This is a genomic window from Oceanobacillus profundus, from assembly GCF_003515705.1.
Lineage (GTDB): Bacteria > Bacillota > Bacilli > Bacillales > Amphibacillaceae > Oceanobacillus > Oceanobacillus profundus.
This window is the reverse complement of the sequence record NZ_QWEH01000005.1, coordinates 1-230,686: the sequence shown is the minus strand read 5'-3', so window position 1 is coordinate 230,686 and position 230,686 is coordinate 1. Positions and strand designations below refer to the sequence as shown.

Sequence of the window (230,686 nt, the reverse complement as noted above, 5' to 3'; positions counted from 1 at the left end):
AACCAACACCGTACCATGCACTTGAAATACTGTTTCAGCAATATGAGGTGAGTGAACAAGATCATTTTGTGGATTATGGGTGTGGGAAAGGGAGGTTGAACTTCTATATCCATCATTTTTATCGTGCATCTGTGAAGGGGATTGAAATGGATGAAAATTTCTATCAGGAATCGATTGTCAACCTAAGAAAGTATTTGCAGCATACGAATAATAGGAAGGATACAATTGAGTTTATTTGCTGCTTGGCAGAAGAATATATTATCGATCCCATGGATAATCGATTTTACTTTTTTAATCCATTTTCCGTTCAAATATTTCAGAAGGTGATTAATCGGATTTTACGTTCAATTGAAGAATCGAATCGAGAGGTAGAGTTAATTCTATACTATGCGCATGAAGATTATGTGTATTTTCTAGAGGATAAGACAATATTTGAATTGAAACAAGAAATCCAGTTGCCTGGACTATATGAAGCGAATCCATATGAACGTTTTCTCATTTATCGAGCTGGCAATTAAGTTGGAAAAAGAGCTAAGAATCTCCTTAGCTCTTTTTGGTGAGCAGCGTTTTCGAATAGTTAACGTTAAAGCTCGGTTAATTTCAGCTGCTGATCCTCTAGGACATAGACTGTATCAGCAACGCGCTCTGTAAACGTACGGTCATGTGAGACGAGGATAACCGTTCCTTCATATGCCTTTAAAAATCGCTCTAGTGCTTCGATACAAAAAATATCAAGAAAATTAGTTGGCTCATCTAAAATGAGTATATTGTATCTTCCTAAGAAAAGCTGGCATAATACCAGTCGAATGGCTTCACCACCACTTAACGCAGAAGTTTTCTTTTTCAGATCATTGCCTGTAAAATTCATGGCATGAAGCACTGCACGAATCTTGCTTTCATTGTAGTCACTTTTATCCTTCATATAGGCGAGGACTGTTTCAGCCTTTTCGAATTGGTAGCTCATTTGGTGATAAGCCCCAATCACAGCTTTAGGAGAAAGGCTTATTCCTTCGCCATGCTGTATAATATGTTGGAGTAAAGTTGTTTTTCCTGAGCCGTTCTTTCCAGTAATTGCGATTGTACTGCCTAATGGGAATTGAAAGCTCGCCTCTTTAAGAATCCTGTTATTTCCAACTTCCAATGTTAATCGATCTGCCATAATCGGAAACTTGTTATGAAGCTTGAGTGCGGCTGTTTGATGGAAATGTAGGGAGCGTTCCTTTTCTGGAGCGTCCACCGCTTCAAGCTGTTCCACACGTTGTTCGATACCTTTCGCTGCCCGTTGAACCGCTTTTTGACTGGTTCCTTTTGATTTTGTCTCGAACATTCGATTTGCCATTGCCTTTGTATCCTTTTTTGCCATCCGCTTATTAGCATCTGTTATTTTTTCTGCCTTCTTCATCTTTTCTTCAGCAGCTTTTAAGAGACGATTTTTCTCTTTTACATATTTTTCGTGCTGTTCTTGCTGCTGTTTATGCTGGAGCTCCTTTTGCGCTACATAATCTGAAAAATTTCCTGTATACTCGGTTACTTTTCCGTCTTCAATTTCCCAGATTTTTGTTACAAGCTTATCTAAGACAAAGCGGTCATGGCTTACAAGTACAAGTGCTCCGTAATAATACGTTAACTCATCGATAAAGAAAGTTGTTCCAGTTGTGTCGAGATGCGTAGTCGGCTCGTCAATTAATAGTCCTTCATGATACGTGGAGAACAGCTGGGCAAGTTTCATACGAGTCTGTTCTCCACCGCTTAGATAACGAATATCAGTTGAAGGGACGGCTAGTTTCCCTAATAGTTCATAGTCCGTCTCCTTTTCAACTGGTTCCGCCAACTGGTCGAAATAGCCAAAATCGGAAAAGCGATGCACATCTCCTCTGTCCGGTTGAATTTGTCCGTGAAGGAGCTTTAATAATGTACTTTTTCCAGCTCCGTTTTTACCAACGATGCCAATTCGATCAAATTGGTGTACTGCTAGTCTTGGTATATCCAAGATGACTTTATCAAAAAAGGTGAGTTCTATATTTTCTAGTTCCAAACATACTTTTTCCATTATGCTTTACCCCCTATATAATTTCTGGTTGATGCATTTGTGCCGATTAATATTTCTAAGTCAATTGTGATTGCAGCTGCATCCTGCCTATAAAATTGCTTGATTTGTGCTTGATTGGAAGTCCAAGTTAGTGGCGTCATACGGACCAAATCTACAATCGCTGTTTGATGAAGCTCTCTTGTATCCTGTACACGGATGACTTCTAATAAGTCAAAATGCCTTTTAAATAAATCTACTGTTTCTGTATTGTGATGCTTTGTTTTTTGGGAAAGCATCTCTCGTAATTCACGGAGATAGTTAGGTCCAGGAACTACTTTGATAACGAGTCCGCCAGGCGATAAAATTCGTTTGAATTCTCGATAATTAGCTGGCGACAGGATATTTAAAATAAAGGAACATGCTTTGTCGGCAAGTGGCGATTTGGCCAAATCCGCGACAAGCCATGTAGGTGTATCATGTTTTTTTGCTGCCATAATAATTCCTTCTTTTGAAATATCAATACCAACACCAGTAACTTTAGGCTGCATACACTTATCTAAAATTGCTTGTAAATGAGATCCTTCTCCACAACCTAGATCTGCTACCATCAGAGAAGCAGCTGATGTGCATGGTTGTTGATTAATTACATGTGCGATAGTGTCATGCAGCATAGTGTATAAGCTGCTATTTGTAATAATTCTTTGTCTTGCTTCAAACAATTCCTTGCCATACGGACTAGTAACTTGATGTGTCAGCATATTGATATAACCTTGTTTGGCAAAATCAAATGTGTGGTTTTTGGAACATACGAAGCTCTTCGGGTCGATAACTTCCATAGCGCTTTGACAAATTGGACACTGGAATGCAGTGTTATATTGATGGACGCGTTTTGCGGTTTTCATTTTTTTAGTCATGTTTTACCTCATCCTTTCCAATAAAAAAATCACAGGCAGTCTGCCTGTGATTTAGAGTAAAGGGAAGAAGCCCCGTCCTTATTCAGTTAGGAGTTAAGCTAAGATAGCTGTCCACGAAATGACTCTTTCTATTATGGAAAGAAATTATCAGAAGGAAACTTGCTTGCCACATAGGTGCCAAATAGGCATTAACAAATGTGAATGACAAATTTACAGATGCGTATCTGATACCGAATTTTCCATTGAAAGAGCACAAAAATAAAGAAAGGCAGAATAAACCCACCTTTCTACATCCTATCTATATATTATACAAAATGAAGATGATTAAAAAAGGACAGACTAATCCCTTTACCCTGTCTATACAAACAGAGTCTTTGAACGTATTAAATTACTTAGTTCAAAGTTAGGGAACGTAATCTGATTGAATGCATTTTTTAACCATCCTCCTTAAATTAGTTGTTATCGTATCATATTAATTATAGAACTTCTAGGAGTAAATGTCAAAAAGAGGGGGAGCGGCTTTTCCTTAGAAGTGCGAGTTCAAAAAGCAAGTCAACGAGCTTCATAGGATGTGGTGACTTCAACGTGTGCAACAGGACGTGTTGGAAGAGTTAGTCAATGGTCCTCTGTTCTCGATATGTCATTTTCACCGACTTTTTGAACATCCTCTATAAGGTGATTTCCCAGAATTCCCGATCCTCTATAATAAGATCATCGGGCTTCTTGATATCTTTCCAGTGTTTCTTACGCTTTACAGAAATCGGCAGATGCTCTTCTCCATTTATACTGGTGAAATATTCAACGACATATGCAGTTCCAACAGCTTTCTCCAAATACGAATAGAGCAATGCTAAGCATTTCCTTTCAAACTCTTTTCTATTCCATTGTTTGGTCGAGATCCACTCGTGCTTTAATGGTAGCGAGTTATTCGTAGTTGTTACTTGGTGTTTGAAAGAAAAGTGAGGGCTGTAGGAAAAACGTTCCTTACTTTCACTGTCATAATTATTTTCAAAATGTAAATGTGTAAAATCCAACTCACTTGCGAATACGTTTGGTTGTTCTGGTGAGATTGGGTTTAAACCGAACGTACCAACAGGTAATCTCATGGGTGAAGCGATATAAATGTACTGTGTCATGCTTGGATGCTCCTTTTCCAAAATGGATAGCAACTAATCAAACGTTTGATTAGTTGCTATTACTACAATTATCAGTAGTTATTTTATGCTTGCCATATCCTCAATGATTAGGATCAACTGATAAAGCTGGTCGTTAATTGGCGTTGGAATGCCATACTTTCTACCAAGCTCACACACTTTTCCAGCGAAATACTCCACTTCGGTTTTACGTTCTTCTACAATATCCTGAAGCATAGAGGTTTGCCCATCTGGTGATAGCTTCATTAAAATTGGTCGATAGCTATGGACATCTGCTTCTGTCAGATTCACACCCACCTTTTGCGAGATGGCAACAACCTCGTACATCGCCTGTTCCATCCACTCGTGGAGTGAAGGTACCTCCTGAAAATATTTATAAGGTGCACGTAATACGGCAGAAACTTGGTTAATACCAACGTTAAACATGAATTTTGCCCAAATTGTATGCCAGATGTCTTCTGGTATCTCATAAGGAATACCGGCGCGTTCAAACAAATCTTTTGCGGCAAGAACATCCTTCGAGAGGCTTCGATCCTTTTCTCCGAAGCAGATTTTTCCGATACTAGAAAAGCGAATACGATTATCTCTTCTTACTGCATCGATACCAACACACATGCTGTATAAGATATGGTTATTTAGTTTACGATTATAGATTTCCTCTTCACTAGATATTCCGTTTAAGAGTGATAGAATAATTGTATCTGGGCCAATATAGTATTTCATATCAGTAAGAGCCTGTTCGAGCTGGTCATTTTTCACAGCAAAAATAACGAGGTCTACAGGATCAGCATTTGTCTCGGGCGTTTTATAATTAAAATGAAACATCGTGTTATCTACATCTAGTCCGTTAGCTGTGTAGCGGTTAATTCTATCCTTGCTTGCGACAACTGTAAAATCGCTGTCTAATAATGTATGTAATTTGCTACCGTAAGCAGCGCCAATTGCACCTAAACCTATTAAAGCAACAGATTGGATTTTTTTCATCTTATTCCCCGCTTTTCAATGTTTTCAATTATAATTAGTATAGCATAAATATTCATAATTCAAAAAAAGAGGGTGAAACCGTGATTTTTGAAAAAGGGAATATAATGGTTCGTCCATTACAAACAAATGATAATCATTTGTTGGTTAGATGGCTTTCAAACGTTACTGTTCTTGAATTTTATGAAGGAAGGGACAATCCTTTTGATCTAAAGAAAGTCAATAATGATTTTTATAATCTGGATGACGGTGTTGTTAAATGCATTGTTGTATATAAAGCAAAAGCTATCGGCTACATACAATTTTATCAAGTAAATAATAAAACAAGTACAATACATGATTATAGTCAGGAAGAAATTACTTATGGAATGGATCAGTTCATTGGTGAACCCGAATATTGGAATAAAGGAATTGGAACATTACTTGTTCGTTCAATGGTAGACTATTTACTTGAGAAAAAGCGAGCTGATAGAGTTATAATGGACCCTCAACGAACAAATTCACGAGCTATAAGATGTTATGAAAAATGCGGATTTAAAAAAGTTAGAATCTTACCTAAGCATGAATTTCATGAAGGTGAGCTACGAGATTGCTGGTTAATAGAATTTAACCGGTCCATTTAGCTTATTATACGGTCGAGAATTAGTAATAACTTTAAGGTAGCTTTGTCTTCAAGCTACCTAAGAAAATATTTAAAACTATTTTAGCTTAAGGACTCATCTAAAAATGCTAGTATTTTAGGCCAAGAGTCTTTAGCAGCTTGAGCATTAGCATTTGCACTCCCGCCAAATGTTAGGGTAAACGGTCCATTTGAAAGCAAAACCTCTGGTGGCATAGAAGGAAAAGTAAACGGAAAGCATAGAAAATGGCCTGCGTCTTTATAGTGCAGATGGACATTTGGGTACGGGTGATTTTTCTCTGTGAGGCGTTCCATAATCATGTTGGAAAATAGAGAGGAAGGCCATAATTGATCATCTCCCCCCGATATTAGCATGATAGGTGCTTGGATTCTTTCAACTGGAATGCGTGCTGCATCAATCTGTCCTTTATTTTTTAAGGTGTTATGAAATACAGAGAGGTTGGATATTGGTTTACGAGTCAACAACTTTGAAAAATAGCTAAAAAAAGAAGAAACACTATTCTTCGGCTGTAAATAGATTAATGGCTTATTTTCATAGGTCCAAGCAGGGTCAGGTACTCCCATAAAGTTTCGTAAACCAGCATAGCGAACTCCGCTTGGTGAACCAGCAACAACTGCTTTAATTTCAGGAAACATTGTCCCTAATTGTAGTGCAAGCTCTCCACCTCGTGAGAAGCCGACCACAGCAATTTGATTTGCATGGACTTGAGGCTGCTGTTGTAACCAGTGTATAGCTGTTTCGAAGTATTCAAGCGGAATGTTAACCAAGTCTTCTGGAACATCCTCTATACCAAAATACGCTAATGAAAAAGCAGCATAACCATGGGAAGCAAGTAGGGCCGCAGCGCTTTCCCGCATACCGCCATCCGACCCACCTAGTATAAGTACTCCCGGATGAGAATCAGGACCAGTTGGTTGATAAAGTGATCCAATCATTCCTTGCTCGTCAACCTGGGTTTTCGATACGTGAGGTGCTGCAAACGCCCGAATAACATCCACACTTGCAATGGTATCCCCATTTAATTCAGCGGTGATTGTCACCGTGATAGGGGTAGATTTAGACTTTGTGAATAATGCATGTTTTTTTGGATCATCCAATTTCATGGACCACAATAGTCCCATGGAATCGATTGTCTCGTATGTACCGCTTATAGGCTTTTGTTTACTTAGGTCAATAACACCTTGTTCATCTGTTTGAAAAAATCCATAGGATTCAAATGGATTACGATTCCCGTCTGTACTTCTTGCCTGTATCTTGACAGTTTGCTTTGGGTTACAGCCTGATAAACGGATTTGTAAGGGTTCATCTACAAGAGCAATCTGTGGAGTGATAATAAATTGAGGTGCTTTGGTGGCTAATTTAGTCATTTATATTTCCCTTTCATATCTAAATTTTAAATTATCATTCAATTCAGTAATTATTCTATCCTAAACGCTTTCTTATCTCAAGCATATTCAAGAAGAGATTATTAAAGTCCATTTGCTTTATAAACATATGTAAAAAGTATTTGACATATATTTGAAAAGTTTTATAATTATAAATGTCAAATACTTTTTACATTCAATGAATCAAGGTGGCGATTATAATGGATTGGTTTATTTTAATTATCTTCTTTGGCTTTTTGTTATTGATGGTTTTGCTTATTGGTATGCTACTCTATTCGTTAGCGAAGCAAGGGGACGAACGGAAAAATTTTATCAAAGCAAAAGCTATGTCGTATACATTCGCGATTATAGTAGGAGTTTTACTAATAGAAATTGGTATGTCTATATACATGGTTAGTGTAAAAGGGCAGACCGTAGAAGGAATGAGTCCTTTTATATTTCTTGTAATCATTTCTATCGTATACCTTGTAACACTACTATATAACAAAAGGAAATATGGGAATTAATATGGAAAATAACATTCGGCAACTAAGAAAAGCAAAAAAGCTATCTCAAGAGGAAATAGCTAAACTATGTAAGGTTTCTAGACAAACGATTAATGCGATTGAAAACAATAAATATGATCCCAGTTTACAATTAGCATTTGATATTGCAAAACAGTTAGAGGTTACCGTAGATGAATTATTTATACCTAGTAAATGAGGTGAAGGGATATGGATAGAACAAAGAAGTTTATGCTTTTTGTTAGTATCTCCGTTTTTTGTATATTCGCAGGATTTATTGTATATAACTGGGTGCGTTTTGAAGCCCTAGATGCAGGCCAGATATTTTTTACGTTCATTGCATTATCATTCATTTTTAACATTCTAACGTGGGGAAATCATGAAGGAGCCGGAGAAAAAGATGAAATGGATTTGCATATAATGGCACAAAGTGCAAGAATAGGATATTTTGTATTAATGGTTCTTGCATGTCTCATTTTATTCATTTCAGAGGGGACTGGCAATTTCAATCAGATTACGAATTATCCACTTCTCATTTTAGTCGGTCTCACATTTGTTATATTGCCAATAACTGAATTTATCTATAAGAAAAAATTCAAGTGATGTATTTAAAGGAGGAAATAATATGTTATCACCAAAAGTACGAGACACTTATGAGAAATTAGTGGCAGATGAAAGAGTAAACCGAACATATAAATTCATAGAATCGGATCATGAAAATACGGTTTTTGAGCAAATTCAGCTTACAGAAATCCCAGCACCGCCATTTCAAGAAGAGATTCGGGCTCAAGATTTCAAGAAACGCCTACAAAGGCTTGGTCTGAAAGATGTCAAAATGGATAAAGAAGGGAATGTATTTGGGGTCCGGCCTGGAATTGGAAATGGACCGAAGTTGTTTGTTTCGGCCCATTTAGATACTGTCTTTCCAGAAGGTACAGATACAACGGTAACAGATAAAGGTGGGAAATTATATGCACCAGGAATTGGAGACGATACGAGGGGATTGGCAGAGGTATTGGCAATCATTCGTGCACTTAATGCGTCATCGATTTCTACAATTGGAGATATTATCATAGGTGGAACGGTTGGAGAGGAAGGCGCTGGTGATCTCCGCGGTGTAAAAGCATTTTTTCAAGAAAACATGGTAGACGGATATATATCCATTGATGGACCGAATATGAATGTTATTACGTATTTAGGTACTGGAAGCTACCGTTATCAAATTACATACAAAGGTTCTGGCGGTCATAGTTTCGCAGATTTTGGCTCTCCCAGTGCAACACATGGATTGGGCAGAGCTATTGCAGCGATAGCTCAATTGGAAACGAAAGCAAATCCCAAAACAACCTTTACAGTTGGCGAGGTTCGTGGAGGGACATCGGTAAATGCAATTGCTCAGGAAGCTAGTATGCTTGTTGATTTGCGCTCAAATGATCAGCAGGAACTCGACAAATTAGATAAAGCGTTTTTAGAGATTGTAAGAAATGCGTGTGACGAAGAGAATAAGCGATGGAAAAGTGAAGATCTTACAGTAGAAATGGAGCGGTTCGGTAACCGGCCGCCTGCAAGTCAACCATCTGATGCTGTTATTGTGCAAGCGGCTTGGGCTGCAATCGAATCAGTAGATGGTGACCCACGACTTGGACAGCCAAGTAGTACGGATGCGAATTATCCGATGAGCCTGGAGATCCCCGCTATTACCACTGGGACTGGTGGAAATGCTGGAGGAGCACATACACTGGAAGAGTGGTATGATCCAACAGATGGTCACCGCGCAATTCAAAAAAGCTTTACATTGATTTTAGGTTTGGTAGGCGTAAAGGATGTTTGTGAGCCTTTACTTCCTGTTATAGCGAAAAACGATTAAGAGTCTTTGTTATAGAGTGAAAATGGCTTTTAGGGATATGAATCACTATGGATTTCATATCCCTATTTTATATGCATTCCCTCATTTGTTTTCTAATTCCCAATTTGATACGATAACCTCAGAAATAGGAAAGGAACACGTATATGAAAGTATATTGGATATGGCTATTGTTTAATATTAGTCCATGGATATTTGCTTTAGCATTCTTCTCTGTAAGTATGGTTGAATTACTATGGCGCTTACTCGGTGTTGCAATCTATTTTGTCATTTTTTTTGTTATGCCATTGGTAACAAACAAACCGGTACTTACAATGATTCTGCTCAGCCTGAATACATGTATTGCGGTAATTACTTTATTCCCGTCACAGGGGGACGGATTTAATCCTTTTCTTATCCTGATTCTTTCTCTGCTTATTGGTGAAGCCTGTTACTACTTGAATTTCCGACAAGTTAGCGTTGTTGTAATGGTCGGTATGGCAGGGATTATTGCTTTGCTTTTATCTGCAGAACTCTCTATCTTTACAACAGGTTTTATCGTGATATACGTTGTATTTTTATTAACTGCAAGCTTTAAGTATAAGCAAACAAAGTATCAAAATGATGACCTACGTGCTCGATATGACGCTTTGCTCAGTGAATATCGAAGTGTGAAGAGACGTCTTTCATCGGATGAAGAATTAGCAAGGCAGGAAGAGCGTGTTCTAATTGGTCATGAAATCCATGATTCTGTCGGTCACAAGCTTACAGCCCTTCTTATGCAGCTTGAAGTATTTCGATTACAAGCAGCAGAAGATGATAAATCGCAAATTGAATCGTTGAAGGAGCTTGCGAATCAAAGTCTGGAAGAAACACGAAATGCAGTAAAAATGTTAAAAAGTAAAGATGTCGGCGGTCTACCGGGAGTTTTACGTTTGATTCGTAAATTGGAAACAGAAAGCTTTATTCGTATTCATTTTTCAGTAAAGCATGGAGCGTTTGCAGCGCCTCTCACGGGAGAACAGTCATTTGTCATCTATCGTTCGGTACAGGAAGCATTGACGAATATAATGAAGCATAGTAATGCAAGAGAGGCAGAAGTTATGTTTGAAGCTCCTGGCGGGAGTATTTTTCGTTTTGAAATTAACAACCCTGTAAAAAATGATAATCGATTTCAGGAAGGGTTTGGTCTTGCTTCCATGCGGGAGCGGATTGAAAAAATTGGTGGCGAGCTACATGTGCAGAAAACAGATGGACAATTTATTGTCCGTGGTTTATTAAAAATAGCTGACCTGGGGGAAGTGTATGATTCGAATACTACTGGCTGAAGACCAAGTGATGGTAAGGCAAGGATTAAAAATGATGATAGAGACAGATGAGGAAATAAGAGTAACAGGGGAAGCAAGCAATGGAAAGGAAGCGATTCAGCTTTGTGAGCAGCAGTCATTTGATGTGGTTATTTTAGACATTCGTATGCCTGTTATGGATGGTATCGAAGCTGCAAGGATAATCCAGAGCCGCTGGCCAAAGTCCAGGATTTTAATATTAACGACATTTGATAATAATCAGTATGTCATGGACGCACTAAAGATTGGGGTTAGTGGTTATATTCTAAAAAATGCTGATACAGATTCGTTGATTCGATCAATTCGCAGTGCCCTGCAAGGTGGATTAGCTGTAGAGGACCAGGTTGCAGCGAAGGTTATGCCGCTATTACTTAACAAGCAAGTGGAGAAAACGGTCGATCCCTCCTTAACACCCCGAGAACGTGCCATTTTAACGTGCATTGGTGAGGGGCTTAATAATAGTGAAATTGCGGAACGATTGGGATTATCGGTAGGAACAGTGAAAAATAATACAAGCCAAATTTTGAATAAATTAGAGTTAAGGGATCGTACGCAGTTAGCTATTTATGCCATACGACATAATCTTGTATGAATAACAACGTGTCATTAGCAAAATAAAATGACTAAAGTAATTCCTGATTAACTTGGTAATGACTAAAGACAGTAGTGATGCTGTCTTTATTTTTGTATGCTTTAAATACAACCAATTGAGGGAGTGTGTCCATATGATCGAAACAATAAAGTTAAGTAAAACATATAAGGGCAAGAAAGCCGTAGATGAAATTAACATTTATTTAGATGAAGGAGAATCAGTCGGGTTGCTTGGTCCAAATGGAGCTGGAAAATCAACTACAATTTCTATGATATCCTCCTTGCTGAAACCAACATCAGGTGATGTGAAGTTAGATGGTAAAAGTACAATAAAAAATCCAGCTGAAATTAGAAAGGTGCTTGGTGTGGTACCGCAGGAAATTGCATTATATGAGGAACTTTCGGCTTATGAGAACTTGAAGTTTTTCGGAGAAATTTACAAGGTTAAAAAGAATGTACTTGAACAGCGGATTCAGGATGTACTGGATATGGTTGGATTAAAGGAGCGGCAAAAAGAGCTTGTGAAAACATTCTCTGGCGGGATGAAAAGGAGAGTGAATATTGCAGCTGCATTGTTACACAATCCGAAAATCCTTGTATTGGATGAGCCAACTGTTGGAATTGATCCACAATCGAGAAACCATATTCTTGAAACGGTTCGCAAATTGAATGAAGAAAATGGTACAACGGTACTTTATACGAGTCATTACATGGAAGAGGTAGAGCAGCTATGTAAACGGGTCTATATTATGGACCATGGCAAAGTCGTGGCGTCTGGAAGTAAAGCAGAATTATTAAGTATTTTATCGAGTGAAGACACAATCCGCGTCAATTTAAGTGAAACAAGTGATGAGCTAATTAAGAAGATCAAGTCTTTAGAATATATCCGTCTTGTTGATGAAACAAGTGAGGGAATCCGAATTATTTGCAAAAAAGGTGCTAATATTCTTGGTGACCTGGTGCGTGCAGCGGAAAGTGAAAGGATCCAATTAACGAATTATCAAATGGAGACACCGAGCCTTGAAGATGTCTTCTTGCATTTAACCGGTAGAACATTAAGAGATTAGGAGGAGGTAACGGAGGATGCGTTCATTTTTAAGAAAAGATTTACTTGTCTTTTGGAGAGATCGTAAAGAAGTGCTCATTTCTTTGCTAGCACCAATTTTATTGATTGTTGTTTTGAATTTTGCCTTCTCTGATTTGTTTGGTGAGGATGCAGAAGGGTTGGATATTGACTTAGGAATCGTTTTAGAGGACGATGAGTCTCTTGGATTTGAGCAGTTTACGGAAACAGTTTTAGGAATGGATTTATCGGAAGAAGAAAAGGAAGCGATGATAGCACAGGCATCATCGATTTCACCCGGCGGTTTAATGACTTCCTTTTTTAGTGATCCAGAATTAAGTGGATGGATTACGACAAGGGAATTAAGTGAGGTAGATGCAAAGGAAAAAGTAGCGAATGGGGACTTAGATGCGTTCGTTAAGATTCCAGATGGTTTTACGTATGATGTTCTTAGCCAGCTTATGCTTGATCAGCCTGCAGAAAACGCTCTAACCATCCAAATCGAAGAGCAATCTACCGAGTCGGATACAATTCACAACATCATCTCGAATTATCTCGATACGCTTAACTTTCAATTTGCCCTTCAAGGTGTAACGGATGGGGAATTACAGGATCCGATATTACCCCAAGGAGGAAGGGAAGTTATTGAAGGAGTCGAGTCGTTTGGTATTTCGCAGTATTTTACAGTTGCAATGAGTTTTTTGTTTGCGCTATTTATAGCTTCTACCGTTGCAATGAAGACTACCACGGAAAAAAGAGAACGTGTATTTAATCGGATTATTTTAACGAACAGTAACCCGATTTCCTTTTTAATGGGAAAGACAATTTCTACCTTTTGCTTCGTGTGGCTACAGTTAATGATTGTGTTTACAGTTAGTCATTTGCTGCTTGATGTGTTTGAAGGAAAAGCAATGGCATTTTGGTTTGGGGCAATCATCATTATTACGTGCTTCTCTTTAGCAGTAGCTGGACTATCCGCAGTGTTTACAACAATTACATTAATTATAAACAATACAGATGCGGCCAATGGAGCATTTAATTTAGTCATCATGCTGTTTGCAGCAGTTGGAGGGAACTTTTTTCCAACTCAAGGGTTACCAGAATGGCTGCAAAAAATAGGTGAATGGACACCGAATGGGCTAAGCTTGTCTGTCTTTATGCAGTGGACACAGTTTGGCGATTTTCAGACTTTAATTATTCCAATGGTTAAGTTATTTGTATTTTTTGTTGGCTGTCTTCTCATTGGAATAGTTCTATTTCCTAGAAGGGGGAGAGCATAATGTTCCCAGTATTTAAGTCGCAATGGAGGAAGGATAAACGCAAGCCATTGATGGTTATTCTTTTTCTGGTAGGAAGCATTGCATTAACACTTATTTTTACGAGTAGTAATATGGTGCCACAAACGACCGTAGCGATATTTAGTAGTGAAACGAATTCTAGTGAAATCATGGATAAATGGGAGCCGTTACTAAATCGTAATGAGTCATTTAACTTTGTGATAGCAGATGAAGAAACTGCACGTACAGATGTAGCAGAAGGAAGAAGGGACATAGCAATTAACTTAAAGGAACATGATTATCGATTCATTACAGCCTATGATATCCCGACCTTACCACTGATTGATCAATACGTTCAAAAGGTATTTGTAGAGGAAGCACAAATTGAAGCAGCAGCAGGTTCACAGGGTATAGACCAGATTCGAAATGATGTGGAGAGTTATTTGGAAAATCCGCCATTCCAAATTCAAACCGAATCACTGAATGGTGGAGAAGTATCCAATTATGATATGGGAATTCAGTTACTATTTGGATTTACGCTTTTTATGGCTATGTTCACAATTGGGTTTAAAGTGAACGGTGTCTTGTCAGATAAGGTGAGTGGAGTTTGGAATCGAATGATTTTATCACCTGTGAGCAAGACAGGAATGTATACGGGACACCTGCTCTATAGTTTCGTAATCGGTTTTGTTCAAATCGCTGTTGTGCTTGTTATTTTTCAGTATGTGATGAATTATGATTTAGGTAATAATTTCTTTATACTCCTTGTAATAGCTGCGATTTATGCACTGAGTATTGTTAGTATGGCGATGTTAATAACTGGGTTTGTGAAGACACCAGAGCAGTTCTATATGATCTATCCTTCTGTTGTACCGATTATTCCAGTTATCAGTGGGGTTTATATGCCACCAGGAACAATAAGTAATGCGGTTCTTTTGTTTATCGCTGATTTATTCCCGTTAACACATGCGATGGAAGCGATGATAAATGTTGCATTTTATCATGAAGGCTGGAATGAGATTGCTTTACCATTAGTTCTAATGCTTTTAATTGGAGTCATTTGTATGGGGGTAGGGATTAATTTAGTTGAACGAAGAAAAGGTTAAAAACTTAGTGCTAGGAAGCCATAGGGAAAGCTCATGATTGTCGATCTTTTACTATGGCTACTTTTTTACGCTCCTATGTAAATCCTTACTTATTCTACAAAATTAACACATTTTTAATATTTACATGCTTCATCATTAAGATATAATTATAGTTACTGCAGATTTGGAGTTAAGCAAAAAATGCTGGATTCGCGTTAAGTACGCAGTCTTATAGCAAGTATATTTGCAGATTATCAAATTACAATTACGCTCAGCTAATCTATTAACTAGCTGGCAAGGAGCATATTGATGTATAGGAGAATAAAGTAATGGAAAACTGGATTACAAGTATAATGGAGCAATTTGGCTACATCGGAATTTTTTTATTAATTATGGTAGAGAATCTTTTTCCTCCAATTCCATCTGAGGTAATTTTAACATTTGGCGGATTTATGACGACCCATTCGAATTTAACCATTCTAGGAGTAGTAATTGCAGCTACTATTGGTTCCGTTGTAGGAGCGATTGTTCTTTATGGAGTAGGATTTGTCATTAACGTGGATCGAATTGAAAAAATAGTGGACAGGTGGGGACATATTCTCAGACTTACCCGAGAGGATATTCATAAAGCAAACGCTTGGTTTGAGAAGTATGGTGTATGGACGGTATTCTTCTGCCGCTTTATCCCTTTAATTAGAAGTTTAATTTCTCTGCCTGCAGGAATGGCTCGTATGAACTTTTGGGTGTTTCTAGCATTAACTACGGTAGGGACATTTATTTGGAATGTTGTTCTCGTTAATATTGGTGCTGCAGTTGGCGATTCTTGGGAAACAATTGTTGGTTATATGGATATCTATTCCAATATTGTTTATGCAGTACTCGCAGTTCTATTCATTGTATTGGTTTGGTTATTTATTAAGAAGCGATTTAAAAAATAATTGATTAAAATGTATTTGAAGGTGGGCGATTAGGAGAAATCGCCCACCTTCTGTTTGCAAGCAGCTAATTAAAGCCCAAATGCCTTTGCTAATAATTGAATTGCCTTCTTTCGATTTGCAGCTCCTGGAAGGTTTGGAACAATTGTGACCTCGTCTGCTTGATAAAATTCCGCTAATTTCAAAATTTCTTCTTTGACATGATGGGCATTTCCGACAATCGCTCCTTTCCGTATCTGAGTGATCTTTTGTTTTTCAAAAGAGCTATAACGTCGCTTTTGTGCTGTTTGAACCGAGGGGAAGTAGGGTGGGTTCTTTGCAGTTTCAAGCGATGCCATCCAAAGTTCAAAAGCTCCTGCAAAGCTTTGAGCTTCCTCTTTTGTTTCACCAATAATGGTAAAAACAGCAATAGAAACAGTTGGCTTTTCATGAAAGGGAGAAGGTTTAAAGTTCTTACGATAGGTAGAAATAATCTCCTTACCGACCTCTGAGGGCTTGAAAAAATGGGCATAGGTATAAGCTGTACCTTGTTCTGTGGCGATTTTCGTACTTTTGCCGCCAGATCCGAGCATCCAAATTTCAGGTAAGGTATCGGTAACTGGAGTTGCAACTAATTGGTGAAAACGATGTTCAGGATCAGAATCATCGGTTAAGTATTTTTGTATATCTATTACTTGTTGCTCATAGGTTAGACGTTCATCTTTCTCCTCATTCAAGGCATGGTTTACAAGTCTGCCACCAGAGCTATTGCCAATCCCGAGATCAATTCTCCCTGGATGAACTGCTTCGAGTGTTCGAAATGTTTCTGCGATTTTGTACGGACTATAATGTGGAAGCATCACTCCAGCAGCACCAATTCGAATGTTAGTAGTAGAGGTTGCTAAGTGCATCATAAGCATTTCTGGTACACTGCTAGCGATGGAGAGTGCCTGATGCTGCTCTGGTACTAAGTAACGCTTATAGCCGAGGTTATCTGCAAGTTGTGCGAGCTCTGTTGTATGTTTTAATGCTTCATTTGCATTTGTACCTTCATCAATAAGTGCATAATCGAGTATGTTTAACGGAATCATAGATTGGCCTTCCTTTCTAATTCAAATTTAGAAAGAAGCTGAGACATAACAAAAAATGTTAAAGACGAACGATGCATAAGCTTGGTGTAGGAAATATACGTAGACTCCAGCCGCCTCTGGATGCGCGAAGTATATTTCCAGAGCGAGTTATTTGCACCAATCATGTTCGGTTTTTATTTCATAAAAACACTTTTGTCTCAGCCTCAATGTCTTGGAAAAATAAGCTTGAAAACATTAATTGCCAGGTAATACAACTGCTACTTCATTTGTTGCTCTATTTCGTGTCTTTTGAAAAACAATAATTTCATAAGCATGGATACCTGTAAATTCGCCAATGATGTCTTCCTTTTCAGAAACGCTATTGGATACCGCTCTTTTCCATTTTCCAGAAGAGGGAAGATGGAGGTCGAATTCTTCCTTCGTTGGATTAATATAAATAGAGAAGTCATCCGTATCTCCTAATAAGGTGAAGCCAAAAACAGGGTATGGCGTTTCAAGCACATGGAATCGTTGCTGAATTTCTTTTTGTGAAGTCATTCGAAAAACAGTATATTTTTTTCTTAAAGCTATCAAAGCCTTCACAAATGCAATGTTTTCCTTTTCCTGCTCTCTTTTCTTCCAATCCAGCATATTAATCGAATCACCAGAAAGGTAACTATTTTCGTCCCCTTGTTTACTGCGAAACCATTCTTGACCTGCATGTAGAAATGGAACGCCTTGACTTAATAGTGTAATGCCTGTAGCCAATTGATGCATTTTTTTACGGTCATGATCATGAAGGTCTGGATGTGTTAAACATAAGCGGTCCCATAGTGTATGGTTATCATGGCATTCTACATAGTTAATAGTTTGGTTAACATTTATAGAAGCATGATTGTTTGGATCTAATGCAGCACCGGAGAGCAAATGAGGCATTCTTTCTAAGAAACGCCCAGCACCATTGATATAGCCAGTATCTTGCTGTTCGAATAAGTTTCCTTTCATTGAATCTCGGAAATAATCATTGAAAAAACGAATCTCGCTTAATTGGCTTGCATTATAACTTGTTGCTTTTAAGCTGCTATCAAGTGCGGTTGGCAAATCCCATCCTTCACCGAGTAGCATAATTGGAGCTTCTTCTTTCTGACATCGTTTTTCAATTTGTTGCATTGTCTCTATATCCATTGCTCCCATTAGATCAAAGCGAAAGCCGTCCACGTGATATTCTGAAAGCATGAAATCAATTGTATCCAAGATAAACTTACGTACCATTCTTCTTTCCGAGGCGATATCATTTCCCACTCCAGTTCCATTACTTAAGGTTCCGTCTGGATGATAGCGGAAGTAGTAGCCAGGAACAAGCTGTTCAAATGGCGACTCTTCCATGACAAAAACATGGTTAAATACGACATCTAGAATAACAGCGATTCCTTCGTTGTGGAATGCTTGAATCATTGCTTTTAGTTCATTAATTCGTGCGATTGGTCTGTCAGGCAATACGGAATAACTTCCCTCAGGCGTTTGGAAAAACAGGGGGTCATATCCCCAATTATATGCATCATTTGGATGAAACTCATCAACACGTGCGAAATCATTAATGGGTAATAGCTGTACATGCGTACAACCTAACTCTTTTAGATAGGATAGCCCCGTAGAAAATCCATTTTTCGTAGTTGTTCCTGTTTCGGCTAAGCCTAAAAATTTTCCTCGATTTTGAACACCACTTTCTTGATCGATGGTTGCATCTCTAACATGTAGCTCATAAATAATCGCATCTTGTAACTGTTGGATAAATGGGCGCTTTTGATTTATACTGAATTGTTCTGTTCTTGTAAAGTCGACGACAACTGCTTTTTGACTATTGGCAAGCAATGCTTTGGCATATGGATCATTGACTCGCTTATTACTCCCATTTACAGTTACTTCATATTCGTATGATTGACCATGCCAGTTACCTTTTAGTTCCAGCTTCCAAACCCCTTTTTCAAGCTTGTTTAATAGATAACTGTTTTCATTTAAAATGACTTTGACGGAAGTAGCGGTAGGAGCCCAGACAGAAAATATAGTGGCGTTTGGACTGCAAATTGCTCCTAATGATTGATCAATGGCAGCATAACGCTTGTCAAACCAGTCTGTTCGTACAATCCCTCGGGGATAGACAGGTATCTCTGTGTCACCACAATGAAGAAATAGGTCCTCACCAAGGGGAATTTCCTCAGCAACCTCTAATTCTAAAGTAGTATCATTAATTTTTTTGATTTGCTTTATTGGTAAAACTTTATTTTCCGCCTTCCAAAACAAGTAAGGCAACTTGTTGTCGGTATTAATTAATGATTGTATATGATGATCGCTGTAAGTCAGCGTTCGAATGTTATCAATCCAAGCAACTTGTTTTTCCACAAAAAGCATCTCCTCTTCCAATGCATTTCACTTCTTTTAGTATATGTTATATCCACTTTTTCGGGAATTTCTCGCTTGTCAATAAAATAATATAAATATTTAATATGAATAAACCGATTGCTCCAGCTTTTGCACTGTAATTCTAAAGAATTCTTTACTAACTTTACCACAATTATACATAAACATACGTAGGCAGACATATTCAAGATACTTCGACAGGATGTGACATTTTTATTAGGAAAGTGTCGAAGGAATTTTCTGATAACTATCTTGAAATATCATAGGATTGTATCTATAATGATGATTATTGTTAGAAAAAACTGGTTTATCATGAGACATGTGAATACCAAGTTGCCTAAGAAGGAGGCCCTTTTTTGAACTACAATATTTCAGAACAGGATATCTATTTATTCCACCAAGGAACCAACTATGAAAGTTACAAAATGATGGGCTGCCATTTCATCGAATGGGAAGGAGTAAAGGGATACCGTTTTGCCGTATGGGCACCAAATGCGAAACAAATTAATATCGTTGGTGACTTTAATCAATGGGATGGAAAAAGCCATCCATTGGAGCGACTGACGGAGCAAGGGGTTTGGGCGGGCTTTTTTACGGACGTTACAGGCAGCTTACCTTATAAATATGAAATTATTACTCCAGAAAATCAAATCTTGTTAAAATCAGATCCCTATGCATTTCAATCAGAGCTTCGACCAAATACAGCTTCATTAACTCCAAAAAAAGATTCTACGTATACATGGAATGATCATGCTTGGAAGCAAAGTAAGAAATCCTTTGATGCTTATTCATCACCTATTTCGATATATGAAGTTCATCTTGGTTCGTGGAAAAAGCAAGATTCTGGTGAGTTTTATACGTACATAGAGCTAGCGGAGGAATTGATTCCCTACGTGAAGTCGATGGGCTATACCCATATTGAATTATTACCACTTGCAGAGCATCCATTCGATTTGTCTTGGGGCTATCAAATTACAGGCTATTATGCGGTTACTTCACGTTATGGACCCCGTCATGAATTTAAACACTTCGTGGATCAATGTCATCAAAATCAGATTGGCGTAATTATGGATTGGGTTCCGGGGCATTTTTGTAAGGATGATTTTGCTTTACGGCGGTTTGATGGAGAACCGTTATACGAGTACGCGGATCCATTGAAGGCTGATAAAAGAACCTGGGGAACATTAGCATTCGACTTTGGAAGGCCGGAGGTTCAAAGTTTTCTCGTTTCCAATGCATTATTTTGGTTACAGGAATATCATATTGATGGTATTCGTGTTGATGCTGTTGCAAGTATGCTGTATTTAAATTTTGACCGACAGGATGGAGAGGAAAGAATAAAAAATTCGTATGGAGGAGAAGAGAACTTAGAAGCTTATGCCTTTATTCGTAAACTGAATGAAGTTATTTTTTCCTATGAGCCACAAACACTCATGATGGCTGAAGACAGTTCGGACTTGCCTCTCGTTACATCCCCAACCTATTCAGGTGGGCTCGGTTTTAACTTTAAGTGGAATATGGGTTGGATGAATGACATGCTGACTTTTATGAAAAAGGTTCCGATTCATCGGAAATGGCATCATAACTTGCTTACCTTTTCTTTTATGTACACACATTCGGAGAACTTCCTATTACCTCTTTCACACGATGAGGTTGTGCATGGGAAGAAATCATTATTGGATAAAATGCCAGGAGATATGTGGCAGCAATTTGCAAACTTGAGGCTGTTATATGGTTATATGATGACCCATCCAGGAAAGAAACTTCTCTTTATGGGAGGAGAGTTAGCCCAATATGCGGAATGGAAGGACAAAGAAGAACTAGACTGGCATTTATTAGATTATCCATTCCATCAAGGGATTTTCCAATATGTAAAAGCATTAAACCTGTTTTATACAAGCAACCCTGAGCTTTATGATCTGGATCATGATCCAGCTGGATTTGAATGGATTGATCCACATAACATAGATCAAAGCATTATTGCTTTTAGACGCAAGGGGAAGAAACAGGATCAAGAACTAATTATCGTTTGCAATTTTACGCCTGAAATTCGCTATGACTATAAAATTGGTGTTCCAATTCCAGGAACCTATCAGGAAGTGTTTAATTCTGATCAAGAGAAGTTTGGCGGTTCTAATCAGCTAAATAGTAATAATCATTTTAGTTTCCAAGAAAAGTGGCATGGATTACAACAGCATATTAAGATAAAAATTCCGCCATTAGCTATCGCAATATTCAAATATAAAAAAGATGTCGAGGAGGCGTTGTAATGAAGGAATGTGTTGGTATGTTATTAGCTGGAGGGGAAGGAAAACGTTTAGGGGAATTAACGCATCATCTTGCTAAACCTGCTGTCCCTTTTGGAGGGAAATATCGAATCATTGATTTCACCTTAAGTAATTGTACCAATTCAGGCATTTCAACCTTAGGCGTGCTAACACAGTATTCGCCACTCGAGCTGAATAAGCATATTGGGAATGGGAAACCGTGGGATATGGATAAACAAAGTGGCGTAACCGTACTTTCTCCATATACAGCAAAAACAGGTGGTGACTGGTATTCAGGAACTGCGGATGCAATCTATCAAAATATGCATTTTATTAATCAATTTAATCCGGAGTATGTACTTGTTATATCCGGTGATCATATTTATCAAATGGATTACCAGAAAATGCTTGAACAGCATAAGGAAACAAATGCAGATGCGACCATTTCTGTTATTGAGGTTCCATGGGACGATGCATCACGTTTTGGGATTTTAAATGCATCAGATAATCTAAGGATTTTTGAATTTGAAGAAAAGCCAAAGAATCCACAGAGTAATCTAGCGTCGATGGGGATTTATATATTTACTTGGAATAAATTGAAGGCCTACTTACTTGAGGATGCACAAAATAAAGCATCCAGCCATGACTTTGGCAAGGATATTATTCCTGCTATGCTTGATGATACGCAGCGCCTATTTGCATATCGATTCCATGGCTACTGGAAGGATGTAGGAACAATACAAAGCTATTGGGAAGCAAATATGGACCTGCTTGATGAAAATCTTGGCCTTATTTCCAATCATAAAGCGTGGAGAATTTACACACATGATTCGAATTTGCCTCCACAATATATAAGTCAAACGGCAACTGTAAACAATTCGCTAATTAATTCTGGTTGCTTTATACATGGGACTATTGAAAACTCCATTTTGTTTGAAAATGTACGAGTGGAGCAAACGAGCACTGTCCGTCAATCGATTATCCATCCGGGAGTGAGAATTGGTGAAAATTGCAGGTTGAATCGTGTCATTATTATGGAAAATACGGTAATTCCAGCAGGAACAACAATTGAAATAGATGAATTTCAAGAACCATTTGTTATTAACCAGGAAACTTTAGGTGGCATGCTGACACCAGCCGGGGGAGAAAGTAAATGAAAAAAATGATGGGACTAATCAATTTAGATCATGAATACCATGTGTTTAATGAGCTGACATATTTTCGCAATAGTGCATCGATTCCTTTCGGTGGGCGCTATCGAATGATTGATTTTACATTATCCAATATGGTGAATTCGAATATTAATGAGGTTGCAATTTTTGCTCGCAACAAATACCGCTCTTTATTAGACCATTTAGGAACTGGGGAAAATTGGGATTTAGATCGAAGGAACGGAGGATTGTTTATTCTTCCGCCAGATTGGAATGATCCTTCCGACAGATCACAAGGCGATTTGCGTTTTTTTCATAATAACCGTGATTATTTCCATCGAAGCCAATCTGAATATGTATTAATCAGCGGCAGTCAATTTGTATCAAATTCCGACTATAAAGATGCATTTACATACCATTTGGAACAAGAGGCAGATATAACATTAATTTCGACAAATGTCAAAGAACTATTTCCTGAGCACTACCCTTATTTCCGCATTGAAGCAGATGAAAATGGGTGGGTAACCGAGATTACAAACGATCAAACAAATGCAGAGTTATTTACAGGCGTCTATATTATAAACAAGAATCTGTTAATGAGATTGGTAGATGAATGTATTGCTTATCATAAAGATAACTTTTTTATATGCGGTGTTAAGGATAAGCTTGCTGACTTAAAGGTACAACGATTTGAACACACAGGGTACAGTGCATTTATTAATTCAATTGAAAGTTATTTCAGACAAAATATGAACTTACTAGATGCGGATAGTTATCATGATTTATTTTTAAGCAACCATTTCATTCGAACAAAAATATCCAGCAATCCACCAGTAAAATATCGTAAAGGTTCGGAGGTAAAACATTCTTTGTTAGCCAACGGATGTGTAGTTGATGGAAGAGTGGAGGAAAGTATTCTATTTCGTGACGTTTCCATTCAGACAGGAGCTACTGTGAAAAACTCTATTATTATGCAACGCTGCACCATTGAAGAAGGTGTTCATCTGGAGAATGTCATTCTTGATAAGGATGTCCATGTAACCAAAGGCCAGAAAATAATCGGCTCAAAAGAAAAGCCATATGTAGTTGCCAAAAGACAGGTTATTTAATAGACAAAAGCGGAAGCGCCGCTAGTGACGATATCTGCTGGGCATATGAATTGTCTTGTAGATATCGGATTTATTGTTGTAGGAGAGAGGGCAATTTTTTCGTAATGAATTTTTTAAAAATAAAAGGAAGGTGAGAAGACATGAGCAATATGTTATTTGTTGCATCTGAATGCACCCCATTTATTAAAACAGGTGGGTTAGCGGATGTAGTAGGATCACTTCCACAAGCACTGCAGAAAGAGGAAAAGCTGGAAGTCCGCGTAATATTACCATTGTACGATGAAATCGATGATGTATGGAAAAATCAAATGGAATATCTCACGGCCTTTGACGTGCAATTAGGCTGGCGGAAACAAGAAGCACAATTATTTATGCTCGTACATGATCAAATTACGTACTATTTTATTGCTAATGACTATTATTTTACGAGGAAAGGGATTTACGGCTATTACGATGATGGGGAACGTTTTGTGTTCTTCAGTCATGCTGTTATGGAATCATTAAGGCATCTTGATTATCGTCCCCAAGTGCTTCATGCGCATGATTGGCAAGCTGGAATAACGGTGGCACTTGCGAACATTATGAAGCCGATTGAAGAGATGAAGACAATCTTTACGATTCACAATCTCAAATATCAAGGTGTTATGCCACTACATATATTTGATGATTTCTTCAATCTTGGGAAAGAACATATTGCTGGGATGGAATGGGATGGAATGTTCAATTGTCTTAAAAGTGCCTTATTCCATGCGGATAAAATTACGACTGTGAGTCCAACCTATGCAGAGGAAATTAAGAACCCTTATTATGGTGAAGGGATACACGGTATGCTGCAAGAGAGGTCAGATGACCTTCTTGGTGTACTCAATGGAATTGATACAAAGGAATATAATCCATCATCTGATCCAAATCTATTTGTAAATTATCGAACAGCACGATTGAAGAAAAGACAAAATCGAATCAAACTCCATGAAGAAATCAACCTTCCTTATAAAGAAGGAACCCCATTGTATATTATTATAACGAGACTAGTAGAACAGAAGGGTCTTTATCTTGTCCAGCATATTTTAGATGAATTTCTTGAGGAAGATGTTCAGTTTATCATACTAGGAACTGGAGACCCTGAATTTGAAAACTACTTTGCGGATTTAGCGAGTCGTTACCCGGATAAAGCACAAGCGATTCTATCGTTTGATGAAGGGCTTGCTCGAAGGCTTTATGCAAGCGCGGATTTCTTTTTGATGCCATCCAAATTTGAACCGTGTGGGTTATCTCAGTTGATTGCTTTGCAGTATAAGACGGTTCCGGTTGTTCGAGAGACTGGCGGATTAAAAGACACAGTCATATCTTATAATGAGTTGACGGGCGAGGGAAACGGTTTTAGCTTTGCGAATTATAATGCACACGACCTATTAAATGTTTTACGTTACACAATAAAAATATATGCAAATACAACTGAATGGCAGAGCCTATTGAAAAACGTAAATAAAAGTCAATTCAGCTGGAAGAATTCAGCACAGCAATATGCTGAAATTTACACAAAACTTATACCGGAATCAATTATCGGATAGGGGGAATTTTTCCTTGGCACACGTAACGGTAGATACATTGAAACAGGAGATTTTAAGAAGGCTTATTTCCGATAAAGGAAGAGAAGTGAAGGAAGCGACATCCAAGGACATCTATTATGTGCTTGCATCGATTGCCAATGAAGAGATAAAACAGCAGTGGTTTCAAACTCGCAAAAGCTATCGGGATGGCAAGCATAAAGAAGTCTATTATTTATCGATGGAATTTTTAATCGGCAGAATGCTTGCAAGTAATCTTTTAAATTGTGGCATGCTCGATACAGCGAAGGAAGCTTTGCAAGAGCTTGGTCTTGATCCAGAAGATGTTTTTGCTGAAGAGCATGATGCTGCGTTAGGAAATGGTGGTTTAGGACGTCTTGCAGCATGCTTCTTAGATTCCTTGGCATCGTTAAAATTTCCTGGTCATGGATACGGGATTCGCTATCGTTATGGGTTATTTGAGCAGCGTATTATCCACGGCAACCAGGTTGAATTGCCGGATTACTGGCTGAAAAATCCATATCCGTGGGAAACGAGAAATGAGGAAGAAGCAGTCGTTATTCAATTCCATGGTGATGTACATATGTTTAAGAAAAATGATGGCTCACTTGAATTTGAATACCGGAATACAGATAAGGTAATGGCAGTTCCGTATGATATTCCGATTGTCGGTTATAAGAACGATACAGTAAATACGTTACGTTTGTGGAGTGCTGAAGTAATTCATCAAAATAATGGGGATGGCTTGCTGGAAGAAAATAAGGAATATTATCATGACCTTGATCATCAGCATTCCATTGAACAAATATCAGGATTTTTATATCCTGATGATTCTAGTTATGAGGGAAAAGAGCTGCGTTTAAAGCAACAATATTTTTTAGTGTCTTCAAGTATTCAGAATATCTTAAAGCATTTTAAACGAAATCATCACTTACCACTTAGTCGTTTGGCAGAAAAAGTAGTTATTCAAATTAATGATACACATCCAAGTTTGGCCATTCCAGAATTGATGCGGATTCTAATGGATGATGAAGGCTTTAGTTGGGATAATGCTTGGGCAGTAACGACGAAAGTAATTGCTTATACGAATCATACTACATTGAGTGAGGCTTTAGAGACGTGGACGGAGGAGATGATACAAAATCTTTTACCGAGAATTTATATGATTATTGATGAAATCAACGAAAGGTTTTGTAAAGGCATCTGGTTTGATCATGAGGAGTTAAGGGATTCCATACCCGATTTAGCGATAATTGCACATGGTCGCGTCCATATGGCAAGACTGGCAATTGTTGGAAGCTTTAGTGTCAATGGAGTAGCACGAATTCATACAGAAATCCTGAAGAAAAAAGAAATGAAAAACTTTTACACCTTGTATCCAGAGAAATTTAATAATAAGACAAATGGAATTACCCATCGTCGTTGGTTATTGCAGGCGAACCCAAAGCTTGCTAGTTTGATAACAGACATAATTGGACCGCAGTGGGTGAAGCGGCCAAAGCAGCTGATTAGTTTGTTAAAGTACTCGAATGATAATGCTTTGTTGGAGAAATTCGACCATGTAAAGCACGAGAATAAAAAAGTGTTAGCGAATTATATTCATCAGCATTTAGGAATCACGGTGGATGAGCGATCGATCTTCGATGTGCAAATCAAACGGCTGCATGAATATAAGCGTCAGCTGTTAAATATTTTTCATGTGATTTATTTATATAACGAGCTGAAGGATAATCCGAACCAGAATATTACACCACGAACATTTATTTTTGGGGCTAAAGCAGCTCCAAGCTATCATTTAGCGAAGGAAGTTATTAAATTAATTAATACGGTAGCTTCTATTGTAAATTATGATCCGGATGTAAGGGATCGATTAAAGGTCATTTTCCTGGAGAACTATAATGTGAGCCTTGCAGAAAAGATTATTCCGGCTGCTGACATTAGTGAACAGATTTCAACCGCGAGTAAAGAAGCATCTGGAACGGGCAACATGAAGATGATGATGAATGGGGCTCTGACATTAGGTACAATGGACGGAGCGAACATTGAAATTCATGATTTAGTCGGTGATCAGAATATGTTTATTTTTGGACTGACAGCGGATGAAGTGTTGGATTATTATCAGCACGGTGGCTATCATGCTCGAGATCTATATAATACAGATGATCGAATCAAGCGAATTTTAGATCAGTTGAATCAAGGGGAGTTCGGTGTGCATAATATCGAATTTAAGGATATTTATTACAATATTCTATACCACAATGATCCGTATTTTGTACTTAAGGATTTTGAACCGTACTTGGAGGCACATGAGCTTATTGAACGGGCTTACCGGAATCGAAATACGTGGTTGAATATGAGTGTTACAAATATAGCTTACTCGGGAAAATTCTCAAGTGATCAGACGATTCAGGAGTATGCAACGGAGATATGGAAAATTAAAAAGGTATAGTAAAACCGGGCTGAGTTGCCCGGTTTCTCTATTGACGTGACTTTACATTGCTCACTTACGAACTTGTATCCGATTTAAGTTGAAATCTGGAAGTCCAATCTAGAGAGAATACGATCCGATTTGGGAAAAATACGGTCCAATTCAGGAAGAATACAAGCTAAAATACGATCTAATTATTGAAATTTACGATCTAAGCCTCTACTTTGCTTGGTCTGTTATTCAGAACAGCATCATCAGTCAATTGCTCAACAGCTTCAGGTGTATATCCAAGCTCTGTTAAAACTTCTTTATTATGCTGTCCAAGGAGTGGGGCAGGCTTCACAAGTTGTCCAGGTGTTTCGGAAAATTTAGCTGGGAATCCAAGCGTTTTCATGGAACCGACAACCGGATGTTCATAATCCAAAATCATGTCACGTGACTTAATCTGTTCGTTATTTAATGTTTGATCATAGGATAAGATTGGGCCAGATGGAATTCCATGCGTATCTAATAGATCGAGCCAGTAGTCACTGGATTCAGTTGTTAGAACTTGTTCCATTACCGCTTCAAGTTCTGCTGCATTTTCTGCCCGTATACTGTTTGTTAAAAAACGTTGTTCTTCTATCCATTCCGGTTTTTTCAAAACATGACGACATAAATTTTCCCATAACTTTTGGTTTCCTGCTCCGATTAGAATAAAGCCATCTTTCGTCTTAAAGCCTTGATAAGGTGCAGATACACGGTGTGCAGTGCCGTTCCGGCGTGCAACCTCACCTTTACCAAAGTAAGCAGCAGCTTCCCAAACCGTCCAGGCTAGTCCAGAGTCGACGAGTGAAATGTCGATATACTGGCCTTTTCCCCCTTTTAGTCGGTGGATATAGGCAGTAAGTATCGATTGAATAGCTGTTTCTGCTGCAGCAATATCATGAATGGCGATCCCAACTTTAGCAGGGTTTCCTGACCTTTCGCCGGTCATATCGATTAAACCAGAAAGGCCTTGCGCCATAATATCAAATCCGCCCTTATTGCTGTATGGTCCGGTTTGTCCATAACCAGAGATGGAGCAATAGATAAGATTTGGGTTAATTTCTTTTAACGTGTCATAATCAATGCCTAGCTTCTTTGTTACACCTGGACGATAGTTTTCTACAAAGACATCCGCGTCTTTGATAAGATCATATAAAACTTGTAAACCTGCTTCATTTTTCAAGTTGACACACATGCCTCTTTTATTCCGGTTGACCATCATATACATATAGCTTTCTTCATTGATATATGGTCCCATTGTGCGTGTATCATCGCCAATTGGATATTTCTCTACTTTAATGACATCGGCACCCATGTCACCTAATACCATCGTACAGTAGGGTCCTGCTAAAACCTGAGATAGATCAACCACTTTCATGCCTTTTAATGCTTGTTCCATTGGATGCCCACTCCTTAAGATTGTTATGCTATCGTTGCTAGTTTTTTACAACATGTATATGACGAGCTTGCTTCACATTAGCTGCTCCAGAAAGTGCGAGTGAAACTTTTGTCTCTTGAATGAAGTTTTCGAGTACTTTTTCGACACCGGTTTGTCCAGCGATTGCTAGCCCATATACGTAAGGTCTTCCATATAATACCGCATCAGCACCTAGTGCGAGAGCTTTGACAACATCTGCTCCGCGACGAATTCCACTATCAAGTAAAACAGGGAGTTCTCCACTTACTTCTTTTGCAACCGCTGGAAGTGCATCAATACTAGAAATAACTCCATCCAGCTGACGGCCACCATGATTGGAAACAATAATGCCGTCGACACCACTTTCGATTGCAAGTCTTGCATCAGATGGGTGTAAGATACCCTTCAATAAAATTGGTAGGGATGTACGCTTTTTCAGCTCAGCTACATGTTTCCAATTGAGTGTAGGATGATAAATATTTTGCAATATCTCTTGAATCACAGAGTCGTGATCATCATGTACCAGAGTAGATAAGAAGACATTATCCGTAATGTAATTTGCCTTTCCATAACCTTCTCTTAGAGGAGAGAAACGATTTCGCATATCTTCTTCCCGCCAGCCAAACATAAATGTATCAATCGTCAAAACAATTGCTTCATAACCAGCTTCTTCCGCTCGTTTTACCATACTGTACGAAATATTTTCGTTATTGGACCAATAGAGCTGGAACCATTTTGGACTTTTGGCAGATGCAGCAGCTACTTCCTCAATGGAGTAGCTGGACACCGTACTTTGAATATATGGCACATGGTATTTTGCAGCTGCCTTTGCTACTGCGATCTCTGCATCCTCATGTGTTATTTTTAACATTCCGACAGGTGCAAGCAGAAATGGATGTGCGTAAGTACGGCCAAATAGTTCAATGCTCGTATCAGCGACAGACACATCGTTTAAATATTTAGGAACAATTGAATACTTTTCAAAGCTAGCGATGTTTTTTCTTAATGTTTCTTCACCACCAGCACCAGATCGGGTGTAACCAAATGCAGCTGTATCGATTTTACCTTTAGCCGCTGCTTCTAATTCCTCTGCGCTAAAAGGGAATACTTCGGATGAAACGATGCTTTCGATAAATGAGTCATTTTTCTGTACGGTTGTCATTCGTGTCACACCTTTATAAGAAGTTTGGTTTTCGTTTCTCTAAGAAAGCTTGTATGCCTTCCACATAATCATCCGAGCTGTAGGATTCCAGAATGAGATTTGAAATAGCATCGGTTTCTGTATTATCTCCATCTATAATAGCTTGAATGACTTGTTTAATACCTGCGTTTGCTACTGGGGATTTCTTAAGGATTTGTTTAGCGAAATTAGAAACGTCTTCCTCAATTTCCTCAGGAGCACATACATAGTCAATTAAGCCAATGTCCTTACCTTCTTCTGCGGTGATCAGCTTTGCTGTATAAAGCAATTCTTTTGTTTTAGAAGGACCAATTAAATTAAATAGTCGTTTTGTACTTGTCAGATTATACACAATACCGATGTTTGCAGAAGTAATCCCGAGCTTACTCCCTGACGTTGCAAATCGGAAATCACATGCATTAGCAAGCTCCAGACCTCCGCCGATAGCCAGCGTTTGAATCATGGCAATTGTTGGTCTTGGAAATCGATATAGCTTTTCAATTGCCCCTAGTGCAAAGTCATTATACGCTTTTGCCTTTTCTGCATGTAAACGAACTTCTAGAAATTCTGTAATATCTGCGCCTGCAGAGAAAGCTGTTTCATCAACACCACGGACAATGAGGAGATTTATGGCGTTATCTTGTTTGAGTTCATCTAGTAATACTTCTAATTTTTGGAACATAGCGAGTGAAAAACAGTTCTTCTTTTCAGGGCGATTAATAGTAATCGTTGCAATCGCACCATGTTTTTCAATATAAAGATCATTTGACATGCAAAAAACCTCCAAGTAGTGTGTGTTCAAAAAGGAGGATGAGAAGGTCCGAAATCGGCTAAGGTCGCAATGTACTGGGGCTGTGATTACTAGCCCATCGAAAAGCTTTGCTGCGACACCGACATTAGGACGTCCTGTGCGTCGAAGTTCCTTGTTCTCGATGCATCATTCTCACCGGACCTTTTGAACCTGCTATACTAATCTTTTTTCAAACGTGCTGCGAGTCTATTACCAAGCGATTGAATTCCTTGAACGAGAATAATAAGAATAAAGACAGTCGCATACATAACATCAACTTCATATCGTAAATGGCCGAATCGATATGCCAGATCCCCAAGTCCACCTGCACCAACAAGACCAGCCATTGCAGTAGCCCCGATTAGGCTGACGGTTGCAATTGTTAATCCTAAAATAATGGAAGGGCGTGCTTCACGGAGCATCACATTCCAAATAATTTGCCTTGTTTTAATACCCATCGCTTTGTATGCTTCGATTATACCGTTATCTACTTCCAACAAGGATGTTTCTAATAACCTTGCTATATATGGCGCTGTGTAGATAACAAGCGGAACAATTACCCCTTGTACACCAATCGTTGTTCCTACTAGGAATTTTGTGAATGGTAAAATAAAGAACAATAGAATAATAAATGGGATCGAACGAACAACATTTATGAATAAGTTGAGCAGCTGATAGATAAATCTATTTGCTAATGCTTGACCAGGGCGTGTAAGGACTACGAGAATTCCTAATGGAACTCCAATTAATATTGCAAAAAACAATGAAATAATGACCATCTGGAAAGTCTCAATGACAGACTGCCCGATAATTGGCAGCCATTCTTGGATGAATGCTTCCATGTTATTCTCCCTCCACTTCTTCTGTTGCGACACCTTGTTCGTTTAGGAATTGCAAGGATGCATTGATTTGTTCTGGTTCACCAACAAGGTGAATGACTAAGTTTCCAACGATGCCATTCTTTAGTTCCATAATGTTTGCCGTTAGAATATTTGGTTCCACATTAAATTTTTGACTTACCTGTGAAAGTAGAGGCTGTCCTGTGTTTTCACCGATAAATGTAAGTCTTGTAACAGTGCCATTCAGCTTCAATTGAGAAATAAGTGATGCTGATAATTTACGTTGGGAAATGGTATCTAAGAATTTCTTCGTCGTATGCTTACGTGGGTTGGTGAACAGTTCTATGCTTGAGCTCTGTTCGATGACTTCACCTTTTTCAAGCACGTACACATAATCGCATATTTTTTGGATAACATTCATTTCATGGGTAATAAGTAAAATCGTTATTCCGAGATCTTCATTAATTTTTAGAAGTAAGTCGAGAATCGAGTTTGTTGTTTCTGGGTCAAGAGCGCTTGTTGCTTCATCACTGAGAAGTATTTCTGGTTCTTGTGATAATGCTCTAGCAATAGCGACCCGTTGCTTTTGCCCACCAGATAGTTGAGAAGGATAGCTGTTTTGCTTTTCTGCTAAATCAACAATCTTCAAGTATTTTTCAACACGCTTCTTCACTTCCTGTTTATCATAGCCAAGAAGTTTTAATGGAGTTGCGATATTGTCATAAACTGTTGCAGTTTTTAATAGATTGAAGTGCTGAAAAATCATTCCAACCTTCTGCCGCGTCTTTCGCAGTTTTTCTGGTGGCAGGGAGGTCAATTCGGTTCCGTTGATTGAGACACTTCCGTTCGTAGGCTTTTCAAGTAAATTGACAAGCCTAATTAATGTACTTTTCCCCGCACCACTATAACCAATTACGCCGTGGATTTCTCCTTTTTTTACATGAAGGTTAACATTATTTACAGCTGTTACGTCCCCATTTTTAGATGGGAAAACTTTCGTGATGTTTTCTAATTTGATCATCTAACCTACATTCCTTTCGAAAAAGAATGCTGCTCCAGTAGTCGCAACATTCTTTTGTTAAAATACTGAAGTATAAAATTTGGCTGAATTATTTCTACGCCTAACATCGGCATACGCCTAAAGGGGCATGTTTCCTTTTAGATGAACTTGACTTCGGCCCGTAGAAGAGAAAGTCATAGATCATCTTATACTTTGGAGTGAATCTCCTCCCTAAGAATGTTCGACAGGCAGAACCATCCCAAAGTTCGGGGCACAGTCGGTATGTCGATAACCGGGTGCTTCCGCTTTTATTTACTTATTCATCCCAGCTTGGAATTACAGAGCCTTGAAATTCTTCTTCAATAAATGCTTTCACTTCATCAGATTGATATGCTTCAACGAATTTTTTAACGACTGGGTCATTTTCATTTTCAGCACGTACAACGATATAGTTTATATATGGAGAATTGGTGGATTCTAATAGAATTGAATCTTCTTTTGGACTAATACCTGCTCCTAAAGCGAAATTCGTATTAATTGCAGCTGCATCGACTTCGCTAAGTTGATTTGGAATTTGTGCTGCATCTAATTCAATGAATTCCAGGTTTTTCGGATTATCTACAACATCATGAATGGAAGCTGTCTCTTTCTTGTCTTCTTCCAACGTAATAATCCCGGATTCTTCCAAAATAAATAGTGCGCGACCACCGTTTGTTGGGTCATTTGGAAGGCCAAATGTTGCACCATTCGGAATATCATCGATGCTCTCATATGTTTCAGAGTAAACACCCATTGGGTTTAAAATAGTTTTACCAACCGGCACTAAACTTGTCCCATGATCCTCATTAAATTGATCTAAGAATGGCTCATGCTGATAACTGTTCACATCTAAGTCGCCTTCAGATAATGCGGTATTCGGTAGGACATAGTCAGAGAATACTTTTAGTTCCACCTCAAGTCCGTTTTCAGCAGCAACATCAGCAGCAGCTTCTACAATTTGTTCATGCGGACCAGCAGTAACACCAACCACTATTTTATCCTCATTTAGTGCGTCGGTGCTGCCAGAGGCGTCATTACCACAAGCAGCTAGTACTCCAGCTAATAAAATAATTGATAACACAATTCCAAATTTTTTCATTTTGTTACCCCCTGTAATATAGTAAACTTGCTGATAATTAAATAGCCTCTCTTTAAAAGAAAGAGAGGCTTGTATATATACAGAGGTCCTCTCTCATCTTTCAAAACGTTATGTTTTGCAGGATTTAGCACCTTTCTATGCTGTAACATAAAAGGTTGCCGAGCTTCATCGGGCCAGTCCCTCAGCTACTCTTGATAAGAGATGTAGTCTATTCAATTCTATTTATTTAAATTAACGTATAATTCTAATTCAGTCAATACTTATTTTATTTATTCTTGCATTTCTTTTGGGACTCCCCTTATTATTGAGATAATTAGAATTTTCAGTTTCGGGAGTGGGAGAGATGAATTGTGTCATTGTGTCGTGCACATTTTGCAAAAGGGAAAGCAGGAACAGTTCTTGCGGCTAGGTTATTAGCAGAAACGGATCTTCTAACCGGAATTGAGCGGCTATGTCAAGAAAATGATATTGAATCAGCTGTAATCAGCAGCTGTTTTGGCAGCTTTAAGAAAGCCGGTTATTTATATTTAATAGCAAATAGTGAATCAAAAGTTGGTGCTGGCTATGGAGATTTGCAGGTAAGACAAGGACCAATTGAGTTTTTACAAGGGACTGGGGTTGTATGTCAGCGTGATGGTGACTATGATATTCACTTTCACGGTACGATGTGTGATCAAGAAGGAAATGTTTTCGGCGGTCATCTTGTAAAAGGGGAAAACCCCGTTATTACAGTAGACCTTGTACTTACGGCTATTGAAGGGATGAGCTTCAACCGAAAGTACGATGAAGAGACAGGCGGGAATCAGTTTTATCCTGTAGAGCATGGAAAGAACGTGACGTATAACCTATCGAAAAATTGAGGCTGGGACATACAGAAGTGTTTAATGTTAAAGACGAACGATGCATAAGCTTAGCGCAGGAATTATACGTAGACTCCAGCGGGAGGTAAGGCATAGGTGAGACACCGTAGTGCGATAGCGCAGGGGGGGGTCACCAGCCACCACTGGATGCGCGAATTATATTTCCGGAGCGAGTTATTTGCACCAATCATGTTCGGTTTTTATTTCATAAAAATACTTTTGTCCCAGCCTCAGTGGCCGAACAAGAATGAACCATAAAAGGGGATCTTAATCGAGCTATAACTTTACGATCACCTTTTATGAGTTGGTTATTTAGGGAAAATATTAAGTTTTTCAATACGCTGAATAGCTTCCTTGATACGCTGCTCTTCAACGAGCAAGCCAATTCGGATATACCCCTCACCAAATGATCCGAAGCCATTTCCGGCAGCTACTGCCACATCTGCTTTTTCTAGCAGAAAATCAGCGAATGTTTCACTTGTAAAACCATCCGGAACTGGCAGCCAGGCAAAGAAGGATCCTTTTGGAGCCTCGACTTCCCAGCCGATTCGTTGACATTCAGCTATTAATGTATTTCTGCGACCTTCGTAAAGTGCAACTAACGCTTCAACACATGCTTGGTCATCTGATAACGCGACAGCTGCAGCATGCTGGACAGCTGGGAAAATACTAACAAATAAATGATCCTGTAATAGATTAATTGCCTCTATCATTTCCTTGTTGCCTACTGCAAATCCGACACGCCAGCCGGCCATATTATACGTTTTCGAAAGCGTATAAAGTTCAATTCCAACATCCTTTGCACCTTCTGCCTCCAAAAAGCTAATTGGTTTATTCCCGTCAAAACCAATTGCTCCATAAGCAAAATCATGTACGATTCCAATGGAGTGCTCTTCGCCCAGCTTCACCGTTTTTTCAAAAAAGGCTTTCGAAGCAGTTGCACCTGTAGGGTTATTTGGATAATTTAAATAAAGAAGTTTTGCTTTATCTAAATGGCTAGAACTAAGACTATCATAATCTGGTAAAAAATTATTCTCTCGTAGTAATGGCATTGTTTCATGACGCACATTTGCCAATCCGACGCCTGATAGATAATCTGGATAGCCAGGGTCAGGCAGCAAAAGCAATTCACCGTCATTCATTAAAGCAAGCGGTAATTCTACTAATCCAATTTTTGTTCCAAATAAAATAGCAACCTCTGTTTCCGGATCCAAGTCAACGTTGTATTCTTTTTTATAGAAATCAGCTGCTGCCTGTTTTAATTCGGTTGTTCCGCGGAATGGGGAATATTTATGTGTAATCGGCTCTTGGGCAGATTGTTGCAATGCTTTAACGATGTGAGCAGGGGTTGGTTGATCGGGATTTCCCTGTCCTAGATTAATAACATCGCGACCTTCTGCATATGCTGCTGTAACTTTTTGAACGAGTGTTGCAAAAAATTGCGCAGGCAATCCTTTTAAACGATTCGAAAATTCCATTTGATATGACCTTCTTTACTAATAAGATGAATTGTTGAGTAAATTCTATAATCTTTTAATGGTTCTGTCTAGCAATGAAAAATTGTCGTATAAAAAATTATAGTGGCTAATCTGTTTGGATATTTTGAAAAATATCAAAAAATATTCTGTAATATATTGCATTTTTGTTAGGAAAATAGTATGATTATCAACATCAATCAATAGAACATGGCTCGAGTAAATTGTCGAAAAATTTTAATTAAATAGACGAGCTTAATTAGCGACGAGGGGGAACATTCGATGAATAATAAAATAACCTTTTCATCATATCTAGCAATCGGTTTTATGCTGTTTGCATTATTTTTTGGGGCTGGTAATTTAATTTTCCCAGCACAGTTAGGACAATATGCAGGGTCAAACATTTGGCCAGCAATTATTGGATTCTTAGTAACAGGTGTTGGATTGCCGTTACTTGGGATTCTGGCAATGGGCTTTTCAGGTAGTAGGAACCTTCAAGAATTATCTAGCAGAGTTCACCCTGTGTATGGTATTTTCTTCACGGCATTGCTCTATTTAACGATTGGCCCATTCTTTGCAGCTCCAAGAACAGGGACGGTGGCATATGAGGTTGGAATCGCGCCATTTATTAGCGAAGGTGCACAACAGACAGGTTTACTCGTTTTCACGATTCTATTCTTCGCGGTAGCACTTTTATTCTCATTATATCCAGGGAAAATAGTCAACAATGTAGGGAAAATATTGGCTCCAGCATTAGTTGTATTGCTTGTTATTCTGTTGTTGGTTGCTATATTCAATCCAATGGGTGCGATGCAGAACCCGCAAGAAGCCTATCAAGGTGGTGCATTTGTGACAGGTTTCCTGGAAGGCTATAATACAATGGATGCTTTAGCGTCACTTGTGTTCGGGATAATCGTAATTAACGCAATTCGTGCATTGGGTATTACCTCAAAAAGTGGAATTCTTTCTGCGACAGCAAGAACAGGGGTTATTGCAATTACGCTACTTGGGATTATTTATGTAGGAATTGCAATACTAGGAGCTACGAGTACAGAAACACTAGGTTTATTTGATACTGGTGGTCCAGTATTGAGTGGTGCTGCATCACATTATTTTGGAACGTTTGGATCTATTATGCTTGCAATCATGATCATCCTTGCTTGTTTAACAACAGCAATCGGGTTGATAACAGCCAATGCAGAGTATTTTAATACATTATTTCCAAAGCTTAGCTATAAGGTATTGGTTGTTTTCTTTAGTGTGTTAACATTTGTTGTTGCAAACTTTGGGCTCGCGAATATTATTACCTTCTCGATTCCGGTTTTAATGTTCCTTTATCCATTGGCAATTGTATTAATGCTTTTGACATTTGTATCTCCACTATTTAACCATGCTCGTATGGTTTATGTAGCAGCGATTGCAGTTACATTCTTAATTAGTATATTTGATGGTTTAGTGGCACTTTGTGATTCGCTAGGAATAGATAATTTCAGCTGGATGAACCCGGTATTAAACTTTTATGAATCAGTTCTGCCATTCTATAATCAAGGGCTGGGCTGGTTGCTCCCCGCAGCGATTGTTATTATTATTACAGGTATTATTGCTAAAGTAGTTAATGTAGGATCAACACAGGAAGTCTAATAATGAAATGAAAACCCGAATCCCCTAAAAATGGAATTCGGGTTTTTGTATGTAGAGCTGGTTTTGGACAGATGGCCAGAGCGGGCAGTAGAGAGAAGTGCACACCTATGCTCCGAATCAAGTGCGAATTTGTATTACAATTGAGTCTGATTATTAAACCAAAAGCGAATCACCATAGCTGTGAGTAGCGATGAAGCCAGATCGAAATCGTCTGGTATAATTAAAAAGCATCCAGTGTACGAAGCCAATTTTCATTCATGACAGCAGAGAGAGTTTCGGTATCCCTCTTTTCCATTAACTCAATAATTTTCCAGTGGTCATCAATCGAATTGTTAGTCAGTACAATGGAATTGTGGAAAAAGAGCCTTCGTACATGTGCTTGTAAGGAATCAAGTATTGCTTGTATATATGTATTGCCTGCTGTATCAACAATAATTTTGTGAAATTGCTCGTCAACCTTCAAGGCAGAATAGTAATTTTCTGACTGAATCGCGTCGGAAAATTGCTGATTTGTCTTTTTAAGTAATTCCAACGTTTCCTGAGTCAAATTTGTAACAGCTAACTCTGCAGATAATGCCTGTAATGCAGCTAGGGGTGGAAGAATGTCATTAATGGACTCCTTTTCTATCTCTGTAACCTGTGTTGCCTTACCAGGATACATTTTTACAAAGCCTTGGAATTCCAGCAATTGCAAGGATTCGCGAATGGGCGTCCTACTGACACCTAACGCTTTAGCAAGCTCCGTGTCATTTAATTTTTCACCTGGAAGTAAGGTTCCGTCAATAATCCACTGTTGAAGCTGGTTGAATGCGTTTTTCTTTGCAGATAAGCGAACAGGTTTTAAGTGATTCGTTGGTATTGGCAATGCAGTTCACACCCTCCAGAAGAAATTTAAAAGCTTTAATCAATAGTATACATGAAAATTCCTCATTTTGGAATATGCAATATATCGCAGGAGAAAAAATCCTGAATCAACCGCCATAACTATAAATAAGTGAGCAGACAATTTAATGCAGCCTGCTCACTTATTTTTATTCAGTATGCTCTTTACGAAAGTTGTCCAATCAACTACCCTTGGAATATCTTGCAAGTGGCGGTTATAGCTTTGGTCTTTTACATAGACCTTGGTAGTGCTGTTTCGCAATGTTTCAAGTACGACTGGTTTATCATCTATATAATAATCTAGTTCAAGCTGGTTGATGATATCCAGCTTTTCTTCATCTTGCATACCATAGAAAAATCGACTATCATCAACAGGGAAGCCTTGCTGTTGCATCCAGGCTTTCGTTCGTTCGCCATGTTCCTTTGGTCTAGCGGTAATATAGTAAACCTCGTGACCAGCCCGGGTAAGTGTATGTAATGCTTCTACAGCACCCGGGAAAATCGGGCATGATGTATAATAGATTTCTTCCAAGGAGCTGTTCCACATTTCTTTTCCTTCGTCGTCCGATATTCCAAATGCTTCATGGATTTCTACACTTGAAATGTTTTGAAAGACATCGATGCCGACCGTTTGCTTCAATTTTTTATTATAGAGATGGAAGGCATGCTCCCGTAAATTAATGAGTGTATCATCAATATCAAAACCAAATTTCACCTTATCATTCCTTAGTTATTCATTATCGTAGTTCGGGTAACCGATAAATTTAAAATCCTGACCAATCCGCTGAATATCGGTATTAATTAAATTCACGGCATCGGTCATTTGATCGATACCCGTTCCTTCTAAAAAGGTTGGTGCATTTTTGCCGCCAATTAGCTTCGGTGCAAAATAGAGGATAACTTTGTCGACAAGCTTATTCTCCAGAAACGTGGCATTTATATTGCCGCCACCCTCAATAAATAGAGAAGAGATCCCTTGTTCACCAAGCGTCGTTACAACTTCAAGTGGATTTACATGTTCGATGCCACTTGTTTCTGCAACAATTACATTTAAATCCTCTAACATTTTCCGTTTCTCTTTGTCATAGCGCTGACTAGTAAAAATAATTGTTTTTGCTTGTTTGTCCGTAATAACCTGAGCTTCCAGGGGAATTTTTAGGCTGGAATCCATAATGACACGAATGGGGTTTCTGCCATTTTGAATTCGTGCAGTTAGTGCAGGATCATCCTTGAGCACGGTATTAATACCAACAAGGATAGCCATATTTTCGCTTCGCAGCTGATGAACATCCTGCCTTGATTCCTCAGAAGTTATCCATTTGCTGCTAAACGTATGGGAAGCTACTTTTCCGTCTAAGGTGATTCCGGCCTTTAAAGTGACAAATGGTTTTCTCGTCACAATGTATTTATTGAAAACCTCATTCATCTTACGTGCTTCGTCTTCCATCACACCGGTAATTACTTCGATCCCTGCATCTTCTAAAATTTTTACACCATTCCCGGCAACAATCGGATTTGGATCGAGTGTTGCAATGACAACCTTTTTAATTCCAGCTTCAGCGATTGCGACTGCACATGGACCAGTTCTCCCATGATGGGAACAAGGTTCAAGTGTTACATAAATAGTACCGCCCTTTGCCTTATCGCCAGCCATTCGCAAAGCGTTTATTTCAGCATGGGCTTCGCCTGCCTTAAGATGTGCTCCCACACCAACGATACGATTATCATTAACGATGACAGAACCAACAAGGGGATTGGGGTCTGTTTGTCCTTTCATGGCTTGGGCATTTTTTAAAGCGAGATCCATATAAAATGCATCGTTAGTCATTCAAGCAAGTCCTTTCTTCTTTGAGATGACCGGATTTTGTAATCTTCGTTTGCAAGTATTTTTCGTTGTACTCCGAAACATCTCCCCAAAGCGGTGTGCGCCCAGATACATGCATGCCAGCATTCTCCAATGCTTCCAGCTTTAATGGATTATTTGTAATTAACGTTACTGGTTTTGTGCGTAAAGTTTTTAGAACACGAATAGCATCATCATAGTTTCTTGAGTCATTCACGAATCCAAGCTGTTCATTAGCTTCTACTGTATCATAGCCGTTTTCCTGCAGCACATAAGCCATTGCTTTGCTAAATAGACCAATACCTCTTCCTTCATGATTCGCTAAATAGAATAATGCACCAGTCCCGTGCTCTTTAATTTTCTTCAAGGATTCCTTTAATTGGAAGCCGCAGTCACAACGCTTACTGCCAAAAATATCCCCAGTGTGGCAAATGGAGTGCATACGGATTAGCGCATCGTCTCCATTCTTAAAGTCTCCATAAACGAGGACGCTGGATTGCTGAAATTCTGCCAGGTTTGCGGTAGATAGTTTATCTATTATCTTTTGGTAATCCTCCGTAATTTCCTCGCAATTCAACCAACAGTACCACTGAAAGACAACAGTCTCTCCATATAAGTTCACCGGAAGCTGGATTGGTCCTACTAAATATATAGCTCGATCCTCAGATCGTATTAATTCAATTTTATCTTTTAAAATAGAAAAAGCTTTTGATTCTAGGTTTATTTGTCCCATTGTAAAATCTCCTTTCACTCTCATTTAGTATAATTAAAAAAGGCTCTAGCTTCAATTTTATTTCCTTGGATTATATTTATTTAATACTTTTCACTTCCTTGTGAAATTGGATTGTATCGATTAGTATATGCAAACTCTGTAATAGATGTCATTTACTTTGCCTTTTTTCTTTAACTGAATTCATACGATGCTTATACAGTATTTTTAAATAAATGGACAAGTATAAAGTTTTCGTAAGTAGTTGGTCATGATGTTTCATATGTCGAAAAATGGGGATATTATAGGAATAGTAAGACAAATATTTAGGAGGAGATAAAATGGTAGAATTACGAGATTCTAAGTATGGAAAAGAAGTATTTATAGAAGAAAACCCATTATCTAGGTGGTTATTTTCCAATACAAAGTCCGCTTGGATTTGGCTTATATTACGTGTTTATATTGGCTATACATGGGTTACTTCTGGATTTGGTAAAGTAACGGACGATGCTTGGACAGGATCTAATGCCGGAGTTGCCCTTGAAGGCTACATGACGGGTGTAATGTCACTTGCTGAAGAAGGTGGAGTAGCGGGGTGGTATGCTTGGTTCTTGGATTCGGTTATCATTCCGAATGCAAGCATATTTTCTTACATCGTTGCTTGGGGAGAATTGTTAGTTGGAATTGGATTAATTGTCGGTTTCTTAACTGGAATTGCTGCTTTTTTTGGTGCACTTATGAATATTTCATTTTTACTTGCAGGTACAGTTAGCTCAAATCCAGTAATGCTCCTAATTGCAATGCTATTGGTGTTAGCATGGAAGGTTGCTGGCTGGTATGGTGTTGATCGCTGGGCATTGCCAAAGCTTGGAACTCCATGGAGTATAAGGCGCAAATAACGAATAGCTTTTTAAACAATCAAACGGTTAGGTCAAATTGGCTTAGCCGTTTTTTTTCTATCAATAGAGTTATTTGGATTTAGAAAAGTGTTTTTCAGCTTAATAAGAATGATTATGATAAATGGAACTATTTCCTTCTGCATAACGTATAACTACATATAATAATGCAAGAGGATGATTTAATAATGAAAGATTATGAAATGAAAGCATATGAAGAGGTCCAGGCTTGGCGATTAAAGATTATGAAGCGGTCTGGGATGTTCAATAAGTTATCTAAACAGGCACAAAATAAAATAAATAGTTGGATTCCAGAGAAAGTACATGGGATTGTTACAGATAGTATTAAACATATGGTTAAGGCAACGTTGGTCGGCTCAAATTGGACGACGAAAAAACAGCTCGCAATAACTGGCGGTCTTGCTGAACGGGACGAGCTGCTAAGAGAAAAACATACCTCGTATCGCAAAACAGCAGTAATAGAAGGTGCGGGAACCGGAGCTGGCGGCATTTTGCTTGGAGCTGCGGATTTTCCATTGCTGTTGACCATTAAAATGAAATTCCTTTTTGAAGCAGCAGCAGTTTATGGGTTTGACACGAGCAAGTATGAAGAACGTTTATTTCTTCTTCATATTTTTCAGCTTGCGTTCTCTAGTGAAGACAAGCGAAGAGAGACATTGTTTATTGTTGAGAACTGGGAGAATCAAAAGGATAAGCTTGTCGACATGGACTGGCGCGTATTCCAACAAGAATACCGGGATCATATTGACTTAATCAAGATGTTCCAATTAATTCCCGGCTTTGGGGCAATTGTCGGTGCCTATGCCAACTATAATTTAATGGATCAGCTTGCAGAAACGGCGATGAATGCGTATCGAATGCGGGTTTTAGAGTCGGGTGGCCCGTTGGATTATTAGATAAGTGGAGTTCATGTTATATAAAATAGTAATAATGGAAGATGGGGGAAGGGTTATGGAGCAGACACAGTATCCGATTTATACACCACCAAAGCATATTGTTTCAGCAGCAACAATAGTAATAAACGATCAACGTGAAATTTTATTAATTAAAGGACCTAGAAGAGGCTGGGAAATGCCTGGTGGACAAGTTGAGGAAGGGGAGCCTGTAAGAGAGGCTGCAATTCGAGAAACAAAGGAAGAATCCGGAATTGAAATAGAAATAATAAAGTTCTGTGGGATTTTTCAAAATGTAACAAAGTCAATTTGCAATACACTTTTTTTAGCTAAGCCAATCGGAGGCAAGTTAACGACCTCTCCAGAAAGCCTGGAAGTAGGATTCTTCCCAATAGAACAAGCTCTAGATAAGGTGACTTGGGATAACTTCAGACAACGGATTGAATATTGTTTGGATGAAAACATCCAACCATTTCTTATTGAATTTTAAAAGCTCAAGGTGCATGCCTTGAGCTTTTGTTCTGTGTCTTTTACGATTGTTTTTCCTTCTTGCCAACAATCCCATAAAAGAATAGCTTTGTAAGATCCTCTGATAAAGGAAGTAATGTATGAACAACATCATCACGCTGCATATATTCCTGAAACATTTGTAAATAAAATAATATGGCTTCATTTGATAACGATGGATCAATAAATCCTTGATTCTTTCCATCGTTTACAAACTCAATGAGTAATGGCAAGCCTTCCTTTAGATAAACCTCCTCCACATAGCTTTGCCCTGTTGCATAATCCTTTAGGAGATCTTGAAAAAATTTATTATTCATCGAATGGTTGGCCATATTTCTTTCAAAGGAAATCATCTGTTTTATTTTATCTTCATAGGGAAGATTACTTGCAAGCAATACTTTCATTTCATCCCAGATCTGATCAACATAAAATTTAAAAACGAGATGGATTAAATTATTTTTGCTGTCAAAATAATTATATATTGTAACCTGTGACACGTTTGCCTCTTTCGCAATCTCTGCTATCGAAACCTTCTGAACACCATATTTCATAAATAATTCAAGTGCGGCTTCTAAAATGTCCTTTTTCTTTAATTCCCTGCGACGTTCAAATCCGTCCATATTGTTCACCTCATATGTAGTTTAATAAAAAATATGTAATAAAACAATAAACATCTTTCATAAATTGGTTGCATAAAGCATTTGTTTTGTATATTATGAACTATATAAGTTAAAATATTTCATAACTAAAAGAGGAGAATGAAATATGCCAATTTTAAAAGCGACAGGCTTAACGAAGCGATTTGGGAAATTTACTGCTTTGGATGGAGTAGATTTGGAATTAAATAAAGGTGAGGTATATGGGTTTATAGGACCAAATGGTGCAGGGAAATCAACGACAATCCGGATTTTACTCGGAATGTTAAAGGCAACTGCAGGGGAAGCACACATTTTTGGAAAAGACGTATGGAAAGATGCTGTTGAACTGCATAAAAAAATTGCATACGTTCCTGGAGATGTGAATCTATGGCCCAATTTAACAGGTGGTGAAGTAATTGATCTGTTTATGAAAATGCGAGGTGCTAAAAATCAAGGTAAAAAAGAGGCATTGATGGAACGGTTTAAATTTGATCCAACGAAAAAAAGTCGAACTTATTCGAAAGGGAACAGGCAGAAAGTTGCATTAATTGCTGCTTTTGCATCGAATGCGGATTTGTATATTTTAGATGAGCCAACATCAGGGCTCGATCCATTAATGGAGCGGATATTTCAAGAATGTGTGCAGGAAGCGAAAGATGCGGGGAAAAGTGTGCTGCTTTCAAGTCATATTTTATCAGAGGTAGAAAGGTTATGTGATCGAGTTGGGATTATTCGAGAAGGCAAAATTATAGAACGAGGGACATTAGATGAATTGCGACATCTCACTCGGACAAATTTAACAATTCAAACGAAAGAACTGATTACAAATCTGGAGGAATTCACAGGTATTCATAACTTGGAAAAAGAGGGGCACAATCTATCCTTCCAAGTTGATACAGAAGAGATGGATGCCATAATCCGCCATATTAGTCAATTTGGAATCGTTAAATTGGAAAGTGCACCTCCAACGTTAGAGGATTTATTTATGCGTCATTATCAAGGAGAGGAACGTGTTTCTTCTGAAATGGGAGGGCTCAGGTAATGTCGCAAAAGCTTTTTACCGGAACAGGTTATTTGACGAAATTAATGGTGCGGCAAAATCGCCTCAAGCTACTCTTATGGCTAGTTGGATTAATTGCAGTAACACTCGCAACAGCTGTGGCGTATCCTGATATCTACCCAGACGAACAATCGCGTGCTGCTTTTGTTTTAACGATGGAAAATCCGGCGATGATCGCAATGCTTGGAGTTGGTTATGAAGATTATGCAACCATTGGATCTTTATTTGCGCATGAAATGTTGCTTTTTACGACGATTGCAGTTGCAATAATGAATATTTTACTCGTCGGACGGAGTACACGAGCAGACGAAGAAGATGGTCGTGTAGAACTGATTCGTTCCTTGCCAGTTGGTCGTTTAGCGTACTTGAACGGAGCGGCGATTGTTGCAGTAGTAACGAATGTGCTAGTAGCCGTTTTGATTGGAACGGGCATCCTTTTGTTAGATATCGACGGCATGGCTGTACAAGGGGCCTACTTGTATGGAGCGACTCTAGGAGCGACAGGACTTGTTTTTGCAGGCTTTACCGCATTATTCGCCCAGCTTGCGGAAACATCAAGAGGTTCCACGATGCTTTCATTTGGAACTTTAATAGCGGCATATCTCGTCCGGGCAAGTGGAGATGTCAGCAGTGAGGCACTTTCACTCGTATCACCACTCGGCTGGACAGTAAGGACGGAAGTATTTGTAGAAAACCATTGGTGGCCAGTTTATGTCATGCTAGCTGTTGCGGTAGTGTTAGGGCTTGTAGCCTTTTATTTGAATGCGATTCGTGATTTGGAATCAGGATTTATTCCAGAACGAGCAGGTAAGAGGAGTGCATCCGTCTTTTTACAAACAACAATGGGGCTTGCTTTTAGACTGCAGCGAACAAACCTGATTGCTTGGGCAATAGGTATATTTTTGCTTAGTGCCTCATTCGGAGCAATTTTAGGGGATTTAGAAGTATATTTTTCCGATAATGAGTTTGTTCAAGCCTTTTTAGCTGAGGGAGATAATTCCATGATGGAACAGTTTATTGTCCTGCTTATGGCAATTATGGCATTGATTAGTACGGTTCCAGTTGTGATGACGGTGTTGAAGTTGAAAAGTGAGGAAAATAAGCATCTGACAGAAAATTATTATAGTCGTGCTGTTTCACGTTCGCGTGTACTGGGAAGCTATGTATGCCTTAGTATGATTGCAAGCTTTGTCATGCAGGCGCTTGTTGCGACAGGGCTCTGGTCTGTTGGCGTGATGGTTGTTGATGATGCGTTAGCATTTGATACAACGTTTGCTTCAGCACTTGTCTATTTGCCAGCAATGTGGATTTTAATAGGTCTGGCAGTCTTCTTTATCGGTATTGCACCAAAGGCAGCGAGTTTCACATGGCTTTATGTTATTTTTGGTTTTGTGGTGATTTATCTTGGCGATATTCTCGAGTTTCCAGAATGGCTTAATAATCTTTCAGCCTTTCATCATACACCACAAATCCCAACAGAAGATATGGATTTTATGCGGGTTTTGATTTTAGTTGGTATTGCGATAGTGTTAACTGTGATTGGGTTTGTTGGTTATAATCGCAGGGATATTCAAGGGTAGTCTAAATTTAGTGATCGATTTAGAGCATTGCTGAAGTTAAGACAGGAAATGTTGAAGTTCTAAGTTAAATTCCTGAAGTCCACAATAAAATTGCTGAACGTTCAAAGTAGATCGGAAGCAAGACGCTGAATTTGGCATAAGTTTGTTCTTAGAACTTTAGGTATAGTAATTTATTCATGAAAATATCATTAGGTACTTTCCCGAAAAGGAGAACACTTTTAAAGGGTTTAAAAGTAAAGTACCAAAGACAGTGAAGAGACCAGAGATACTTTTAATTTTGAATGCATAATAAGATAAGGCTTCTAGTTTAAGAGCTGGAGGTCTTTTTTCTGTAATGTAAATTTATAAAACAGTACCTTGCAATGTACAGTACCGTGTGGTATATTTTTCTGTAGAGGTACTTGTTATAAGTCAGTACTATATAATGAATAGTACTAGTTAGAGAGATGAGGTGTCATGTAATCAATGAACGTCCAATTTAAAAAAGGTGTATTAGAGCTGTGTGTTTTAGTTTTGCTTGATAAAAAAGATCGTTATGGGTATGAGCTTGTGCAAAAAATTTCGGATCAGATTGATATCTCTGAAGGGACTGTGTATCCCCTTCTAAGAAGATTAACGAAGGAAGGCTATTTTACAACATATCTAAAGGAATCAACAGAGGGGCCACCGCGTAAATATTATAAGCTAACGGATAATGGAAGAATATATTACCAAGAGTTACTCCAGGAATGGAGAGAGTTTACGAACGGAGTAAATCAATTAATTAAGGAAGGTGATTTGGATGAATAAAGAACAATTTTTTGCGAAATTAAATGCCCCTTTAAAAAAGCTTCCTGCTCAAGAGAGAGAGGATATTTTGCAAGACTTTGAGGAACATTTTGCAATGGGATTTGAGGAAGGAAAAACGGAAGAACAAATTGCAGATTCGCTAGGTTCGCCACAGCAAATTGCGAAAGATTTAGTAGCGACCTACCATGTGGAAAAGGTAGAAGAAACTGCGACGACAGCGAATATATTTCGTGCAGTTTGGGCTTTGATCGGGTTAGGATTTTTCAATTTGGTCATTGTGCTGGGGCCATTTATTGCATTGGCAGCACTGATAGTCTCCGGTTGGGCGGTCACCGTTGCTTTTATTGGTTCTCCATTACTTGTCATGATAAATACGGTAATGTATCCAGAGGCATTCCAGTTTTTTGATTTATTTTTCTCCGTTGGATTGACAGGTCTTGGATTGTTCATTGGTGTTGGAATGTATTTTGCAACTCGTGCAGTGACAAACGGATTTGTTCGGTACTTGAAATTTAATATGCGCATTGTTAAAGGAGGAATGAAAGATGCTTAATGTTAAAAAAATAGCTGTAACTGCACTAGTCTTGCTGTTAGTTGGTATCATCGGAACAATCTTCACAGTTGGATCCATTGCTGAAACGACTGTCCCAGAAACAACTGAATTACATGAAGAGAATTATGATGACATTGTTATTCAGACAAATAATGCTGTAGTAGAAGTTTTACCGACAAGTGACGAATTTACAACGGTTGAATTTATTGGAAACAGTGAAAACAATCAGAAGTATGAAGTTAAAGCAGATGTAAAAGAGGATACGCTTGCTGTTAATGTGAAAGAAAGATGGTATAAATTTTTTAACTTTGATTTTTCAATTCAATCTCCGAAATTGACAGTTTATGTTCCGGAAAAAACATATAATTCTATTCAAGTCGAAACAGATAATGGACGTGTCGATGCTAATGGTTTGGAAGCCAATGACATCCGTATATCATCGAACAATGGGCGCGCGAATGCGAGTGAATTAGATGTAAAGGAATTGCACGTAACAACTAACAATGGTCGGATTGAACTGCAAGATATTCAAAGTACACATGTTACGAGTGAAGCAGATAACGGACAAATACACTTAGAAAATGTAGATGGAGAGCTTACAGGAAGAACAAGCAACGGGAAAATTACTCTAATTACGGAACACTTAGATCGTCCGATTGATTTTAGCACCAATAATGGGCAAATAAATATCCAAGCGGAAAATGAACCGACAAATGCCATTTTTGATGTGAAGGTAGATAATGGGAGTGTAAAAATCTTTGGTAATTCTAATTGGGATACAGTTGTAGGGAATGGAGATAATCTTATTAAGCTAACAACCGATAACGGTAGTATTACAGTAGAAAAATAGAGATTGTGTAATCGCGTTTAAATTAGATTTTCAGCTAATTTAAACGCGATTTTTTGGCAGGTAAGAAAGTATAAAACTTTTTCTATCTGCATAAGTGCCTAAGGCTTGCATTTAAGAGTATAAGAGGTTATGAGAAAGCAAAATGCATTTTCTAAGAATCACTTTCACGAATGCCAGGTTTACTAAAAAGGTGTTTCAAGAGCGTTTGATATTAATGCGTAATCTTTACGTAATCATTCTGTAAAAATACATCCAATTTTTTTATAATGATTTTTTCTATGAAACTATATATCCTATTAACATAGAAATAAGGAGGATATAAATATGTTCAAAAAGATTAGCACATTCATTTTTGCGTTAGTTATTTCAATATCATTACTAGTACCAACTGCTGCGTTTGCAGCTAGTTCTTATACCGTAGTTCCTGGTGATACAATGTGGAAAATCGCTCTGAAAACTCAAACAGGAGTGAGTGAGATTATCAAAGCGAATGCACAATTAAAAAATCCAAATCTTATATATCCAGGACAAAGCTTGCGGATTCCAACAAATAGTGACGATCTAGTGGAACAAGAAGTGATCAAGCTCGTAAATGCGGAAAGAGCAAAGGCTGGACTACCTGCATTGAAATATGATTGGGAGCTTGCTAGAGTTGCAAAGCATAAGTCGCAAGATATGAAAGACAAAGGATATTTCAGTCATACAAGCCCTACATACGGATCACCGTTTACGATGATGAAAAACTATGGAATCAACTACAAATCAGCTGGTGAAAACATTGCAAAAGGTCAAAGCACTGCACAGCAAGTTGTTAATGCTTGGATGAACAGTTCAGGTCACAGAGCGAACATCTTAAGTAAAGATTATACGCATATTGGTGTCGGTTATGTGAAGTCCGGTCACTACTGGACACAAATGTTTATGAAAAAATAAATAGATGTTGATTTTTAGTTGGAATTCATATATACTAACGAAAATTATATTGAATTCGATGATGAAGAGAGTAGTTATGATGGTAACGCAAGCGAGTTGGGGGATGGTGTGAGCCCAATCGTTCTATCCTAATGAAGCGGACTTCTGAGAAACAGCCCGAAATGCAACAGAGTAGGGTGTAGTCGGGTAATGGCCGTTATCCATTTATGAGTTGGTTTTGATGAACAATAAGAGTGGTACCGCGGGTAATCTCGTCTCTATATAGAGGCGGGATTTTTTTGTGTTTACTGATGAAAAGGAGGCTGAAAATAATGGATGCCGTAAAAGCATATGCAGTGGAAATGACCGTACATTTAAACGGTCTGCTAAAGCTGGGAGAAGTTATGAATCTAATCGAAAAGCCGAAGTTTGAGGAGCAAGGTGATTTAGCATTTCCGTGTTTTACACTTGCTAAGGAATTGAGAAAGGCTCCAAACATAATTGCGCAAGAGTTAGCAGGAAAAATAGACCATCCAATCTTGGAGAAGGTTGTCGCGGATGGTCCGTATGTCAATGCCTTTTTAAATAAAAGAATGGTTAGTAAACATGCCTTAACATCCATCCTTAAGGATGGTTCGGCATATGGTTCGATAAATTATGCTGAAAAGAAAAATATTACAATTGATTTTTCATCTCCAAACATTGCAAAGCCCTTTTCAATGGGGCACTTACGTTCAACCGTAATTGGTAATTCACTTGCAAATATTGTTGAGAAATGTGGCTATCAAGCGATTCGAATTAATCATCTTGGTGATTGGGGCACACAATTCGGAAAGCTCATCGTGGCATATAAATTATGGGGCAATGAGGCGCGTGTAAAAGAGGAGCCAATTCAAGAACTGCTAAAGCTGTACGTACAGTTTCATGCTGAAGCGGAAAACGACTCAAGGTTAGAAGACGATGCAAGAGCTTGGTTCAAAAAGTTGGAGGATGGTAATGAAGAGGCTCTTTCCCTTTGGACGTGGTTCCGAGATGAATCTCTTCAAGAGTTCGGGAAAATTTATAATTTATTAGGAGTTCATTTCGATTCCTACCATGGGGAAGCGTTTTATAATGATAAAATGGAGCGAATCGTCAGCCGTCTGGAGGAAAGTGACCTGCTGCAGGTATCCGATGGAGCAGAAGTGGTAGACTTAGCTGAACATGACTTAGCGCCTTGTTTAATCAAGAAGTCAGATGGTGCAACCCTCTATGCGACGAGAGATTTAACCGCTGCTGTTTATAGACAGGAAACCTATGAATTTGAAAGATCATATTATGTTGTTGGTCACGAGCAAAGCTTGCATTTTGAGCAAATTTTCTTAGTGCTCCAAAAGCTTGGATACGATTGGGCAAAGCAATTAACACATATTCCATTTGGTTTTATCCTGAAAGATGGGAAAAAGATGTCTACTCGAAAAGGGAAGGTCGTTTTATTAGAAGAAGTTATTCAAGAGGCGATTCGACTCGCAGAACAGATTATTGCTGAGAAAAACCCAAGCTTACAAAATAAAGCAGATATAGCAGAAGTGGTGGGAGTTGGGGCGATTATTTTCCATGATTTAAAGAATGACAGACAAAATAATATTGAGTTCTCATTGGAAGATATGCTGAAATTTGAAGGAGCAACTGGACCTTATGTACAATACACACATGCAAGAGCCTGTTCCATCTTGAGAAAAGCCGAATATGAGGATACAGCAACGAAAGGCTTAAATGATAGCTATAGCTGGTCTGTTGTGAAATTGTTAATGGAGTTTCCGGCAGCCATTGAGCGAAGCTTTAATTACCAGGCGCCTTCCCAAATTGCCAAATACCTTATTGATCTATCGCAGGAATTTAATAAATACTATGGGAATATTAAAATTTTATCTGAGGATGAGGAACTAGAAAGTCGACTTGGATTGGTAAAAGCGACAACCATTGTTTTAAAAGAAGGATTGCGATTGCTTGGAGTGAAAGCTCCGGATGAGATGTAATTTGCTTGGGTTAACTTCCCCTCGAAGTCAACAGAGGGGAGAATAATCCTTACCCAATCGGCGTACCATTTTCCACGACTTCATCTGGCGCAAGCAGGATAACGTCATTTTCACCTGCAACACCTCCAAGTACCAATACTTCTGATTTATACCCAGCAATACGCATTGGTGGAAAGTTCACGACTGCAACGACTTGTCGGCCGATTAATTGTTCGGGAGTATACCGTTCTGTGATTTGAGCGGATGAATTTTTTTTGCCGACTTCTGCTCCAAAATCAATTTCTAGCTTTATTGCAGGTTTCCGGGCTTCTTTAAAAAGCTCAGCATGGATGATGGTACCAATTCGAATATTTAATTTTTGAAAGTCCTCAATTGTTGCCATGTGAAATACGCTCCAATCCTTGAATATTTTTCTATTACTATACTACAAGTGTTTCATAATTGAAAAAATATAATACTTAGTTATTTTATATAGCTAGTCAAAAACAGTACCGTAGTGATAAAAATGAAGGCAATATTAAAAAGCCAACTATCACTCAAGAAAAAATACAATAATTATTCTGTAAAGAAGTGTGACATTTTCCAATTGTTACACTTCTTTTACTTTTTCCTGGTATAACTGTCTGTATGATTCTAACTTATTCAATAAGTCTTAAGTCCACACAACAGGAGCTCCTAACCGATATGATTCTTATCTTTGTTATCTCTATTTTCCTCGTATACCTAGTAATGGCCGTGCAATTTAACCATTTAGCACATCCAATTATTGTAATGTCGGTTATTCCAATGGCCTTTGTGGGGGTTGTTTTAGGTTTATTCGCCACACAGCGGGAGCTAAGTATCCTGTCAGGTATGGGGATTATCATGCTTATTGGGATTGTATTAAATAATGCGATTCTACTTATTGACCGAACAAACCAATTGCGCAGAGAAGGTATTCCTGTGAATGATGCAGTAGTCAGAGCGGGTAAAGATCGTATTCGACCAATTTTTATGACGACTTTTACAACGGTTGGTGGTATGCTGCCACTTGCATTAGCAACCGGAACAACTGGGAATTATCAAGCAACAATGGCGACAGCAGTTATTTCTGGACTGATGTTTGCAACATTGATTACATTGGTTTTAGTTCCAGCAGTTTACCGTACATTCAATGCAATAGGAAATGGTTTCGGTCGATTGTTTAAACCAAGGAGTAAAGAACAAAAGACAGTAGAGGATCAAGCGGTATAAAAGATAAGAGTTCCTTCCAAAATAGAATTGGGAGGAATTTTTTATGGATTGCTATTTTCAAGCTATAATGTAAAATAACAATCAGCATTCACATAAAAATTAGTACCAGTTACTAATACTATATGCTAAAATAGATATATACTATTATTATAGAAAAGAGGAATAAGCCATGTATTATTTTGCAGCTTATTTATTAAAGTTCATTTTAAGTTTATTTGGCAGAATCAAGGTATATCAAAAAGAAAACTTACCTCAATCCGGAGGATATATTATAGCATGCACCCATACAGGATGGGTTGATATATTGTGGTTAGGCGTATCGGTATTACCCACCAAGATATATTATATGGCAAAGAAGGAGTTATTCCAAACAGGTTTTACAAAATGGCTAATGGAAAACTTACACGCCTTTCCGGTTGATCGTGAAAACCCTGGCCCAAGTTCGATAAAAACACCGCGAAAATTACTAAAGGATAACAAAGTAGTTGGGATTTTCCCTAGTGGAACCAGAACAAGTGAAGAAGCGCCGTTAAAAAGAGGGGCAGTAACGATAGCGACACATTCGAAAGCTCCGATTGTTCCTGTTGCTTATACAGGACCAAATAATTTCACGGAACTATTTAAAAGAAAAAAAGCAAAAATTATTTACGGCGAACCCATTTACTTGTCTGAAGATCACCCGAAAAAAGAAGCGATGGAAATGATGATGGATGAATTGAACGCGGAATTAAATCGCCTGCAGAAAGAAATCGAATTATAATATAAAGTACCTGTTCACAGCTTAAAAGTGATAGGTACTCTACCTATTAGGATATTCTTGTAAAGCAGGCGACTTCCAAGTGAAAGGTACTTATAGTAACTTGTACTCCTTGAATTTAAGATTGCGTGATGTTTATTGATGGTTCGGAACAAGAGTTCTATAATGAAATTAGGTATCAAACATGGAGGCGATATTGTTGAGGCCTAATTTAACAACAGACATGAGTATCCAAAGTTTTAAAGATTTCTATTGGTTAAAAGAAGAACTCCAAATATTTTGCAGAGGAAACGGAATAAGTGCTTCAGGTTCCAAAATAGAGATTTCTAACAGAATTGAGACTTTCCTTCGTACAGGAGAGATAAAAAAACCAATTCGAAAAGCAAAAGGGAACAGAGCAGCGCTACAGATTGAATTGAGTCTTGATACAGTTATTTCAGAAAATCATCGTTGCAGTCAACAAGTAAGAGCTTTTTTCAAAACCGTTATCTCTGACTTTCATTTTTCTACTTATATCCAAAACTATTTCAAAAACAATATCGGAAAAACGTATCGAGATGCTGTAGAAGCTTGGTATAAAGAGGAAGAACGAAAGAAAGATCCATCGTACAAGAAACAAATTGCACCTCAATTTGAATACAATCAATTTATTCACGACTTTTTTGGCGACCCTAGTAATCAAGGGAAAAGTCGCAAGGAAGCAATTGAAGCTTGGAATACGATTAAAAAACTCCCGGGAAGCAATAAATACATCTCTAAGCATTCATCTTTGTAGCAAGCCTTATAACAAGTGTAGAAAAACCAGCATACTGCCCGTTCGTATGCTGGTTTTTTCTACTTCCCCCTAAGACACTGAATAAAGCTCAATTCGCCAAATAGATGAATCAGTTTCAAAGGTTTGCTCATGCTGGAGTCCAAGTTCTTCCGCATTCTCAATAGGAACAGCTGAAAGAATATAGTCTCCACCTAGGTTTTTCAATGCTTCTGTATCGATATCCAGCTGCTCGATAGCTCCATCCCTATTTTTTGTAAACATATAATCTTTACCATGCTCAGCGACATACATATATAATCTACCACCCCATGTATCAAAGTAGTTTTCTAATGTTGCGCTTTTATCTAGTTCTCCAGCAATAACTTCTCTGAATGCATGCTTATACTCGAGTGGAAAGGAGTTGTTGTACGTATCAAGTGTATAGAATCCGTTATATTGTGCGATGGTTGGGTGCATGCCAATGCTCACAACCCGGTAATCCGATTGATCCCTTGCAATATATTCCTCAATTTCATCAAAGAGTTCCTCAGCATAAAATTCTTTAAACGTTGGTGTGTTAATGGCACCGTATCTTAGTTCCTCTGTAGATCCGAATGCTAGGAAACACTGGAGTAAAATTAGAATGCAGGCAATAGCTTTCCCAAATTTTAAATGCTTCCACAAAATTACAAGTGCTAGTGCGAAGCAAATATACCAAATTGGCGGATCGAGAAAATGCACACGAGCAAAGTTGAAGGTATTTGCTAGTGAGAAATTGTCTTTCACCATTCGCCAGCCTTCCCAATACCAAAATGCATACCAAACAGAAACAGCGAAGTTAAATACGAAAAAGCTCATCAACAGCCTCGGCTTTACATTGCTAAATGCTGCAATGAGTAAGGCTAATAAAATCGTTGGGATGATCAGATACGTTTGTAATGCCATGTCATGGGTATGACCGTAGAGAAAGTTTTCCCACGATAGTTCTACACTGCGTTCGAACGTATTATAACCAAGGTCTAATTCATCACGATGGGAAGTAAAGCCCTCATCAAAAAACATGGATACGATAAGCAAATAATCTTTGATTAAATAGATGCCTGTCATGGCAATAATTGCAGTGAAAAATGGCCAATTTATTTGTTTTGACCTTATCCAGTCAATCAACCAAAGAATGCCTAGTAATCCAAGGAAAAAGACAAAGCTAAGTACAAAATTCGAAAAGAATGGGATGATGAATAAAAGAATCCAAAGATATTTCGGTACATCCCAACCATTTTTTCGAATTGTTAAAAACAAATACAACGCTAGTGGGATACCAGCAATTGATAAAACCCCTGATGGCCAATAGGGAAGCATTGCAAACCCTAGAGAAGCTCCAACTGTAATGATGTGTATGTACGTATTAGAGCCTGCTCGGAAAATATGCTTCGACAGTAGAAAATACATGCCAAAAAGCGCAGCAAACCGCATAATCGTTTGACTGATACTATAAGCTGTCATTGGTTCAAAAAGCACATAAAGCCACACGACAGCATCGAATCCGGAAGGAAGGGCGCTTCTTGGTAAACCATTGATTACGTTTGGCAATGTGGTATCTGTCAATGTGAAAATCTGTCCACTCTCGGCAAGAATTTTATACCATACGATATTTGAATCTAAATTATCATGCAAACGAATATGCGTGTCCTCACCTAAAAGGTAATAGGGGAGGAGATATCCTATGAGGATAATACACGCAATCAACATGTATTTATTTTTGATAAAAAAGTTTGATCGTTTCGATAACATGGCTGACATCCTTCGTATTTATTCCATAATAAAGTGGCAGTCGAACGATTCTTTCACTACCCAACGTTGTGTACTGGTCCTTCCCAATAAATTTCCCGAACTCTTGTCCAGCTTTTGCTGAATGTAATGGGACATAATGGGAGACAGCCATAATATTATTTTCCTTTAAATAAGAAATGAGCTCGGAGCGCTCTTGTTCATCTTTCGTTTTAATATAAAACATATGGGCGTTATGCTTACAGTCCGCAGGTATATGCGGTCCCTCTATAATCCTTTCTTCGATTAAGGTCCCAAGTCCGGTCGCATACTGTTCCCACGTACGTAAACGATCGTTATTTATCGTTTCTGCATGTTCAAGCTGAACAGCCAAATAAGCTGCATTCAACTCACTTAATAGATAAGAGGAACCAATATCTCGCCAGGTATACTTATCGACCATTCCTTTCATGAACTTGGAACGGTCTGTTCCTTTTTCTTGTAATATTTCTGCCCGTTCAATAAGGGATGGATCATTAATTATAAGAGCTCCACCTTCTCCAGATGTATAGTTTTTTGTTTCATGAAAGCTATACGTTCCGAGGTGTCCAATCGTTCCGAGTGCCTTCCCTTTATAGGTGCTCATGACACCTTGTGCAGCATCTTCAATTACCCAAAGCCTGTGCTCGTTCGCAATTTCCATAATTGCGTCCATATCACAGGCAACTCCTGCATAGTGCACAACGACGATTGCCTTAGTTTTGTCTGTCACTGCAGCAGCAATCCGATCTGGCGCAATGTTCATCGTGGATGGATCTACATCGACAAAACGCAGTGAGGCTCCTCGAAGTGCAAAAGCATTTGCTGTAGAAACGAACGTATAGGAAGGGAGGATTACTTCATCGCCTTCCCCGACCTCTGTTAGTAATGCAGTCATCTCCAAGGCCGCAGTACAGGAAGGAGTCAGAATTGCACGTTTACATGGAAGCTCGCGTTCAAACCAGTCTGTACACTTTTTCCCGAAAGGACCATTTCCGGAAAACTTGTTCTCTGCTAAAACATGTTGGATAGCTTCTATTTCTGTTCCGATTTTGCATGGTTGGTTAAAAGGAATCAATTTTTATCACCTCATTACGATAATTCCAAGTACAACAAATGCCATACCAATTGCTTTTTGCATGGTGATTGGTTCTTGAAAAAGGAAAGCTGACAAGATAAACACCAATACAAATGATATGCTCATAAACGGGTAAGCGTAGCTAATATCAAATTTTGTCATTGCCGCCATCCAGCATAGGGCAGCACAGAATGCTGCAAGAAACCCGGAAATAATCCATGGATTTAAGAGTAGCTGCAGCAAAAAGATAATCTTATCCATGAATGGCTCTGGCAAGTTTCCTTGTTGGTCAATCTTCCATTTTAAAATGAGCTGTCCATAGACGGTAAATGCGATGGTTCCAAAAATATACAAATAACCCATTTGTCAGCCTCCATACGGAATGGAACCATTTAATTTATGGTACACATCGGTTGATTTGCGTAGCCGGAATCCTAAACTAATAAATACGTTTAAAGATGCGACGTTAGACGGTGAGATGGATGTTTTTAATTCTGAGTGGCCCATGGCGAATTGCTCTTGAACACAATAGCTTGTAAAGGCCTTGGCAAGCCCTTTTCCGCGATAGTTTTTAGACATAGCCAAAAGCAGTATTTTATCATTTTCATAAGCATAAAACCCGGCAGTTTTTCCTTCATAGATAAGTGCTATAATAAGGTCCTTTTCGATCAGATCATGCACCCAATTCATGTAGCGTTTATCTGCCATATGGTCCGGGATGTTAAAGTCACGATGGAAACGTCCGCCTTTAAACGCTTCTTCTGCAATTTCTAAGATTTCATCTCGTTCATACTGACGTGAGATTTCAATTCCTTGCTGTTCATACGGTTTAAAGTTCTCTGCCTTGCAAACTGGTTCTGTAAGTGTATCCGCATAATAAAAACCATATTTCTTTAGATTTTCCGTGTTTTCCAACGGATCGACTTTTAATGTGAAATGACCTTCTATGTTATTTGTTTGTTTTAATGCCTCCTCTGAACTGGAGGTTACTTCGTACGTATCAATAATAAAACTCCGTTTGTCCCAGGGAGTAGGTTGTAAGTAATTTTCCATTGTTCGATCAGCTCCGATTTTCCATGTTTTCTTCCGTTGTTTCTCGAATTAAGTATAATGGTCGTCCTTTTACTTCATTAAATATTTTCCCGATATAAAGGCCAAGGATGCCAAAATTGAAGAAGACTAATCCCCCAATAAAGAAAAGGGATACCATGACACTCGTCCATCCTGGTACAGATACATCTAGGAAGAAGTAGCGTACAAACAAGTACACACCATAAAGAAAAGATGCGGCGGCAAGCAAAAAGCCAAATTGAATCGATAGTCGCAGCGGCTTATTCGACTGCGAAATGATTGCATCGGTTGCCAAATTAATGAGTTTTTTTAAATTATAGGAAGACTTTCCTTCCTTTCTCGCATCATGTTCGATGGGAATATGAATGGTTTTATATCCCATCCATTGAATAAATAAGGGGAAGAAGCGATTTTGCTCACGCATCTGCCGGAATCCCATAACAACTTTTTTCGCATTAATGCTGAAATTAGCCGCCATATAATCGGAATTGCTATTTGTGAAATAATCATAGACCCAGTAAAAGGCTTGTGATGACTTTTTCTTCCACCAGTTGTCTTGGCGTTCCATTCGCTTGCCGAAAACAACTTCATAGCCATCCAGTGCTTTCGCATATAATTTAGCAATTTCTTCTGGTCGATCCTGAAGATCACAATCCATCACGACAATCCAGTCGCCGTTCGCGTAATCAAGACCAGCAGTAATGGCATGATGTTGTCCAAAGTTTCGTGCAAAATCAATTCCTTTAATCTGTTTATCCTGTTCACTTAACTGTTTAATCCTCTCCCAAGCATTGTCGGGGCTTGCATCGTTTACGAGAATAATTTCGTATTGGGCTGGAATAGCTGTAATGGTATTTTTTATTCGATTGCAAAGCTCAATTAAACAGGTCTCACAACCATAAACAGGAATGACAACAGAAATTAATGGATCAGGCTTGTTTGCTTCCATTTTTGTACATAGCCTTCCACTGTTTTCCGAAGTCCTTCTGTAAAGTCCTCGGTTGGTTTCCAGCCCAGTTCATTTGTAAGTTTAGAAGCATCGACAGCATATCGTCGGTCATGGCCTTTTCGGTCTTCGGTAAAGGTAATTAGATCTTTAAAGCTATCGATTGAAAGTGCTGATCTTCTGCTGAATGCCAGTTCATCGAGTATTTCGCACACCTGTGCTGCTATCTCGATATTCGTTTTTTCATTGCTTCCACCAACATTATACGTGGCTTGAGTTTGTCCATAGTGGAAGATTAAATCTATAGCTTTGCAGTGATCCATTACATAGAGCCAATCCCGAATGTTTTTCCCATCTCCATAGATTGGAATTGATTTTCCCGCTAATGCGTTTGAAATGATCGTTGGGATTAGCTTTTCCTCATTCTGTTTTGGTCCATAGTTATTGGAACTAGAGGAGATAACAACATTCATGCCATACGTATACCCGAAGCTTTTTGCAAGTAAGTTTGCACTTGCTTTAGAAGCACTATAAGGATTACGTGGATCATAAGGAGTCTCCTCTGAAAAGACACCTTCACTATCTAAGGAGCCATATACTTCATCAGTAGAAATTTGATGGAAGCGTCGATTGCTTAGTTCGCCTTTTTTGTCCCAATCTAATTGTGCTGCTTGTAGAAGTGTTAGTGTTCCAAGAATATTAGACTGACCAAATGCTTTCGCATCATTAATCGACCGGTCAACATGTGACTCTGCGGCAAAATTGATAATTCCAGTAATATCATGTTCCCGAAATAACTGGTTAACAAGCTTACTATCCGTGATGTCCCCATGAATAAAATGATAGTTTTCAAGGTTTTCCACTTCTGTTAAATTGTCTGCCTTGCCTGCGTAGGTAAGTTTGTCTATATTTAGAATTCTTCTGTTTGGATATTTTTTCATAAAATAAGTAATGAAATTAGAGCCAATAAACCCAGCTCCACCTGTAATGAGTATCGTATGCTTTAGCTTATTCATTTTGCACCAGTCCTAACATTGGATGATGTTCAATCGAATCCCAATATTGCTGGGTATATTTGCGGTCAGCAATTTCAAGTAAATACTGGCCATAATCGTTTTTTTCCATGGCTTTACCTTTTTCATAGAGTGCTTGTTTTGAAATATAGCCAAGGTAATAGGCAATCTCCTCAATACAAGCTAGTTTGAATCCTTGACGCTTTTGGGTAATTCGGATAAATTCAGTAGCTTCAAATAGCGATTCGTGGGTCCCGGCGTCCATCCATGTAAAACCTCTTCCAAGTAATTCTACATCTAACTGGTTTCGCATCAAATACTGCTTGTTTAAGTCTGTGATTTCTAACTCACCACGTTTGGAGGGTTTCAGCTTTTTAGCTAATTTAACAGCCTGCTGATCATAAATATATAGCCCGGTAACAGCGAAATCTGATTTTGGATGCTCCGGCTTTTCTTCTATTGAAATGACTTTTTGATGATGGTCAAAGTCAACGACACCAAAACGCTCAGGATCCTTTACACGATACCCGAAAACAGTTGCGTGTCGGTGATTTTTAATTGCTTTTCGGAACAATGTCGTAAACCCATGCCCAAAGAAAATATTATCGGCAAGAATGAGTGTTACCTTATCGTCTGCAATAAACTCCTCTGCGATTGTCAATGCTTGTGGAATACCTTTTGGCTCGCGTTGTACTTCATATTCAATCTGAATACCAAACGCAGATCCATCACCAAGCATCTCTTCGAATCTACCAATATCTTCTGGCGTACTGATAATCATAATTTCTCTAATACCGCCGAGCATAAGAACCGATAATGGATAATAAATCATCGGCTTATCGTAAATAGCTAATAGATGCTTGTTTACTGAATTCGTACTCGGGTATAGCCTAGTACCACTACCTCCAGCTAAAATAATCCCTTTCATTCCAAATCACTCCCTTAAAAGCAGTGCATCCTATGAAACGAACGAATAAGAGTTCCCTGTTCATTAAAATAGTTGCTTCTAATCTATGCCCTCCCCACAAAAAAATAATCTTACACTGTGATTACAATTTGATGTCATGCTTTGACATATAGCACTATCCACAGAAATAAGACACTATCTCTATAAAATAAAGCACTATCCACAGAAATAAGACACCATCTCTATAAAATAAAGCACCATTCCCCAAAAATAAGGCACTATCTCTAAGAAATAAAGCACTATCCCTATGTCGTAAAGCACTACCCAGACATACAGCCCATTGATTACATCCTAACCAAACAGACAACCCTGCCAATCCTCAAAAGCATAAAAAAAGAGACCACCTTCAACAGGGTGAGTCTCTTTTAATTGGAGAGGGCTTTACTTTCTCATATAATTTATACAGATAATATCCACCACGAAGCTGTTCCATAATTAAATAATCCATATAAACAAGAGAGTCCTTTGCTAGTTTTCTAGCATGTGCAAGATTATCATGATCGATTTCATTCACAACATCGCGAACAATATCTAAATAAAAAACAGCCGAACGTATCGTGCGAATAATTAATAGCTTTCGTATGTCAGAGCGGCTATAGATTCGATAACCATTCTCAGGATCTCGTTTAGGAGTAATTAATTTTTCCTTTTCCCAATGCCTGAGTGTAGAGGTAGGCACATCAATTTTATCTGCAACCTCACGTATAGAATAAAATTCCTTCGTTAGCCGAGTAGAGAAATGCTCAAGCTCTTCCAACTCTAAAGCTTGCAGTGCCTGCTCTGCTTTGAGCTTTTCCTGATGTTGCTTTGCTTGAGCTTCATTTACAATCCATAGCGCTTCCGTTAGTTTATTTTTTTGAATAAGTGGCATAATTTGACGTATTAGATGCATACCAAAACCTGAATTCATCGCCCGTATACATTCAAAGTAAGCGACGTGTTCCTCTGTATATATGCGATAGCCATTAGCTGAACGTTCTGGAGGTGGGACAATACCCCACGATTCGTAATGACGCAATGCACTTGTACTAATACCTAATTTCTTTGCAATCTCAATTGGTTTAATCATAAAAAAATCACCCTTATCCCATCCTAATTTAAAGACCAATTCCGACGTTCCAGAAAAGTATAAATCCATGTAAAAGAACCTTCAAGTACCATGACGGATTAATTTAAAAATAACGTGATGTATCAGTTGTTATTTACTATAACCTTATCAATTGCATTAATGTTATACAATAGTACTGTAAGAGGTTGTTCAAAAAGTCCGGTAAAAATGACACATCAAGAACAGTAGACCTTCGATTAAATACCGACACGTCCTGTGTCGAACATCGAAGTCACCACATCCTGCGGAAGCTCGTTGGCTTGCTTTTCCGTTCCTTGGAAAAGAAAAAACGCTTTTCCTGCGTGCAAGAACGTCTGCTCACGTATTAAACCCATACGTTCCGCTACTCAAAGCTACGCCGCCTCGAACTTCTTGGTCCTTTTTATCTTCCTTTTGAACACATACTGTAACGCAAATGAATAGGAGGAATGAATTTGAACGAATCGATACGTATAAAAGGTGCACGTGAGCACAACCTGAAAAATATTTCATTGGATATTCCGAAGCACAAGTTTGTTGTTTTAACTGGTCCTTCCGGGTCAGGAAAATCTACACTGGCATTGGACACGCTCCAACGGGAATGCCAACGACAATACATGGAATCAATGGGAATGGTTACAGACGGAATAAGTAAACCGAAAGTCGACTCTATGATTGGGCTTTCCCCATCAATCAGTGTTGGACAGCATGTCACGAATCGAAACCCTCGCTCAACCGTTGGAACCGTAACAGATATGTATACCTACCTGCGCCTGATTTACGAAAAGTTAGGAGAGCGCCCTTGCCCGAATTGCCAACATATGATTTTACCAACTATCGATAAAGAAGAATATAACGAAGAAACAGGGTTTAAGCAATTTATTCATTGTCCGCATTGTGATCATCGCTTGGAAAAATTAACACGGTCTCATTTCTCTTATAATAAGCCGGAGGGTGCTTGTGAGACATGTGATGGTCTTGGTAAAGTTTCTGAAATTCATCTCGACTCGGTATTTGATCAGGAGCTTAGCTTAAAAGAGGGTGGAGTTAAAATTTGGACAGGGGCATATGGAGATTATCTAAGAGATATCGTAAAAAATGCTGCTGCTTATTATGGAATCACTTTAGATGAAAACTCAGCCTTAAAAGAATTGGATGATGTTGCTCGTGATTTACTCTATTACGGAGTAGAAGATGAGAAGTTCACTACTCACTTTCTGGATGTAAAGCCACCAAAAACCGTTGCTAAAGGGAAATTCGAGGGTGTACTAACTGGAATGTGGAGAAGGTACATTGAAAAGGGTGGAAATTCAGGAGAAGCCGAGTTGTTCTTTTCGAATCAATGTCCAGACTGTAAGGGGAAAAGGCTAAAGAAAGAGATGAGAGAAGTGCTTGTAGCAAATACATCGATCACGAATGTATCAAGTTTTCCTTTAGAAGATATGCAAACATGGTTAACGGATCTTCATGCATCGCTATCCCACGAAGCAGAAGAGGTTGTAGAAACATTTTTACTAGACTTGATCGAGAAGGTTACCCGAATTATTAATGTTGGTTTAGGCTATTTATCATTAGATCGCCAAACGATATCGCTATCAGGTGGGGAAGCGCAGCGACTTCGATTGGCCTCGATTATTGGTTCTGGATTAACTGGTGTACTTTACATTCTAGATGAACCGACAGCTGGGCTGCATCCAAAGGATACAAAAGGTCTCGTAAGTGTTATGAAACAGTTACGTGATTTAGGAAATACCGTTCTTGTAATCGAGCATGATGCAGATGTGATGCGTGAAGCTGACCATATTATTGATATGGGACCTGGTGCTGGCAACCGTGGTGGAACCGTAGTTGGTGAAGGCAGCTTAGAGGAGCTAATGAGTCAAGAGAAGTCAATTACTGGGGCTTACCTAAAAGAAGGTCGTCAAGAAGCAAGGCAACGTCGTGAAGGAACAGGACAGTATTTAACAGTTCATCATGCGACAAAACATAATTTAAAAGATATTACTGTATCCTTTCCCTTAGGTAAATTTGTCTCTGTAACAGGTGTATCGGGATCTGGGAAATCAACGTTAGTCTTTGACTTGCTTGCTTCATTTGAAACGGGTGTATATAACGGCTGTCAGAAAGTTTCTGGTCATGAGAATATTGAACGAGTCATCACGGTGAATCAATCACCGCTTAGTCGAATGCAGCGTTCCAATATTGCTACGTATACAGACGTCTTTACACCATTACGCAACCTTTTTGCAAGCTTACCGGAAGCCAAGGAAAGAAAGCTTAAGCCAAAAGATTTTTCATTCAATACAGTTGGAGGAAGATGTGAACATTGCCAAGGACTTGGATTTGTAACAACCAATATGCATTTCCTTCCAGACCTTGAGGTGCAATGTCCAGTATGCCGTGGCAACAGATTTAAAGAAACCATATTAGAAGTAACATATAAAGGCTATTCAATTACGCAGCTGCTTGATATGTCGATTGAAGAGAGTTTGCCACTTTTTGAAGGGCAAAAGAAGATATTCCAAGTAACACAGCTTTTATGTGAAATTGGACTCGGCTATTTAAATTGGGGCCAATCCGTTAAAACACTATCTGGTGGGGAAGGACAACGACTCAAACTGGCAAAGGAATTAAATAAACCGTCGAATAAATCGACACTCTACCTATTGGACGAGCCATCGACAGGCTTGCACCCCAGTGATGTTAAAAGACTGCTGCTTTTATTAAACCGGCTTGTAGACGCCGGGAACACGGTCATTATTGTGGAGCATAATAGTGATGTTATTCGTGAATCAGACTGGGTGATTGATCTTGGTCCGGGAGGTGGTAATGCTGGTGGACTACTTGTAGCTGAGGGAACACCTGAATCGATTTCAAAAGTAGAAAAATCTCATACAGCAGCATTTTTGTAAAGATGCTAACGACAAAATTGAAAGTAGTTTCTCCATTGTAAACTTATATAGATTTTTTCCGATTCGCTCTTGAACCTCCAGTTACGTGAGGTCTTATAATAAGAATATGTTTATATGAGGGAGGAATTGTTATGGGGGAAATTAACAGGTATTCCATTGGAGAGTTTTCAGAAAAGACAGGGGTATCGATTCGTACGTTACATTACTATGATGAAATCGGTCTTTTACAACCTGAAAAACATCCATCATCGGGTCACCGTATATACAAACATCAAGATATTCTTACCCTGCAAAAAATTGTCAGTCTAAAGTTTCTAGGTTACAGCTTAGAAAAAATCACGAATTTATTACATCAATCGATTATTACTGTTGACTTAAATGAGACATTAGCCCTTCAGTTAGAAGTATTAAAAAAAGATAAAGAGCGAATCGAGCAGTCCATGACAACTATTCAGAGGGTCATTAAGGTACTTGAAGAAGAAGGAGGAGTGGATAGTGCCATTTTATTCAGCCTTATTCATAGTATGCAAACGGAAAGTATACAGAATGAATGGCTGGAAAGGCACAATCTTACGGTAGTGGTTGAGAAGTTGTCCAAGAAAACGGAAAAGGAGAAAATCACCTTAGATAAAACCTTTATACAGATGGCTAAAGAGGTTAAAAAATTATATGGAAAACCTATACAGGATCAAGAAGTGCAAAAAATGATTAAAGCCTTTATAGAAGCTTCATTTGAATTTCTTGGTGATGATTTAGTGCAGCAGCTAGCCGATGCTGAAGTAGAAGAACTGGATATTCAAGAGTTAGAAAATCTAGCCCCTTCTCCTTTCACAGAAGATGAACAGAAATGGCTTAATCAAGCGATGGAATATTATATGAAAGAAGCAGGGATGGAATAGAAATGCTGTTTCGATTTGTCGCGCATTAACGGTCTGTAATACCCCCCATCTCTATACCGAAGGGAACCAAAACGTGTGAAGATGGGGGAAAACAGTCCGTAAATTCCTGATTCTGCCCAGCTAACACTCCGTGGGGGCAAAAGGGCCCCACTGAATGGAGTTTCACTTTATTAAAAGGGATAAAAAACAGTATAAAATCAGATTGCTATATTTCTATTTTAGAAAAAAAAGAAAGTAATTCGTTATAAAAGCAGGATTGCAGAGTCTGTGCTATAGTATTGAATGGTACAATAGTAGGAGGACTAAGGGGGCTTTTCCCCGTTTATAATTAAAATGCAATGACAGGAGTTTTCAAATGGAAAAATCACAAAAAAATGGAATTAAACCGTTTATATCTTTAATTGTTTCTGCAAAAATCCCAAAAGCAGCATTAACATTCGGTCTAATTGGGAGTCTGATTACAACACTTGTCGGATTGACTATTCCGATATTAACGAGAGAGCTAGTAGATGGCTTCTCTGTCGCTTCGCTAAGCGCAACACTCGTTATTGCTATTCTTGCGGTGTTTATTATTCAAGCAGTAATCGATGGGCTATCCACCTATTTACTCGCTGCAGTTGGACAAAAAATCGTTGCAAGACTGCGTCAGATGATGTGGCTCAAGCTGATCCGTTTGCCAGTTAGCTATTTTGATAAACAAGCAAGTGGGGAATCTGTTAGTCGCGTCATTAATGATACAGGGATTGTGAAAGATTTAATATCACAGCATTTCCCGCAATTTATTACTGGTCTTATTTCGATTATTGGTGCAGTAGTAATTTTATTTATTATGGACTGGAAAATGACATTAATGATGCTTATCGCTGTTCCAGTTACCGTAGCAATCATGATTCCTTTAGGTACTAGGATGGCAAAGATCTCAAAGAACTTGCAGGATGAGACTGCAACCTTTAATGGTAAAATTCAACAAACAATCAGTGAAATCCGTTTAATGAAGGCATCTACAGCGGAACAAGCTGAAGCAACAAAAGGAATTACTGGAATTGGAAAACTATTAAGCTATGGACTGAAAGAGGCTCGTATCTTTGCTTTAATCGGACCATTCATGTATACCATTGTCATGTTCGTTATTGTTGTCATTATTGGTTATGGTGGAATCCGTGTTGCAGAAGGAACGATGTCCACAGGTTCACTTGTTGCGTTTTTACTGTATTTATTCCAAATCATTTTTCCAATTACGACTTTTGCAATGTTTTTCACAGAATTGCAAAAGGCAAAAGGTGCTACGGAGCGGATTATTGAGATTTTGGAAATTCCAGAGGAAGCCGGTCAAGAAGGTAAAGATAAAGATATTGCGAACCAACCGATCGCTGTTTCGAACGTGTCATTTGCATATAGTGATGACGAACCGGTTATTAAAAATGTTACTTTCGAGGCACTTCCGGGTGAAATGATCGCTTTTGCGGGTCCGAGTGGTGGAGGGAAGACGACCTTATTCGGATTAATTGAACGATATTATGAGCCAACAACAGGAGAGGTACGAATTGGCGATACGCCAATCCAAGAATTGTCACTTGCATCATGGCGCAGCCAAATTGGTTATGTTTCACAGGAAAGTGCCATGATGGCTGGAACAATCCGGGAGAATTTAACTTATGGACTAAGTGATGCAACGGATATTTCCGAGGAGCGTTTATGGGAAGTTGCCAAAATGGCTTATGCCGATCAATTTATTGAAACATTTGCAAAAGGCTTGGACACAGAAGTAGGGGAGCGCGGTGTGAAATTATCTGGTGGACAGCGGCAGCGAATTAATATCGCCAGAGCTTTCTTGCGTGATCCTAAGATTTTAATGCTAGATGAAGCAACGGCGAGCTTAGATAGCCAATCAGAGCATGCTGTCCAAGAAGCGTTAACACGATTAATGGAAGGCCGTACAACATTCGTCATTGCCCACAGGTTATCAACAATTGTTGATGCAGATAAGATTATTTTTATTGAAAAAGGGCAAGTAACAGGAATGGGTACACATCAGGAATTAACAGCATCGCATTCGCTTTATCGTGAATTTGCGGAGCAGCAGCTGACGTAGAAAGTAAGAAAACCACTGGTTCAAGTAGGACCAGTGGTTTTTTGATTACATTTATTTACGTGTTATAAGTTGAAACTTAATCAAAAACATTAGATGGTGAGTAATTCCGTACAATATTAATAATTTGTTTTCCATCACTGGCGTGCTTTTCAGAGTATTGCACAGGGAAAAGTGAAAAGAACATATAGTATATAGTAAAGTAACCAAACTGATAGAAAAATTGTGCCTCAGGCAACCAGCCTATTATAATAAACAGATTGACTAAGAGAATAGAAATTAGGTTTAATAATACTCCTCCAGCATGAACGAGAATATGTGTTAAACGCGTATTTTTTTTTAAGGATTCATAATGACAATAAGAATCTAAAAAATAATATCGATTCACTTGAATGGTGCCTAGTTTGAATAACAATTTTCCTCTACCTAGAATTATTTCGGATCTCCCTCCAAATAAAAGTGCCATTAAATAATGACCTAATTGGTGAATCAATGATACTAAAGGAAGCAATACAAAGAAAGCCCAAAATGCAGTTATTAAATCATTCCATTCGAACATCATCTCAGCTCCATTTCTACACTAGACTAATATCCGATTTTTTCGTTTTTAAACCGTGCTTTTATTTTAAATTAGTTTATATTAAGATTAGGTGATTTATATAGACTTGTACGGTAATGGGGGGATGTATAAAATGAACCATGAAAAATTAAAGGCCTTCATGACATTAAGTGCTTTGTCAGCTACTTGTGGCATTGTCATCATTTTATTTAGTGGATCAATTGGGACGGTTATAGCGGATAGTTGGCTAGCAGCTCAAGGTGGTGCTGACACCTTTATTTACGAATTTAAGATGAAATCTAATACGACGAACTTTTTGGTTATCGGAAGCATCTTTCTAGGAGTTGGTCTTGCTTCAGTCTTCTTTACGTATTATCAGGTGCTTCGGATGAAAGGTTGATCATTTAACAGAATGAGAGGTGAGTAGTCAAGCTCCCATTCTGTTCCAACAAACTATTCTTTTTTCCTTCGTTTAAAAATAGCTACAGAAAGGATGAAGCTTATTATCAATAGAGATCCAAACCAAAGAATTGTGAACCAAGCATTGTTACCAATTGGTGTTCCGATAAGAAGTCCTCGTAGCGTTTCAATCAGTGGAGTCATCGGCTGGTTGTCTGCGAAAGTGTGGAGCCAAGTAGGCATTGTCTCTGTAGGTACAAAAGCACTACTAACATATGGCAGGAATAGCATCGGAAATGTAGCTGCATTTGCTGTTTCTACGCTTTTTGTGATTAAACCAATGGCTACAAATAGCCAGTTGAGAGAGAACATAAATAGAGACAACAGGCCAATAATACCAAGCCATTCTGTAAATCCAGCATTCGGTCGAAATCCTATGAGCATTGCAACAAGAAAGATGACAGTTGTAGCAATCGCATTACGAACGAACCCTCCAGTAACGTGACCGACCATCAAGGAAGAAGGGAGAAGAGCCATGCTGCGAAGACGCTCAAATAAACCACCGACCATGTCCTGTGTAACACTTATTGCTATAAGCGAACTTCCAAATCCTGCACATGTGATAATTACTCCTGGAACAACATAATTAACATATTCTGTTCCAGTCTCAATAGCTCCCCCAAAAATGTAGACAAACATGACCATGATCGCGACTGGTAGCCCGATAGCCATTAATAGGGACTCTGGTTCACGGAAAATATGCTTTAAGCTTCGCTGTGACATTGTCCAGCCATCTGATAGTGCCCAATAAAGTTTTGATTTACGCATGGACGGATCGCCCCCTTCTTTTTCGACTTGTTATATCTATAAAAACATCATCAAGTGTTGGTTTGCGGAAGTTGATGGAGCTAGGTTCGATTCCATGCTCATGTAATGTGTTGAGTAGATTGCGCAAATTTTCTGGTGAACCGTTTTGAATGGAAATACTACGCTCTTTTTCATTTGCTTGCGCTTGTAAAAGTTTTGAAGCGAGTTGAAATACCTCCAAATCATCAAAGGTTAATTCTAGCTTTTCATCACCAATCATTCGCTTTAGTTCTTCAGCAGTTCCTTCTTCTACGATCTTTCCATTATCAATAACAGCAATTTTATCCGCAAGCTGATCAGCTTCCTCCAAGTATTGGGTTGTTAAAAAGATAGTTACGCCGTCCTCGGAAAGCTGTTGAATCAGGTTCCACATATTCCTCCGGCTGCGTGGGTCTAGTCCTGTTGTAGGCTCATCTAGGAAAATAACTTGTGGAGAGACAAGCAGGCTAATTGCAATATCAAGCCTTCTACGCATCCCGCCGGAATAGGTTTTTACACTTTTTTTTGCGGCATTTACTAACTCGAATTGTTTTAGCAGTTCGGATGTACGCTTCTTCACCGCATCACGATTCAAGTGATTTAAACGCCCCATCATCATTAGGTTTTCTTCACCTGTCAGCAATTCATCTACTGAAGCATACTGACCTGTCAAACTAATCTGCTGTCTCACAGATTCAGGTTCACGATGGGTATTGTATCCAGCGATTGTAGCAATACCACTATCGGCTTGGATTAATGTTGCTAAAATACGTACAGTTGTGGTCTTACCAGCGCCATTTTCCCCAAGCAATGCAAATATTGATCCCCGCTCTACTTTAAAATTTAGGCCATCTAAAACAATGTGTTTTCCATAGGATTTCTTTAAGTTTTGAACAGAAATAATGTCACCCTTCATTTTATCACCCCTTATTGATTGACTTAATCAGTCAATTTAAAGTCAAAAATATTGACTGGTTCTTTGATTGATTAAACCAGTCAATATAAAAGTATAATGAATCCCCTCGTTTGTCAACAATAAATTTTGATGTCAAATGGAGGGGAGATGAATAAGGGGTTAACGTGTCGTAATCATCCGCAAGAAAATAGCGATTTTACGGTCCATATTTTCCTGCCAATAATCGGGGTCATCTGCTATTACCCCAGAAATAATGGTTAGAAATAATCCAACCAGCTCTTCCGGATCTTCTTGAATGATTTCGCCAGCTGCTTGTCCTTCAATAAAAATGGGAATGAAAAATTCAATATACATCATCCCAACTTTTTTTGTGAAATCTAGTATATGAGTAGGAACACCTTCTGTATGCTCTAGGTGTTGAATAATACGAAATATATCACTGCTTTCATACTTGCTTGATGAGAGGGCGAATTTTGTAAAGTCACGTATTTTTTCTGTCGGAGTAATCGCCATCTCAGATAGCTTGTTAAGATATTTCTTCGTTTCATTTAACTCCATTGCCCATTCCAGACTTTCGTATAACACTTCTTCCTTAGATTTAAAATAGTGATAAACTAAGCCATGACTAATTCCAGCTTCCTTTGCAATTAAACTGATTTTTGTTAGTTTAAAGCCATTTGCTGCAAAGACTCTAAGCGCAGCTCGCATAATTTGTATTTTACGTTCATTTCGGATATTTTCTAATTGGTCTTCGTTTAAAGGCGCCATACCTATCAGCTCCCTAAAGTATTGGTATCATGATTTTACCACATCGCAGTAAAAAGACTAAGCAGAACTGTTTTTGCTTAGCCTACCTCAGCGATTTGTTTTGCGATCCTTGACGGCTTGCTGACCAACAAGACCGATAATTAAAATGATAACCGAAATAATGCTATAGTCTTGAAAGAAGCTCGTAAACGGAATATCTAAAAAGAGGAAGATTGCTGTTAGAATTCGACCAAGTAACAGTATTAATCCGATAACGGTCATCCAATCAAATAATCGCTTTAACATATATGAACTAGCCCCCCTTACTATCTGTTAATGGAAAAGAAGGTTCAACGAATGAACATCTTCAGATATACTTTCAATATGCTATACTACGTCTAAGTGCATAAAGATTTTTCATGGTTAACCATACTTTTTAAGAACGGATTCTATGCTTAATATAACATGAATCAGCTGATGGGGTTGCCTCAATTCGTCAAATTCGGAATAGTAAAGTTAGGATGAAGGAGTGAAATTATGGAGACGTGGGATGTTTACGACAAGGACAGAAAGCTGACAGATAAGCAAATGAATCGTGGGGATACATTCGGACAAGATGCGTACCATTTAGTGATTCATGTCTGTCTATTTAATCAACTTGGAGAAATGCTGATTCAACAGCGACACCCCAATAAGGAAGATTGGAAGAACATGTGGGATATTACCGTAGGAGGCAGTGCGAAAACAGGTGAAACGAGTCAACAAGCTGCGGAAAGAGAAGTAAAAGAAGAAATTGGTTATACCCTTGACCTTCAAAATATGCGTCCTTCTCTAACTGTAAACTTTGAATATGGATTTGATGATTATTACCTTATTGAAACCGATTTAAACATCAAAAACCTTACACTGCCGACTGAAGAAGTGAAACAGGTAAGGTGGGCGTCGAAAAATGAGATCATCAATATGATTTCAGAAGGCTTATTTATTCCTTATCATGAACCGCTAATTGCATTATTGTTTGATATGAGATTCAACTTGGGAGCGCACAATCAAAGATTAGGCTCCTAGTAGAAAGAGTAAAAATGCGTAATGCATGTACTAAAGCTGAAAAGGGGTTGGTATTCATGTCTCATACATTATCCATAAAGCATCTAACAATCGGAGAAGGTGCTCCGAAAATTTGTGTTCCATTAGTTGGTAAAACGCATGCAGAATTAATTGAAGAGACAAAGCTCTTAATGTCTTTGGATGTGGATTTAGTGGAATGGCGTGTTGATTTTTTGGAGATGGTAGAAGACATTGAGCAAGTTAAATCGGTACTAATCGATATTCGAGAAAGATTAAAAGATATTCCTTTAATCTTTACGTTTCGTAGTGCAAAAGAGGGCGGAGAAAAGGAACTATCATCTGGCGCTTACATAGCATTAAATAAAACAATAATTGAAACGGGACTAATCGATATTGTTGATGTTGAGTTGTATAATGATGAACAAACTGTGAAAACGCTTATACATAGTGCACATGAAAATCAAGTTTATGTTATTCTTTCCAACCATGATTTTGAAAAAACGCCACCAAAAGAAGAAATTGTAAATCGCCTAAAAAGAGCGCAGGAGCTCGGAGGAGATCTTCCTAAAATTGCAGTAATGCCAAAAAACGCTAGAGATGTCTTAATTTTATTAGAAGCGACTAACGAAATGAAGGAATGTTACGCGAATCGGCCAATTATTACGATGTCGATGGCAGGAAATGGAATAATTAGCCGCTTGGCAGGAGAATTATTCGGTTCTGCAATCACATTTGGAGCAGCAGAAAAGGCATCTGCACCCGGGCAGATTGCAATTCATGAATTACGATTGATATTAAATGTCATTCATAAAAATTTATAGTTTGTAATAAAAACTCTTTTCGATTTAAGGAAAGAGTTTTTTTATGAACAAAATTACTATCGCATCGTGGCAGATCTTCGTTCCAGGTTCTCTAAGGCGATAGCGAAGTCACCAATTGGGCGATTGGATCATATAAACATATTACCTATAAAAGTTTCCTTAAGGAAAAATAATATACTATCACAAAAACACTTGACAATAGCTAATAATAGGATTAAATTTATAAATAACAAATAAAGTTTACCTAGGTAAAAATAAAGGGGAGGATACAAAATGGGAGGATTTACTCAAAAGATATGGGGTCTTGCACTATTTGCGATGATTATTCTGCTTGCTGCATGTAATTCGGATGGTGGAGCGTCAGGTGAAACAAATGGATCAGGAGAGGAAAAGATAAAGGTTCTAACAACGATTGCTCAGATAGGAGAACCATTATCCGAAATAGGGGGGGATCGTGTAGAAGTTGAAAGTCTAATGGGACCATCAGTGGATCCGCATCTATATAACCCAACACAAAGCGATATTGCAAAGGTGGATGAAGCAGAGGTTATTTTTTATAATGGCTTGAATTTAGAAGTGAACATGGTAAAAGTATTTGACTCGATCGGTGATTCTAAACCAGTTCTGGCAATTGGAGATAGTCTTTCAGAAGATGCTTTATTACATGATGAGGACGGTGCGATTGATCCACATATCTGGTTTGATCTAGATTTATGGGAAGCGACGCTGGATGCTGCGGTAGAAGAGCTGAAGGCATACTCACCAGAGGATGCGGATTACTTTGAGGAAAATAAAACGCAATATTTTGCTGAATTGGAAGAATTAAAGCAAGAAGCGGAGAAGCTAGCGGATATTCCGGAAAGTGGACGCGTTCTTGTGACAGCACATGATGCATTCGGGTATTTTGGTAGAATGCATGACATGGAGGTAATAGGTCTTCAAGGTTTGAGTACGGAAGATGAAATTGGGATTTCTGATATTAACGATACAATTGCAACTATTAAAGAATATCAGGTTCCTGCTATATTCGTAGAGAGCAGTATTAATTCAAGTTCTATTGAGGCTGTAATCGAAGGTGCTAAAAGTGAAGGGGTAGACGTTGAGTTAGGTGGAGAACTATTCTCTGATGCAATGGGTTCACCTGGAAGTGAAGAGGGCACATATATTGGAATGTACCGTCATAATATGAATACAATTTATGATGCATTAACTGGAGGAGCTGAGTAACGTGGCAACACCAATTTTACAGGTAGAAAATTTATCCGCTTCATACCGGAAAAACACGGTCCTTCACGATATTAATTTTGAAGTGAACGGCGGTTCCTTAACAGGAATTGTTGGACCGAATGGAGCGGGGAAATCAACACTATTAAAAACGATATTAAATCTTCATCCCTCATTGACAGGATCTGTAAAATTTTTCGGTCTTCCATTTATAAAAGCCAAAAAACGGATTGGGTATGTGCCGCAACGAGGTTCTGTCGACTGGGATTTTCCAACGGATGCACTTGATGTCGTGACAATGGGACTGTATGGTCAAATTGGATGGTTGAGGAGACCATCCCGTTTGCATAAAGAAAGAGCATATGAGGCATTGGACAAAATGGGGATGGCAGATTATGCGAATCGGCAAATTAGCCAGCTTTCTGGTGGTCAGCAACAACGCGTCTTTTTAGCCCGAGCTTTAGTACAGGATGCTGACTTTTATTTCATGGACGAACCGCTTGCTGGTGTAGATGCTGCTACAGAGCGAGCAATCATGACAATTTTAAAAGAGCTGAAAGCAATTGGTAAGACCGTTATGGTTGTACATCATGATTTGCAAACGGTAGAAGATTACTTTGATCATGTTTTATTACTAAATCGTACCGTCATTAAACATGGAAAAACAGAGCAGATTTTTACAAGAGAAAATATCGCCAATACCTATGGAGGAAATATGCGCTGGATGGGAGAGGAACAACGTCATGCTGTCCATTCTATTGAATAGTAATACAGGGTGGGTTCTATTGAGTACGATGACCCTAGGTATTGCTGCTGGGACAATTGGTTGTATGGCTTATTGGAAAAGACAAAATCTGATGAGTGATGCATTATCACATGCTGCATTGCCAGGAGTCGTTATTGCCTTTCTCCTTATTGGTGAGAAAAATCTGCTTATACTTATTATTGGAGCTGCAATCAGCGCTTTAATTGGTGCATTTTTAATCCAATGGATTACGACAGCGAGTCGGATTTCGGAGGATTCCGCAATGGGAATGGTTTTAGCTATCTTCTACGGCTTTGGTATCATGCTTTTAACAATAGCTAACCGGTCTGCTGGGGGAAACCAGAGTGGGTTAGACGGCTTTATTTATGGGCAGGCTGCAGCGATGGTTCGAACAGATGTTATAACGATGCTGGTATTAGCGCTCATTGTTGTTTTTATTGTATTTATTGGATTTAAAGAATGGAAGCTTTATCTCTTTGACGGGCAGTTCGCTAAAGGAATTGGACTATCACTTAAAGGCATGAATACATTGTATACGGCAGTGCTGGTTACAACCATTGTAATTGGGATTCAAGCTGTTGGTGTTATTTTAATGGCGGCGATGTTAATTATTCCAGCAGTAAGTGCTCGCTATTGGACACAGTCCTTTAAGATAATGATTCTGTTGTCTGCTATATTTGGTGGACTAGCGGGAGCAGCAGGTACATTAATCAGTGCTTTAGGAAGCGGACTGCCTACTGGTCCGTTTATTGTAGTGGTAGGTGCTGGATTTTTTGTTGTATCGCTCATCTTTGGGAAAGAAAAAGGTATACTAATCCATTATTTGCAATTTAAGTTGCACCAAAGGAATCAGCAATCAAATACTCAAACACTGAAGCAGGAGGGGTGAGGAAATGACATATACAGCATGGATTATTTTAACTGCTGCTCTGGTAGGACTTTCCTGTGGTGTGATTGGTGTTTTTCTTATATTAAGGAAGACAGCGATGATGGCAGATGCAATTAGTCACACAGTTTTATTAGGGATTGTAATTGCTTATATTGTTACACGTGAAGTTAGTGGGACAGCGATGCTAATTGGAGGGATATTGGCAGGGGTTTTTACAGCTTTTCTAGTACAATGGCTGCATTCATTGCGGGTACAGCATGATGCAGCAATGGGAATTGTTTTTACAACTTTATTTGCAATTGGTGTAATATTAATTGCTACTTCAGTTGGAAATGCACACCTAGATGTACAGCATGCGTTAATGGGTGAAATTACATTTATTCCGTTTCATATGATTACATTACCATTTATTGGCGCAATTCCCGAAGCGACAGCGTTGTTATTGCTAGTGCTAGCAGTTATTCTCTTTTTTATCATCGCTTTTTATAAAGAATGGAAAATCACATCCTTTGATCCAGCCTTAGCGGCAAGCCTTGGGATACCAGTAATACTCATGCATTATCTTTTTATGGGCCTTGTATCCGTCACAACGGTTGCTTCATTTGATGCTGTGGGGGCGATTATGGTTGTTGCGATGCTCATTACACCTGCTGCCTCTGCATATTTATGGACAGATAAGCTTTCGTTCATGCTTGTGCTCAGTGGCTCATTTGGGGTAGTTTCCGCAGTGACCGGTTACTATATTGCAGCCTGGATTGATACATCGATTTCAGGCTCTATGGCATTCGCAACTGGGTTGGTATTTATGATAAGCTTTATTTTTTCACCGAAACACGGCTTGATCGCAAAACGCGTGCGGCCAGCTGAAACAATGTAAAAGAGGTGCACCTTTTAGGGCACCTCTTTTCGTTTGAAAAGCTAATCGTTCGTTACTGTCAAAAGGACGACAATATGATCTGCCTGTATTGGTTAGTACTCGAAAAAACGATATTGCTGCTCAGTATTAGACAGTGTATGTGCAGGATTTAACCAATTGTTGCTAACCTATTTAGCCCGCTCCGGCCGGCTATCCGAATTGGTTTAGCTCCCCGTCTCTAATAAGGCTCTGCGTCATGTCCCTTATCAATTGCTTCTTTTACTGCTTTTCCAGCATCTTTCGCACCAAGTGGATGTATTTCTTCAGCAGATTCCATCATCGTTGAACTTGTTTGTTTACTGGCTTCAGCTATTCCTTCACGTAACCGGCGCCCATATTCTTCATCTGCTTGCTCTGCTAATGCAATCATCCTGTCTTGAATTTCCTTTTGACAGGTTGAAAGATCACCAACAAGATTGGAAATTAATTCGTCTTTTTCCCATTGTTCAAACCTGCGATAGGTTTCGCCTGCTTGTTTTGTATTATCGTTTCGGTCAATTGATTCGCGAACGAGGTTACCCTCAATCTTTGGAGTATATTCTTTTCCTGCTTGCTTTGCTTCTTTCAAACCGCCTAAGCTGGATGGCTCATAATTCACATGTGGATTCTGGCCAGGCGCTTTATCATTGTGATAGCGAAGTTGTCCACCCTCTTGGTTCGTCGCAACTCGTTTTTGGGGAGCATTAATTGGAAGCTGTAAATGGTTTGCTCCTACGCGATAGCGCTGTGTATCAGAGTAAGAAAATGTACGCCCTTGCAACATTTTATCGTCCGAAAAGTCAAGTCCATCAACGAGGACCCCAGTTCCGAAAGAGACTTGTTCAACTTCATTAAAGTAGTTTTCTGGGTTTTTATTTAGCACCATTTTTCCAACCGGCAGCCATGGGAACTGATCCTCAGGCCACAGTTTCGTATCATCAAGCGGGTCAAAGTCTAATTCAGGATGTGGTCCATCTTCCATAATCTGTACAAACATTTCCCACTCTGGGTAATCGCCCTTTTCAATGGATTCATATAAATCCTGTGTGGCGTGGTTGAAGTTCTTGCCTTGTATTTCTTGCGCTTCTTTTGCCGTTAAATTTTTGATTCCTTGCTTTGGCTCCCAATGGTATTTTACAAGAACGGCTTTACCTTCTGCATTTACCCATTTATAGGTGTTTACACCAGAGCCTTGCATCATTCGATAGTTTGCTGGAATTCCCCATGGAGAATATATAAAGGTCACCATATGAAAGGATTCTGGTGAATTGGAGCAAAAATCAAAGAAACGCTCACTATCCTGGATATTTGTTACAGGGTCTGGTCGAAAGGCATGGATCATGTCTGGGAATTTCATGGCATCGCGGATAAAGAAAATCTTGATATTGTTCCCAACTAAATCCCAGTTCCCGTCTTCTGTGTAAAACTTCACTGCAAACCCACGGGGGTCGCGAACTGTTTCTGGAGAGTGCAGACCATGTACTACTGTTGAAAAACGAACGAAGACAGGAGTTTGCTTTCCTTTTTCTTGGAAAACTTTCGCACGTGTATAGTTGGAAACAGGGTCATCTCCAACATTTCCATACGTTTCAAAGTAGCCATGTGCACCAGCTCCGCGAGCATGAACAATTCGTTCAGGAACCTTTTCACGGTCAAAGTGACTGATTTTTTCAATAAAGTCATAGTTTTCAAGTGTGGCTGGTCCACGATTACCAACAGTTCGGATGTTTTGGTTATTTGTGACAGGATGGCCTTGGCGAGTTGTTAACGTATCATCATGTTCAATATTTGTCTGTAAATTTTCATTTGATGGATCTTTATCCATTGATTATCTCCCTTTCTTTATGTTTTTCCAAATAAAGCTTAACCATCTATAGCGTGCCCGGTTATTCTAAAAATAATCGGGCATTTATAGGATTTAAGATGTTAAAGAAACAACACACTTCTGAGTAGACCTAGTTGCCCCAAAGTCAATTAGTAATGAATATCCGTATTAAAAGTGAATGCTAGAGCGATAACGTTAAATTTATAGTCATATGATTTTATTCCCATGCATATACCATGAAAAGTGGTAGAATAAAGTATGGATTGCTTCATATAGAAAGGAAGATTCATACATGACAACAAAGGTGACGCAACCTTTAATAACACCTTTAAATGATCCGTGGGAAGCTTATATGGATGTAGAAGAATATGGTGAAATGACTTTATCGAATATCGAATTTACAACAACTAACATGTGTAATATGCGCTGTGCTCACTGTGCGGTAGGATATACATTGCAAAGCAGTGATCCAGATGCGTTGCCAATTGAGTTGATTCTGAAGCGTTTGGATGAGATTCCGAAGCTCCGCACACTAAGTATTACGGGTGGAGAACCGATGATGAATAAAAAGTTGGTTCGTAACTATGTTATTCCTTTACTTGAATATGCGCATCGTCGTGGTGTTAAAACACAGATGAACTCTAATTTAACACTGCCATTCGAGCGCTATGAGGAAATTATTCCGTTTCTTGATGTGCTACATATTTCGCATAACTGGGGAACTGCTGAGGAGTTTGCTCAAACTGGATTTGCGATGATGGAACGTAAACCCTCGCTGGAAAATCGAATAAAATATTTTGACCGTTTAGTAGAAAATTCGCAACGCCTCTCAGCTAATGGTGTCATGGTTTCAGCAGAAACAATGCTGAACAAGCGGACATATCCTTATTTGGAACAAATTCATGATCATATTAATGAAATGGGTTGTGCAAGACATGAAGTGCATCCAATGTATCCGGTCGACTTTGCGAGCACAATGGAAACGTTAAGTCTAGACGAAATGCGGACAGCAATTGAGCGTCTATTAGAGCACCGAAATCCCGATATGTGGATGCTATTTGGAACATTGCCGTTCTATGCTTGTAGTGCAAATGCAGCGGACTTAGCATTGTTGAATCGCCTCTACAAAGAAAAAAATGTGACAGTTAGAAATGATCCAGACGGAAGGTCACGCTTAAATGTAAATATTTTTACAGGTGAAGTCATTGTAACAGATTTCGGTGACGAGCCATCTTTAGGGAACATACAAACGACTTCTTTGCTGGAATCATATAAGCGTTGGATGGATACGAGAACTGCTAAAAGCTTAAACTGTCATTGTCCTGCAGTAAAATGTCTTGGCCCGAATGTTTTAGTGAAAAATGCTTATTATTCAGATGTTGATTTTCAAAAACGAAAAGCAACAATTAGTCTTTAATTTTTGTTTTGAGAAGAAGCTGGGACATAACAAAAGTGTTTAATGTTAAAGACGAACGATGCATAAGCTTAGCGTAGGAAATATAGCCGCCTCTGGATGTGCGAAGTATATTTCCGGAGCGAGTTATTTGCACCAGTCATGTTCGGTTTTTATTTCATAAAAATACTTTTGTCTCAGCTTCACTCCAAATCGGGCCATCAATCCACGGTGAAATGCGATCTCCCCTTACAAGCGCGCTCCTCTCAATAAGGGAAAAGCTTTTTCCTCACCTAGTAAACGAAATTATCGAAATATAGCTAAACTTTTAACTTGAATTTTTTATTATAGGCTTTACAATGAATAATAACTTAACAGTATTTTTCCTGAGGGGGATAGAATAAAAATGCCAATTAGAATACCGGCACAATTGCCGGCGAAGGAGATTCTTGAGCAGGAGAATATATTTGTAATGGAAGAAGAGCGCGCGGTTACGCAGGATATTCGGCCACTTAATATATTAATTGTCAATTTGATGCCTGAAAAGCAAAAAACAGAAGCACATCTCCTTCGTTATCTTGGGAATACGCCAATCCAGGTAAACGTCTCATTTTTGAAGATGACGACACATGATTCAAAAAATACGAGTAAATATCATTTGGACACCTTTTATAAACCGTTTTCTGACATTAAAGAGAAGCGGTTCGATGGAATGATTATTACAGGATCGCCTGTTGAGCATCTTTCATTTGAAGAAGTGGATTACTGGGAAGAATTACAAGAGATTATGAATTGGTCAAAAGAAAATGTTACATCGACATTGCATATTTGCTGGGGTGCGCAGGCGGCTTTGTATCACCATTATGGGATTAATAAGCATGAATTACCGGAAAAATGCTTTGGTATTTTTGAACATGAGGTATTACACCGAAATGAGAATCTCGTGCGTGGATTTGATGATTATTTCCTTGCGCCACACTCTAGATATACCGATATTTCGTATGAGGAGATCGCAAACCATTCAGAACTGCAAATCCTGGCCCATTCCGATAAGGCAGGTATTTTCTTAATGTCCTCTAAAGACGGTAAGAATATAATGGCAACAGGTCATCTTGAATATAGTGCAAGTACATTGGCAGAAGAATATCATCGGGACCATCAGAGAGGTATTCTAACACAATTGCCAGAGAACTACTTCCCGAACGATGATCCAAATGAAAAGCCATTACATCGATGGAAAAGTCATTGTAGTTTATTGTTCTCGAATTGGCTGAATTATTATGTCTACCAAACAACACCATATGAATGGGATTAACCAAAGAAATTCGAGCTGAACATCCTCTGGAAGAGGCTAGCTGTTCAGCTCTTTTTGTTGGTTACAAAGTGGTGATCGTTACGTTCCATTCTTCAAAGGTTGCTTCCTCGTAGCTAGCGATTAATCCTTTAGCTGAAAGATCGGCTTTTGGTATTGCTTTTTGTTTAATAACGACGTCAAACGGCTGTTCAAATGGGAAGTCATCTAATACGACTGTGTTCTCATTTTTCCAGTGTAACTGTAAGTGTTCGTCGCAAAATTCGTGCAATGCTTGATTCATGGGAATCCCATCTTTAAAAAAGGAATGTCCGGCATTCATTGCAATGCCCGGTTCATTCAAACAAAGATACAAAGAAAGGTTATCACTAAACTGAATAAGCCCATAATGAAAATTAAACAAACGTTTGTTGAATTCGTTTAAAGTGGCAATAATTGATTGCTGCCGTGTGTTTTCTGCTGTAACAAATTCCTGGGCTTCTAGAGAAGTGTGATTTAAAAGGAAGCGTTTATAGTGTTCACTGCATAGAAGTGCAGCGTATGAATCTACTTGTTGGACCACATCAATCCCATGCTTATAAAGAACGATTTTCGGTAAGATCGGAAAATCGAAAAAAGAGTAGGGTATTGCTTTTTTGTCGTTCAGAAATGGCTGTTTGTCAAACTCCTTCCAGCCACAGTCATGCTGATATGCTGCGAATTCAACCGAGCTTCGTAAACCGTCTCCTAAAAAGTAATCTTTCTTCCATTGTTTCACAATATCACCGGAAATAGCTGCATGGTGATCCTGCTGAATCAATATTAATTCTTGATTGCGTTCTCGAACAATCATGCTATCCATCCTTTCCGATTTTACGTAACCTAAGTATAAGCAAAATCTGTGGATGATGGAAATAAAATAACCTCCTCATTCGTGAACGAACGAGGAGGTTATTTACATTAGACGATTAAATTTTAATCGCTTATTCAGGGCATATATAATTGGGATACCGATAGCTAATACAACGAACTCACCGACGGCTGTTGTATACCAGGTCAACAGGAACGGGAATTGTAAAGCAAGCTTCAATTCAAATGCAATAATGAACATATTGAATGTAAAGACAATGGTATTCGCAGCAAGCAGCACCCATATATTTTTTATATATTTTGCTAGTAGAATGATAATAGCTAATGAAATTGCAGAGTGTGCTACACCAAAGACTAAATCAAACCAACCTAAAGGTGAAAATAATAGGTTATATAAAAATACCCCTATTACAATTCCAAAGAAGTAGCGCTTATCAAATACAATAAGATGGTTAAATACTTCAGAAATGCGGAATTGGATATTTGTAAATCCGAATGGAACAATGAGTGCGGATACAGCAATATATAAAGCAGCTATTAACGCATTCACCACAAGAGTTCTTACTTTCATGTTAATCTCTCTCCTTAGTTTTTTATCGTGGGATGGTTTCGAACCACGTGAAACATATGCTATCATACCAGTGTTTATAAGCCTTTGTAAATACTAATGTATAAAAATTATTTATGGGAAATAATTAAATAACTTTAAAACGGATGTTTTTATTCATATAGGCACGTTACTTAAACATGCCTCATACAATAAATTTGGAATAGAATGAAGGGAATGAGTAAAGTGTACTATTTTTATCCGTATCCTCTGCCTTACTTTACGAACATACCGCATTATCCTTACGAAAGACCGTTTTATTATGGAAGTCTAATGAATGAACAATTACAAAAAAAAGAAGATTTCCGAGTGAAGGATTATGGACCACAACCGTTTGTTATAAATATTAATAAGGCTACACGAAATAATAATACGTATCGTACTGCTATATGGACAGGAGAGCACATGCAAGTTACATTAATGAGTATTCATGTTGGTGATGATATTGGTTTAGAAATACATCCAGATACCGATCAATTCCTGCGAATAGAGCAAGGACAGGGGATTGTAAGAATGGGGAAAAGCAGTAATAACTTGAATTTTGAAAGAAGAGTATACGACGATACAGCAATTATGGTGCCTGCTGGAACATGGCATAATGTAATCAATACAGGCAATATTCCATTAAAGCTTTATACAATATATGCCCCCCCACATCATCCACATGGCACTGTTGAGACAACTAAAGCGGAGGCAATGCTGGAAGAATAGCACGCTGTTATGCCGCAGTATATTTCGTATTATTTTATTTGCCACTAGATGTTGGTTGTTGTTTAGAACGGAGTTTATTTAGCGGGATGGATAGTTTCAATCTTTAAAGAACTGTTTACGCCTATGGGGACTTAGGCTTTCTCTTTCTATATTTAAAAGCTAACCAAGTAGTTTTCAATGAAGAATAGGTACCTACTGCCGCAGCACCATAAAAAGCCCCCATAAATATACCAGCCCATAAATCTCCTCTATGACTAATAAAGATGGAAATAATAAACCCAATAATGCTTGCTATGGTAGGAAAGTATTGACGTGGAACAGGAAATACTTTAAAACATTGGGTTAATAACACGACAGCTGGTACAGCAATAACTCCGTCCCAGAAATTTGTGTGAATGGTTGGGTAGTCCATGAGAATCGATTCCTTTCATGTTAAATACTAGAAGCATTAATTGAACGATTTATTTTCTAAAACAACAATTTTACTATTTCTAGAAATACTTGCTTTCTTGGTCTGTTCAACTAATCGATTAATCTGATTACAGCACTGTTTAGCACCTGCTATAAGTAATGGAACGCCGATAAAGTCAATGTGTAGACCTCTAGAGAAAAATCCTCCAATTGACATAGCTATAGGTACGGTCGGTGAAGTGTTGGATATTACTATTTTTTCATTAAAATTATATTTTTCCTGTAATAGCTCAATAAGATTTTGTATTGCTGGCACAACATATTTATTATCTTTTCTGCCTATGGTATAAACAGCATTTCCATCTTCATCTAATCCATGAAATATTAATTTTCCAAGATCGTGTTTTGTTAATTTGTTAAAATAATCTACACTCATAATCTCCTCTTTTGTAAGAACTTTGTCAGTCGGGATTTTTTTTAGATGATATGCTGCTGCAAGAGAAGTTGTATGTGTTCCACCATAGTCATTGTATATAAATATCACGATAATCATCCTCCACTACTATTGTGACCAAGTTCGTCTTTTTTAGCAGATAAGAATGTAAACTTTCATATGCTGCATAAGTGCAACTAGGAATTCGTCTAAAGCCTTGTTTTACTTCAAAGCATAAGAGAATGCATCATACACTTTCTAAGAATCCCATTAACGAATGCCAAGTTTTGTAATAAAAGAGTAGAGATGTAGGTTTTTAACAAATTTACATTAATTGCATAAAGTTAATAAAATGATTGATTATTATCACATGTCACCTCCTTTAATCTACTTAAAGTAGGGTTATTTATATTTAGAGAATAGACCAAATGGAAGGCAACTGATTAAAAAGAAAAGCTAAGCCTAATCGAAAAAAATGAGTGGCATAGTAACACTTTTTTATGTAAACATAACACCATTAAAATGGAAAATACATTACGTAATCATAATGTATTTATTGACTACATCATTCCAAAATGATAAATTAGAATAGCTATTAAGTCGCGTGAAAAGTGCGATTTTTTTCGTTGTATCAGTGTTACGAATTTTCAAATTCGTGTTACTGGCATGTAGGAATACAATTAGAGTAAAAGTAATTTTTTAATTGATGTAATCAAGGTGAGCAGTTAAGGAGGAAATCATGGACGACTCTTCATTAAAAAGGTTTAGTGTGTCAATGGAAGGGCATTTGCTTGGGAAATTTGATGATTTAGTGAAACAAAGAGGGTATGAAAACCGGTCGGAAGCAGTTCGTGACCTGGTTCGGGATGCATTAACACAGCACTCATGGGAGCAGGATGAACAAATTGTTGCTGGGAGTGTTCTTTTATTTTATAATCACCATCAGCGAAATTTAGTAGATGAGCTTACAAAGATTCAGCACCGTATGCATGATAATATCTTGGCAACGACACATTTTCATCTGAATCAAGCGAGCTGTTTAGAGCTGATTATCGTAAAAGGAAAAGCGAAAGACATCCAACAGCTAAGCAATCAGCTGACAAGTATAAAGGGTGTCGACTACGGTAAGTTTACATTAGCTCCTGTGGAGCGAATCTAATTTTGGATATTAAATGAAAATCGGAGTGAAATAAATGAATAAAAAAATAATCGGAATTAGCTTGTTGACTATGTTTATTTTTACTATCTTATTGGCGGGCTGTACACAGTCGGAATCTGATCAAGCAGATGATGCAACAAATGAGAAGGAAGAAAATAAAGATGAGCTTGTATTAGCATTTGGTTCGGAGCCGGAAACTGGATTTGATCCAACAACAGGGTGGGGGCGCTACGGCTCTCCGTTATTTCAAAGCACGCTCTTAAAAAGAGATGATGATCTTGAAATTGTAAATGATTTAGCTACAGGTTATGAAGTTGATGGAGAAGTTTGGACGGTGTCATTACGTGATAATGTGAAATTTTCTGATGGAGAACCTTTAACCGCTGAAGATGTTGTGTTTACATTTGAAACGGCAATGGATAACGCATCTGTTGTGGATCTTAATGTAATCGATAAAGTGGAAGCGATAGATGAATATACGGTGGAATTTACGCTAAAACAATCTCAGTCCACATTTGTTAACTCGCTCGTAGCAACAGGGATTGTACCAAAGCATGCCTATACAGAGGATTATGCTGAGAATCCGATTGGATCGGGACCGTTTCAGCTTGTGCAGTGGGATAAAGGACAGCAATTGATTGTTGAGGCTAATCCTGAATATTATGATACAGAACCTTATTTTAAACAGATTACCTTTTTATTCTTAAGTGAGGACGCTTCCTTTGCTGCTGCTCAAGCAGGTGAGGTAGATATGGCATATATACCAGCTGCATTTAGTAACCAAGAGGTTCCTGGCATGAAATTAGAAGCAGTAGAAACAGTGGATAACCGTGGTATTGTCTTTCCTTTTGTAGAGTCAGGAGAAGTTACAGAGGACGGTTTACCAATTGGTAATAACGTAACAGCAGATGTAGCAATTCGTCAGGCGATAAACATAGCTGTTGATCGTCAAGCGTTAGTAGATGGTGTGCTAGAAGGATATGGCACCCCTGCTTATACATCTGTAGATGGGCTGCCGTGGTGGAATCCAGAAACGGTTATTGAGGATGCTGATATGGACCGCGCGCGTACACTATTAGAAGAAGCTGGATGGGAAGATACTGATGGCGACGGAATTTTAGAAAAGGACGGCTTAAAAGCTGAGTTCTCCCTTTATTACTTAGCAAGCGATGCGATACGACAATCACTTGCAATAGCTGTTGCAGATATGATGGAACCACTTGGAATTAAAATTAATGTCGAGGGCGGAAGCTGGGATGTTATCGGTCAGCATATGTATTCCAGTCCTGTATTGATGGGTTGGGGGAGTCACGACCCACATGAGATGTATAACATTTACGGCAGCGATAATGCTGGAATCGACTATTATAATACTGGCTATTATGAGAACGAAACTGTGGATGCATATTTTGAACAGGCACTTGCAGCTTCTGGTGAAGAAGAGGCAATCGAATTTTGGAAAAAGGCTCAATGGGATGGTGAAACTGGTGTAAGTGCACAAGGTGATGCTGCGTGGGCTTGGCTAGTAAATATTGATCACCTGTACCTTGTTAAAGATAATTTGGATATTGGTGATCAACGCATCCATGTACATGGTCATGGATGGCCGGCAACGGATAATATTGCTGATTGGAAATGGAGTAATTAAAGTGTGTACAACCTCTAAAAGGTGTGTTCGAAATGGTTAAAAAGCTGAGCTTTTTTCTTTTTATGAAAGGGATACGAATGGCTACATTACTAGTAGCCATTTGTTTTATTTTCTTTTTATTAGTTAAAAATTCTCCAATTGATCCGGTTCAAGCTTATATTGGAGCGGACATGTTAAATGTAGGTCCTGAACAACGTGCTAAAATAGCTGCATATTGGGGACTGGATCAACCAGTTGGTGTTCAATTTATGAATTGGGGGTCTGCAATTCTTTCTGGAGATTTAGGTACGTCGATGATATATCGCCGCCCTGTTGCTGATATTATTGGGGAGCGTTTTATCAACTCCTTGGTGCTTATGCTGACTGCATGGGTATTATCAGGAGTTATTGGATTTATCCTTGGTGTTGTTGCCGCAATGAAAAAAGGTACTTGGCTTGATCGATTGATAAAAGGGTACTGTTATACACTGGCTTCCACACCGACATTCTGGATGGGTTTACTTGTATTGATTGTTTTTGCGGTGTGGTTGAAATGGTTTCCGGTTGGGATGGGAGTTCCTGCCGGTGTGCTTGCAGAGGATGTTACGTTACTTGACAGAATTAAACACCTTATATTACCTGCGATAACATTAAGTATACTTGGTGTGGCTAATGTAGCGCTTCATACACGTCAAAAGATGATTGATGTGCTTCAAAGTGACTATATACTATTTGCCCGCGCGCGAGGTGAGCGTGGCATTGTGCTTTTTTGGAGACACGGGCTGCGTAATGTAGCTTTACCAGCAATTACTTTACAATTCGCTGCGTTTAGTGAACTGTTCGGTGGCGCTGTATTAGCTGAACAGGTTTTTTCTTATCCAGGTTTAGGTCAGGCAACGGTTGAAGCTGGCGTAAGAGGGGATGTCCCACTATTATTAGGACTTGTTATTTTTAGTACGTTATTTGTTTTTATTGGCAATCTAATAGCTGATCTGATTTATTTGGTGCTCGATCCTAGGATGAGAGGGGGAAATCGTTATGCTTTCTACTCCAGAAGAAAAAAATAAACAGCCTCTCCTAAATCAGAGAAGGCGGATGCTTCTTACAATTGTTATCGCAGCTTTATTTTTATTAAGTATCATATTAGGTGGGTTATTGTTGGATGAAGGAAGGATAACGACCAATCTAACTGAACGAAACGCTCCTCCATCGTTCGACCATTTATTTGGTACGGATTGGCTGGGCAGAGACATGTTTGCGAGAACAATTATGGGTCTTTCACTCAGTATCGGGGTTGGTTTACTTGGGGCGACAGGAAGTGCGCTGATTGCTCTTGTTCTGGGAATGGCTGCTGCGTCGATGGGGAAAATAGCGGATCGCTTGATTTCCTGGATTATTGATCTTTTCTTGAGTGTACCACATTTGGTGACACTTATTTTAATTGCTTTTACATTAGGTGGAGGGTTTAAAGGAATTGTAGTTGGGTTGATGCTCACGCATTGGCCAAGCCTTGCTCGGGTTGTTCGAGCGGAGGTGCTGCAAGTTCGTTCCGCTGAGTATGTTCAGATGTCGAAACAAATGGGAAAACCGCGTTGGTGGATTGCACTGCATCACATCTTACCACATATAAGTCCGCAAATCTTAATTGGATTTATGCTACTATTTCCACACGTTATATTACATGAAGCGGCTGTTACATTTTTGGGGTTAGGTCTTTCACCGCACGAGCCGGCAATCGGAATTATTTTGTCCGAGTCAATGAAGTATTTATCTTCTGGAATGTGGTGGCTTGCCTTTTTCCCGGGGCTTTGTTTGTTAATTGTTGTAAGGACATTTGATCAAATTGGAGAATATCTGCGGGTGATGCTTGACCCAACAAGAGCACATGAGTAAAAGTTTTCCAAAGGAAGAGGAGTTAATGAATGTCTATTCTTGAAGTGAAAAATCTATCTGTCTCGTTTAAACAATATACGACTGGTATGAAACAAAAGGAACTCCAGGTTATTTCCGATTTGAACGTTAATCTGGAAGCGGGAAAAATCCTTGCCGTTGTCGGTGCCAGTGGCTCTGGGAAAAGCTTGCTCGCACATGCAATATTAGGTGTGCTTCCAAGCAATGCAAAGATCAGCGGGTCAATGACATATGCGGGAGAAGAGCTAACCTATTCTAGGAAAATCGCGTTAAGGGGAAAAGAAATTGCCCTCGTTCCACAATCGGTTAACTATTTGGATCCTTTAATGAAGGTTGGCAAACAGGTACGTACATCGGTAAGGTCTGGTGATCCAGCGAGGAAGCAAAAGGAAGCTTTCGAACGTTATCACCTAACGCAAAAGGTGGAGGAGTTGTATCCATTCCAGCTCTCAGGAGGGATGGCAAGGCGAACGCTATTATCAACTGCTGTTGTCAGTGGAGCAAAGGTAATTATAGCGGATGAACCAACCCCAGGCCTTGATCCTGCTGTGATGAAAGAAGCACTTCGTCATTTCCGGGAATTGGCAGACAGTGGGTGTGCAGTCATGCTGATAACGCATGATATTGATTCTGCTTTATCTATTGCAGATGAGATTGCAGTTTTTTATGCTGGGACGACAGTGGAGATTGCACCAGTTGCAGACTTTACTGGAAAAGGAGAAGCATTACGGCATCCGTATAGCAAAGCTTTATGGCAAGCTTTACCTCAAAATGAATTCATTCCGCTTCCAGGAACACAACCACATGCAAGCTCCCTCCCACCTGGCTGTTTATTCGAACCGCGATGTCCATGGGCAACAGCTGCATGTCGAAAGGGAAGACCCGATATGAGAGAATTGAGAGAAGGTACGGTGAGGTGTATCCATGCAACTTGATGCAAAAGATGTTGGATTTCGATATGGAAATGGCGAGTGGTTATTTCGCGGAGTGAATTTCACGATAAATCCCGGCGAAATCGTAGGTATTGTCGGACCAAGTGGGCAGGGAAAAACCACCTTTGCTCGCATATTAGCAGGATTTGAGAATCCGATTGAGGGAACCGTTACCCTTGGTGGCTTGCCAGTAAAGAAAAAGGGTTACCAGCCGATACAGCTCGTGTTCCAGCATCCAGAAAAAGCAATTAACCCACGCTGGAAAATGCAAAAAAGCTTACGCGAAGGCTGGGAACCGGAGCGGGCGTTACTAGAAGCGTTTGGTATTGAACAGGAATGGTTAACCCGTTGGCCAAATGAGTTGTCTGGCGGCGAGCTGCAGCGCTTTTGTGTGGTACGAGCATTAGGGCCGGAAACGCGTTTCCTAATAGCAGATGAAATGACAACCATGCTTGATGCGATTACCCAAGCACAAATCTGGCATGCAGTTTTGGAGATAGCAAAAAAACGTGAAATGGGTGTCATTGTGATTAGTCATGAAGCAAAGCTGATTGAAAGGCTTTGTAGTCGGGTAGTTACCTTGAATAAAAACGAATAATTAGAGGAAAATAAATGGGATCGAGTATACGCTCGGTCCTTTTGTATTTGCTGGAAGTGAATGTTTAGGATGGACTGCATTATTAAAATTTGATTTTATCATCCTGCTACTAGATTAAAAGGACTCAACTAGGATGTTATATTCCCTGTTCCAGCTTGACAGAGTAACTGATAAAACGTATAATACTTACATAAAGTAACGAAGTAATAATAAGTTATATTTATAAACCGAATTCTACAGAAGGTGGTTAATCGAATGGAGAAGAAATTTTTTGAAGCGCCGACGATTCATGTTGAAGAAGTTAATATAAATGTACGTGATTTATCAAATTCACTTTTATTTTATGAAGGTATTATGGGGTTCCAAGTGTTAGAACAAAGTGAACAGAAAGCAGTATTAACGGCTGATGGTAAGCGTCCGATACTTACATTAGAACAGCCGAAAGATGTAACTCCGAAACAGCAACGAACAACTGGCTTATACCATTTTGCAATTCTGCTGCCAAGCCGTGCTGATTTGGCTGCATTTCTCAAACATTTTATCCAAACTGGTTTAGCGGACAGACTAGGGTTTGGTGCTTCTGATCATGTTGTTAGTGAGGCATTATATTTCTCTGATCCTGATGGGAATGGTATTGAAATTGCGCATGATCGGCCCTCTTCAGCATGGGATTGGACAAATAGTCAGGTTACAATGCGGACAGATCCACTGGATGCAGAAGGAATATTAGCTGAGCAAAAAGAGGAATGGCAGGGAATGCCTGCAAATACGCTTATGGGGCATATTCATTTACATGTTGCCGATTTAGATGCAGCAGAGAAATTCTATATTGATGGATTAGGATTTGATATTGTTACGAAATATCCTGGTGCGTTATTCACATCGCATAACGGCTATCATCATCACGTTGCTGTCAATGTGTGGAGTGGGATTGGCGCCCCTAGACCACTAGCGAACAGTATCGGACTAAATTGGTATTCACTTGTTTTTCCAGATGAAGCGACGCGTAAGAAAACAATCGACCAATTAGAGCAAATCGGCGCTGATGTGACAAATGAAAACGACGCTTATATGACGGAAGATCCAGCCGGTAACAAAATAAAATTAATTGTACGTTCCTAATCGGATTGCATAAATTATAAAAACACCGTTCACGGGCTAGGCTTAAATCAGCATCGAACGGTGTTTTTATTTTTAATTATTATACCAGGCAGCTGCCGCTTTCACTTCGGTCATTGTTAACTGATGTCCGTGACCTTCCCAATGTAATGTTACATTGGCACCCGCAGATTCCAGTAGAGAATGGAGGTCTTCTGATTCTTGTGCAGGGCAAATTGGGTCATTCGTTCCTGCGGCGATAAATACCTGTTTACCAGAAAGATCCGGTAAGTCGATGCCTCTTCTTGGAACCATTGGATGATGTAAAATCGCTGCTTTTAACGCATCTTGATAATGGAACATTAGGTTTGCTGCAATGTTTGCCCCATTTGAATAGCCGATCGCGACAATGTTATGACGATCAAATTCATATTTTTCTGCTGCTTCATCCAGAAAGTCATTTAGTTCGGCTGTGCGGAAAATAAGATCTTCTTCATCAAAAACCCCTTCAGCAAGTCTTCTGAAAAAACGCGGCATCCCATTTTCGAGAACATTCCCACGTACGCTTAATACATTTGCATCTTTGTCAATGATTTCTGCAAGTGGAAGGAGATCTTGTTCGGTGCCACCAGTTCCATGCAGTAACAACAATGTTGGTTTGGAAGGATTGCTTCCTTTTTTGAAAATATGTTTCATTTGTTACACTCCTCCTAGTTTGGCCGTTCTAGTGAAAATAACGCTCCGGTTTTTGCGTAATTACTTCCTGCTAAACGACTTACAGCTTTTAATTTATCTTGGTTAATTCTTCCCGACTCTTCATAAATGTGTTCATCGACATGAAAGCGAACGACCTTTCCAATTAAGAGATCAGTATTAATTGATTCGCCATCACCTAATTCAATCGCTCGTTCTAATTTACATTCAAATCGAACCTTAGCTTCCTTAATTCCCGGTACGGAAATCACTTCACTTTCTGCAAATGTGAAATTTGTCAGGTCTAGTTCGCTTTCTGTAGCAGGAAGCGATGCAGCGGTTTTATTGATTTCCTCGACATTATACTCATCAACTATATGCACGACAAAGTCTTTGCTTTCTAGTATATTTCGGGCCGTATCCTTTAATTGTCCAGCTTTGCGTTGAATCGAAATGGAAAGCATTGGTGGATTAGAAGAAACAACGTTAAAATAACTAAATGGAGCTCCATTGATTGTTCCGTCATTTGCTTTACTGTTAACAAATGCAATTGGTCTAGGAATAATGCTTCCAGTTAATAATTTGTAATTCTCGCGTTCTGTATTGTTTTCAGGATCAAAGGAAAGCAATGTCATCCCTCCTTAGAATGGAATAGATCGTTACTACTTTTCATGTTCTCACTGTTCTTCACTTTTTTTGCCGACCGTTTTAAGCACGTGAATGATTGTCGTTTTCTCTTCATCAGAAATACCATCAAATAAGTCCTCGATCACTTTTTGATGCTTTGGAAAAATGCCGTCCATCAGTTGGCGTCCCTGGTCTGTCAGTTGTATATAAACAACACGACGATCATCCTTGCAATTACTTCGTTCGAGCAGCTCTTTGTTTTCGAGTTTATCGATTACATAAGTAATGGACCCCGTATTAATAAGAACAGCCTCGGAAATTTGGCGTATCGTTTGTCTGCCTTTGTGGTATAATGCTTCTAAAATAGCAAAATCGGAAGTGCGCATGCCATGACTGCTAATATCTTTTTTAATTCTCTCTTCAATTGATTTGTAAGCCTTCATTAATACGACATAAGCTTTTAATGACAGATTTTCACTCATTCTTTTCCCTCCTAAAGCGTATCGAATATATGTTATTCAGATATAATTAATTAAAATATCTTTAATTAATTATAATTATATAAAACTAAATGGTTAAAGTCAACCATTATCATAACGTGTTTCAATCATCTACTATAACTTGATTCTCTTTTCCCGGTACATGTAAACTAAAAGATATTGCAGTAGTCATTGTTATTGAATGGAGGAAGGGGAAATGGATAATCAGCTAACGGACTTCAGTATTAACTTACAGCAGATTGAGTTTTTAGCTCCAAAAATGAATCCAGGAATTGGAGTTATTTTTGTGATTCAAGGAGATTTAACCGTTGAAACAAATAGTCGATTTTATCAATTGAAAGAAAAAGATGTGCTTGTTATAAACCGGAATCAGGTATACCAAGCGAAAGGAAATAAGGGAAATCACATTCTGTTGTTACAAATTTCCGATCGATTTATGAAGCAGTACTATGAAGCGTATCCAAATAGTCGATTTGAGTGTTTCTCAGGCGACGTAGATATGGAAAAAGATGCGGTCATTAATCGAATTCGTAAACTTTTAGCCGAACTAATGATTGCCTATTTTCGAAGATCGGAGAGTTATCGGATTGAAATCCAATCTTATGTTAGCGAAATCCTGCTTATTCTTATTCGGCGTTTTAAGCAAATGGGAAGAATCCAGGAGCGCATTGATACAGGAGATCAACGAATCAGAGAAATCATTTATTATATGGAAGAAAATTATCATCAAAAAATTACATTAGATGATATTTCGGAGAAGTTTTACTTATCGTCTAGTTATTTATCACGTTATTTTAAAGAGAAGGTTGGAACTGGGTTTAATTATTATTTGATGAATATTCGTCTTGAGCATGCAGTAAAGGAATTGCTGTATACTTCTGATTCAATCTCTCATATTGCAATGAATAATGGCTTTCCCAATGTAAAGTCATTTGTACATTATTTCAAAGAAGCATATAAAAAGACCCCGAAATTATACCGAGAAGAAAATCAGGAAACCGGTATGGACACGATGAAAACGTATGACATAAAGGATGCAGTTGAAATTATTCAATCATCATCTATTATTGGAGAATTAGGAATGTTACTGACGGATAGTGATGTTGCATTCACTAGTATCGAAACGGAAGCTGAAGAATTAAAGCTTGATATACGACAGGTTAGTCCATCTAAAATTAATCGACCAATACATAATCTTGCTATCGGTGAGTTAAGTGAGCTATTAAAGGAAGGAGTCAGACTGCAAGTTCTAATGGTAAAGGAGGAAATAGGCTTAAAAAATATTGCAGTACGTAAATTAATTGGTGGTACTACATTTATTCCACCGATAGAGACGGACGAAATTATCGCGACTACTTCGCCATATTACAATGCGGATTTCGTGTTGAATTTTTTAAGGAAGCATGATTTAGGACTGTTCATTCGGATTGATTACGTTGAAATTTCCCGTGATGAAGAGAATTATATAAGGGAAATGCAAGATTTCATAAAGCATTGCTTGAATGTGTATGGGACTTCCTATATTGAAAAATGGTACTTTATGTTTTATGAACCGTCTGCAACAGCTGTCCTTGTTAGTGAGCTTGAGCGTGTTTATTTGAAATTATATCGTTCGGTTAAGGCGCTTATTCCAAAAGTCAAAGTAGGAGCTTTTCTGCCATTTTCCTATAAAGATGAAAAAACGTCCAAGAATCATACTTGGTTAGTGGAGAGAAAAGTACCAATTGATTTCTATGGCTATGAAGCAAACCAAAATGAAATTATCGATTTTGAAGAGTTGGGAGATGATAGATTTTCGCTGGCGAAAGGGTACATAAAGGAAAAAACAGTTAAGCTAAAGACATATTTAAGAAAGCATGGAAAGAATCAGCCGATTAGTTTAATTAGCTGGAACACGCTTTCTGGGAATACAAGATTTACGAATGGAACGTTTTTCCGTGGAGCATTAGTATTGCAAAATGCTCTGGACTTGGCTGATGAGGTCGAATCAATAGGTTTTTGGATTAATACAGAACAGCATGAGAAGTCAGGACGTGATAGGAAAATTCGGATGGAGGGACTTGAGCTTTTTCACTTTTTTAGTGGCAAACGCCCTGCTTATTTTGCGATGCAGTTTTTTGACAGATTAAATGGGGATATTATTGCACGTGGTTCAGAATATATCATGACTAAAAACGACCGTGGCTATCAGCTCGTATTAATGAATATTAATAATGTGAATCCTCATTTTACGATTGAAGAGACATTCTTAAAGAAATTAAATAAAGAAGTTCGCGTAACGATTTCTGGTTTGGAGCCAGGAGAGTATCAAATACGCAAACGGGTTTTTGATAAAGATTTTGGTGCACTTTATACAAAGTGGTGGGACTTAAATAGTAAATACGGAATGGATGAAGAGGTTGTTAATTATATTAACGAAACGAGTAAACCATCACTTGAATTATTCGATCAGGTGATTGATGGTGATTGGAGCATGTATGCTTATATGTCATTAAATGCGATTCACTTCTTTGATATACGTAGAGCTTTTTATTAAAAACCGATTAGTATAATCCAAATTATATCTAAAACCAGAAAATAACGGTAAAAAAATAACGGTTAATTTTTTACCGTTATTTTTATATGTGAATTTATGAACATGATTTAACGCTTGTTATAATGAAAAATGACTTATTTAAAATGGTGGATTTTTTTATACTAAGGATGTGGTAAAAATGAGCTCAAGAAAGACCGCAGGCATTATTATCCAGTTATGACTTGTTAGAGATAGGTAAGAATAAGATTTACTACATTATTGGGCTTTATAATGCCCATGCCCAAAAATCGAGAGGTTCTCAAAACGTGAAGCTTTGGGGTGAGACCGTAAATACATGATTCTGTTGGACTAACATTCAATGAGAGGGAAGGATACCTCGCAGAATGGGTTTCACTTTATTAATTTTAAAAGGAGAGGTTGTACAATGGATACAGCTTACAAAGGCACCAATAAGATGATTACAGGAATTGTATTTGGAGTTATTACATTTTGGTTATTTGCTCAATCAATGGTTAATATTGTACCAGCAATTCAATCCGATTTAGGCGTTTCATTAAGTACGATTAACGTAGCAATTAGCTTGACTGCTTTATTTTCCGGAATGTTTATTGTAGTGGCTGGAGGTTTAGCAGATCGGATTGGTCGTAAAAAAATTACGTATGTTGGTTTGATTCTAAGTATAGTTGGATCTTTATTACTTGTTTTAGCAAATGGATCTATACTTTTAATTATAGGCCGTATTTTACAAGGTTTATCGGCAGCGGCAATTATGCCTGCGACGATAGCGTTAGTGAAGGAATACTTTGATGGTGAAGATCGTCAGCGAGCACTTAGCTATTGGTCAATTGGTTCTTGGGGTGGTTCAGGATTTTGTTCCTTCTTCGGTGGTGCAATCGCCACATCAATGGGATGGAAATGGATCTTCGTCTTTTCTATTGTTTTTGCACTTTTAGCAATGTGGTTAATTAAAGACACACCTGAAAGCAAAGCGGAAACAACAGGGACATTTAAATTTGATTTCGGTGGTCTAGGAATCTTTATTGTTACAATGCTTGCTTTAAATGTCTTTATTACACAAGGCGCAAGCTTTGGCTGGACTAGCCCATTAACAATAGGACTTGCAGTAATAACGATTGTTGGAGTAATTGGCTTTATTAAGTATGAAGCAAAACGAGATAATGCACTTATCGATTTTAAAATGTTTAAAAGCAAAGCCTATACAGGTGCAACTATTTCTAATTTCTTATTAAATGCAGTAGCTGGTACATTAGTTGTTGCGAACACCTATGTACAGGTGGGGAGAGGCTTCTCGGCCTTTCAATCAGGAATGCTTTCAATTGGTTATCTTGTAGCGGTGCTCGGGATGATTCGCGTAGGTGAAAAGATTATGCAAAAAACTGGTGCAAGAAAACCAATGGTATGGGGAACGGTATTAACGTTAATCGGTGTAGGTGTAATGGGACTTACCTTCTTGCCAGACCTAATGTATACAATTGTTGTGTTCGTTGGATTTATACTGTTTGGATTAGGTTTAGGAATGTATGCAACACCTTCAACAGATACGGCTGTAACCTTTGCTCCAGCAAATAAAGTTGGAGAAGCTTCCGGAGTGTATAAAATGGCAAGTTCACTTGGAAATGCGTTTGGAGTTGCGATTTCAGCGACAGTATACAGCGCAATCACAGCAATAAGCAGTGTAGAGGTAGCGGCATCCTCAGGAATTATCGTTAATGTAATCTTTGCGATATTATCCTTGATTTCAATTATCGTGTTAGTTCCTAGGGAATCAGGGGAAAATGAAGATGACCCTATCAACGCATCCAATGTACGTCCTGTTGGGGCAAAGCATTAAGGATTGAGTCAAAATAGAGGAGGCAGTTGGAATGAGAAGTAAATTGATGGAGATGTTAGAAGCACGCAAAGATGAAATGATTGAAATTCGTCGTTATTTGCATGAAAATCCAGAGCTTTCTTTTAAAGAAGAAAAAACTGCTCAATATATTGCCGACTTTTACAATGGTAAAGATGTAAAAGTAGAGACAAATGTTGGTAATGGTTATGGAATCATTGTAACGATTGTAGGAGGAAAACCGGGAAAAACAATCGGATTAAGAGCGGACTTTGATGCCCTTCCAATTACGGAAGAGGCAGATGTCCCATTTAAATCAAAAAATGAAGGGGTCATGCACGCATGTGGTCATGACGCTCATACAGCATATTTGCTTGTTCTTGCTGATTGCTTGATTCAACTTAAAGAAGAGTTAAATGGTACAATAAAAATTATCCATCAGCATGCAGAAGAGGTTCCGCCAGGTGGTGCAAAAAGCATCCTTGATTCCGGTAAGCTAGATGATTTAGATGCTATTTTTGGTATCCATGTACTTCCGATGGATCCTGCTGGAGTGGTTGGTTATCGCAGTGGCTATGCATTTAATGGCAGATCTTACTTTAAATTGAAAATTCAAGGAACTGGTGGACACGGTTCATCCCCACACACTGCAAATGACTCTATCGTCGCAGGTGCTCATTTTGTAACGGTTGTGCAAACCATTATTAGTCGTCGTTTAAATCCGATGGATCCAGGTGTTGTAACGATTGGATCGTTTGATGGGAAAGGGACATTTAATGTCATCAAAGACAGTGTAGAGCTTGAAGGTGATATTCGCTATATGAGCGCTGAAAGTCAGAAGATTATTGAGGAAGAATTTAAGCGAATTGTTAAAGGGATTGAAGCAGAATTCGGAGTAGAATGTATCCTGGAATATAAATCCGATTATCCACCATTGTACAATAATCCAGAGTATACAGAATTGGTAGCTGAAAGTCTGAAAAACGCTAATGATAAGGATATTAAAGAGGTAAAACAATATCCACCTTTAGCGCCGTCTGAGGACTTCGCTTACTATTTGGAAAAAATACCTGGCAGTTACTTCTTTATCGGATGTACACCAAAAGGAGTAGAAAAGCCTTACTTTAATCACCATCCGAAATTCGATATTGACGAGGACGCCATCCTTGTAGCTGCTAAAGCGGTTGGACATGTTGTTTGCAGTTACTTTGAAAAAAATGAATGATGAGATTCTATTAAAATTGAAAATACCGCATGAAAATCAAATGAAAATTTTGATTTCATGCGGTTTTGTTTTTTCTGATTGAGATTTTATTACATCTTATCGCAGAGGATTTTTGACAGAATATATATGTGGGTGTATAATATACGCTTGTATCGAACAATCTAATTAAATTTTGAGGTGAATATTGTGAAGAAGTTAATATCTACAAAGATGGGATTCTTCGCTATCGCTGTATTCCTATTTTGGATAAAAACGTATTTGATATATAAAATTGAATTTAGTCTTGGTGTAAGTGGGCCTATGCAAGAGTTTTTACTATTCTTAAATCCGTTAAGTACAGGATTAATATTCTTAGGATTAGCACTCTTTGCTTCTGGTAGAAAAGCTGGCCGATGGATTATTATTCTATCGTTTATTCTAAGCTTTATCCTGTATGCTAATGTTGTATTCTATCGTTTTAATAGTGATTTTATCACGATAGCGACCATGATGCAGACAAGTAACTTTGGTAGTTTAGGTGGAAGTATTGCAAGTTTAGTAGAGTGGCGTGACCTTCTCTATGCATTTGATTTAGTGTTATTAATCGTATTGTATTGGAAGAATCGTACGAACTGGTCAATGGAACGACTAAAGATTCGGAAACCATTCATTGTGCTGGCCGCTGGTGTAATGGCCTTTGTTATCAATCTAGGCTTAGCTGAGGCAGATCGCCCACAGTTATTAGAGCGTACATTTGACCGTAATTATTTAGTAAAATACTTGGGTGCATATAATTTTATGATTTATGATGCAATCCAAAGCTTTGAGTCATCGACACAACGCGTGCTTGCAGATAGTAGTGATATTACAGAAGTTGAAAACTATACGAAGAGTAAATATGCAGAACCAAATGAAGCTTACTTTGGAAAAGGTGAAGGAAAGAACATTATTAAAATTCATCTAGAATCATTCCAATCCTTTTTGATAGATTTTGAGTTACACGGGGAAGAGGTTACACCGTTCTTAAATTCCTTAGTGAACGATCAAAGTCAAGGATTCACGTATTTTGATAACTTTTTCCACCAAACAGAGCAGGGGAAAACAGCTGATGCTGAGCTGATCATGGATACTTCACTCTATGGCTTGCCACAGGGATCTGCTTTTGTAACACGAGGAAAAAATACGTATCAAGCATTACCTGCAATTCTTGATCAGGAACAAGACTATACAAGTGGAGTATTCCACGGAGATGGTAAATCGTTCTGGAACCGTGATGAAGTGTATAAGCATCTTGGGGTAACAGATTTCTATTATGATATCTTTTATGATATGAGCCCAGATCAGGTTATTAATTATGGATTAAAGGATAAACCATTCTTTGAAGAGTCCATGCCATTATTAGAAGAAATGGAACAGCCATTTTATGCCCATATGATGACATTAACGCACCATCATCCATATTTGATTGATGAAGATGAAGCGACGATTGCCCCTGCTGAAACGGGTGATGGTTCGGTGGACCGTTACTTCCAAACAGCACGTTATCTTGATGAATCATTGGAACAATTCTTTAATGATTTGAAGGAATCTGGACTTTACGAGGATTCAATAATTATGATCTATGGAGACCACTATGGTATCTCAGATAATCATAACCGTGCAATGTCCGAAATTCTTGATGAAGAAATTACACCATTGAAAAATGCGGAGCTTCAGCGTGTGCCATTTATGATCAAAGTTCCTGGTGTTGAGGGACAAGGTACGAATCATACGTATTCAGGTCAAATTGATGTTATGCCAACGCTTCTGCATATTTTAGGAATTGATGCACGCGATTATATTCTTTTCGGTACAGACATGTTTTCTGAGAACCATAAAGACTATGTGCCATTCAGAAATGGTGGATATATGACGGAAGAATACAGCTTGGTAAATGGCGTTTATTACGACAATGAAACGAAAGAAATTATTGAAGAACCAACAGAAGAGATGAAGGAATTAAGTGAAACAGTTCTTCATGAGCTGGAACTTTCAGACCGGGTATTGAACGGAGACCTACTTCGTTATTACACGCCAAATGATGAGTGGGAACCAATTGATCCTGCTGATTATGACTATAATTATGATTTGGAAGATAGCGAAGAAGCCAGTGAAGAAGAATAAGAGGAACAGCACTGACGGAGATGTCAGTGCTGTTTTTGTGTAAAGTGAATCTTCATGAAGTAAACAAAACCTATTCCTCGCAATTTTGCCATGTTCAAGATTAGAGATATTACATAATGCGGTAAAATCTAAATCAATGGATTGAAAATATGAAAAAGAAGGTGAACTTCATTTGAAACAAATGATTCGGAGGTTCTTAGTTTGGTTCTCGGTATTGTTTCTATTAAATATCATCGTTAATGTAATCTTCAAATCATCTTTACACCTAACAACTGCTTTTTCTACAGCTTTAGGTGTATCAGCAGGCATCGTATTTGTAGGGAAATGGGTAGAAAGTAGATTGAGCTGATAAGAGCATGCGGGTTTGCGGGACAAGCATGCTCTTAACAATTTATTCTGCTTTTTCCAGCTCTCGTTTCCTTTTTAAAAGTGCTTGAAATTCTAGTTCCAATGCTTCTGACGGTTCTAGACTGAGCTTGCTCAGTACTTCCGTTAATTTTGTTTCAATTACAAGTAATTCTTGCTCTGTTGAATCAGCGGCCTGCTTTGGAACGTAATTTTTATACGCCTCAAGGCTTCCGTCAAAAAACGTAATTTTTTGTTTTTCGATTGTTAAAATGTGATCAGTGATATTCTCGACAAAACGTCGATCATGAGACACAAGAAGTATTGTGCCTTCGTAATCAGTTAGAAGATCTTCTAATGCTTCGACTGCTTCAATATCAAGGTAATTCGTTGGTTCATCTAAGACGAGTGTATTTATATTGCTGACAAATAGTTTTGCAAAAGCTACTTTAACACGTTCTCCACCGCTCAATACTCCTACATTTTTATATACATCTTCCCGATAAAAATGTAACCTTGCAAGCACAGTGCGAATAAAGGTTTCATCTTGGACAGCTGTTGAGCGAACGTTTTCCAGTATGGAGTCTGTTGTATCAAGGACGTCAAGATTCTGGCTGAAATAACCAATCTTGGCAGCGGGTGATACCGTGATGCCATCCGCTTCGTTCATTATTTTCTTTAACAGCGTTGTTTTACCAGCACCGTTTTTGCCAATAACCGCTATTTTTTGTCCACCACGAATATAGAAACTTGCTGGGTTCCAAAGGATGCGATTGGTTACTTTTCCAGTTAGCTCCTCTGCTCGGATAATAATCTGTCCTGTAAAAGCTTCCTGATTCGGTAAATTCATTTTAATGGCAGGTATTTCTTTTACCTTTTCTACTTTTTGAAGCTTTTCTAATCGCGTTTCTATTGATTTTGCTGTTTTTTGAAGCTTCTTTTGTTTTTTAGCGAAGTATGGCTTCGCTCCAGTAATTTTTGCTTCAGAAGCGCTGACTTGATTCGGTTTTTTCGTTGCGCGTTGTGCTTTTTGCTCCTTCAACTCGCGTGCATGTTCCAATTGTCTTTTCTTTCGTTGGTATTGTTCATATGCGCTTTCTTGTTGTCTGATTGCAAGTTCCTTTTGAGCAATATAATCCGAATAGTTCCCTTTATACACATTGATTTTTTTTTCGTCGATTTCCCAAATCTTCGTACATAGAGCGTCTAAAAAACTTCGATCATGGGACACAATAACAATAGCTCCTTGCCATCTTTGTAATTGCTTTTCTAAGCTTTCGATATGCTCCGTATCCAAGTTGGTTGTGGGTTCATCCGCAAATAAAAGGCCAGCTTGTGTTGCTAAAGATTGGTTAATATATTCCTGTGTAACTTCACCACCACTTTTTGTTGTATCCGTGTTTTTTAATTGGGGGAGCAATTCACATGTTGCTCGGAGGTTAATCGTACCTTCTTCTGGCTGCCGCTTTCCTGCAAGTATTTCGAGCAGACTTGTCTTACCACTGCCATTTCTGCCAACAAGTCCAATTCGATCTTTATTCTGGATAGCTAAATGATCCGCAGCAAAAAGTAAACGATCCTTGACTTCATACTTGAGTCCGCTTATTTCCATAATAACCATATCTATCATCTCCGTTCTTATTTGGGAGACCAAAAAAAAGCCTCCAATTCTTTTCAGAATAGGAGGCAGGGGTGTACAGAAAAAAGAGAGACTACTCCCTTTGGCTGGAACACAAAAATCTACAATCCTATTCTGAAAAATTCCATGATTGCATGACAAAAATAGCAGAAAAATCCGCTAATGTTGACATACTGTTCACCTGAATGTTTCGAAAAAATAGGATTAGTACTTCATGTCCCCTTTGTTCACCCTTCCGTCTTGTAGTTGATTTTATTATAAACGAATGGAATGCTTTGATGCAACCCCTTGTTTTTGGCTATTTGTAGAAACTCCGTCACAAAAAACAACTGTTATATTTGATAAAATAAACATATTGAGGACAGGAGGAGCCTATAATGGAAAAAGTAATCCGAAAGCAAGAGGCAGATACATTCATTGAAAATTTATATAGAGAGCTTGGCAAAACATCAAAAGAAATTGCTGAGAGACTGAGTCAAATTCACGAAGAGCTGGATGATAAAGGGCACTATGAGCATACATCTGAAGAACTATCTTACGGTGCAAAGCTTGCATGGCGTAACTCAAATCGTTGTATTGGCAGACTGTTTTGGGAAAGGCTGGAGGTGATTGATGCAAGATACGCTACACGTAGTGAGGAAGTATTTACTTATTTGCTTAATCACATAAGGAATGCAACCAATCATGGGAAAATCAAACCGATGATAACGATCTTCCAGGCCGAAATCCATGGAGATAGACAGGTGAAGATTTGGAACCACCAATTACTTCGCTATGCTGGATATGAAACGGAAAATGGGATAGTAGGAGATCCAGCTTCTGTAGCTTTTACGAAGGAATGCTTGAAGCTTGGCTGGGTTGGTGAAGGAACTTCATTTGATTTGCTTCCACTTGTTGTTCAAATCGGTGGTCATGATCCGGAGTTTATGGAAATACCAAAGGAGTACGTAATGGAGATACCAATTGAGCATCCTGACTTTTCACTGTTTGGGGATTTAGCGGTGAAGTGGTATACAGTACCAATTATTTCGGATATGCGCCTCGAAATCGGGGGGATTGACTATGTAACAGCTCCTTTTAATGGCTGGTATATGGGTACGGAAATAGGAGCGAGAAACTTAGCTGATGAAGGGCGATATAATTTGCTTCCTTTAGTAGCGAAACAGATGGGATTAGAAACAAAACATGAAAGCACTTTATGGAAGGATCGTGCACTTGTAGAGCTAAATGCCGCTGTATTAGATTCCTTTAAAAAATATGGGGTATCCATTGTCGATCATCATACAGCTGCAAAGCAATTTAAGGTTTTTGAAAATCGAGAACAGAAAACAGGGCGTAAGGTTACTGGGAATTGGACATGGTTGATTCCACCATTGTCTCCAGCGGTGACTCATATTTTTCACAAGCCTTATGATAACCATGTGCAAAAGCCAAATTATTTCTATCAAAAGAATTATTATGTATAATCAAAAAGAAAGGCAGTTCCAAACGGAACATGCCTTTCTTTTCCCCTAAAAGGGGTGCACGCGGAAAATTAAATTCATCTTCTCCAAACTGTTCTTTCTGACGATATTTTACAACTCGTCATTACAGGATGGTCTCACTGACCGTATTTGTTGCTTTAGAGATCGTTGAAAGAGCCTTTCAATCTGCTTCTCCAGAATTCAGTCAGATTACCAGTTGCACTTTCACAAAAAACCACTTACTGTTTTGAAAAACTAACCGTGAAATGGAACTTAAATCTTAAAGCTCCTGACGAGTCTAGCATTCGCCAGTAAAGTAAATTTTCCGCCAAGGCTGTGCATTTCCTCATTGGAATTCATTTGTAAACAAGTTGGAAAATGAAGTGGTTACATTTTCGCAAGTTGTCTGCAACAATCCTTCCAATGCAGTTCGCCTTGTACTATTTGTATTCCCGTATGAATATGAACTAAACCTCCTTTTTAAAAATTATTTTTGTAGTTTACGTTGGGGAAGACCTGTTGTGTTTCATAACATACCATGCGTAACACAAAGTTATGAAATTATTTTTTGTGAAAAAGCTGAATGAAGCTCTTTACAAAGAGGATAAATTTTTATATAGTAAAGATACCTAATATTTCTAGGTAGGTGAGAAAATGTTTAATCGCGAACTTGTAAAAGGCAGTACATCCTTGCTGGTGTTACAGCTTTTAAATGAACGTGATATGTATGGCTACGAGCTCGTAAAGGAAATGGATCGACGTAGTGAAAACCATTTGCAAATGAAGGAAGGTACGCTCTACCCAGCACTTCATAAGATGGAAAAACAAGCGTACATTGAATGTTATTGGCAAAACCAAGAAAAGGGACCAGCTCGTAAATATTATCGTATTACAGAGCAAGGGAAAGAAATCCTTGCAGAAAGAACGTCGGAATGGCATCGATATGTTCAAGTGATGAACAACCTGATTGGGAGAAACGAGTCATGACCGAAGGGGAACAACATTTTTTAAATGAATTAGAGCAAGAGATTGGGCGTCATCCTGATAAGGAAGAGATTATAGCAGAATATCGCCTGCACGTATTTGACCTGCTACAGGAGCAAGCGACCGATGAAGCAAAAGTATATGATGAATTGGTACATAGACTCGGTTCGCCAAAGGAGATTGCAGCACTATGGAAGCAGGAATCAGCCGTAACGCCTAAGAAAACGCAGCAATTATTTGTGTTTTGCAATATTGCCATTTTCACTTTTGGGGTGCTGCTTACAATTGGCTATAACGCATTTGATTGGTACTGGCTGGAAAGCTTATGGGCAGGCCTAACAAATGCTGCATCTATTATTATACTTATTTATGGTTTCTTTTGGGCGTTGCTCGGCTATGAAATTGGCAGAGAGTTTGGGTCCCGTGGTCATAAATTGTTGAAGAAGACATTTTTGTTTTCTATCATACCTAATTTGATCTTAATGTATTTAATTGTATTTAAGCTTATTCCACTTCAGTGGTTTCAACCGTTATTGAGTACGCCGTTTATTATTGTTTGCATTCTTTGTACGGCCGTATTGTACCCAATAAGCTGGCTGGGGTATCGGTGGGGAAAGAAAGCTTCAATATGAAATGGGCTGAAGCCGAGTAATGCATTCAGTCCTGATTCGTTATTATTTTTTTGTCTATATACATAGTATTTCTATGTATATAGACTTACAATGTATTGGAGGGATATAGATGGATGTTCAAGTGACGAAAAGAGATTGGCCATTTTTGCTTGTATGTGTAGGACTTGGAATACTTGCAGAACTTAGTTTTTTCCATGAAGAAATTGGCTTGTCATACCTCGTTTTCATCGCAGTGTTTTATGCTGTGTTTTTCTTAAGGATTAGCATACCGTTTCAGCGTCGCAGAATTGGTTTACTGCTTATGGCTGCTGTTTGGCTGCTGGCAGGGAGTTATCTTTTTTACAATAGTACCTTATTTTATCCCTTGAATTTAGTTGTGATACCTGCTCTCGTTTTCTTTCATCTGATCATGATCACGAGTCAGAACAAGATTGTCTGGAGTAAACCTGCGTTCTTAATCCTATTAATAATGAAATTAAAAGAAGCAATTCAATATAGCACGAGATTTTGTATAGGAACAGTTAAACCAATGGACGAAGGAACAGGTAAAACAATAAAACGTATTGTAATTGGTTTGATAACAGGTATTCCATTATTGTTAGTTATTATTGGGTTGTTAATGTCAGCGGATAAAGTATTTCAGGATATGATTCTAAAATTGCCATCGTTTATTATACGATTTAATTTTACGGAAGAGCTGCTCCGTCTGATCGTTGTTATTGTTCTTTCTCTTTTATTCTTCGGTATTTTTCAGGTACTGCCTAGAAGAACTGAAATAGAGACGAATAATGTTATGAATCCAGAAAAAAAGCATATATATTGGGATAGTGTTATTGTTGTAACGATCTTAGCGATGCTAAATCTGGTCTACGCCATATTTGTAGCTATACAGTTTGCGTATTTTTTCGGTGGAGGATTACAGGCCGAACTTACTTATGCAGAGTATGCGAGAAAAGGATTCTTTGAATTGCTGCTCGTAACGCTAATTAATTGGACATTGCTGATTTTCGTTTTGAAGCGCGTAAATACTCCGAATAAAGCTATGAAGCTCACATTAAAGATACTCAATACCTTGCTTATTATAGTGAGTGGTGTAATGTTGGTTTCTGCATTTGGACGTTTAAGTATGTATGAAGCTGCTTATGGGTTTACTGTGGACCGAATTTTAGCGCATGCATTTATGATCTTTCTTATGGTAATTTTTGCATATACCTTTATTCGGGTATGGGTCGAGCGGTTAGCGATATTACATTTCTATCTCATCACGAGTTTATTATTTTATGTCGTGTTAAATGTTATCCATATCGAACAACTTATTGTTACAAATAATTTAGAGCGCTATGAACAAACGGAAAAAATTGATATTTATTATCTGAGCACCTTATCATATACCGGAATAGAGGGGCTAATCGAACTGTATAAAATAGAGCCTGATTATCCAGAACTGCAACGTTTGCTGAGAATAGAGCAACGAAAACTAGAAATGAAACAGCCGGATTCCTGGCAAACATTTAATTTTAAGAAGCAAGAAGTAATTGAAAAAATCCAACGTTTGGATTTAGAAGTATAGGGAGGTCTAGCACAGTGCAAAACGTAATACCGAAGCATGTTGCTATTATCATGGATGGAAACGGAAGGTGGGGGAAGAAGAGAGGTCTGACAAGGAGTCAAGGTCATTATGCAGGGGCTCAGGCAATGGAGCGAATGATCGATGCCAGTATTGAGTTAGGCATCCAGATACTGACGCTGTATGCATTTTCATCAGAGAACTGGAGACGGCCAAAAGACGAAGTTAATTACCTCATGCGCTTACCAGTGAAATTTCTCAAACAAAAGCTGCCAGAGTTTATGAAGAGAGATATTAAAATACTGGTATCAGGTAACATAGAAGCTCTTCCGAAAGCCACAAGAAGAGCGCTGGATGATTCTGTTGAAGCAACAAAAAATAATGCTGGCTTGATTGTGAACTTCGCTTTCAATTATGGAGGGAGAGATGATATCCTCCAAGCTGTTCATAAAGTAATTTATGAGGTTCAGCATAATCATGTGGAATTAGAAAAGTTAGACGAATCGCTGTTCCAGCGGTTTTTATATACGAAGGAACTGCCAGATCCAGAATTAGTCATACGTACAGGCGGAGAGAAGCGGATGAGTAATTTCCTGTTATGGCAATGCTCGGCATCAGAGCTATACTTTAGTGACATGTTATTCCCAGATGTAAATAAGCAGTTATTAGAAGATGCGATTGGTATGTTGCAGAAACGGTATTCTTTCGTATGAAACACACCCAAAACAGTGTGAGATAAGCTGTTTTGGGTGTTTTATTGTGTTAGATTGTAAGGCTGCCAATCAACTTTGTAAAGTGAAGGGAAGTGTAAATTATATTTTTAGTGGAGCCATATTAAACGAAGGTTCCATAATATCTATATGATTTCCATCTGTATAAAAATCGACTAGCTTTCCTTTGTATACGAGCTGAAAACTCCCTGTTTCTTGAATGTCATGAGGTGTTATTAAAGATATTGGCTTCGGAAAATCCAGAATATCACATTCCTTTAAAACAGATGCAACAAATTGTGAACAAAAAAATGCCTTCTCTCTGTTAATAGGCTTGTTTAAAATAACCCCAAATAAACCTAAGAAATTATAGCGATATTGCTCTTTTTCAGCTTCTATCTTTTGCAGATATGCATTGATTTTTTGAAGCTGATCTTCGTTAACTGTATAGCTATAAATGGCTGCACTTGCATGCTTGAATAGCCCGGACCGCAAATTTTCCTGAACAAATCCACCAATGAAGGGGTTTCGGGGTTTTTTCCTGCCGAAACTATATGCATTTACTAACTGTGGATCAAAGGAAATCGATGCGTGGTTATATGGTTTTTTGGTGTATGACTTTATTAATCTAGTAAAAACAGTTCCTGTATCGGTTAAAAGTATATATAATTTCTTTTCGTTCATTATTAATCGCCCCTAAATCATCATGAAACATTCAAATGCTGCCATCTTATAGACGAAGTAAGGTGGACATAGGTTTCATTTTTTATTGTTAATCTTTCTTAATAGTAATCTAGAATAGATAATCTCATAAGCAGCTTGAGTAATATTTCACCCTAGGTCTGAAGGCGTAATCTAAATTTTACTGACAGCACACTTACGAAAACGGGACAAAGTACGTATTTACAAGGAATAATCCTTGTTCAATTGACATATGTATGTTAGAGTTGGATATACTATAAACAGAAACGGAGGTTTTCCTTGTGGCAACTATCAGACTTCGAATCCAAGGATTGAACAATTAATTGAATATGTTCAGCTCTGCCTGTGCGCAGAGTAAAAGGGATTGGTCTGTCTTTTAGTAAGGAAAACTTTTATATACGGTTTTTTATGCAGAAAAGAAGGGGAGTAGTCTACCTTCTTTTTGCTGTCTGAAAATATAGCTGCTTTCGCGGTGAAGGCAACTAAATATCCCTTTACAAAGCGCAGGCAGAAGTCTGTGCTTTATTAAAATTGGAGGAAATTAAATGAATAAAAAAGCGATATTAGTTGGTGTTAATATTTCTAAGCAGGAAGAAGAGTTTGCTTATTCCATGGAAGAATTGGGGAATTTGGCGGAAGCTTGTCATATTGATACAGTCGGGGAACTGAGGCAGAATTTGAATCGAATCAACCAAGGCTACTATCTTGGTACAGGTAAAATGGATGAATTGAAAGAAATGGCTGAAGCAGAAGATGCCGATATGCTTATCTTTGATGATGAATTATCCCCTTCGCAAATCCGAAATATTGAGGAAGCAACGGAATGTCAGGTTGTTGACCGCACGATGCTGATTTTGGAAATTTTTGCGAACCGAGCTAAAACGAGGGAATCAAAGCTTCAAGTAGAAGTAGCTCGCCTCAAATATATGCTGCCGCGATTAATTGGCAGCCGTGAATCACTTGGTCGTCAAGGCGGTGGATCTGGTTTGATTAACCGAGGGTCTGGTGAAACAAAGCTTGAGACGGACCGTCGTAAAATTGAGGAACAGATTGCTAAATTAAATCGCGAGCTGGAAAACCTCGTCAATCAACGGAAAACACAGCGGAAACAGCGTGGAAAAAATGATGTACCTGTCGTCTCGCTTGTTGGCTATACAAATGCAGGAAAATCAACAACAATGAATGCTGTATTAGATATTCATCAGACGGGAATAGATAAACAAGTATTTGAAAAGGATATGCTTTTTGCAACGTTAGAAACCTCGGTGCGAAAGGTTGAGCTGGAAACAAATCAAACCTTCCTGCTAACGGATACGGTAGGATTTATTAATAAACTTCCACATCATCTTGTAAAAGCATTTCGCTCTACATTGGAAGAAGTCATCGAAGCAGACCTTCTGATTCATGTATTGGATGTATCGAATCCGAATTATGAAGAGCATTGCAGGCTAACACATGAAATTTTAGCTGCGATTGGAGTTACAGATATACCGATGATCTATGCCTATAATAAAGCAGATCAAACGGAAATGAATTTTCCAGTAGTTGAGAACAATCGCATTTATTTGTCTGCCAAAAAGCGTACCGGTATTCGTGAATTACTCGATTTGATTAAAGTGAATATTTTTAAAGACAATGTGATTTGTGAGTTGTTAATACCTTATTCTGAAGGACAGATTGTATCCTATCTAAATGACCAAGCAAATATTCTTGAGGAAGCGTTTGAAGAAAAGGGAACTAGGTTAAGAGTAGAATGTAAGCCTTCAGATGCAGAAAGATTTAAGCAGTATCTAATCGATGCGGATAGATAAGTAGGAATTAAAACATGAGAAAGTGGTGAATCACATGACATTATCAAACACACAAGTAGTTGATAAAGCAAGAGAGCATGGACTCTATATCACACCAGGATCTTTGAAGTACAATGAATCGGGCCTTGACTTTCAAGTGGTATTCGCAACAGATGAAAAGGGGGACCATTGGGTATTGCGCTTTCCGAGACGTAGTGATGTCATCCCATCTGCCAAACAAGAAAAGAGAATACTTGATTTAGTCGTACCTGAGATTGCCTTTCAAGCGCCGAAATGGGAGATTTTTTCCGATGAATTAATTGCTTATAAACTTTTAATTGGAATACCAGCAGGAACGATTGATCCAGAAAAGAAAGCATATGTATGGGAGCTCGATGAGAAAAATCTGCCTGAAGCATACGTAGAAACATTAGGGAAGGCTATGGCTGAATTGCATCAAATAAATCATGAAAAGGTTAAAAAGGCAGGTTTAACGGTGCAAACAGCGGAAGAAATTAGAGATGTAATGCGTAAGAGAATGGAAAAAGTAAAGGCAACATTTGGAGTGAGTCAACCGCTTTGGGATCGTTGGCAAAAATGGCTTTCTAATGACTCGATCTGGCCGCAGCATACTGCCTTCATCCATGATGATTTGCACCCTGGGCATATTTTAATTGATGAAAACGCTCGTGTAACTGGGTTTATTGACTGGACCGAGGCAAAAGTGGATGATCCAGCAACCGATTTTGTATCCCACTTAATGGCGTTTGGTGAGGATTCGCTTAAACAATTAATTGATGCATATGAACGCGCTGGAGGAAATGTTTGGCCAAATTTGTTTGACCATGTAGTCGAGCTTCAAGCAGCATATCCAGTTGGAATTGCTGAGTTTGCAGAGAAATCAGGTCTAGACGATATGATGGAAATGGCGAAGCAGTCGCTCGGTGTAGGCAATGAATAAAGGAAACAAGGAAATATGTCCCCGCTAGTTTATACTGGCGGGGGCTTTTTCGCATTCGGACAGAAGCGAATTATCTGTCATGAAATTCCGCCAGCTTCTGTTTGAAAATCTCCCTAAACTTTTCTCTATCCTCATGGGTAAAAGCTTTCGGCCCTTTTGTGCGTTGCCCACTTTTTCTAGCCATGGCACTCAAGTATCTTGTTTGCAGGAGCTGATCAATATTGTCATTCGTATAGATAAATCCTTTATGGTGCAACACATTACATCCTTTTGCAAGGCCAAGTGATGCTAAACCGTAATCCTGTGTGACGATGAAATCGCCCTTTTCTGCAAGCTTCATAATGCGGTAGTCAGCTGCATCTGCACCTGAATCAACATAAATGGTTTCAACACCAGCGGGGTTTTCGGTACGGGAAAAATGCGACAGGCTTGTGACTAAAATAACTGGAATTTTAACAATACCAGCCTCTTTCATAATGACATCCTTTACTGGGCATGCATCTGCATCAACATATATTTTCATTTTTTTCGCTCCTTAATTGATTGTGATAATAAGCGGATATCCTGTATTTGTCAACTAAAATATAATTTACTATTTATATTAATATGCACTTTACAATAGTGTGCGACATACACTATAATAAATTTAGGAGTTGATAACATGAGCGATGAAAAAGAACACTTAGATAAATTAATGCAGGAATTGCGCCGGGGAACGATTACGATTGGGGTATTAAGTCAGTTGTCAAATCCTCAATATGGATACTCTCTCGTCACAATGCTCGCAGAGAAGGGAATTCAAGTTGAACCAGGGACATTATATCCATTGCTAAGAAGGCTGGAAAAACAAGGGTTGCTTGATAGTAAATGGGATACGAATGAAGCTAGACCACGTAAGTATTATCTGTTAAGTGAAACTGGGAAAAATGTGTATGATTTGCTTGTCGTTGAATGGAAAGGCATTGTTGAAAGCCTTAATCATGTAATTGAAAATAAAGGAGATGATGAAAATGGAGATGGTTGATCGGTATATCTATGCGGTTACGCAAAAGTTACGACAGGATCAAAGGGAAGATATTGCGAAAGAACTGCGTAGTTTAATTGAAGATATGCTGGAGGAACGTGTTGGAAGTAGAGACATTAGCGATAAAGATGTTGAAGAGGTTCTACTGGAATTAGGAACCCCAAGGAAATTGGCAGAAAAATATCGAGGTACAAAAAAATATCTAATTGGACCAGAGATTTTTGATTCTTATTTGATGGTCTTAAAAATTGTGCTTGTAACAATTGCTTCGATAATGGGTGCAGTATTCGCTGTGCAAACCATACTAGATCCTGTTTTGATCCTCGATCATTTTATTGATCTGATTGTATCAATCGTTACCGGAATACCGATAGCTTTTGCTTGGACGACATTTGGATTTGCACTACCGGAGTATCTCGGTGCCTATCAAGCGAAGGATATCCAAATTGATATGGAATGGAAACCATCTGACTTGCCGCCTATACCAGATGAAAAACGACAAATTAAACGTGGAGAATCAATTGCTGGGATTATATTTTACGCTATATTTATCGTCATTTTAGCATTTTCAAGTGAATATTTCGGTATTTGGGTATTTCACGATGGCTTTTCTGGAGTCGTTCCATTTTTAAATGAAATAACATATGGTACGTATTTATTGTTTATCCTGCTAATATTTGGCTTTGGAATTATCAAAGAATGCCTTAAGCTCGTCTCTGGAAAATGGACGTATAAGCTAGCTGGGTATACGTTGATATTAAATGTAATTTCCATGGTTGTCATTTTGCTTATGGTTAATGGACCGGCGTTTTGGAACCCTGATTTTATGAATGAGTTAGCCCAAGCTGGTGTTGTGACAGTCGGGAGTGAAGGATATGATGTCGTACAGAAAGTCTGGGAACAATCTACATTTTGGATTTTCGTGCTCCTTGCTATTGGATTAATCTGGGATGCAATAGACGGATTTATTCGAGCCCGAAAAAAATAAAGGAAATGTATATTTTAAGACACAGAATGGTTTATAGCCATTCTGTGTCTTTTACAATTTCCCTTTTATAGACGTAGCAAAGTCTTGGCCCAACAAGGAATACATATACATATCATCAAATTTACCACAGGTATATTCATAATTTCTCAGTAACCCTTCTCTCACAAATCCCTGTTTCTCTGCTAGCTTTATTGAAGCAATATTAGGTGGTTCTATTAAGGCTTGGATCCGCTGGAGTTTCAATTGTTCAAATCCATATGCTATGACAGCCCCAAGCGCTTCACTTGCAATACCCTTTCCCCAATAATTTCTATGTAATTCGTAACCAATTTCACTTCGATAATGCTGTGAAGCAATATTAAGAAAGCCGCAGCTGCCAATAACCACACTTTCTTCTTTTAATGTAATTCCCCATCTAATCCCTGTTTTTTGTTTTAAGGTCGATTGATACCATGAGATTTCATCAAAAGCTTCTTCTATTGTTTGAAAAGGTTCAAGACCGTAGTGTTTCATTACTTCTGTATCCGAAAGGTATGCCAACATGCTAGCTGCATCTGTTTCTTTAATTTCTCGTAATCTTAACCGGGATGTTTCAAGTATTGGAAAGGAATTCATAGCAATATTCATAAAAATTACTCCTATTTTTATTTAGATTTAATAACTCTAATTTTACCATAATACTGAAAAATGTTACTGACTATATTGCAATTATCTAATTTAAGTAATATACTAAGTTACACGAGTAATGCACTAGTTTAGAGAGGGGGTTGCAGGATTGATTCTTAATGCGAATGGCTCCAAGCCAATCTATATTCAAATTTCTGAATGGATTGAAACGGAAATACTGAATGGCAACCTTACAAAAGATGATAAAGTTTATTCGCAATATAAGCTTGCGGAGTTATTTACCATTAATCCAGCAACAGCAGCCAAAGGATTAAACCTTCTGGCGGATGAAGGAATTCTGTATACGAAACGAGGTCTCGGGAAGTTTGTGACAGCTGATGCACTCACAATCATTATGAATAAACGAAAGAACCAGACATTAAAAGGTCTGCTCCAGGAGGTTGCTTTGGAGGCCGAACGATTATATGTTACGGAAAATGAATTAGTGGAAATGCTTGGGCAAATTATGAAAGAGCGCAAGGGGGATTCGCGGTGAATGTAGTGGAGTGTAAAGATTTAACCAAAAAACAGGGACAGCTAAACGCTTTAAATGACCTATCAATTACAATTAAAGAGAATACGATAACTGGATTGATTGGACGTAACGGGGCAGGGAAGACAACGCTTTTAAAAATTCTTGCAGGGTATTGGTATGAAACAGCAGGAGAAGTCCGCGTATTTAATGAACAGCCTTTTCAAAGTCTCTTCGTATCTGCGAATGTGATTTATGTGGATGATCAAATGAGTTTCTCAGGAAGATTAACCTTAGCAGATATTTTAAAGGAAGCTAATAGGTTTTATCCGAAATGGGATGCTAAACTTGCGGAGCGCCTATTTGACTATTTTTCTTTTCAACCAAATCAAATACACATTCATTTGTCAAAAGGAAAGAAAAGTACCTTTAATATGATTATTGGCTTGGCATCGAGATGCGCGTTGACCATGTTTGATGAGCCAACAACTGGAATGGATGCCTCCGTTAGAAAGGATTTCTATCGTGCGCTGTTAAAAGACTATTTAGCTCATCCGAGAACAATTATTATTTCCAGTCATCATTTAGAGGAAATTGAGGATTTACTAGAGGATGTTTTATTGATTGAACAAGGGAAAAAATATTTCCATCTTTCCATGGATGAACTGAAGGAATACGCTGTTGGCCTAACGGGAAGAACTGAGATTATTGAACAGTGGACTGCAAATAAGGAAGTCATTTATAGCAGGCAGATAGGAAAGGATACAACGTATTGTGTTGCAAAGCGGGATTACATTCCGTTAGAGCAGGCGAAACAGCTTGGGATAGAGGTATCCTCTATAGCTGCTAGTGATCTATGTGTCTACTTAACTCGTAAACAGAAGGGCGGTATTGATGATGTCTTTAAATAAAATGAGTTTAGGAGTGATTGTGAAAAAGCAATTTCAATATAAACTGAAGGCATATGCTAGTGTGTTTAGCTCATTGGTTGTCCTGCAAATCATTGCGATTCTTTTTTCACTTGGAGGCAATGGATCAAGTGGTTCGTATAATAATAACTTATCTATTAATACGACACTCTATACCAATACAAGCGTACTTATATTAACAATGCTCTGGATTGTCATTCATGCGATTATGATAACAACTAAAGCTGAACGGGAGAATGGATTTACGTTTGTGTCCAATCAATTAAGTAATAATCTGTCTAATGCTTTGTTTTTATTGTTGGCAAGTGTTCTGGGTGGGATCACTACTATTTTAGCAAGTTTTTTACTGCGTGTTATTGTTTATTTTTTCATTGATACGAATCCAATTATAGGAACTGGATTTACGTATCAGTTAAGTGATGTGCTTATCGGAATCGTTGCTATGATATTCTATTTAATACTTTTAGGCTCATTTGGTTATCTATTAGGAATGATTACACAGCTGCACCGGATGCTTCCGGTAATTGTACCAGTTTTAGTAATAGGGATGATCATTACCATTGCACAAACCGAGTCAGATGTAATTATTAGGCTAAGTGAATTTTATTATCAAGAAACGAATGCGTTATTTTTTATCTTAAAAATTCTCGTAACGTCAATACTCTGTTTTATTGGTGCAATCCTAGTTTCGCATCGATTGGAGGCGAGACGATGAGTATCATTTCAATGCTTCTTCCATTAATTATTTTTGTTTTCATTATCTTGGTAATTGCCGTAGCGGCTGGGAAGTTAAGTAAATTGTTTACTGCTAAAAGAGGATATTGGATGCTTTTCGGGTACTCCCTGCTGTTAATTATTTCTGTTGGAGTTTATTATTTTTCAGCGGTTTCAGAGGAAGAGGGTGTCCAATCTAAGGATTTCGATATGAATCGTGATGATCTATACAATGTGCTCTATGATGGAGCACCTATAGAATCCTACCAAAAGTATCTAGAAAAAGAATGGGAATTTCCATATGAGGGAGATACGCTTTATTTTGATTATTTAGGTGACGATATGAATACGATAAATGTTGCTGTTGAAAGATACGATGGAAATTCAATCGAAGCCTCTTTTTATCAAACACCCATTTATGTTAATGGTGAAAATGTACGAGAATACATGAACCCGATTGATCTTCAGCTGTACTCAGATCAGTTGGTCATTGAATTGGCGGAATCAAGGGAATTAAGATTTTCCTCCTTTGCAAAGGAATTTCCGATGCAGCAATTTAGGGAGGGAAATGATGATATGTGGAGTGGCTACGAAATAGAATGGGGAACCCAACTGCTTTATTTACGTATTCCTAATGGGATTAAGACTAGTAGTAACTATGATATTTATATTGAATATGTAAGTGAATGAAGATAGAAACGTGATACGTATTTTAGTATCGCGTTTTTATCTTGCTGGATAACTATAAGTCTTGGATGATATAGATAACTTTGGAAGCAATGCAAAGTAACCGTTTATCCTTAAATCAAAAATGAAAGATGCCTCTGCATTTTTGATTGCAACTCTATACTCAAATGAATTTTTATCTTTTGTTCAATCAAAAGTGATAGAAACGAAAGTAATGAAATTAGGTTTACGTTGATGAACATGATAGAGAATGTATTTACAAATACTTTATATTAATACCCACTCTGCTCATTATAGGAACGGAGGCTTCTTTTGTTACTTTGGATTAATTGGATATACAACGCACTACACTATATTGAGCTAATTGTTGAGGAACTAGTAACTAGTAGTTAAGATAAATCATTTGGGCAATTTACTTTACCTTAAAAGTAAATAATTTATTTATAGAGAAAACAATCAACAACACACTCTGTTTTGATTGTTTTCTTAAACATTATTTTTAATATTTTAAGTTATTTATATGTTTTCGGTTGCTTAAATACCTTGATATGACTCATTTTTTTGAGTTTAACTATAACAATTTCTAAGTAAAGGATAACGAAAACTATGTAAAGGATAACAAAAACTATGTAAAGGATAACAAAAACTAAGTATCTATCTATAACAATTTCTGAGCGAACTATAACAAAAACTGAGTAAAAGGGTTAACTATAACAATTTCTAAGTGAAGTATAACAAAAGCTAAGTGGAAGCGTTAAATATAACAAAAACTGAGTAAAAGAGAAGAAAAGCCGAGCAAACTATAACTACTTATGAGTGAATTAACTATAACGAAAAGTAAAAGTAATCTAATCTAATTTTATAAAATTAAAACAATTTATTTTGGTTATCTGTCTCATAACTTTTTAATGGATGATAGCTTAATGGTTTTGTTATTTATCTATATTTAATAAAAGGAGAATATATATGGCTTCAAGGGGAATTAGTGAAACAAATATCATAACTAAATCCAATAAATTAGTTGAGGCTTCATATAATTTAACGGAAGTCGAACAAAAAATTATCTTGACTTTAATTAGTTTGGTACAACCAACAGATAAAGAATTTCAACCGTATATGTTCTCTATTAAAGACTTTATAAAGATGATCGGTGGAAATAGTAATACGAGATATAAAGAATTGGAGGAAATTACTAGAAATCTATTATCAAAAACATATGAAGTCCGATTTGAGGACACACTGTCCCAGGTGCAATGGCTATCACAAGCTGATTATAATTATAAAAAGGGGACTATTCAACTTACACTACATCGTTTTTTTAGACCTTACTTATTACAATTGAAAAGGGAATTTACATCCTATCAATTTAAAAATGTTAGTAAAATGAAAGGACGGTATTCGATAAGGATATATGAACTATTAAAACAATACGAAAGGTTAAAAGAAAGAACATTTGATTTAAATGAATTACAACATAGAGTTGGTGCATCAGATGTATATCCGGCTTATGGTAATTTTAAGCAGAGAGTATTAGTTCCTGCTCAAAAACAGATTAATATGAAGTCTGATATATCGATTGATATTAAAGAAATTAAACATGGTCGAGCAGTTAAAAAAATTAAATTTTTCATTGAATCGAAAGAGGCTTATATTGGTATCCTACCAAAAGTAGTATCTGGTAATACAGAGGATTACAAAAAACAAAAAATGAAAGTAATACAAACTAATCCCGTCGAGGAACTAGACCTGTTTAATGTTTTAGAAGAGGATAATATCTTAGAAGTACATAATTTAGCAATTGAAATAGGATTTAGTGTAAAAAGAACGGTTATCAAAGAATGGTTGAAATTTGGGAAGAAAAAAGTAATAAATGTCATGGAGTCCATTCGGTACAACAAAAAAATTCAAAATCCAATTGGTTTTATCTTCAGTCAGTTGAAAAAAGAAGAGGAAGAAATCGAGGATGTAATAGAGATTAACCTATCGCAACGGGTAATACGAGAACTAATAGCAGAGTTTACACCTAATTCAAAAGCAGTAAAAATGGATTTATTACCAGATTGGATGATTGAAAGGAGGGCCATTCCCTTATTTACTAAAGTGATGTCGGAAGAAGAAGCAAAACAATTATGGAATGATAAAAAAGATGAAATATATAAAGTGATAAATAAAAAAAGGGAAATGATGGTTTATTAACCCGCCAGCAGAAAACCCCCAAGGGAATAAGGAATAATTGGTGGTTTCCTTCGGATAGCTTTTTATATCATGAAGCAAAGATACCTATGCAATTTAACAAATTTAAGTTACAGTCATACCTCCTCTGTATTAACCAATTAAAGCGAATAATAAGGAGGATCCCTATAAGCAAAGTACAGGGGTGATCATAGTGTTTATTCTCCAATGCTATTACAGAAAACGATTAAACCATTTGTTTATATATCCCCTCGCAATGAACTTATTACCAAATTTCCTAACCACTATATACTCCGGCTAATGAGTTGAGAAGAATAGGAAAATGTCCTTATAACCCAATGGTAGAAACTGTTTTACATTTATAGTAAACGCTTTGAGCCTCTTGTCATAGCTTTTGTTAATCTGTATGGAGAATCTGCATTTAAAAACGAAACTGAATTTAAATAAAGGCCGAGTAAAAAATCATCTTTGTAAAATTATTACTATTTCATTTTTAACTACTACCCCCCTGCCCAATAAAAATGTCCAATCTTTATTGGGCATTTTTATTGGGAAAGAAAAGCAGAGTCTCTTTCTTGTTTTATTCCTATACTACAAATAGATATACATAAATTAGAAATTATATCCCTTTGTAGTAATTGAATATAAAAATATTAAAATGGAGCGAAATAGTAAGTAAGGGCACTAAAGGACTTTTAAATGAAAGGGGAAGATTGGATGGACCTCTCAAATACGAAATTAGTTTTATCGCTCATTAACGAAAGGCTTCAGAACAAATATCAACAATATATATACTCTTTATGGCTAATGCTTACCACGAATGATCAAAGATGGGTTGAACAGTTAGAACAAGATGAAAAGTCTTATAATGATGAAATATCTTCACCTAATCTGATTCATTTAATTCGATTATTACAAAAAGACCGTAACATGGACCTATTATCTAAAAGGCAAATATCATGTCTATACAATGAAATGCTTGAGTTATCGTTAAATCCATCTCTTCAACATCGGTACACCAAACTCTGGAACGAAGCTCACTATGTAATTGCAACGAATAAAACTGAATTTAAGGGGAAAAAATTAACAGAACAACAAGTTTTAAGAATTCTAGAAACGGAACAAAATAATAGTCAGAGAGAAGAGTTATGGTACCAATATATGAAGGTTGGAGATGAGTTGCAAAGTAGTCTAATAGAATTAGTAAATATCAGAAATAAGATCGCAAAAGAAAAAGGGTTTGAAAACTTTTATGATTTAAAATTAAGCAGCCAAGGTTTAGACAAAATAGAACTAAACTCCATTATTACTGGGATTAGAACCAATCTAGATGGAGAATATAGTTACATTAAAAAGAATATAGATAAACAATTACAGGACAAATTTAATATAAAACAATTGTATCCTTGGCACTATCCACATCCATTTTTTCAGGAAGTAAATCTTAGCTATCTAGAAGACCCAGCTATAACAGTAAAAACTGTAACGAGTAAATTAACTAATTGGTTTCAAGAAATTGGGTTAGATATAAAAGACATTTTAAAGAATAGCGATATTTCAGCCAATGAAGATAAAAGCGCTGCTAATTTTTGTCTGAATATTGATCGAGATAAAGATGTTCGAATATCCGCTCATTATCACCAAAACCAAAAATCACTTTCACTTCTTTTGCATGAACTTGGCCATGCTGTTTATGAGTATAACGTTAACATGGATTTACCATTCATCTTAAAAAAATCCTCTGAGATTTTCATGAGTGAAGCAAGCGCTATATATTTTGAAAGGTTAGTTTTTAAAAAGAGTTGGTATCGGAATGTTATTTCAAATGAAGGAACACAATCAGATAAATTTATTGGTCAACAAGATTTTGTCAGTCATCTTCTTGTTAAAGTTTATTGGACAATGACAATGACAATATTTGAACAGGAGTTATATCGTAATCCGAATCAAGATCTTAATCGTTTATGGTGGGATATTGTTGGTGATGTACAAAGAATAGAAAAGCCAATTAAATGGGATATACCAGTATGGGCTGTTAAGCCACATCTTACAACTTTACCCGCCTATTATCATAACTATTTACTAGGTGAGATCATTGCTTCCCAAATTGGCAATAACATGGCAAGAAAGTATAGATCATCTCATTCAAAAGAAGGAATACAATACTTGAAGGAAAACATCTTTTGGTTTGGCCACTCAAAAAGTTGGAGAAATATATTAAAGTCCTCCTTCCAGGATCAGTTAAATCCGGGTTACTTAATCTATGATATTAAACAGTTACTGGAGAATGAGATGTAATGAAATTAAACTCAAGATACTTTAATGATGTTCGGTATAATTCAAAGCAAAACACTATAAAAAAAACAAGTATAGATTCTACTAAACTAATCAATGAAATTTACTGGTATTTAAAACTGCCCAAATCACTACAAAGATATCTCCCTAAGATTGTCAACTATTCTGACAGGTTGGAAAATGCCTTTATAGAGATGGAGTATATACATTGGCCAACTGTATCTGAATTGTTTTTGAATGAAGAACTACCAATTCAGGATTGGAAAAGTACTATTCTTCCTAAAATAGATCATATTTTAGAAGTATTTTCTCAATACCAAGCGACTGTTAAGTATGAGGATTTATCCTCCATGTACATTACTAAATCAATTTCCCGATTAAAGCGTTTCATTGAACAGAATAGCACAGCTTATGGTATATACAAAAGGGGTTATCTAAATGTCAACGGAAAATTGATGCAATGCCCGATGCGTTATCTTGAAGAAAATAGTGAATTATTATCCTTTATTATAAATCAGGCCCAGCCAAGTATCATACATGGAGATTTATGTTTCTCAAATATTTTCTTTAATACTTCAACAAAGGAAGTAAAATTGATAGATCCAAGAGGGAGTTTTGGAAGGGCTGGTATACACGGGGATCAAAATTACGATATAGCTAAAATTAAACATAGTTTATCAGGATATGATCACATTATATCGGATAAGTTTCAGTTAATAATTAGAGGGATGGGGCTTGATTTTCAGATTAACCAGTCACCTTATCACCAAAAAATAAATGAAATATGGACAAGTTATTATCATAATCACCAAAGTATTAATGTAATAGAGGCATTATTATTCTTATCTATGATTCCTTTACATAAGGGAAATTACAAAAAGCAACTTACGATGTATGCACTTGGAGTATCATTGCTCGACAAATCAGATGCTGAAAGGAGAAGTATATGAGGATTGTAATAGACTTGGATGGAACAATTTGTGAATTGAAAAAACCAAATCAACGATATGAGGATGTATTACCAAAAGATGGAGCGATACAAATAATTAATCAGTTAAAAAAGGAAGGCCATGAGATTATTATTTATACTGCTCGTAATATGAAAACCTTTAAGGGAAACTTAGGAAAGGTAAATGCCAATATTGGCAAAATAACAATTGATTGGTTAAACCATTACGATATTAAGTATGATGAAATATTATTTGGAAAACCATATGGCGATATATACATTGATGATTTAGCAATGAAATTCACTTCTTGGAATGACGTTGAAACAAACTTGATGAAAGGTAATTATATATGAATATAGTCATCCCTTTAGCGGGTAAAGGGACTCGCTTTAAACAGGCAGGGTATACTGAACCAAAAGTATTAATTGATGTTTTAGGTAAGCCAATGTTTTATTGGGCGCTTGAAGGAATTAAGGATTTATTAGATGAATATCGAGTTACATTTATTTGTCTTGATCATCATCTCAATAGCACTGAGTTAAAGAAGAAAATTTACGATATTTGCCCCGATGCAATTATAGTATCGTTACACGAGTATACACATGGTCAAACTGAAACAGTCTTAAAAGCGGAAGCCTTTTTTAAAAAAGATGAACCACTCTTAATATTTAATGGAGATACGTATCAACAATGTTCGAATATCCGTACTAAGCTAGATAACTCGATCAAAGGTATGGTTTTTGTATTTGAATCTAAAGATGATTCTTTTAGCTATGTCGACGTAGATAATAACAATAATATTTTGACTATAAAGGAAAAAAAGGTTATTTCAAAGTATGCAACAACAGGTCTATACTACTTTCCAAACACAGAGCAATTTTTAACTATAGCTAAGGAAAACAGTGATCTTTTTAAGGGTATAAAGCAAGAATACTATATATCTATGGTAATTGAAAAAATGCTAAATCTGGGTACCCAATTTGAGTCAGTAAAAGTGGAAAAATGTTATACGTTCGGAAATCCATCAGAAATTGAAAAGTTCATAAAAAAATATGAATGAAGGTGAAAATGTGATTAATTATAAAATATTTATAGGACTAAGCGGAGGCCTTGGCCCTTTATCAAGGACTTTTCCCATAGCTGAGGAGTGTTCTAAATCAGGTATGGAAGTATGTTTTAGTATATATGACGAAAGTGCTATTAAGATTATTGAAAGCGCTGGTTATAAAGTATTGATGGATGATGATCCAACAATGCCAAGAAAGGAATTTTTATTAAATCCTACCAGTACATTTTATAATCTCGATCAATACTATGCACAAATGGGGTTGTTAGATCCTAAATTCACAGATAGTTGGATAGCACATCGAATAAATATGTTAAACCGATATAAACCAGACCTTGTAATTACAGATTTAAGCCCAAACACAATGATAGCAGCTAAATTTTTAGGTATTCCTACATTATCTATTGTTCAGAGTTGTCTTCACCCTGATGGAATGCCGTTTCATGATGAGGTCCCACGTAATTTACCAAAAGTGACTACGATTATTAATAATATTTTAAAAAAGCTAGATATGAATCCCATAAATAGAATAGAAGAATTATCCATTGGTACAAAAACAATTGTTCCAAGCTTTCCTGAAATCGATCCTATCTTTTCTAAAGATATTGAATATGTTGGACCTATAAGTATGAACTTTATTCATTATGGGAATACCGTCCCTGATAAAGAGCGATACGTCTTAGTATACCCAGGGAGACTTCAGGATACTACGGGTGAAACAGGACTAAAAATAGTAGAACAAGTAACACAAGTGAGCAAAAAATTACCAGAGTTGCACTTTGTTATAGCTTCAACTGAAAAAGACCATCAAATGTTTACATGGGAATTGCCGAAAAATGTATCTTTGATTCCGTATTTTAATGAATATTTGTTAAGAAAAGCAAGTTTGTTTATTCACCATGGTGGTCATGGCAGTTGTTTATCTTCCATTGTAACTTCCACGCCATCACTTGTTCTTCCAACCCACAGCGAGCGTTTTTTTAATGCGAAACAAATTGCAAATTATAAATTTGGTGATTATATCATTCCTGACACAACCACAATCAACCAATTATCAAATATGATCGAATTTATGGTTAATGATCCTTCCTATCAAAATAACATAAGACTCTTTCAAAAAGAGATTAAAAGTAGAGATTATAAGGGGGAAATAAAGGTATTTGATATTGTATGTTCATTATTAAAAAGCGAGCAGAGTAAATTATGATTTATGGAATTGGAATAGATATCCAGGATATATCAAAATTTGAGGAAACGTTAAACAGAAGCAATCCACATTTTATTCAAAGAGTTTTCACAAAGAGAGAGAGAGAGTATGCAAAAGAATTAGATATAAATCAAACTTTAGCAGGGAAATGGGCTGTGAAGGAAGCTTTTTTAAAAGCAATTGGAAAAGGCATAACCAATCTAAGATCATTAAAAAATATAGAGGTAGATAATCTTCCAAATGGCAAACCACATATTAATTTATACAGTGACCTAAGGGACAAATTGAGTGACTTAGAATACAAGATTGACGTAAGTATTTCACATTCTGGTAACTATGCAGTTGGACTTGTTGTTATTAGTCGAAAACTATAAGCCAATGTTTTACTCCTAATGGGAAAAAACGGAGCATAGAAAAAAATATTATATTGTATGGGACCACCTATTACAGATATTGATGGATAGGGTTAATATATATTAACAGATAGGAGGATGAATATATTTTTGAAAATACTTGTAGTTTTTGATTCCAGCTCCCCTCCCAGTGATTTTAAAAGTAATAGTAATGTAATAGAAGTAGCTTATATTAAAACGGCCAATCAGTACAACAATTTAGTTAAAAAGAAAGAAATTAAAGGTAAATATAAGTTAATTGTATTTCTAACCTCAAAACATAGTCTGCCTTTTGATTGGAGGTTAAGCAAACTAGGAGATACGGCTTTTGTAACGTTTATTGGGATAAAACAATGTGACATCCCTCTAATCTGTGATTACCTCGAAACTATTGGAATACTTTCAATTAAAAATTCCACAAATAAAAATAAATCAACTTTAATTAATAATATAATCCAACATATCAATAATAATACCCATGATAATACTCTAAGTTTATTAAAAGTCTCCAAAGAATTTAATATTAGCACTTCATATCTTTCAAAGATATTTAAAATGTATTGCGGTATTGGATTTAAAGAGTATCTTATTAGACTTCGGATAAATAAAGCAAAGGCTTTACTTAGAAGAGGAGCATCAGTAACTGAAACTTGTTTAAATGTTGGTTACGGTAATTTAACCCACTTTTCTAAAATCTTTAGAAGATATGTTGGTTTAAATCCTTCCGCTTTTCGAAATCAAACAAGTTCATTAGTAGTCTATAAGGAGGATAATAATTACGAAGTTTAGATGTAATCAACTTTCATGTCACATTTTCCCTTGGGGTAATAATTATGTCAAGGCATTTCAAGAATTAAATAAAATGCAAATTAAAAAATGTGAAATTGGTAGTAATATTCTATTGTCTAACGACCCAGGTTGGATTAGGGATAAGGTATATGAAAATCAATTAGTAATATCAGGAGTATATGAATTTGGACATTTTGGGGTTTGGAGTCAGAGGAGAAGTATTTACTTACATCATGATAAACTTAGCAAACTACTTCGATATCTAGATATTAATTTCGTTATTCTGTGCTCTGGATTTCTTTTTAAAAACCATACTGATTCAAAAGAAAAAATGCTAGAGATGATGAGAGAAATTGTTAAAAGGTATACCAACATTGGAATCCATGTGGGAATCCATCCTCATAAGGCAACCTCTATATTTACTAGTGAGGATATCGATTTAGTGTTGGAATATGAAAAAGAAAATATTTCTTTAGTTCCAGACCTTAGTCATTTAAAAGCCGCAAATTTAAACCTGTATAAATTTTATGAAAAATACTATGATGTTATAACTGAATTTCATATTAAAGGAATGAAGAAAATCCATGATCAGCACTATCAAATTAACCAAGAGGAGGTAGATTTTTTGTCTTTTTTAATAAAGAGTAATTATCGCCAATTATTAACGTTGGAGATAGATCGAATTGAACCTAAAGCCATAGAAGTAGTCGAGGGCTCTTTAAAGATGTTCTATCAATAGCATAAAAAAAGAAGATTATTAAACATTTAAAAACAGAGCACTTAGAAGTTAAAAATGAGATTATATTATTGTCTCTAGAGACGCTAAAATAGAGGAGGGATAATTTGAATAAACTTAACACTGCTTTAAAGAAATCATTAAAATTAGAAACATCAACAAGTAGAACAATTCTAGAACTTGTTGACGGGCGTCGTGAAGAATTAGAATTTAAGCAAGAACGTCCAACTGAATTTACTGTAAGTGATTCAGAATTTAGCATCAAATCCGGAATTGATGTTGAAGTAGAAATTCAAAATGTAGATTTAGTGGCAACTTCTAAAGTGCTGTGGCCAGGAAAAGAGATTCGTGTTCGTGGTGGTATTGATGGACAAGGGGAGACAATTAAAGCGAGAGCGAAAATTCCAGTAAATAGTACCATAAATAATGGTGTTGATGCAGAATCATTCTTATACTGGGTTATTGAAACTCCGGAGGGTGCGCTCCATAATAAAAAGCCTATTTACATGAAGGGTTTAATTAAAGGACTTCCACCAAAAGATGCAGTTTTCCATTCACAAGATGTTGTTCCGATTTACGATAATAATGGAAACGAGGCAGGATCCTTATATAACTGCCTACAATCTAATTAATTATAATTGCAAAAGGGTCTTAATTGACCCTTTTGTTTATAGGAGGAAGTACTATTTTTGACGTTATAATAGTCGGTGCAAGATGTGCCGGAGCTTCTCTAGCTATATTTTTAGGAAGATTAGGTTATAAAGTTTTATTGCTAGACAAATCCTCAAAAATGGGACCAACACTCTCCACACATATTATTGGTGAAGTAGATATTTACAAGTCATTAAACATCAATTACAAAATAGAAAATTGTGGTTCCCCGATTTTAGAGAGGTTTAGAGTTGATGTGGAGGGACACATTTTTGAATCAGATACAGTAGTTTCTAATCGTGTAATAAGTATTAGAAGAGAGTTGCTTGATTCATATTTATTGCAGGAAGTAAGTAAATTACCTAATATCAAAGTGAATTTGGGGTTTAATGTTAATGACATTATAGAAAATAGTAAAGGTGAAATTATAGGAGTTACAGGTAAGAAAAAAGGTTGTACTTCTAATCAGTCCTTTTATGGAAACATCATAGTTGGAGCTGATGGAAGAAATTCACTGATTTCCCGTAAGGTTAGCGCCAAAACTACTTTAGTAAATAAGAATGAAGAACTTGGAGTGGTTTATGCATATATTAAGGGAATTAATCCAATGCCAGTAGGTACAGTAGAATGGTATTGGACCCCTAATGGAGTCGTTATTGGAAATCCAATCGATCAAAACATGCATTGCTTTGCAATTATGGTTCCTCCTTCCAAGTTTAAGGAAATATGTAACCCGAATGGCTTTATCCAACAATTATATCAGCTAAGAATGCTTGTACCGAGAATAGATAATTTAAAAATAGCAGGAAAAATAAAAGGCATTAAGAAAGTTAATAGTAACTTCAAGAAACCTTATGGTAAAAGATGGGTTCTTGTGGGTGACTCGAGCGCTTTTCTGCATCCGATAGCAGGGGTGGGTATTGATAATGCAGTTTGTACTGCAGAACAATTAGCGCTTCAACTTGATTTATATCTCAAAGAGAAGCAAAGTTGGGAGGAATCCATGTCTATTTATCAAAATTTGCGTGATAATAGAATACTTCCTCAATTTTATTCATCCGTAAGTACACAAAATTTCCAAAAAACGAATATTAACAGTGTTCAGCATGAACTGACTAGTATGTTATGCACGTTTCCGAGCCTAGCTAAAAAAATAGCACTTCATTCAAACCAAATTATGACAATGTTGCAGGAGGGCGGTTAATGTGTACTTCCTATTTGTTAAGATTAAGAGTGCTCATTCAATGGTTTGCACAAATAAAATTCTATTGACGCTTTTTCAGTCTATGTTTAAAATCAACAAAGCAAACCAAGCCAGTCAAAAAACTGCCTATGTAAAAGGAAAAAAGAAATTGCAGGAGGTTTATGATGATGAAGAACGCTTCTGAATCTTTTCATATTGAAACCTATTTTGAAGCCCCAATTGACAAAGTATGGTATTCCATCGCAACCGCAGAGGGGATGAATACGTACTTAACATATAAAGCAGAATTAAGAGGGAAAAATGAGCAGCCGAAGCCAGGAGATCATTTTTTATTAAATTATGGGGACATCGAAAACGATCAGTATATATTACAGTTTGATAAAAATGATACATTTCGTGTAAAGGATACGTATGAATCAATTTCCCCTGATGGATCCGTTCAAACCTTTCAGGTTCAAACTTCAACAATGCTTATAAAGGAGAGGGATAATTTAACCAAACTTACGCTAATGGTTGAAGGATTCGAATCAGATACTTATGGACAATGGTTCCGAGAATGTATGAGGCTAGGTTGGACAAGATCGTTGCTCAATCTAAAATCAGTATTGGAATTAGGGATGGACTTGAGGACTCCGCTATTTAGTTATCCTAGACTCGGGGTATTAAATTGCACGGTCAATGAAGAACAGAAGTTAGAACATAATTATGCAGATACAGGTAATTATTTATTAGAAGTATTCCCTAACAGTCCTGCTAGTAAAGCAGGATTAGAAAAGGGTGATATTATCATCGCTTTGAACAACAAAGAAACAGCAAACTACGATGAATTTGTACGTGTAATATCATCGTTTAATATAGAGAAAGATGCAATTAATATTAAATATCTAAGAAATGGTTCCAGTCATTACACACAAGCATATTTATCATTAGAGGGAAATTTTACTGGACTAGTAGATACGGATGAAGATACATTTGATGATATTCGACAGAAAAGAGAGAACCTTGCAAAACAACGTTCGTCCTCTGGATCGCTTTGGAAAAAAGATAAAGGTGGAAAAAGATGAAGATAAAAGACAGAGTCATTGAACTATTAAGTGATAAATATTGTGGTTTATTACCGATAAAGTCTATTCATGAAGAAGATACAATAATAGATATTGGATTCGATTCTCTACGATTTATGGAATTTGTGGTGCTGATCGAAGAAGAGTATCATATTGAATTCCCGGATGATTTATTGGATATACAGAGTACAACAACAGTTAGAGAGGTAATTGAAAGGTTAGAAAAGGAGGTTTAATGTAATTGGACCTTCTAAAACTTATGAAAAAGAAGGCTGAACGTATCTGTATAAGAAACAATAATAGAAGTATTTGTTATCAAGAAATATATGAAACTACTAAAAATAATCAAGAACTTATTCGAGCATATACAGAATCTAATAAGAAACAAGGTCAACCAGTAATGTTTACAGACATAACTTTAGGTTGGAAGCTAATCCCTTTGTACCTGGCGTGTTTGGCAGAGAAAGTTACTATTATTCCAATAGACTTAATAAATAGTCCAAATCAAACCAAAAAAATACTTAACTCAACATTTGGGATAATAGTGAAGAATGCTCACGTTGATGATGATGGAAAATTAACTAAGATTGATATTAATCACAAGGTAACGGGATACAAAGAGTTAAGAGGTGTGGCATTTGTGCTTTATACATCAGGAACGACTGGGAGTCCAAAAGGCATCATGCTAACGTATGATAATATCATAAACAATGCTTTACAAATAAAACAGCAATTACAAATAGAACAAGAAGACAGACTTTTAATTATCCGTCCACTCCTCTATGCTTCTTCTATAACCGGAGAGTTAATGGCTGGGTTAATCGCAGGTGCCTCGTTTGTAGTGAAGAAACATACTGAATCCCCATTCCATAGTATAAAGCTTATAAAAATGCATCAGGTTACGATGATGTTTTTGACCCCCTCCCTAATGTTTAAAATCCTTCAACTAAAAAATTACAAACTATATCGATCACTTACAAAGGTAGTTCTTAGTGGTGAGAGGCTGTACAAGTACCAGTATTTAGATATCTCTAACAAGCTCCTGGAAACTATCCAAGTTTTTAATGGATATGGACTTACAGAGGCTTCACCAAGAATCAGTATGGAGAAGATGCAAGGAACCTTTCAAGAAGCGTCCGTCGGAAATCCACTAAGCAACCTCAAAATTAAAATTACCGATAAGAGTGGGAAACAAGTTAGTAAAGGGGTTAAGGGTTATTTAAACGTGAAGGGACCAAGTGTGATGAAAGGGTATTTTAGACAAAAGAAGTTAACTGAACAAGCATTGGTAGATGGTTGGCTAAATACGCATGATATAGCAAAAATGATTGGAGAGAATCTGTATATTTATGGTAGGGCAGATAATATATTTATACGGAATGGTATCAATATACAACTGGAGGACGTAGAGGAGTTATTAAGGGCTACGCCATATGTTGAGGACACGATAGTAGAGATAGTTAAAAGAGAAAATCATGCATTTGAACTGGTAGCACATATTGTTCCTACCAAAAGCTACGATCCTCTTTTATTAAGAAAAGAGATTAGAAAATGGGATACTAAGTTTTGGCCCGACAAGATTAAAATACAACAAGAAATACCGAACGGAAGTACAGGAAAGCTGAGTCGTATTCTATTAAAACAAACAAAATAAAAGGAAAGAAGATGAAGTTTTTTATGGAAAAATGGCAGAGTTTCTTTTCGAGTGATTACTTAAAATTCTCGGAAGAGATATTAACCAAAGATCGAACGAACGATGAACTTCAATTTCTGATTAACAATCTCGAACTAACTGGTGATGCTAAGATTCTTGATTTAGGATGTGGTCAAGGAAGGATTTCAATACCTTTAGCTAAATACGGATATAATGTTACGGGATTAGATGCTTCGCGTGATTTGTTAGAAGAAGCTAAAAATAGAGCAAAAAGGGAATCAGTGTCTATTAATTTCATCTATTCTGATATGAGAAATATGAATTATCTTAATGAATATGATGCTGTAATAAATATGGGAACAGCATTTGGCTATGTTGAAAGGCAACAGGATGACGAGATTACATTAAAAAATGTTTATCGAGCCTTAAGACCAAATGGAGTATTTATACAAGATTTGGATAATCGGGAAGCAAAGGTAAATAATTACAATAAGCAGTCTTGGTACTACATGAATAATAAATTCGTATGGAATCAAAGAGAGTTCAACTATCTAACTGGTCGATGGAATGAAATAATTAAATGGGAAGAACATGGTGAAGAGAAAGAGTTTTTACTAAATTTAAGACTCTACACGGCTTCTGAGATTATCCATATGAATCAAATAAGTGGTCTACAATTAAGGGATTCTTTTGGGTATTTCAATAACCAGCCATATTCCGCGACTTCCCCTAGAATGATTATGAAGTATCAAAAGAGTAAAGGTGTTTGACATGAACTATATGGATCTTTTACCACATCAATTACCCTTTCGCCTTGTAGAGAAGGTTGATACCTATCAACCTTCTAAACTTCTAAGGACAAAACTAAATACCCAAAAGTTATATTGGCTGGACAATAAAGAAGAAGTTCCTTATTCAATCATGCTTGAAGGAGTTGCACAAACAGCTGTCATTTTTATTCAGCTTGAAACCAAACCACTTCAAAAAAATGAGTTTCCAGTTCTTGGATCTGTAAAAAGTGATTATATTCAAAAGGCACCTTTATATGGTGGCATGCTTTCGTTTGAAGTTAAACCGCTTCGTATTCATGACAAACAAGCTATTCTTGAAGGAAAAGTTACATCTAATAATAAAATAATAATGGGTTGTATTTTAACAGTAGGAGTACAAAAATGATGTTAGAATTTCAAAAGCCATGGTGCTTAATTGACCAAATAGAAGTAAGTCAAGATGAAATTAAGAGTCAAAAATATGTTAGCTATAGCGATTTTTTTCTACAAGGGCATTTTAAAGAATATAGTATCTTTCCAGGAATGCTAGTAGTGGAAGGTATGCTTCAATCAATCAAAGCAGCAAACAAGTTTAAGGAACTATCTATCTATAATTTATCTCCTAGTAAAATACAGTCTAGGTTTCTTCACAGCATATATCCAGGTGACATCATAAGTTATTCCATCACAGTAGAATATATTGATTATGAGCAAGTCATTTTTAAATCATTCGGTAAAGTAAATCAAATTACGGTTGCGAAGGCTAAATTTATTTTTCGAAGAGGGGTCTGTCATGACAATTGAGAGATTGATAGAACTTGAAGATCAGGGACGTCTAGCAGGAGTATTACATATACCAGAGAACTTAAAAGGGACCTGTCCCGCTGTCATTTACTGTCCGGGTAAGAACGGGGAAAGATACGAAGTGCATCGACTAGCGGTAAAATATGCCCGTGTGCTAGCTGAAAGAGGGATTGCTACTCTTAGATTTGATTATTATGGGATGGGTCTTAGTGATGGGTTTTATTATGATATGACAACTTCCACAAAAGTATCAAACATACAAGCTGCTTATCGTTACACAACAAATCTTGATTTTGTAGATAATAGCAAGATTGCTTATTTAGGATTTAGTGACGGTGCGAGAATTGCAATAATGGCAGCAAATCGAACAAAAGTTGATAAAGTGGTTATTTGGAGTCCTCTTTTCAATGAATACGGGGGAAATTATCCAAATAATAAAAGACCTAGATTCTCTCGTCATGAGGTGCAGAAAGATAAAATAGTAATGCCATGGGCAGGATTATGGATTAGTATGGATTTTTACCGTGATCTACAAAGGGTAAATATTATGAATGAGATTAAATCCTATAATGATAAATCCCTACTTATATTTGGAGGAGATGACCCTTTGGTACAAGAGGAAATGGTACACATGGAAATAAATGAATTACCAATATATAATGAGAGCGCTAAAAATCAAACCCTTACTATACCGAAAGCAGGCCACTTATTTACTTCGGAGAAATTTGAAAACTTATTAATGACAAAGACGTTGAATTGGCTTTTATCACAATTCGGGTAGAATGGAGGATATTACATGTGGAAACAGCGCTGGTTGGGTAAAAATAAAGAGATATGTGGACTAATAGAATATGGTTCCAACGAGTGTGATAGCTTAGTTGTTACATTTCCTGGCTTAGGTCAAGCAATGAGTGAAAAGAATTATCTTTTTTCTAATTTAAGAAAACATCTTGAAAAAAGAGGGCAAAAGTTCATTCAATTTGACTATAAGGGATGTGGAGATAGTAAAGGATCAATGGAAGAGGTTAATCTTCAGACAATGTATGAGGATAGTCTTAGAGTAGTGAAAATTGGTATTAAGTTGTTTAAACCTCCGGTATTATATCTTGTTGGAAACGCGCTAGGTGGGATAATTGCTTGTAGAGTTTGCCAGAAAATAGAAAAACTTTATAACATTGATTGCAAAGTAATAGCTATTTCTCCCATAATTGCGCCTATTCCGAAGTCAAGAGATATATTTGCCAAAGAAGTTCTTCAAAAACTAAACAGGATAGGATCGCTAGACTCCCAAGAATTAGTAACCGGATATGATTATTATACGTTAAGTGATTTTGATATTCATCAATATAATTATTTTACTAAGTTTGGTTCGCATTTGTTATATCTTCATGGACAAAGAATTTCCTCTTCTCTTATCGAGCAGATAGACAAGCTAATCCCAATGAAAGAATTAATGTTAGTACAAAATCTAACGCTGATTATAGGTGAAAAAGATTGGAAATTCGAATTGATAGACCAGTTTAATAAGGTATATAAATTAGAGCAAGTAGAATATTATCATCAACATCCTTCTGCAATGGATAAGTTGATTGAAATAATAGAATCGTTAGTAAAAGGAAGGAAATGTACAGATTTCTGTCCCTTATTAAGGTAATACCAAAAAGGAGACAAAAAGTATGGGAATCGATTTAGAAGGAAAATACTTGTTTGATCTAAATTATTTGGATTGCAGTAAAAGTCAGTATGTTAGTTATTTAAAACAAATGGGATATCGAGTAGAAGCACTGTATTATAATTGCTTAGATTCAACAAATGAGATAATGATTCAGATTATTAAACAAAAAAAATCTAGATACCACTTTGATGAGCTGGGTTTTCAACATTCTGATTGGCAATTGATTGGACTGGAAAAGAGAGATATACATTCAGAATCTTTATATAATATACAAGAGGGAATTAAAGAGATTATAGATAGTGGGAATATTGTGTTTGTGTCAGTAGACACATTTCATCTCCCACACCGAAAGCAGAGTTACCAAAAAGAAAAATCACCTCATTCCATAATGATTAAGGGATTCCGTGATAATTTAATAGATATTATCGACGAAACTGCACCAATCTTTTCAAAATTTCAGTATCCGCTAAGTGAATTAGAGATTGCCTACAAAAATGGCTGTGGATTTAGATATATTAGTTATTTTGAGCCTATAACTTTCAACAATATGGATGATTTAAAAGAAAAAACTAAGAAATTATTTCAAGACTTCATAGACAACCGGAATGAAACATATGAATTATTTGATTCTGTGGATGACCTCTTGAAACTAAAATCTCCCTATTTCAATAACTTAGTTGAAACCCTACAGCATCTTAGTGCGTCGTTTACACTATTATCTGGTTCAAGAGAAATGTTTGTTCATTTTGCTAATTTTGTGGGTTTTGATGGTGAGGTGCTAAACTTGGCTAAGAAATCATCCCAAATAGCAGATTCGCTACGGAATATGTTGAACAAAGCTATTTTACGTAACCGTGTGAAAGAAAACTTAGTTCTAGAAAAAGTCAATTCTTTATGGGAAATAGAAATAAAATTAAATCAATTATTATTAAGATAGGGTGATGGTATGCTTTCAACCGTTCAACAAAAAGAAATAATACAACGATTAATAACCTCAAATCACATTCAAAAAGGAAATAAGGTAATGATAGATGTTCAAGGAGAAGTTAATAATTTTGTTAACGAAATTATTAAGGAAATATACAATCGAGGGGCACTCCCTTACTTACGAACGTACAAGACGAAACACATAAAAGAATTAATAATGGGTTCTTCGGAAGAAAGTTTAAAATTATGGCTTGATCAGGAATTGTATCGTTTAAAGAATATGGATGTTTATATTGGTATTAAGTCCCATGAGAACCTTTATGAGTTTGAAGATATCCCTAAAGATAAGCTGTCTCTATACAACAGACGATTCTTAAATCCTTATCAGCATGCATATTTGATGAAAGAAAATTGGACATTGCTTCAATACCCCACCTATGGAATGGCACAATTGGCCAAAATTGGTTCAACAGAGTTAGTAGATACGTATTATAAAGCGTCTACTTTTAATTATGAGAAACTTAAGAGAGATGTCATACCTCTACAACGTTTAATGAACAACACCAACACGGTTGAAATTAAATCCCCGAATACAAATCTGACTTTTTCAATGAAACGAATTGGGAACTATCTATGTGATTGTAAATACAACATTCCGGATGGAGAAATATTTTCTGCACCGATAAAAGAAACAGTGGAAGGGTATATCCATTTTAATTGTATTACTTCACTAAACGGAGAACTATTGGAAGACGTGTTTCTTGAATTTAAAAATGGTAAGGTTATTAGCTTTAAATCAAGGAATCAAGATACTTTACACCGAATTATATCTACAGATGAAGGATCTCAATACATTGGAGAGTTTGGGATTGGGTTGAATCCATATATTAAAAAGCCTCTAAATAATCTCCTGTTTGATGAAAAAATGTTTGGAAGTTTACATCTTGCATTAGGACAAGCATTCCCAATGGCATATAACGGGAATGAATCATCTATTCATGTAGATTTTATTTTAAATCAACAAAAAGAATACGGAGGCGGTGAACTGTTCTTTGATGGAGAGCTCATTAGAAAAGATGGGTTATTTATTCCAGAAGAGTTGCAGCAACTAAACTATTTAATGGAGGGAGAAAATTGAAAATAACGCATAATATCACAACACCATTAATTAGTGCTAGTAGTAATCATGCATTTCCCCTGTCCATATTGAGTGACCGTGAAGCAATATGGTACTTTGCACAAAGTATTCAATTGTACGGACATAAAGAAAAACAATCCTTAGATATTTTTGAATACCATAACGTAGCAAAAGAACCCACTCCATTTGTATCCATTAGTTCCCTTTCCTTAAAAGATAGATTAGTAGATGAATTTTTAATAGAATCACTACGTGCGGGATTCTACATTCGTTTATATCTTGATCAGTATTACCTCCAATATCAAACCTCTTTTTCCAGATCATTTAAAACCAACGATATATTGATATATGGGTATGACAGTAGTAAAGAAACTTTCATGTTTGTAGCTGTTAACAAAAATGGGATGCTCGAAAGAAAAGTACTTCATAAAAAACATATTTGCAATGCTTACGTTTACGCAAATCCTCAAGAATCTTCAAAAAGAAACGTATATCTTTATAAAGCTATCCATCATTCTCAACCGGAAATAAAAAATATGTTAAATGAAATATCGTCCCAGTTAAAAGATTATTTAAATTCGAAGGACTGCATCGAAATACATTCTAATATTAAAAAGCTATATCCTAGCAATGATTATGCATACGGTCTTGATAATTACAAGTTATTAATCCAACATTTGAAAGCAATAGGTAGTCAAGAAAGGGAGTTGAATATTAAAAACTTTCAAATTCTTGTTGAGCATAAATATATTATACAGTTTATAATACGTGAAATACACAAACTAGGTTTAATAGATAAAAGTTATATTTATGAAATAAATAATATTGTAATAATGGTAGAAAATCTAAAGAAATCTGTTTTGCGTTATATGTTAAGGAAAAATGAACGTGTAATATTAGGACTCGTAGAAAAAATAAAGGATATACAGGAAAAAGAAATACAGTTATTACAGCGTGTTTTAAAGCGAATAGGTGACTCTACATGTATCTAGTTGATATATTTAAAAGATACTTAAGCAAACGCACTATACTTTATCTCATTGCTTTTACTTTTTTAATCTTTTCTGAAATATTACAAGTAATCCCCCCAAAATTAATTGGGGATATAATCGATTCATTGACGTCCGGGAATCTAACTCAGTCTAAGTTAATATCAGAAGTCATATTACTGGTCGCAATTGCTTTATTTCACTTTGTTGTGATTTATATCTGGTCATCCTCTCTATTTGGAGGAGAATTTTTTATTCAAAAGGAACTAAGGAAAGACATGTTTTATCGAACCTTGTACAACAAAAAAGCACCTAATGATCAGGGGAATGCTTTGACTATAATGAATAACGATATCAATACTATTGGATCTAGCTTCGGATTTGGAATCCTAAGTTTTATGAGTACTGTAATTGGACTTCTGGTTATTTTTACAATGAGTATAATGATCAGCTGGAAACTAACAATCGTTTCCCTGCCGCCCATGCTATTAATTATTTTTGTAGTAAAAAGGTTAGGAAAGCAAGTGCACCAAAATAGTATGGATGTACAAGATAAAAAAGGCTACCTTAACAATCACAGTCTAGAATTTTTTAATGGATTACGCTTGATTCGGATATTTATGTTAGAAAAAAAGTACGTGGAGAGTTTTTTTCGGTTGAATCAAGGTGTTACAAATTCTGAGATTGTTTTAGCGCGAACAGTTAGTATGTTTCATCCTATCATTGTTACGTTGATTCGTATTAATTACGTTATTACATTGGGGTATGGTTCATATTTAATTGCTGTGGGTGACATAACAATTGGCGCATTGATCACTTTTTTGTTTTATATAAACTTACTGCATTGGCCTATAAGAGCGTTAGGAGATTTTATAAATTTTTTCCAACAGGGAAATGCATCAGCAAGTCGGTTTATAGATTATGTGGATAACACGAAAAACAATTCAAGTTTTACTCGTAATATTAAATCACTAACAGATATACGTTTTGAGCATTTTAGTCTTAGAAGAGGAAATTCAAATGCCCTGAGTGATGTGAATCTGATAGTTAGAAGGGGAGAAAATATTGCAATAGTTGGGAAGACAGGTAGCGGGAAAAGTTCTTTAATTTCATTCTTTGCAGGAGAGTATGATACCTATGAGGGCAGCGCTAGTATTTCAAATGTTCCTTACAGAGAGCTTTCCCAAAAGAATCTATCAAACCTTGTTGCATATGTGCCTCAAGAACCATCAAATTTATCGAAAACCATTTACGAAAATTTAATCTTGGGTAGTTCATCTGCAAAGGAGAAGATAGAGGAAGTTTTGCAAATTACCAGCCTTCATAAAGAAGTGAAAAATTCAAATTTAACTTTAAATTCGAGTATCGGGGGAAGTGGAAAGAATCTATCGGGGGGGCAACTTCAAAAATTAGCACTATCTAGAGCACTTTTAAAAAATTCCGAATTACTATTATTAGATGATATTTTTTCCTTCATAGATTCAAAGAGTGCGGTTGCGATTTTTGAGAAACTACTGAGGTTTCGACGAGAAAAAACGAATATAATTGTTACAAATAACTTTGAGCTTACACAGAGGGTAGACAAAATTATCGTATTAATAGATGGAAAGGTAGTTGAAATGGGTAGCCATGAAACTCTCATTCAATCCAATAATTGGTATTCTAATCAATATCGTAAATTTAAAGAGTTAAGTGAATTGGAGGAAGAAGAGAGGAGGTTACAGTGTGAATAGAAAGACGATTAAAAGGTTGTTTGATTACTTATTGAATTATAAGTATCAATTTGTCGTCACCACTTTTATATTATTAATTGCGATTACAATCGATTTATACATTCCATATTTAATCAAGATTATATTGGACAACTATATAGAGCACAGCATAACGAATATACTCTCCAATGCACTAATTGGACTAGTTATTTTGATTATATTGTCTGGTTTACTTAACTTTGGACATGAGTATATTTTCTCAAAATATACTCTTAGACTGGTACAGATAATTAGAAATGACTTAGTACAGTATCTAAATCGGCAACCAAAAAATTTTTTTGATAAGATACCACCTGGTGATATTATCAATAAACTAACAAATGAGTCGATGCAAATAAAAGATGTATTTGATAATTTTTTAGGGGGATTTATTGTTAGTCTACTTCAATTAATTGGCTTATATATAGCACTCTTTTTGATTAATCCCCTTTTTGGATTACTTTCACTCGGGATTCCAATTGTATTTATGACAGTGAATTACATCATAAATAAACCTGTTCATAAGTATATAACTAATATTCAAGAGTATTTAAACAAGATAAACATTTTATTTGTTGATATAATTAAAAATTTCTCTTTAGTAAAATTAAATAATGCAGAATCTCAGATTAATAGTGAATACGTAGAAACGAATCATAAGATATACCGAAATATGTTGAAAAGGATGCACACGCTTCATTTGACGGATGTAAACTTAAATGGTCTATTGCAAGGATTAGTAATCGCAAGTATGATTTGGTATTTTGGAGGTTCGATTATAGAAGGTTCTTATAGTATAGGTTTGTTATATTTATTGATTGATTACATTAGAAGAATCTTCGCATTATTTAAAGGTATGAATGGGCAATGGGTAGTATCGTTAACTGCCCTTGAAGCAGCAAATCGAGTATTTAGTGTTTATGATAACAATCAAGTCGAATCAAAGAATACTATTGTGAAAAAGATAGATAAAGGTAATATTGTTTTCTCGGATGTTTATTTTAATTATCAAGAAAACCAAGATATTCTAAAGAAGATAAGTTTTTCGGTAAGTCACGGAGAAAAGGTTGCTATTGTTGGTCCGTCGGGTTCTGGAAAAAGTTCTATCTTAAGTTTACTATTGAAATTTTATGCACCCGGTAAAGGAAAAATACTAATCGATAATAATGATATAACTCTGCTCAATACAAAAACAGTTAGGAATCAAATTTCCTATGTTGATCAGCATAGTTATGAGTTCGAACTATCCTATTTGAAAGAGCTTAGTGAAAATCAATGGAATAAATGTATTACGATTTTGGAAAAGCTTGGTTCGGCAAAATTAACTGAAAAAATAAGAAAGCAAGGTTTTGCCTCATCTAACAATAATAGTATATCAACCGGGGAAAAACAGATTCTTGCGATTGCAGTAGCCCTGCTTAAGGATACAAAAATAATTATTCTGGATGAAGCAACATCCAGTCAAGACTATGAAACTGAACGAAAAATCTTTAAAAAACTTGTAGAAGAAACAAGGGATAAAACGCTTATTATGGTAACGCACCGTTTAACTACAGTAAAAGATGCTGATAAAATATTTGTCCTAAACAAAGGAATAATTGAAGAAGGTGGAACCTATAGAGAACTAATAAAGAAAAAAGGCTTTTTTTATAAATTAACCGCACTACAAACAAAGCGACATAAAGTATTGGTTGAATAAAAAAGAGGGGTGATCGTTTGAACGTTTTAGGTATAGGGGGATCTATTCATGACTTTTCTTCATGCTTGTCTCAACACGGAAAAATATTAACGTATATTGAAGAAGAACGATTGTTGAGGATGAAACATTCGTTAAATATCCATAAGAAGATTGTATTAAATAAAGCGGCCGAATATTGTTTGTCGGTGAATAACATGAATGAAGAAGATTTAGATTGCATCGTGACATCGGATATTGTTGAGCCAGCATACTATTCTAGATTTAATCATCATCACGTACATCAAATTAACCACCACTTATCACATGCTGCTACGACATTTTATCCTTCACCATTCAACGAATCAGCAATCCTAATTGTAGATGGTAGAGGGAGCTTTTTATCAAATGGAGAAAGAGAGACTATCTCTTATTACTACGGTAAGGGGAGAGATATTATTGAATTAAAAAAAGTTAGCGGACTTGAAGAAAACGATTTGATAGAAAATTCAGTAGGGAAATTTTATGAGGAAATGACAGATTTAATTGGATTTGGATTTTTACAGGATGGTAAAACAATGGGATTAGCACCATTCGGAACAGAAAAGTATATTAAAGATTTTACTGAATTCTTTTGGTTCGATCATAAAGGTCAATTTAAACAATCTCTTTTACAGATTCAGAAAATGCGTGAGTTTGTAAGGTATCAGATGAAAAACAGTCAAGATAAACAACAAACAAAAGCAGATATGGCATATGCAGTACAGCACCATCTAGAAGAGGTTCTAATTGCTGCCTGTATAAATTTATACAGTATTACTAAATCAGAAAACCTATGCCTATCAGGAGGGGTTGCTTTAAATGGTGTGGCGAACGAAAAAATTCTAAGAAGAACGCCATTTAAGAACCTATATATTTTCCCAGCTGCTGGTGATGCTGGAACCGCCGTAGGTTGTTCATTATATGGGTATTATCAAATCGGAGGGTATGAAAGAATACCAAATACTGGGGACTGTAGCCCGTATCTGGGTAAAGAATATAGTGATTCTGACATAAAATCTGCATTTCATAAACATGCTTCTAACCTTACTATTGTTCAACATACAGAAGATGACCTATATGATGAAGTTTCAACGTTATTATCGGAAGGAAAAATTATTGGTTGGTTTCAAGGGAAATCAGAAGCAGGGCCTCGTGCACTCGGAAATAGAAGTATCCTCGCAGACCCAAGAAATCCTAATATGAAGGATATAATTAATAAACGAATCAAGCATAGAGAACCTTTTAGGCCATTTGCTCCAGCAGTATTGGAAGAATATGCCCGTGATTTTTTTGATTTTTCAAAGTCCTCTCCTTATATGCTATTTGTTCCGAAGATAAAAGTGAATGCTCAAGATAAAATTTCGGCAGTGACTCACGTAGATGGAACCGGCAGATTGCAAACTGTTTCAATAGCCCTGAATCCGCAATTTTATGAGCTTATTCGTTATTTTTATAATAAAACTAACATACCCATACTGCTTAATACATCGTTTAATGATAATGGACAACCAATTGTTGAATCCCCTCAAGATGCTTTAGATTCCTTTCTTCGTATGGATTTAGACTACCTTGTGATTGGAAATTATTTATTACAGAAAATAGAAAGTGTGGGTAATGGCTATGAATGATGGATATTATTTAGCAACGTACCTACACATTGATCCCATTGATCATTTGTTAGACACAATCGTTAGACATGATCAAAATATGGCATTATTTTATAAGATTGGAAACTCAATTGAACTCATTCATTATTGGGAGTTAGAAAGGTTCTCTGGTAAAAAGGAACACCATAAATCCTTTCATAGTGTGGAACAAGCCAAAAAAACAATCAATAAATTGTTACGTCCGCTTAATCTTACATTAAATAATATGCAGGCAGTATGGGGGACTCCGGGTTTGAATACAACAGAAGATTATCATTCACTTAGGCAATATGACGATTTATCATATCATAGTATTTGTCATTTGTTTTCTTCAATTCTTTTGGACCCAGATAAGTTTTATAACGATAAAATAATTGGTTTTGCAGTGGATGGTGGACCTGATGGGGTTGTCGATGAAACAGAACGAATCCATAAACCTTATTATGCGGGTTGTTATGTTAACAAAGGTAAAATCGAACTGTTTCCCGTTGAATCACCAGGACTGCTTTGGGGATGGGCTATGTTTTATTTTGGAATCAAAGAGGGGACGTTAATGGCATTGGCCAGTGCGAGCAAAAGTAAGGCTTATTATCAATACAGCCATGAAATTCCCCTGCTTGATGGTTCCGGTTATTTTGGTAAGGAAAATCCATTTGAAAAACTATATGATAAAATAAATTCACTTACGAAAGCGGATGAAGGAAAATTATTTAACTATTTTGATCCTCTTTTTACAGAAAAAGAGAATAAAATAAGTATGTTAATGAAAATTATACAAGAAGCATCATTTAAGGTAATGGATATTAATATTGAGAAAGTACTTGCTCATTATAATATTAACCCAGAGGAAACACATTTATCGATGTCAGGTGGATTTACATTAAATTGTCCAACGAATAGTTATCTTATGAATAAGTATCACTTTAAAAGTTTTATTGCTCCTCCTTGTGTTGGAGATAGCGGTTTATCCTTAGGAACTGGTCTTTATGCATTCTATAAAGAGATCGGACGTATTTCATTTACCTTTAGAAATGCATATTATGGAGAAGGCAACGAATTTTGTGAGATATCGACTCGAGAAAAATACGGTAAATTCATTAAATCTATTAGTATTCCAGATAAAGAAATAGTAGTAGATGATATAATAAACTATCCAGTTGTTTGGTTTAATGGAAGAACAGAGATTGGCCCAAGAGCTTTAGGAAATCGCTCTATTATAAGTGACCCAAGATCAGTCAAAATGAAGGATGAATTAAATAGAATTAAACAAAGAGAATGGTGGAGACCGGTTGCCCCAATTGTATTAGAGGAGTATTTAGAACAGTGGTTTGAAGGTGCCTATCCTTCCGAATATATGCTTCATACATTTAAAATTAAGGAGTCCATGGTTAACTATATTCCAGCCGTTTCTCATTTGGATGAGTCTGCAAGGGTGCAAACGGTTAACCGGGAAATGAATTCTCTAATCTATGATGTAATACTGCGATTTTATCAAAAAACAGGAATTCCAATTATTTGTAACACATCCTTAAATGATAAAGGAGAGCCAATAATAAATCGTATAGATGAAGCAATTAACTTTTGTTTACGTAAAGGAATCAAGGTGGGTTATTTTAATGGAAATCGAATTGAATTCCAGAACCATCATAAATTCCTCCATAGTGAACCTAGTCAACGCCCACTCACTATCGATGATTTAAATAGCGATCAAAAGATAGCGCTATGGAAAAAAGCAAATCCCTTCAATGTACCAAAAGAACTTTTAACCTTCTATAAGGACCCTTTAGAAAAAGTTCGATTTCTTTATAAATACGATCTCAAAGACCCAGATGATGCTTCAAGATTAGTAAATGAAATTGGTCCGTTAAAGAAATATCGTATGTTTGTTAGGAAGGACGAATAATCATGAAAATATTAGGGTTAGGTGGATCCATTCATGACTTTTCAGCTTGTATAGTTGTTGATGGGGAAGTTGCTGTTGCTATAGAGGAAGAACGACTGAGTAAAGTAAAAGGCTCCTATCATGATAGATCAACTTTTCGATGTAAAGCTGTTGACTACTGCTTAAAATACTTAGGTATTAACATAGATGATATCGATATTGTAATAGGAAATGACATTATTGAGTCAGATTATTATGTCAAGTTTGCTGATAAAATTAAGTTGATGAATCATCATTTATCACATGCATCTGCCAGTTATTATTTATCGAATTTTGAGAGGAGTGCAATTTTAGTTGTGGACGGAAGAGGTAGTTATACAGATGAGAAAAATCGCATCCGTGAAACGATAAGTTTCTATACGTCTAAAAACTGCCAAATAACTCTAAATAAAAAGGTAGAGGGAATCGAAAGTGATGATTTTGAAATAGTAACTAATTCATTGGGAATGTTTCTTCAATATGTCACCGTAGGTATTGGATTTCATGAGATGGATGATAAAAAAACCATGAAGCTAGCTGCCAAAGGAAATGATCGATTTGTTCAGGATTTTTATCAATTTTATTCAATTAGCGAGGGCGAATTTATCCAAGCAAATGAGCAACTGGAAAGCTTAAAAAGGTATATCAAACAGAAGTTAGAAGATGCACATGCAACTAAAATAAGAGATCAAATTAAGGCTGATTTATCGTATGCGATTCAATACCATTTGGAGATCATTGTGCTTGAAATGTGCAATTATCTCTATGAGCGAACAGGTGAAGAAAATCTCTGTCTATCTGGTTCAATATTTGAGAATGCTACTCTTCTATCAAAAATAAAACAGTTATCTCCGTTTAAACGATATTTCGTATCAACATTTATGGGGGATGCTGGAACTTGTTTGGGTAGTGCATTATATATGTATTATCAAGATAATTCAAAAAAACTATTAACTAATAGGAGTTACTCGCCGTTTCTAGGCCGAAAATATACGCAACAAGACATTAATACTGCACTAGGGGTGTATGATGCAAAGTATGAACATCTCGATAGTTACCCTGAGAAACGCTTAGCTGAATTGCTTGAACAAGGAAATCTAATTGGAATCTTTAATGGGCGAAGTGAATTTGGACGAGCTCCCTTAGGTAGTAGATGTATTTTGGGTAATCCAAGTTTTTTATTAAATAAAGTCAGATTAAATAAAATAAAGAATAGAAAACTGGAAAGTTCGTTTATGGCTTTCATTCTAGATGAAAATTGGTTAGGGATAGATAATAATAATCTATCCTCCCCTTATTTTGTTAACACTTGTTATTTAAACAGCTCAGAAATACCACCACCGTTAAATAACGGTAATTGGTCAACTTATTTTATTACAACAGATCAAAAGGTCAATTCCCTAATTCATAATTTAGTTAATGAATTTTATAACCTCACTGCGTTACCGATGGTTATCAATACTCCATTAAAAATTTCTGGAGCAACTTTAATTGAAACCCCGTTAGATGCTTTAGAATTTTTTTATCAATCTTACTTGGATTATCTTTATATTGATAATTATTTAATTACGAAAAATATGTAAGGATGTTGATATTCAATTTAAATAAAGAAAAACGAGCTCTTTAGCTCGTTTTTCTTTATTTATCGTTTAAAAACTATGGGGTTCAAATACGTATTTGCATAATCTCCTGAATTACGATTCGGGAAGTACGTTTTTATGTGATTAATCCTTTCATCGGTATCAGGATATGCGATTTTAGCTGGGTCTGCAAAGAAAGTGATAGTCATTACTTCCCTATCAAAGCTTTCGTTATTTTGACTGGCTGCGTGAAGAATCCATCCATCATGGAAAGTGGCATCTCCGGCTTTCATTTCACCGTAACTGACGGTTTCCAGATTCTCTCTTACAACTTGTTTAGTAGTCATACTTTTGTATCGGTGAGATTTAGATACAAAGCATAAAGAACCAATAGAACTTGGAATATCAATAAGGGGCATCCACATGGTTATTTTCTTTTCTGGGATTAGTTCGGCCATATAGTTATTATCCTGATGCCACGGGGTAGGTCCACCTCCCGTTTCTTTAATAAAAGATTGGTCTAAATAGAGTCGAACACAATCTACCCCCAATAAATCTGCAGCTATTTTTCCAAACCTACGAGCAGTTACAAACTTTTTGATTCGTTCATCCTTCCTCCACAGGTTAATAGTTTGTAAGAAAGCTTTACCAAAAGTATCACGATCTTCTAGTAATCTAGTTTCCTCATTGTAGTTTATAGCTACTTCATGAATTATTGGTCGATAGAAGGATAGTTCTTCTTTAGTAGCAACACCTTTTAGTAAAGAATGACCAAGAGTAGTGAAATTCAGTATTTGCTGTTTTGTTAATTCGTATTTGCTGTCTAATGAAGGTAATTTGTTGGTATTCAAATTATTACACCTTTCTTTTTACCATTCCCGCGAATATAGAATAGGAGTATAATGACTTGAAGCTTTGTCTCCAGGTTTTTTCGAGGGGAATAGTCTTTTTAAATGATAATTTCTAGCATCTTTAACCTTATTATCTTCTGGATCTATGATAGTTAAATCATCAGCTATATAGATGATGGTTAGTACTTCTCTATAATAGGGAGTTGGGTTTCCCGCAGCATAATGTAGAGTCAAGCCAGAATGAAATGTTGCATCTCCAGGATTCATTGCTCCATATTCAACTAAAGGATATCCTTTTCTGGCAGCTAATAAAACATTTTCAGTAGCTAATTCATGTGAACGCGACACAAATCCCATTGATCCAATTTCTTCTGGAAGGTAATTGAGCGCCATCCACATGGTAATCGTTTTATCTGGATAAGTAGGTAGCATGTAACTACTATCAGTATGCCAGGGAATGGCTTTACCACCTGGTGGTAAAAAAATGGAGGAATCGTGATACAGACGTATACGATCTTCGCCAAGGAGATCAGCAGCAATTTTTGCGAACCTTCTAGCAAAGGTAATTCTTTTTATCACTGGATTTGTTTCCCACATATTCATAACAGATGGAAACGCCTTCTCCACACCATAATGATGGCGATCTTCTTTGGGAACATGATAGAGGTTATTCGATTTAACATGTTGGGCTACGAAGGTTCTATAGACGTTCACTTCTTCCTTTTTCATTACGGAAGGTAAGAAAATGTGTCCATCTCTCTGAAAATTTTCAATTTGTTCTTCAGTTAAATTATATAAAGAGTCTAAATTTGGTAGTATCATATGCTTCACCTCAATATTTTAAAGTGTTTTTAAGTTCAGTTGAAGAAAACCGTTTTCTCTTACCTAAACATAAAACCTTCGTTCCAACTATGTGGGCTGTACGATGTTCAGGAATTAGTTTCCCTTTATAATCAATTCCTTTAACAAAATAATTAGGTTTTATCTTTTCAATCATATCTGCTAAATTAAATTCATCAATTTTTACAACATAATCGACATATTCTAATGCGGAAAGAATGCTTACACGGTCCATAAAGGTAAAAAGGGGAGGCTTTCCTTTAACTTTTGTAAATGATTGATCAGAATTCACTCCAACAATAACAACTCCATTTAATAGTTTTGCTTCTCTTAAATAATCAAGATGGCCAGGGTGGAAGAAATCAAAACATCCCCCAGCTAGGATAATGTTGTGTTGCTTTTTTTTTTGTTCTTTTACGATGTCAACCAATGAATTAACGGTTACTAGTTTACTATTCATTTTAATACCTCAGCTTTTATATTAAATTTACTTGCTAAATAAAGGGATAAATCGTGTATAGTATTTCGATGGGGATTATAAATAAAACAAAGAGGTGAAAATTGAAGATTGGTAAATCGGTATGAAAAATTTTTAAACTGCTCTGGAATAATAATTGCGCTAATGTTAAAAGGAGTATTGAAATAGTTATTTGCAGATTGATAGGATAAATTATCGGCTAGAATCTGATGAGAAGATATAACTAACATAGTAGTATCCTTCGGGTCTGTTTCTTCAATATTTGTAACCACACGGATAGTATTAACACCGAGCGCTTTAAGCTCCTTGGTGATAAGATTCTTATAATATCCTTCTAAATTAGCTGTCTCAGACAAGTTTTTTATCCAAATAGTTGACATTAGTATCACAGCCTTAAATTTCTTCTATGTTATATCCAGAGATAGTTTGATCAATAGTAATTCTTTCGGGACTTGAAAATTCAGATTCTAGTAACCTTATTAAATGTTTGAAAACCAATTCACTTGGTATATCGTTTATTTCGTTAGAGGTCGGACAAAGACTATAGTTTTGACTGAGTACCCTAAAACTAACAAAGGGATTCTGTGGACTTGCAAGGGGTTTGTCCTTCCCCCATATTGTTATAGAAGGAGTTCCGACAACGCCTGCAATATGTCCACAGACACTATCAATACTTACTACAGCATCTAATTTACTTATTACCGTGAATAACTTAGAAATAGGAAGTAAACTTACATCTAAATCGACAAACTCATTTGATATGTGGGGGGATGGAGTAAGGTTGATTAAGGTTATGTGATTCTCTTTACAAATCCTCACCAATTTATTTATATGTTCCCCGTCCCAAGAACGTTGTCCGTCTCCGTTGTCTAATTGAATACCAACTACACTACTTCCTTTACATTTTAGGTACATTAATTGGTCTTCTATTTCAGTAGGTAGTAATGGATATAGTTCTTTAGAAATAAACGGAGAGACGGGCTCTGAAAAACCTAAAGATTTTGTTGCAACATCTAATAGGTGTAAATGGGGAGGATGATCTAGCCTTGTGTTAATAAAGTGCACATCACTATAGAAGTTGGATTTAGTAAGAAATTCATAGATATAATAGCTATCAAAGTGGGTGTATATTCGACATTCAGGAAATAGGTCTTGTAGTAACTTCAAAGGCTTTCCTCTAGTTATAATATCAACCCTACAGTTTTTTTCTTCTAATTGAATAAACTTTTTTAATTGTTTATAGATGATTGCTACATCTCCATTTCCAAAAAACCAATCTAATAATACTGCCTTTATTTTTACTGGTTGCTTTTCTTTTGTATACTGATAATCGTTTCTAGTGGGGAGAAATACGGGATAAATCGTATGTTTTGATGGGAAAATGGTGTAAGAATAGAAAAAGTCACTATTATATAATGTGTTTATCAATCGGTCATTTAATAGGAAAGAGTCCACCTTTGGATTGATTTCAATTAAAATAGAACATGGATTCTCCAGAAGGTTTTTGTTGCATCCTGAATCGGTATTGTTTTCTCTAAGAAGGTGTTCTATTTTAGTAGGCATGTCAGATTTATCTAGCAAAATGATTTCTAAGTCGTGAAAAATTTTGGACAGTTGAATCGTACAATTCCCCTCAAATATTATGATACTTTTACTGTATATTTCTAACATAGAAATAGCATCAGATATATATTCTTTCTCGATTAAAAAAACATATTTATTACCTCTGCTCTTTAATAAGCTTCTGTTTTGTTTTACCTTTTCTCTAAAAAGATCCATATTATTATCTATCCACCTTTATTGAACGATAAGCGGTTTCTAATTCTTCTTTTTCAACAACAGCAGTAAAATCTTTTGAAATAGATATTGCTGCACTTAAATTGGCAAAGATGAATGATTTTAATACAAATCGGTGAGTGATTAATGAATAAACAAACCCCGCTATATAAGAATCACCAGCCCCCACTTCACAAATAACATTTTTAGCACTTGCTGGAATATGAAGAATGTTATTATGATTGACAAAGAAACTTCCGAATTTGTCTGCCTTTAAGAGAATGTAATTAATTTGATAAGACCTGTTTATGTCCCGTGCAATAGTAATTGCCTCGTTTACATGATTAAACTTCTGATTTTGGAGTTTCTCTAGTTCATCAATGTTAGGAAATAAGAAATCAGCATTAGAATAACAAGAATTAGGACGACTACCGGAAGGATCAATAAGAACAAGGATATTTGCTTTCCTTGCTTTATTAATTAATTTTTTAATTATAGCATCGCTGAATGTTCCTTTATTAAGATCAGATATAATAAGATACCCAATTCTGTCTTGTAATTTATCAAATAAAGATATGAGAAATTGATACTCAGATGTTGTTAAATCAGCATATTCCTCGTCGTCGACTCGTAACAGTGCTTGTTTCCGCTCGTCTAGATAACGCATTTTAAGCGGTGTCCTGTTATTGCTTTTGGAAATATAACTTTTGATGCTCGGATCTAATAACGTTTCTAGTTTATTTCCTAACACGTCATTTCCTGCCAAACCATACAAATGGACAGTTATATCTAATCTCGCCAAATTATTAGCAACATTTGCAGCATTTCCTGCTATATATGTTTTTTTTCTAACCATTAACTTATTTATTTTCTCATTTGATGCATAAGACCGTTTGCTTTCAATATAACAATCTAAAACAATATCACCTATAATCAATACTTCTTTTTTTTCGTTGTGTAGTTTATATCCTGGCAAGCGGATTCACCTTCTAAAATGGAATTACATCTATCTTAATATATTTTGTTGAATATATATCTGCTTAAATTGTTTAAATTTCTTTTAGGAGAAGCCGAGTCATATACTTTTTTAGAATGCAAAATTACAAGTACGCAAGCACACCTTTTAATATTTAACATATTTCTTTAGAGACTAACATTGGGACATATAGGAGGAAGTGCGTTGTTTGGTTATCCAATCTAACTAGAGTATTCTATGGGGGGAAGTAACTATGAAAGAATATGACGACATTAATAAATTAATAGAACGATTGCCAGAAGTAAAGCAATGTAAATCTCAAATAAATCAAGCATATGAATATCTAAAAAATGCATTTATTTCTAAAAATAAGTATTTGATATGTGGCAACGGAGGAAGTAGTGCTGATGCAGACCATATGGTTGCTGAATTAGTCAAATCCTTTTATAGAAAAAGAATTTTATCACAAGAATTGAAACAAAAATTAGAACAACTTGGGGAAAGAGGTATTTACCTGGCTAATCACCTCGAGTCTTCAATACCTGCTTACTCTCTCTCTTCTCAAAGTGCAGCGATGACAGCTATTGCAAATGACCAAGGATACGATTTATCTTTTTCCCAACAAATAATCGGCTATGGAGAGAAGGATGATATCTTAGTTGCATTTACAACTTCCGGAAGGTCTGAAAATGTTATCAATGCAATCCATACAGCTCATGCTCTTGATATGCATATTATTTGTTTTACAGGTAACCATGAGAGTTTTATTGAGGCTAATTTATGTGACGTTATTATAAAAGCCCCGTCAAACGACACATACCGCATACAAGAATATCATCTATCGATATACCATACTTTATGTTTAATTCTGGAAAAAGAACTATTCCAGCAAAAATAAGCCGAGAATTTTGATACAAGCAATATTAAACTCAAAGCTAGATACTATTACAAAGGGCGTGTGATCGATTGGACATTGGCAAACATAAGAAAGAGTTCCTTTATAATGGTTATACCATTATAAAGGAAGCTTACTCTAACCAGGAAGTGGAAGAGTTAAAGCGAGAATATGAAAAAGTTTGGCTGGAAAAGGTGGCTAGTGGTGAGATTAAACAAGACTTAACTAAACCCTTGAATAGTCTTTATCCTCGACAAAGGGATACTCATCTAGAGAATAAGGAAATATTAAAATTTGCCTTAAAAGAAAGTGTATTAAATGTTTTAGAGATGTTTATTGATGAGGAAGTTGAACTAATTTCTACTAACTTTTATTACAAGCCGCCGACTATGGAGGGCATCCCATTTCACCAAGATAATTATGGAATTGGCGTTTCACCAGGTACTTGTCATGCAATATGGACCTGCCTGGAAAAAACAGATGAAAATAATGGCGGAATGAGGTTTGTTCCGGAATCTCATAAGCTGGAACTATTAACACCTAAGAAAGTTTACAATGATGAAGCTGACACTTTTGGAGGGTATATTCAAACATTAGAAGTACCTGATGGTTACGACATAATCAGTGTAAATACAGAACCAGGTGACGTTGTAATCTACCATGGACACGCTATTCATGATTCCACAAAGAACAAATCTGCCTCGGATTTTAGAAATTCCATCATTTGTCATTACTGTGGTACAAGTAGCAAAAAATTAACACTCAACTATAACAAAATAATAAATAAAAAAGGAGAAAGAATTCGAAAACGAGTAAATATGTCAAGTTTTAAATAAAAGGAGGAACAGATGAAAAATCTAATATCAAAAGAACAGATTGAGGAGTTTCATAAAAAAGGTTTTATTAATGTTAAAGGAGTTTATAGTGACCAAGAGGTGAATTCGATAAATAAGCAGTTCCGAAACCATTGGATACAGCTAGTCCAAAACGGTGAAATACATGCCAAAGAAGATAGACCACTTGAGAGTCTTTTTCCAAGAATGAGAGATTATCACCGGAAGAATCCTGTCATTATGAAGCACACGCTCAAATCAGAAGTCTTTGATTTGATGAAAGCTGTTATTGGAGAAGAGCCTCTAGTTATATCAACTAGTTATTACTTTAAGAGCCCAACAACGCGGGAACTCCCATTACATCAAGATAATTACGCTTTCGGGGTATTCCCCGGAACAACATATGCTGCTTGGGTATCGCTCGATTACACTGATGAACAAAATGGGGGGTTACAATTTGTACGAGGAACTCAGGAAAAAGAATTGGAAGATCCTGAAAAAGACCCAACAAATGTAAGGGAGTATTTTTCGGATAAGGGACAGGAAATTAATGTACCCAAAGGTTCATATGTAGAAAATATCACAACAAATCCAGGAGACGTCGTGATATTCAACGGAAATATTATCCATGGGTCTAATGCAAATGTGACAAAGGATCGATATAGAAGATGCTTATTAACGCATTTTACAGGCGTCAGTGTTGAAAGGTTGGCATTAAACTTTAACAAGCTAGTTAATAGGGAGGGCGAGAAAGTTAGAAGGAGATTCAATAATAATACAAAAATCGCAGAGAAACAGGGCACCATTTTTTCCATTAAAGATGCAGGTTATTTTGATTCTTGGAGATAGGAGATGGTACTTGAGTGTTTTCAACAAAAGGAAGCCTTAGCCATGAATTTAATGAGAATGGTCATATCTTTATCAAAGGTCTAGTTGACAAACAAGAAATTAAACATCTGGAAAAGGAAATAGAACTGGTTCTCCAAGACCTATCCCAAAAAGAATTGTCTGATTCTGAACGCGATGATTTTAGTAAAGGATTTTTGGAGGTAACCAATCTATGGACAAGATCAGAAACCATCCGTAATTTTGTGCACTCACCTTTATTGGCTGAAGTTGCAGCTAAACTATTGGGTGTAGATGGAGTTCGGCTACACTATGATTGTATTCTGTTTAAAAAACCAAAAAGTAATTCTACACCATGGCATCAAGATCAAGTTGCATGGCCTTTGGATACGGATAATACAATCACTTTATGGTTGCCGTTAAATAAAATATCGGAGAAAATTGGTTCCCTAAAATTTATTAATGGCTCCCAAAAATTTGGTGAATTAAGCTTAAGAAAAGCCATTAGAGAGGGACTAAAAGAAATTAATTATGGCTGTCTTGAGATTGGTGATGTTACATTCCACAAGGGATGGACGCTTCATAGTGCTGATTCAAATACCTTTCATGAAACTAGAAAGGCTTTTGCTATAGTCTACTATGCAGATGGGGCGAGGCTTACAAAGCCTAAGCAAAATATTAAGCAGGATTTTTATAAATTTTTCCCTGGGATTGAAATCGGAGGCTATGCAAATAGTAATCTAAACCCACTTCTATACAAAGAGTAATCTCCAATTTATCCATAATATTAGCTATTTATTAGTGGTATCTTTTTAGGATTTAATAATAAACAATCCCCCATATAAAGGAGCTTGAAAATTAAAGAAGCTTAGTTAGAGATTGTTAACTAGTTACTTTCTTAAATTAATTCAAGTTTTAGAAAATCCAAACCATTAATAGTTAATATTGCACTCTGCTTGGGATTATAAAGAACTAGCTTGTGATTTGAATTTTTAGTGTACCTCCGAATGGCCCTTTCTATATCTTCTACTCTTATAATTTGATAGTTAAATTGTTCTAACTGCAACATACGATAACCTCCAATATCTTTTTATTCATTATGGAGGACTAATAAATCCATCGGCTCGGCTTTAATCGTTCTTTTTTACAGGATTCCAATAATCTCAGTATTTTTTAGGCGAGTTTTTTATAACCATTTCATTTAAAATAGTAAAAACTAGAGAAAGGGTGATAGAAATGGAATATTGTTACTCTACTTCGAGTATCAAAACAAAAGACATCCCAGAGCTAATTAATCGCATTTATCTTTTATCAATAGATGTAACAAATGTGACGCAAACGGATAGACAATTAATCGTGACATATGAAGGCGACCAAGAAAAGAGTTTTCATGAGAACTTAAATAGATTAATTATGGAAAAAGACCGGCAGATCCGTAAAAAAGTGATTGATGAAAATAACAAAAACTTAAAGGTTTATGGGGACTTTATCCACCCTGTAAAAGAAGAGGAAGGTATTAGTTATAAAGGAGATATAGCGCTTCTATTTGAGGGAATAAGAAAACAGTTCGACCTATTGGCTCAAAAATATAATGCGACGTATACCAAATACCCAAGTATTATGTCTGAAAAACTCATGAAAAAAACCAATTATGCATTCCATTTTCCGCAAAACACATATAGAGTATTTGAGATAAAGCATCAAAAGGAAAATTTAGAGAAATACCGCCTTTACTCAGAATATAATCTAGATACTGGTGATCTATTTCAATCATCTGACTATTATCTAAGACCCTGCCTATGTTACTTCGCTTATAACGATAGAGAGGACCAATCACTTTCAGATGAACTTGAAGTAGTTTCCAGTTTTGGTCAATGTTTTCGGCATGAGAACAACCATCAAATATCTCCTTATCGATCAAGAGATTTTAATATGTATGAAATTATTTACTTAGGCTGTAAAGAGAAAGTGACTGAAACTAGAGACCATTTGCTAGAGGAAGTAATAAAACTATTTGATCAATTGGGCCTTAAAGGAAAAGTTGAAACAGCGAATGATCCCTTTTTTATGAAAGAAGATAGAAATAAAATAGCTTACCAAAGAGCCGGCGAGAGAAAATATGAGTTGATTTTTTCTCCAAACAAAGAAATAAGTTATTCGGTGGCTTCATTTAATTTATGCGACCATGTAATAACGGAATCTTTTAACATTAGTACTAACAAAGGAGAGCTGGCTTACTCAGGATGTACTGCGTTTGGTGTTGAACGATGGGTACAGGCAATTGTGTATACGTATGGAACAAATCAGCAGCAGTGGCCAGAGTGTCTGCAAGAGTTGATCAAAAATGGTTAAAAAGCTTCCAATTATTAATAATCCAGGTTTATCAACTGAATGTTATCACAATTGTAGATTAAGTATCTTATTTGCACATAAGCAATTTCATTCATGGATACGTAGCCATTTTATCAATTTAAAGGTTCAAAACGAGAATCCTGATCAATTCCCTATGGTACGGATGGAAGAGCATCTAGACATTTATTCCGAAATATTATCTGAGGAGTTAATACAAAAGAAAAAATCTTGGATAGAATCTTTTATATCTAACTTAGAGGAAGAGAAATATATATTAGTTTTTTTAAACTGGAGATTAGTTCCTAGCTCTAAATATTTTATGAAAGAAGATATCATTCATGAAGCAATTATTTATGGCTACGATGATAAGAAAAAAATCTTCAGTGGAATGGGATTTGATGTAAATGGCAAAACATTTGGAGAGTTTGAAATCCCATTCTCGGAATTAGATACTTTAGTAGAGAATACGATTGAACATCATTTATATAAAGAGAAATGGTTCACTTTTTATGGATTTCCTGCTGTTTCCCTCCATATCAATTATTACCCAGACAAAGTAGTAGATAGAACTAAGCTATTCTTTGCTTTAGACCGTTCTACACAATTTGATGACAACGTTTTAAAAAAGGGTTCTTTTGCAAATGGGCATTACGTTTATCTTTACCTTTTCAATTATTTTAGAGAAATAATGACGTCTCAGTATCGTTTATCTCCGAAAGAGTATGGATTATGGAATATTATTCAATACAAACTCTTACAACACAAAAAGCTTAATATAGCGACTGCTCAACAGCTATTACACGAAAACAGAAGCGATTGTGGAGATATTATAAAAATATTAAATTTATATGATGATTCAAAAAGAGAATTAACTAACCTCCGGAGGTTATCACTTAAGTATCAACAACAAAGTCAAAAACAAATTATTGAAGCACTTTGCCAAGGATATTACAAAGTATATGAAATAGAAAAAAGAATTCATGCGTTATTTAAAAATTGGCTGGTACAAAGCAAGATAAACGAGGTTCTATTAGCGAAAAAATAGATTTTATTTATTTAATAAACCAATTCTTTATGGAAGGATAGATATTATAATGACTCACAATGAAGAGATAGTTATGAAGTGTTTAAAAAACGTTCTTCACAATGTTGCCTTTACAAAAGAAGATAATTTACATGAATTAGGGATAGACTCCATGACTTTTATTCGACTTGTAGTTGAAATAGAAGATGAATTTGATATAGAGATTGATGATGAAGAGATCATTTTAGATAACTTTAAATCGTTCTCAACGATTGTCGAGCTAGTGGAGAGAAATCTAAATGATAAATAATAAAAAAAGTTTTTATGATTTTATTTCAGTACCTAGAGTTGTAGATTGGAGATTTCCCGATAAAGACGGTTTTTGTAATCGCACCTTAGATTGTAAACAGCTATGTATAAAAGAGGTTTTAAACTGGAAAGGGGAAACAGAACTAATAAAGGTTTTTTTAAATCCTTTCGACTGTTCTCACCATGATCTTCAATTACGGCGGTCTGATCCTACATTAAACATGGGATATGTTATTCAAACAATTAATGCTATTTCACCTGAACAAGTAAAAAAGTTGATAATACAGCATATTAATTACCATGGATATTGTCTGCTATTCTATAAATCATATAACACGGAATATTCAGGTTACTACCAAAGGTATGATATTGTACACTGGTCTCTAATCGTTGATGCGGATGAAAAGGGGATAACTATTATAGATGAGGCAGGTGATCCTAAGTATTTCGAAGGGCAACGAGGTAGAATTCCCTGGACAGACTTTTTAAATAATTGGAAGAAAGACCAATACCATGGTCTAGGTGAGATTCATTTAAGTCAGAACGAGAACCTGGAATGGGAGAATGATTTTTTGTACATTGTAAAAGAATCAGTCACTAATATGATCAATTTAAATGGATTGAATCAGTTAAAAGATTATATTTGTAGAATTAAAGACACACCATCTTCTCAGTTGGTTTCTATATTAGAAACCTTAGAGTTTGATGTACATTATTATAGGCGATTAAGAGAATTATGGTTACTTGCAGTAAATAAAAAAGTGATCCCCCAAAGGTTTTTGGATCCATCATGGGTAGAGGAGCTATTCTATTTGTGTAAATGTTGGTCGCTAATTATGGGTGTTCTTATGAAATGGAAAAGACAACCAGATAAAGATTACAAGCAAAAATTAGTAGATTTCTTAGAGCAGACTTTGGAAAATGAAAGAAAATTTTTCACAGCTCTTAAAGACGTAGTTGGAGCATAAAGATGGATGATGTTGCACAAGTCGTTCTATACAATTCCTTAAATATAAATAAAAGAGAAAAAATATATATATTATCCACTGGGGAGTCTCCATTAGTAGATAGTTTGATAAAGCGGTTAACTATAATTGGGGCCTATGCTTATGTGAAGCAAATAAAAATTAGTGAGTTAAAATCACTCATCAACTATGGAAATTCCTCATTCTTTAGAAATCTACTTAAACATGAATTGAAAATGCTTCATGAAATGGATGCTTTTATTGGTGTTACCCATGATATAAATACTTTTGAGATGAATGAAATCGATAATAAAAACCATCAATCGTATTATAAGTATTTTTACGAACCGATTATGAAATATGCACAACAAACAAATAAATGGATACTTATACATGCGCCATCTATTGCTTTATCACAACTAAGTAAACAGTCAAGCAAAGAGGTAAATCGTGTATTTGAAGATTCGATTATCAAGTTTGATTATAAAAGATTTTATAAAAGAGCGGTTGACATAATGAAACTTTTAGAAAACACGAACGAAGTAAAAATTATTGCACCAAACACCAACTTGAAATTTTCAATACAGGGTATTGATTCTGATTATTGTGATGGCAAACATAATTTGCCTGGTGGCGAGGTCTTTACAGCTCCCAATTTATCGACCGTACATGGCTATATTAATTTTAATGTTCCTTTTAACTCCTTTGGAGTAAATTTTGACTTTGTAACATTAGAGTATACAAATGGTGAACTGACTTACTTTAATACTAGTAATAATAAACGATTCAAGGAAATATTAGATTCTGATCATGGAGCAAACTACTTCGGTGAATTTGGCATAGGGTTAAATCCTTATATCATAAAGCCTTTTACTACTTCTGCATACGATGAAAAGATGTTAGGAAGTATCCACCTTGCATTAGGGCAGTCTTATAAAAGTGCTTATAACTACAATGATTCTACAGTTCATATGGATTTAGTACTTTCATTATTAGAGAGGGATGGAGGTGGAGAAATCTATTTTGATAATTCGTTAATTATGAAAGATGGAGTATTTATAAAGTAACGAGATGAAAATGTAAAATTAGGTGGGACTTTAAATGGTTAAGGTGTTAATAAGTAGTCAACGGTTATTAGGTCACTTTTTACCAGCATTAAATATAGGGCTTGCCTTACAAGAGCAAGGATATAATGTTACTCTTTTGGGTCACGAACAAAATGAGAATTATGTAAGAGGAACAGGGATAAAATTTGTGAAAGTCGGTTGGGATAAAATTCCTAATCTATTTTTAGACGAATTTTATAATGAGATATTAGCAAAAATTAATCCGCATTATTATGATTTATTCTTTTGCGATTCCACTCAGCCACCACCAGCATACATTGCTGAAAGGTACAAAATACCATGGATAAGTTTTCAAACTACCGTTCCTTTTCCGTTTGATTTGATTCCAGGTAATCCTATAGTGAATAAACGATTTCAAGTTAACTACGAAAAAAATTTAAATCATCTGCGTTCAATTATTCATCTTCCGAATCTGTCAAAAGGGTCTGTTCGTTCAAGAGGAGATCTAGCAGGGATTTCCCCTTATAAACATCTAGTGTTTGTATACCCAGAACTACTAAATAATAAAATACAGTTACCTAAAAACACGTTACTCGTTGGAAATCTGAACAATCAAGTGGAGCAAAATAATAAAGGTAAGTATCAATTTGGTTTGAGTCCTTCCAAAACTAAAATACTAGTTTGTACATCTTCGATCCCAAGAATTGAATATCGAGAAGTAATGAACCGTTATATAGAATTAGTTATTGATGCATATGGAAATGACAATTCATATGAGGTTATCATTTCCGACCAAAGAAGTTGGTGGGGGAAAGAACTACCTTCAAACATTTATTGGATAAAAGATGTACCAATACATGATTACTTGTTGCCACAAGTTAATTATGTTGTAACCCATGGTGGATGTGGTACGCTGCAAAATGTAATCAAATACGGGAAACCTATGATTATTATACCACTAGGTGATGATCATGAAATTTGGGCAGATTTATGTAATCAACTTGGAATATCGGAAACGATCTTACCAAGTCAACTAAATAAAAAAAATTTGCTCAATAAAATGTATTGTATAGCTAAATCTATGAACACATCTAGAAATCTACAAAAAACAGTACTTTCTTACAATCCTACAAAGCATACCGTAGAAATCATTCGAAATTTTTTAGGAGGAGACACATGAATAAAGAGGAATTTATAGAAGTTGCGAAAGAAATAGTAGAAAGTGATAAGTTAGAACTTGAAAGCTCGTTTAAAGAACTTGGAATGGATTCAACGCATGTAATTGAGCTTCTGATTGAATATGAAGTAGAGTACAACATCGATATACTTGATGATAATTTAAATCTGGACGATATAAAAACGCTTGGTGATGCTTATGATTATATTTCAAAATTAGTATCAACCAAATAAGGAGGGAGTCCCTTGGTTGCATTCTTATCAAAAGAAGATTTGGATTTTTTTAAAAACGAAGGTTACTTCATTATTAGAAATGTATATAAATCTGAAGAAATGACCAAAATCAAACAGGTATTTAAGAAATTATGGTTAGAAAAATTTTTAAATGATGAAATCATAGTTGATGCAAAGCTGCCAATGGAGAGTTTATTTCCAACCATGCATGAAGTGCAGAATCAAAATGACACGATGAAAAAGTTCATGATAGATAATAGAAACTTCGAAATAGCAAAAGAGCTGTTAGGAGAAGAACCCTTAGTTATCGGAACTACATGTTTTTTTAAAGGGCCACAAACCAAGGCATTGCCATTCCATCAAGATAACATAGATAACGGGTGTATACCTTCGAACAATGTGGCTTTATGGATCAGTCTTGAGGAAACAAATAAAGATAACGGTAGTCTATGTTTTATTCCAAAATCGCATAAATTTGGGCTTTTTTCTATTAATCTATCTTCCGCACACCCTTATGGTGTGTTAACAACTGCCATCAATGAGGATAATCCTAATCTACCTGAAGATATGCAAATTGTTCATATAGAAACACAGCCAGGTGATGTGGTCGTATTTGATGGCAATACAATTCATGGTTCTAATGGGAATAATACTTTAAACAAATTTCGAAGGTCATTTGCTATTCATTTTACAACAAGTGATGTAGAGAAAGTATTTTCGAACTTTAATAATTTATATGATAGAAAGGGAAACATCGTTAAGAAAAAAGTTAATAAAGATCACGGACTTATCCGAGATTTACTATTACCCGCTGGTGAAGTCAATAAAGGAGAAAAGATATATTAAATGGGGTCCTTAAATGGAATTTTTTCATGATATTGAACAGCAATTAAACAAATATAGTAAAAATGATATAAAGGGAAAGTTAGATTATTTAATCAATGAAAATTATCATCTATTAACTTTAAAAAATGATCTAACTCCAAAAGATTACTTTTTTTTCATTAGTAAGCTTTCAACTATATGCCATAATACAGCATTGTGCTTTGCAATGCACTTATACACGTTATGGGGTTTAAATTTAATTAAGAATAAATACAAGCTAGCAGTAAAGTATATTAATGCTGTAAAAGAAGAGGGCTACTTATTAGCCTCCTTAAATGAACCAGGGATTTATTTTGTATCACCTTATACCTTTAAGGAGAATGATTTTAATATTATAGCTAAGGCAGTGGATGGAGGATATATCTTAACAGGCGTAAAACCCTTTGTATCGATGGAGCCCTCTGTCAATTATCTGCCTGTTTATTGTAGAATTGAAAAATACAATGGGAAAGACCTTGGGATATTTGTTGCTATTGTGTCCAAAAATGACTTAGGAATCCAAGTTATCAATAATTGGGATTCTATTGCAATGGAGTATACACAAAGCAATAGTATCGTACTTGATAATGTTTTTGTTTCAAACAACGATATAGTTATACTGCCTAAAAATTCGGCTGAGGAAACAGATCTGTTTGGTTATTTATTTCGATTAAGTATTTGCGGAGTGTATTATGGAATGGCTGAGGGGGCTTTAGCGTATGTAAGGGAGCAAGCAACGAACCAAAAAATTCCCCACATGAATAAGCCACTGTCTTTCTTACCTGGAGCGCAATATAGTGTCGCTCAAATGATTATCTTCCTAGAAACTAGCTACTCCCAAATAATTCATTACTGTGATGCCCTTAAGAAATTTTTTGAATCCCCAACTGACTATAATACAAAAAAGGAAATAAAGAAAATCAGTTTAGTCACTAAGGAGTATACGACCAAGTCAGCGAAAGAGATTGTCGACATTGGTTTAAAAGTAGTAGGGATAAAATCTCTTTCAAAGAGCAATTATTTATCCGAACTCTATAAGGATGTTGTGGCTGGACTTTATCATCCTCCACAACACGATGTTCTGTATGAACTTGTTGCAAAAGACTTTTTTGGTATCATAACATTGAAAAACCGTTGGTAGGTGAATTAAGTGAAAATTTTAGGACTAGGAGGTTCAGGGCATAGCTTTTCTGCATGTATCATTGAGAATGGAAAAATTATTTCAGCTATTGAAGAGGAGCGGCTGAATAGAATAAAACACTCATTATTTACACGGGATACATCAAATATTAAACGTGCCAGGAACAAAGCAGCTAACTATTGTCTTCAATCGTCTGGTTATCACATAAATGAGATTGATATTATTACGTCAAACGATATTATAGACCCGCGTTATACTGCAAAATTTCACGACAAAACAATATTCTTCAATCATCATCTAACGCACGCAAGTAGCGCTTATTTTACTTCTCCCTTTAAGGATGCCGCTATACTTGTCGTAGATGGGAATGGAAGTTACTTTGGAGAAAATAATAATAAATATGAAACGATAACATTATACACTGGGAAAGAAAATAAAATTCATAAATTATCTTCAACTTACGGAACAACAGACACCAATGAGAGTTTTGAATTCCATCCTCATAACTCGATAGGTGGTTTTTACCGAGCTGTTACGGAAGGGATTGGTTTTCATTTCCTTCAAGATGGAAAAACAATGGGGCTATCATCCTATGGATGTGAAAAATACGTAAAATTATTTTACAAATTCTATCATCTTGATAAAGGATATTTTTTGCAGTCCAGAAGTGATTTAAATCGATTAAAGAACTTTATTAAAGAGGAATTGGCCACTACTGATCAACCTTTACAGACGAAAGCCGACTTTGCTTTTGCTGTACAGTATCATACAGAAGAAATATTAATTAAGCTAGCTTGTCGGTTATATGAGCAAACTAGATCTCCAAATCTATGCTTTTCAGGCGGTGTAGCATTAAATAGTGTGGCGAACACAAGACTTTTGAATGAAACCCCATTTGAGAATATATATATTTTCCCTGTTTCAAGCGATTCAGGTTGTTCAATTGGCAGTGCACTTTACTTATATTATTCAAAGTTAGGAAATATATGGGAACCTGCTAAAACCCCTTTTTCTCCCTTTCTTGGAAAAGAGTATTCGAAAGATGACATTCAACATGCCATAAAATTATTTCAGGATCAAATCAGTGTTAATTATACGGAAGATATCGATCAAATAACTTCAAGGAAACTATCAGAAGGAAATATCGTAGGCTGGTTTCAAGGGAGATCAGAAATTGGACCACGAGCTCTTGGTAATCGAAGCATTTTGGCCGACCCGAGGCAAATAAAGAATAGATACAAACTTAATCTGCTGATTAAAAAAAGAGAGGTATTTAGACCCTTTGCTCCCGCTGTAATGGCTGAATATCAAGATCAATACTTTGCTAGCAACGTGCATTCTCCTTTTATGTTAAATGTATTTCCAATTAAAAAAGAAAAGGTAAATCAATTACCTGCGGTCTCCCATGTTGATAAGACCGCACGAGTACAAACAGTAACAAAGTCAATACATCCAAAGTTTTACAATCTTTTAAATAGCTTCTACTCCATTACCCAAATACCAGTCTTACTAAATACATCTTTTAACACTAACGGTCAGCCTATTATTGAAACTCCAGCAGAGGCAATTAAAAGTTTTTTAGAGCTAAATTTAGATTACTTAGTAATTGGCAAATTTATTATTAAAAAGAGAGAGAGAAGGGACTGAGCATATGGGATTATTATTTGAAAATAACATATGTTGTACATTTATACATTTCGATAATCTTGAAAAAGCAAGTAATTGGTACGAAAAAACTTTGGGATTCTCTGTTAGAAAGAAAGATTTACCAAAAGGATTTGTGGAACTCCATATGGAGGGTGTAAACCTTACACTCTTAACTTGGAGATCAACTGAAAAAGTGCGCCCAAAACACCCGGTATTTACCTTTTATAGTTTAGATATTGAAGCGTCTCATCGGAAATTAAAAGATAAGGGAGTAAAGGTATACGATTTTAGCAATGCTGGTTCTGTTTCTGGGTTCTTGTTTGAAGATTTAGAAGGAAATATACTGATGGTTTGTAGCTAAAATGTTTACAGTTGGCAAACTTTAAAATTAAATAGGGGAGCATTTTATTGTGTATAAAATAATAAACCTGCACTATTGGTTTAATAACAAAGGTTTTACAAACGAAGATGATTTAGAGAAAGGAGAGCTTAGTTTAAGCTTTTCATCTTTGCCTCAAAAATTAATTAATTTTAATAAAAATATTATCTATAAAGGTATTCCATTTAAATTCTCGCAGAATAATTCAGGTGACAATGTGGAAATGACTGGACAGAGGATATATTTTGGGGAAACATGGGACATCCAAAAAATCCATGTTTTGGGTACTTCAAACAATGGTTCCTTTTGTGAAGAGGTACATATTTATAACGATTTCAAACCTCTTGCCAGTAAGTCTATTTGTTTCTCTGATTTTATTCAACCATTTCCACAATTTGATGAAGAAATTGTGATTAAGTTTCCTTATACCCATACACAAAATGGAATAAATGATAATTTTTCTCCAATTATTTGGTATACATCTATCGATTTTGATAAGCCAATACAGGCAAATAATTTGTTATTTGAGGATAACCCTTCTATGCATATTTTTTGTATGACAATTGAGGTGAAGATAAATGAGTAGTAGCTTGATAAAAGATCATTCATTGAACTGTTTTCAAACAGTTATAACATCATTAGCAATACAACAAGGAATCCCTAAGGAAGAAATATGGTATCAATGCGGGCTATACTTTGATATTAAGGATGGTATTAATTTTTTGCTGGATCCCAAATATAAAACAATACACTCTCAGTTTAAAAATGATATTAATTTTTATTCCCAAGACTATGCTTTATTAGACAAATGCATAGAAAGCGTAGATAAACTTCTTGTATCGCATGGTCCAGTTGCACTAACAGTAGATGCATTTGAATTAGACTATACTGTTTCCTATAAAAATCTTAACTTAGATCATTTTATAGAAGTGTATGAAAAAGAAGGAGAAGCATATAAGATTTTTGACCATTATTATCATTTTGAAGGGAAGATAACAAGAGAAAACTTAGTTAAAGCGATGGAATCTTATCAAGCTAATTTTAATAATGCCATTCTTCAACTATATTTTATTAAAGCTAAAGCGAATTTTAAAGGGTTGACACAAAAAGAAATTCTTTTAATCGTTGCTGAAAATTATAACGCGATGCTTGGGATTCGGACAATAAAAAATAAAGATTTAAAAGGATACTTTGGAATACAGGGCTTACCGCCGTTAAAAGATAGACTACTATTAACAATTAGAGATGGTGATAATAAAGAGTACGAGCAATTTGAAGATGAAATAGGTCACTGGTTTAACAGTCTTAAAGACTTTTCTAATTCACGTCTAAATTTTTATAGATTACTTGAGAAACACATTCCAAGTCATGACACCTCTTTTTTGATAACTGCCTCTCATAGTTGGTCTTCATTAAGCAATATGTTATTAAAAGGTCTGCACACAAACAAATTAACCCAAATGTATGAAAGAATTGAAAAGAAATTTAATAAAATAATTCAATGTGAACATGATAATCTAGTCAGATTAAGCACCTTAATAGTAGATTTAGAACGGAATTTAAATGAATAATAGGGATTTAAAAGTGCATGAAATGGAAGGTTTTTATACGAACCCCTATTATGTGCAATTTTCCAAGAGTAAATTGGTGAATATCCTTTTATAATGATGACAATCGTAAGGGAGGTGTCATTATGCCAGCAGCTAAAATGAGAGTATAAGCGTTTGATGCATGGAAGCACCCGAGTACCTAATTTAGGTATTTGGTTGCTTCTTTATATCCTGACTTATTCAAGATACGAGAAAATGCAATCATGGACAAAATGTTTTTCTCTTATGATAAAGGAAATAACTTTAGAAGTGTATATGAGATATATTTCTTTTATCTTAACTCATAATTATGAAACGGTAGGTTTATAAATAAATGCTCATTATGAGCAATCTACCACGCGTAAAATGGTGAATATCCTTCTATAATGATGATAATTGTAAGGGAGGTGTCATTATGCCAGCAGCTAAAACGCCTGTTTAAGTGTAACAGAAGCATTGGAATACCTAATTTAGGTATTTCGATGCTTCGCTTCCTATTATCCAGACTTAATAAACTAAGAAATGTCTGCGTGCTTTATATGATGAAGAAAGCAAGTATAGACGAGTATATGAATTCTATTTCTTTTATTATTAATACATAATTATTAGATTATACAAAGCTGTAAAGGACTTTTTCTTGAAATATTAAATTGTGAGAAAAGAGTAATTTCGCTTCATTACAGTTTAGAGAAGAATGTAAAGGAGTTGAATCAAATGAAAGAAATTGATAAGGTTAAGGTTTTTAAAGAGGTAATGAGGAATTATCCAACAGGAGTAACAATTGTTACTGCTTTAGATAAGGATGATCAACCGATCGGTCTCACAGCTAATTCCTTTGCCTCGGTATCATTAGATCCATTGTTGGTATTATGGTCAATTGACCATAAAGTGTCTACTTTTAATGAATTTGCAAAGGCAGATAAGTTTGCAATTCATATACTAACTGGCGAGCAGACGGATTTATGTAAATTATTCTCCAGTAAAAACAAGGATCGATTTGCTAATTGTAATTGGTCTTTATCTGAAAATTCATTGCCAATAATCGCTAATACATGCAGCGTATTACAATGCAGAACGTTTAATAAAATAGAGGCAGGAGATCATCTTATTTTAATTGGAGAAGTATTTGCGGTTGATCATTCAAATCAAGAACCAATGTTGTACATTAAAAGAAATTTCGGACAAATACCAAACGAATTTTATTTATAAAACATTACTTAAAAACCTAATATTCATTTATCTATTGATAACGAGGTGGGGAATTTATGAAGGAACTGTTTAAATATTTAGCCTGGACCTGTTATATTAACAATTTAAAGTTTGAATATACTCCCTCATCAGGTGGACTTGAAATTTACTCCACCGATAGAACGTATGAATTGATTACTATTGGATACCTTAAAAATTGGCATAAAGATCCGTATGATGTGTTAGTCCAAATGGAGTATGAAGTAGATAACTTTATTAGATTAAATGGTATTGAGGATGAAACGCGTTATGTTAAACGTCAGAGAGGGATTACATGGGAAGAGCAAGCAATGAAGGAAGCTGGACATAAATTAAGTGATTTTGAATAGAAATAATATGACTAAATAAGGCCTTTCTGCAACCACTATGGTTAATGCAGAAAGGCCTTATTTAGTATGCCCTTTGTCTGACTTAAGTTAGATAACGAATTATTAAAAGGTGGTGATAAGACAAATAATTTTCAAAAAAAATTAATTCCTTTGAAAGGTTTCTGAAAGAAATATCGTTATAGTAAGAGAGGGGAATTATTAAAAACTGAAGGAGTGGTTTTGGAATGAACACAATTAATCGTTTAGGAGATGTATTGATTCATGTAAAGGATTTAAATAAGTCTGCGAAATGGTATGCAAAAATCTTAGAACTACCTCTTGCTGAAGAGGATATTCAAGGACCTGTACATTGGTTTAATATAGATGGAGGACGAGGAGTTCTTTTAGATGATAATCGCAATAACTCCTCACATGTCCGTCCTTCTTTCATGCTGCATACCGACGATATCGATAAAGCATATCAATTAGTTGTTAAAAATGGTGGGGAAATTATTCGAGAAATTGAAAGAGATGAGATGGTATCGTTTTTTAACTTTAAAGATATGGATGAAAATATGGTTATGATATGCCAACAGCATTATAAACATGAGTAATATTCACAGGGGGTACTAATTATATGTACTCCCTATAAGTTTACTTTTTAATTTGGCTTTTTTCTATACGGATTTTTTCAACTAATTCTAACGGGGTCTCTTTTGGGTTAATCATTCCAGTAAACTGATCATCGTATGTTAATTGAATTTCTGTATTAATAACCTGTCCTGATCTAACAAATGTAAGAGTGACATTATTACTCTGATTAAAGTAACTCGACAATGTTTTAACAAATGTGTAATAAGTTTCAACAGGTTCATCGTTGATATGTGTGACAATATCTCCCTTAAGTAAACCGGCTTCATCGGCTGGACTATTAGGATATACCTTTAAAAGGTAATTCCCATTAAATTTAGAACATGATTTTTCTAATTGTTCTTTTGTTGCAGTGTAATTTATTACTCCTATTCTCGGATAATTAAATATATCATTTCGTAGATCTAATCCAAGTTCGATAATGCACTTTAAATTAAATAGAGTTTGTCTCCAACCCATTTCTCCGCATTCTCTAATCCATTGCATGATCTCACTACTATCATAACCATCAACCGTTACGATTATTTTCACTAACCTGTCATTTACTTGGGTTAAGGAGAAGGCAGTGTGGAGTTCATATATTTTTGTTGTTCCATCTGGGAGAAGTCCCTTATATCTATCCCAAAATACTATTTCATCGAGCTCTCTTCGAACAATACATATCGTTTTGTTGCTTAACTCTCCTATAATAAAGTCAAGTTCATCCCCAAGTTCAATAACTGGCTTATTTTCACTGTGTGTTGCAACATCGGTCAAGAAACTATTCCAACCTTCGAGAGTAGAAAAGTACCACCAGATATCCTCTATTTCCCCCTCAATATAAATTGTATTTACTGTGGAAAATTTATCTTTGTCCATGGTAAAACCTCCTTTATCCCATTTAATCGTTTACAAGGATAAAATACTCGGTATTTATTGATTTATTTAGCAAAAAAGTACGAGTCAATTCTCCCGGAAGTTTCTATAATAAGACTATTAGATTCCTTTTAAAACATGATCCAATTTAAAATGGTTTAAGATGAAAATGAGGAGCTGAATATGAAAAATATTGGTGTAGTAATACCTGTCTATAATCAAGCATTACCATTATTGTGTACCTTACACGGCTTTATGAACCAGAATATTTCTTTAGAGCACTTTAAGATAGTTGTGGTCGATGATGGATCAACTGAAGATATAGAGACCATATGCAACTTGTTTCGTACTAAGCTTGATATAACATATATTCGAATTATAAAAAGCGGAAGGTCTATTTCTAGGAATGAAGGGGTAAGAAAACTTAAAGATAGTGACATTATTACATTTTGTGATGCCGATAGGATACCTGTTCCGGGATTTTTACAGAATCACTTATTTTCTCATGAGAAGAGCGAGGAAGATTCCATAGTTATAGGTAATATAAAAGATCTTTATCTTTCTGATCCTTGGAATAATATGACAAAAATTTTTAATAGCTATTTCACATTAAAGGGTTTGCGAACCCCTCAGTATAGCAAACTAGTATATAAGCTATTTGACGAAAAAGGGGAATCTATTTCAAATGTCCCTTGGCTAGCTACGTTTAGTGGAAATATGTCAATTCGATTAGATTTATTTAAAAAATTAAAAGGATTTGACCCGGACTTTCGTCATTGGGGATTTGAACATTTTGAATTAGGTTACCGTGCATATAAACTTAGAACACCTTTTGCTTATAATGCTAAGGCTACTAACATTCATATTTCACATTCTCGATACAGTTATAAGAATGATATGGGTGAAAGCCATAGGATTTTTTATAAAAAACATCCATTCTCTGAAATAAAAAATATAAAAAAGTTTATGAATGGAGAAATGAGTTTAAACGAGTTTAACCAGTTATCTGAAGGTAATGAGAATAAACGAAATTTACCTGACGAGTATGTAAAGATTACTAATTTTTGAGGAGTGTAATAAGTGAGTGAATCGTATAGTGTGCTTCATCCTTTTAGTTTTATGCCAAATCTGAAGCATAAAACGGAAGAAGATATTAGTAAAGAGTTTACCTATATAAAAGAAGGTATGGGAAGTTGGGTTTTTGATAAGGAAGGAAAAAACTATTTCTATGCAACAACTGCTGTACCGTCAGTGGGGCTGGGTAATCCTCGAATTATTAATGCGATGACCAATCAGTTTCATAAATTGAGTTTTAGTTCCACTTGTGGTCAGATGCACGAGTTGCTTCAACCATTGACAAAAAAGTTAATTGAATTAACAGATAATCAATTTTCTCTTGCTTTTTATACGAATGACGGAAGTGGAGCCGTAGAGACTGCCATAAAGCTTACAAGGCAATATTTCAATGAATTGAACCAAAAGGAAAAGAGCTGTTTTATTAGCTTAGATGGAAACTACCATGGAACAACAATTGCATCAGGTTCTGTTACGAACATGGGCATTAAAGAAGCGTTTGGTGTGCAGATTCCAGGTTGTTTTAGTGCACCGTTTCCTAATATGCTTAGACCACCAATTGACGGTACGGAAGATGAAATTGTGGACTTTTGTTTACAGCAATTAATAAATACAATTGAAAAAGTTGGACCGGAAAAGACTGCAGCAATCTTAGTGGAACCTGTTCAAGGTGTGAATGGTATCATTCCAGCAAATAAACGATATTTAAAAGAAGTAGAGAAAATAGCCAAGGCTAATAATATTTTACTTATTGCTGACGAGGTAACAACTGGACTTGGCAGGACCGGATATTGGACAGCTTCACAGTATTATGGTATAGAACCAGATTTACTGACTATATCAAAAGGACTTACTGGTGGTTATTTCCCAATGGGTGTGACATTTATGACAGAGAAGATAGAGAATGTCCTTTTAAAAGAAGGAGGAATATTTCTCCACGGTGCAACTCAATGTGGCCATCCAGTCGGTTGTGCAGCAGCACTTGAGCTAATTTCAATAATTGAGGAAGATAACCTTTTAAAAAATGCAAGAGATATAGGGCAGTATATTAAAACAAGGTTAAAAATAAGTCTGCAGGATATACCTAATGTAGCTGAAATAAGAGGATTAGGGATGATGATTTCTATTGAATTAGCAGATAAACAGACCAGAGAACCTATTAATTTTAAAGATGGTGAAATCTTATCTAAGAAGTTAAAGACTCAAGGTATTTTAGGTAACTATTTTAACAGCATTTTGCTCTTGTATCCACCATTAAACACAAGTTTATTAGATGCTGATTTTGTTATCGATAACGTTACAAAAGCATTTAAAAATGTTTTTAAATAAAGGGAGGATGACAGTGATGAATTTATTAAACCATACAATTATTCATAAAGAAGATATGGTCTGGGAAGAAGGTATGTATGAAAATACTGAGATGGCCTATCTTTGGGAAGATGAAGAAACAGGAAGGTATGCTTTTCTTGTGCGACTTTATCCGGGGGCAAGTATTCCATTTCATGACCATCCAAGAAGAGAAGTAGCATTTCTTGTGGAGGGTGAAGTTCAATTAAATGATGACATTATGAGAAAAGGTGACTTTCTAACTGCTATTGGTGATGAAGCACACGATGTATACAGTGATAAGGGCTGTGTATTCTTTATTTACATTGACTATAACATGAGCAAATTTAAAGTGACCAAAATAGCTGAAAAATAAAAAAGTGGAGTATCTCCAATTAGCTTGTAGAGAATGTACCCTAATTTCTCTACAAGCTTTTTTATATTTTATTGAAAACAGGCTCCTGCATACTTAGTTGATCCTTGCTAAGTGTGTCGCAGTCCTTTTTTATGTTTTGACAGGCGGCTTGACATGAACCGTACTGACTCAAATCTTTTTCGTTTCTTTCACTGCACCAATTTCTTTTATAGGCTTTTTCCACATTTCTCATAATCATCGGCAATAGCTTGATCCAGTTCTTCAATATAATCCCACATTTCTATTTCTACGCTTTCGAGTGAATTTATGCTTACTTGATTCGCTTTTAAATGGGTGGAATCCGTAAAAAGAACCCTGCCGCCAACCATTCGTTGGTTGACAGATGGAAGAACCATTTCATCAAAGATTTCCTGGAATATCTCCGATTCTTAAAACGATTCCACTGGTTCCAGTTGATGGTGGAATGGTGTGGAACAGGATTAGAAATCCTTAATCCACGAAATCAGCGATAAGCCAAGTTTATCTGGATTTCCCGTTCCAGTGCAGTTTGGAACGAATGCCATAGAATTAACCGATGAACATTCAGTTTGAATAAGATGAGGGGATCAAGCCGACCGTTGTTTTATGGTTTAAGCATAAATTCACACAGCTTAAGTGGCTTATCTCCACTTTTTTATTTCTCTATTCTATTCCAAAACACCTCACTTTTATTAATAATCTGTTTAATAGTTTCCTCATTTCGATCTACATAAAAATAGTGAAAGTGAACGCCGCCTACTAATAATCCTACCCACCATCTATTAGCGCCTGTAACCGCCATATAATGCTGGCACCTTAGCTTAAGAGGTTCGAGTAGTTTCTTATTGGATATGAAGTCTTTATTTGAAGTAGCTTTACAAAGTAATCCAGCATCATAATCCACAATTAAACGATCAACATTCGCAATTAGAAAAGGATATTCTTTATGTTGTAGTATGGCATTTTTTCGCCGAACCTCCATGCCAGTTTTTATTTTAAATTCCTCAGCAATAAAGTCTTTTACTCTCATATGAAATCGAAATATTCCATTTGACTTTCTTATCTTTTCCCCACTTTTCTCTTTATGAAGTGTTTGAATACTTTTATCTGTTCCAAAAAGAGCGTTAATGTCTGATCCACCAATACCTTTATTTCTCCATTTAAAAACTTCATCTTCACTTAAATTATGCTTCCAAACTAATATTTTATAGTCCATCTTATCCTCCTTAAACTCTACTATCTTTAAGATAGATAACAATTAGAGTAGGAACTAAGGTTTTATTTCTAGATTTTCAGCTTTTTTCGATTAGACGACATTATTCTGCGTTAATTGTATTTTTATAATACATACTAATAGAAAAAATTATAATTTTGTCAATATAAGCAGAAATGGTAGCAATTAATCAAGAACAAACACACAAACATGTTGATAACATTATATTAAATTAGCCTAGGGGGAAGATTACGTATGAAACCAGCTATCTTGTTTTACTCAGATACCACTCAAAATGCAAAGATTGAATATTTTATTGAGGGACTGTCAAAAGAGGTTACTTTAATTATAGTAAGTAGCTTTAATGAGGTGAAACGATTAATCAGGAAGGAGGATTATTCTGTCTACATACTTCTAACCAACCTTGATTCATTTCCTTCCCATTGGCAGATGTCTGAATTGAAGGCAGAAAGAACAATAATGATACTAAACGGTTTAAGTCAATTAAATACCATGTTACTTAATTCGTTTTTAGAATCTCTTCGAACGTGTGTAAAACGATCGAGTGAAAATCCTCACTTTCTACAATCGTTGCATTACTTAGATGAAAATTACTGTGATAATGAATTGTCCCTTGAAAAAGTGGCATCAAAGGCATATGTGAGTAAATGCTATTATTCCAGAATATTTCAAAAATACGTCGGGAAAGGATTTAAAGAATATGTAATAGACAAAAGAATCCAAAAAGCTAAGTTATTACTTCAAAAAGGAAATAGTGTTACGGACGTTTGTTTTTCTATTGGATATAGCGATTTAACTCATTTTGCACGTATTTTTAAGAGAATAGTTGGAGTAAATCCTTCAATCTATAAATCAGAATATATGAATTCGGAGGCTCGATTACATGGATAAGAAGATTTTGTTTGGTTTTTTATTTTTAGTTTTTTTCATTGCATTTGGAGCTGGAATGAAATTATACGATTTTTATAAGAGTTATGATATTCCGAAGTTAGATCAGAACGTTTCTCTAAATAATCTGAATTTAAATTTTGAAAAAGAAACAGGACTGGTACAGAATTTAACAGAACCTCAACAAATTATATCATTAGAAAATATAAATATAGATAACCTTGAAGAAGCTTATTCGTTATCTCGAAATTTAGCAAAGGAAGGAAATAAACAGGACGCTATTTCATACCTGAAAGAGATTGTGAAGCTTGATCCGACAAATTTAGTTTATATAAATGAATTAAGAATACTCTATCTGGAAATGAAAAAAACTGATTTATTTCTAGAATTCACACAGACTCTTACAGAAACATATGAAGTGAAACTTAATAATGCACTAGCTTATGTGGATTATTTACAATCTCCCGATTTGGGAACAGCCAATCTGGGACAGAAGTCTGTTCAATCAATCACTATATTAGATGAAATGCTAGAGGAAAATCCCTATGATTTACTCGCTAGGTATGCAAGAGGTTTAAATAATTTATATTGGCCGTCTGGATTGCAGAGGACCTCAAAAGCGATAGATGACCTAACTTTTTGTGTGTCCGCAGAGGAGAAATTTGGAGATCAATATTTTGAGTTTTGGCCAGATTGTTTTATTACCTTGGGAGATGCCTATGTAAAAGATGGGGATATTGAAAAAGGAAAACAAGTTTGGGAAAAAGGAGAACACAAGTATCCTAATAATGAAGGATTAAAAGATCGGTCAAATCTATCAGATAAGGAAGCTGTTAAATTGGTTACAGAGGTAAGAGGTATTGATATATTCCAAAGACCTGATGCCTCCATTACAAATTTAAATGTAATTTGGGAATAGAAAGGAGGGGGCATTATGAGTCCTATTGTAGTATCCGGTATAGCTGTAATGACATCCATAGGGGCAAATATTAATGATACCTGGGATGGATTATTAAATCAAAAAAATGGTGCGAAGCCGGTGTCTAGTTTTCCAATAAATGAGCATAAGAATCGAAATGCATGTGAAGTAACGGATATATCACTATTTTGTGATAGAAATGTTGTAAAGCTAGGAAGGGCCTCAAGTATGTTAATTACAACTATTGACGATGCCTTATCTGATGCAAAGGTCGAAATCAATCAAATAGAAAAATGCGGAGTATGTATCGGTACGACAATGGGAGAATTAAGTGGCATAACTAATAATAGTGGCGCAATAAATAAATATGGACCGCATATTTTATCCGAAAATATAAAAAAGCATTATAACATATCAGGTCCCTCGTGGACATTGACGAATGCATGTGCAGCGGGAAATTTTTCTATAGCAAGAGCTGTAGATGAGCTTGAGAAAGGTAATGCAGATGTAATGATTGCTGCTGGCGTAGATGCAATGTCGTGGGTAGCCTTTACGGGATTTAGTAGTTTAAGAGCAATGTCACCTGATATTTGTAGACCATTTGATAAAAATAGAAAAGGTCTAATCCTGGGAGAGGGGGCCGGTGTGCTTATACTAGAGACACTTGAGCATCTATTGAAAAGGAAAGGTTCGGCAAAAGGAACAATCCTAGGATATGGATTTAACTGTGATGCGCACCATATAACTCAACCGGACCCAAATGCGATAGGAGCAGTATTAGCAATGGAAAGTGCTTTAAAAAATGCAAATCTAACTATATCTGACATAGGATATGTAAATGCACACGGTACAGGTACACCTGCTAACGACTTAATGGAAGGAAAAGCACTATATGATTTCTTTGGTGAGTATATTAAGACAAGTTCAATTAAAGGGAACATTGGGCATACGCTTGGAGCGGCAAGTGTCATAGAAGCTGCTATCTGTATTAGAGTGTTGGAGGAGAAGCTAGTACCTCCAACAGCTAACATCGAAAACCTTGATCCCAATATTAAAGTTGAGGTAATAAAGGACATTCCCCAACACTTCGATTATAAGTTTATTATGTCCAATGCATATGCATTTGGCGGCATAAATTCATCTATTATTATTGGAAGACTCAATTAAGGAGGAAATTATGTTTAATTTAAATGACCATAAATTTAAAGTGATAACCGGATGGCAGGACTATAAAGTAGATCCCCGTTATTTTGTATTACTTTTTTTAGCTTCTTTTGTAATGGCAGGGCAATTTTATTTAGGCTTTTATCAAAAATGGGATGCAGTATTTGTTTCATTATTAACTGCTATAACTACGGAAGTACTTTTAACCAGACTGTTATATAAAAAGTGGAAATTCTCTATTAGTCCAATCATCACAGGCATGGGTGTATCGTTATTGGTTAGCTCTTACCTTCTGTGGGTTTATGTTTTGACATCTTTTCTATCAATATTGCTAAAGTTTATAGTTAAATTTGAAAAAGGACATATTTTCAATCCAAACAATATCGCCGTAGTTCTAGTATTATTTTTTCTGTATGAATATGCTGTAAGTACACCAAAACAATGGTCAAATGGCTATCTAGTTATGGCCATAATAATATTATTAGGTTTCTTTGCAACGTACATGGCAAATAGACTTGACGTAGTTTTAGCCTTTTTAGGTGGTTTTACTGTTTTTGCTTTTGTCCGACATTATCTATTTGGTGCACCTCTTTATGCAGCACTAGGTCCACTTCTAGGTGCAGGTCTACAACTTTTTGCTTTCTTTATGATAACTGATCCGAAGTCAACTCCAACTACAAGGAAGTCTAGAATTTACTTTGCATTGATCGTAGCCTTAATAGATGCGATTTTACGTATCAGTCGTATTCCTCACGCCCAATTCTATGCCTTATTTATTACAAGCCTTTTATTCACTGTTCCGTATCGTATATGGGCAAAACGTAAAATTAGCTCAGTAGTTTTCAAGGAAAAAAATAAAGTGGAGGGATAGAGTTTGATCCAAATAAAAGGTATCTCATCGATTACCCCACTGGGATTAGGGGTTGAAGAACTAAGTGCAAGATCTCTATTAAATGATAAGGCTAATCTATTAGCACCACCAGAGTTCTACAATTACAAGTATTTATCAGGATTAAATCTACTACCTAAGATAAGTCAATATGGTTGTATTTCTGTATATGAAGCTATTAGATTTGCGGGATATGCTGTAAATAGTGAAAAAGATAGTAAAACAGCGGTTATCGTCTCAAATAATTATGGGAGTATCCATGCAATAAAGGATATGTTTATTGATGCAGATAAGTATGGTCCCAAAGGGGTTAATCCACGCTTTTTTCCAGGTACAGTTTTGAATGTTGTAGCGGGTCATATATCAATCAAATTTAGATTTAGTGGGCCGAATATAACCGTTTCAGAGGGTGTTGAATCAGGTTGTAAAAGTTTACTGTATGCGTATGAACTATTAAACAGGGAAGATTTAAAAAGAGTTTTAGTATGTGATTTGAATATTTTCCCGCCAACTGGATATAAAAAACCAGTAGAAAATTATCTAACAGAGTTTGAACATGTGAGCACGATTTTAATGGAGAAAGTAGATGAAGGTGTAGATAGAAAAGAAGGTGTTTCAATTGCTATTAATAATATATCTGAATCAAAGAATGAGTATTTCAACAATAAAATAATGGCATCTGAATTTACTCCAAAATTATTAACTAATGTATATAAAATATTAAAGTATGAGTATAATTCTCAAACTGAAATTCAAGTATCTACTGATGATAGTCTATTTAATATAATACTTAATTAGGAGAGAATCTGATGGAGGATGTTTTTATTACTGGAACAAGTATTATATCGAGCTTTGGAAATGAGAAGCAGACATGGGAAGGAATACTCAGTGGTGATAACTACCCGCAACAAAGGGAGTACAATTTGAGCAACCAAGAAAAACTTCAATATCCTGTTTATCAAATAGAAGACGATTTGATAGAAAGAATTAATAAACAATATAGTCATATAACGATTAGGGAAGAATTTCTTAGAGATGATAAAGATTTTAAATTACTATTTTTAGCAACACTGGAAGCTTTAAGAAATGCTAATCTTCATTTGCCTAATGAGAAACGAATTGGTTTAATAATCGGTCATGAGAATTTGGGGGTAAACCCTCTGATTGATAGTCTTTTACAAGAAGACAACAAAATGGATATAAAGAATCCAATTAATTCATTCAATCATTATAAGGATAAATTTTTTAGGTTACAAACATACACATATCTATATTATCTAGCAAAATTAATTAATATTAATGGCCCAACTTATGCTATTAACAATGCTTGTGCATCTGGCCAATATGCACTTGAATTGGCAAATAGCTTATTAAAGATGAATCATGCTGACATAGTCATTGTTGTAGCTGGTGACTATGCTCACTTCACAGAACATTTATGGCTAAGTGAAAAAGGCTTTAGCTCTAATAACGGTAAATTAGCACCGTTTACTGACACCTCTTCTGGTTCTGTTTTGGGTGATGGTGTAGGAGCTATCATACTTGAATCCGAAACAAATATAAGTAGAAGGAATGCAATATCCAAGGCAAAATATATCAACTCTTCATTCTCACAGGATACATGGAGAATTAATTTACCGGATGTAACAACAAACTCCTACGAGAAAGTGATTAAAACTTCGTTAAGTAAATATAAAGGTAAACCTGAATTAGTAATACCTCATGGAACAGGTATTCCTCTTTGGGATAAATACGAGTCAAATGGAATAAAGAAAGCCTTTGAATCTTTCCGGTACTCGGTTCCAGATGTAACAGCATTTAAGGGTTATATTGGACATACGCTGGGAGCGAATAGCTTAATAGAATTAATATTAGGAATCAATATTTTTAAAAATAGTGTTATTCCTCCAATTACTCATCGTACAATTAATAATTCAAGTGAATATGACTTACCGTTAGTAAACACAATTATAGAAAAAGAAGTTAAGAGTTTTATAAAGACTGTAGCGGCCTATGGAGGATTTAATGCGGCTACAATAATAGAAAAAATCTAAAAAAAGGAGAACATAAGTGAAAGTAAATACAGATGAATATCAGAAAAAAACTGCACTCGTAACTGGAGGATCCAAAGGTATCGGTAGGGAAGTAGTAAAGCTATTAGCAAAGAATAATATAAATGTGATTTTTACTTATAACAAAAATTATAAAGCTGCCTATGCATTAATGGAGGAGCTAAAGGATTGCAATGTATTTATAACGGGTATCCCTTGTGATTTAAATAATCAATCTGAAATTGATCATCTCGTGACAACGATCTTATACACTTACCCCAACTTACACTTTTTAGTAAATAATGCTGGCACAAATATAGACAAACCCTTTTCACAAATAAAAGATGATGATTGGCATAATGTCATTCAAGTAAATTTAAATGCCACTGCATACTTAACACAAAAATTATTAAGAAGAATATTGATTCAACAAGGTAGTGTGGTTAATGTTACTTCTATTTCTGGAATAACAGGAGCTATTGGCCAAACTAACTATTCTGCAGCCAAAGCTGGAATTATTGGTTTTACTAGATCTTTGGCAAAGGAAGTAGGAACGTTTAATGTAAGGGTAAACTGTGTCGCTCCAGGTTATATCGAGACAGAGATGTTAGATAGTGTTCCATCTACAAATATAAAAAGAATAAAGAAGCAAACTGCACTTAAAAGACTAGGAAATAAGAAGGAAATAGCTGAAACAATATTATTTCTACTTTCAGATAAAGCATCTTATATTACAGGTCAAACGCTTATCGTAGATGGTGGATTAATTTAGAAAGGTGGATATTATGATTAACCAAGAGAAGAAGGACCATATTTTATCACTTATTGCTGAAATAGCTGATATTCAAAAGGATGATATTAAAGATGAGAGCACCTTTGAGGAAATCGGTATGGATTCACTTATGGCTTTAGAATTAGCTGTTCGGATTGAGAGAGAATTTGAGGTATTTATACAAGAAGAAGAACTGATGAATTTAAGAAAGGTGGAGGACGTTTTTTTATTTGTTGAACAAGGAGGTTTCATCGATTGAAATATAACCTTCTCCCCAAGAGGATGTTGTTTTTTTACTCCCATTATTTTAAACAACACAATGACTCCTTCTTTATAAATAGATTTAAAAATATTCTAAGGAGTTTTTTCATAGGAGCCTTTGCACCATTAGTAATACCTTCGCCAATACTCCTAAATAAACTCCTAGAAAAAACAAACTCACAGTTTTATAGAGGTTTTTCTTATGAAGGTACCGGAATTGGATTTGCGATCAAGTCTTTTTTTAGAAAGAATAAAGCATCGTCTTTTGAATCAAAAGTAAATCAACTCTCTCCTAATTCTATATATCAATATTATGTAGGGTTAGGTTGGTTATTACACTTTATTTATCGTTATAAATCTAAAAAGTATGCTGATTTTGGACAAAGTTTAAATCATAAATATTCCCTTATTATGTTCGATGGTGTTGGTTTTAAGATCGGACTATTCCAATACTTCTATTCCAAAGAAAGTATTAATTTAATAGAAAAATTTACCGAGAATCAAAAAAGAGTTTGTTATCAAGGTTTTGGCAGGTCTTTATGGTTTATAAGTAGATTTAATTGGGACACTACGCTAAAAAAACTAGAAGAATTAGGAGAAACATTCCCATACCGGAATGATATCTTGAGTGGAGTTGGATTAGCAGTAGCGTACAGTAAATTTGATGATTTATTACTAGGTTTTAAGATAATTGATTATCTAAAACATAAAAATCAAGAGGATTTTATTTCATTCTTACAAGGCTTTGCTTATGGTCTAGAAGCTAGAAGGCTCCAAGACCCATACTTATGGAGGTCTAATATAGACAATATTCCTGAGAGTTTAAAACATAAAGTTAACCAGTTAATTGACTATGTTTATAGTGTGAAAAATAATTTGGATAAAACTTGTAACAACCATAATTTTTACATGCATTGGGTAGATGGGGTAAGACAAAAAATAAAGGAGAATGTATATGTTTAAAAGGAAAGAAACCCTATTAATTATCCTTATTAGTATAGTCTTAGTTATTCTAACAGCTTGTAACGAGGAAGTTACAGAAGAAGTAAAAGACTATGGTTTTGAATATAAGGACGTTACGGAAAAAACAGGTATTGAATTTACGCATAAAAAGCCACAGTTTGATAATAAAGTTGATAATGTAATGCCCTGGTTATCATCCACTGGGGCGGGTGTGTTTTTAAATGATTATAATAATGATGGCTATGTTGATGTCTATTTAGTCAACTCCAAAAAAGGAACAAGTAATTATCTTTATAAAAATAATCAAGACGGTACTTTTACTGATGTAACTAAAGATTCAGGTATTGGGCTTGTGAATGAAGAGGGTATCTCGGAAACAGCATTATGGTTTGACTACAACAATGATGGATATCAAGATTTATTTGTTGGGGCATGGGGAAAAAGCCAGTTATTTAAAAATAACGGGGACGGTACTTTCGAAAATGTATCAGCAGAAGCTGGTGTAAATCCCGAAGGATACGCGGTAAAGGCAATTGCACTGGATTATAATCGAGACGGGTTTCTTGATTTATATATAGGAAATTATTTTCGAGATGAAACAAACCTATGGGACCTTAAATCAACCAAAATATTTCATAATGATTTTGAAAAAGCAAGAAATGGTGGAGAAAATATCTTATATAAAAATAATGGTGACGGTACATTCTCCGATGTTACAAAGGAAATGGGGGTAGAAGATCCAGGTTGGACATTAGCAGCAGGATCAGCTGATTTAAACAAGGATGGTTGGCCAGATATCTATAACGCAAATGATTTCGGCCCCGATTCCCTATATTTAAACCAAGAAGGGAAAGGGTTTCAAAAAATAGTTCAAAAGAGAGGGATTGGAGACGATACCTTTAAAGGGATGAATGTCGATTTTGGAGATGTATTCCACGATGGGAATCTAGCAAATTATGTAAGTAATATAAGTAAGGAGAAGTACCTACTAGAAGGAAACCAACTCTGGCATATGGATGAAAGTGGTAAATTTGTTGAAAAGGCAGAAGATCTAGGCGTTAAACAAGCAGGATGGTCTTGGGGAGCAAGGTTCTTTGATGTTAATAATTCAGGAAACATGAGCTTAGTTGTTACAAATGGATTTATATCTGGTAAGAAAGATGAGGATTATTGGTTTGAGATGGGGACATTAGCTACTACTCCTGGTGATGTCGTTCAAGATGCGAAAAATTGGCCTGCAATTGGAGAGAAGAGCATGTCCGGTTATGAACCAAAGGCTTTATTTTTATATCAGGATGGAAAGTTTACCAATGTAGCGCAAGATGTCGGTATTGACTTTGTTTATGATGGTCGTGGGGTAGCGGTAGCTGATTTCGATAACAATGGTACTCTTGATCTGATATTTGCCAACCAAGGTGCTCCTTTAAAAGTTTATAGCAATGAACAAACTAATCAAAATAACTGGATTAAAATTGATCTAAATGGTGTGTTTCCGAGTAATAGGGAAGCTGTTGGTACCAGACTTACGTTTACAAATAATGGCGTGGAGACCGTAATCGAAAAAGACGGGGGAAATAGTTTTGGTGCACAAAGTGACCCTCGAGTCCATTTAGGTTTAGAAAAAAGTACGGTACTAGATAAATTAGAAATACAATGGCCGAGTGGGAAGGAACAAGTCTTTGAAGATATTAATGCAAATCAAATTATTTCTATTACCGAAGGAAACAACAACTATGAAATATTGCAAAAGGGAGCTGCTTTTAAAGGTAGCGAAGTAGATAATGAGTAAATTAAAAGCAGGAATTATTGGCTCAGGAAAGATTGCACAAGTAAGACATATTCCTGAATACCTTCAAAGGAATGATGTAGAACTAGTTGCAATTTGTGACGTTAATCTCCAAAGGGTAAAGAAAATTGCACAAACCCACAACATTTCGTTTGCTACCAATAAACAAAGTGAGATATTGCAGTCGTCCGATATAGAGTTAATATCGATTTGTACCCCTAATGCACTTCATTCAAAGTATGCATTAGAAGCACTTAACCATAACAAACATGTACTTGTAGAAAAGCCTATGGCAACCAATCTCAAAGATCTTAAGAAACTATATAAGACTGCAAGAAAGCATAACCTTGTTTTGATGCCTGGTCATAATCAACGATTCGATCCGGTACACAGACAGGTAAAAGAATTAATAGATAACAAAGCTATAGGAAACATTATTCAATTTACTTCAAACTATCAACATCCAGGTCCACAATTTTGGAGTGTCGATAAAGAGAATAGTTGGTTTTTTAATCAAAAACTGTCCTCATTTGGAGCACTTGGGGATTTAGCAATCCATAAGCTAGACCTAATACAGTGGTTAATAAATCAAACTTTTAGTGAATGGTTTGTGGCAAAAAACAAGGCACATGATAGCCGAGCATCTATTTCTTTACGTACAAGGTCAGGAATTGTTGGATCAATTAATGTTAGCTGGAATAATCCACTTCAAGATCATAGAACCGTCTTGTATGGTACAAAAGGAACTATTGTTTTTGGAGAGGAACTTCATGAGGTTAGTATTCATAGGTTTAATGGCGAAACTAAGATTGAACGAATTCAACCAATTCTAAGGAAAGACGGAAAGCCAAATTCAGGGATTATTGACCATTTTGTCGAATGTGTAAAGGGTACAGAGAGTTTATCCATTGATTCTAAACATGTAAAAAATTCGTTAAAAGTTATTTTAAGTTAATCGATAGTATTTACCTCGCTAATTAATATACTTATTAAACAATAAAGATAATGTTACAAAAAAGGATGCCGCTTTGGCATCCTTTTTAAATGTGTGCTAGGCATGGGACTAGGATCTGAAGGTTATTTAATTTTCCCTTCTACTCGATTTCATACCAGTCCAAAGGAGGTTTATCTAATTGTATAGGAATATTTAACACCTTGCTTGCTTCTGTTAGCAATTCTCTGCAAAAGAAATAACTCTTGTGCACTACAATTTTATCCTCATATATTTCCTGGTAGTTAATATCATGGAGCTCGTATCCTTTATCTTTACGTGCCAAAACAATATTAACTTCTTTTCCCCATAACCAAATTCTCTTTCCGTAGTGACCTGGGAGACCAAAACGCAATGACCCATTCTTCACTTCGTCTTTATTATATTCTTGGAAACCAGGGGAAGCATCATTGAAAATTTGACTACTCATTAGATTTAATATACCTTCCACATTCCCATCATTAAATGCATTTAAGTATTTATCTATGATGGGATCTATGTTTTCAACATTGCGTGGCTGAGACTCCCCCTTGTCTTCTAACTTTTTTATTTCTTTTAATTTTTTCCTTGATCTATGGATGGATGAATAGATGCCATTCTCAGAAATATTTATCATGCCTGCTACTTCAGTAGCTTTAAAGTTAAATACGTCCATCAATAGAAAAATAGCTACTTGATTTGGTGGGAGGTGTTGTATTAATATTTCCAAAGCTTCTCTAATAAGGAATTTGGATTCTTCTTTTTCATCAGAAACTATTCCTTGGTAATCAAAAAGGTCTTCAAGGAATACTTTGCTTTTTCTGGTATTATCAATCCAGGTGTTGGTTGCAATTCTAAATAAAAAGGCTTTTGGATTGATAGTACTCCAACGTTGACTTAATGAGGCAAATGCTTTTATCAATGTATCTTGAAAGAGATCTTCACCGTCCCAAGCAGACCTGGTAAGATATTTGCAGTACCTCCATAAATCTATTCGATAAGGTTTAAGTATCTCATTAAAATCATTATGTAAAGTTCTTGTATGTTCTACTATAGTTTGCACTTTATCTTGTTCCTTCATATAGATCCCTCCTAATTTTAATTATATTAAGTATAAAAGGAATAGGGTGCAAAATACTAGTAATTTTCAAAATAAAATTATTCTTCGCTGTATAATTAAATCGAATACCAAAAGTATCTAATAATAATCCTTAGAGAAAGAGATATGAAAAATAAAAGCTATTATTTTATCTGTACGTATGCTGAATCCTCTAGTATATGTGAACAAATAATTATTCCTATAATCTACTTAGAATTAACCTTATACGTAATTGTTATTTCAAATCTAATCCAGAGGTTGGCTAGTCCAAAATCATTATTTTCGGCTCATTTATTTAAGCATTGCAGAAACCTATCCTTCTTAGCGTTCCGCCAAAAAGATGTTTTACTTTCCTGGTTTTGTTAGAGAATAGGTTTAACTTGGTTAATAACTCTATAATAATTTTTTCTGTTTCTTTTTAGAAGCCTCGTACAATTCCAGTAGTATTTTCTCCGAATTCTTATTTTAACTTCTCGAAAGTATATTTTGGCTAAAAATGCATCAAAAAGTTGCTTTATTTTTGAATTATTCCCTTGCTTCCTTTATATCCCATGGCTTAGTACATACGTCGCTAACAAGAAGCTTTCACTTTTGTGCGTTGCATAACAATTCATTTTGTTGTGTAAAAATACATTTAGCGCTATAATAATTCCATTCAAATATTAATTGAAGAATGGAGCAGCGTATGATTACAGCATTTCTAACTTATTTTCTATTAGGACTAGCACTTTCTTTAACACCTGGAGCGATGACAGTTCAAATGGTTCAACAAGCATTGAGGAATGGATTTTTAAGTGGTTGGTTTGTAGGTTTAGGTGGGATGACCATCGATTTAACATTAATCACTCTTATTTATTTTGGTTTTTCCCAATTTTTAACGTATCCAATCGTGGAGTCTGTAATGTGGTTTATGGGCTTTGTGTTTTTATTAGCCATCGGGATTGAGAGTTTAAAAGACTCAAAAAAACCAGTAGATTTCAGTGGGGCAGCTCCAAAAAAATCCATTGCAAAGGCATATACATCTGGATTTTTCATGGCGATTTCACCAGCTAATATTGTTTTTTGGATTGGAATATTTGGACCGTTGCTTGTATCTTCTTTAAGTGATGGAGCAGGAACACATTTTGTAGTTGTTGCAGCAGGAATCCTGCTTGGTATACTCGTCCATGATATTGGATTAATGAGTATTATTCATTATTCGAGAAGATTTCTGAATCAAACGATTCTAAAGGGTGTTTCCATTATTGCTGCATGTATACTGTTTGGCTTCAGTTTATATTTTGGTTACGAATTTATTCATCAATTTTTATAGGGAATTTAAAAAATCTTGCTTCAAAAATAAATGAGGCAAGATTTTTTTATTGCGACTTTAAAACCCTAACCGCCCTGCATATTCTTCGGTTTCCCAGTCTTGTCTTATCGTTCTTCGCTGATTCTCTTGTAAGTCTTTGACAATTTTCTCTACATCTACCTGCTGTTCATAATGCCATTGGAGAGCAACTGACATATAGAGCTCATTAAGCTGGGCAATGGACAGTCCTTTTGTTTGCTTCGCTAATTGAGCAAGTGCAGCTGCATCTAAAAATTGTATTAGCCCTTTTTTATGCAGATATTCATTTCGTAATGCTTCATCAGGCTGTTTGATCTCATAAGCACGATCAAAGCGGCCAGCTCGATTAATCAAGGCAGGGTCAATTTTTTCAGGGTAATTAGTTGTCCCGATTAAGAAGATACCTTCCTTAGATGTTGCACCGTCTAATGTGTTCAAGAATACAGAACGAACTTCTTCAGGCATGGAATCGATATCTTCAATGATAAGAATCATGGGTGCCATTTTTGTAACAGTAGAGAAAACTTCCTTAATCGAGTAGCTGGATGTATATTCTGTGATTTGCCAATAAACAACTGGAGCGGCAACACTGCCTGCAATGGATTTGACGAGCGTTGTTTTTCCATTTCCAGGAGAACCATATAATAGAATTCCACGTTTGTAAGGAATATTATATGCTTTAAAAAATGCTCCACTCTTCAAGAAAAATTCATCGATGGAACGGTAAATATCTGTTTTTACATCTTCCTCTAAAAGTATATCTTCTCGTTTAATTTGATAAGTAATTTGTTCTCGTGATCGTTCTAAGCCATCCTCTGTATCGGTGAGCACATTAATACCGTCTAGCATAAATTCCCTTTGTTTTTCAGTAATGAAGTTAAGGAAGCTTAGTAAAGCTTCGTCGTTCCTTGCAAAGGTAAATTCCCTTTCATATTCCATATGACTTTGATAGATTGGTATCTTTACGATAGCAACCTCATAGTTTGGAAAGTAAAAAATATTATTTGTTAGAGAGGCTTTAATCACATATTTTTCCGTATTGTTATATGTAATGGCTGATGTACCAACAGCATCGTAGACACTTGCTAAAATTTCAATATCAGCTTCATTTCGAGAAAGAATTTGCTCAATTGTGTCGTCAATTTCAAGTCCTTCTTCGGATTCATAAAGCTTTAAGTCAAATCCAAGTTTTTCAATAAATAGCTCTTTTACTTTATCGATTGCTACTGCATAGTCATAGTAATGGGGAATTGTCACACTATCTGTATCACTGAATTTAATTAATGATGGATTCTTTTTCAATATAGATTTCCACTCGCCTTCTGCCTAAGTTTATATATTTCAATGAAAATAATTCCGAGAGTTATCACAATTATCATACCATATAGCCGTGATGCTGTAATGAAATTATTGCCATCTAGTTAGAAATAAATGTGAATTTAAAATAAAGTCATACAGATTATGAATTAGGAATCGACTGCTTTTCCGCTGCGAAATCAATCTGTTTAATTGAGAATAGTTATCAATTGTTGTATAGTAGATAGTAATGAACCAAAAACCAGCGTAAGGAGAATAGATAATGCAAATATACTGGACTAAAATAAATAAGATTATTGAAGAAACGCCTGAGGTTAAAACGTACTTGCTCGACTGTCCGGAAGACTTTACATGGGAAGAAGGTTCCCATACCCACTTTGCACTGGAAGGTTTTAATGCGGGAGATAAACCAAACCGCAGTCTGATTCGTCACATGTCAATCTCCACTTTACCGCACGAAGATTCAATCGGTATTACAACACGCATCAGAGAGCAATGTTCTGAGTTTAAAACGATTTTAAGCAATCTTGAGGTAGGAAATGAAGTTGCAATATTTAAAACACATTCCAATGTACCACTTAAAAGAGAAGACAAAAATGTTTATCTGCTGTCATCGGGTGTTGGTCTGGCAACTTTCAGACCGCTTGTGCTTGATTATTTCGAACGTGCTGCAGGCGTCAATCAAATTCATTCGCTGAACATCGATTCTTCAAAAAAATTCTTATTCACTACTATTTTTGAAACCGCTCCTGATAAGAAGTTCACATCACAGTATGTCGATAATCGTAAAGACTACTATGAAGAAGTGAAAAATCTTGCTGCAGACAAAGATGGACTTTTCTATGTTGTCGGAAGCGACGAGTTCCTCATACAGAACATTGAAGTATTGCGTGAGCAGGGTATCAATCCAGAGCAGATTATGCTCGACAAGCATGAACGACAAAGACTTGAGTTTTTATCATTTGATTTGTAATTTAATCGAGACAGACTATCTTCTAGGCAAATACTGAATAAATGTTCCATTAAGGGGCACGACTGTGGAACAGCAGAGATAGAAAATGAGCAAATTTTTTATGAAATTGTGGATCCGTTTTGGTCAATCCTTTCAAAACGGATTCTTTAAATTTAACAATGTGGGTTTGCAAGATGTTTTTAATTTTAGTGCTACAATAAAAAATCGTATATTTTGATAGAAATCTTTGCTGCCTTTTCAAAAACTCCTTCCCAAATCTTTATTTTTTGCAAAATAAAAGGGCTCTAAAAGCCCTCCTATTTATAATTAATCAAAACTCGAAAATAGGTTATTCAATGCCTCACTCATGGATGGATGTGTGAAAATATTATCTTTTAATCGTGTATATGGTAATTTAGCTTCCATTGCAATTCGCACGGTATTGATTAATTCATGTGAACCTGCGCAAAATAACGTACATCCTAAAATATCATCTGTGTCCGGGTCAATAAGAGCTTTCAAAAGTCCGTCTGTTTGCTTGATAATACGGGCATAAGGAACCCCTGCTGCTGGAATCGATGCTACTTTATAGTCAATACCTTCTTCTTTAGCTGTCTTTTCATTGAGACCAACATGGGATAGGACAGGTTCGATAAAAACGGAATATGGTATATTTTTTCGTTCCTTTTTCGAGTAATTGCCATCACCAAATAATTGATCACGAACGATACGGAAATCATCTAATGAAATATAAGTAAACTGTGGACCGCCATTGACATCCCCTAATGCCCAAATGTGATCGGCATCTGTCTTCAAGTAATCATCTACAACAATTGCTCCTTTATCATTCTGTTGGATGGAAGTGTTTTCCAGTCCTAAACCTTCCGTGTTTGGTTTTCTGCCGGTTGCAACTAGGAGGGCAGAGCCAGTCAATTCCTCAGTCTTATCTTCTTTCTGGTAAGTGACAGCAACACCACCATCTATATTCTTAACCGATTGTACCCTGCTTTCTAATTGTAGCTTAATTCCTTTTCCTTCAAATATCTTTTGTACTTCACTTGCAATGTCACGATCATCGTTTGACAAGAATTCCTCGGAGCTGTCAATTACTGTAACCTCTGAGCCAAAGTTTGCATACATCGAAGCGAATTCCAAACCAATATACCCACCACCAATGATAATTAGCTTTTCGGGCAGCTCATCGCGCTCTTGGAGAGTTGTAGAAGTATAAACATTCACCGTTTCATCGATTCCATCAATCGGCGGAATGATTGGAGATGAACCGGTATTTATGAAGAACTTTTCCGCACTTAGCTCAAGGGATTCAGTTTCCGAGCTAAGTTGGATCTTTTTATCTTCAATAAACGTAGCTTTTGCAGTATAAACGGTAATGGTTTCCTGATCATTAAGCATCTTAAAATTATTCTCTCTTAAAGCAGCAGTTAACTGATCTTTTTCTTGAATCGATTCCTTGTAATAGGCTTCCTTGGACTCGCTGGAATTAGCTTGCTGTTCGGATTGGAAAGCAAGCGATTTTGTTGGGATACAGGCAATGTTAATACATGTGCCACCATATTGTTTAGCTGATTGCTCTATCATAGCAACTCGCTTTCCTGCCTTAGCAAGTGAACCTGCTAACGTTTTACCACCTTTTCCAAAGCCGATAATAATTGCATCAAAATGTTCCATTTAAATCATCCTTTCATTAAACTATTACCTTAAAGGTCAGAAATTAAACGAATAAGTTACTTTAGTAAACAATCGGAGATAAAATTGGTAAACTTTTTATAAAAGGGAGTGATGTGATTGAAACGAAAAGTGATTATAAATGGATATGAAATTGATGGATTGGAATTTCAAATGGAAACATTACCAAAAGGAAATCGAAAAGTGAGTTTTGCTTTTAAAGTGTCGAGTGAGGAATATCATGATATAACAACATTGCTTTATAAGAATGACTTTACCTTGCAGATTCCTGAGGAAAATCTTGAATTACAAGCTACTATCCATAATTACGCTACTTCCATTACAAACTTGTATGAAGCGAATGCCGTTGGAGATTTTCATCTTGAATTAGTGGAGAAACAATAACTTTTATTACGACAGCTTGCGCTAATTAGAGGTCACATGCGATAATGAGCAAAAATGGAATAGGATGAAAATATGGCTACTATTGTTGAATTAAGAGTGAAACCGGATTTTACTAAATACTACAAAAATAAATTTCCTTTAATTTCGGAAGAAGTAATTACAAATCCAGGAGCTTTGTCTGAGGAAGGTACAATAGTTCATTTAGTGGACCAGCATGGACAATTTCTTGCAAAGGGTTACTATGGCAAGCAAAATAAAGGACTGGGATGGGTGCTATCTTTTAATGAAAATGAAAAGGTGGACACTGTCTTCTTTAAGAATAAAATGCTAGCTGCAATCAATAAAAGACAGTCATACTATAACGACGAAAATACAAACGCATTTCGTGTTTTCAATGGTGAAGGTGACGGTATTGGTGGATTAACGATTGACTATTTTGATGGGTATTATGTAATCAGCTGGTATAGTAAAGGAATTTACACCTTTAAAGACAAAGTTATTCGCGTGCTTGATGAACTTGGAGGATATAAAGCGATATATGAAAAAAAGCGCTTTGACACAAAAGGACAATATCTTGATGACGATGACTTTGTAAAGGGAGAACAGGGAGAGTTTCCAATTATCGTTAAAGAGAATGGCATAAGTTATGCGGTTCATTTGAATGATGGTGCAATGGTAGGGATTTTTCTTGACCAACGTGATGTTCGAAAAGCAATTCGTGATCATTATGCGAAAGGAAAAAATGTTTTAAATACATTTTCTTATACAGGCGCTTTTTCCGTAGCAGCTGCACTTGGAGGTGCTGCAAAGACGACCAGTGTAGACCTTGCAGGGCGTAGTAAAAGTAAAACAATTGAGCAATTTGCTGTAAATGGGATTGATTATGAACAGCAGGATATTATCGTGATGGATGTGTTCGATTATTTCAAATACGCGAAACGAAAAGAATTGAAATTTGATTTCGTTGTCCTTGATCCGCCGAGCTTTGCCCGGTCAAAAAAGCATACGTTTAGCACAGCGAAGGATTATCCGGGCTTGATTCAGGATACATTAGCGATTACCGAAAAGAATGGCATTATTGTAGCATCTACAAATAATGCATCATTTGGAATGAAGAAGTTCAAAGCGTTTATTGATAAAGGATTCAATGGAATGAAATATAAAATTCTTGAAGAATTCTCCTTGCCGGCTGATTTTCAAGTAAACCGTAATTTTAATCAGGGGGATTACTTGAAGGTTATCATCGTACAGAAGTTAGGTTAGCAAAACACCCGCTTTGATTTGATGCAAAGCGGGTGTTTGATGTTTCGGATGGGTGTTGCTTGGTAAAGGGTGGGCAATGCTCGAAATTAGTTGGTTCCTGCTCGTCCTGACGATAGTAAGCTGGAATAATAATCTGTAAGTAAAAATATAAAAAGTTATAAAAACGCTTGTATATTTATTCTAAATAATGCATAATAATTCATATACAAATTACAAGAGGATGTGAGTTTTATCATGACAATGGTTAAAGAAGCGGATTTGATAAAACAGGAGCTAAAGGGACGGGATTTTTTAACACTTGCTCATTATACAACGGATGAGATTCATTATTTATTAGAACTAGCGGATTATATTAAAAAGCAGAAGCAGGAAGGCATTTCATTTGAACCACTAAAAGGAAAAACATTAGGGATGATTTTTGAAAAGTCGTCTACAAGAACGCGTGTATCCTTCGAAGCGGGTATTTACCAATTAGGTGGTATGGGAATTTTCTTAAATTCAAAAGATATACAAATTGGCAGAGGTGAGACAATTGCTGACACGGCACAAGTACTGTCTGGCTATTTGGATGGAATTATGATTCGGACATTCTCTCAAGCGGTGGTAGAGGAGCTTGCCGCATTTGCTAGTATCCCTGTTATTAATGGATTGACAGATTTGTATCATCCTTGCCAAGTGCTTGCAGATTTGCAAACGATTAAAGAAGTAAAGGGAACGCTGGAGGGGAAAAAGGTAGTTTATATTGGAGACGGAAATAATATGGCGCATTCCCTTATGCATGGAGCTGCCAAAATGGGGATGGAGCTAGTGATTGCTGCTCCTGCTGATTATTTGCCTGATCCAGATGTAACCGCAAAAGCACAGGAAATAGCAGCTGAACACAATGCAAAAATTAGCATTGAGGTGGACCCTGCTTTAGCTGTACAAGATGCTGATGTTATCTATACAGATGTATGGGCAAGTATGGGGCAGGAGGCTGAGCAATCAAAAAGAGAAAAGGATTTTGACGCATACCGTGTAGATGCAGCTTTGCTAGCCAAGGCAAAAGCAGATGTTACATTTATGCATTGTTTGCCTGCACACCGAGGTGAAGAGGTAACTGCAGAAGTAATTGATGGAGCACATTCTGTTGTTTTTCAACAGGCCGAAAATCGACTTCATGCACAAAAAGCATTGATGACAGCATTGATGAGCTAAATATTTAAGAGGGCTATCGCAAGCAGGCGGTGGTCCTTTTTGGTTTTGGATTTTGGACCGTATTTACCTTAAATTCGATAGTGAGCAAACAGCAACCATAATAAAAGAAAAGATTGAAAACCATCGTTTCCGCCCATTAAACCCTCATGAAACACGACAAATATACAATTTTCCCCATTGATTTCTGAAAATAAATACTATATAATTTTTTGTTATAATCAATATTTGTAAGAAATATTAGAAAAATAAAAGGGAGGAATGGAAAATGGCGACAACATCTGAGGAAACATTACGTTCTTATTTAAAGTCATATCGAGCTTATGATCCATCCGTCATTCCAGATCAACAAGCAATTACCTTTCTAACTAATAAAACCGGGTTACCACAGGTTTGGAAATGGGATGGTCGAACATCTGAGGTTCAACAATTTATCGAGCTGCCGGACAGGGCACTTAGTGTAAATCATTCTCCATCTGGGGAAAAAACGATAATCGGATCCGATATAAATGGGAATGAGAAACAGCAATTTTACTTAATCAGCGAACAAGGAGCAATGGTAGAAGAGCTTGTTATCTCAAAAGAGCATTTTCATCACTTTGGTGGATGGTCACCTGACGAAACAAAAATTGCCTTCTCCAGTAATCGCAGACATCCAGGTTATTTTGATGTGTATATTATGGACATTGCAACAAAAAAGGAAGAAGTAGTGTATCCGTATGATGGAAATTGTAATCCGATTTGCTGGACAAAGGATGGGAAGGGATTAATTTTAAGCATAGCGGATACCAACATTGATAACTCCCTATATATATTTGATTTAGAAACAAAAGCAATGACGAAGATTGGTAAGGGAAGTATAAGTGCAAGATATCATTCAATACAGCTAACAAAGGATGGAAAAAAGGGCTATCTTGTAACAGATGCAGGTCGCGATACATTAGCTATTCATTCCTTTACATTCGATAATCCTGCTGAATTAGAACAACTGTCACAAATTGAAAAATGGGATATTGAGGAAATAAAACTATCTTCGGATGAAAAATTACTAGCTTATACGATAAATGAAGGCGGAATTTCAAGACTTCAAATTTACCATTTGAAAGATAAAGCGATATTTGAAGTGACAGGATTGCCGTCTGGCGTATACAACTCTTTATCATGGATGGATGATGCAGAGCTTGTCATCGAAATAAAAAGTGCGATTCTTCCAGGTGACCTATGGTCAGCAGATTTGAAGGAGAAAAATACGAAGAGGCTTACTTATGTTGGAGAAAATAAAGATATTCATCACTTATGGACAGAGCCGGAGCTATGTCACTATTCCTCTTTTGATGGACTTGAAGTGCCTTATTTTCTTTATGGTAAGAAAGACTACGCACAGCCTGTCATGATTTATGTACATGGGGGTCCAGAGAGCCAGATTAGAAACGAATATAATCCTGTTATACAATTTCTAGCAGCTCAAGGCTATGCAGTAGTTGCACCGAATGTACGTGGCAGCATGGGCTATGGAAGGAAATACGTACAATTGGATGATGTCCGTAAACGTATGGATGCCGTAGCTGATTTAAAGTGGCTTGTAGAAGACCTCGTAAGGCGTGGTGCTGATCCTGAGAAAATTGGCATTATGGGACGTAGCTATGGAGGTTTTATGGTACTAGCGGCAATTACACACTACCCTGAATTGTGGGCAGCAGCCGTAGATATTGTTGGTATCTCACATTTTAAGACGTTCCTTGAAAATACAGGACCATGGCGCAGGCGATTAAGAGAGAAAGAGTATGGTTCATTAAAAGAAGATGTGGATTTTTTCGAAGAGATTGCTCCATTAAATCATACAGATAAAATTATATCTCCATTACTTATCTTCCATGGCAGAAATGACACGAGAGTACCTGTTAGTGAAGCAGAGCAATTGAATCGGGATTTAGAGAACCAAGGAAAAGAAGTGGAACTTATTGTTTTTGAAGATGAAGGACATCAAACAGAAAATATAAAAAACCAAATTGAAATGAATACGAAAATCGTTGCGTTTATGAAAAAGCATTTGCAATAGACGTCCATTATACTGGGGGAACAGTTATGAAAAGAATATCGAGAAATTGGCTGTACACATTTATTGCTATAGCATTTATTAGTATCGTTCTTGCTGGTTGTGCTAGTGAACCAGATGAAGCAGGGGGGACAGAAAATGATGGGAAACAACATGGTGGAGAGTTAGTAATTGCCACTGTTTCGGATGCAATCTCATTAGATCCAGCTGGAGCAAATGATGTTCCATCGTTCGATATCCAATTTAATATTTTTGAGAAGTTAATTAAGCACGATGAGAATATGGGACTACAGCCAAGCCTTGCAACAAGCTGGGAAGCAGTGGATGATACAACTTGGGAATTTAAGCTTCAAGAGGGAGTAACCTTTCATGATGGAACCACATTTAATGCAGAGGTAGTAAAGGCAAATATTGAGCGTATTATTGATGAAGATGTGGCAGCTCCTACAGCCTATTTGCTCGATATGATTGAAGAGGTCATTGTTATTGATGATTATACGGTACAAATAAAGACAGCATATCCGTTTTCAGGTCTGCCAGCACATTTAGCACATTCAGCTGGAGCGATGATCTCTTTGGAACAAATTGAGGCAGATTATGCTGCAATGGAAGAAGGAGCAGATCCAGGAAGTGTTATTAATGAAAAACCAATTGGTACAGGCTATTTTAAATTTGATGAGTGGAGTCCTGGTCAATATATCCGCTTAGTTAAAAATGAAGATTATTGGGATGGAGCAGCATTGCTAGACTCGGTCACATTTAAGGTTGTTCCAGAAGACCTTACTCGTATTGCAGAACTAAATACAGGAGATTCACATGTCACTAATCAATTAAGTTCTTCCGATGTAGCACAAATTGAATCAACAGAAGGGTTAGCGATGTTGCAACAAGGAAGTGTTTCCCTAGATTATCTTGGTTTTAATACACAAAAAGAGCCATTTGATGATGAGCGTGTTCGACAAGCAATTACGATGGCTATAAATAAAGAACAGATAGTAGATGGTATTGCGAATGGCTATGCAATACCTGCTGCAGGGCCACTTGCGCCAAATGTATTTGGTTATGATGAAAATTTAGAAGGAATTGCTTATAATCAAGAAGAAGCAAAGAAGCTATTGGCTGAAGCTGGTTATGAGGATGGTTTCTCCACTTCCATCTGGACCAATGAGACACGAGAGCGTCTGGATATTGCAACCAACATCCAGTCTCAGCTTTCGGAAATTGGGATTGAGGTAGAGATTGAAATCTTCGAATGGGGTGCATATTTAGAGAAAATTGGTGAAGGTGAGCATGATATGTTCATTTTAGGGTGGTCAAATGGAACTGCCGATGCGGATAACGGATTATATCCATTATTCCATTCTGAGAATATGGGACCACCAGGAAATAGAACCTTCCTTGATCATGGAGAGTTAGATTCTATTTTAGAAGAAGCACGCCAAACGGCGGACGAAGCTGAACGTATAGAATTATATAAACAAGCACAAGAGTTGCTCGTGGAGTTGGCTCCAATGAATTATTTGATGCATAAGGATTATTTATCAGGTCTGCGTAAAGAAGTGAAAGGATTATCGATGCTACCTACAAAATTCCTGCTTCTTAAAGATGTATATATTGAAGAATAGACTTTTAAGGGCTGATGGAGAAATCCATCAGCCTGCTTTTTTAGTGTTAAAGGTTGAACCCTGTTTTGTCCCCGCAGTAATTAGGTTATAATGAACAATACAACTAGCTAGAAGGAGTACGAATACATGCAAACATTACAGAAGCTTTCTGATCGTCTTTTCTACCTTCCGTCATATCAAAAGACAGACCGGCCGATTTTAGCAAGTATTGTGGGAGATAATCAGACATTGTTGATTGATGCTGGAAATTCATCCAGTCATGCACAGCTATTTAAGGAGCAATTGGCGTCTCATAATATCATTGGTGATATTTTAGCCCTTACACATTGGCATTGGGATCATGTTTTTGGCTTACGTGAAATGGACATGCCTTCCATTGCCAATTTTATGACCTATGATAAAGTGAAGGAATTACAGGAGTTTTCATGGGAAGATAAGGAGCTGGATGAGCGTGTTGAAGCAGGGATCGAAATCGCGTTTTGTGCGGATGCAATTAAGTTAGAGCTTGGAGATGCGCGTGACGTTATTATCCCGGATCCTACGCTTATTTTTGAAACTCGAATGCAAGTGAATCTTGGTGGGGTCATCTGTATCATCGAATACATCGGTGGGGATCATTCACCAGACTCCAATCTTATTTATATACAGGAGGAAAAGGCACTATTTCTTGGAGATTGTCTTTATGCAAATATGTATGCAGAAAAATGGCATTACACAATTGAAAAAATGGGCGCACTTTTAGAGAAGATAGAAAGCTATGATGCAGAATTATTTTTCCTGTCCCATCATCCAGCACCATTATCAAAAGCCGAATTCGCAAACTTTTCTGCGTTATTGAAAACAAGTGCAGCATTAACAAAAAAGCATGAAGGGAAACAGGAGGAGATAGTAAAAGCAATGGCCTCACATTTCCAGCGTGAATTAACAGAAGAGGACTTAGAAATTATCGGTTATTTTGTAAATGGTTATGCTAGATAAAGAAAAAAGATAGCCTAAGCTTCATCTTTTTTGTGAATAATAGTATCTATCAAAATGAAAACAAGGTATTCGCCTAAAGTCTTGACGAATACCTTGTTTTTTTAATTACTGCTCTACTGTTAATCCTTGCATATCAATTTTCATTACGCTCACATGATAATCCGGAAGTATTGCTTGCAGTGGTTCAGTTATAGCTGGTCCTTCACCTTTTGGTGCAAAAGAAATCATCGTTGGACCAGCACCGCTAATAACAGTTCCATAGGCACCATAAAACTTTGCCTCTTTACGAATTTGATCATAGTTGGGGATTAGAGCTGAACGATAGGATTCATGGAACATATCCTTTTCCATCATTTTTCCGGCAAGTTCGTAATCACCTGCTAAAAGTGAGGCAACAACGAGGTTACTAATTCCGCTGGCTGCTGCTGCATGTTCTCTTGTGTATGAATCTGGAAGAACCTGTCTTGCAGCTTCTGTTTTCAATTCAGTATTGGGAATATAGATAACCAGATCAACATCTAATGCAGGTGCTTGAAGCCAGTTGATTTCATTGCCAGTTAAGGTTGAAATAATAAGCCCGCCAAAGAGTGCCGGTGCGATATTATCTGGATGACCTTCAATTTCTGTTCCATACTGGAGTTTATCTTCACTGCTTAAATGAAGATCGCAAGCTTGGTTTGCGAGTTCAATACCAGCTAGAATTGCAGATGCACTACTGCCTAATCCACGAGCGAGTGGAATCTCGCTTGTTTCGATAACTTTACATACTGGTAATGTTGTTTGATGCCGTTCTGCAATTTTTGCAGCAATTTGGAAAATGAAATGATCCTGAAAATTATCATTAGAAGAAAGAGAAGGGGAGGTGAACTCCCACTTCTCCGATTCTGTTACTTCCAATGTTAGATACAGATTTACTGCTAGACCCATGGAGTCGAATCCCGGTCCGATATTTGCTGAGCTTGCCGGTACTGAAATACGAAACGGCCTCATTGATTAACCAGCTCTTCAATATATTTCATAACGGCAGCTTCATCATTTTCTAAGGAAACAGGATTAATTTCCAACTGGTCAATAGCTGTTTGTGGATCTTTCAGACCATTTCCGGTTAATACAGCGACAACCTTACTTCCTTTTTTAATGGTTCCTTGCTTGCATTGTTGAATAACACCTGCAATGGATGCGCAAGATCCTGGCTCTGCAAAGATACCTTCCTTGCTTGGTAGTAATTTAAACGCGTTAAGAATCTCATAATCGGTTACAGATTGGATCAAACCACCAGATTCTTCTTTTGCATTTACTGCTAGTTCCCAGCTAGCAGGGTTGCCGATACGAATTGCCGTAGCTACTGTTTCTGGATTTGGAATGACTTTATTTTGCACGATTGCTGCAGCGCCTTCTGCTTCAAATCCAAACATTTGTGGCAGACCGGTTTGTTTTTTCTCGTGATATTCTTTAAATCCTTTCCAATATGCACTGATGTTACCAGCGTTACCGACAGGAATTGCCAGAATGTCAGGAGCAGTTCCAAGCTGGTCACATACTTCAAATGCTGCCGTTTTTTGTCCTTCCAGACGATATGGATTGACCGAATTCACTAATGTAACAGGTGCTTTTTCGCTAACTTTACGCACCATTTGCAATGCTTCATCAAAGTTTCCATCAATTTCTACAATTTCTGCACCGTACATGACAGCTTGGGCTAGCTTGCCTAGTGCAACTTTTCCCTTTGGAATAACGATGATCGCGCGAATTCCTGCTCGTGCGGCATAGGCTGCAGCAGCGGCAGAAGTGTTCCCGGTAGATGCACAAATAATGGATTTGCTTCCTTCTTCAATTGCTTTTGCTACTGCTACAACCATTCCTCTATCTTTAAATGATCCAGTCGGATTAGCACCTTCGACCTTTCCATACAATTCAATTCCTAATTCCTCAGAAAGTGTCGGGAAATGAATTAATGGTGTGTTCCCTTCCTGCAGTGTGAGCGCAGGTGTTTGATCAGTAACTGGTAAATATGCTTTGTAATGACTTAGAAGTCCTTGCCAGCTCATGAAATAGCATCTCCTTCAACTTTGTAATAGCTTTTTACTTCCAAAACAGCATCAAGACCTTTAAGCTTTTCTAAGGCATGCTGGAAGTTTTGGAGTGATGTTTGGTGTGTAATGAAAATAATTTCAGCTACTTCATCCTTGTTAACAGGTGTTTGTAAAATACGTTTAAAACTAATATCCTGATCATGGAATAAAGCAGAAATGTTTGAAAAAACTCCAGCTTCATCTTTCGCATAGAGTCGTACATAATACTGTGCATAGCGTTTATCAGGTGCTTTCAATTCTTTTTTGAAATGTGGTTCAACAAACTGATTTCCAGATACACCTAGACGCATATTCTTAATGACAGAGACAACATCAGAAACAATAGCGGTTGCTGTCGGTAAGCTACCTGCTCCAGGACCATAGAACATGGTCTCGCCAACTGCTTCTCCATAAACATAAACAGCATTAAATTCATTTTTTACCGATGCAAGGGGGTGCGTTTTTGCAAGTAATGTAGGCTGTACATTGATCTCAAGCTCATGATTATCAAAGTTTGCATAGCCAATCAATTTCATTGTATAGCCTAGCTTGTCACCATATTGTAAATCCTCTAATTCGATTCCTTTGATACCAGATACTTCGACATCATCCAGATCTACCGGTGTTGAAAATGCAAGTCTGCCAAGAATCGCCATTTTCCTTGCTGCATCAAGTCCTTCTACATCTGAAGTAGGATCTGCTTCAGCAAAGCCAAGCTTCTGCGCTTCAATTAATGCATTTTCATAGCTGACGCCTTCACTATCCATTTGCGTTAATATGTAATTGGTTGTACCATTAACAATCCCCATTACTTGTCCGATACGATCGGATGCAAGTCCATCGACGATTCCGCGTAAAATTGGAATTCCGCCAGCAACACTGGCTTCATAGAAGAAGTCACATTTATTGCGTGTAGCAGCATCCTGAAGTTCTGGGCCATGCAATGCTACAAGATCTTTATTAGCGGAAACGACATGTTTATTCGAAGCAAATGCTTTTAAAATATAATCCTTTGCTTCGTCAATGCCACCCATTACTTCCACAACAACATCAATCTCTGGATCATTTAATACATCATCCGGATTCGTTGTCAGAAGGTCTTCCTCTATGTCAACATCACGCGATTTCTCCAAATTACGAACTAATACGCGCTTCACTCGTACATTACAATTTAATTGATGTGCAAGCTTTTGTTGGTGATTTTCAATTAGCTTAATTACACCCGAACCAACAACTCCTAAACCTAAAAGACCAACAGTAACTTTCTCACTCACTTAATCACCTCTTATTTAGTCCTTCACTAAAGAACTAATTTGTATATTTAATTCATTTAAACACGAATGCTAAAGTATAGCAATAGTGAATTTTGAAACAATTCAATAAAGCGTTTTCAAGTGATGATCAATGAACAGAGCCAGATGTTCATGATAAAAAATCCGTATAACTATTATAACATTCTCGGAGGTATGAACAAAAATGGGGACTGAACAATAAACTAATACAAATAAGCCGATGATGAGGAGGGGTAACATGAGTGAAGCGATTGCAGGGGCAATTTTTCTCATTTGTTTAGTAATTGGAATTACTGTCGGGTATTTCATAGGGTATGTCGAAGTTGGCAGCTCCATCGGACTTGGACTTGGTTTAATCAGTTTACTTTTTTGGCGGAAGAAAAATCGGTATAGATGAAACTATTTACGCCTCTATCCGTATTGAAAATATATGAGATAGAAGGAGACATAAAGCATGGAAACATTGAAATATACGTGTAAGGATGTTCTTTTCTTTTCCAAAAATCATAAAATGATTGTTTACGACAAAGATGGACAGGAAATCGGTGCAGTTATTCGAACACATCGCAATGAAGCAAGAAATGAAACGGTTCGAAAAGGGTCCTTCTATGCATTTGAGGATGAAAATGGCACGTTGCTGACTTCTATTAGTGTGAAAAAGCAAGGCTGGAAAAGTCTTGAAGGATATAGCTACCATTTATCCGATTATCAGGAGGATAAAATATATGATATTCATGATGTGAAATGGGCATCCTTCATTTATTTTCATATAAAAGGATTTATTCAAACGAATAAGTTTGAAGCTTATCAAGATTGGGATGGATCCCTCATATTGAAAGCAGATAAGAAGAAATACGCTTCTATCAGTTTTAATGAGATTACGTTCAACGTAACATTTAAGATTCTAGAACATCCTAGTGATTTTTTAATTTCGCCAGCTTTTTTGACGCAGATTTATTGTATGTATCGGTTGTATGATATGGAGAGTAAGGTGATTGAGGAGTTGTTGTTTTAAGAAAAAATGGCTTTGTTGAAAATTGTTTCAGATGGTAAGTGAAAATTATTACGAATCAATTTTCTATAAAGATGTTTGGCCCCCTTTTCTTTATCGATCTAAAGGAATGGGGGCGTTTTAGTTCAAACAAGCGCCTAGCGAATCTCCTGACAAGCAAAATGATAGAACTGTAAAGCTTCCTCACTCGAATCAAACCCCGCTTGAGCAGATTGGGCGCTTCCGCCACCCTTTCCATTAAAAGCTTTAAGATGTTCTTTGAGAAAATCTCCACATGAAAATGCAGCAGTACCGTTATGAGCTAGAATTACTTTGTTATCTGTGGTCGTAGCAAATACAACGGACAACTGGTGCTTTGTTGCTATTTGGGCTGCTAGTTTCTGGATTTCCTTGAATGGTTTATTCGAGAAAACATGGGTGATAACAGTTCCATCAATATTAGAAAGAAGCTCTTTTGTCAGATACATATCATTCTGTTCCTTTAACTTTGTAAGCTGTGATTGCATCTGTTTATGCTCTTGACCCCATTTCTCAAAGCGATCAAGGATATCCTTCCTACCAGTATTAAATTTTTTCGATAGAACATCCGTAATATGAAGTGTTGCTTCGAAGTCCGCTAATGCGCGGTAGCCGCATTTGAAATGGATTCTTGTTGTTCCTTTTATATTTTCAGCATGAAATAATTTGATCATACCAATTTCACCAGTTCGAGACACATGTGTACCGCCACATGCATTGTATTCAATTCCTTCAATCTCAACGATGCGGATATTTTCCGTTACTTTTGGCAATTTCACTAAAGAAATTTCTTTTAATTGTTCATTGGTAACAAAGTAGGTCTGTATTGGATGGTTTTTATAGATCTGCTTATTTACTTCGGTTTCAACTGCTTGCAGTTGTTCTTTAGTTAATGCTGTCTGATCAATATCAATTGTGACATCTTCTGCTCCATGATGAAAGCTTATCGTATTAGCCTGAAGAAGCTCTCTGAATATTGCTGATAATAAATGCTGTCCGCTATGCTGCTGCATATGATCAAATCTTCGTTGCCAGTCGATAGTGCAAGTTATTTCCTGCGTTCTATCTGGCAGCTGTGCTACTTTATGCAGGACTACATCTTCTTCTGTAAAAACGTCAAGAACTGGAATTCCATTGATATTCCCTAAATCACATGGCTGACCGCCGCCATGAGGGTAAAAAGCCGTTTCTTCTAAAATGATAAATAAATCTTCATCACGCTCAATTGTTTTAGCTATGTTTGTATTCCATGTTGTTATATAGGGTGAGTTGTAATAAAGTTTTGCTGTCATAATTTATTCCTCTCATTTACTATGTTTTATATGGATGATATGTAATTGATCTTATGATACCATTAATCATCCCATATCCTGTAACACTTTCCTTGAAAAATCGACTAAGGAAAGAAGGGAGATGATCAACATGTTACGTATATTTGTGATTTTATCTTTGTTATTAACTGGAGTTGCAGGGTGTGCAACAAGTTATTCAAAAGATCAGGCAGAAAATGAAGAAGGAGCAAATCATTTTACTTCCCCGCCGCAGTTAACCTTAATAGTTGATGGTGATTCATATGCTGTTGCCCAGGGAGGCTATAGCTGGTCATATGAGAACACAGACGGTACAACTGTCAATGTGGCGGCAGATTCTATGTCTCCAAGTGAAATGGTAAATGGTAGAAATTCAATTGAAGTGGATGAAGATACAGAAATAACGCTGCAATTTGAAATGGACCCTGCAGATTATAAAGTTAAAATCTGGGATAAAGATAATACTGTGAAGGCAGTGTATGATAAAATAGATCTATCAGAATACAGAGGGAATGTCATTTATGAAGTTTATGCAAACTGGGAGCAAGGATCATCTAGCTATGCGTTCTTGCTTTATATAAGATAATGAATCGTAAAACTTCGTAGAGGCAGATACTTAATAGAGTGGTGATAATATGCAAAGGCTACAATATGAAGCTTCATGGGATAAGGCTTTGCCAGCTAAAGATCGTGAAATAATTGAGGGTGTCTTTCAGGAAACGAAATTATCTGGTAATCAAGCAGTAGCGTTTACGCCATTATGGCAGGCTATGAATTATAAAGGTGAATTATTGGTAACGGTAATCGTTCATAATTTTACGGATAATCCGTTTTCTTTTCAAATGGAACCAATTCGCTATGTCGAAAATAGTGAGCTTGTTGCTGCGAACGAGTTTACAATTCCAGCACTGACAATAGAGGCAGAAACAAGTATGCCGTGGGCGTTCATTTTTCCAGTAGAAAGCTTGAAAACTCAGCCTGCATTAGAGGATGGAAGATTAGAATGGATTAATGCTTATTAATCCATTAGCCAGGAATCTAATCTTGCATTTCTATAAAAGCCCAGAAAACAGCTTGCTGCGTGTTTCTGGGCTTACTTTTTTTATTGGGAAGTGGCCGTGCCACGTCTTGTTGCGAGCAATGCAGTAACAAGACCAAATACAATGATAATACCGCCGACAATCGCATTATACTCAATACTGACTCGGTCGACGACAATACTACCGGCAAAAGAACCGACAGCTATACCAAGATGCAGGGATGAATTATTTAAGCTGATTAGAATATCCGAATTTTTTGGTGACAGCTCCATTAAATAGCTCTGCATTGGCGGGGTAATAGCCCAGCTCATGCTTCCCCATACAACCATAACAAAAAAGAAAAATGGTACGAAGAACGTCGAGAATGGTACTGCGAAGATCGCAATGATAAAGATAATAATGACAGAAAGAATTGTTCGCTTCGTCCCAAAGTAATCGGCAAAAGAACCCCCGATTGCTCCACCGCTAACGGCTGCAACACCGAACACTAAGTAAACAATACTTATCCATAGACCTTCGAGTCCCATTGTTACTTGTGCAAAAGGTGTAAGGTAAGTATATAGTGTTGTATGTCCTGCCAACACAAGAAATGTAGTGGCGTTAGCAAGTAGTATCTTGCTGTTTTTTAATGTGCGTAGCTGTTGCCCAATGGAAACAGCACCTTGTCCAGGAGTTATTTGTTTCATAAAAAAGTAAACACCTGCCATGGAACATAATGTTAGGATTGCAATCATAATAAATGGGGCACGCCATCCAAAAGTATTTCCAAGCATTAATCCAAATGGGATTCCAAGAACAAGTGACCCACTAACGCCCATGTTCACTATCCCAATTGCGCGTCCACGGTATTGTGGCTCGACAATTGTAGAAGCCATTGTTACACATAGTACAATCAGTAAAGATGCACTGGCTGCTGAAATAATTCTACTGATAAACAGAACACTATAAACGGGACTTAAAACGGCAAGAACATTACTTAAGAAGAAAATAAACAGTGTAATCAACGTTAGTTTCTTTCGTTCAATTCTTGCTGTTAGAAATAATAGTATTGGTGAAGCTATTGCAAAAACAAGTGAAAATACCGTTATTAATAGTCCAGCCTGTCCAACGCTAACTTCTAAGCTAGCTGCAACTAAATCCAATATGCCACCTATAATTAATTCGACCATTCCGACGACAAAGGAAACGATCGTTAACAAATATACTCGTTTATCCATACGTTTACGCCTCTCTTATAAAGTGAAACTGATTCCGTGGTGACTCCCCTGCACCTTGCAAAATGTTAGCAACCACAAGGGTAAGACACCAGCCCTCTCCACGTTTCATGTTTTCGTTTTTTCTCACGCTTTAAGGTGTGCGAATTACAGCGGTTAATGCGAGGAAAACACAATATTACAATAGTAGCTTCTATTCGACATCACTGCAAGCGGAAATAATAGTATCTCTATTTTTGTTCAGGAAACTTCCTTTATATTAACGAAAAGTGACAGTCCCAATCGGGTTTGTTATACTTATGGTACCTCGTATTGGTTAAAGGAGGAGAAGTTTTGTTGAGTGGTCAAGCAAGGTTGGACAAAGAGGCAATGCGCGTACTGAAACTTACTAGCAGAACGTTTTATATACCGATTAAATTATTAAATCCAACTCTAAGAAAAACAGTTGGATCTGCTTACCTATGTATGCGTGCAATTGATGAAATAGAAGATCATGAGCAATTGGATGCTGAAGTAAAGCAACGATTACTGTTAGAAACAAGCAGTTTGCTACAAAAAGAGTTCGATTTACAGGCATATGAAACATTAATAGAGCCTTATAAATCGGAATTACCCGAAGTGACCTTAAGACTTGGTGACTGGCTCGAATTTTGTCCTGATAAGATTGTTGATAAAGTAAAAGAATCAACGAGTGAAATGGCCGAAGGAATGGCAAAATGGGTTGTGAAGGACTGGGAAGTAAGAACGAAAGAAGATTTAGATGATTATACATATTATGTAGCTGGTTTGGTAGGCGTTATGCTCTCTGATATTTGGAAATGGTATGATGGTACTGAAACGGATCGTGAATTGGCAATTGGATATGGGCGTGGTCTTCAGGCTGTCAATATATTGCGTAATAAAGATGAAGATGCTGAACGTGGTGTCCGATTTTTCCCGGATGGATGGAGTCGTGATGATATGTTTCGTTATGCAGAGGGTAACCTCGCAAAAGCGGATGATTATATGAAGCAGATCGAAACGAAAAATATTACATTATTTTGTAAGATTCCATTATCCTTAGCAAAGCGAACGCTTAAAGCACTGAAAAGCGGTAAGGAGAAAATGACTCGTGCGGAAGTCGAGTCAACAGTAGACGAGATTATAAATAAATAATGATGTTTGGAAAGAATGACAGCAAGCAGCAATATGCATGCAGGAGTCATTCTTTTTTTGTTATAGAAAGAATACAATTTGCTAATTAGTCAACGGTGAAGATGAATTCGTTTTAAAGTGATGAAAATAAATTAGATTGATATTATTTGCGTAATTAATGAATGAAACCTATAATAGTAAACTGTGTTAAAAATTTGAGCAAGTTGGTGGAATATTAGTCATTGGTTGTTCTTCTGTAGATAGATATTAGGTGTTGTAATCAAATTCCATCCAACGGTCTTTAATGACAAAATGGATTACTATATTATAGACGCTTGTTCCTAACAACATTAGGAGGAAAACGTGGATACAAAAAAGAAGAACCTAGATTGGCCAGTTTTTATTGTGAGTGGAGGATTCCTGATTCTATTTATTTTATTATCGCTATTTGATAATGAAATGGTTGATGGTGCGGTGAATACATTATTTGCTTATTCTTCAGACCTTTTCGGTGCATACTGGCAGGTATTATTGCTTGGAAACTTTTTCATTGGACTCGGGTTAGCAATTTCAAGGTATGGGAAAGTTAAATTAGGTAAACAGGATAAACCAAAATATAGCTATTTTGGCTGGGTTTCTATGATTTTAGTTACTTTATTGGCAAGTGGGGGCGTATTCTGGGCTGCTGCTGAACCAATGTATCATTACATGACTACTCCCCCATTAGCCGGCGGTGGAGAATTTAATAATATGGATGCTGCATTTGCTCAATCCTTTCTGCACTGGGGGTTTACCGCATGGGCAATTCTAGGTACACTCTCGGTTATTGTGATGATGTATGTACACTATAATAGAGGGCTGCCACTGAAGCCTAGAGGATTGCTATATCCGATTTTTGGTGAAAAAATATATCATAAAAGCGTGCTAGGTACATCGGCAGATATCTTTTCCATAATTGCAACGGTTGCTGGTACGTTGGGACCGCTTGGATTCTTAGGTTTGCAAATATCTTACGGACTTAATCATTTATTCGATGTACCAAACACGTTAACTGTTAGTATTATTGTTGTGCTGGTACTAGTACTGATTGCTGCGATTTCAGCAGCTACAGGCGTAGATCGAGGGATTTACCATCTAAGTAATTGGAATGTGAAATTTACAATATTCTTAGCAGCTGTAGTACTCGTTATTGGTCCTACAATGTTTATTATTGATGCATTTGTAGGTGGCACTGGATTTCATCTGCAAAACTTCTTCACGATGAGCATGTATCGTGGGGATGAGGGCTGGCTTTCAATATGGACGATATTCTTCTGGGGTTGGTTTATCGGATATGCTCCTATGCTGATTGTATTTATTAGCAGAATATCTCGTGGAAGAACAATTAGAGAATTAATCATAGCTGTATCAATTGTTGCTCCAGTAGTGAATAACTTCTGGTTCTCAATTGTAGGTGGGACAGGAGTATTCTTTGAAAACGAAAATGCTGGCTCTGTCTCGACTGCGTTAAACGAGGGTGGAATGCCTGCTGCAGTAATGGCCATTACCGATCAGCTCCCAATGGCAACTCTAATGGGGTTAGGCTTTTTGCTTGTATCGATTATATTTGTTGCAACAACAACCGATACAATGGCTTATACCGTAGCAGCTACGCTAGAGGGAAATGATAATCCAACACGCTGGTTACGTGTATTCTGGGCATTAATCTTCGGTGCTACTACCGTAGTAATTCTATCGATTGGTGAGGATAGTATTGCATCGATTCAGAATTCAATTGTTATAACTGCGGTTCCGGTTTCGCTTCTATTACTGCCACCATTGTGGAACGCTCCAAGAATAGCGAAGAAAATGGCATTAGAGCAAGGACTGATCTGGCAACGCGAAATGAGAAAAAAAGTAGATAAAAAAGACGAATAATGAAATGGGCCATCTAGCTTTCCAATAAGGGAGCTGGAGGGCCCTTATTCTTAATCTTGATTTTACATATACGTTAAGGAAACCTTTAGATTCGCATTCTTCTCTCGAATCCTGTCAAGTAAGTCTTTGTCATTCACTTCATTTTTACTACGGATGGCATAGGTGTACATAATCATCGTTCCAAGATTAGTTGTCTCAACCTGGCGTAAAGCATGATTAATCGTAAATTGTCTAAAAACATCATCAAGCAGATTTTCATGGTTTAGATTTTCTGGCACCGTTACTTTTAAAATCTGTGTATCTTTTCCTTTTCCGTATTCGAATTTATAAAGAAAGTAAAATAAGATACTAGCAAAAAACGTTAAAATAATCGCTAAATCAAATTGGTAGAGACCGCTGGTCATACCGACTGATAATCCGAAAAAGATATAGGCAATATCCTTCGCATCTGTAACCGCACTTCTAAAACGAATTAAAGAAAATACTGCGAATAAACCAAAAGCAACTCCAGCATTTCCGCTCACAACATTCATAACAACAGATACAACAACACTCATCATAATTATCGTATGGACAAAGTTCTGTGAGTAGCGATCCCCTGTAAATGTTAGTTGATATACCTTTGTAATTACAATACTAAGGATTGTTGTGATTGCCATCGCTAATAGACTCATAAAAATTGCCGATTCATTACCGTTTATTTGAAATAATGTTTCCATTTTATACTCCTCCTACTGTTACATTTTCTTTTCCATTTGGAAGTGGTGGATTCTTTAACAATTCAAGACTGGTACAAAATTTTGATGCACTTCTTTGTTCGCAATTTAGTTGTTGTAAAATGCGAGTAAGCCAGAGGGGAACACTGTCATTCACTTTTACTTCGAGTACAACAAGATTAGAATCAACAAAATTTTTTCCGTACGCACCGTTTTCTAATAAAAGATCTTCATTTCTGCATCGCAGATTAGAATCAAAGGTAATCCGCAACTCTGGGTCTGTTATACAATGCAGTGCATGGCGGTCATAACTTACAATCATTTCGGGCTCTAAGCGGTATAAGTTGCGAAAATAATCAATCTCACGCAGTACTTGTATATTCGATCCCTCGTAATTATTAATACAGGACTCCAGGCGGTTAATATAGCGGTAGGCCTCGGATAATGAGATAAGCATGCGTCTTTTATTGACGACTTTTTTATGCTTTTGTTTCACTTCAAAAAAAGCAGTTCCGTGGATGTCGGTATCATCGTAGATCCGTAAACGAAGCTTTTGCCGATACTTCAGTTTGTTCTTAGTTTCAAAGTAAATTTTGTGATCATCACTTTCGAAGTATAGGCTGGTTACGGTGTACTTCCCATCCTCACCGAACTTGTCAGGTCGCATAAACGGTGAGATTTGCTGAATTAATAGTTCATATTGCACAGTGGTGATTAAATACTTCTGTTCTTTCCTTCTAAAAATTTCAATTGCCATATGATATCCTCCTTACCTTGAAAACTATTCTATAATTCTCGTATAAGATACCTATGTGAAAGGGATTAGAATTGGATGAGAATGTGATGTGAATCTAAATTTTGGGTGAAATCCTGTAATTTATCATTGGTTATTAAATGTTAGGAAGGGGATTTATGATAGTCTTTAAAATTCATTTATCTGGAGTATAACGTTTTTAAGTATAAAGCTAAAAAGGGCCGCTCCATTCTTTGGAGCGGCCTTTAAAGTTATAGTGATGTATTTTCTTCAATTGCGTTTTTGTCATTAAATGTTTTTACGTTTAAATTCTTTAAAATTCGTGATGTTAAGGTACCGGAAACCATACTTCCGTTAACATTTAAAGCTGTGCGTCCCATATCGATAAACGCCTCGATTGAAATTAATAGTCCAGCTAATGCTACTGGCATTCCCATTGATGAAAGAACAATGATTGCGGCAAATGTTGCTCCGCCACCAACACCGGCTACACCAAATGAGCTAATGCCGATAATGAGAACCAATTGGATAATAAACCCTGGTGAAAGAGGATTAATCCCGATAGTTGGTGCTATCATGACAGCTAGCATGGCAGGGTAGATTCCTGCACAGCCATTTTGGCCCATTGTTGCTCCAAATGAAGCAGACATATTGGCAACACCTTGCTCAACACCAAGTGAATTTTTTTGTGCCTGAATATTCAATGGAATTGTTCCTGCACTAGAGCGCGATGTAAATGCAAAGCCTAATACCGGAAAAGCTTTTCTTAAATACGTAAACGGATTTAAACCAAATATGCCGACTAAAACTAAGTGAAGAATGAACATAACCAGCAATGCAACGTAGGAAGCAATAACAAACTTACCGAGTTCCAGGATACCTGCAAAATTTGTACTGGCCACTGTATTCGCCATTAATGCTAAAACCCCAAATGGAGTTAAGCGTAAGACTAATGTTACGATACGCATGACAACGGCATAGACAGCGTTAACCATCTTCGTGAACATCTCTGCTTGTTCCGGATTTTTTCTGCGCACACCCAGTACCGCAATCCCAACAATAATAGAGAAAATAACGATAGCAATAACGGATGTTGGTCTTTCTCCAGTCATATCCAAGAAAATATTAGACGGAATGAAGTTAAGGATTCGTTGTGGGGTCGATTGCTCTTCCACTTCCCCCAAACTTGTTTCTAACGATGTGGCACGCTCTGACTCTGCTTGCCCCATTTCAATTTGCTCCGCATTTAGATCAAACACGATTGCAGTTCCAATTCCGATTAGGGCGGCAACCATTGTAGTAGAGATCAGGATTCCAATAATCCACGCAGACATCTTACCGAGTTCTGCGGTCCTTTCCAAGTTAATAATGGATTGGATAATGGAAACCATCACAATTGGTACAACAATCATCATAAGGAAGCTAATGTAGCCTCGCCCAACAATGTTGTACCATTCAGTGGTCTCAGTTAAAACTTCAGAGCCAGTTCCGTAAATTAATTGTAATAAGGCTCCAAGGACAATCCCTGCTCCTAAACCAGTGAATACACGCTTTGTAAAAGAAAAATGCTTTTTCTGCATCCATATTAGTAAACCGATAAGTGCTAGTAGCACTACTATATTTAATAGAATATAAATAGAGTCCATCTTGATAAACCTCCTTGTTAATGTTTTCTTGCAGTTGGAGAATACTATGCAGCAATACTAATATTATACTAGTTTATTATTCCGATAATATTAGTATGACTTAAATTAAGATACACTGGTTTAAAAGAAGTGTCAAGAAATTAATTTTAGTGAGGTTCACGCATTAACGGCTGTGATACCTGAACATCTAATGTGAAGGAACCAAAACGAATGGTTGTGAGGTAAAAAAACAAGAAGGAAGGAATCCATTCACTAAAAAAAGTATCACGACATGAATCTGGAATCGTTGGTGAAGATTATTGTGTTTATCACAGAAAGCATATCGTTTAACGACGTAGTGGGCAAGCTATCAAGCTTCCCCACTATGCTGTGCTACATCCAATTTTTTTGGAATAAAGCTTTAATAGCAATATAGAGAACTGAAAAGGCAAATACGATGACAGCAATTGTTCCTACAGCAATTAAGAAATTGACGATTGTTGTAGACGTAATAAATGAAGATGCTAACGACGTTACAACAATTAATCCAAAACCAGCCAGGATTGCTGTAAGAAAGAGTAAAGCAAGTTGATTCATCATCATCCCCCCTTTATTTAGGATATGAATAAAGGGGGGATATCGTTTATGTAGATTTAAAAAATGGAGAGAAGTTTAAAGACCGCATAATGGAAGGCGGTCTTTGTGTGTAACTAATAGCATTGAAACGATTGAATTTGGTTTAAGTCGATACCGAAATACACCCATCTGAATCCGGTCCATCTGAATCCTGCAATTGAATTTCTGCCAACAAACGTTGGGAAAAACCAAAAAGCGTCTCTTCTTAACCAAATATAGGTGAATCGGAATAAACAGCCTCGAATTCCACCTGGATCAACCGCGAATGTTTGGAACTGTGATTGTTCGGGTGTGAAATTCGGTGGTGGAGAGGTAGGTGGTCCAGCTTGTTGTCCACCGCCACCGCCTCCAGGGAAACCTCCAGGACCTCCGGGGCCACCTGGACCACCAGGGAAGCCACCGGGTCCGCCGCCAGGAAAGCCTCCAGGACCTCCGGGGCCACCTGGACCACCAGGGAAGCCGCCGGGTCCGCCGCCAGGGAAACCTCCAGGACCTCCGGGGCCGCCTGGACCGCCAGGGAAACCTCCAGGACCGCCTGGACCACCTGGACCACCGCCAGATCCAGGGCCGAAAATCTGACCAAGTATGTTCCCTGGAAGATTAAACTGCCTTTCATCATCATGTTGCGGTGGATGATATGGATTATTATGATAATTCATCTATTCTTTCCTCCCTTTTCTGCTCATAAAAAATCGCTCCCTTTACTATATGGGGAATTCGTCTAATGTGGGATTGAATTTAAAAGATTGGGCGGCTGGTATGTGTATAAGGAAGAACAAATAATTGCCAATATAAAGATTCTACTTGTTTTTTCCTTTTTATCCTTTAAATTATACTTAAAAAAACGCTTGTCATGATGAATCAATTATGGTAATGTTAAAAGGTTGTCAAGAGATAATGAGTAGAGCAAATAACAGACCAGGCTCGTTGGAAATTTGCATGTGAATATTCTAGCTGGATTCTGTGAATATAAACAGGTATGAGCAAAAAAATAGTAAGGGGGTTTTTCTATGACAGATCACAACAATCAGCAAGAAAAATATGAATATCTTGCTGATAATCCTAATGTGAAAGTAATGCCAATTATGCTTTCTTTAATTATTGGTGCTTTCTTTGCAATATTAAATGAAACTTTATTAAATATAGCATTAACGACACTTATGGCTGAGTTTGGTGTAACACTAACAACTGTGCAGTGGATGGCAACAGGATTTATGTTAATTATGGGAATTATTATCCCTGCATCAGCTGTATTAATGCAGTGGTTTACAACACGTCAGCTATTTATAAGTACAATGATCGTCTTTACAATCGGTACAACAATAAGTGCGCTTGCGCCGAACTTTCCAATATTGCTTGTCGGCCGACTTATTCAAGCGGTTGGTACAGGTTTGTTGATGCCGATTATATTTAATGTGTTCTTGTTAATTTTCCCGCCACATCGAAGAGGGAAGGTTATGGGGCTAGTTGGGTTAGTAATTATGTTTGCTCCGGCAATCGGGCCAACCTTATCTGGCGTAATTGTTGAATATTTAGGATGGCGCTATTTATTTATTTCCGTTATTCCGTTTGCATTATTTTCGATTGCATTCGCATCTAAATATTTAGTGAATGTATCAGAAGTGACGAAGCCGAAAATAGATATCATTTCCCTTGTTTTTTCAACAATCGGATTCGGTGCGATCGTTTATGGCTTTAGTTCGGCAGGGGAAACTGGGTTTTTAGAGCCTAAAGTATATACTGTAATTATCATAGGCTTCATTGCAGTGGCATTGTTTACATGGAGACAATTAAGACTGGAAGAGCCTCTGATTGATTTACGTGTTTTTCGTTATCCGATGTACACGCATGGGGTACTTATGTTCTTAATCATCATTATGGCGATGTTTGCTTCAGAAATTATTTTACCAATTTACATGCAAGGTCCCCTAGCTTTAACAGCTGCTACAGCAGGGCTAGTTCTACTGCCTGGTAGCATTCTAAATGGTGCAATGTCACCGGTAATGGGTGGACTCTTTGATAAGTTTGGTCCGCGAGTCTTGATGATTCCAGCAACGCTTGTTTTATGTGGAACCATGTTTATGATGAGTAGATTGGATTTAGATACACCAGTCTGGGTAATTGTTGTTGGATACATTTTACTCATGTTGTCTGTTTCTGCAATTATGATGCCTGCTGAAACCAATGGTTTAAATCAGCTTCCAAAGCACTTGTATCCACATGGAACTGCTGTAATGACAACATTACAGCCTGTTGCAGGAGCAATTGGGGTATCTGTATTTATTAGTATTATGAATGCGAGACAAAATGGTTTGTTGCAAAATGCAAACAATCCTACAGATCCTACTGCTATCAAAGAAGCAATGGTGGCGGGTGTGGAACTTGTATATTTTATTGCTTTTGCTATATCCATTGTTGCTGTCATTATGGCATTTTTTGTTTATCGCGCTGTACCGAAAGAAACAGAAGAGCAGCCGGTTGAGGAAAATTAATAGATTAATGAAAAATAAGTTTTCATTCTGTGGAATGCAGAGTGGAAGCTTATTTTTTTTAAAAAGTTAATTCTCACGTGCTTTACATGAATTGAATATTGCTGTATGTTATAAGTGAGTAATCACTCACTTATAACATGGCGAGGTGAAACGGATGCGAAATCAAAACTCATGTATCTCGATTCAACATGTGTTTAAGCAGTTTGGCAAGCACGAAGTACTAAAGGATATCAATCTCGAAATTGAGGAAGGGGAGATATTCGGACTTCTCGGTCCGTCTGGTGCTGGGAAATCAACCTTAATAAAAGAATTAGCAGGGCTAGATGTTCCTACATCAGGCGAAAATTATATATTTGGAGAAAGAATGCCAACACTCAAATTGATGGAGCGAATAGGTTATATGGCCCAAGCAGATGCACTTTACGAAGAATTATCAGCAAACGAAAATTTACAGTTCTTTGCAAGCTTATATGGATTGAAAGGCAAAAAGAAAAAGGAAAGAATTAACGAAGTGATGCAGCTTGTTGACTTATCCGATCATTTAAATAAACCTGTATCCAATTATTCTGGTGGTATGAAAAGAAGATTATCACTAGCGATTGCACTACTTCATGAACCTGAAATGCTAATTCTGGATGAGCCAACTGTTGGGATTGATCCCGTTTTAAGGAAAAGTATTTGGGATGCATTTTATGATTTAAATCGGAAAGGGACAACGATAATTGTTACAACTCATGTAATGGATGAGGCTGAAAAATGTGATCGGCTGGGACTTATGCGAGACGGAGAATTGATTGCTGTCGGAACGGCGGAAGCGTTACGTAATGAGACAAATTCAGATACGATTGAACAAGCGTTTCTTGTTTATGGAGGTGCGACATCGTGAGAGTTATTGCATTAACAAAAAGGATTTTGCAACAGCTTATACGGGATAAACGGACATTAGGTTTGCTTATCTTTGCGCCGATTTTAGTCCTAACTATGCTTCACTTGGTTTTTAATGGAGATGATTATGTACCGAAAGTGGGATTAGTAGAGATTCCTGAAGCTATTGTTGACCAAATTGATACGACAGATGCTGAAGTAACCATATACACGAATGAAAATGATGCACAGCAAGCTGTCCACTCTGAGGAGATTGATGGTTATATTTTACTTGATGATGCCACCACTTCAGCTGTCTTTCTTGAAGGTAGTGACCCAAGTGTGAATAGCGCTACATTGAGATGGATCCAATCAGCTTTTAGCTCACTGCAGCAGGGTGAAAGTGCTGCACAGTTTGAAATTGATTATTTATACGGCTCAAGTGATATGGGACCATTTGATTACTTTGGGCCAGTACTGCTCGGGTTCTTTGTCTTTTTCTTTGTCTTTATTATTGCTGGCGTTTCCTTTATTCGTGAGCGGACAACAGGAACATTGGAACGGCTGCTCTCTACACCATTGCGTAAATGGGAGATTGTGACGGGATATGTTCTTGGATTTGGAATCTTCACGATCATTCAATCAACGATTATTGCATGGTATGCTATTTATGTACTGAATATGATGATGGTAGGAGCATTTATTTATGTGCTTTTAATTACATTGTCACTTGCGCTCACGGCACTAACATTAGGCATACTCATTTCTTCATTTGCGAACAATGAATTGCAAATGATTCAATTCATACCGATTGTTGTTATTCCGCAAATATTCTTTTCGGGATTATTTAATTTAGAAACGATTTCCGACTGGTTAAGCTGGGTTGGTCCGTTTACTCCGCTTTATTATGCTGCAGATGCACTACGAGATGTTATGGTAAGGGGACATGGCTTTGGCGAAATTTTTGTTAATCTTATTATTCTATTTGGCTTTTCATTACTATTTATGCTTTTAAATGGTTTGGCACTTCGTAAGTATCGGAAAATATAACGTAGGCTTTTCGTTGCGCCATGTGACACTTATTCGATATGATGTTAGATAAGGAATGTTTAACTTGATAAGAGGCGAAATTTGATGACAAATAGTGAGACGAAATTAACTAAAAAACAAATAGCGATATTAGAGGCAGCGACAGAGCTATTCGCAGAAAAAGGCTATGCAGGTACTTCTACAAGTGAGATCGCGAATAAAGCGGAAGTCGCAGAAGGAACGATTTTCAAGCATTTTAAATCCAAAAAGGGGCTGTTGTTATCGATTGTCTCACCGATGATGGTGAAGTTAATCGCTCCAATGGTGAAAAATGATATGAACAAGGTGCTTGATCAGGATTTTGAACATTTTCAAGATTTTATTCGAGCTATGATTGAGAATAGAAAAGCATTTATTAAAAAAAACCTTCCCCTTTTACGAATATTAATTCAGGAAATTCCTTTTCATCCAGAGTTAAAGGAGCAGTTTATTGAGCATATCGGGAAAGATATTTTTGCTAGACTTAGAAACATTGTTGAACATTATCAAGCTAAGGGCCAGCTCATTCAAACCCATTCGGATACAATCATTCGAATTGTTGCCTCGTCTATTTTTTCTTATATTATTGCACGATATGTTATTGTTCCTGATGGTGATTGGAACGATGAGGAAGAGGTTGAACGGATTATTCAAGTTCTGGAAAATGGGATTGTGCCAAGGGAATAGGTGTTTTTAGCTTTTGATCCTTTTCTATGGGAAACGTAGAAAAGGTTTTTTTATGTTCTGAGGTAAGCGGTTTAGATTAATTTTAGATTTACTTAGCTACCCACTAATTATTAACTAAAAATAAACTTTTGCGTTGTCGTTACTAAAGTGACTTATACTTGAGTTAGAGAAGAGGGGGACCTATGGTAGAACAAAGTAAAATTCTTATCGTAGAAGATGATTATGAAATTGCCCGGATTATGAGGGATCACTTAAATAGAGAAGGTTTTCAAGTGACCTGGGCATCGACAGGATTGGAGGGCTTGGAAGATTTTAGAGCCGATGACTATTCTTTAGTGCTCGTGGATCTCATGATGCCAGAGATGGATGGTTTTACATTATGTGAAACCATTCGGTTAGAAAGTGACGTACCGTTATTAATTGTTAGTGCTAAAAATGAGGATGAAAGCAAAATACGTGGATTGGGTCTTGGTGCAGATGATTATTTAACCAAGCCATTTAGCCTGAAAGAATTGACTGCTCGAGTACATTCTCACCTAAGAAGATACGAGCGCTATACAAAGAAGCATTATAATGAGCAGATTTTTCATTATAAACATGGGTTAGCCATTGACTTTTTGAATGAAGCTGTATTTTTAGATGGGAAAATTCTCTTTCTAACCACTAAAGAGCGGGAGATTTTGTTTTTACTTGCTAAAAATCCATTTATTACGTTTGAAAAAGTGAAAATATATGAGCATGTATGGCAATTGATGAATGTAGATGGCAATAATACCGTAACCGTTCATATTAAAAGTCTTCGCACGAAGCTAAAAGATACAGGAAAGCAAGCGAGATTTGTCCAGACCGTTTGGGGTGTTGGGTATCGTTTTATAGGAGAACAAGTTGGATGAAGATTAAAAACTGGCTTATGATAAGTTATTTGCTCGTTATGGTTTTACCGATTGCCGCTATTTATTTACTCTATATTAATTTAAGCGCTTATGATCAAGATCAGGATTTAATGGAATATCTAACTTTTCAAAATGTCGTTACAAATCTGGAAAGCGAATTAAAGGAAGAAGCCTTATATAAAATTCAGTCTGACGAAAACTACCAGCATTTGCGTAGTCTGGCAGATGATAATCTCAAAATCGATTTATTTCGTTATGATGGCGTTCAGTTGTTTTCTACGATGAATACACCAGGAAACCCGCAGCTTTTTCAAGTGAATCAAGAAAAATTATTTCAGAATTTAAATGAATATCAGAAAAAAACGCGAACCTATTCGGTGAAAAAGCCAGTATTTGATGATACGAATCGGGTAGTTGGTTTATATGATATTACATTAGGTAGAAAAGCGTGGGTAGAGACCTCCAATCAACGTACGACGATGATGTTTATATTATTGGGTATCTTTTTCATTGCACTCTATTCAGTGGTTATGCTCTCTATCAACCGTAAGCTGAATCGACCTTTGTATCAGTTACAAGAACATATGAAAGCATTTGCGGCAGGTAAGAAATTGAATCAGGAGCTGGTTCAATCGAAGGATGAAATTGGAGTAGTTATTACACATTTCGAGCAAATGAAAGCTCAAATAGCAGAAACGAGAGATGCTCTTGCCAAACAGCAGCATGAAAAAGAATATATGGTTGCCTCCTTATCTCATGACTTAAAAACACCATTAACCGTTATTCGAACATACACCGAAGCTTTGGAAAATCACCATTTATCAAAAGAAGAAAAAGAAGACTATCAAATGATACTCTATGAAAAATTAGAACATATGAAGCAAATGATCGATGATTTATCAATATTCACCTCGCTTCAATCAACTGATAATATGCTCCATATCGTACAAGTAAATGGGGAAGAGTTTTTTGAAATGCTGTTTTCTGGTTATGAAGAGCCATGCTTCAAAAAAGATATAGAACTAAACACCGAACTGCATGTTAGGAATTCCTACATGCTTGATCCGAAACAAATGATTCGCCTTGTTGATAATTTAATGGATAATAGCATTCGCTATACTCCGAAACATCGTCGTATTTGGTTAGCTGCCATTTCATCGAGGAAGCCATTACCAAATTGGGTATTCCCAGAGTTTAAAGATGATGTGAATTTATTCAGGCAGGGTGGGACTGTGATGCTTATTCAGAACGAAGGAAAAGGCATAAAGCATAGTCAACTAGAAAAGATCTTCCAACCCTTTTATCAAGATGATGCTTCACGAGGAAAAGGGGCAACTTCAGGTCTCGGATTAAGTATTGCAAAAATAATTATGGAAAAGCATGATGGGGAGATAAAAATTTGGTCAACTGAAAATAAGGGCACATTAATTGCCTGCTGGTTAAAGGAGAAGGGTTAATCATGAAGTTTACGTGGAGAAAAGGTTTGATTTTACTAAGTCTTATTACATTAATATTAGGAGGCTGTTCACAAAATATGGAAGTTTCTGCAGAGGAAATTATCCAAAATGCTATTGAATCGGAGAAGGATGTAAATGCCTATCAAGGTGTAGCGGAAATGAAAATGTTTGAAGGAGAAGAAATGACACAGCATATCATCCTGGAGGAGTATGTTGAAGGCGAGAAAAGAAAGGTTGTTACGAACGATCAAGTACTAAAACAAGAAGTAGAAGTATTAAATGATGGCACTACAATGCTTATCTATGATAAAGCAAATAACCAGGCGCAAGAAATGGATACGACAGAGTTTGTAGACTTTGCAGGTATAAGTCCTAAAGAGCAATTCAAAACGATGATGGGGATGATGGGGGAATCTCATACCTATGAAATGGTTGGGGAGGAACAAATGCTTGATGCTGATACATTCCACATTCGGGTAAAAGCGAATGAAGCGGATAATTTACTAGGAGACATGGAATTATGGGTGGATCAAAAAACGTGGTTTGTTGTGAAGCTTGTTTCAGAAACAGGAGATATTCGAACAGAATTCGAGTATACAGAGTTGGATTTCTCACCAGACTTTGCAGATGACACGTTTACGCTTGATATTCCGGAAGATATTGAAATTACAAACTTGGAAGAGGATCTAGAGGAATTGGGGCCAGAAACAGTTACAGTAGAAGAAGCGGAGGAAGCGCTGGGCCAAGCGTTCCTTGTATTTCAAGAGGAAGCATATCATCTTGCAAGCATGCAAATGTATGATTTCTCTGCTGGATTGAATCGGCATGAGCTGGAGTTAATGTATAGTTCCAAGGAGAATATCCCATTGTTTTCGTTGTCTGTGTTTCCAACTCCCGATGACATGCCAGTTGAAGAAGCGGATTTAGAGATTCGAGGAAATGCTGCAGAGTATGAAGAGGTAATTAAGAGCATTGTTTGGGATGAAGATGGTTTACGTTATTCGATCGTAATAACGCATCCAGATATAGATGAAGAAGAAATTGTGAAATCGACAGAAAGAATGATTTTGAGTTCGGAAAAGTAATCAAAAGATGAGCGAGAAAGTTTACGAAAAGATTTGCTGCAGCTAAGCAAGTATTACAAGCTTTTCTAGCTGCATAAGTGGAAAAAGGGCTAATACAGGAAGCATAGTACGGAGGTTAAAGGATGAGGGAGATAGGGAGACGAGTTATTAAACAGGTGAAAAAAGGAGATCATTGTGCATTTAAGAAGCTTGTTCAGCATTACCATCAATCAGTCTATAAAATTTGCTACATGATTATCGGTGACAATAAAGCTGCTGAGAATATGGCTGAAGATATTTTCTTGCATGTTTATAATCATATTGGCGATTATCAGGAAACTACTAAAAAATTTTCGCTGTGGCTGTTTCAAAAAACGGTGAACCTAGCTCGTACCCAATTCAATGAAAAAAATCAGACCGGCGTGCATGCTAGTCCCGTATTAAATAAAGATAATAATATAAAACTTATATTGATGAACATTTCTTTAAAAGAGAGATTAGCTTTAACCCTAAAATCTAGCAATCATTTATCCATTCAGGAGATTAGTGAAGTTTTAGAAATCCCCAATTCCACTATCCTAACCTATATTTGGCGAGGGAGAGAATCGCTGCGCACGATGATTAGTCAGTAATTTGTTCTATTGCGTTTAATAAATGTACCAGTTCCATTATTTAAGGGGACTGGTACATTTTTTCTCGTGGATTCTGCTGACGGGTACATTTTCTTTTGCTTTTTATTGCTTTTACCCTTGTGATACGAGGTGCATCGTAACACACTGGTATTAACAGGAAAAAAGGGTTGAATATGCGTAATGGATAGGGAAATGATGAAAGGAAGCATTGATTTATTGATATTGTCTTTAATTTCCCAGCGCGATTTGTATGGTTACGAAATTACCAAAATTTTAAAACGGTTAAGCGGCGATGCGTATGATATGAGTGAGGGAACGCTGTATTCGGCTTTGAAAAGATTAGAAAGAAAACAGTGGATTAAGTCTTATTGGAGTGATACAGAAAACGGAAGGCGGAAATATTATCATCTAACCGAAACAGGAAGAAAACAACTGCAACAAAAACAGAGAAATTGGAAAATGATTGAATTCCTTGTAAATAAGAGTTCGGAGGGATTAACATGACGCAAGATCTCAGAAGATTTGTTGAAAAGACAGTTCAACAAATTGAGGGGAATCAACAAGAGAAAGATGACTTATACGAAGAATTGCTGATTCATTTGGAGTTGTCCAAGTAAGAATTTATCAATGCGGGGTTATCCGATAAAGAAGCGGAAAAGAAGGCAATGGAGCACTTCGGCAATGAAACAAAGGTCGGTGGACAGATCCAACAAGCAATGTTTCCTTTTCGAAAAGAAATGATGCGGGCACTTGCCATTGGATCCTTACTTTTTCATAGTTAAGGATATCTCGAAAGTTAGACTTTTGAGATATCCTATCTTGCTAGATTCAAAAGCGGTTCCTACAAGCTAAATCGCTTTAACGGCTTTAGCAATATCTTCTGCCTGTGTAATCACGGAGATAAACGAGACACCATCAGCCCCAGCTTCAAGCACAGATTTAGCATTCTTTGTATCAATCCCTCCAATTCCGACAATAGGAAGCATTGGGAATTGTGCGCGTAATGTCTGAATCCACTCCAACCCAACAGCCGCTTTCGCATCTGTTTTTGTTGTTGTGGAAAAAATTGGACCCGCACCAATGTAATCAACAAGATCTATCGGGCTTCTATCAACTTCATCCGTAGTTGATACAGAGAGTCCAATAATTTTATTTGGAAAAGCTTGACGTAATTCTTCTGCTGATCGGTCATCCTGACCAACATGTATACCGTCTGCATCAAGTAATTCCACAAGCTCGACATCATCATTCACAATAAATGGAATGTGATAGCTTCGGCAAATTGCTCGTAACTCTTTACCTAATTCCAATTTCGCATTGCCGTTAAGTGATGAAGGACCTTTTTCTCGAAACTGAAATGCTGTTATTCCAGCCTTAGCTGCAGCTTCCAGTATATCTCCAGGATTATGGTCGCAATTTTGACTGCCCATAATAAAATACTTTCGTAAGGATGGCTTCATTGGAAATGACATGTTTTATTTTCCCTCCAGTTGTTCGGGTTCTAATGAAAGTGCGTCGATAAATGGAGCTATAAATGTTCCTGAACCGTTCACTGACGGACTTGCGGCTGCATGGGAGGCGGCTAATCCGTAAAAATGAACAGCTGTGAGTACCTGTTCTTCAATTGGGTCATCCGTTGTTAAGCAGGCGGTTAGTATGGAACTTAGCAAGCAACCAGCACCTGTTACTTTAGCTAGAATTGGATGCCCAGTATGATTCTCCATGCAGGATTTTCCGGTGCAAATAATGTCTATTTTACCTGTAACAACAGCGGTCGTTTTGTATTCCAGTGCGACGCTGCGAGCGATATCTTCAACATTACCTTCACCAAGCGATTCCACGCCCTTTGTTTGCCAAGGGATATCGACCAGATGTGCTAATTCACCAGCATTTCCTTTAATAGCTGTAGGCTTTACCTCTTTTAAAATTTGTTTAACAGCAGTTGTACGAAATGTCGTTGCAGCAACACCTACTGGGTCAAGTACAACGGGAATTCCTTTTTCATTTGCCTTTTTACCAGCAAGAATCATTGCATCTAGATCCTTTGCTGTTAAGGTACCGATATTTATTAAAAGACCATCCGCAATAGAAGCCATATCCTTTGCTTCCTCTTCGGCTTTTGCCATTACAGGGGCGCCACCAAAGGCTAACAGTCCATTTGCGGTAAAATTCATGACAACCTGGTTCGTTAAATGATGAATGAGCGGTGTCTTTTCCCGTACACTTTTAATAATTGTTGGATTCATGTTTAGCACTTATCCTTTCGTATTGCCCAATGGTTTGTTGGACCACTCCCAGCTCCAAGGTCGAATGAATACTTAATTGCCGCCGTGACAAAATCCTTTCCATTTTTAACAGCGTCATACAAAGACAAACCTTTACTTAAATAAGCAGTGATTGCTGCAGCGTACGTACAACCAGTTCCATGTGTGTTTTTAGTATCAATTCGCTCTGCTGAGAAGCTGTGTATATTTGAGCCATCGTAAAGGAAATCAATTGCTTCCCCTTCTCTGTGTCCACCTTTGATTAAGGCAGCACCAACACCGAATTCCTTCACAAGCAGTTCTGCAGCTTGTTTCATATCATCTGTTGTTTTAATCGTTTCTCCAATAAGAAATTCAGCTTCTGGAATATTCGGTGTTACAAGTGTTGTCAGGGGTAAAAGCTGTTTGCGTAAATAATCACGTGCCTCTTCTTCGATTAAAGCATCTCCGCTCGTTGCAACCATAACAGGGTCCAGGACATATGGAACTTGAAGTGCTGCTATTTTTTTCTGGATAACTTTCATCATCTCCTGATTGGCGATCATTCCAGTTTTCAGTGCGTGAATAGGCATATCAGAAATCACGGAGTCTAATTGCTGTTCAATTATTTCAATCGGTACATGGTGAACGGCTTGAACACCTGTTGTATTTTGAGCCACAACCGAAGTAATTACGGACATCCCATAGCTTTGCAGCTCTTGAAATGTTTTTAAATCAGCGTGGATACCTGCACCGCCACTTGGATCTGTACCGGCAATTGTAAGTGCACATGCTACTTGTTTCATTGGTTATACACCATCCTTTCAGAAGATACCTCACATATAAGTGTCGTTATTTCAAATCCTTTTATAAATCATGCAATTTAATTACGAATTAAACGTTTACTTGAAACCCTGGATACGATAAATAAGCCGATAATAGAACCAGTAATACTACTAACAAGAAATGGTGGGATAAAGGCGAATGCTCCGGCAGAACTTCCCATAAAAATGCAAGCAAATGGGACAGCGAAAAGTGCACCGAAAATCCCGCTTCCAACGCCTTCACCGATAGCGGCTAATGATTTCTTGCTGGATTTTTTATAAAGATAACCTGCTAAAAAGGCGCCAACCATCGCACCGGGAAATGCTAATAATGTCCCTAGCCCGAGCATATTGCGAAGCAAGCTAATCATAAAAGCGATAACGACAGCTGGACCTGGTCCAAGCGTAACAGCTGCCATGACATTAATTGCATGCTGGACAGGATAGGCTCTAGCAATTCCAGCGGGAAACCATAATAGTTGAGCGGTGATTGTCCCAATTGCAATAAATACTGCCATAGTAGTTAATAAACGTGTTCGATTCATCAAGTCCTCCATTTCTGGGGTATCACAAAAAGCAGTGATGTAAACCAGTACGCTTCTTTATAGCAATTGCTGCTTCCTGGATTTTGAAGTTTAGCTACGGACACGGAGCTAGAACTGGACGTAAAAAAGCTAGATCCATTAGGACCTAGCTTGATACGTGTGAAAAATAGTTTAGACATATGTCAGACTACTTCCCTCCGCTGGTATTAACCAGATCAGGTCCATAAGAGTCGGGAAATGATACACGCTTCCCTCTCAGCCCACGCTTTTTGGGCACCCCTAGTAGTTTAAATGCGATAGAATTGTAAATTCATCTCTAAGCTTAACAAATTTTTTAACTTTTGTCATTATTAACATGGAAAACATGGTATAACTAATGTAGTCTGCTAATTATATAGTAGAAGCGTTACGAAAAAAATGGTACATACTCTTGATTTAGCGGAACGTGATTGCACTTTTTATTGTGTAATGGGAGATAACAATGAATAAAAGGATACATATAAAAAAGTATTAAAGAAAGGCTGATAGAATGACAATTTTAACTATGAAAAACATAGAAAAACATGAAAAGGATACACAGCTATTTCCTGCTTTTAATTTAGAAATTGCTGAAGGGGAGATTACTGCCATTTATTCAACGCTAAATGTTCGAAGCACGCTTTTAAATATGATTCTCGGAAAAATCCCCATTGTAAATGGGGAAATCCGTGTAAAGGAAGTAACTATTGCAGAAAACAAGCGAGGATTTTTACATCAAGTTGGTATTTGCTTTTTTGAAGATGGGATGTATGAGAGATTAACGGTTTCTGAGTATTTTCGATTTTTTTATGACTTATATGAAGTTAAACAAACGTTTGAACGAGTTATCCATCTAACACAGCTGGAAGGAAAGAAAAACAAGAGAATTAGAGATTTAACATTTTCGGAAATGAAACGTGTACAATATGGACGTTTATTGATTCAGGATCCTTCTTTATTTGTTTTTGAGGAGCCTGATTTGAATGTAGACATGGAGACAAAACGTGTATTTATTAATATTACAAGAAAGATACAAGAAGAAGATAAAAGTATACTTGTTCTAACTGGGAATATGGAAAGTGCCGTCACGGTTGCTGATCGTGTTTATCGATTGGATGAAGATGGTTTACGAATTATTGAGACGGAAACAGAGGAAGATACAGAGGAAAGAGATACAGAATTAATTCCAGCAGAAGAAACAGATAATGAAAAAGACACAAAGCCAATTCAATTGAATAAAATTCCAACGAAAGTTAACGATAAAATTGTTTTATTTGACCCCCCTGAGATTGATTATATTGAAAGCAATGATGGTCAAGCAAATATTTACATAAAAGGGGAAGCATTTCCAAGCTCACTCACCTTAACGAATTTAGAAGAGCGCCTGCAGCATTTTGGATTTTTCAGATGTCACCGCTCGTATATTGTAAATTTACAAAAGGTTCGTGAAGTGATCACATGGACTCGAAATAGTTATAGTTTGATTTTGGATGACAAGGAAAAGTCGCAGGTTCCGCTGTCTAAAACAAAAATGGCGGAATTAAAAGATCTACTCGGCCTTAAATAAGCTCCGTTCATCGAAAAAGTAGAAATATCAAGACTTGCAACTCGGATAATTGAGCGTTAAAAATGCGCCATTCACCTTGAAAAATACTCTTTTCATAGGAAATATGCTGATTTCCCTTCGCTTTCCATTTATTCTAGAGTCACAAACAAACGAGATCTACGGGGAGGAAGAATTTTGGAAAACATTATTGAAGTGAAATCATTAGCAAAGATTTTTGGTAATAAAGCTGCATTGGAAGATGTAAGCTTTCAAGTAAAAAAAGGAGAGACATTTGGATTTTTAGGACCGAGTGGTTCTGGAAAAACGACAACTATAAAAATATTAACTGGACAATTGATGCAAACATCTGGAGATGCGACCGTATTTAATTTGCCTGTTGCTTCATTAAATAAGCCATCCTATCGAAAACGAATTGGTGTTATTACAGATAATAGTGGATTGTATCAGCGGTTATCAATTTATGACAATCTGAAATTGTATTGTGAGCTTTATAATGTGCCATCGAAACGAATTAGTGAAGTGTTAGAGATGGTTAATTTGACGGAGGATACGAAAAAGGTAGTTTCAAAGCTTTCAAAAGGAATGCTGCAGCGTGTCACGTTAGCAAGGGCCTTCCTGCATGAGCCGGAATTGTTGTTTTTAGATGAACCAACATCTGCTTTAGATCCAGTGAACTCAAAGCATATTCATGATGGACTCCGCAAATTGAATGAAAAAGGAACAACCATTTTCTTGACCACACATGATATGAGTGAAGCGGAAACACTGTGTAAACGCGTTGCATTTTTGCATAAAGGAAAAATACAGTTGCTCGATGAGCCGAAAGTTCTTCGCAGACAATTTTCGGATTCCTCTGTAACAGTTGAATTAAAAGATGGACGCGAATTAAGTTTACCAGGTGGTTCGAAAGGCGCGGATGAAATATATAAGTACCTATCAACCGATCAGATCGTTTCCATCCATTCAAATGAACCAACATTAGGAGATATTTTTGTAGAAGTAACAGGGAGGGAATTAGTATGACTTTTTCAATGAAACGTGTCATGGCAATTTTTCAAAAGGATATGAAGGATTTATATAAAAATATGTATGTATCGACAACAATTTTAATGCCGCTCATTTTTGCATTTTTTTATGGTCGAATGGATAATCTTACAGTAGAAGTTCACTATGTAGTAATTAACTTGACCTTAGCCATCGTTACAGCATTCCTGCAATGTTCCATTATAGCAGAAGAAAAAGAGAAAAATACATTACGCGGTTTGATGCTTTCGCCAGCAACTATACCAGAAATTCTTGGCGGTAAAAGTTTAGTAACCTTTATATTAACTGTTATAACGATTATTCTATGTGCGATGCTGACAGGCTATGAGCCAGCAAATATGGGGATTGTAGCAATCGCAATTATTGTATCTAGCTTGTTTTATATTGCTTTAGGAACATTGATGGGATTGATCTCTAGAACCTTAATGGAAGCTTCTGTACTCATTTTACCAGTTATGTTTATTTTTGGATTTGGATCTATGTTTCGTCCTTTCGCTGAAGAGTATCCTATCCTGTCTGTCATCGACTATTTACCAAATATCCAATTGATCGAGCTAGCAACAGCTGTTGAGGCCGGTTCAGGATTTGGAGATGTCCTAGGTAATTTAGGTATCATTGCAGCTTGGGTAGTTGTGGGAATGATTGCCACTGTCATCGTATTTAAAAAGCGAGAGTTGGATGAGTAAGGTTAAATGAGGCTGGGACAAAACCCCAGTAATTAAAAAGAGTGGTACTCGCCAATAAGTTGGTGAGTACCGCTCTTTTTATGCATACAAAAAGGACACCTTTTGATAAAATTAAAGTTACCAGACAATAATTTT

General features: G+C 36.7%; 229 protein-coding genes, 3 riboswitches and 1 other annotated feature (1 of these 233 cut by a window edge). Of the genes, 157 read left to right on the top strand and 72 right to left on the bottom strand.

Translation table 11 applies throughout. The annotated features are described in order from the left end of the window. On the top strand, positions 1-518 hold the 3' portion of the coding sequence (locus D1B32_RS10255) for a class I SAM-dependent methyltransferase (protein WP_118889272.1). Its footprint begins 94 nt before the window's first position; 518 of the gene's 612 nt are visible here — the last part of the coding sequence; its start codon lies beyond the left edge, outside the window; its stop codon occupies positions 516-518. Positions 519-583: 65 nt separating this feature from the next. Here the strand turns inward: D1B32_RS10255 and D1B32_RS10250 are convergent, their stop codons facing one another. The 4 genes from D1B32_RS10250 to D1B32_RS10235 all read right to left on the bottom strand — a co-directional run bounded on the left by D1B32_RS10250 (position 584) and on the right by D1B32_RS10235 (position 5,081). Further along, the gene (locus D1B32_RS10250; protein WP_095311923.1) at positions 584-2,050 is read right to left on the bottom strand and encodes an Msr family ABC-F type ribosomal protection protein; all 1,467 of its coding nucleotides are present in this window, start codon (positions 2,048-2,050) and stop codon (positions 584-586) included. Further along, positions 2,050-2,943, bottom strand: coding sequence for a putative RNA methyltransferase (locus D1B32_RS10245; protein ID WP_118889271.1), 894 nt, complete (start codon positions 2,941-2,943; stop codon positions 2,050-2,052). Before D1B32_RS10245 ends, D1B32_RS10250 begins: the two co-directional genes overlap by 1 nt. A 668-nt stretch (positions 2,944-3,611) precedes the next feature. Then, a complete protein-coding gene (locus D1B32_RS10240; RefSeq protein ID WP_095311927.1) occupies positions 3,612-4,079 on the bottom strand; it encodes a hypothetical protein in 468 nt (155 codons plus the stop codon). 78 nt (positions 4,080-4,157) lie between these two features. Next, positions 4,158-5,081: a ketopantoate reductase family protein gene (locus D1B32_RS10235; protein WP_118889270.1), complete on the bottom strand. Its 924-nt coding sequence runs from the start codon at positions 5,079-5,081 to the stop codon at positions 4,158-4,160. 80 nt (positions 5,082-5,161) lie between these two features. Between D1B32_RS10235 and D1B32_RS10230 the strand changes: the two genes are divergently transcribed. Next, on the top strand, positions 5,162-5,701 hold the full coding sequence (locus D1B32_RS10230; RefSeq protein ID WP_240033769.1) for a GNAT family N-acetyltransferase: 540 nt from the start codon (positions 5,162-5,164) through the stop codon (positions 5,699-5,701). Between the two features lie 80 nt (positions 5,702-5,781). On the opposite strand, the gene D1B32_RS10225 is transcribed toward D1B32_RS10230, so the two are convergent. Further along, complete coding sequence (locus tag D1B32_RS10225) at positions 5,782-7,086, bottom strand: acyl-CoA thioesterase/bile acid-CoA:amino acid N-acyltransferase family protein (protein WP_095311931.1); 1,305 nt, start codon at positions 7,084-7,086, stop codon at positions 5,782-5,784. Between the two features lie 218 nt (positions 7,087-7,304). Here D1B32_RS10225 and D1B32_RS10220 point away from each other — a divergent pair, with 218 nt between their 5' ends. The 10 genes from D1B32_RS10220 (at position 7,305) to D1B32_RS10175 (ending at position 15,750) form a co-directional block, all read left to right on the top strand. After that, complete coding sequence (locus D1B32_RS10220) at positions 7,305-7,610, top strand: hypothetical protein (protein ID WP_095311933.1); 306 nt, start codon at positions 7,305-7,307, stop codon at positions 7,608-7,610. Position 7,611: 1 nt separating this feature from the next. Next, positions 7,612-7,806, top strand: coding sequence for a type II toxin-antitoxin system RelB family anti-toxin (locus tag D1B32_RS10215; RefSeq protein WP_095311935.1), 195 nt, complete (start codon positions 7,612-7,614; stop codon positions 7,804-7,806). An 11-nt stretch (positions 7,807-7,817) separates the two neighbouring features. Further along, positions 7,818-8,210, top strand: coding sequence for a DUF2178 domain-containing protein (locus tag D1B32_RS10210; RefSeq protein ID WP_095311937.1), 393 nt, complete (start codon positions 7,818-7,820; stop codon positions 8,208-8,210). Between the two features lie 22 nt (positions 8,211-8,232). Beyond that, on the top strand, positions 8,233-9,474 hold the full coding sequence (locus tag D1B32_RS10205; protein ID WP_095311939.1) for a M20/M25/M40 family metallo-hydrolase: 1,242 nt from the start codon (positions 8,233-8,235) through the stop codon (positions 9,472-9,474). A gap of 143 nt (positions 9,475-9,617) precedes the next feature. Beyond that, positions 9,618-10,778, top strand: a complete 1,161-nt coding sequence (locus D1B32_RS10200) for a sensor histidine kinase (protein ID WP_095311941.1) — start codon at positions 9,618-9,620, stop codon at positions 10,776-10,778. Beyond that, positions 10,756-11,388: a response regulator transcription factor gene (locus D1B32_RS10195; protein ID WP_095311943.1), complete on the top strand. Its 633-nt coding sequence runs from the start codon at positions 10,756-10,758 to the stop codon at positions 11,386-11,388. The genes D1B32_RS10200 and D1B32_RS10195 overlap by 23 nt, the downstream gene beginning before the upstream one ends. Positions 11,389-11,521: 133 nt before the next feature. Then, entirely contained in the window at positions 11,522-12,454 is a 933-nt protein-coding gene (locus D1B32_RS10190) for an ABC transporter ATP-binding protein (protein WP_095311944.1), read from the top strand. 16 nt (positions 12,455-12,470) lie between these two features. After that, positions 12,471-13,730 (top strand): ABC transporter permease, encoded by a 1,260-nt coding sequence (locus D1B32_RS10185; protein ID WP_118889269.1) that lies wholly within the window; start codon positions 12,471-12,473, stop codon positions 13,728-13,730. After that, positions 13,730-14,833 (top strand): ABC transporter permease, encoded by a 1,104-nt coding sequence (locus D1B32_RS10180; RefSeq protein WP_118889268.1) that lies wholly within the window; start codon positions 13,730-13,732, stop codon positions 14,831-14,833. Before D1B32_RS10185 ends, D1B32_RS10180 begins: the two co-directional genes overlap by 1 nt. Before the next feature lie 308 nt (positions 14,834-15,141). Beyond that, positions 15,142-15,750 (top strand): DedA family protein, encoded by a 609-nt coding sequence (locus tag D1B32_RS10175; RefSeq protein ID WP_118889267.1) that lies wholly within the window; start codon positions 15,142-15,144, stop codon positions 15,748-15,750. Between the two features lie 68 nt (positions 15,751-15,818). On the opposite strand, the gene D1B32_RS10170 is transcribed toward D1B32_RS10175, so the two are convergent. Then, entirely contained in the window at positions 15,819-16,817 is a 999-nt protein-coding gene (locus D1B32_RS10170) for an LLM class flavin-dependent oxidoreductase (RefSeq protein ID WP_118889266.1), read from the bottom strand. A gap of 234 nt (positions 16,818-17,051) precedes the next feature. Further along, on the bottom strand, positions 17,052-19,205 hold the full coding sequence (pulA, locus tag D1B32_RS10165) for a type I pullulanase (RefSeq protein WP_454186558.1): 2,154 nt from the start codon (positions 19,203-19,205) through the stop codon (positions 17,052-17,054). Positions 19,206-19,570: 365 nt separating this feature from the next. On the opposite strand from pulA, the gene glgB reads away from it, so the two are divergent. The 5 genes from glgB to D1B32_RS10140 all read left to right on the top strand — a co-directional run bounded on the left by glgB (position 19,571) and on the right by D1B32_RS10140 (position 27,758). Continuing rightward, a complete protein-coding gene (gene glgB / locus D1B32_RS10160; protein ID WP_118889264.1) occupies positions 19,571-21,484 on the top strand; it encodes a 1,4-alpha-glucan branching protein GlgB in 1,914 nt (637 codons plus the stop codon). Beyond that, the gene (locus D1B32_RS10155) at positions 21,484-22,638 is read left to right on the top strand and encodes a glucose-1-phosphate adenylyltransferase (RefSeq protein WP_095311959.1); all 1,155 of its coding nucleotides are present in this window, start codon (positions 21,484-21,486) and stop codon (positions 22,636-22,638) included. The genes glgB and D1B32_RS10155 overlap by 1 nt, the downstream gene beginning before the upstream one ends. Beyond that, positions 22,635-23,741: a glucose-1-phosphate adenylyltransferase subunit GlgD gene (glgD, locus tag D1B32_RS10150; protein ID WP_095311961.1), complete on the top strand. Its 1,107-nt coding sequence runs from the start codon at positions 22,635-22,637 to the stop codon at positions 23,739-23,741. Before D1B32_RS10155 ends, glgD begins: the two co-directional genes overlap by 4 nt. 140 nt (positions 23,742-23,881) lie before the next feature. Further along, entirely contained in the window at positions 23,882-25,312 is a 1,431-nt protein-coding gene (gene glgA, locus D1B32_RS10145; RefSeq protein ID WP_095311964.1) for a glycogen synthase GlgA, read from the top strand. A gap of 13 nt (positions 25,313-25,325) precedes the next feature. Beyond that, positions 25,326-27,758: a glycogen/starch/alpha-glucan phosphorylase gene (locus D1B32_RS10140; protein WP_240033768.1), complete on the top strand. Its 2,433-nt coding sequence runs from the start codon at positions 25,326-25,328 to the stop codon at positions 27,756-27,758. Positions 27,759-27,948: 190 nt separating this feature from the next. On the opposite strand, the gene D1B32_RS10135 is transcribed toward D1B32_RS10140, so the two are convergent. The 6 genes from D1B32_RS10135 to D1B32_RS10110 form a co-directional block, all read right to left on the bottom strand. After that, a complete protein-coding gene (locus D1B32_RS10135) occupies positions 27,949-29,163 on the bottom strand; it encodes a CaiB/BaiF CoA transferase family protein (RefSeq protein WP_095311968.1) in 1,215 nt (404 codons plus the stop codon). A gap of 37 nt (positions 29,164-29,200) precedes the next feature. Next, positions 29,201-30,343: an alpha-hydroxy-acid oxidizing protein gene (locus D1B32_RS10130; RefSeq protein WP_095311970.1), complete on the bottom strand. Its 1,143-nt coding sequence runs from the start codon at positions 30,341-30,343 to the stop codon at positions 29,201-29,203. A 13-nt stretch (positions 30,344-30,356) separates the two neighbouring features. Further along, positions 30,357-31,133, bottom strand: a complete 777-nt coding sequence (locus tag D1B32_RS10125) for an enoyl-CoA hydratase/isomerase family protein (RefSeq protein WP_095311972.1) — start codon at positions 31,131-31,133, stop codon at positions 30,357-30,359. 197 nt (positions 31,134-31,330) lie between these two features. Next, the gene (locus tag D1B32_RS10120; RefSeq protein ID WP_095311974.1) at positions 31,331-31,993 is read right to left on the bottom strand and encodes a methionine ABC transporter permease; all 663 of its coding nucleotides are present in this window, start codon (positions 31,991-31,993) and stop codon (positions 31,331-31,333) included. A gap of 1 nt (position 31,994) precedes the next feature. Then, on the bottom strand, positions 31,995-33,011 hold the full coding sequence (locus D1B32_RS10115) for a methionine ABC transporter ATP-binding protein (protein ID WP_095311976.1): 1,017 nt from the start codon (positions 33,009-33,011) through the stop codon (positions 31,995-31,997). A gap of 295 nt (positions 33,012-33,306) precedes the next feature. Beyond that, positions 33,307-34,128 carry a MetQ/NlpA family ABC transporter substrate-binding protein gene (locus D1B32_RS10110; RefSeq protein ID WP_118889263.1) on the bottom strand — a complete coding sequence of 274 codons (822 nt, stop codon included), beginning with the start codon at positions 34,126-34,128 and terminating at the stop codon, positions 33,307-33,309. Between the two features lie 90 nt (positions 34,129-34,218). Then, a riboswitch (SAM riboswitch) is annotated at positions 34,219-34,329 on the bottom strand. 149 nt (positions 34,330-34,478) lie between these two features. On the opposite strand from D1B32_RS10110, the gene D1B32_RS10105 reads away from it, so the two are divergent. After that, positions 34,479-34,988 (top strand): PPC domain-containing DNA-binding protein, encoded by a 510-nt coding sequence (locus tag D1B32_RS10105; RefSeq protein ID WP_240033767.1) that lies wholly within the window; start codon positions 34,479-34,481, stop codon positions 34,986-34,988. Positions 34,989-35,296: 308 nt separating this feature from the next. Here D1B32_RS10105 and D1B32_RS10100 read toward each other — a convergent pair whose 3' ends face one another. After that, a complete protein-coding gene (locus tag D1B32_RS10100; RefSeq protein ID WP_095311980.1) occupies positions 35,297-36,466 on the bottom strand; it encodes a pyridoxal phosphate-dependent aminotransferase in 1,170 nt (389 codons plus the stop codon). 279 nt (positions 36,467-36,745) lie between these two features. On the opposite strand from D1B32_RS10100, the gene brnQ reads away from it, so the two are divergent. Next, positions 36,746-38,104: a branched-chain amino acid transport system II carrier protein gene (gene brnQ / locus D1B32_RS10095; RefSeq protein WP_095311982.1), complete on the top strand. Its 1,359-nt coding sequence runs from the start codon at positions 36,746-36,748 to the stop codon at positions 38,102-38,104. Between the two features lie 220 nt (positions 38,105-38,324). Here the strand turns inward: brnQ and D1B32_RS10090 are convergent, their stop codons facing one another. The 4 genes from D1B32_RS10090 to D1B32_RS10075 all read right to left on the bottom strand — a co-directional run bounded on the left by D1B32_RS10090 (position 38,325) and on the right by D1B32_RS10075 (position 41,562). After that, the gene (locus tag D1B32_RS10090) at positions 38,325-38,969 is read right to left on the bottom strand and encodes a GntR family transcriptional regulator (protein ID WP_095311984.1); all 645 of its coding nucleotides are present in this window, start codon (positions 38,967-38,969) and stop codon (positions 38,325-38,327) included. A 156-nt stretch (positions 38,970-39,125) separates the two neighbouring features. Next, positions 39,126-39,701 (bottom strand): 5' nucleotidase, NT5C type, encoded by a 576-nt coding sequence (locus tag D1B32_RS10085; protein ID WP_095311986.1) that lies wholly within the window; start codon positions 39,699-39,701, stop codon positions 39,126-39,128. 15 nt (positions 39,702-39,716) lie between these two features. Further along, complete coding sequence (gene ribD / locus D1B32_RS10080; protein WP_095311988.1) at positions 39,717-40,814, bottom strand: bifunctional diaminohydroxyphosphoribosylaminopyrimidine deaminase/5-amino-6-(5-phosphoribosylamino)uracil reductase RibD; 1,098 nt, start codon at positions 40,812-40,814, stop codon at positions 39,717-39,719. Beyond that, complete coding sequence (locus D1B32_RS10075; RefSeq protein ID WP_118889262.1) at positions 40,807-41,562, bottom strand: GTP cyclohydrolase II; 756 nt, start codon at positions 41,560-41,562, stop codon at positions 40,807-40,809. Before D1B32_RS10075 ends, ribD begins: the two co-directional genes overlap by 8 nt. Before the next feature lie 317 nt (positions 41,563-41,879). Between D1B32_RS10075 and D1B32_RS10070 the strand changes: the two genes are divergently transcribed. From D1B32_RS10070 to D1B32_RS10060, 3 genes are all read left to right on the top strand, one after another. Further along, complete coding sequence (locus D1B32_RS10070) at positions 41,880-42,437, top strand: DoxX family protein (protein ID WP_095311992.1); 558 nt, start codon at positions 41,880-41,882, stop codon at positions 42,435-42,437. Positions 42,438-42,622: 185 nt separating this feature from the next. Beyond that, entirely contained in the window at positions 42,623-43,351 is a 729-nt protein-coding gene (locus D1B32_RS10065; protein ID WP_095311994.1) for an EcsC family protein, read from the top strand. A 55-nt stretch (positions 43,352-43,406) separates the two neighbouring features. After that, complete coding sequence (locus D1B32_RS10060) at positions 43,407-43,838, top strand: NUDIX hydrolase (RefSeq protein ID WP_118889261.1); 432 nt, start codon at positions 43,407-43,409, stop codon at positions 43,836-43,838. A 40-nt stretch (positions 43,839-43,878) separates the two neighbouring features. Here the strand turns inward: D1B32_RS10060 and D1B32_RS10055 are convergent, their stop codons facing one another. Continuing rightward, positions 43,879-44,475 carry a TetR/AcrR family transcriptional regulator gene (locus D1B32_RS10055; RefSeq protein ID WP_118889260.1) on the bottom strand — a complete coding sequence of 199 codons (597 nt, stop codon included), beginning with the start codon at positions 44,473-44,475 and terminating at the stop codon, positions 43,879-43,881. Positions 44,476-44,620: 145 nt separating this feature from the next. Here D1B32_RS10055 and D1B32_RS10050 point away from each other — a divergent pair, with 145 nt between their 5' ends. From D1B32_RS10050 to argS, 7 genes are all read left to right on the top strand, one after another. Then, positions 44,621-45,535 (top strand): ABC transporter ATP-binding protein, encoded by a 915-nt coding sequence (locus D1B32_RS10050; RefSeq protein WP_095312000.1) that lies wholly within the window; start codon positions 44,621-44,623, stop codon positions 45,533-45,535. Further along, positions 45,535-47,133: an ABC transporter permease gene (locus D1B32_RS10045; protein ID WP_118889259.1), complete on the top strand. Its 1,599-nt coding sequence runs from the start codon at positions 45,535-45,537 to the stop codon at positions 47,131-47,133. The genes D1B32_RS10050 and D1B32_RS10045 overlap by 1 nt, the downstream gene beginning before the upstream one ends. Before the next feature lie 465 nt (positions 47,134-47,598). Next, complete coding sequence (locus D1B32_RS10040) at positions 47,599-47,922, top strand: PadR family transcriptional regulator (protein ID WP_095312004.1); 324 nt, start codon at positions 47,599-47,601, stop codon at positions 47,920-47,922. After that, a complete protein-coding gene (locus tag D1B32_RS10035; RefSeq protein ID WP_118889258.1) occupies positions 47,915-48,475 on the top strand; it encodes an HAAS signaling domain-containing protein in 561 nt (186 codons plus the stop codon). The genes D1B32_RS10040 and D1B32_RS10035 overlap by 8 nt, the downstream gene beginning before the upstream one ends. Next, positions 48,468-49,325, top strand: a complete 858-nt coding sequence (locus D1B32_RS10030; RefSeq protein WP_118889257.1) for a DUF4097 family beta strand repeat-containing protein — start codon at positions 48,468-48,470, stop codon at positions 49,323-49,325. Before D1B32_RS10035 ends, D1B32_RS10030 begins: the two co-directional genes overlap by 8 nt. 324 nt (positions 49,326-49,649) lie before the next feature. Then, positions 49,650-50,258, top strand: a complete 609-nt coding sequence (gene safA / locus D1B32_RS10025; protein WP_095312009.1) for a YkwD family sporulation-associated protein — start codon at positions 49,650-49,652, stop codon at positions 50,256-50,258. Between the two features lie 49 nt (positions 50,259-50,307). Then, positions 50,308-50,520: a binding site (T-box leader), on the top strand. 49 nt (positions 50,521-50,569) lie between these two features. Beyond that, positions 50,570-52,255, top strand: a complete 1,686-nt coding sequence (gene argS, locus D1B32_RS10020; RefSeq protein WP_118889256.1) for an arginine--tRNA ligase — start codon at positions 50,570-50,572, stop codon at positions 52,253-52,255. A 49-nt stretch (positions 52,256-52,304) separates the two neighbouring features. Here argS and csaA read toward each other — a convergent pair whose 3' ends face one another. Continuing rightward, a complete protein-coding gene (gene csaA, locus D1B32_RS10015; protein ID WP_118889255.1) occupies positions 52,305-52,637 on the bottom strand; it encodes a chaperone CsaA in 333 nt (110 codons plus the stop codon). A 302-nt stretch (positions 52,638-52,939) separates the two neighbouring features. Between csaA and D1B32_RS10010 the strand changes: the two genes are divergently transcribed. The 3 genes from D1B32_RS10010 to D1B32_RS10000 all read left to right on the top strand — a co-directional run bounded on the left by D1B32_RS10010 (position 52,940) and on the right by D1B32_RS10000 (position 55,020). Continuing rightward, positions 52,940-53,488, top strand: a complete 549-nt coding sequence (locus D1B32_RS10010) for an efflux RND transporter permease subunit (RefSeq protein WP_240033766.1) — start codon at positions 52,940-52,942, stop codon at positions 53,486-53,488. A 169-nt stretch (positions 53,489-53,657) separates the two neighbouring features. Next, the gene (locus D1B32_RS10005; RefSeq protein WP_095312017.1) at positions 53,658-54,248 is read left to right on the top strand and encodes a lysophospholipid acyltransferase family protein; all 591 of its coding nucleotides are present in this window, start codon (positions 53,658-53,660) and stop codon (positions 54,246-54,248) included. A gap of 196 nt (positions 54,249-54,444) precedes the next feature. Next, positions 54,445-55,020 (top strand): DUF6434 domain-containing protein, encoded by a 576-nt coding sequence (locus tag D1B32_RS10000; protein ID WP_095312019.1) that lies wholly within the window; start codon positions 54,445-54,447, stop codon positions 55,018-55,020. Between the two features lie 69 nt (positions 55,021-55,089). Here the strand turns inward: D1B32_RS10000 and D1B32_RS09995 are convergent, their stop codons facing one another. The 8 genes from D1B32_RS09995 to D1B32_RS09960 form a co-directional block, all read right to left on the bottom strand. Next, positions 55,090-56,790: a DUF6044 family protein gene (locus D1B32_RS09995; protein WP_095312021.1), complete on the bottom strand. Its 1,701-nt coding sequence runs from the start codon at positions 56,788-56,790 to the stop codon at positions 55,090-55,092. After that, positions 56,753-57,883 carry a dTDP-4-amino-4,6-dideoxygalactose transaminase gene (rffA, locus tag D1B32_RS09990; protein ID WP_095312023.1) on the bottom strand — a complete coding sequence of 377 codons (1,131 nt, stop codon included), beginning with the start codon at positions 57,881-57,883 and terminating at the stop codon, positions 56,753-56,755. The genes D1B32_RS09995 and rffA overlap by 38 nt, the downstream gene beginning before the upstream one ends. Positions 57,884-57,889: 6 nt before the next feature. Next, on the bottom strand, positions 57,890-58,246 hold the full coding sequence (locus D1B32_RS09985) for an EamA family transporter (protein ID WP_095312025.1): 357 nt from the start codon (positions 58,244-58,246) through the stop codon (positions 57,890-57,892). 3 nt (positions 58,247-58,249) lie between these two features. Then, positions 58,250-58,936: a GNAT family N-acetyltransferase gene (locus tag D1B32_RS09980; protein WP_118889253.1), complete on the bottom strand. Its 687-nt coding sequence runs from the start codon at positions 58,934-58,936 to the stop codon at positions 58,250-58,252. Between the two features lie 7 nt (positions 58,937-58,943). Continuing rightward, a complete protein-coding gene (locus D1B32_RS09975) occupies positions 58,944-59,903 on the bottom strand; it encodes a glycosyltransferase family 2 protein (protein ID WP_118889281.1) in 960 nt (319 codons plus the stop codon). Beyond that, positions 59,876-60,916, bottom strand: coding sequence for a dTDP-glucose 4,6-dehydratase (gene rfbB / locus D1B32_RS09970; RefSeq protein WP_118889252.1), 1,041 nt, complete (start codon positions 60,914-60,916; stop codon positions 59,876-59,878). The genes D1B32_RS09975 and rfbB overlap by 28 nt, the downstream gene beginning before the upstream one ends. Further along, complete coding sequence (gene rfbA, locus D1B32_RS09965) at positions 60,909-61,841, bottom strand: glucose-1-phosphate thymidylyltransferase RfbA (protein ID WP_118889251.1); 933 nt, start codon at positions 61,839-61,841, stop codon at positions 60,909-60,911. The genes rfbB and rfbA overlap by 8 nt, the downstream gene beginning before the upstream one ends. Before the next feature lie 385 nt (positions 61,842-62,226). Continuing rightward, entirely contained in the window at positions 62,227-62,949 is a 723-nt protein-coding gene (locus D1B32_RS09960) for a MerR family transcriptional regulator (protein ID WP_118889280.1), read from the bottom strand. A 473-nt stretch (positions 62,950-63,422) separates the two neighbouring features. On the opposite strand from D1B32_RS09960, the gene uvrA reads away from it, so the two are divergent. The 3 genes from uvrA (at position 63,423) to D1B32_RS09945 (ending at position 68,870) form a co-directional block, all read left to right on the top strand. Further along, positions 63,423-65,879, top strand: coding sequence for an excinuclease ABC subunit UvrA (gene uvrA, locus D1B32_RS09955; protein ID WP_118889250.1), 2,457 nt, complete (start codon positions 63,423-63,425; stop codon positions 65,877-65,879). A gap of 131 nt (positions 65,880-66,010) precedes the next feature. Further along, entirely contained in the window at positions 66,011-66,778 is a 768-nt protein-coding gene (locus D1B32_RS09950; RefSeq protein WP_095312043.1) for a MerR family transcriptional regulator, read from the top strand. Between the two features lie 355 nt (positions 66,779-67,133). Then, positions 67,134-68,870 (top strand): ABC transporter ATP-binding protein, encoded by a 1,737-nt coding sequence (locus D1B32_RS09945; protein WP_095312045.1) that lies wholly within the window; start codon positions 67,134-67,136, stop codon positions 68,868-68,870. Positions 68,871-68,946: 76 nt separating this feature from the next. On the opposite strand, the gene D1B32_RS09940 is transcribed toward D1B32_RS09945, so the two are convergent. After that, a complete protein-coding gene (locus D1B32_RS09940) occupies positions 68,947-69,426 on the bottom strand; it encodes a hypothetical protein (RefSeq protein WP_095312047.1) in 480 nt (159 codons plus the stop codon). 133 nt (positions 69,427-69,559) lie between these two features. On the opposite strand from D1B32_RS09940, the gene D1B32_RS09935 reads away from it, so the two are divergent. Continuing rightward, positions 69,560-69,826: a hypothetical protein gene (locus D1B32_RS09935; protein WP_095312049.1), complete on the top strand. Its 267-nt coding sequence runs from the start codon at positions 69,560-69,562 to the stop codon at positions 69,824-69,826. 53 nt (positions 69,827-69,879) lie between these two features. Here D1B32_RS09935 and D1B32_RS09930 read toward each other — a convergent pair whose 3' ends face one another. The 4 genes from D1B32_RS09930 to D1B32_RS09915 all read right to left on the bottom strand — a co-directional run bounded on the left by D1B32_RS09930 (position 69,880) and on the right by D1B32_RS09915 (position 72,640). After that, entirely contained in the window at positions 69,880-70,653 is a 774-nt protein-coding gene (locus D1B32_RS09930; RefSeq protein WP_095312051.1) for an ABC transporter permease, read from the bottom strand. Beyond that, the gene (locus D1B32_RS09925) at positions 70,646-71,587 is read right to left on the bottom strand and encodes an efflux ABC transporter ATPase subunit, DrrA-related (RefSeq protein WP_118889249.1); all 942 of its coding nucleotides are present in this window, start codon (positions 71,585-71,587) and stop codon (positions 70,646-70,648) included. Before D1B32_RS09925 ends, D1B32_RS09930 begins: the two co-directional genes overlap by 8 nt. Positions 71,588-71,746: 159 nt before the next feature. Further along, on the bottom strand, positions 71,747-72,355 hold the full coding sequence (locus tag D1B32_RS09920; RefSeq protein ID WP_118889248.1) for a TetR/AcrR family transcriptional regulator: 609 nt from the start codon (positions 72,353-72,355) through the stop codon (positions 71,747-71,749). A gap of 87 nt (positions 72,356-72,442) precedes the next feature. After that, complete coding sequence (locus tag D1B32_RS09915; RefSeq protein ID WP_118889247.1) at positions 72,443-72,640, bottom strand: hypothetical protein; 198 nt, start codon at positions 72,638-72,640, stop codon at positions 72,443-72,445. Positions 72,641-72,871: 231 nt separating this feature from the next. Between D1B32_RS09915 and D1B32_RS09910 the strand changes: the two genes are divergently transcribed. The 6 genes from D1B32_RS09910 to D1B32_RS09885 all read left to right on the top strand — a co-directional run bounded on the left by D1B32_RS09910 (position 72,872) and on the right by D1B32_RS09885 (position 77,979). Continuing rightward, positions 72,872-73,402 (top strand): NUDIX hydrolase, encoded by a 531-nt coding sequence (locus D1B32_RS09910; RefSeq protein ID WP_118889246.1) that lies wholly within the window; start codon positions 72,872-72,874, stop codon positions 73,400-73,402. 56 nt (positions 73,403-73,458) lie between these two features. After that, positions 73,459-74,223 (top strand): type I 3-dehydroquinate dehydratase, encoded by a 765-nt coding sequence (gene aroD / locus D1B32_RS09905; protein WP_118889245.1) that lies wholly within the window; start codon positions 73,459-73,461, stop codon positions 74,221-74,223. Positions 74,224-74,496: 273 nt separating this feature from the next. Beyond that, a complete protein-coding gene (locus D1B32_RS09900; RefSeq protein ID WP_118889244.1) occupies positions 74,497-75,450 on the top strand; it encodes a metal ABC transporter solute-binding protein, Zn/Mn family in 954 nt (317 codons plus the stop codon). A 1-nt stretch (position 75,451) separates the two neighbouring features. Then, complete coding sequence (locus D1B32_RS09895; protein WP_118889243.1) at positions 75,452-76,213, top strand: metal ABC transporter ATP-binding protein; 762 nt, start codon at positions 75,452-75,454, stop codon at positions 76,211-76,213. Continuing rightward, positions 76,191-77,102, top strand: a complete 912-nt coding sequence (locus D1B32_RS09890) for a metal ABC transporter permease (RefSeq protein ID WP_095312068.1) — start codon at positions 76,191-76,193, stop codon at positions 77,100-77,102. Before D1B32_RS09895 ends, D1B32_RS09890 begins: the two co-directional genes overlap by 23 nt. Positions 77,103-77,106: 4 nt before the next feature. Beyond that, positions 77,107-77,979 (top strand): metal ABC transporter permease, encoded by an 873-nt coding sequence (locus tag D1B32_RS09885; RefSeq protein WP_095312070.1) that lies wholly within the window; start codon positions 77,107-77,109, stop codon positions 77,977-77,979. Between the two features lie 217 nt (positions 77,980-78,196). Here the strand turns inward: D1B32_RS09885 and D1B32_RS09880 are convergent, their stop codons facing one another. After that, positions 78,197-79,822 (bottom strand): catalase, encoded by a 1,626-nt coding sequence (locus tag D1B32_RS09880; RefSeq protein ID WP_118889242.1) that lies wholly within the window; start codon positions 79,820-79,822, stop codon positions 78,197-78,199. A 292-nt stretch (positions 79,823-80,114) separates the two neighbouring features. Between D1B32_RS09880 and yfkAB the strand changes: the two genes are divergently transcribed. Both yfkAB and metA read left to right on the top strand, forming a co-directional pair. Then, positions 80,115-81,239 (top strand): radical SAM/CxCxxxxC motif protein YfkAB, encoded by a 1,125-nt coding sequence (gene yfkAB / locus D1B32_RS09875; protein WP_118889241.1) that lies wholly within the window; start codon positions 80,115-80,117, stop codon positions 81,237-81,239. A gap of 382 nt (positions 81,240-81,621) precedes the next feature. Next, a complete protein-coding gene (gene metA / locus D1B32_RS09870; RefSeq protein WP_118889240.1) occupies positions 81,622-82,530 on the top strand; it encodes a homoserine O-acetyltransferase MetA in 909 nt (302 codons plus the stop codon). Between the two features lie 61 nt (positions 82,531-82,591). On the opposite strand, the gene D1B32_RS09865 is transcribed toward metA, so the two are convergent. Then, on the bottom strand, positions 82,592-83,359 hold the full coding sequence (locus D1B32_RS09865; protein WP_118889239.1) for a DUF3891 family protein: 768 nt from the start codon (positions 83,357-83,359) through the stop codon (positions 82,592-82,594). A 102-nt stretch (positions 83,360-83,461) separates the two neighbouring features. Beyond that, complete coding sequence (locus D1B32_RS09860; RefSeq protein ID WP_118889238.1) at positions 83,462-83,947, bottom strand: QueT transporter family protein; 486 nt, start codon at positions 83,945-83,947, stop codon at positions 83,462-83,464. A gap of 8 nt (positions 83,948-83,955) precedes the next feature. Next, a riboswitch (PreQ1 riboswitch) is annotated at positions 83,956-84,000 on the bottom strand. A 169-nt stretch (positions 84,001-84,169) separates the two neighbouring features. Here D1B32_RS09860 and D1B32_RS09855 point away from each other — a divergent pair. Beyond that, entirely contained in the window at positions 84,170-84,694 is a 525-nt protein-coding gene (locus tag D1B32_RS09855) for a cupin domain-containing protein (RefSeq protein WP_379601570.1), read from the top strand. Between the two features lie 121 nt (positions 84,695-84,815). Here D1B32_RS09855 and D1B32_RS09850 read toward each other — a convergent pair whose 3' ends face one another. After that, positions 84,816-85,106, bottom strand: coding sequence for a hypothetical protein (locus tag D1B32_RS09850; RefSeq protein ID WP_118889236.1), 291 nt, complete (start codon positions 85,104-85,106; stop codon positions 84,816-84,818). Between the two features lie 36 nt (positions 85,107-85,142). Further along, complete coding sequence (locus tag D1B32_RS09845) at positions 85,143-85,649, bottom strand: DUF3189 family protein (protein ID WP_118889235.1); 507 nt, start codon at positions 85,647-85,649, stop codon at positions 85,143-85,145. 628 nt (positions 85,650-86,277) lie between these two features. On the opposite strand from D1B32_RS09845, the gene nikR reads away from it, so the two are divergent. From nikR to D1B32_RS09810, 7 genes are all read left to right on the top strand, one after another. After that, positions 86,278-86,697 (top strand): nickel-responsive transcriptional regulator NikR, encoded by a 420-nt coding sequence (nikR, locus tag D1B32_RS09840; protein ID WP_095312083.1) that lies wholly within the window; start codon positions 86,278-86,280, stop codon positions 86,695-86,697. A gap of 34 nt (positions 86,698-86,731) precedes the next feature. Beyond that, positions 86,732-88,345: an ABC transporter substrate-binding protein gene (locus D1B32_RS09835; RefSeq protein ID WP_095312085.1), complete on the top strand. Its 1,614-nt coding sequence runs from the start codon at positions 86,732-86,734 to the stop codon at positions 88,343-88,345. A gap of 32 nt (positions 88,346-88,377) precedes the next feature. Further along, positions 88,378-89,391, top strand: a complete 1,014-nt coding sequence (locus D1B32_RS09830; RefSeq protein ID WP_222863053.1) for an ABC transporter permease — start codon at positions 88,378-88,380, stop codon at positions 89,389-89,391. Further along, a complete protein-coding gene (locus D1B32_RS09825; protein WP_095312087.1) occupies positions 89,363-90,217 on the top strand; it encodes an ABC transporter permease in 855 nt (284 codons plus the stop codon). Before D1B32_RS09830 ends, D1B32_RS09825 begins: the two co-directional genes overlap by 29 nt. A 29-nt stretch (positions 90,218-90,246) precedes the next feature. Then, positions 90,247-91,170 carry an ABC transporter ATP-binding protein gene (locus D1B32_RS09820; protein ID WP_095312089.1) on the top strand — a complete coding sequence of 308 codons (924 nt, stop codon included), beginning with the start codon at positions 90,247-90,249 and terminating at the stop codon, positions 91,168-91,170. Then, entirely contained in the window at positions 91,160-91,765 is a 606-nt protein-coding gene (locus D1B32_RS09815) for an ABC transporter ATP-binding protein (protein WP_095312091.1), read from the top strand. The genes D1B32_RS09820 and D1B32_RS09815 overlap by 11 nt, the downstream gene beginning before the upstream one ends. Before the next feature lie 255 nt (positions 91,766-92,020). Then, complete coding sequence (locus D1B32_RS09810; RefSeq protein WP_095312094.1) at positions 92,021-92,887, top strand: VOC family protein; 867 nt, start codon at positions 92,021-92,023, stop codon at positions 92,885-92,887. A gap of 72 nt (positions 92,888-92,959) precedes the next feature. On the opposite strand, the gene D1B32_RS09805 is transcribed toward D1B32_RS09810, so the two are convergent. Genes D1B32_RS09805 through D1B32_RS09795 form a run of 3 tightly spaced genes read right to left on the bottom strand, consistent with a single transcriptional unit; the run spans position 92,960 to position 94,665 of the window. Further along, a complete protein-coding gene (locus D1B32_RS09805) occupies positions 92,960-93,559 on the bottom strand; it encodes an alpha/beta hydrolase (protein ID WP_118889234.1) in 600 nt (199 codons plus the stop codon). 14 nt (positions 93,560-93,573) lie between these two features. Next, a complete protein-coding gene (locus tag D1B32_RS09800; protein WP_118889233.1) occupies positions 93,574-94,185 on the bottom strand; it encodes a flavin reductase family protein in 612 nt (203 codons plus the stop codon). A gap of 48 nt (positions 94,186-94,233) precedes the next feature. After that, the gene (locus tag D1B32_RS09795) at positions 94,234-94,665 is read right to left on the bottom strand and encodes a MarR family winged helix-turn-helix transcriptional regulator (protein WP_118889232.1); all 432 of its coding nucleotides are present in this window, start codon (positions 94,663-94,665) and stop codon (positions 94,234-94,236) included. 214 nt (positions 94,666-94,879) lie between these two features. On the opposite strand from D1B32_RS09795, the gene D1B32_RS09790 reads away from it, so the two are divergent. From D1B32_RS09790 to D1B32_RS23725, 5 genes are all read left to right on the top strand, one after another. Further along, positions 94,880-97,219, top strand: coding sequence for a helix-turn-helix domain-containing protein (locus D1B32_RS09790; RefSeq protein ID WP_118889231.1), 2,340 nt, complete (start codon positions 94,880-94,882; stop codon positions 97,217-97,219). A 424-nt stretch (positions 97,220-97,643) separates the two neighbouring features. Further along, positions 97,644-99,071, top strand: a complete 1,428-nt coding sequence (locus D1B32_RS09785) for an MFS transporter (RefSeq protein WP_118889230.1) — start codon at positions 97,644-97,646, stop codon at positions 99,069-99,071. Positions 99,072-99,102: 31 nt separating this feature from the next. Next, positions 99,103-100,293 carry an amidohydrolase gene (locus tag D1B32_RS09780; protein ID WP_118889229.1) on the top strand — a complete coding sequence of 397 codons (1,191 nt, stop codon included), beginning with the start codon at positions 99,103-99,105 and terminating at the stop codon, positions 100,291-100,293. Positions 100,294-100,479: 186 nt separating this feature from the next. Beyond that, positions 100,480-102,435 carry a lipoteichoic acid synthase gene (gene ltaS / locus D1B32_RS09775; protein WP_118889228.1) on the top strand — a complete coding sequence of 652 codons (1,956 nt, stop codon included), beginning with the start codon at positions 100,480-100,482 and terminating at the stop codon, positions 102,433-102,435. Between the two features lie 172 nt (positions 102,436-102,607). Further along, positions 102,608-102,784 (top strand): hypothetical protein, encoded by a 177-nt coding sequence (locus tag D1B32_RS23725; RefSeq protein WP_158586239.1) that lies wholly within the window; start codon positions 102,608-102,610, stop codon positions 102,782-102,784. A gap of 42 nt (positions 102,785-102,826) precedes the next feature. Here the strand turns inward: D1B32_RS23725 and D1B32_RS09770 are convergent, their stop codons facing one another. Next, positions 102,827-104,401 (bottom strand): Vga family ABC-F type ribosomal protection protein, encoded by a 1,575-nt coding sequence (locus D1B32_RS09770; RefSeq protein WP_118889278.1) that lies wholly within the window; start codon positions 104,399-104,401, stop codon positions 102,827-102,829. Positions 104,402-104,796: 395 nt separating this feature from the next. Here D1B32_RS09770 and D1B32_RS09765 point away from each other — a divergent pair, with 395 nt between their 5' ends. The 5 genes from D1B32_RS09765 (at position 104,797) to D1B32_RS09745 (ending at position 109,778) form a co-directional block, all read left to right on the top strand. Continuing rightward, complete coding sequence (locus D1B32_RS09765) at positions 104,797-105,885, top strand: nitric oxide synthase oxygenase (protein WP_118889227.1); 1,089 nt, start codon at positions 104,797-104,799, stop codon at positions 105,883-105,885. 651 nt (positions 105,886-106,536) lie between these two features. Next, positions 106,537-106,869: a PadR family transcriptional regulator gene (locus D1B32_RS09760; RefSeq protein WP_095312113.1), complete on the top strand. Its 333-nt coding sequence runs from the start codon at positions 106,537-106,539 to the stop codon at positions 106,867-106,869. Next, positions 106,866-107,498 (top strand): HAAS signaling domain-containing protein, encoded by a 633-nt coding sequence (locus tag D1B32_RS09755; protein ID WP_095312115.1) that lies wholly within the window; start codon positions 106,866-106,868, stop codon positions 107,496-107,498. The genes D1B32_RS09760 and D1B32_RS09755 overlap by 4 nt, the downstream gene beginning before the upstream one ends. A 109-nt stretch (positions 107,499-107,607) precedes the next feature. After that, complete coding sequence (locus D1B32_RS09750) at positions 107,608-109,068, top strand: DUF4153 domain-containing protein (protein WP_118889226.1); 1,461 nt, start codon at positions 107,608-107,610, stop codon at positions 109,066-109,068. Positions 109,069-109,082: 14 nt separating this feature from the next. Then, the gene (locus D1B32_RS09745; RefSeq protein WP_240033765.1) at positions 109,083-109,778 is read left to right on the top strand and encodes an undecaprenyl pyrophosphate synthase; all 696 of its coding nucleotides are present in this window, start codon (positions 109,083-109,085) and stop codon (positions 109,776-109,778) included. A gap of 99 nt (positions 109,779-109,877) precedes the next feature. Here the strand turns inward: D1B32_RS09745 and D1B32_RS09740 are convergent, their stop codons facing one another. Further along, positions 109,878-110,459 (bottom strand): hypothetical protein, encoded by a 582-nt coding sequence (locus D1B32_RS09740; RefSeq protein WP_118889225.1) that lies wholly within the window; start codon positions 110,457-110,459, stop codon positions 109,878-109,880. A 563-nt stretch (positions 110,460-111,022) separates the two neighbouring features. Here D1B32_RS09740 and hflX point away from each other — a divergent pair. Continuing rightward, entirely contained in the window at positions 111,023-112,288 is a 1,266-nt protein-coding gene (hflX, locus tag D1B32_RS09735) for a GTPase HflX (RefSeq protein WP_118889224.1), read from the top strand. A 34-nt stretch (positions 112,289-112,322) separates the two neighbouring features. Continuing rightward, entirely contained in the window at positions 112,323-113,228 is a 906-nt protein-coding gene (locus tag D1B32_RS09730) for a macrolide 2'-phosphotransferase (RefSeq protein ID WP_118889223.1), read from the top strand. 70 nt (positions 113,229-113,298) lie between these two features. On the opposite strand, the gene D1B32_RS09725 is transcribed toward D1B32_RS09730, so the two are convergent. Then, on the bottom strand, positions 113,299-113,751 hold the full coding sequence (locus D1B32_RS09725; protein WP_095312128.1) for a YaiI/YqxD family protein: 453 nt from the start codon (positions 113,749-113,751) through the stop codon (positions 113,299-113,301). 138 nt (positions 113,752-113,889) lie between these two features. Here D1B32_RS09725 and D1B32_RS09720 point away from each other — a divergent pair, with 138 nt between their 5' ends. Then, positions 113,890-114,252: a PadR family transcriptional regulator gene (locus D1B32_RS09720; protein WP_095312130.1), complete on the top strand. Its 363-nt coding sequence runs from the start codon at positions 113,890-113,892 to the stop codon at positions 114,250-114,252. Then, positions 114,239-115,240: an HAAS signaling domain-containing protein gene (locus D1B32_RS09715; RefSeq protein ID WP_095312132.1), complete on the top strand. Its 1,002-nt coding sequence runs from the start codon at positions 114,239-114,241 to the stop codon at positions 115,238-115,240. Before D1B32_RS09720 ends, D1B32_RS09715 begins: the two co-directional genes overlap by 14 nt. A 51-nt stretch (positions 115,241-115,291) precedes the next feature. On the opposite strand, the gene D1B32_RS09710 is transcribed toward D1B32_RS09715, so the two are convergent. Continuing rightward, positions 115,292-115,867: a GNAT family N-acetyltransferase gene (locus tag D1B32_RS09710; RefSeq protein ID WP_240033764.1), complete on the bottom strand. Its 576-nt coding sequence runs from the start codon at positions 115,865-115,867 to the stop codon at positions 115,292-115,294. Positions 115,868-116,015: 148 nt separating this feature from the next. On the opposite strand from D1B32_RS09710, the gene D1B32_RS09705 reads away from it, so the two are divergent. From D1B32_RS09705 to D1B32_RS09550, 31 genes are all read left to right on the top strand, one after another. Beyond that, positions 116,016-116,402, top strand: a complete 387-nt coding sequence (locus D1B32_RS09705; protein ID WP_095312136.1) for a GntR family transcriptional regulator — start codon at positions 116,016-116,018, stop codon at positions 116,400-116,402. Further along, complete coding sequence (locus tag D1B32_RS09700) at positions 116,399-117,289, top strand: ATP-binding cassette domain-containing protein (protein ID WP_095312140.1); 891 nt, start codon at positions 116,399-116,401, stop codon at positions 117,287-117,289. Before D1B32_RS09705 ends, D1B32_RS09700 begins: the two co-directional genes overlap by 4 nt. Beyond that, positions 117,276-118,022: a hypothetical protein gene (locus tag D1B32_RS09695; protein WP_147379895.1), complete on the top strand. Its 747-nt coding sequence runs from the start codon at positions 117,276-117,278 to the stop codon at positions 118,020-118,022. Before D1B32_RS09700 ends, D1B32_RS09695 begins: the two co-directional genes overlap by 14 nt. After that, positions 118,019-118,711 carry a hypothetical protein gene (locus D1B32_RS09690; RefSeq protein ID WP_095312145.1) on the top strand — a complete coding sequence of 231 codons (693 nt, stop codon included), beginning with the start codon at positions 118,019-118,021 and terminating at the stop codon, positions 118,709-118,711. The genes D1B32_RS09695 and D1B32_RS09690 overlap by 4 nt, the downstream gene beginning before the upstream one ends. Positions 118,712-119,674: 963 nt before the next feature. Next, complete coding sequence (locus D1B32_RS09685; RefSeq protein WP_095312148.1) at positions 119,675-120,904, top strand: replication initiation protein; 1,230 nt, start codon at positions 119,675-119,677, stop codon at positions 120,902-120,904. 696 nt (positions 120,905-121,600) lie between these two features. Next, a complete protein-coding gene (locus tag D1B32_RS09680) occupies positions 121,601-123,199 on the top strand; it encodes a M3 family metallopeptidase (protein ID WP_118889221.1) in 1,599 nt (532 codons plus the stop codon). Beyond that, on the top strand, positions 123,199-124,146 hold the full coding sequence (locus D1B32_RS09675) for a hypothetical protein (RefSeq protein WP_118889220.1): 948 nt from the start codon (positions 123,199-123,201) through the stop codon (positions 124,144-124,146). Before D1B32_RS09680 ends, D1B32_RS09675 begins: the two co-directional genes overlap by 1 nt. After that, on the top strand, positions 124,143-124,499 hold the full coding sequence (locus tag D1B32_RS09670) for an HAD hydrolase family protein (protein WP_118889219.1): 357 nt from the start codon (positions 124,143-124,145) through the stop codon (positions 124,497-124,499). The genes D1B32_RS09675 and D1B32_RS09670 overlap by 4 nt, the downstream gene beginning before the upstream one ends. After that, positions 124,496-125,206 carry a sugar phosphate nucleotidyltransferase gene (locus D1B32_RS09665; RefSeq protein ID WP_118889218.1) on the top strand — a complete coding sequence of 237 codons (711 nt, stop codon included), beginning with the start codon at positions 124,496-124,498 and terminating at the stop codon, positions 125,204-125,206. Before D1B32_RS09670 ends, D1B32_RS09665 begins: the two co-directional genes overlap by 4 nt. A 10-nt stretch (positions 125,207-125,216) precedes the next feature. Continuing rightward, positions 125,217-126,419, top strand: a complete 1,203-nt coding sequence (locus tag D1B32_RS09660) for a glycosyltransferase (RefSeq protein WP_187393144.1) — start codon at positions 125,217-125,219, stop codon at positions 126,417-126,419. Next, positions 126,416-126,793 carry a holo-ACP synthase gene (acpS, locus tag D1B32_RS09655; protein WP_118889216.1) on the top strand — a complete coding sequence of 126 codons (378 nt, stop codon included), beginning with the start codon at positions 126,416-126,418 and terminating at the stop codon, positions 126,791-126,793. Before D1B32_RS09660 ends, acpS begins: the two co-directional genes overlap by 4 nt. 129 nt (positions 126,794-126,922) lie before the next feature. After that, entirely contained in the window at positions 126,923-127,600 is a 678-nt protein-coding gene (locus D1B32_RS09650; RefSeq protein WP_158586237.1) for a helix-turn-helix domain-containing protein, read from the top strand. Between the two features lie 73 nt (positions 127,601-127,673). Further along, positions 127,674-128,339, top strand: coding sequence for a sugar phosphate isomerase/epimerase family protein (locus tag D1B32_RS09645; RefSeq protein WP_118889214.1), 666 nt, complete (start codon positions 127,674-127,676; stop codon positions 128,337-128,339). Between the two features lie 104 nt (positions 128,340-128,443). After that, positions 128,444-128,968 carry a hypothetical protein gene (locus D1B32_RS09640; RefSeq protein WP_095312175.1) on the top strand — a complete coding sequence of 175 codons (525 nt, stop codon included), beginning with the start codon at positions 128,444-128,446 and terminating at the stop codon, positions 128,966-128,968. A gap of 23 nt (positions 128,969-128,991) precedes the next feature. Next, positions 128,992-130,191: an FAD-dependent monooxygenase gene (locus D1B32_RS09635; RefSeq protein WP_095312179.1), complete on the top strand. Its 1,200-nt coding sequence runs from the start codon at positions 128,992-128,994 to the stop codon at positions 130,189-130,191. Between the two features lie 164 nt (positions 130,192-130,355). Then, on the top strand, positions 130,356-131,255 hold the full coding sequence (locus D1B32_RS09625; protein ID WP_118889212.1) for a PDZ domain-containing protein: 900 nt from the start codon (positions 130,356-130,358) through the stop codon (positions 131,253-131,255). Next, positions 131,252-131,491: an acyl carrier protein gene (locus tag D1B32_RS09620; RefSeq protein WP_095312188.1), complete on the top strand. Its 240-nt coding sequence runs from the start codon at positions 131,252-131,254 to the stop codon at positions 131,489-131,491. Before D1B32_RS09625 ends, D1B32_RS09620 begins: the two co-directional genes overlap by 4 nt. Before the next feature lie 5 nt (positions 131,492-131,496). Then, entirely contained in the window at positions 131,497-132,909 is a 1,413-nt protein-coding gene (locus tag D1B32_RS09615; RefSeq protein ID WP_118889211.1) for a class I adenylate-forming enzyme family protein, read from the top strand. An 11-nt stretch (positions 132,910-132,920) separates the two neighbouring features. Continuing rightward, positions 132,921-133,679 carry a class I SAM-dependent methyltransferase gene (locus tag D1B32_RS09610; protein WP_095312194.1) on the top strand — a complete coding sequence of 253 codons (759 nt, stop codon included), beginning with the start codon at positions 132,921-132,923 and terminating at the stop codon, positions 133,677-133,679. A gap of 1 nt (position 133,680) precedes the next feature. Next, complete coding sequence (locus D1B32_RS09605) at positions 133,681-134,085, top strand: hotdog family protein (protein WP_118889210.1); 405 nt, start codon at positions 133,681-133,683, stop codon at positions 134,083-134,085. Next, positions 134,082-134,483 carry a 3-hydroxyacyl-ACP dehydratase FabZ family protein gene (locus tag D1B32_RS09600; protein WP_095312199.1) on the top strand — a complete coding sequence of 134 codons (402 nt, stop codon included), beginning with the start codon at positions 134,082-134,084 and terminating at the stop codon, positions 134,481-134,483. Before D1B32_RS09605 ends, D1B32_RS09600 begins: the two co-directional genes overlap by 4 nt. Continuing rightward, positions 134,473-135,264, top strand: a complete 792-nt coding sequence (locus D1B32_RS09595; RefSeq protein WP_118889209.1) for an alpha/beta hydrolase — start codon at positions 134,473-134,475, stop codon at positions 135,262-135,264. The genes D1B32_RS09600 and D1B32_RS09595 overlap by 11 nt, the downstream gene beginning before the upstream one ends. A 15-nt stretch (positions 135,265-135,279) precedes the next feature. Continuing rightward, the gene (locus tag D1B32_RS09590; protein WP_118889208.1) at positions 135,280-136,137 is read left to right on the top strand and encodes an alpha/beta fold hydrolase; all 858 of its coding nucleotides are present in this window, start codon (positions 135,280-135,282) and stop codon (positions 136,135-136,137) included. A gap of 22 nt (positions 136,138-136,159) precedes the next feature. Further along, complete coding sequence (locus tag D1B32_RS09585; protein ID WP_118889207.1) at positions 136,160-137,095, top strand: cysteine peptidase family C39 domain-containing protein; 936 nt, start codon at positions 136,160-136,162, stop codon at positions 137,093-137,095. A 9-nt stretch (positions 137,096-137,104) separates the two neighbouring features. Next, on the top strand, positions 137,105-138,223 hold the full coding sequence (locus D1B32_RS09580; protein ID WP_118889206.1) for an aminopeptidase: 1,119 nt from the start codon (positions 137,105-137,107) through the stop codon (positions 138,221-138,223). Continuing rightward, entirely contained in the window at positions 138,220-139,215 is a 996-nt protein-coding gene (locus D1B32_RS09575; protein ID WP_118889205.1) for a hypothetical protein, read from the top strand. Before D1B32_RS09580 ends, D1B32_RS09575 begins: the two co-directional genes overlap by 4 nt. Beyond that, positions 139,206-140,945 (top strand): ABC transporter ATP-binding protein, encoded by a 1,740-nt coding sequence (locus D1B32_RS09570; protein WP_118889204.1) that lies wholly within the window; start codon positions 139,206-139,208, stop codon positions 140,943-140,945. The genes D1B32_RS09575 and D1B32_RS09570 overlap by 10 nt, the downstream gene beginning before the upstream one ends. Beyond that, positions 140,938-142,662, top strand: coding sequence for an ABC transporter ATP-binding protein (locus tag D1B32_RS09565; RefSeq protein ID WP_158586233.1), 1,725 nt, complete (start codon positions 140,938-140,940; stop codon positions 142,660-142,662). The genes D1B32_RS09570 and D1B32_RS09565 overlap by 8 nt, the downstream gene beginning before the upstream one ends. Before the next feature lie 17 nt (positions 142,663-142,679). Beyond that, entirely contained in the window at positions 142,680-144,308 is a 1,629-nt protein-coding gene (locus D1B32_RS09560) for a carbamoyltransferase family protein (RefSeq protein ID WP_118889202.1), read from the top strand. Beyond that, positions 144,295-146,229 (top strand): carbamoyltransferase C-terminal domain-containing protein, encoded by a 1,935-nt coding sequence (locus tag D1B32_RS09555; RefSeq protein WP_240033763.1) that lies wholly within the window; start codon positions 144,295-144,297, stop codon positions 146,227-146,229. The genes D1B32_RS09560 and D1B32_RS09555 overlap by 14 nt, the downstream gene beginning before the upstream one ends. A 2-nt stretch (positions 146,230-146,231) precedes the next feature. Further along, positions 146,232-147,830: a carbamoyltransferase N-terminal domain-containing protein gene (locus tag D1B32_RS09550; protein ID WP_118889201.1), complete on the top strand. Its 1,599-nt coding sequence runs from the start codon at positions 146,232-146,234 to the stop codon at positions 147,828-147,830. 59 nt (positions 147,831-147,889) lie between these two features. On the opposite strand, the gene D1B32_RS09545 is transcribed toward D1B32_RS09550, so the two are convergent. From D1B32_RS09545 to D1B32_RS09520, 6 genes are read right to left on the bottom strand one after another with little or no spacing between them, the layout of a single operon-like run. Then, a complete protein-coding gene (locus D1B32_RS09545; protein WP_095312231.1) occupies positions 147,890-148,678 on the bottom strand; it encodes a phytanoyl-CoA dioxygenase family protein in 789 nt (262 codons plus the stop codon). An 18-nt stretch (positions 148,679-148,696) separates the two neighbouring features. Next, complete coding sequence (locus D1B32_RS09540) at positions 148,697-149,500, bottom strand: phytanoyl-CoA dioxygenase family protein (protein WP_118889200.1); 804 nt, start codon at positions 149,498-149,500, stop codon at positions 148,697-148,699. A 10-nt stretch (positions 149,501-149,510) separates the two neighbouring features. Continuing rightward, on the bottom strand, positions 149,511-149,978 hold the full coding sequence (locus D1B32_RS09535) for an adenylyltransferase/cytidyltransferase family protein (RefSeq protein WP_095312238.1): 468 nt from the start codon (positions 149,976-149,978) through the stop codon (positions 149,511-149,513). Then, on the bottom strand, positions 149,975-150,376 hold the full coding sequence (locus D1B32_RS09530; RefSeq protein WP_095312241.1) for a hypothetical protein: 402 nt from the start codon (positions 150,374-150,376) through the stop codon (positions 149,975-149,977). Before D1B32_RS09530 ends, D1B32_RS09535 begins: the two co-directional genes overlap by 4 nt. Positions 150,377-150,389: 13 nt before the next feature. Beyond that, positions 150,390-151,775: a glycosyltransferase family 9 protein gene (locus D1B32_RS09525; RefSeq protein ID WP_118889199.1), complete on the bottom strand. Its 1,386-nt coding sequence runs from the start codon at positions 151,773-151,775 to the stop codon at positions 150,390-150,392. A gap of 4 nt (positions 151,776-151,779) precedes the next feature. Beyond that, positions 151,780-152,748 carry a PfkB family carbohydrate kinase gene (locus D1B32_RS09520; RefSeq protein ID WP_158586232.1) on the bottom strand — a complete coding sequence of 323 codons (969 nt, stop codon included), beginning with the start codon at positions 152,746-152,748 and terminating at the stop codon, positions 151,780-151,782. Between the two features lie 253 nt (positions 152,749-153,001). Here D1B32_RS09520 and D1B32_RS09515 point away from each other — a divergent pair, with 253 nt between their 5' ends. The 4 genes from D1B32_RS09515 to D1B32_RS09500 all read left to right on the top strand — a co-directional run bounded on the left by D1B32_RS09515 (position 153,002) and on the right by D1B32_RS09500 (position 156,089). Then, positions 153,002-153,646, top strand: coding sequence for a D-sedoheptulose-7-phosphate isomerase (locus D1B32_RS09515; RefSeq protein WP_118889197.1), 645 nt, complete (start codon positions 153,002-153,004; stop codon positions 153,644-153,646). Between the two features lie 68 nt (positions 153,647-153,714). Beyond that, positions 153,715-154,479, top strand: coding sequence for a phytanoyl-CoA dioxygenase family protein (locus D1B32_RS09510; RefSeq protein ID WP_118889196.1), 765 nt, complete (start codon positions 153,715-153,717; stop codon positions 154,477-154,479). Between the two features lie 12 nt (positions 154,480-154,491). Continuing rightward, positions 154,492-155,325 (top strand): phytanoyl-CoA dioxygenase family protein, encoded by an 834-nt coding sequence (locus D1B32_RS09505; protein WP_118889195.1) that lies wholly within the window; start codon positions 154,492-154,494, stop codon positions 155,323-155,325. Between the two features lie 14 nt (positions 155,326-155,339). Further along, a complete protein-coding gene (locus D1B32_RS09500; RefSeq protein ID WP_118889194.1) occupies positions 155,340-156,089 on the top strand; it encodes a phytanoyl-CoA dioxygenase family protein in 750 nt (249 codons plus the stop codon). 131 nt (positions 156,090-156,220) lie between these two features. On the opposite strand, the gene D1B32_RS23715 is transcribed toward D1B32_RS09500, so the two are convergent. Further along, entirely contained in the window at positions 156,221-156,391 is a 171-nt protein-coding gene (locus D1B32_RS23715) for a hypothetical protein (protein WP_158586231.1), read from the bottom strand. 167 nt (positions 156,392-156,558) lie between these two features. On the opposite strand from D1B32_RS23715, the gene D1B32_RS09495 reads away from it, so the two are divergent. The 16 genes from D1B32_RS09495 to D1B32_RS09420 all read left to right on the top strand — a co-directional run bounded on the left by D1B32_RS09495 (position 156,559) and on the right by D1B32_RS09420 (position 170,239). Next, on the top strand, positions 156,559-157,674 hold the full coding sequence (locus D1B32_RS09495; protein ID WP_118889193.1) for an aminoacyl--tRNA ligase-related protein: 1,116 nt from the start codon (positions 156,559-156,561) through the stop codon (positions 157,672-157,674). Further along, complete coding sequence (locus D1B32_RS09490; protein WP_118889192.1) at positions 157,667-158,719, top strand: hypothetical protein; 1,053 nt, start codon at positions 157,667-157,669, stop codon at positions 158,717-158,719. Before D1B32_RS09495 ends, D1B32_RS09490 begins: the two co-directional genes overlap by 8 nt. Positions 158,720-158,792: 73 nt before the next feature. Next, on the top strand, positions 158,793-159,008 hold the full coding sequence (locus tag D1B32_RS09485; RefSeq protein WP_158586230.1) for a phosphopantetheine-binding protein: 216 nt from the start codon (positions 158,793-158,795) through the stop codon (positions 159,006-159,008). Next, a complete protein-coding gene (locus D1B32_RS09480) occupies positions 158,998-159,975 on the top strand; it encodes a hypothetical protein (RefSeq protein WP_118889191.1) in 978 nt (325 codons plus the stop codon). The genes D1B32_RS09485 and D1B32_RS09480 overlap by 11 nt, the downstream gene beginning before the upstream one ends. A 2-nt stretch (positions 159,976-159,977) precedes the next feature. Then, a complete protein-coding gene (locus tag D1B32_RS09475; protein ID WP_118889190.1) occupies positions 159,978-161,039 on the top strand; it encodes an aminopeptidase in 1,062 nt (353 codons plus the stop codon). A gap of 34 nt (positions 161,040-161,073) precedes the next feature. Then, positions 161,074-162,219 (top strand): glycosyltransferase, encoded by a 1,146-nt coding sequence (locus tag D1B32_RS09470; RefSeq protein WP_118889189.1) that lies wholly within the window; start codon positions 161,074-161,076, stop codon positions 162,217-162,219. After that, positions 162,216-162,449, top strand: a complete 234-nt coding sequence (locus D1B32_RS09465) for a phosphopantetheine-binding protein (RefSeq protein WP_118889188.1) — start codon at positions 162,216-162,218, stop codon at positions 162,447-162,449. Before D1B32_RS09470 ends, D1B32_RS09465 begins: the two co-directional genes overlap by 4 nt. Positions 162,450-162,461: 12 nt before the next feature. Further along, complete coding sequence (locus D1B32_RS09460; protein ID WP_118889187.1) at positions 162,462-163,295, top strand: phytanoyl-CoA dioxygenase family protein; 834 nt, start codon at positions 162,462-162,464, stop codon at positions 163,293-163,295. Between the two features lie 13 nt (positions 163,296-163,308). Then, positions 163,309-164,454 (top strand): acyl-CoA dehydrogenase family protein, encoded by a 1,146-nt coding sequence (locus D1B32_RS09455; RefSeq protein WP_118889186.1) that lies wholly within the window; start codon positions 163,309-163,311, stop codon positions 164,452-164,454. A gap of 9 nt (positions 164,455-164,463) precedes the next feature. Beyond that, a complete protein-coding gene (locus D1B32_RS09450; protein WP_118889185.1) occupies positions 164,464-166,101 on the top strand; it encodes a carbamoyltransferase family protein in 1,638 nt (545 codons plus the stop codon). A 4-nt stretch (positions 166,102-166,105) separates the two neighbouring features. Next, on the top strand, positions 166,106-166,462 hold the full coding sequence (locus D1B32_RS09445) for a VOC family protein (RefSeq protein ID WP_095312293.1): 357 nt from the start codon (positions 166,106-166,108) through the stop codon (positions 166,460-166,462). Positions 166,463-166,511: 49 nt separating this feature from the next. Then, entirely contained in the window at positions 166,512-167,066 is a 555-nt protein-coding gene (locus D1B32_RS09440) for a beta-sandwich domain-containing protein (protein WP_118889184.1), read from the top strand. Then, a complete protein-coding gene (locus tag D1B32_RS09435) occupies positions 167,059-168,051 on the top strand; it encodes a hypothetical protein (protein WP_118889183.1) in 993 nt (330 codons plus the stop codon). Before D1B32_RS09440 ends, D1B32_RS09435 begins: the two co-directional genes overlap by 8 nt. A 732-nt stretch (positions 168,052-168,783) precedes the next feature. Further along, complete coding sequence (locus tag D1B32_RS09430) at positions 168,784-169,278, top strand: flavin reductase family protein (protein WP_095312301.1); 495 nt, start codon at positions 168,784-168,786, stop codon at positions 169,276-169,278. 56 nt (positions 169,279-169,334) lie between these two features. Beyond that, positions 169,335-169,646 (top strand): hypothetical protein, encoded by a 312-nt coding sequence (locus D1B32_RS09425; RefSeq protein ID WP_095312304.1) that lies wholly within the window; start codon positions 169,335-169,337, stop codon positions 169,644-169,646. Between the two features lie 224 nt (positions 169,647-169,870). Continuing rightward, positions 169,871-170,239, top strand: a complete 369-nt coding sequence (locus D1B32_RS09420; RefSeq protein WP_118889182.1) for a VOC family protein — start codon at positions 169,871-169,873, stop codon at positions 170,237-170,239. A gap of 40 nt (positions 170,240-170,279) precedes the next feature. Here the strand turns inward: D1B32_RS09420 and D1B32_RS09415 are convergent, their stop codons facing one another. Further along, positions 170,280-171,134: a PDZ domain-containing protein gene (locus D1B32_RS09415; protein WP_118889181.1), complete on the bottom strand. Its 855-nt coding sequence runs from the start codon at positions 171,132-171,134 to the stop codon at positions 170,280-170,282. Between the two features lie 180 nt (positions 171,135-171,314). Between D1B32_RS09415 and D1B32_RS09410 the strand changes: the two genes are divergently transcribed. Genes D1B32_RS09410 through D1B32_RS09400 form a run of 3 tightly spaced genes read left to right on the top strand, consistent with a single transcriptional unit; the run spans position 171,315 to position 173,907 of the window. Continuing rightward, positions 171,315-172,199: a glycosyltransferase family A protein gene (locus D1B32_RS09410; protein WP_095312313.1), complete on the top strand. Its 885-nt coding sequence runs from the start codon at positions 171,315-171,317 to the stop codon at positions 172,197-172,199. Positions 172,200-172,211: 12 nt separating this feature from the next. Next, a complete protein-coding gene (locus D1B32_RS09405) occupies positions 172,212-173,534 on the top strand; it encodes an aminotransferase family protein (RefSeq protein ID WP_095312316.1) in 1,323 nt (440 codons plus the stop codon). Positions 173,535-173,550: 16 nt separating this feature from the next. Beyond that, the gene (locus D1B32_RS09400; protein WP_095312319.1) at positions 173,551-173,907 is read left to right on the top strand and encodes a cupin domain-containing protein; all 357 of its coding nucleotides are present in this window, start codon (positions 173,551-173,553) and stop codon (positions 173,905-173,907) included. Positions 173,908-174,113: 206 nt separating this feature from the next. Here the strand turns inward: D1B32_RS09400 and D1B32_RS24590 are convergent, their stop codons facing one another. Together D1B32_RS24590 and D1B32_RS09390 are read right to left on the bottom strand one after the other, a co-directional pair. Beyond that, positions 174,114-174,302 (bottom strand): hypothetical protein, encoded by a 189-nt coding sequence (locus tag D1B32_RS24590; RefSeq protein ID WP_095312322.1) that lies wholly within the window; start codon positions 174,300-174,302, stop codon positions 174,114-174,116. Between the two features lie 278 nt (positions 174,303-174,580). Then, on the bottom strand, positions 174,581-175,141 hold the full coding sequence (locus D1B32_RS09390) for a YqaJ viral recombinase family protein (protein ID WP_095312324.1): 561 nt from the start codon (positions 175,139-175,141) through the stop codon (positions 174,581-174,583). A gap of 252 nt (positions 175,142-175,393) precedes the next feature. Here D1B32_RS09390 and D1B32_RS09385 point away from each other — a divergent pair, with 252 nt between their 5' ends. Genes D1B32_RS09385 through D1B32_RS09335 form a run of 11 tightly spaced genes read left to right on the top strand, consistent with a single transcriptional unit; the run spans position 175,394 to position 185,807 of the window. After that, positions 175,394-176,050 carry a helix-turn-helix transcriptional regulator gene (locus D1B32_RS09385; protein WP_095312327.1) on the top strand — a complete coding sequence of 219 codons (657 nt, stop codon included), beginning with the start codon at positions 175,394-175,396 and terminating at the stop codon, positions 176,048-176,050. After that, a complete protein-coding gene (locus D1B32_RS09380) occupies positions 176,043-176,966 on the top strand; it encodes a tetratricopeptide repeat protein (protein ID WP_095312330.1) in 924 nt (307 codons plus the stop codon). The genes D1B32_RS09385 and D1B32_RS09380 overlap by 8 nt, the downstream gene beginning before the upstream one ends. A gap of 15 nt (positions 176,967-176,981) precedes the next feature. Beyond that, entirely contained in the window at positions 176,982-178,133 is a 1,152-nt protein-coding gene (locus D1B32_RS09375; protein ID WP_118889180.1) for a beta-ketoacyl-[acyl-carrier-protein] synthase family protein, read from the top strand. 10 nt (positions 178,134-178,143) lie between these two features. Further along, entirely contained in the window at positions 178,144-179,001 is an 858-nt protein-coding gene (locus tag D1B32_RS09370; protein ID WP_118889179.1) for an RnfABCDGE type electron transport complex subunit D, read from the top strand. A 3-nt stretch (positions 179,002-179,004) separates the two neighbouring features. Next, complete coding sequence (locus D1B32_RS09365) at positions 179,005-179,817, top strand: beta-ketoacyl synthase N-terminal-like domain-containing protein (RefSeq protein ID WP_118889178.1); 813 nt, start codon at positions 179,005-179,007, stop codon at positions 179,815-179,817. A gap of 11 nt (positions 179,818-179,828) precedes the next feature. Continuing rightward, positions 179,829-181,073, top strand: coding sequence for a beta-ketoacyl synthase N-terminal-like domain-containing protein (locus D1B32_RS09360; RefSeq protein WP_118889177.1), 1,245 nt, complete (start codon positions 179,829-179,831; stop codon positions 181,071-181,073). 16 nt (positions 181,074-181,089) lie between these two features. After that, positions 181,090-181,842, top strand: a complete 753-nt coding sequence (locus tag D1B32_RS09355) for an SDR family NAD(P)-dependent oxidoreductase (RefSeq protein ID WP_095312344.1) — start codon at positions 181,090-181,092, stop codon at positions 181,840-181,842. 13 nt (positions 181,843-181,855) lie between these two features. Then, positions 181,856-182,101, top strand: a complete 246-nt coding sequence (locus D1B32_RS09350; protein WP_095312347.1) for an acyl carrier protein — start codon at positions 181,856-181,858, stop codon at positions 182,099-182,101. Further along, a complete protein-coding gene (locus tag D1B32_RS09345) occupies positions 182,098-183,066 on the top strand; it encodes a DUF1702 family protein (protein ID WP_095312353.1) in 969 nt (322 codons plus the stop codon). Before D1B32_RS09350 ends, D1B32_RS09345 begins: the two co-directional genes overlap by 4 nt. Continuing rightward, positions 183,059-184,855 carry a CRTAC1 family protein gene (locus D1B32_RS09340; RefSeq protein WP_118889176.1) on the top strand — a complete coding sequence of 599 codons (1,797 nt, stop codon included), beginning with the start codon at positions 183,059-183,061 and terminating at the stop codon, positions 184,853-184,855. The genes D1B32_RS09345 and D1B32_RS09340 overlap by 8 nt, the downstream gene beginning before the upstream one ends. Beyond that, positions 184,848-185,807, top strand: a complete 960-nt coding sequence (locus tag D1B32_RS09335) for a Gfo/Idh/MocA family protein (RefSeq protein WP_118889175.1) — start codon at positions 184,848-184,850, stop codon at positions 185,805-185,807. Before D1B32_RS09340 ends, D1B32_RS09335 begins: the two co-directional genes overlap by 8 nt. Before the next feature lie 139 nt (positions 185,808-185,946). Here the strand turns inward: D1B32_RS09335 and D1B32_RS09330 are convergent, their stop codons facing one another. Next, a complete protein-coding gene (locus D1B32_RS09330) occupies positions 185,947-186,903 on the bottom strand; it encodes a sigma-70 family RNA polymerase sigma factor (RefSeq protein ID WP_095312361.1) in 957 nt (318 codons plus the stop codon). 703 nt (positions 186,904-187,606) lie between these two features. Between D1B32_RS09330 and D1B32_RS09325 the strand changes: the two genes are divergently transcribed. Then, positions 187,607-188,233: a LysE family translocator gene (locus D1B32_RS09325; protein WP_095312363.1), complete on the top strand. Its 627-nt coding sequence runs from the start codon at positions 187,607-187,609 to the stop codon at positions 188,231-188,233. Between the two features lie 57 nt (positions 188,234-188,290). Here the strand turns inward: D1B32_RS09325 and D1B32_RS09320 are convergent, their stop codons facing one another. Next, a complete protein-coding gene (locus D1B32_RS09320; RefSeq protein ID WP_240033762.1) occupies positions 188,291-189,553 on the bottom strand; it encodes an ATP-binding protein in 1,263 nt (420 codons plus the stop codon). A gap of 277 nt (positions 189,554-189,830) precedes the next feature. On the opposite strand from D1B32_RS09320, the gene D1B32_RS09315 reads away from it, so the two are divergent. Continuing rightward, positions 189,831-190,541 (top strand): dihydropteridine reductase, encoded by a 711-nt coding sequence (locus tag D1B32_RS09315; protein ID WP_118889173.1) that lies wholly within the window; start codon positions 189,831-189,833, stop codon positions 190,539-190,541. A gap of 306 nt (positions 190,542-190,847) precedes the next feature. On the opposite strand, the gene D1B32_RS09310 is transcribed toward D1B32_RS09315, so the two are convergent. Then, a complete protein-coding gene (locus D1B32_RS09310) occupies positions 190,848-192,209 on the bottom strand; it encodes an FAD-dependent oxidoreductase (RefSeq protein WP_118889172.1) in 1,362 nt (453 codons plus the stop codon). A 129-nt stretch (positions 192,210-192,338) separates the two neighbouring features. Here D1B32_RS09310 and D1B32_RS09305 point away from each other — a divergent pair, with 129 nt between their 5' ends. The 6 genes from D1B32_RS09305 to D1B32_RS09280 all read left to right on the top strand — a co-directional run bounded on the left by D1B32_RS09305 (position 192,339) and on the right by D1B32_RS09280 (position 199,727). Next, entirely contained in the window at positions 192,339-192,611 is a 273-nt protein-coding gene (locus D1B32_RS09305) for a DUF3219 family protein (RefSeq protein ID WP_379601565.1), read from the top strand. Positions 192,612-192,683: 72 nt separating this feature from the next. Next, positions 192,684-193,874 carry a class I SAM-dependent rRNA methyltransferase gene (locus D1B32_RS09300; RefSeq protein WP_118889171.1) on the top strand — a complete coding sequence of 397 codons (1,191 nt, stop codon included), beginning with the start codon at positions 192,684-192,686 and terminating at the stop codon, positions 193,872-193,874. 234 nt (positions 193,875-194,108) lie between these two features. Next, positions 194,109-195,071, top strand: a complete 963-nt coding sequence (gene argF / locus D1B32_RS09295; protein ID WP_118889170.1) for an ornithine carbamoyltransferase — start codon at positions 194,109-194,111, stop codon at positions 195,069-195,071. A 265-nt stretch (positions 195,072-195,336) separates the two neighbouring features. Beyond that, positions 195,337-197,127, top strand: a complete 1,791-nt coding sequence (locus tag D1B32_RS09290) for a S9 family peptidase (RefSeq protein WP_118889169.1) — start codon at positions 195,337-195,339, stop codon at positions 197,125-197,127. A gap of 26 nt (positions 197,128-197,153) precedes the next feature. After that, on the top strand, positions 197,154-198,749 hold the full coding sequence (locus D1B32_RS09285) for a glutathione ABC transporter substrate-binding protein (protein ID WP_118889168.1): 1,596 nt from the start codon (positions 197,154-197,156) through the stop codon (positions 198,747-198,749). Positions 198,750-198,875: 126 nt separating this feature from the next. Then, positions 198,876-199,727, top strand: a complete 852-nt coding sequence (locus tag D1B32_RS09280) for an MBL fold metallo-hydrolase (RefSeq protein ID WP_118889167.1) — start codon at positions 198,876-198,878, stop codon at positions 199,725-199,727. Between the two features lie 105 nt (positions 199,728-199,832). Here the strand turns inward: D1B32_RS09280 and thrB are convergent, their stop codons facing one another. The 3 genes from thrB to D1B32_RS09265 are packed head-to-tail and all read right to left on the bottom strand — an operon-like array spanning position 199,833 to position 203,073. Continuing rightward, positions 199,833-200,717: a homoserine kinase gene (gene thrB, locus D1B32_RS09275; protein WP_118889166.1), complete on the bottom strand. Its 885-nt coding sequence runs from the start codon at positions 200,715-200,717 to the stop codon at positions 199,833-199,835. Then, complete coding sequence (gene thrC, locus D1B32_RS09270) at positions 200,714-201,775, bottom strand: threonine synthase (RefSeq protein WP_118889165.1); 1,062 nt, start codon at positions 201,773-201,775, stop codon at positions 200,714-200,716. The genes thrB and thrC overlap by 4 nt, the downstream gene beginning before the upstream one ends. Then, complete coding sequence (locus D1B32_RS09265; protein ID WP_118889164.1) at positions 201,772-203,073, bottom strand: homoserine dehydrogenase; 1,302 nt, start codon at positions 203,071-203,073, stop codon at positions 201,772-201,774. Before D1B32_RS09265 ends, thrC begins: the two co-directional genes overlap by 4 nt. A 256-nt stretch (positions 203,074-203,329) precedes the next feature. Between D1B32_RS09265 and D1B32_RS24025 the strand changes: the two genes are divergently transcribed. Together D1B32_RS24025 and D1B32_RS09260 are read left to right on the top strand one after the other, a co-directional pair. Continuing rightward, positions 203,330-203,488 (top strand): hypothetical protein, encoded by a 159-nt coding sequence (locus D1B32_RS24025; protein WP_168927291.1) that lies wholly within the window; start codon positions 203,330-203,332, stop codon positions 203,486-203,488. A gap of 57 nt (positions 203,489-203,545) precedes the next feature. Next, entirely contained in the window at positions 203,546-204,106 is a 561-nt protein-coding gene (locus tag D1B32_RS09260; RefSeq protein ID WP_118889163.1) for a hypothetical protein, read from the top strand. 134 nt (positions 204,107-204,240) lie between these two features. Here D1B32_RS09260 and D1B32_RS09255 read toward each other — a convergent pair whose 3' ends face one another. After that, positions 204,241-205,413, bottom strand: coding sequence for an alanyl-tRNA editing protein (locus D1B32_RS09255; protein ID WP_118889162.1), 1,173 nt, complete (start codon positions 205,411-205,413; stop codon positions 204,241-204,243). Positions 205,414-205,543: 130 nt separating this feature from the next. Between D1B32_RS09255 and D1B32_RS09250 the strand changes: the two genes are divergently transcribed. Next, the gene (locus D1B32_RS09250) at positions 205,544-206,017 is read left to right on the top strand and encodes a hypothetical protein (protein WP_118889161.1); all 474 of its coding nucleotides are present in this window, start codon (positions 205,544-205,546) and stop codon (positions 206,015-206,017) included. A 49-nt stretch (positions 206,018-206,066) separates the two neighbouring features. Further along, the gene (locus D1B32_RS09245) at positions 206,067-206,453 is read left to right on the top strand and encodes an SLAP domain-containing protein (RefSeq protein WP_095311570.1); all 387 of its coding nucleotides are present in this window, start codon (positions 206,067-206,069) and stop codon (positions 206,451-206,453) included. A gap of 80 nt (positions 206,454-206,533) precedes the next feature. Here D1B32_RS09245 and D1B32_RS09240 read toward each other — a convergent pair whose 3' ends face one another. Continuing rightward, complete coding sequence (locus D1B32_RS09240; RefSeq protein ID WP_095311572.1) at positions 206,534-207,688, bottom strand: MFS transporter; 1,155 nt, start codon at positions 207,686-207,688, stop codon at positions 206,534-206,536. A gap of 333 nt (positions 207,689-208,021) precedes the next feature. On the opposite strand from D1B32_RS09240, the gene D1B32_RS09235 reads away from it, so the two are divergent. After that, entirely contained in the window at positions 208,022-208,840 is an 819-nt protein-coding gene (locus D1B32_RS09235; RefSeq protein WP_118889275.1) for a squalene/phytoene synthase family protein, read from the top strand. A 342-nt stretch (positions 208,841-209,182) separates the two neighbouring features. Continuing rightward, positions 209,183-210,736 carry a BCCT family transporter gene (locus D1B32_RS09230; RefSeq protein ID WP_095311574.1) on the top strand — a complete coding sequence of 518 codons (1,554 nt, stop codon included), beginning with the start codon at positions 209,183-209,185 and terminating at the stop codon, positions 210,734-210,736. A 62-nt stretch (positions 210,737-210,798) separates the two neighbouring features. Here the strand turns inward: D1B32_RS09230 and D1B32_RS09225 are convergent, their stop codons facing one another. From D1B32_RS09225 to D1B32_RS09205, 5 genes are all read right to left on the bottom strand, one after another. Next, entirely contained in the window at positions 210,799-211,455 is a 657-nt protein-coding gene (locus tag D1B32_RS09225; protein WP_118889160.1) for a DUF4956 domain-containing protein, read from the bottom strand. Position 211,456: 1 nt separating this feature from the next. Continuing rightward, positions 211,457-212,209 carry a polyphosphate polymerase domain-containing protein gene (locus tag D1B32_RS09220; protein WP_118889159.1) on the bottom strand — a complete coding sequence of 251 codons (753 nt, stop codon included), beginning with the start codon at positions 212,207-212,209 and terminating at the stop codon, positions 211,457-211,459. A gap of 248 nt (positions 212,210-212,457) precedes the next feature. Beyond that, a complete protein-coding gene (locus D1B32_RS09215; RefSeq protein ID WP_118889158.1) occupies positions 212,458-213,852 on the bottom strand; it encodes an L-cystine transporter in 1,395 nt (464 codons plus the stop codon). Positions 213,853-214,224: 372 nt separating this feature from the next. Next, the gene (locus tag D1B32_RS09210; protein ID WP_095311580.1) at positions 214,225-214,428 is read right to left on the bottom strand and encodes a hypothetical protein; all 204 of its coding nucleotides are present in this window, start codon (positions 214,426-214,428) and stop codon (positions 214,225-214,227) included. A 113-nt stretch (positions 214,429-214,541) separates the two neighbouring features. Beyond that, entirely contained in the window at positions 214,542-215,126 is a 585-nt protein-coding gene (locus D1B32_RS09205) for a hypothetical protein (protein ID WP_187393143.1), read from the bottom strand. A gap of 351 nt (positions 215,127-215,477) precedes the next feature. Between D1B32_RS09205 and D1B32_RS09200 the strand changes: the two genes are divergently transcribed. From D1B32_RS09200 to D1B32_RS09160, 9 genes are all read left to right on the top strand, one after another. Beyond that, positions 215,478-216,959, top strand: coding sequence for an MDR family MFS transporter (locus D1B32_RS09200; RefSeq protein ID WP_118889157.1), 1,482 nt, complete (start codon positions 215,478-215,480; stop codon positions 216,957-216,959). Positions 216,960-217,113: 154 nt separating this feature from the next. Next, positions 217,114-217,845 carry an ABC transporter ATP-binding protein gene (locus tag D1B32_RS09195; protein WP_118889156.1) on the top strand — a complete coding sequence of 244 codons (732 nt, stop codon included), beginning with the start codon at positions 217,114-217,116 and terminating at the stop codon, positions 217,843-217,845. Further along, positions 217,842-218,873: an ABC transporter permease gene (locus tag D1B32_RS09190; protein WP_118889155.1), complete on the top strand. Its 1,032-nt coding sequence runs from the start codon at positions 217,842-217,844 to the stop codon at positions 218,871-218,873. Before D1B32_RS09195 ends, D1B32_RS09190 begins: the two co-directional genes overlap by 4 nt. An 84-nt stretch (positions 218,874-218,957) precedes the next feature. Continuing rightward, complete coding sequence (locus D1B32_RS09185; RefSeq protein WP_118889154.1) at positions 218,958-219,578, top strand: TetR/AcrR family transcriptional regulator; 621 nt, start codon at positions 218,958-218,960, stop codon at positions 219,576-219,578. 182 nt (positions 219,579-219,760) lie between these two features. Next, positions 219,761-220,471 carry a response regulator transcription factor gene (locus D1B32_RS09180; RefSeq protein ID WP_095311591.1) on the top strand — a complete coding sequence of 237 codons (711 nt, stop codon included), beginning with the start codon at positions 219,761-219,763 and terminating at the stop codon, positions 220,469-220,471. Beyond that, entirely contained in the window at positions 220,468-221,928 is a 1,461-nt protein-coding gene (locus tag D1B32_RS09175; RefSeq protein WP_118889153.1) for a HAMP domain-containing sensor histidine kinase, read from the top strand. Before D1B32_RS09180 ends, D1B32_RS09175 begins: the two co-directional genes overlap by 4 nt. Positions 221,929-221,930: 2 nt before the next feature. Continuing rightward, entirely contained in the window at positions 221,931-223,013 is a 1,083-nt protein-coding gene (locus D1B32_RS09170; RefSeq protein ID WP_095311595.1) for a LolA family protein, read from the top strand. A 122-nt stretch (positions 223,014-223,135) separates the two neighbouring features. Continuing rightward, positions 223,136-223,624, top strand: coding sequence for a sigma factor (locus D1B32_RS09165; protein WP_118889152.1), 489 nt, complete (start codon positions 223,136-223,138; stop codon positions 223,622-223,624). 180 nt (positions 223,625-223,804) lie between these two features. Then, positions 223,805-224,128 (top strand): PadR family transcriptional regulator, encoded by a 324-nt coding sequence (locus D1B32_RS09160; protein ID WP_095311600.1) that lies wholly within the window; start codon positions 223,805-223,807, stop codon positions 224,126-224,128. 344 nt (positions 224,129-224,472) lie between these two features. Here D1B32_RS09160 and thiE read toward each other — a convergent pair whose 3' ends face one another. The 4 genes from thiE to thiW form a co-directional block, all read right to left on the bottom strand. Next, a complete protein-coding gene (thiE, locus tag D1B32_RS09155) occupies positions 224,473-225,096 on the bottom strand; it encodes a thiamine phosphate synthase (protein ID WP_095311602.1) in 624 nt (207 codons plus the stop codon). A gap of 3 nt (positions 225,097-225,099) precedes the next feature. Next, the gene (gene thiM / locus D1B32_RS09150; protein ID WP_118889151.1) at positions 225,100-225,870 is read right to left on the bottom strand and encodes a hydroxyethylthiazole kinase; all 771 of its coding nucleotides are present in this window, start codon (positions 225,868-225,870) and stop codon (positions 225,100-225,102) included. Between the two features lie 2 nt (positions 225,871-225,872). Continuing rightward, positions 225,873-226,673, bottom strand: a complete 801-nt coding sequence (gene thiD / locus D1B32_RS09145; RefSeq protein WP_095311606.1) for a bifunctional hydroxymethylpyrimidine kinase/phosphomethylpyrimidine kinase — start codon at positions 226,671-226,673, stop codon at positions 225,873-225,875. 77 nt (positions 226,674-226,750) lie between these two features. Next, positions 226,751-227,236 (bottom strand): energy coupling factor transporter S component ThiW, encoded by a 486-nt coding sequence (gene thiW, locus D1B32_RS09140; protein ID WP_095311608.1) that lies wholly within the window; start codon positions 227,234-227,236, stop codon positions 226,751-226,753. 175 nt (positions 227,237-227,411) lie between these two features. Further along, positions 227,412-227,527, bottom strand: a riboswitch (TPP riboswitch). A gap of 238 nt (positions 227,528-227,765) precedes the next feature. Between thiW and D1B32_RS09135 the strand changes: the two genes are divergently transcribed. The 3 genes from D1B32_RS09135 to D1B32_RS09125 all read left to right on the top strand — a co-directional run bounded on the left by D1B32_RS09135 (position 227,766) and on the right by D1B32_RS09125 (position 230,551). After that, positions 227,766-228,821, top strand: a complete 1,056-nt coding sequence (locus tag D1B32_RS09135; RefSeq protein WP_095311610.1) for a LytTR family transcriptional regulator DNA-binding domain-containing protein — start codon at positions 227,766-227,768, stop codon at positions 228,819-228,821. 174 nt (positions 228,822-228,995) lie between these two features. Further along, on the top strand, positions 228,996-229,844 hold the full coding sequence (locus D1B32_RS09130) for an ABC transporter ATP-binding protein (protein WP_095311611.1): 849 nt from the start codon (positions 228,996-228,998) through the stop codon (positions 229,842-229,844). Beyond that, a complete protein-coding gene (locus tag D1B32_RS09125) occupies positions 229,841-230,551 on the top strand; it encodes an ABC transporter permease (protein WP_095311613.1) in 711 nt (236 codons plus the stop codon). Before D1B32_RS09130 ends, D1B32_RS09125 begins: the two co-directional genes overlap by 4 nt. The last annotated feature ends 135 nt before the right edge of the window (positions 230,552-230,686 follow it).

Coding starts and splice junctions, on each gene's coding strand:
- D1B32_RS10250 (WP_095311923.1), bottom strand. CDS start 2,050: ATGGAAAAAGTATGTTTGGAACTAGAAAATATAGAACTCACCTTTTTT.
- D1B32_RS10245 (WP_118889271.1), bottom strand. CDS start 2,943: ATGACTAAAAAAATGAAAACCGCAAAACGCGTCCATCAATATAACACT.
- D1B32_RS10240 (WP_095311927.1), bottom strand. CDS start 4,079: ATGACACAGTACATTTATATCGCTTCACCCATGAGATTACCTGTTGGT.
- D1B32_RS10235 (WP_118889270.1), bottom strand. CDS start 5,081: ATGAAAAAAATCCAATCTGTTGCTTTAATAGGTTTAGGTGCAATTGGC.
- D1B32_RS10225 (WP_095311931.1), bottom strand. CDS start 7,086: ATGACTAAATTAGCCACCAAAGCACCTCAATTTATTATCACTCCACAG.
- D1B32_RS10220 (WP_095311933.1), top strand. CDS start 7,305: ATGGATTGGTTTATTTTAATTATCTTCTTTGGCTTTTTGTTATTGATG.
- D1B32_RS10215 (WP_095311935.1), top strand. CDS start 7,612: ATGGAAAATAACATTCGGCAACTAAGAAAAGCAAAAAAGCTATCTCAA.
- D1B32_RS10210 (WP_095311937.1), top strand. CDS start 7,818: ATGGATAGAACAAAGAAGTTTATGCTTTTTGTTAGTATCTCCGTTTTT.
- D1B32_RS10205 (WP_095311939.1), top strand. CDS start 8,233: ATGTTATCACCAAAAGTACGAGACACTTATGAGAAATTAGTGGCAGAT.
- D1B32_RS10200 (WP_095311941.1), top strand. CDS start 9,618: ATGAAAGTATATTGGATATGGCTATTGTTTAATATTAGTCCATGGATA.
- D1B32_RS10195 (WP_095311943.1), top strand. CDS start 10,756: ATGATTCGAATACTACTGGCTGAAGACCAAGTGATGGTAAGGCAAGGA.
- D1B32_RS10190 (WP_095311944.1), top strand. CDS start 11,522: ATGATCGAAACAATAAAGTTAAGTAAAACATATAAGGGCAAGAAAGCC.
- D1B32_RS10185 (WP_118889269.1), top strand. CDS start 12,471: ATGCGTTCATTTTTAAGAAAAGATTTACTTGTCTTTTGGAGAGATCGT.
- D1B32_RS10180 (WP_118889268.1), top strand. CDS start 13,730: ATGTTCCCAGTATTTAAGTCGCAATGGAGGAAGGATAAACGCAAGCCA.
- D1B32_RS10175 (WP_118889267.1), top strand. CDS start 15,142: ATGGAAAACTGGATTACAAGTATAATGGAGCAATTTGGCTACATCGGA.
- D1B32_RS10170 (WP_118889266.1), bottom strand. CDS start 16,817: ATGATTCCGTTAAACATACTCGATTATGCACTTATTGATGAAGGTACA.
- pulA (WP_454186558.1), bottom strand. CDS start 19,205: ATGCTTTTTGTGGAAAAACAAGTTGCTTGGATTGATAACATTCGAACG.
- D1B32_RS10155 (WP_095311959.1), top strand. CDS start 21,484: ATGAAGGAATGTGTTGGTATGTTATTAGCTGGAGGGGAAGGAAAACGT.
- glgD (WP_095311961.1), top strand. CDS start 22,635: ATGAAAAAAATGATGGGACTAATCAATTTAGATCATGAATACCATGTG.
- glgA (WP_095311964.1), top strand. CDS start 23,882: ATGAGCAATATGTTATTTGTTGCATCTGAATGCACCCCATTTATTAAA.
- D1B32_RS10135 (WP_095311968.1), bottom strand. CDS start 29,163: ATGGAACAAGCATTAAAAGGCATGAAAGTGGTTGATCTATCTCAGGTT.
- D1B32_RS10130 (WP_095311970.1), bottom strand. CDS start 30,343: ATGACAACCGTACAGAAAAATGACTCATTTATCGAAAGCATCGTTTCA.
- D1B32_RS10125 (WP_095311972.1), bottom strand. CDS start 31,133: ATGTCAAATGATCTTTATATTGAAAAACATGGTGCGATTGCAACGATT.
- D1B32_RS10120 (WP_095311974.1), bottom strand. CDS start 31,993: ATGGAAGCATTCATCCAAGAATGGCTGCCAATTATCGGGCAGTCTGTC.
- D1B32_RS10115 (WP_095311976.1), bottom strand. CDS start 33,011: ATGATCAAATTAGAAAACATCACGAAAGTTTTCCCATCTAAAAATGGG.
- D1B32_RS10110 (WP_118889263.1), bottom strand. CDS start 34,128: ATGAAAAAATTTGGAATTGTGTTATCAATTATTTTATTAGCTGGAGTA.
- D1B32_RS10100 (WP_095311980.1), bottom strand. CDS start 36,466: ATGGAATTTTCGAATCGTTTAAAAGGATTGCCTGCGCAATTTTTTGCA.
- brnQ (WP_095311982.1), top strand. CDS start 36,746: ATGAATAATAAAATAACCTTTTCATCATATCTAGCAATCGGTTTTATG.
- ribD (WP_095311988.1), bottom strand. CDS start 40,814: ATGACTAACGATGCATTTTATATGGATCTCGCTTTAAAAAATGCCCAA.
- D1B32_RS10075 (WP_118889262.1), bottom strand. CDS start 41,562: ATGGGACAAATAAACCTAGAATCAAAAGCTTTTTCTATTTTAAAAGAT.
- D1B32_RS10070 (WP_095311992.1), top strand. CDS start 41,880: ATGGTAGAATTACGAGATTCTAAGTATGGAAAAGAAGTATTTATAGAA.
- D1B32_RS10065 (WP_095311994.1), top strand. CDS start 42,623: ATGAAAGATTATGAAATGAAAGCATATGAAGAGGTCCAGGCTTGGCGA.
- D1B32_RS10060 (WP_118889261.1), top strand. CDS start 43,407: ATGGAGCAGACACAGTATCCGATTTATACACCACCAAAGCATATTGTT.
- D1B32_RS10055 (WP_118889260.1), bottom strand. CDS start 44,475: ATGGACGGATTTGAACGTCGCAGGGAATTAAAGAAAAAGGACATTTTA.
- D1B32_RS10050 (WP_095312000.1), top strand. CDS start 44,621: ATGCCAATTTTAAAAGCGACAGGCTTAACGAAGCGATTTGGGAAATTT.
- D1B32_RS10045 (WP_118889259.1), top strand. CDS start 45,535: ATGTCGCAAAAGCTTTTTACCGGAACAGGTTATTTGACGAAATTAATG.
- D1B32_RS10040 (WP_095312004.1), top strand. CDS start 47,599: ATGAACGTCCAATTTAAAAAAGGTGTATTAGAGCTGTGTGTTTTAGTT.
- D1B32_RS10035 (WP_118889258.1), top strand. CDS start 47,915: ATGAATAAAGAACAATTTTTTGCGAAATTAAATGCCCCTTTAAAAAAG.
- D1B32_RS10030 (WP_118889257.1), top strand. CDS start 48,468: ATGCTTAATGTTAAAAAAATAGCTGTAACTGCACTAGTCTTGCTGTTA.
- safA (WP_095312009.1), top strand. CDS start 49,650: ATGTTCAAAAAGATTAGCACATTCATTTTTGCGTTAGTTATTTCAATA.
- argS (WP_118889256.1), top strand. CDS start 50,570: ATGGATGCCGTAAAAGCATATGCAGTGGAAATGACCGTACATTTAAAC.
- csaA (WP_118889255.1), bottom strand. CDS start 52,637: ATGGCAACAATTGAGGACTTTCAAAAATTAAATATTCGAATTGGTACC.
- D1B32_RS10010 (WP_240033766.1), top strand. CDS start 52,940: ATGATTCTTATCTTTGTTATCTCTATTTTCCTCGTATACCTAGTAATG.
- D1B32_RS10005 (WP_095312017.1), top strand. CDS start 53,658: ATGTATTATTTTGCAGCTTATTTATTAAAGTTCATTTTAAGTTTATTT.
- D1B32_RS09995 (WP_095312021.1), bottom strand. CDS start 56,790: ATGTTATCGAAACGATCAAACTTTTTTATCAAAAATAAATACATGTTG.
- D1B32_RS09985 (WP_095312025.1), bottom strand. CDS start 58,246: ATGGGTTATTTGTATATTTTTGGAACCATCGCATTTACCGTCTATGGA.
- D1B32_RS09980 (WP_118889253.1), bottom strand. CDS start 58,936: ATGGAAAATTACTTACAACCTACTCCCTGGGACAAACGGAGTTTTATT.
- D1B32_RS09975 (WP_118889281.1), bottom strand. CDS start 59,903: ATGGAAGCAAACAAGCCTGATCCATTAATTTCTGTTGTCATTCCTGTT.
- rfbB (WP_118889252.1), bottom strand. CDS start 60,916: ATGAATAAGCTAAAGCATACGATACTCATTACAGGTGGAGCTGGGTTT.
- rfbA (WP_118889251.1), bottom strand. CDS start 61,841: ATGAAAGGGATTATTTTAGCTGGAGGTAGTGGTACTAGGCTATACCCG.
- D1B32_RS09960 (WP_118889280.1), bottom strand. CDS start 62,949: ATGATTAAACCAATTGAGATTGCAAAGAAATTAGGTATTAGTACAAGT.
- D1B32_RS09950 (WP_095312043.1), top strand. CDS start 66,011: ATGGGGGAAATTAACAGGTATTCCATTGGAGAGTTTTCAGAAAAGACA.
- D1B32_RS09945 (WP_095312045.1), top strand. CDS start 67,134: ATGGAAAAATCACAAAAAAATGGAATTAAACCGTTTATATCTTTAATT.
- D1B32_RS09940 (WP_095312047.1), bottom strand. CDS start 69,426: ATGTTCGAATGGAATGATTTAATAACTGCATTTTGGGCTTTCTTTGTA.
- D1B32_RS09935 (WP_095312049.1), top strand. CDS start 69,560: ATGAACCATGAAAAATTAAAGGCCTTCATGACATTAAGTGCTTTGTCA.
- D1B32_RS09930 (WP_095312051.1), bottom strand. CDS start 70,653: ATGCGTAAATCAAAACTTTATTGGGCACTATCAGATGGCTGGACAATG.
- D1B32_RS09925 (WP_118889249.1), bottom strand. CDS start 71,587: ATGAAGGGTGACATTATTTCTGTTCAAAACTTAAAGAAATCCTATGGA.
- D1B32_RS09920 (WP_118889248.1), bottom strand. CDS start 72,355: ATGGCGCCTTTAAACGAAGACCAATTAGAAAATATCCGAAATGAACGT.
- D1B32_RS09915 (WP_118889247.1), bottom strand. CDS start 72,640: ATGTTAAAGCGATTATTTGATTGGATGACCGTTATCGGATTAATACTG.
- D1B32_RS09910 (WP_118889246.1), top strand. CDS start 72,872: ATGGAGACGTGGGATGTTTACGACAAGGACAGAAAGCTGACAGATAAG.
- aroD (WP_118889245.1), top strand. CDS start 73,459: ATGTCTCATACATTATCCATAAAGCATCTAACAATCGGAGAAGGTGCT.
- D1B32_RS09900 (WP_118889244.1), top strand. CDS start 74,497: ATGGGAGGATTTACTCAAAAGATATGGGGTCTTGCACTATTTGCGATG.
- D1B32_RS09890 (WP_095312068.1), top strand. CDS start 76,191: ATGCTGTCCATTCTATTGAATAGTAATACAGGGTGGGTTCTATTGAGT.
- D1B32_RS09885 (WP_095312070.1), top strand. CDS start 77,107: ATGACATATACAGCATGGATTATTTTAACTGCTGCTCTGGTAGGACTT.
- D1B32_RS09880 (WP_118889242.1), bottom strand. CDS start 79,822: ATGGATAAAGATCCATCAAATGAAAATTTACAGACAAATATTGAACAT.
- yfkAB (WP_118889241.1), top strand. CDS start 80,115: ATGACAACAAAGGTGACGCAACCTTTAATAACACCTTTAAATGATCCG.
- metA (WP_118889240.1), top strand. CDS start 81,622: ATGCCAATTAGAATACCGGCACAATTGCCGGCGAAGGAGATTCTTGAG.
- D1B32_RS09865 (WP_118889239.1), bottom strand. CDS start 83,359: ATGATTGTTCGAGAACGCAATCAAGAATTAATATTGATTCAGCAGGAT.
- D1B32_RS09860 (WP_118889238.1), bottom strand. CDS start 83,947: ATGAAAGTAAGAACTCTTGTGGTGAATGCGTTAATAGCTGCTTTATAT.
- D1B32_RS09850 (WP_118889236.1), bottom strand. CDS start 85,106: ATGGACTACCCAACCATTCACACAAATTTCTGGGACGGAGTTATTGCT.
- nikR (WP_095312083.1), top strand. CDS start 86,278: ATGGACGACTCTTCATTAAAAAGGTTTAGTGTGTCAATGGAAGGGCAT.
- D1B32_RS09835 (WP_095312085.1), top strand. CDS start 86,732: ATGAATAAAAAAATAATCGGAATTAGCTTGTTGACTATGTTTATTTTT.
- D1B32_RS09830 (WP_222863053.1), top strand. CDS start 88,378: ATGGTTAAAAAGCTGAGCTTTTTTCTTTTTATGAAAGGGATACGAATG.
- D1B32_RS09825 (WP_095312087.1), top strand. CDS start 89,363: ATGCTTTCTACTCCAGAAGAAAAAAATAAACAGCCTCTCCTAAATCAG.
- D1B32_RS09820 (WP_095312089.1), top strand. CDS start 90,247: ATGTCTATTCTTGAAGTGAAAAATCTATCTGTCTCGTTTAAACAATAT.
- D1B32_RS09815 (WP_095312091.1), top strand. CDS start 91,160: ATGCAACTTGATGCAAAAGATGTTGGATTTCGATATGGAAATGGCGAG.
- D1B32_RS09810 (WP_095312094.1), top strand. CDS start 92,021: ATGGAGAAGAAATTTTTTGAAGCGCCGACGATTCATGTTGAAGAAGTT.
- D1B32_RS09805 (WP_118889234.1), bottom strand. CDS start 93,559: ATGAAACATATTTTCAAAAAAGGAAGCAATCCTTCCAAACCAACATTG.
- D1B32_RS09795 (WP_118889232.1), bottom strand. CDS start 94,665: ATGAGTGAAAATCTGTCATTAAAAGCTTATGTCGTATTAATGAAGGCT.
- D1B32_RS09790 (WP_118889231.1), top strand. CDS start 94,880: ATGGATAATCAGCTAACGGACTTCAGTATTAACTTACAGCAGATTGAG.
- D1B32_RS09785 (WP_118889230.1), top strand. CDS start 97,644: ATGGATACAGCTTACAAAGGCACCAATAAGATGATTACAGGAATTGTA.
- D1B32_RS09780 (WP_118889229.1), top strand. CDS start 99,103: ATGAGAAGTAAATTGATGGAGATGTTAGAAGCACGCAAAGATGAAATG.
- D1B32_RS09770 (WP_118889278.1), bottom strand. CDS start 104,401: ATGGTTATTATGGAAATAAGCGGACTCAAGTATGAAGTCAAGGATCGT.
- D1B32_RS09765 (WP_118889227.1), top strand. CDS start 104,797: ATGGAAAAAGTAATCCGAAAGCAAGAGGCAGATACATTCATTGAAAAT.
- D1B32_RS09760 (WP_095312113.1), top strand. CDS start 106,537: ATGTTTAATCGCGAACTTGTAAAAGGCAGTACATCCTTGCTGGTGTTA.
- D1B32_RS09755 (WP_095312115.1), top strand. CDS start 106,866: ATGACCGAAGGGGAACAACATTTTTTAAATGAATTAGAGCAAGAGATT.
- D1B32_RS09750 (WP_118889226.1), top strand. CDS start 107,608: ATGGATGTTCAAGTGACGAAAAGAGATTGGCCATTTTTGCTTGTATGT.
- D1B32_RS09740 (WP_118889225.1), bottom strand. CDS start 110,459: ATGAACGAAAAGAAATTATATATACTTTTAACCGATACAGGAACTGTT.
- hflX (WP_118889224.1), top strand. CDS start 111,023: ATGAATAAAAAAGCGATATTAGTTGGTGTTAATATTTCTAAGCAGGAA.
- D1B32_RS09730 (WP_118889223.1), top strand. CDS start 112,323: ATGACATTATCAAACACACAAGTAGTTGATAAAGCAAGAGAGCATGGA.
- D1B32_RS09725 (WP_095312128.1), bottom strand. CDS start 113,751: ATGAAAATATATGTTGATGCAGATGCATGCCCAGTAAAGGATGTCATT.
- D1B32_RS09720 (WP_095312130.1), top strand. CDS start 113,890: ATGAGCGATGAAAAAGAACACTTAGATAAATTAATGCAGGAATTGCGC.
- D1B32_RS09715 (WP_095312132.1), top strand. CDS start 114,239: ATGGAGATGGTTGATCGGTATATCTATGCGGTTACGCAAAAGTTACGA.
- D1B32_RS09710 (WP_240033764.1), bottom strand. CDS start 115,867: ATGAATATTGCTATGAATTCCTTTCCAATACTTGAAACATCCCGGTTA.
- D1B32_RS09695 (WP_147379895.1), top strand. CDS start 117,276: ATGTCTTTAAATAAAATGAGTTTAGGAGTGATTGTGAAAAAGCAATTT.
- D1B32_RS09690 (WP_095312145.1), top strand. CDS start 118,019: ATGAGTATCATTTCAATGCTTCTTCCATTAATTATTTTTGTTTTCATT.
- D1B32_RS09685 (WP_095312148.1), top strand. CDS start 119,675: ATGGCTTCAAGGGGAATTAGTGAAACAAATATCATAACTAAATCCAAT.
- D1B32_RS09680 (WP_118889221.1), top strand. CDS start 121,601: ATGAAAGGGGAAGATTGGATGGACCTCTCAAATACGAAATTAGTTTTA.
- D1B32_RS09675 (WP_118889220.1), top strand. CDS start 123,199: ATGAAATTAAACTCAAGATACTTTAATGATGTTCGGTATAATTCAAAG.
- D1B32_RS09670 (WP_118889219.1), top strand. CDS start 124,143: ATGAGGATTGTAATAGACTTGGATGGAACAATTTGTGAATTGAAAAAA.
- D1B32_RS09665 (WP_118889218.1), top strand. CDS start 124,496: ATGAATATAGTCATCCCTTTAGCGGGTAAAGGGACTCGCTTTAAACAG.
- acpS (WP_118889216.1), top strand. CDS start 126,416: ATGATTTATGGAATTGGAATAGATATCCAGGATATATCAAAATTTGAG.
- D1B32_RS09645 (WP_118889214.1), top strand. CDS start 127,674: ATGCAAATTAAAAAATGTGAAATTGGTAGTAATATTCTATTGTCTAAC.
- D1B32_RS09625 (WP_118889212.1), top strand. CDS start 130,356: ATGATGAAGAACGCTTCTGAATCTTTTCATATTGAAACCTATTTTGAA.
- D1B32_RS09620 (WP_095312188.1), top strand. CDS start 131,252: ATGAAGATAAAAGACAGAGTCATTGAACTATTAAGTGATAAATATTGT.
- D1B32_RS09610 (WP_095312194.1), top strand. CDS start 132,921: ATGAAGTTTTTTATGGAAAAATGGCAGAGTTTCTTTTCGAGTGATTAC.
- D1B32_RS09605 (WP_118889210.1), top strand. CDS start 133,681: ATGAACTATATGGATCTTTTACCACATCAATTACCCTTTCGCCTTGTA.
- D1B32_RS09600 (WP_095312199.1), top strand. CDS start 134,082: ATGATGTTAGAATTTCAAAAGCCATGGTGCTTAATTGACCAAATAGAA.
- D1B32_RS09595 (WP_118889209.1), top strand. CDS start 134,473: ATGACAATTGAGAGATTGATAGAACTTGAAGATCAGGGACGTCTAGCA.
- D1B32_RS09590 (WP_118889208.1), top strand. CDS start 135,280: ATGTGGAAACAGCGCTGGTTGGGTAAAAATAAAGAGATATGTGGACTA.
- D1B32_RS09585 (WP_118889207.1), top strand. CDS start 136,160: ATGGGAATCGATTTAGAAGGAAAATACTTGTTTGATCTAAATTATTTG.
- D1B32_RS09580 (WP_118889206.1), top strand. CDS start 137,105: ATGCTTTCAACCGTTCAACAAAAAGAAATAATACAACGATTAATAACC.
- D1B32_RS09570 (WP_118889204.1), top strand. CDS start 139,206: ATGTATCTAGTTGATATATTTAAAAGATACTTAAGCAAACGCACTATA.
- D1B32_RS09555 (WP_240033763.1), top strand. CDS start 144,295: ATGGCTATGAATGATGGATATTATTTAGCAACGTACCTACACATTGAT.
- D1B32_RS09550 (WP_118889201.1), top strand. CDS start 146,232: ATGAAAATATTAGGGTTAGGTGGATCCATTCATGACTTTTCAGCTTGT.
- D1B32_RS09540 (WP_118889200.1), bottom strand. CDS start 149,500: ATGATACTACCAAATTTAGACTCTTTATATAATTTAACTGAAGAACAA.
- D1B32_RS09535 (WP_095312238.1), bottom strand. CDS start 149,978: ATGAATAGTAAACTAGTAACCGTTAATTCATTGGTTGACATCGTAAAA.
- D1B32_RS09530 (WP_095312241.1), bottom strand. CDS start 150,376: ATGTCAACTATTTGGATAAAAAACTTGTCTGAGACAGCTAATTTAGAA.
- D1B32_RS09525 (WP_118889199.1), bottom strand. CDS start 151,775: ATGGATCTTTTTAGAGAAAAGGTAAAACAAAACAGAAGCTTATTAAAG.
- D1B32_RS09515 (WP_118889197.1), top strand. CDS start 153,002: ATGAAAGAATATGACGACATTAATAAATTAATAGAACGATTGCCAGAA.
- D1B32_RS09505 (WP_118889195.1), top strand. CDS start 154,492: ATGAAAAATCTAATATCAAAAGAACAGATTGAGGAGTTTCATAAAAAA.
- D1B32_RS23715 (WP_158586231.1), bottom strand. CDS start 156,391: ATGTTGCAGTTAGAACAATTTAACTATCAAATTATAAGAGTAGAAGAT.
- D1B32_RS09495 (WP_118889193.1), top strand. CDS start 156,559: ATGGAATATTGTTACTCTACTTCGAGTATCAAAACAAAAGACATCCCA.
- D1B32_RS09490 (WP_118889192.1), top strand. CDS start 157,667: ATGGTTAAAAAGCTTCCAATTATTAATAATCCAGGTTTATCAACTGAA.
- D1B32_RS09485 (WP_158586230.1), top strand. CDS start 158,793: ATGAAGTGTTTAAAAAACGTTCTTCACAATGTTGCCTTTACAAAAGAA.
- D1B32_RS09480 (WP_118889191.1), top strand. CDS start 158,998: ATGATAAATAATAAAAAAAGTTTTTATGATTTTATTTCAGTACCTAGA.
- D1B32_RS09475 (WP_118889190.1), top strand. CDS start 159,978: ATGGATGATGTTGCACAAGTCGTTCTATACAATTCCTTAAATATAAAT.
- D1B32_RS09470 (WP_118889189.1), top strand. CDS start 161,074: ATGGTTAAGGTGTTAATAAGTAGTCAACGGTTATTAGGTCACTTTTTA.
- D1B32_RS09465 (WP_118889188.1), top strand. CDS start 162,216: ATGAATAAAGAGGAATTTATAGAAGTTGCGAAAGAAATAGTAGAAAGT.
- D1B32_RS09455 (WP_118889186.1), top strand. CDS start 163,309: ATGGAATTTTTTCATGATATTGAACAGCAATTAAACAAATATAGTAAA.
- D1B32_RS09445 (WP_095312293.1), top strand. CDS start 166,106: ATGGGATTATTATTTGAAAATAACATATGTTGTACATTTATACATTTC.
- D1B32_RS09435 (WP_118889183.1), top strand. CDS start 167,059: ATGAGTAGTAGCTTGATAAAAGATCATTCATTGAACTGTTTTCAAACA.
- D1B32_RS09430 (WP_095312301.1), top strand. CDS start 168,784: ATGAAAGAAATTGATAAGGTTAAGGTTTTTAAAGAGGTAATGAGGAAT.
- D1B32_RS09425 (WP_095312304.1), top strand. CDS start 169,335: ATGAAGGAACTGTTTAAATATTTAGCCTGGACCTGTTATATTAACAAT.
- D1B32_RS09420 (WP_118889182.1), top strand. CDS start 169,871: ATGAACACAATTAATCGTTTAGGAGATGTATTGATTCATGTAAAGGAT.
- D1B32_RS09415 (WP_118889181.1), bottom strand. CDS start 171,134: ATGGACAAAGATAAATTTTCCACAGTAAATACAATTTATATTGAGGGG.
- D1B32_RS09410 (WP_095312313.1), top strand. CDS start 171,315: ATGAAAAATATTGGTGTAGTAATACCTGTCTATAATCAAGCATTACCA.
- D1B32_RS09400 (WP_095312319.1), top strand. CDS start 173,551: ATGAATTTATTAAACCATACAATTATTCATAAAGAAGATATGGTCTGG.
- D1B32_RS24590 (WP_095312322.1), bottom strand. CDS start 174,302: ATGGTTCTTCCATCTGTCAACCAACGAATGGTTGGCGGCAGGGTTCTT.
- D1B32_RS09390 (WP_095312324.1), bottom strand. CDS start 175,141: ATGGACTATAAAATATTAGTTTGGAAGCATAATTTAAGTGAAGATGAA.
- D1B32_RS09385 (WP_095312327.1), top strand. CDS start 175,394: ATGAAACCAGCTATCTTGTTTTACTCAGATACCACTCAAAATGCAAAG.
- D1B32_RS09380 (WP_095312330.1), top strand. CDS start 176,043: ATGGATAAGAAGATTTTGTTTGGTTTTTTATTTTTAGTTTTTTTCATT.
- D1B32_RS09375 (WP_118889180.1), top strand. CDS start 176,982: ATGAGTCCTATTGTAGTATCCGGTATAGCTGTAATGACATCCATAGGG.
- D1B32_RS09370 (WP_118889179.1), top strand. CDS start 178,144: ATGTTTAATTTAAATGACCATAAATTTAAAGTGATAACCGGATGGCAG.
- D1B32_RS09360 (WP_118889177.1), top strand. CDS start 179,829: ATGGAGGATGTTTTTATTACTGGAACAAGTATTATATCGAGCTTTGGA.
- D1B32_RS09350 (WP_095312347.1), top strand. CDS start 181,856: ATGATTAACCAAGAGAAGAAGGACCATATTTTATCACTTATTGCTGAA.
- D1B32_RS09340 (WP_118889176.1), top strand. CDS start 183,059: ATGTTTAAAAGGAAAGAAACCCTATTAATTATCCTTATTAGTATAGTC.
- D1B32_RS09335 (WP_118889175.1), top strand. CDS start 184,848: ATGAGTAAATTAAAAGCAGGAATTATTGGCTCAGGAAAGATTGCACAA.
- D1B32_RS09330 (WP_095312361.1), bottom strand. CDS start 186,903: ATGAAGGAACAAGATAAAGTGCAAACTATAGTAGAACATACAAGAACT.
- D1B32_RS09325 (WP_095312363.1), top strand. CDS start 187,607: ATGATTACAGCATTTCTAACTTATTTTCTATTAGGACTAGCACTTTCT.
- D1B32_RS09315 (WP_118889173.1), top strand. CDS start 189,831: ATGCAAATATACTGGACTAAAATAAATAAGATTATTGAAGAAACGCCT.
- D1B32_RS09310 (WP_118889172.1), bottom strand. CDS start 192,209: ATGGAACATTTTGATGCAATTATTATCGGCTTTGGAAAAGGTGGTAAA.
- D1B32_RS09300 (WP_118889171.1), top strand. CDS start 192,684: ATGGCTACTATTGTTGAATTAAGAGTGAAACCGGATTTTACTAAATAC.
- argF (WP_118889170.1), top strand. CDS start 194,109: ATGACAATGGTTAAAGAAGCGGATTTGATAAAACAGGAGCTAAAGGGA.
- D1B32_RS09290 (WP_118889169.1), top strand. CDS start 195,337: ATGGCGACAACATCTGAGGAAACATTACGTTCTTATTTAAAGTCATAT.
- D1B32_RS09285 (WP_118889168.1), top strand. CDS start 197,154: ATGAAAAGAATATCGAGAAATTGGCTGTACACATTTATTGCTATAGCA.
- D1B32_RS09280 (WP_118889167.1), top strand. CDS start 198,876: ATGCAAACATTACAGAAGCTTTCTGATCGTCTTTTCTACCTTCCGTCA.
- thrB (WP_118889166.1), bottom strand. CDS start 200,717: ATGAGGCCGTTTCGTATTTCAGTACCGGCAAGCTCAGCAAATATCGGA.
- thrC (WP_118889165.1), bottom strand. CDS start 201,775: ATGAGCTGGCAAGGACTTCTAAGTCATTACAAAGCATATTTACCAGTT.
- D1B32_RS24025 (WP_168927291.1), top strand. CDS start 203,330: ATGAGTGAAGCGATTGCAGGGGCAATTTTTCTCATTTGTTTAGTAATT.
- D1B32_RS09260 (WP_118889163.1), top strand. CDS start 203,546: ATGGAAACATTGAAATATACGTGTAAGGATGTTCTTTTCTTTTCCAAA.
- D1B32_RS09255 (WP_118889162.1), bottom strand. CDS start 205,413: ATGACAGCAAAACTTTATTACAACTCACCCTATATAACAACATGGAAT.
- D1B32_RS09250 (WP_118889161.1), top strand. CDS start 205,544: ATGTTACGTATATTTGTGATTTTATCTTTGTTATTAACTGGAGTTGCA.
- D1B32_RS09245 (WP_095311570.1), top strand. CDS start 206,067: ATGCAAAGGCTACAATATGAAGCTTCATGGGATAAGGCTTTGCCAGCT.
- D1B32_RS09240 (WP_095311572.1), bottom strand. CDS start 207,688: ATGGATAAACGAGTATATTTGTTAACGATCGTTTCCTTTGTCGTCGGA.
- D1B32_RS09225 (WP_118889160.1), bottom strand. CDS start 211,455: ATGGAAACATTATTTCAAATAAACGGTAATGAATCGGCAATTTTTATG.
- D1B32_RS09220 (WP_118889159.1), bottom strand. CDS start 212,209: ATGGCAATTGAAATTTTTAGAAGGAAAGAACAGAAGTATTTAATCACC.
- D1B32_RS09215 (WP_118889158.1), bottom strand. CDS start 213,852: ATGGACTCTATTTATATTCTATTAAATATAGTAGTGCTACTAGCACTT.
- D1B32_RS09210 (WP_095311580.1), bottom strand. CDS start 214,428: ATGAATCAACTTGCTTTACTCTTTCTTACAGCAATCCTGGCTGGTTTT.
- D1B32_RS09205 (WP_187393143.1), bottom strand. CDS start 215,126: ATGAATTATCATAATAATCCATATCATCCACCGCAACATGATGATGAA.
- D1B32_RS09200 (WP_118889157.1), top strand. CDS start 215,478: ATGACAGATCACAACAATCAGCAAGAAAAATATGAATATCTTGCTGAT.
- D1B32_RS09195 (WP_118889156.1), top strand. CDS start 217,114: ATGCGAAATCAAAACTCATGTATCTCGATTCAACATGTGTTTAAGCAG.
- D1B32_RS09185 (WP_118889154.1), top strand. CDS start 218,958: ATGACAAATAGTGAGACGAAATTAACTAAAAAACAAATAGCGATATTA.
- D1B32_RS09180 (WP_095311591.1), top strand. CDS start 219,761: ATGGTAGAACAAAGTAAAATTCTTATCGTAGAAGATGATTATGAAATT.
- D1B32_RS09175 (WP_118889153.1), top strand. CDS start 220,468: ATGAAGATTAAAAACTGGCTTATGATAAGTTATTTGCTCGTTATGGTT.
- D1B32_RS09170 (WP_095311595.1), top strand. CDS start 221,931: ATGAAGTTTACGTGGAGAAAAGGTTTGATTTTACTAAGTCTTATTACA.
- D1B32_RS09165 (WP_118889152.1), top strand. CDS start 223,136: ATGAGGGAGATAGGGAGACGAGTTATTAAACAGGTGAAAAAAGGAGAT.
- D1B32_RS09160 (WP_095311600.1), top strand. CDS start 223,805: ATGGATAGGGAAATGATGAAAGGAAGCATTGATTTATTGATATTGTCT.
- thiE (WP_095311602.1), bottom strand. CDS start 225,096: ATGTCATTTCCAATGAAGCCATCCTTACGAAAGTATTTTATTATGGGC.
- thiM (WP_118889151.1), bottom strand. CDS start 225,870: ATGAATCCAACAATTATTAAAAGTGTACGGGAAAAGACACCGCTCATT.
- thiD (WP_095311606.1), bottom strand. CDS start 226,673: ATGAAACAAGTAGCATGTGCACTTACAATTGCCGGTACAGATCCAAGT.
- thiW (WP_095311608.1), bottom strand. CDS start 227,236: ATGAATCGAACACGTTTATTAACTACTATGGCAGTATTTATTGCAATT.
- D1B32_RS09135 (WP_095311610.1), top strand. CDS start 227,766: ATGACAATTTTAACTATGAAAAACATAGAAAAACATGAAAAGGATACA.
- D1B32_RS09125 (WP_095311613.1), top strand. CDS start 229,841: ATGACTTTTTCAATGAAACGTGTCATGGCAATTTTTCAAAAGGATATG.